This is a genomic window from Gracilimonas sp. (assembly GCF_014762685.1).
Classification (GTDB): Bacteria; Bacteroidota; Rhodothermia; order Balneolales; family Balneolaceae; genus Gracilimonas.
Genome location: NZ_JABURM010000006.1, coordinates 57672 through 288357, shown reverse-complemented (window position 1 = coordinate 288357; position 230686 = coordinate 57672). Strand labels below are relative to the sequence as shown.

At 41.3% G+C, this 230686-nt stretch carries 194 protein-coding genes, 2 tRNA genes, 1 pseudogene and 1 riboswitch (2 of these 198 only partly in view); of the genes and pseudogenes, 111 read left to right on the top strand and 86 right to left on the bottom strand.

The features are described from left to right. Nucleotides 1-83: the 3' end of a GAF domain-containing protein gene (locus HUJ22_RS10815; RefSeq protein ID WP_290877231.1), read on the top strand. It extends 391 nt beyond the left edge of the window; only the last 83 of its 474 coding nucleotides appear in the window; its start codon lies off the left edge, out of view; its stop codon occupies nucleotides 81-83. 175 nt (nucleotides 84-258) lie between these two features. After that, the gene (locus tag HUJ22_RS10810) at nucleotides 259-972 is read left to right on the top strand and encodes an AAA family ATPase (protein WP_290877228.1); all 714 of its coding nucleotides are present in this window, start codon (nucleotides 259-261) and stop codon (nucleotides 970-972) included. 40 nt (nucleotides 973-1012) lie between these two features. Here the strand turns inward: HUJ22_RS10810 and HUJ22_RS10805 are convergent, their stop codons facing one another. From HUJ22_RS10805 to HUJ22_RS10785, 5 genes are all read right to left on the bottom strand, one after another. Further along, nucleotides 1013-1705 (bottom strand): hypothetical protein, encoded by a 693-nt coding sequence (locus tag HUJ22_RS10805; RefSeq protein ID WP_290877225.1) that lies wholly within the window; start codon nucleotides 1703-1705, stop codon nucleotides 1013-1015. A 135-nt stretch (nucleotides 1706-1840) separates the two neighbouring features. Further along, nucleotides 1841-2599: an ABC transporter ATP-binding protein gene (locus tag HUJ22_RS10800; protein ID WP_290877222.1), complete on the bottom strand. Its 759-nt coding sequence runs from the start codon at nucleotides 2597-2599 to the stop codon at nucleotides 1841-1843. Beyond that, complete coding sequence (locus HUJ22_RS10795; protein WP_290877219.1) at nucleotides 2584-4134, bottom strand: hypothetical protein; 1551 nt, start codon at nucleotides 4132-4134, stop codon at nucleotides 2584-2586. Before HUJ22_RS10795 ends, HUJ22_RS10800 begins: the two co-directional genes overlap by 16 nt. Nucleotides 4135-4342: 208 nt before the next feature. After that, nucleotides 4343-4687 carry a hypothetical protein gene (locus HUJ22_RS10790; protein ID WP_290877216.1) on the bottom strand — a complete coding sequence of 115 codons (345 nt, stop codon included), beginning with the start codon at nucleotides 4685-4687 and terminating at the stop codon, nucleotides 4343-4345. A 94-nt stretch (nucleotides 4688-4781) separates the two neighbouring features. After that, nucleotides 4782-6680, bottom strand: a complete 1899-nt coding sequence (locus tag HUJ22_RS10785) for an ABC-F family ATP-binding cassette domain-containing protein (protein WP_290877213.1) — start codon at nucleotides 6678-6680, stop codon at nucleotides 4782-4784. 207 nt (nucleotides 6681-6887) lie between these two features. Between HUJ22_RS10785 and HUJ22_RS10780 the strand changes: the two genes are divergently transcribed. Both HUJ22_RS10780 and HUJ22_RS10775 read left to right on the top strand, forming a co-directional pair. Next, nucleotides 6888-7886 (top strand): amidoligase family protein, encoded by a 999-nt coding sequence (locus HUJ22_RS10780; protein ID WP_290877210.1) that lies wholly within the window; start codon nucleotides 6888-6890, stop codon nucleotides 7884-7886. Beyond that, nucleotides 7876-8652 (top strand): gamma-glutamyl-gamma-aminobutyrate hydrolase family protein, encoded by a 777-nt coding sequence (locus tag HUJ22_RS10775; protein ID WP_290877207.1) that lies wholly within the window; start codon nucleotides 7876-7878, stop codon nucleotides 8650-8652. Before HUJ22_RS10780 ends, HUJ22_RS10775 begins: the two co-directional genes overlap by 11 nt. Before the next feature lie 17 nt (nucleotides 8653-8669). Here the strand turns inward: HUJ22_RS10775 and serA are convergent, their stop codons facing one another. The 4 genes from serA to HUJ22_RS10755 all read right to left on the bottom strand — a co-directional run bounded on the left by serA (nucleotide 8670) and on the right by HUJ22_RS10755 (nucleotide 13492). Beyond that, nucleotides 8670-9911: a phosphoglycerate dehydrogenase gene (serA, locus tag HUJ22_RS10770; RefSeq protein ID WP_290877203.1), complete on the bottom strand. Its 1242-nt coding sequence runs from the start codon at nucleotides 9909-9911 to the stop codon at nucleotides 8670-8672. 255 nt (nucleotides 9912-10166) lie between these two features. Continuing rightward, nucleotides 10167-11330 carry a trypsin-like peptidase domain-containing protein gene (locus tag HUJ22_RS10765; protein WP_290877200.1) on the bottom strand — a complete coding sequence of 388 codons (1164 nt, stop codon included), beginning with the start codon at nucleotides 11328-11330 and terminating at the stop codon, nucleotides 10167-10169. A gap of 156 nt (nucleotides 11331-11486) precedes the next feature. Beyond that, nucleotides 11487-12422, bottom strand: coding sequence for a response regulator (locus HUJ22_RS10760; protein WP_290877197.1), 936 nt, complete (start codon nucleotides 12420-12422; stop codon nucleotides 11487-11489). 59 nt (nucleotides 12423-12481) lie between these two features. Further along, entirely contained in the window at nucleotides 12482-13492 is a 1011-nt protein-coding gene (locus HUJ22_RS10755; protein ID WP_290877195.1) for a bifunctional oligoribonuclease/PAP phosphatase NrnA, read from the bottom strand. Nucleotides 13493-13565: 73 nt separating this feature from the next. Here HUJ22_RS10755 and HUJ22_RS10750 point away from each other — a divergent pair, with 73 nt between their 5' ends. Beyond that, complete coding sequence (locus HUJ22_RS10750; RefSeq protein ID WP_290877193.1) at nucleotides 13566-14180, top strand: thiamine diphosphokinase; 615 nt, start codon at nucleotides 13566-13568, stop codon at nucleotides 14178-14180. A gap of 5 nt (nucleotides 14181-14185) precedes the next feature. On the opposite strand, the gene HUJ22_RS10745 is transcribed toward HUJ22_RS10750, so the two are convergent. Genes HUJ22_RS10745 through HUJ22_RS10735 form a run of 3 tightly spaced genes read right to left on the bottom strand, consistent with a single transcriptional unit; the run spans nucleotide 14186 to nucleotide 16117 of the window. Then, nucleotides 14186-15031: a DUF5777 family beta-barrel protein gene (locus tag HUJ22_RS10745; RefSeq protein ID WP_290877190.1), complete on the bottom strand. Its 846-nt coding sequence runs from the start codon at nucleotides 15029-15031 to the stop codon at nucleotides 14186-14188. Nucleotides 15032-15071: 40 nt separating this feature from the next. Then, on the bottom strand, nucleotides 15072-15629 hold the full coding sequence (locus HUJ22_RS10740; protein WP_290877187.1) for a YceI family protein: 558 nt from the start codon (nucleotides 15627-15629) through the stop codon (nucleotides 15072-15074). Nucleotides 15630-15634: 5 nt separating this feature from the next. Continuing rightward, nucleotides 15635-16117 carry a Rieske (2Fe-2S) protein gene (locus tag HUJ22_RS10735; RefSeq protein ID WP_290877184.1) on the bottom strand — a complete coding sequence of 161 codons (483 nt, stop codon included), beginning with the start codon at nucleotides 16115-16117 and terminating at the stop codon, nucleotides 15635-15637. Nucleotides 16118-16326: 209 nt separating this feature from the next. Here HUJ22_RS10735 and HUJ22_RS10730 point away from each other — a divergent pair, with 209 nt between their 5' ends. The 3 genes from HUJ22_RS10730 to HUJ22_RS10720 all read left to right on the top strand — a co-directional run bounded on the left by HUJ22_RS10730 (nucleotide 16327) and on the right by HUJ22_RS10720 (nucleotide 18907). After that, nucleotides 16327-16935, top strand: coding sequence for a sigma-70 family RNA polymerase sigma factor (locus tag HUJ22_RS10730; RefSeq protein WP_290877181.1), 609 nt, complete (start codon nucleotides 16327-16329; stop codon nucleotides 16933-16935). After that, nucleotides 16928-17713 carry an anti-sigma factor gene (locus HUJ22_RS10725; protein WP_290877179.1) on the top strand — a complete coding sequence of 262 codons (786 nt, stop codon included), beginning with the start codon at nucleotides 16928-16930 and terminating at the stop codon, nucleotides 17711-17713. The genes HUJ22_RS10730 and HUJ22_RS10725 overlap by 8 nt, the downstream gene beginning before the upstream one ends. A 183-nt stretch (nucleotides 17714-17896) precedes the next feature. After that, nucleotides 17897-18907 carry a hypothetical protein gene (locus HUJ22_RS10720; RefSeq protein WP_290877176.1) on the top strand — a complete coding sequence of 337 codons (1011 nt, stop codon included), beginning with the start codon at nucleotides 17897-17899 and terminating at the stop codon, nucleotides 18905-18907. A 124-nt stretch (nucleotides 18908-19031) separates the two neighbouring features. On the opposite strand, the gene pnuC is transcribed toward HUJ22_RS10720, so the two are convergent. Both pnuC and HUJ22_RS14970 read right to left on the bottom strand, forming a co-directional pair. Beyond that, nucleotides 19032-19679 carry a nicotinamide riboside transporter PnuC gene (pnuC, locus tag HUJ22_RS10715; RefSeq protein ID WP_290877173.1) on the bottom strand — a complete coding sequence of 216 codons (648 nt, stop codon included), beginning with the start codon at nucleotides 19677-19679 and terminating at the stop codon, nucleotides 19032-19034. A 99-nt stretch (nucleotides 19680-19778) separates the two neighbouring features. Then, nucleotides 19779-20015, bottom strand: a complete 237-nt coding sequence (locus tag HUJ22_RS14970; RefSeq protein ID WP_366871087.1) for an SEC-C metal-binding domain-containing protein — start codon at nucleotides 20013-20015, stop codon at nucleotides 19779-19781. 240 nt (nucleotides 20016-20255) lie between these two features. On the opposite strand from HUJ22_RS14970, the gene HUJ22_RS10710 reads away from it, so the two are divergent. The 6 genes from HUJ22_RS10710 to HUJ22_RS10685 all read left to right on the top strand — a co-directional run bounded on the left by HUJ22_RS10710 (nucleotide 20256) and on the right by HUJ22_RS10685 (nucleotide 25714). Beyond that, entirely contained in the window at nucleotides 20256-21182 is a 927-nt protein-coding gene (locus tag HUJ22_RS10710; protein WP_290877170.1) for a PstS family phosphate ABC transporter substrate-binding protein, read from the top strand. 76 nt (nucleotides 21183-21258) lie between these two features. Beyond that, nucleotides 21259-22137, top strand: a complete 879-nt coding sequence (gene pstC / locus HUJ22_RS10705) for a phosphate ABC transporter permease subunit PstC (protein WP_290877167.1) — start codon at nucleotides 21259-21261, stop codon at nucleotides 22135-22137. Further along, nucleotides 22130-22987, top strand: a complete 858-nt coding sequence (pstA, locus tag HUJ22_RS10700) for a phosphate ABC transporter permease PstA (protein WP_290877164.1) — start codon at nucleotides 22130-22132, stop codon at nucleotides 22985-22987. The genes pstC and pstA overlap by 8 nt, the downstream gene beginning before the upstream one ends. Before the next feature lie 68 nt (nucleotides 22988-23055). Then, nucleotides 23056-23853 (top strand): phosphate ABC transporter ATP-binding protein PstB, encoded by a 798-nt coding sequence (gene pstB, locus HUJ22_RS10695; RefSeq protein ID WP_366871100.1) that lies wholly within the window; start codon nucleotides 23056-23058, stop codon nucleotides 23851-23853. Then, nucleotides 23850-24572, top strand: a complete 723-nt coding sequence (gene phoU, locus HUJ22_RS10690; protein ID WP_290877160.1) for a phosphate signaling complex protein PhoU — start codon at nucleotides 23850-23852, stop codon at nucleotides 24570-24572. Before pstB ends, phoU begins: the two co-directional genes overlap by 4 nt. 89 nt (nucleotides 24573-24661) lie before the next feature. Further along, nucleotides 24662-25714: a hypothetical protein gene (locus HUJ22_RS10685; RefSeq protein WP_290877157.1), complete on the top strand. Its 1053-nt coding sequence runs from the start codon at nucleotides 24662-24664 to the stop codon at nucleotides 25712-25714. Nucleotides 25715-25915: 201 nt separating this feature from the next. On the opposite strand, the gene HUJ22_RS10680 is transcribed toward HUJ22_RS10685, so the two are convergent. The 4 genes from HUJ22_RS10680 to HUJ22_RS10665 all read right to left on the bottom strand — a co-directional run bounded on the left by HUJ22_RS10680 (nucleotide 25916) and on the right by HUJ22_RS10665 (nucleotide 28878). Continuing rightward, a complete protein-coding gene (locus HUJ22_RS10680; RefSeq protein WP_290877155.1) occupies nucleotides 25916-26203 on the bottom strand; it encodes a hypothetical protein in 288 nt (95 codons plus the stop codon). Further along, entirely contained in the window at nucleotides 26203-26631 is a 429-nt protein-coding gene (tsaE, locus tag HUJ22_RS10675) for a tRNA (adenosine(37)-N6)-threonylcarbamoyltransferase complex ATPase subunit type 1 TsaE (RefSeq protein ID WP_290877152.1), read from the bottom strand. The genes HUJ22_RS10680 and tsaE overlap by 1 nt, the downstream gene beginning before the upstream one ends. 1 nt (nucleotide 26632) lies before the next feature. After that, nucleotides 26633-28174, bottom strand: coding sequence for a response regulator (locus tag HUJ22_RS10670; RefSeq protein WP_290877149.1), 1542 nt, complete (start codon nucleotides 28172-28174; stop codon nucleotides 26633-26635). 158 nt (nucleotides 28175-28332) lie between these two features. Continuing rightward, nucleotides 28333-28878, bottom strand: a complete 546-nt coding sequence (locus HUJ22_RS10665) for a helix-hairpin-helix domain-containing protein (RefSeq protein ID WP_290877146.1) — start codon at nucleotides 28876-28878, stop codon at nucleotides 28333-28335. A gap of 95 nt (nucleotides 28879-28973) precedes the next feature. Between HUJ22_RS10665 and HUJ22_RS10660 the strand changes: the two genes are divergently transcribed. Then, nucleotides 28974-29765 carry an alpha/beta hydrolase gene (locus HUJ22_RS10660; RefSeq protein ID WP_290877143.1) on the top strand — a complete coding sequence of 264 codons (792 nt, stop codon included), beginning with the start codon at nucleotides 28974-28976 and terminating at the stop codon, nucleotides 29763-29765. Between the two features lie 16 nt (nucleotides 29766-29781). Here HUJ22_RS10660 and HUJ22_RS10655 read toward each other — a convergent pair whose 3' ends face one another. Together HUJ22_RS10655 and HUJ22_RS10650 are read right to left on the bottom strand one after the other, a co-directional pair. Further along, entirely contained in the window at nucleotides 29782-30702 is a 921-nt protein-coding gene (locus HUJ22_RS10655) for an RNA pseudouridine synthase (protein WP_290877140.1), read from the bottom strand. After that, nucleotides 30689-31642, bottom strand: coding sequence for a rhodanese-related sulfurtransferase (locus HUJ22_RS10650; RefSeq protein WP_290877137.1), 954 nt, complete (start codon nucleotides 31640-31642; stop codon nucleotides 30689-30691). Before HUJ22_RS10650 ends, HUJ22_RS10655 begins: the two co-directional genes overlap by 14 nt. Before the next feature lie 61 nt (nucleotides 31643-31703). Here HUJ22_RS10650 and HUJ22_RS10645 point away from each other — a divergent pair, with 61 nt between their 5' ends. Continuing rightward, nucleotides 31704-33542, top strand: coding sequence for a T9SS type A sorting domain-containing protein (locus HUJ22_RS10645; RefSeq protein WP_290877134.1), 1839 nt, complete (start codon nucleotides 31704-31706; stop codon nucleotides 33540-33542). An 84-nt stretch (nucleotides 33543-33626) separates the two neighbouring features. Here the strand turns inward: HUJ22_RS10645 and fahA are convergent, their stop codons facing one another. Continuing rightward, the gene (gene fahA / locus HUJ22_RS10640; RefSeq protein WP_290877131.1) at nucleotides 33627-34883 is read right to left on the bottom strand and encodes a fumarylacetoacetase; all 1257 of its coding nucleotides are present in this window, start codon (nucleotides 34881-34883) and stop codon (nucleotides 33627-33629) included. Nucleotides 34884-35050: 167 nt separating this feature from the next. On the opposite strand from fahA, the gene HUJ22_RS10635 reads away from it, so the two are divergent. Further along, nucleotides 35051-35338, top strand: coding sequence for an HU family DNA-binding protein (locus tag HUJ22_RS10635; protein ID WP_290877128.1), 288 nt, complete (start codon nucleotides 35051-35053; stop codon nucleotides 35336-35338). Next, a complete protein-coding gene (locus tag HUJ22_RS10630) occupies nucleotides 35331-36473 on the top strand; it encodes an HU family DNA-binding protein (RefSeq protein WP_290877125.1) in 1143 nt (380 codons plus the stop codon). The genes HUJ22_RS10635 and HUJ22_RS10630 overlap by 8 nt, the downstream gene beginning before the upstream one ends. Nucleotides 36474-36512: 39 nt before the next feature. On the opposite strand, the gene hemW is transcribed toward HUJ22_RS10630, so the two are convergent. The 4 genes from hemW to HUJ22_RS10610 all read right to left on the bottom strand — a co-directional run bounded on the left by hemW (nucleotide 36513) and on the right by HUJ22_RS10610 (nucleotide 40556). Beyond that, nucleotides 36513-37649 carry a radical SAM family heme chaperone HemW gene (hemW, locus tag HUJ22_RS10625; protein WP_290877122.1) on the bottom strand — a complete coding sequence of 379 codons (1137 nt, stop codon included), beginning with the start codon at nucleotides 37647-37649 and terminating at the stop codon, nucleotides 36513-36515. A 73-nt stretch (nucleotides 37650-37722) separates the two neighbouring features. After that, complete coding sequence (locus HUJ22_RS10620) at nucleotides 37723-38265, bottom strand: gamma carbonic anhydrase family protein (protein WP_290877119.1); 543 nt, start codon at nucleotides 38263-38265, stop codon at nucleotides 37723-37725. A gap of 137 nt (nucleotides 38266-38402) precedes the next feature. Then, on the bottom strand, nucleotides 38403-39119 hold the full coding sequence (gene radC / locus HUJ22_RS10615; protein WP_290877116.1) for a DNA repair protein RadC: 717 nt from the start codon (nucleotides 39117-39119) through the stop codon (nucleotides 38403-38405). A gap of 255 nt (nucleotides 39120-39374) precedes the next feature. Further along, complete coding sequence (locus HUJ22_RS10610) at nucleotides 39375-40556, bottom strand: AMP nucleosidase (RefSeq protein ID WP_290877113.1); 1182 nt, start codon at nucleotides 40554-40556, stop codon at nucleotides 39375-39377. Between the two features lie 100 nt (nucleotides 40557-40656). Between HUJ22_RS10610 and HUJ22_RS10605 the strand changes: the two genes are divergently transcribed. The 8 genes from HUJ22_RS10605 to HUJ22_RS10570 all read left to right on the top strand — a co-directional run bounded on the left by HUJ22_RS10605 (nucleotide 40657) and on the right by HUJ22_RS10570 (nucleotide 51365). After that, complete coding sequence (locus tag HUJ22_RS10605; protein ID WP_290877110.1) at nucleotides 40657-41121, top strand: NUDIX hydrolase; 465 nt, start codon at nucleotides 40657-40659, stop codon at nucleotides 41119-41121. 193 nt (nucleotides 41122-41314) lie between these two features. Next, on the top strand, nucleotides 41315-41791 hold the full coding sequence (locus HUJ22_RS10600) for a redoxin domain-containing protein (RefSeq protein ID WP_290877108.1): 477 nt from the start codon (nucleotides 41315-41317) through the stop codon (nucleotides 41789-41791). 13 nt (nucleotides 41792-41804) lie between these two features. Further along, complete coding sequence (gene topA / locus HUJ22_RS10595) at nucleotides 41805-44351, top strand: type I DNA topoisomerase (protein WP_290877106.1); 2547 nt, start codon at nucleotides 41805-41807, stop codon at nucleotides 44349-44351. A gap of 189 nt (nucleotides 44352-44540) precedes the next feature. After that, nucleotides 44541-45107, top strand: a complete 567-nt coding sequence (locus HUJ22_RS10590; protein WP_290877104.1) for a hypothetical protein — start codon at nucleotides 44541-44543, stop codon at nucleotides 45105-45107. 11 nt (nucleotides 45108-45118) lie between these two features. Next, a complete protein-coding gene (locus HUJ22_RS10585) occupies nucleotides 45119-46231 on the top strand; it encodes a methyltransferase (RefSeq protein WP_290877103.1) in 1113 nt (370 codons plus the stop codon). A gap of 114 nt (nucleotides 46232-46345) precedes the next feature. Continuing rightward, nucleotides 46346-49588: a S41 family peptidase gene (locus HUJ22_RS10580; protein ID WP_290877101.1), complete on the top strand. Its 3243-nt coding sequence runs from the start codon at nucleotides 46346-46348 to the stop codon at nucleotides 49586-49588. A gap of 90 nt (nucleotides 49589-49678) precedes the next feature. Next, entirely contained in the window at nucleotides 49679-50782 is a 1104-nt protein-coding gene (locus HUJ22_RS10575; protein ID WP_290877100.1) for a 6-bladed beta-propeller, read from the top strand. An 88-nt stretch (nucleotides 50783-50870) separates the two neighbouring features. Further along, a complete protein-coding gene (locus HUJ22_RS10570; RefSeq protein WP_290877099.1) occupies nucleotides 50871-51365 on the top strand; it encodes a hypothetical protein in 495 nt (164 codons plus the stop codon). 88 nt (nucleotides 51366-51453) lie between these two features. On the opposite strand, the gene HUJ22_RS10565 is transcribed toward HUJ22_RS10570, so the two are convergent. From HUJ22_RS10565 to dnaX, 6 genes are all read right to left on the bottom strand, one after another. Further along, nucleotides 51454-53679 (bottom strand): DUF5916 domain-containing protein, encoded by a 2226-nt coding sequence (locus HUJ22_RS10565; RefSeq protein ID WP_290877097.1) that lies wholly within the window; start codon nucleotides 53677-53679, stop codon nucleotides 51454-51456. A gap of 87 nt (nucleotides 53680-53766) precedes the next feature. Next, the gene (locus tag HUJ22_RS10560) at nucleotides 53767-54918 is read right to left on the bottom strand and encodes an NADP-dependent malic enzyme (RefSeq protein WP_290877094.1); all 1152 of its coding nucleotides are present in this window, start codon (nucleotides 54916-54918) and stop codon (nucleotides 53767-53769) included. Nucleotides 54919-55095: 177 nt separating this feature from the next. Further along, nucleotides 55096-56979: a M1 family metallopeptidase gene (locus HUJ22_RS10555; protein ID WP_290877091.1), complete on the bottom strand. Its 1884-nt coding sequence runs from the start codon at nucleotides 56977-56979 to the stop codon at nucleotides 55096-55098. An 80-nt stretch (nucleotides 56980-57059) separates the two neighbouring features. Then, nucleotides 57060-57662, bottom strand: a complete 603-nt coding sequence (gene recR / locus HUJ22_RS10550; protein ID WP_290877088.1) for a recombination mediator RecR — start codon at nucleotides 57660-57662, stop codon at nucleotides 57060-57062. A 78-nt stretch (nucleotides 57663-57740) separates the two neighbouring features. Next, complete coding sequence (locus HUJ22_RS10545) at nucleotides 57741-58088, bottom strand: YbaB/EbfC family nucleoid-associated protein (RefSeq protein ID WP_290877085.1); 348 nt, start codon at nucleotides 58086-58088, stop codon at nucleotides 57741-57743. A gap of 14 nt (nucleotides 58089-58102) precedes the next feature. Continuing rightward, a complete protein-coding gene (gene dnaX, locus HUJ22_RS10540; protein WP_290877082.1) occupies nucleotides 58103-59926 on the bottom strand; it encodes a DNA polymerase III subunit gamma/tau in 1824 nt (607 codons plus the stop codon). A gap of 362 nt (nucleotides 59927-60288) precedes the next feature. Here dnaX and HUJ22_RS10535 point away from each other — a divergent pair, with 362 nt between their 5' ends. Further along, complete coding sequence (locus HUJ22_RS10535; RefSeq protein ID WP_290877079.1) at nucleotides 60289-61329, top strand: IPT/TIG domain-containing protein; 1041 nt, start codon at nucleotides 60289-60291, stop codon at nucleotides 61327-61329. A 393-nt stretch (nucleotides 61330-61722) separates the two neighbouring features. Further along, nucleotides 61723-61938, top strand: a complete 216-nt coding sequence (locus HUJ22_RS10530; RefSeq protein ID WP_290877076.1) for a hypothetical protein — start codon at nucleotides 61723-61725, stop codon at nucleotides 61936-61938. A gap of 3 nt (nucleotides 61939-61941) precedes the next feature. Here the strand turns inward: HUJ22_RS10530 and HUJ22_RS10525 are convergent, their stop codons facing one another. Both HUJ22_RS10525 and HUJ22_RS10520 read right to left on the bottom strand, forming a co-directional pair. Beyond that, nucleotides 61942-63003: an MBL fold metallo-hydrolase gene (locus tag HUJ22_RS10525; protein WP_290877073.1), complete on the bottom strand. Its 1062-nt coding sequence runs from the start codon at nucleotides 63001-63003 to the stop codon at nucleotides 61942-61944. Nucleotides 63004-63112: 109 nt separating this feature from the next. Continuing rightward, nucleotides 63113-65185, bottom strand: a complete 2073-nt coding sequence (locus tag HUJ22_RS10520; protein WP_290877070.1) for an alpha/beta fold hydrolase — start codon at nucleotides 65183-65185, stop codon at nucleotides 63113-63115. 195 nt (nucleotides 65186-65380) lie between these two features. Between HUJ22_RS10520 and HUJ22_RS10515 the strand changes: the two genes are divergently transcribed. From HUJ22_RS10515 to HUJ22_RS10480, 8 genes are all read left to right on the top strand, one after another. Next, nucleotides 65381-65599, top strand: coding sequence for a heavy-metal-associated domain-containing protein (locus tag HUJ22_RS10515; protein WP_290877067.1), 219 nt, complete (start codon nucleotides 65381-65383; stop codon nucleotides 65597-65599). 4 nt (nucleotides 65600-65603) lie between these two features. Beyond that, nucleotides 65604-67868, top strand: coding sequence for a heavy metal translocating P-type ATPase (locus HUJ22_RS10510; protein WP_290877064.1), 2265 nt, complete (start codon nucleotides 65604-65606; stop codon nucleotides 67866-67868). Nucleotides 67869-67988: 120 nt separating this feature from the next. Next, on the top strand, nucleotides 67989-68465 hold the full coding sequence (locus HUJ22_RS10505) for a DUF411 domain-containing protein (RefSeq protein ID WP_290877061.1): 477 nt from the start codon (nucleotides 67989-67991) through the stop codon (nucleotides 68463-68465). A gap of 173 nt (nucleotides 68466-68638) precedes the next feature. After that, a complete protein-coding gene (locus tag HUJ22_RS10500; RefSeq protein WP_290877058.1) occupies nucleotides 68639-68842 on the top strand; it encodes a hypothetical protein in 204 nt (67 codons plus the stop codon). Between the two features lie 226 nt (nucleotides 68843-69068). Then, nucleotides 69069-69440, top strand: coding sequence for a co-chaperone GroES family protein (locus HUJ22_RS10495; protein ID WP_290877055.1), 372 nt, complete (start codon nucleotides 69069-69071; stop codon nucleotides 69438-69440). After that, nucleotides 69441-70100: a YitT family protein gene (locus HUJ22_RS10490; protein ID WP_290877053.1), complete on the top strand. Its 660-nt coding sequence runs from the start codon at nucleotides 69441-69443 to the stop codon at nucleotides 70098-70100. A gap of 182 nt (nucleotides 70101-70282) precedes the next feature. Further along, the gene (locus HUJ22_RS10485) at nucleotides 70283-71194 is read left to right on the top strand and encodes an MBL fold metallo-hydrolase (protein ID WP_290877051.1); all 912 of its coding nucleotides are present in this window, start codon (nucleotides 70283-70285) and stop codon (nucleotides 71192-71194) included. Beyond that, the gene (locus HUJ22_RS10480) at nucleotides 71169-71360 is read left to right on the top strand and encodes a hypothetical protein (protein ID WP_290877049.1); all 192 of its coding nucleotides are present in this window, start codon (nucleotides 71169-71171) and stop codon (nucleotides 71358-71360) included. Before HUJ22_RS10485 ends, HUJ22_RS10480 begins: the two co-directional genes overlap by 26 nt. A 6-nt stretch (nucleotides 71361-71366) precedes the next feature. On the opposite strand, the gene HUJ22_RS10475 is transcribed toward HUJ22_RS10480, so the two are convergent. After that, on the bottom strand, nucleotides 71367-75920 hold the full coding sequence (locus HUJ22_RS10475) for a translocation/assembly module TamB domain-containing protein (protein ID WP_290877047.1): 4554 nt from the start codon (nucleotides 75918-75920) through the stop codon (nucleotides 71367-71369). Further along, nucleotides 75920-77803 (bottom strand): BamA/TamA family outer membrane protein, encoded by a 1884-nt coding sequence (locus HUJ22_RS10470; RefSeq protein ID WP_290877044.1) that lies wholly within the window; start codon nucleotides 77801-77803, stop codon nucleotides 75920-75922. Before HUJ22_RS10470 ends, HUJ22_RS10475 begins: the two co-directional genes overlap by 1 nt. Nucleotides 77804-77987: 184 nt before the next feature. Between HUJ22_RS10470 and HUJ22_RS10465 the strand changes: the two genes are divergently transcribed. The 3 genes from HUJ22_RS10465 (at nucleotide 77988) to HUJ22_RS10455 (ending at nucleotide 80770) form a co-directional block, all read left to right on the top strand. Then, a complete protein-coding gene (locus HUJ22_RS10465; RefSeq protein WP_290877041.1) occupies nucleotides 77988-79265 on the top strand; it encodes a M14 family metallopeptidase in 1278 nt (425 codons plus the stop codon). A gap of 45 nt (nucleotides 79266-79310) precedes the next feature. Further along, the gene (locus HUJ22_RS10460; protein WP_290877040.1) at nucleotides 79311-79769 is read left to right on the top strand and encodes a hypothetical protein; all 459 of its coding nucleotides are present in this window, start codon (nucleotides 79311-79313) and stop codon (nucleotides 79767-79769) included. Between the two features lie 80 nt (nucleotides 79770-79849). Further along, the gene (locus tag HUJ22_RS10455) at nucleotides 79850-80770 is read left to right on the top strand and encodes a cation diffusion facilitator family transporter (RefSeq protein ID WP_290877037.1); all 921 of its coding nucleotides are present in this window, start codon (nucleotides 79850-79852) and stop codon (nucleotides 80768-80770) included. Nucleotides 80771-80775: 5 nt separating this feature from the next. On the opposite strand, the gene HUJ22_RS10450 is transcribed toward HUJ22_RS10455, so the two are convergent. Beyond that, on the bottom strand, nucleotides 80776-81183 hold the full coding sequence (locus HUJ22_RS10450; protein WP_290877035.1) for a hypothetical protein: 408 nt from the start codon (nucleotides 81181-81183) through the stop codon (nucleotides 80776-80778). Nucleotides 81184-81354: 171 nt separating this feature from the next. Here HUJ22_RS10450 and HUJ22_RS10445 point away from each other — a divergent pair, with 171 nt between their 5' ends. Genes HUJ22_RS10445 through HUJ22_RS10435 form a run of 3 tightly spaced genes read left to right on the top strand, consistent with a single transcriptional unit; the run spans nucleotide 81355 to nucleotide 83005 of the window. After that, nucleotides 81355-81930 carry an SCO family protein gene (locus HUJ22_RS10445; RefSeq protein ID WP_290877033.1) on the top strand — a complete coding sequence of 192 codons (576 nt, stop codon included), beginning with the start codon at nucleotides 81355-81357 and terminating at the stop codon, nucleotides 81928-81930. Next, nucleotides 81927-82382 (top strand): copper chaperone PCu(A)C, encoded by a 456-nt coding sequence (locus HUJ22_RS10440; protein WP_290877030.1) that lies wholly within the window; start codon nucleotides 81927-81929, stop codon nucleotides 82380-82382. Before HUJ22_RS10445 ends, HUJ22_RS10440 begins: the two co-directional genes overlap by 4 nt. A 5-nt stretch (nucleotides 82383-82387) precedes the next feature. After that, on the top strand, nucleotides 82388-83005 hold the full coding sequence (locus tag HUJ22_RS10435) for a methyltransferase domain-containing protein (protein ID WP_290877028.1): 618 nt from the start codon (nucleotides 82388-82390) through the stop codon (nucleotides 83003-83005). A 79-nt stretch (nucleotides 83006-83084) separates the two neighbouring features. Here the strand turns inward: HUJ22_RS10435 and HUJ22_RS10430 are convergent, their stop codons facing one another. The 6 genes from HUJ22_RS10430 to mce all read right to left on the bottom strand — a co-directional run bounded on the left by HUJ22_RS10430 (nucleotide 83085) and on the right by mce (nucleotide 88647). Continuing rightward, nucleotides 83085-85019, bottom strand: a complete 1935-nt coding sequence (locus HUJ22_RS10430; RefSeq protein WP_290877026.1) for a M14 family metallopeptidase — start codon at nucleotides 85017-85019, stop codon at nucleotides 83085-83087. 119 nt (nucleotides 85020-85138) lie between these two features. Further along, a complete protein-coding gene (locus HUJ22_RS10425; RefSeq protein ID WP_290877023.1) occupies nucleotides 85139-85555 on the bottom strand; it encodes a hypothetical protein in 417 nt (138 codons plus the stop codon). A 227-nt stretch (nucleotides 85556-85782) separates the two neighbouring features. After that, on the bottom strand, nucleotides 85783-86280 hold the full coding sequence (locus HUJ22_RS10420; RefSeq protein ID WP_290877021.1) for a hypothetical protein: 498 nt from the start codon (nucleotides 86278-86280) through the stop codon (nucleotides 85783-85785). Between the two features lie 363 nt (nucleotides 86281-86643). Further along, nucleotides 86644-86717 (bottom strand) — tRNA-Pro (locus HUJ22_RS10415). An 80-nt stretch (nucleotides 86718-86797) separates the two neighbouring features. Continuing rightward, nucleotides 86798-88222: a hypothetical protein gene (locus HUJ22_RS10410; RefSeq protein WP_290877018.1), complete on the bottom strand. Its 1425-nt coding sequence runs from the start codon at nucleotides 88220-88222 to the stop codon at nucleotides 86798-86800. Between the two features lie 26 nt (nucleotides 88223-88248). Beyond that, on the bottom strand, nucleotides 88249-88647 hold the full coding sequence (gene mce / locus HUJ22_RS10405) for a methylmalonyl-CoA epimerase (protein WP_290877015.1): 399 nt from the start codon (nucleotides 88645-88647) through the stop codon (nucleotides 88249-88251). A gap of 142 nt (nucleotides 88648-88789) precedes the next feature. Between mce and HUJ22_RS10400 the strand changes: the two genes are divergently transcribed. The 3 genes from HUJ22_RS10400 (at nucleotide 88790) to HUJ22_RS10390 (ending at nucleotide 92589) form a co-directional block, all read left to right on the top strand. Then, nucleotides 88790-89878 carry an AI-2E family transporter gene (locus HUJ22_RS10400; RefSeq protein WP_290877012.1) on the top strand — a complete coding sequence of 363 codons (1089 nt, stop codon included), beginning with the start codon at nucleotides 88790-88792 and terminating at the stop codon, nucleotides 89876-89878. A gap of 154 nt (nucleotides 89879-90032) precedes the next feature. Further along, nucleotides 90033-90641, top strand: coding sequence for a hypothetical protein (locus tag HUJ22_RS10395; protein WP_290877009.1), 609 nt, complete (start codon nucleotides 90033-90035; stop codon nucleotides 90639-90641). Between the two features lie 97 nt (nucleotides 90642-90738). Then, entirely contained in the window at nucleotides 90739-92589 is a 1851-nt protein-coding gene (locus HUJ22_RS10390; RefSeq protein WP_290877006.1) for a DUF4153 domain-containing protein, read from the top strand. Nucleotides 92590-92626: 37 nt separating this feature from the next. Here the strand turns inward: HUJ22_RS10390 and HUJ22_RS10385 are convergent, their stop codons facing one another. The 10 genes from HUJ22_RS10385 to HUJ22_RS10340 form a co-directional block, all read right to left on the bottom strand. Continuing rightward, nucleotides 92627-93226 (bottom strand): flavin reductase family protein, encoded by a 600-nt coding sequence (locus HUJ22_RS10385; protein ID WP_290877003.1) that lies wholly within the window; start codon nucleotides 93224-93226, stop codon nucleotides 92627-92629. A 67-nt stretch (nucleotides 93227-93293) separates the two neighbouring features. Continuing rightward, on the bottom strand, nucleotides 93294-95054 hold the full coding sequence (gene polX / locus HUJ22_RS10380) for a DNA polymerase/3'-5' exonuclease PolX (protein WP_290877000.1): 1761 nt from the start codon (nucleotides 95052-95054) through the stop codon (nucleotides 93294-93296). A gap of 108 nt (nucleotides 95055-95162) precedes the next feature. After that, a complete protein-coding gene (locus HUJ22_RS10375) occupies nucleotides 95163-95528 on the bottom strand; it encodes a YraN family protein (protein ID WP_290876998.1) in 366 nt (121 codons plus the stop codon). Further along, nucleotides 95521-96093: a hypothetical protein gene (locus HUJ22_RS10370; RefSeq protein ID WP_290876995.1), complete on the bottom strand. Its 573-nt coding sequence runs from the start codon at nucleotides 96091-96093 to the stop codon at nucleotides 95521-95523. The genes HUJ22_RS10375 and HUJ22_RS10370 overlap by 8 nt, the downstream gene beginning before the upstream one ends. 101 nt (nucleotides 96094-96194) lie before the next feature. Further along, nucleotides 96195-96488, bottom strand: a complete 294-nt coding sequence (locus HUJ22_RS10365) for an FmdB family zinc ribbon protein (RefSeq protein ID WP_290876992.1) — start codon at nucleotides 96486-96488, stop codon at nucleotides 96195-96197. Between the two features lie 69 nt (nucleotides 96489-96557). Beyond that, nucleotides 96558-97751, bottom strand: coding sequence for a pyridoxal phosphate-dependent aminotransferase (locus HUJ22_RS10360; RefSeq protein WP_290876990.1), 1194 nt, complete (start codon nucleotides 97749-97751; stop codon nucleotides 96558-96560). A gap of 109 nt (nucleotides 97752-97860) precedes the next feature. Then, nucleotides 97861-98352, bottom strand: a complete 492-nt coding sequence (gene coaD / locus HUJ22_RS10355) for a pantetheine-phosphate adenylyltransferase (RefSeq protein WP_290876987.1) — start codon at nucleotides 98350-98352, stop codon at nucleotides 97861-97863. 57 nt (nucleotides 98353-98409) lie between these two features. Next, nucleotides 98410-98964, bottom strand: coding sequence for a 16S rRNA (guanine(966)-N(2))-methyltransferase RsmD (gene rsmD / locus HUJ22_RS10350; protein WP_290876984.1), 555 nt, complete (start codon nucleotides 98962-98964; stop codon nucleotides 98410-98412). 86 nt (nucleotides 98965-99050) lie between these two features. Next, on the bottom strand, nucleotides 99051-99911 hold the full coding sequence (locus HUJ22_RS10345; RefSeq protein WP_290876981.1) for a hypothetical protein: 861 nt from the start codon (nucleotides 99909-99911) through the stop codon (nucleotides 99051-99053). Beyond that, nucleotides 99911-100384, bottom strand: a complete 474-nt coding sequence (locus HUJ22_RS10340) for a hypothetical protein (protein ID WP_290876978.1) — start codon at nucleotides 100382-100384, stop codon at nucleotides 99911-99913. Before HUJ22_RS10340 ends, HUJ22_RS10345 begins: the two co-directional genes overlap by 1 nt. A gap of 176 nt (nucleotides 100385-100560) precedes the next feature. Between HUJ22_RS10340 and HUJ22_RS10335 the strand changes: the two genes are divergently transcribed. From HUJ22_RS10335 to HUJ22_RS10320, 4 genes are all read left to right on the top strand, one after another. Further along, nucleotides 100561-101862: an MATE family efflux transporter gene (locus tag HUJ22_RS10335; RefSeq protein WP_290876975.1), complete on the top strand. Its 1302-nt coding sequence runs from the start codon at nucleotides 100561-100563 to the stop codon at nucleotides 101860-101862. A gap of 105 nt (nucleotides 101863-101967) precedes the next feature. Beyond that, entirely contained in the window at nucleotides 101968-102891 is a 924-nt protein-coding gene (locus HUJ22_RS10330) for a YihY/virulence factor BrkB family protein (RefSeq protein WP_290876973.1), read from the top strand. Further along, nucleotides 102888-103394 carry a histidine phosphatase family protein gene (locus HUJ22_RS10325; RefSeq protein ID WP_290876970.1) on the top strand — a complete coding sequence of 169 codons (507 nt, stop codon included), beginning with the start codon at nucleotides 102888-102890 and terminating at the stop codon, nucleotides 103392-103394. The genes HUJ22_RS10330 and HUJ22_RS10325 overlap by 4 nt, the downstream gene beginning before the upstream one ends. A 146-nt stretch (nucleotides 103395-103540) precedes the next feature. Continuing rightward, nucleotides 103541-103891 carry a hypothetical protein gene (locus tag HUJ22_RS10320; protein WP_290876967.1) on the top strand — a complete coding sequence of 117 codons (351 nt, stop codon included), beginning with the start codon at nucleotides 103541-103543 and terminating at the stop codon, nucleotides 103889-103891. 113 nt (nucleotides 103892-104004) lie between these two features. On the opposite strand, the gene HUJ22_RS10315 is transcribed toward HUJ22_RS10320, so the two are convergent. Then, nucleotides 104005-105426: a S8 family serine peptidase gene (locus tag HUJ22_RS10315; protein WP_290878266.1), complete on the bottom strand. Its 1422-nt coding sequence runs from the start codon at nucleotides 105424-105426 to the stop codon at nucleotides 104005-104007. Between the two features lie 272 nt (nucleotides 105427-105698). Between HUJ22_RS10315 and HUJ22_RS10310 the strand changes: the two genes are divergently transcribed. Then, a complete protein-coding gene (locus HUJ22_RS10310; protein WP_290876964.1) occupies nucleotides 105699-106790 on the top strand; it encodes a hypothetical protein in 1092 nt (363 codons plus the stop codon). A gap of 70 nt (nucleotides 106791-106860) precedes the next feature. Here HUJ22_RS10310 and HUJ22_RS10305 read toward each other — a convergent pair whose 3' ends face one another. Continuing rightward, entirely contained in the window at nucleotides 106861-107397 is a 537-nt protein-coding gene (locus tag HUJ22_RS10305; RefSeq protein ID WP_290876961.1) for a transposase, read from the bottom strand. Nucleotides 107398-107677: 280 nt separating this feature from the next. On the opposite strand from HUJ22_RS10305, the gene HUJ22_RS10300 reads away from it, so the two are divergent. The 5 genes from HUJ22_RS10300 to HUJ22_RS10280 all read left to right on the top strand — a co-directional run bounded on the left by HUJ22_RS10300 (nucleotide 107678) and on the right by HUJ22_RS10280 (nucleotide 112912). Then, the gene (locus HUJ22_RS10300) at nucleotides 107678-108148 is read left to right on the top strand and encodes a Dps family protein (protein ID WP_290876958.1); all 471 of its coding nucleotides are present in this window, start codon (nucleotides 107678-107680) and stop codon (nucleotides 108146-108148) included. A 226-nt stretch (nucleotides 108149-108374) separates the two neighbouring features. Then, nucleotides 108375-108560, top strand: coding sequence for a CsbD family protein (locus HUJ22_RS10295; protein WP_290876955.1), 186 nt, complete (start codon nucleotides 108375-108377; stop codon nucleotides 108558-108560). Nucleotides 108561-108686: 126 nt separating this feature from the next. Continuing rightward, nucleotides 108687-109511, top strand: coding sequence for a mechanosensitive ion channel domain-containing protein (locus HUJ22_RS10290; protein WP_290876952.1), 825 nt, complete (start codon nucleotides 108687-108689; stop codon nucleotides 109509-109511). 256 nt (nucleotides 109512-109767) lie between these two features. Continuing rightward, nucleotides 109768-111834, top strand: coding sequence for a DUF349 domain-containing protein (locus HUJ22_RS10285; protein WP_290876949.1), 2067 nt, complete (start codon nucleotides 109768-109770; stop codon nucleotides 111832-111834). Nucleotides 111835-112111: 277 nt separating this feature from the next. Further along, nucleotides 112112-112912: an MBL fold metallo-hydrolase gene (locus HUJ22_RS10280; RefSeq protein ID WP_290876946.1), complete on the top strand. Its 801-nt coding sequence runs from the start codon at nucleotides 112112-112114 to the stop codon at nucleotides 112910-112912. An 8-nt stretch (nucleotides 112913-112920) separates the two neighbouring features. On the opposite strand, the gene HUJ22_RS10275 is transcribed toward HUJ22_RS10280, so the two are convergent. Further along, nucleotides 112921-113400 carry a hypothetical protein gene (locus HUJ22_RS10275; protein WP_290876943.1) on the bottom strand — a complete coding sequence of 160 codons (480 nt, stop codon included), beginning with the start codon at nucleotides 113398-113400 and terminating at the stop codon, nucleotides 112921-112923. Nucleotides 113401-113574: 174 nt separating this feature from the next. On the opposite strand from HUJ22_RS10275, the gene HUJ22_RS10270 reads away from it, so the two are divergent. The 9 genes from HUJ22_RS10270 to cdaA all read left to right on the top strand — a co-directional run bounded on the left by HUJ22_RS10270 (nucleotide 113575) and on the right by cdaA (nucleotide 125822). Next, a complete protein-coding gene (locus tag HUJ22_RS10270; RefSeq protein WP_290876940.1) occupies nucleotides 113575-113910 on the top strand; it encodes an arsenosugar biosynthesis-associated peroxidase-like protein in 336 nt (111 codons plus the stop codon). 89 nt (nucleotides 113911-113999) lie between these two features. Further along, a complete protein-coding gene (arsS, locus tag HUJ22_RS10265; RefSeq protein ID WP_290876937.1) occupies nucleotides 114000-115046 on the top strand; it encodes an arsenosugar biosynthesis radical SAM (seleno)protein ArsS in 1047 nt (348 codons plus the stop codon). 121 nt (nucleotides 115047-115167) lie between these two features. Further along, nucleotides 115168-115851 (top strand): TIGR04283 family arsenosugar biosynthesis glycosyltransferase, encoded by a 684-nt coding sequence (locus HUJ22_RS10260; protein ID WP_290876934.1) that lies wholly within the window; start codon nucleotides 115168-115170, stop codon nucleotides 115849-115851. 127 nt (nucleotides 115852-115978) lie between these two features. Next, entirely contained in the window at nucleotides 115979-119326 is a 3348-nt protein-coding gene (locus tag HUJ22_RS10255) for a carboxypeptidase regulatory-like domain-containing protein (RefSeq protein WP_290876931.1), read from the top strand. A 330-nt stretch (nucleotides 119327-119656) separates the two neighbouring features. After that, entirely contained in the window at nucleotides 119657-122341 is a 2685-nt protein-coding gene (locus HUJ22_RS10250; protein WP_290876928.1) for a TonB-dependent receptor, read from the top strand. An 80-nt stretch (nucleotides 122342-122421) separates the two neighbouring features. After that, nucleotides 122422-123636 carry an ectonucleotide pyrophosphatase/phosphodiesterase gene (locus HUJ22_RS10245; RefSeq protein WP_290876926.1) on the top strand — a complete coding sequence of 405 codons (1215 nt, stop codon included), beginning with the start codon at nucleotides 122422-122424 and terminating at the stop codon, nucleotides 123634-123636. A 129-nt stretch (nucleotides 123637-123765) separates the two neighbouring features. Then, nucleotides 123766-124101 (top strand): DUF3470 domain-containing protein, encoded by a 336-nt coding sequence (locus tag HUJ22_RS10240; RefSeq protein WP_290876923.1) that lies wholly within the window; start codon nucleotides 123766-123768, stop codon nucleotides 124099-124101. A 107-nt stretch (nucleotides 124102-124208) separates the two neighbouring features. After that, complete coding sequence (gene folP / locus HUJ22_RS10235) at nucleotides 124209-124991, top strand: dihydropteroate synthase (RefSeq protein WP_290876921.1); 783 nt, start codon at nucleotides 124209-124211, stop codon at nucleotides 124989-124991. A 15-nt stretch (nucleotides 124992-125006) separates the two neighbouring features. Further along, nucleotides 125007-125822: a diadenylate cyclase CdaA gene (gene cdaA / locus HUJ22_RS10230; RefSeq protein ID WP_290876918.1), complete on the top strand. Its 816-nt coding sequence runs from the start codon at nucleotides 125007-125009 to the stop codon at nucleotides 125820-125822. 284 nt (nucleotides 125823-126106) lie between these two features. Here cdaA and HUJ22_RS10225 read toward each other — a convergent pair whose 3' ends face one another. The 5 genes from HUJ22_RS10225 to HUJ22_RS10205 form a co-directional block, all read right to left on the bottom strand. Continuing rightward, nucleotides 126107-127090 carry an endonuclease/exonuclease/phosphatase family protein gene (locus HUJ22_RS10225; protein WP_290876915.1) on the bottom strand — a complete coding sequence of 328 codons (984 nt, stop codon included), beginning with the start codon at nucleotides 127088-127090 and terminating at the stop codon, nucleotides 126107-126109. A gap of 190 nt (nucleotides 127091-127280) precedes the next feature. Continuing rightward, nucleotides 127281-128795 carry a PKD domain-containing protein gene (locus HUJ22_RS10220; protein ID WP_290876912.1) on the bottom strand — a complete coding sequence of 505 codons (1515 nt, stop codon included), beginning with the start codon at nucleotides 128793-128795 and terminating at the stop codon, nucleotides 127281-127283. 185 nt (nucleotides 128796-128980) lie between these two features. Beyond that, entirely contained in the window at nucleotides 128981-129919 is a 939-nt protein-coding gene (gene meaB / locus HUJ22_RS10215; protein ID WP_366871099.1) for a methylmalonyl Co-A mutase-associated GTPase MeaB, read from the bottom strand. Nucleotides 129920-130128: 209 nt separating this feature from the next. Further along, complete coding sequence (gene scpA, locus HUJ22_RS10210) at nucleotides 130129-132273, bottom strand: methylmalonyl-CoA mutase (RefSeq protein ID WP_290876906.1); 2145 nt, start codon at nucleotides 132271-132273, stop codon at nucleotides 130129-130131. Beyond that, nucleotides 132273-133682, bottom strand: a complete 1410-nt coding sequence (locus tag HUJ22_RS10205) for a methylmalonyl-CoA mutase subunit beta (protein ID WP_290876904.1) — start codon at nucleotides 133680-133682, stop codon at nucleotides 132273-132275. The genes scpA and HUJ22_RS10205 overlap by 1 nt, the downstream gene beginning before the upstream one ends. A 165-nt stretch (nucleotides 133683-133847) precedes the next feature. Here HUJ22_RS10205 and HUJ22_RS10200 point away from each other — a divergent pair, with 165 nt between their 5' ends. Next, entirely contained in the window at nucleotides 133848-135011 is a 1164-nt protein-coding gene (locus HUJ22_RS10200) for an acyl-CoA dehydrogenase (RefSeq protein WP_290876901.1), read from the top strand. A 60-nt stretch (nucleotides 135012-135071) separates the two neighbouring features. Here HUJ22_RS10200 and HUJ22_RS10195 read toward each other — a convergent pair whose 3' ends face one another. Continuing rightward, the gene (locus tag HUJ22_RS10195; protein ID WP_290876898.1) at nucleotides 135072-135758 is read right to left on the bottom strand and encodes an SUMF1/EgtB/PvdO family nonheme iron enzyme; all 687 of its coding nucleotides are present in this window, start codon (nucleotides 135756-135758) and stop codon (nucleotides 135072-135074) included. A gap of 224 nt (nucleotides 135759-135982) precedes the next feature. On the opposite strand from HUJ22_RS10195, the gene HUJ22_RS10190 reads away from it, so the two are divergent. The 3 genes from HUJ22_RS10190 (at nucleotide 135983) to HUJ22_RS10180 (ending at nucleotide 139661) form a co-directional block, all read left to right on the top strand. Further along, nucleotides 135983-137248 carry a PAS domain S-box protein gene (locus HUJ22_RS10190; RefSeq protein ID WP_290876895.1) on the top strand — a complete coding sequence of 422 codons (1266 nt, stop codon included), beginning with the start codon at nucleotides 135983-135985 and terminating at the stop codon, nucleotides 137246-137248. A 90-nt stretch (nucleotides 137249-137338) separates the two neighbouring features. Further along, complete coding sequence (locus HUJ22_RS10185) at nucleotides 137339-137767, top strand: SufE family protein (protein ID WP_290876892.1); 429 nt, start codon at nucleotides 137339-137341, stop codon at nucleotides 137765-137767. Nucleotides 137768-137828: 61 nt separating this feature from the next. Beyond that, complete coding sequence (locus HUJ22_RS10180; protein WP_290876890.1) at nucleotides 137829-139661, top strand: response regulator; 1833 nt, start codon at nucleotides 137829-137831, stop codon at nucleotides 139659-139661. A gap of 94 nt (nucleotides 139662-139755) precedes the next feature. Here HUJ22_RS10180 and HUJ22_RS10175 read toward each other — a convergent pair whose 3' ends face one another. From HUJ22_RS10175 to HUJ22_RS10155, 5 genes are all read right to left on the bottom strand, one after another. Next, the gene (locus tag HUJ22_RS10175) at nucleotides 139756-140994 is read right to left on the bottom strand and encodes a GAF domain-containing sensor histidine kinase (protein ID WP_290876889.1); all 1239 of its coding nucleotides are present in this window, start codon (nucleotides 140992-140994) and stop codon (nucleotides 139756-139758) included. Nucleotides 140995-141020: 26 nt separating this feature from the next. Further along, nucleotides 141021-143990, bottom strand: a complete 2970-nt coding sequence (locus HUJ22_RS10170) for a PAS domain S-box protein (protein WP_290876887.1) — start codon at nucleotides 143988-143990, stop codon at nucleotides 141021-141023. Between the two features lie 154 nt (nucleotides 143991-144144). Beyond that, a complete protein-coding gene (locus HUJ22_RS10165; RefSeq protein ID WP_290876885.1) occupies nucleotides 144145-144543 on the bottom strand; it encodes a hypothetical protein in 399 nt (132 codons plus the stop codon). Nucleotides 144544-144766: 223 nt separating this feature from the next. Beyond that, nucleotides 144767-145426, bottom strand: a complete 660-nt coding sequence (locus HUJ22_RS10160) for a response regulator transcription factor (protein WP_290876883.1) — start codon at nucleotides 145424-145426, stop codon at nucleotides 144767-144769. Further along, nucleotides 145427-148186 carry a PAS domain S-box protein gene (locus tag HUJ22_RS10155; protein WP_290876881.1) on the bottom strand — a complete coding sequence of 920 codons (2760 nt, stop codon included), beginning with the start codon at nucleotides 148184-148186 and terminating at the stop codon, nucleotides 145427-145429. It abuts the gene before it with no gap. 544 nt (nucleotides 148187-148730) lie between these two features. On the opposite strand from HUJ22_RS10155, the gene HUJ22_RS10150 reads away from it, so the two are divergent. From HUJ22_RS10150 to HUJ22_RS10125, 6 genes are all read left to right on the top strand, one after another. Beyond that, complete coding sequence (locus tag HUJ22_RS10150; protein WP_290876879.1) at nucleotides 148731-154256, top strand: MG2 domain-containing protein; 5526 nt, start codon at nucleotides 148731-148733, stop codon at nucleotides 154254-154256. Between the two features lie 12 nt (nucleotides 154257-154268). Continuing rightward, a complete protein-coding gene (pbpC, locus tag HUJ22_RS10145) occupies nucleotides 154269-156650 on the top strand; it encodes a penicillin-binding protein 1C (protein ID WP_290876877.1) in 2382 nt (793 codons plus the stop codon). Between the two features lie 355 nt (nucleotides 156651-157005). Continuing rightward, the gene (locus tag HUJ22_RS10140; protein ID WP_290876875.1) at nucleotides 157006-157380 is read left to right on the top strand and encodes a hypothetical protein; all 375 of its coding nucleotides are present in this window, start codon (nucleotides 157006-157008) and stop codon (nucleotides 157378-157380) included. Between the two features lie 108 nt (nucleotides 157381-157488). Beyond that, nucleotides 157489-158457 (top strand): hypothetical protein, encoded by a 969-nt coding sequence (locus tag HUJ22_RS10135; RefSeq protein WP_290876873.1) that lies wholly within the window; start codon nucleotides 157489-157491, stop codon nucleotides 158455-158457. A gap of 253 nt (nucleotides 158458-158710) precedes the next feature. Further along, nucleotides 158711-159586: a DUF4189 domain-containing protein gene (locus HUJ22_RS10130; RefSeq protein ID WP_290876872.1), complete on the top strand. Its 876-nt coding sequence runs from the start codon at nucleotides 158711-158713 to the stop codon at nucleotides 159584-159586. Between the two features lie 34 nt (nucleotides 159587-159620). Next, on the top strand, nucleotides 159621-160196 hold the full coding sequence (locus HUJ22_RS10125; protein ID WP_290876870.1) for a hypothetical protein: 576 nt from the start codon (nucleotides 159621-159623) through the stop codon (nucleotides 160194-160196). 5 nt (nucleotides 160197-160201) lie between these two features. On the opposite strand, the gene HUJ22_RS10120 is transcribed toward HUJ22_RS10125, so the two are convergent. Continuing rightward, the gene (locus HUJ22_RS10120; protein WP_290876869.1) at nucleotides 160202-160348 is read right to left on the bottom strand and encodes a hypothetical protein; all 147 of its coding nucleotides are present in this window, start codon (nucleotides 160346-160348) and stop codon (nucleotides 160202-160204) included. Here HUJ22_RS10120 and HUJ22_RS10115 point away from each other — a divergent pair. From HUJ22_RS10115 to HUJ22_RS10040, 16 genes are all read left to right on the top strand, one after another. Then, complete coding sequence (locus tag HUJ22_RS10115) at nucleotides 160347-160961, top strand: hypothetical protein (protein WP_290876867.1); 615 nt, start codon at nucleotides 160347-160349, stop codon at nucleotides 160959-160961. The genes HUJ22_RS10120 and HUJ22_RS10115 overlap by 2 nt on opposite strands. Before the next feature lie 72 nt (nucleotides 160962-161033). Further along, nucleotides 161034-161702, top strand: coding sequence for a tyrosine-protein phosphatase (locus HUJ22_RS10110; protein ID WP_290876865.1), 669 nt, complete (start codon nucleotides 161034-161036; stop codon nucleotides 161700-161702). 191 nt (nucleotides 161703-161893) lie between these two features. Continuing rightward, a complete protein-coding gene (locus tag HUJ22_RS10105; RefSeq protein ID WP_290876863.1) occupies nucleotides 161894-163843 on the top strand; it encodes an Ig-like domain-containing protein in 1950 nt (649 codons plus the stop codon). 140 nt (nucleotides 163844-163983) lie between these two features. Then, entirely contained in the window at nucleotides 163984-164532 is a 549-nt protein-coding gene (locus HUJ22_RS10100) for a hypothetical protein (protein WP_290876860.1), read from the top strand. A gap of 244 nt (nucleotides 164533-164776) precedes the next feature. Beyond that, nucleotides 164777-165274, top strand: a complete 498-nt coding sequence (locus HUJ22_RS10095) for a hypothetical protein (protein WP_290876858.1) — start codon at nucleotides 164777-164779, stop codon at nucleotides 165272-165274. A 239-nt stretch (nucleotides 165275-165513) separates the two neighbouring features. Beyond that, a complete protein-coding gene (locus HUJ22_RS10090; RefSeq protein ID WP_290876856.1) occupies nucleotides 165514-166197 on the top strand; it encodes a hypothetical protein in 684 nt (227 codons plus the stop codon). Nucleotides 166198-166406: 209 nt separating this feature from the next. Further along, complete coding sequence (locus HUJ22_RS10085) at nucleotides 166407-166697, top strand: helix-turn-helix transcriptional regulator (protein ID WP_290876854.1); 291 nt, start codon at nucleotides 166407-166409, stop codon at nucleotides 166695-166697. Between the two features lie 7 nt (nucleotides 166698-166704). Then, nucleotides 166705-167412 carry a helix-turn-helix transcriptional regulator gene (locus HUJ22_RS10080; RefSeq protein WP_290876852.1) on the top strand — a complete coding sequence of 236 codons (708 nt, stop codon included), beginning with the start codon at nucleotides 166705-166707 and terminating at the stop codon, nucleotides 167410-167412. Between the two features lie 18 nt (nucleotides 167413-167430). Next, nucleotides 167431-168138, top strand: a complete 708-nt coding sequence (locus HUJ22_RS10075) for a helix-turn-helix transcriptional regulator (protein WP_290876851.1) — start codon at nucleotides 167431-167433, stop codon at nucleotides 168136-168138. A gap of 231 nt (nucleotides 168139-168369) precedes the next feature. Further along, the gene (locus tag HUJ22_RS10070) at nucleotides 168370-168663 is read left to right on the top strand and encodes a helix-turn-helix transcriptional regulator (protein ID WP_290876850.1); all 294 of its coding nucleotides are present in this window, start codon (nucleotides 168370-168372) and stop codon (nucleotides 168661-168663) included. Nucleotides 168664-168727: 64 nt separating this feature from the next. Beyond that, nucleotides 168728-169063 carry a LuxR C-terminal-related transcriptional regulator gene (locus tag HUJ22_RS10065; RefSeq protein WP_290876849.1) on the top strand — a complete coding sequence of 112 codons (336 nt, stop codon included), beginning with the start codon at nucleotides 168728-168730 and terminating at the stop codon, nucleotides 169061-169063. Nucleotides 169064-169319: 256 nt separating this feature from the next. Then, the gene (locus tag HUJ22_RS10060; RefSeq protein WP_290876848.1) at nucleotides 169320-171263 is read left to right on the top strand and encodes an FG-GAP-like repeat-containing protein; all 1944 of its coding nucleotides are present in this window, start codon (nucleotides 169320-169322) and stop codon (nucleotides 171261-171263) included. A 347-nt stretch (nucleotides 171264-171610) separates the two neighbouring features. Then, complete coding sequence (locus tag HUJ22_RS10055) at nucleotides 171611-173971, top strand: hypothetical protein (protein WP_290876846.1); 2361 nt, start codon at nucleotides 171611-171613, stop codon at nucleotides 173969-173971. Next, nucleotides 173968-175221, top strand: coding sequence for a hypothetical protein (locus tag HUJ22_RS10050; RefSeq protein ID WP_290876845.1), 1254 nt, complete (start codon nucleotides 173968-173970; stop codon nucleotides 175219-175221). The genes HUJ22_RS10055 and HUJ22_RS10050 overlap by 4 nt, the downstream gene beginning before the upstream one ends. Before the next feature lie 343 nt (nucleotides 175222-175564). Further along, nucleotides 175565-176332 carry an HNH endonuclease signature motif containing protein gene (locus HUJ22_RS10045; RefSeq protein ID WP_290876843.1) on the top strand — a complete coding sequence of 256 codons (768 nt, stop codon included), beginning with the start codon at nucleotides 175565-175567 and terminating at the stop codon, nucleotides 176330-176332. A gap of 114 nt (nucleotides 176333-176446) precedes the next feature. After that, the gene (locus HUJ22_RS10040) at nucleotides 176447-177235 is read left to right on the top strand and encodes a DUF2971 domain-containing protein (RefSeq protein WP_290876841.1); all 789 of its coding nucleotides are present in this window, start codon (nucleotides 176447-176449) and stop codon (nucleotides 177233-177235) included. Nucleotides 177236-177310: 75 nt separating this feature from the next. Here HUJ22_RS10040 and HUJ22_RS10035 read toward each other — a convergent pair. Next, a tRNA-Arg gene (locus tag HUJ22_RS10035) sits at nucleotides 177311-177384 on the bottom strand. Nucleotides 177385-177645: 261 nt separating this feature from the next. Here HUJ22_RS10035 and HUJ22_RS10030 point away from each other — a divergent pair. Beyond that, nucleotides 177646-180246 carry a zinc-dependent metalloprotease gene (locus tag HUJ22_RS10030; RefSeq protein WP_290876839.1) on the top strand — a complete coding sequence of 867 codons (2601 nt, stop codon included), beginning with the start codon at nucleotides 177646-177648 and terminating at the stop codon, nucleotides 180244-180246. Nucleotides 180247-180322: 76 nt separating this feature from the next. Here the strand turns inward: HUJ22_RS10030 and HUJ22_RS10025 are convergent, their stop codons facing one another. Beyond that, on the bottom strand, nucleotides 180323-182575 hold the full coding sequence (locus tag HUJ22_RS10025; RefSeq protein WP_290876837.1) for a DUF5916 domain-containing protein: 2253 nt from the start codon (nucleotides 182573-182575) through the stop codon (nucleotides 180323-180325). Nucleotides 182576-183045: 470 nt separating this feature from the next. Between HUJ22_RS10025 and HUJ22_RS10020 the strand changes: the two genes are divergently transcribed. Further along, nucleotides 183046-183393 carry an STAS domain-containing protein gene (locus HUJ22_RS10020; protein WP_290876835.1) on the top strand — a complete coding sequence of 116 codons (348 nt, stop codon included), beginning with the start codon at nucleotides 183046-183048 and terminating at the stop codon, nucleotides 183391-183393. Nucleotides 183394-183450: 57 nt separating this feature from the next. On the opposite strand, the gene ahcY is transcribed toward HUJ22_RS10020, so the two are convergent. Then, entirely contained in the window at nucleotides 183451-184761 is a 1311-nt protein-coding gene (ahcY, locus tag HUJ22_RS10015) for an adenosylhomocysteinase (RefSeq protein WP_290876834.1), read from the bottom strand. Nucleotides 184762-184767: 6 nt separating this feature from the next. Next, complete coding sequence (locus HUJ22_RS10010) at nucleotides 184768-185304, bottom strand: TlpA disulfide reductase family protein (RefSeq protein ID WP_290876832.1); 537 nt, start codon at nucleotides 185302-185304, stop codon at nucleotides 184768-184770. A 194-nt stretch (nucleotides 185305-185498) separates the two neighbouring features. Here HUJ22_RS10010 and HUJ22_RS10005 point away from each other — a divergent pair, with 194 nt between their 5' ends. The 4 genes from HUJ22_RS10005 to HUJ22_RS09990 all read left to right on the top strand — a co-directional run bounded on the left by HUJ22_RS10005 (nucleotide 185499) and on the right by HUJ22_RS09990 (nucleotide 194214). Beyond that, a complete protein-coding gene (locus HUJ22_RS10005) occupies nucleotides 185499-188558 on the top strand; it encodes a SusC/RagA family TonB-linked outer membrane protein (RefSeq protein WP_290876830.1) in 3060 nt (1019 codons plus the stop codon). An 18-nt stretch (nucleotides 188559-188576) separates the two neighbouring features. After that, on the top strand, nucleotides 188577-189953 hold the full coding sequence (locus HUJ22_RS10000) for a RagB/SusD family nutrient uptake outer membrane protein (protein ID WP_290876828.1): 1377 nt from the start codon (nucleotides 188577-188579) through the stop codon (nucleotides 189951-189953). A 97-nt stretch (nucleotides 189954-190050) separates the two neighbouring features. Continuing rightward, complete coding sequence (gene lhgO / locus HUJ22_RS09995) at nucleotides 190051-191265, top strand: L-2-hydroxyglutarate oxidase (protein ID WP_366871098.1); 1215 nt, start codon at nucleotides 190051-190053, stop codon at nucleotides 191263-191265. A gap of 102 nt (nucleotides 191266-191367) precedes the next feature. Further along, the gene (locus HUJ22_RS09990; RefSeq protein WP_290876824.1) at nucleotides 191368-194214 is read left to right on the top strand and encodes an FAD-binding and (Fe-S)-binding domain-containing protein; all 2847 of its coding nucleotides are present in this window, start codon (nucleotides 191368-191370) and stop codon (nucleotides 194212-194214) included. Between the two features lie 51 nt (nucleotides 194215-194265). Here the strand turns inward: HUJ22_RS09990 and recN are convergent, their stop codons facing one another. Both recN and HUJ22_RS09980 read right to left on the bottom strand, forming a co-directional pair. Beyond that, nucleotides 194266-195972 (bottom strand): DNA repair protein RecN, encoded by a 1707-nt coding sequence (gene recN / locus HUJ22_RS09985; RefSeq protein WP_290876822.1) that lies wholly within the window; start codon nucleotides 195970-195972, stop codon nucleotides 194266-194268. Nucleotides 195973-196006: 34 nt separating this feature from the next. Beyond that, complete coding sequence (locus HUJ22_RS09980) at nucleotides 196007-196357, bottom strand: four helix bundle protein (RefSeq protein WP_290876820.1); 351 nt, start codon at nucleotides 196355-196357, stop codon at nucleotides 196007-196009. Between the two features lie 104 nt (nucleotides 196358-196461). Between HUJ22_RS09980 and HUJ22_RS09975 the strand changes: the two genes are divergently transcribed. The 3 genes and pseudogenes from HUJ22_RS09975 to HUJ22_RS09965 all read left to right on the top strand — a co-directional run bounded on the left by HUJ22_RS09975 (nucleotide 196462) and on the right by HUJ22_RS09965 (nucleotide 199105). Beyond that, complete coding sequence (locus tag HUJ22_RS09975) at nucleotides 196462-197478, top strand: RluA family pseudouridine synthase (RefSeq protein WP_290876818.1); 1017 nt, start codon at nucleotides 196462-196464, stop codon at nucleotides 197476-197478. A gap of 104 nt (nucleotides 197479-197582) precedes the next feature. Then, nucleotides 197583-197949, top strand: a pseudogene (locus tag HUJ22_RS09970) (four helix bundle protein). Between the two features lie 70 nt (nucleotides 197950-198019). Then, nucleotides 198020-199105 (top strand): hemolysin family protein, encoded by a 1086-nt coding sequence (locus tag HUJ22_RS09965; protein WP_290876814.1) that lies wholly within the window; start codon nucleotides 198020-198022, stop codon nucleotides 199103-199105. Here the strand turns inward: HUJ22_RS09965 and HUJ22_RS09960 are convergent, their stop codons facing one another. Next, nucleotides 199106-200467, bottom strand: a complete 1362-nt coding sequence (locus tag HUJ22_RS09960) for an aspartate kinase (protein ID WP_290876813.1) — start codon at nucleotides 200465-200467, stop codon at nucleotides 199106-199108. A 137-nt stretch (nucleotides 200468-200604) separates the two neighbouring features. Here HUJ22_RS09960 and HUJ22_RS09955 point away from each other — a divergent pair, with 137 nt between their 5' ends. Further along, nucleotides 200605-201828 (top strand): NAD(P)/FAD-dependent oxidoreductase, encoded by a 1224-nt coding sequence (locus HUJ22_RS09955; protein ID WP_290876811.1) that lies wholly within the window; start codon nucleotides 200605-200607, stop codon nucleotides 201826-201828. 21 nt (nucleotides 201829-201849) lie between these two features. On the opposite strand, the gene lysA is transcribed toward HUJ22_RS09955, so the two are convergent. Continuing rightward, nucleotides 201850-203007 carry a diaminopimelate decarboxylase gene (lysA, locus tag HUJ22_RS09950; RefSeq protein WP_290876808.1) on the bottom strand — a complete coding sequence of 386 codons (1158 nt, stop codon included), beginning with the start codon at nucleotides 203005-203007 and terminating at the stop codon, nucleotides 201850-201852. A gap of 163 nt (nucleotides 203008-203170) precedes the next feature. Between lysA and HUJ22_RS09945 the strand changes: the two genes are divergently transcribed. Together HUJ22_RS09945 and HUJ22_RS09940 are read left to right on the top strand one after the other, a co-directional pair. After that, nucleotides 203171-203359: a hypothetical protein gene (locus tag HUJ22_RS09945; protein WP_290876806.1), complete on the top strand. Its 189-nt coding sequence runs from the start codon at nucleotides 203171-203173 to the stop codon at nucleotides 203357-203359. 107 nt (nucleotides 203360-203466) lie between these two features. Next, nucleotides 203467-203601, top strand: a riboswitch (cyclic di-AMP (ydaO/yuaA leader). A 134-nt stretch (nucleotides 203602-203735) separates the two neighbouring features. Further along, nucleotides 203736-206213 (top strand): cation:proton antiporter, encoded by a 2478-nt coding sequence (locus tag HUJ22_RS09940; RefSeq protein WP_290876804.1) that lies wholly within the window; start codon nucleotides 203736-203738, stop codon nucleotides 206211-206213. 55 nt (nucleotides 206214-206268) lie between these two features. Here HUJ22_RS09940 and HUJ22_RS09935 read toward each other — a convergent pair whose 3' ends face one another. Beyond that, nucleotides 206269-208116 carry a sodium:proton antiporter gene (locus tag HUJ22_RS09935; protein WP_290876802.1) on the bottom strand — a complete coding sequence of 616 codons (1848 nt, stop codon included), beginning with the start codon at nucleotides 208114-208116 and terminating at the stop codon, nucleotides 206269-206271. 187 nt (nucleotides 208117-208303) lie between these two features. On the opposite strand from HUJ22_RS09935, the gene HUJ22_RS09930 reads away from it, so the two are divergent. Both HUJ22_RS09930 and HUJ22_RS09925 read left to right on the top strand, forming a co-directional pair. After that, nucleotides 208304-208552 (top strand): hypothetical protein, encoded by a 249-nt coding sequence (locus HUJ22_RS09930; protein ID WP_290876800.1) that lies wholly within the window; start codon nucleotides 208304-208306, stop codon nucleotides 208550-208552. Nucleotides 208553-208624: 72 nt separating this feature from the next. Next, complete coding sequence (locus HUJ22_RS09925) at nucleotides 208625-210733, top strand: amino acid permease (protein WP_290876798.1); 2109 nt, start codon at nucleotides 208625-208627, stop codon at nucleotides 210731-210733. Nucleotides 210734-210803: 70 nt separating this feature from the next. Here HUJ22_RS09925 and hisS read toward each other — a convergent pair whose 3' ends face one another. Then, complete coding sequence (gene hisS / locus HUJ22_RS09920) at nucleotides 210804-212063, bottom strand: histidine--tRNA ligase (protein WP_290876796.1); 1260 nt, start codon at nucleotides 212061-212063, stop codon at nucleotides 210804-210806. 188 nt (nucleotides 212064-212251) lie between these two features. Here hisS and HUJ22_RS09915 point away from each other — a divergent pair, with 188 nt between their 5' ends. From HUJ22_RS09915 to HUJ22_RS09895, 5 genes are read left to right on the top strand one after another with little or no spacing between them, the layout of a single operon-like run. Further along, nucleotides 212252-213688 (top strand): lipopolysaccharide biosynthesis protein, encoded by a 1437-nt coding sequence (locus HUJ22_RS09915; protein ID WP_290876794.1) that lies wholly within the window; start codon nucleotides 212252-212254, stop codon nucleotides 213686-213688. After that, nucleotides 213685-214764, top strand: coding sequence for a DegT/DnrJ/EryC1/StrS family aminotransferase (locus tag HUJ22_RS09910; RefSeq protein ID WP_290876792.1), 1080 nt, complete (start codon nucleotides 213685-213687; stop codon nucleotides 214762-214764). The genes HUJ22_RS09915 and HUJ22_RS09910 overlap by 4 nt, the downstream gene beginning before the upstream one ends. A 1-nt stretch (nucleotide 214765) precedes the next feature. Continuing rightward, entirely contained in the window at nucleotides 214766-216064 is a 1299-nt protein-coding gene (locus tag HUJ22_RS09905; protein ID WP_290876790.1) for an ATP-grasp domain-containing protein, read from the top strand. Next, nucleotides 216064-217032, top strand: coding sequence for a hypothetical protein (locus tag HUJ22_RS09900; RefSeq protein ID WP_290876788.1), 969 nt, complete (start codon nucleotides 216064-216066; stop codon nucleotides 217030-217032). Before HUJ22_RS09905 ends, HUJ22_RS09900 begins: the two co-directional genes overlap by 1 nt. Beyond that, on the top strand, nucleotides 217029-217991 hold the full coding sequence (locus HUJ22_RS09895) for a glycosyltransferase (RefSeq protein WP_290876786.1): 963 nt from the start codon (nucleotides 217029-217031) through the stop codon (nucleotides 217989-217991). The genes HUJ22_RS09900 and HUJ22_RS09895 overlap by 4 nt, the downstream gene beginning before the upstream one ends. Before the next feature lie 8 nt (nucleotides 217992-217999). On the opposite strand, the gene HUJ22_RS09890 is transcribed toward HUJ22_RS09895, so the two are convergent. The 6 genes from HUJ22_RS09890 to gatC are packed head-to-tail and all read right to left on the bottom strand — an operon-like array spanning nucleotide 218000 to nucleotide 225740. Beyond that, nucleotides 218000-219094 (bottom strand): glycosyltransferase family 4 protein, encoded by a 1095-nt coding sequence (locus HUJ22_RS09890; RefSeq protein WP_290876784.1) that lies wholly within the window; start codon nucleotides 219092-219094, stop codon nucleotides 218000-218002. Next, nucleotides 219091-220719: a N,N-dimethylformamidase beta subunit family domain-containing protein gene (locus HUJ22_RS09885; protein WP_290876782.1), complete on the bottom strand. Its 1629-nt coding sequence runs from the start codon at nucleotides 220717-220719 to the stop codon at nucleotides 219091-219093. Before HUJ22_RS09885 ends, HUJ22_RS09890 begins: the two co-directional genes overlap by 4 nt. Next, complete coding sequence (locus HUJ22_RS09880; RefSeq protein WP_290876780.1) at nucleotides 220697-221695, bottom strand: sulfotransferase; 999 nt, start codon at nucleotides 221693-221695, stop codon at nucleotides 220697-220699. The genes HUJ22_RS09885 and HUJ22_RS09880 overlap by 23 nt, the downstream gene beginning before the upstream one ends. Further along, the gene (locus tag HUJ22_RS09875) at nucleotides 221692-222981 is read right to left on the bottom strand and encodes a glycosyltransferase family 4 protein (RefSeq protein ID WP_290876779.1); all 1290 of its coding nucleotides are present in this window, start codon (nucleotides 222979-222981) and stop codon (nucleotides 221692-221694) included. The genes HUJ22_RS09880 and HUJ22_RS09875 overlap by 4 nt, the downstream gene beginning before the upstream one ends. After that, entirely contained in the window at nucleotides 222971-225442 is a 2472-nt protein-coding gene (locus HUJ22_RS09870; protein WP_290876777.1) for a YfhO family protein, read from the bottom strand. Before HUJ22_RS09870 ends, HUJ22_RS09875 begins: the two co-directional genes overlap by 11 nt. A gap of 10 nt (nucleotides 225443-225452) precedes the next feature. Further along, nucleotides 225453-225740: an Asp-tRNA(Asn)/Glu-tRNA(Gln) amidotransferase subunit GatC gene (gene gatC / locus HUJ22_RS09865; protein WP_290876776.1), complete on the bottom strand. Its 288-nt coding sequence runs from the start codon at nucleotides 225738-225740 to the stop codon at nucleotides 225453-225455. A gap of 178 nt (nucleotides 225741-225918) precedes the next feature. On the opposite strand from gatC, the gene HUJ22_RS09860 reads away from it, so the two are divergent. Together HUJ22_RS09860 and ptsP are read left to right on the top strand one after the other, a co-directional pair. Further along, complete coding sequence (locus HUJ22_RS09860) at nucleotides 225919-226191, top strand: HPr family phosphocarrier protein (RefSeq protein ID WP_290876775.1); 273 nt, start codon at nucleotides 225919-225921, stop codon at nucleotides 226189-226191. 13 nt (nucleotides 226192-226204) lie between these two features. Continuing rightward, entirely contained in the window at nucleotides 226205-227920 is a 1716-nt protein-coding gene (ptsP, locus tag HUJ22_RS09855) for a phosphoenolpyruvate--protein phosphotransferase (protein WP_290876774.1), read from the top strand. A 26-nt stretch (nucleotides 227921-227946) separates the two neighbouring features. On the opposite strand, the gene HUJ22_RS09850 is transcribed toward ptsP, so the two are convergent. The 3 genes in view from HUJ22_RS09850 to HUJ22_RS09840 are tightly spaced (at most 55 nt apart) and all read right to left on the bottom strand, a layout consistent with a single transcriptional unit that may run on beyond the window. Further along, on the bottom strand, nucleotides 227947-228480 hold the full coding sequence (locus HUJ22_RS09850) for a superoxide dismutase family protein (RefSeq protein WP_290876772.1): 534 nt from the start codon (nucleotides 228478-228480) through the stop codon (nucleotides 227947-227949). A 55-nt stretch (nucleotides 228481-228535) separates the two neighbouring features. Then, a complete protein-coding gene (locus HUJ22_RS09845) occupies nucleotides 228536-229804 on the bottom strand; it encodes a 1-acyl-sn-glycerol-3-phosphate acyltransferase (RefSeq protein ID WP_290876770.1) in 1269 nt (422 codons plus the stop codon). Further along, nucleotides 229797-230686, bottom strand: the 3' portion of a protein-coding gene (locus HUJ22_RS09840) for a bile acid:sodium symporter family protein (protein ID WP_290876769.1). It continues 37 nt past the right edge of the window; 890 of the gene's 927 nt are visible here — the last part of the coding sequence; its start codon lies beyond the right edge, outside the window; it ends in the stop codon at nucleotides 229797-229799. Before HUJ22_RS09840 ends, HUJ22_RS09845 begins: the two co-directional genes overlap by 8 nt.

Genomic DNA, 230686 nt, shown 5'->3' with positions numbered 1-230686 from the left:
ATTCCAACACAAAAAACTCTATCACCAAAGAGCAGAGAGAACTTTTAGAAGAAATTTGTGAATTGCTGTCCGAAGAATTTTAAGCAATCAGTTTAACTTTTAGACATAGCTTTTCTCTAAGGGAATTGATCTGATCAGTTGCCGGTTTTCGCCATTCTATATTTGTTAAGGAACCGTGATTTTCATCATGTCTTTATAATTTTTTGTTAATAAAGGGGTGTATGTATCAGCCTTAATAAAGTAGAATAGGGGATTATTATGAGTAAGAAAGTTTCACAAATGATTGAAGAACAAGTCCTTTTTTGGATGAGGAATAGCAATGTGGGCAAAGTTAGTAAGCGATTACCCAAAAAATCTCCGGTTATTACGGTTTCCCGTGAATTTGGCGCAAAAGGTGCGGCTCTGGCTGCGAAATTAGGCGAACGCCTTGGGTACAAAGTATGGGATCGTGACCTACTGATTATTATAAGTGAAAAGCTTGGCAGCAACGAAGAGTTTATAAAGTCTTTAGATGAAGTAAGGCGCGGGTTTCTGGAAGACACAATTTTTGGATTTTTGCGTCAGCGAGAGACCAACTTGCATTATCTTATTTACTTGGTGCGTGCTGTTCGAACACTTGAAAAATATGGCAATAGTATAATTGTAGGGCGTGGCGCAAATTACATTTGTCAAGACCCCAAATCTTTCCACATTCGAGTGGTAAGCCCGCTAAAAACCAGAATTGAGCGGTATGCAAAGGATCAAAATATGCCCAAAGAAAAAGTACTCGAGGTTATCAATAAAAAAGATGATGAACGAGCTAATTTTGTGGAGTATAATTTTAACAGGGATATTTCAAATTCAAGTGATTATGACCTGGTATTAAACTCTGAGACCTATAATTTAGAAGAGATGACAGATATCATACTTCATGCCTACGAGCTTAAAACCGGCAAAAAGCTTTCAGAAAAACTGAAAACAGTTCATGCCTGATTATTTTGGGAAGTCCTGTAAAAATTAAAAAACTGTTGGATTAATTCTTTGGTTCAAGACGTAAGTCAGAAATGTGAAGGTTGATGCTGTGGTTGACCCGTAACCCAAAAATTCCATCCGTTTCTATTTCTGAAGCATCCACAGAGGTGACTTCTTCACCGTTAAGATAAAAGTGCACAGCATCGTCAGTAACATCAATGGAAAACATATTTTTTACGGAGGCGGATTCCGTGGCCCCGGCTTCATATTTTGCAATGACACTGCTTGGGGTCCAATCCTGAATTAGTTCAGTTTCATCTCCAATTCTTTTCTTAAGCAGGAATTCTCCGGTATTTCGAATCAGGAAATACACATAGGTTTGATTATCTGCATCAAGGTTTTTGCCTCCAAGAAAAATCCCATAAGCTTCTCGATTTCGATCTCCGGGATCAAAAAAATGAACCTCAGAATTTATCCGAAAATTACCGGAAGCAGTATTTGCGGGGTGATAAAATATTGCAGCCGGGCCTGTTGTGATATGCCATCCGGGCGTCATATTTACAAAATAAATGTCAGCGGAATTCTGATCAGAGCCTATTACAACATCTTCCATGTCTCGATCTAAGCGAACTTCCCATCCTTCTGGTACTTCAAGGTTTTCTCCCTGGGGGACATTTGGATCCGGACGGTTTTGAGCAAAGACAAATGAACAACAGAAAAGCACAAATAAAAACGCACTTATTATTGCTTTCATAGTACACACCCTTCTTTTAATTATTTGTTGTCGACCTTCAGGATTATACAATATTTGATCGAAATGGAAAAACCGACAGTTTTTCTCTCTCTTCAAACTCCGTCTTCACCTTATTATTGTAAAGAGAAATTTAGATTACAGCCAGTCAACAATTTTATCTTTCTTTTCTACTTCCACATATTGTTCGAAAATTTCGTGGAGGCTTGAATCTTTTTGCAGCTCTTTACGGCTCACGGAATCCAGGTAGGCTTTGATTTTCCCGTTATGGAGGATAGCTATATCGTCGCACAGGTTTTCTACGACTTCCAGAATATGACTGGTTACGATAATAGTGACCCCTTTGACCTTCAATTTTCGGATTACATTTTTCATTCGTTCAATGGAAATCACATCCACGGCTTCAAATGGCTCATCCAGTAACAGTAATTGAGGTTCCACCAATACTGCGGTTACAAAAGCCAGTTTTTTTCGGCTCCCAGAAGAAAGCTTATTCACCTTAATTTTTGCGAAATCTTTAATGTCGAAATAGTCCATCAAGGAATATGCTTTCTCAATTAGCCCCTCTTTTTCTACTTCGTAGATTTCACATACATATTCAATAAACTCGAGGCTGCTAAACTGTTCAAACAATAAAGGCGGCTGAAGCACTGAAGCCGTAACCCGTTTGATTTCCAGTTCATTTTTGGGATTTAATTTCATCCCGTGGATTAAAATTTCACCGGCTTCAAAACTTAATAAACCGGTGAGTACTCCAATCAAGGTGCTTTTACCGGCTCCATTAGGGCCAATAAGTCCAAAAATAGTTCCTTTTGGGATCTTCAGCTCCAGATTTTTCAGGACGGCTTCATCCTCGTAGCACTTTACTAAATCACTTATTTCTACAGCTCGCTCCATAATCTCATCAATACGCGGTTTTTAAAAAGGTTGACCAAAACATCCATGTGCTTCCAAAGGTAAATTCCCATAATCACAATTACCGTACTCATGATAGTGAGCCGGTACCATTCCAATCCATTTAGAGGAACAAACACCAAATATCCCATCGAAAAGATGAGAAAGGAAATCGCAAAAGTTACTTTTTGTGGAATAATAGGATGTTTATAACTAAAGGACGAATAGGTTGCTTTTTGATATTGGAAATAAGAACTCCATACAAACAATAGCATGAACATAAGGAAGAAAAAAGTGTTGGCAATAAAAATTTCGAGAGGGGTGCCAATTTCGGGAATCACCAGTAATTCAAAGACGGTGATCAGATAGAAAACCAAAAGAGGAAGGACAATGACTCCAAGAAATCGCTCCTTAAGCTGTTTTTCTAAATTGATCGGAAATTGAAGGTGCAGAAGAAATTCCCGGTTTTCGTATCCGTACATATTGGCCATGCCCATCGCCAACAGTGCTACCGGTATTCCTGCCAGAATGGTTGGAATCAGAATGGTTTGGGCGATCGCAAAATCAACGTTAAGCAGAAGGGGTACATAAACAATCGGAATTATAGTAAGAGTTAAAACCTGAAGCCGATTGTAAGGGTGTTTCATTACATAAAAATAATATTTTCCGGCATTTCGGCCCATCACTTTGCGTAACACTTTCCAAAGTGTACTGCTTTCTTCCTCAGCTTTTTTAAGCCCTGGATTTAAGAGTCCTTCTTTGGTTTTGTTGAAGTGGTCTATCACCGTAAGGCCAACTAATACCACTGCAAACGAGAAGATAATGGTTGCATTGATCCAGCCGTAATCCTCCGTCACCGTTTGAATGAGCATACCCCCCGGAAGCCAGGAAAGAAAAGCATTCACAGTTTCAACCTGGGGCATAAATTCTGCAAAAATGCGACTTGAGTTAGAGGCAAAAAGAGAGATTAACTGAAACAAACCGAATACTAAAACAAAAAACCCGACTACAACAGCAATGAATCGCTTTTCAACCACGCGTATAAATCGGTGTTTAACGGAATAAATAAGCACATAATTTAATGCAACTGCTGCGATGGCTACAGGAACCTGGAAGGCGTAGTTAACCTGAATCAGTAAAAAGATCAACCAGGTAAAATTGTAGATAATATTTACCGGGTGACAAAATCCGATCAGTGTAAGATATTTAGCAAGGCGTTTAAGTGGAAACCCAAAGCCTAACAGTTTTCTGTTTTCTTCTATATTCATCAAACGCATGTTGGTAAAAGAAAAATGCATGACCCAATATGCATTCCCAAAAACCAGAAGAATAAAAGAGTAGATATCAGGCGTAAGCCAGGGGAGCTGAACTTGCATCCACGGATCACTGTCCATTAATACAACCACAATTGCCGTACCGATTAAATTAACCAGCATAATTCCCAGGAATAAAATATATCCTACCGTAAGCAACAGCTGAAAGCGATTCAGGTTGGATATAAAAATTCGCCAGTTTAAAGAAAGCAGCCGGTAGAACAACGCCTTTTATATTTGATTAAGTTAAAGAATCAGGATCAATGATAACAGAAATGAGATGATTTATCTATCGAAATATTTAAATAAACAGAGAAAACACCATTACTTTTGGGGCGTAAACTTTAATATTTAAAAAGATTCCTGACCCATAATCCTCTTATGTAAAAGCATGGAAGGTGTTTGCTTTACCCGTCAAAAGATGAGCCAAAAGCTAATTCTCAACCAGCTCCAACAGTTCCTGTGGTACGTCAATATCCATTCTTAAAACCTGGGAGGCGTGTGTTTTGCCTTGGGCATCTAATTTTAGCGAAACGGTGCCACCCCCGCCAAGGCTTTCATTCAAAATAAAATTTAATGCCCCGATTTTGGGAAGCTCATACCGCTCAACATCTCCTTTGCACACATATTTCATATGCTCTTTTACACGCTCAGCTGTAAGGTTCTCTTTTAAAAAAGTATAGATGTCAGGATGCCGGGCAATGATTCCCACATTACTTCCATTCCCTTTATCGCCGCTGCGGCCGTGTGCAATTTTCAGAAGTTTTACAGTTGGCATAATATTCGTTTTTTGACTGAATTTTCTTCAAAGATAACCTGATTTGGTTTGACATCACAATAGAATAGCTTTACGTCGAACTCAGAAATCAGAATCACGCTCGTTCAGCCATTTCAAACCAAATCAGGGTTTTATCATCGATTTCATTCTTAATTTCTTCAAACTCTTTGGAAAGTTCATCCAGTTCTTGGTAATCCAGATTTCCGTTCCCAAGTTTTGTTTCGATGGCTGATTTTCGCTCTTCCAGTTCAGCTATTTCTTTTTCAAGCTTGTTGTATTGACGGCGCTCGTTATAGCTTAGTTTTTTGGTTTGATCTGATTTAGAGACGTTCTCTTGAGGGTTACTTCCAGGTTTTTTAACGGGTTTATTTTCATTTTTGTTTGAAGAGCTTTCTTCTGCCAAAACCTTTTCCCGGTACTCATCATACGTACCATGGAAATCTGTGATGACCCCGTTTCCTTTGAAAACAAAATAATGATCTACCAGTTTGTCCATGAAGAAACGATCATGAGAAACGATAATGAGGCAGCCGCTGAAGTTTTGCAAAAATTCTTCCAGCTTATTGAGTGTGAGCAAATCCAAATCGTTCGTCGGCTCATCCAAAATCAGGAAATTTGGATTTTTAATTAGAACCATCATCAAGCCCAGCCGGCGCTTTTCTCCTCCACTTAACTTTTCTATAGGTGTATACTGCATTTTTGAGGGGAACATAAAATGTTCTAAAAATTGAGAAGCGGTAATCTTGTCGCCATTTGCTAATTCTATGACTTCTGCTACCTCCTTGATAACTTCAATCACCCGCTTACTTTCGTCCAGCTGTATACCCTGTTGCTGATAGTGACCGTATACAATGGTTTCTCCCGTTTCAATTTCTCCGGAATCGGCAGGCTCCTCCTTCATGAGGACTTTCAAAAAAGTACTTTTCCCGACTCCATTCTTTCCAAGAATCCCAATTCGTTCACCTTTTACAAAAGAATAACTGAAATCATCCAGAATTACGGTGTCATTATAAGCTTTTGAAATATTTTTGAGTTCAAGGATTTTGCCCCCCATGCGGCTCATGTTTACATCCAGCTGCAGCTCTGATTCTTCTCTCTGACTGGTAGCTTTTTCTTTAGTTTTATAGAAATCCTTGATGCGAGACTTTGATTTTGTGGTTCGAGCTTTGGGACCGCGTCTCATCCACTCCAGCTCTTTTTTCATCAACTTTCCGGCTTTGGCTATTTCAGTGGCCTCTATTTCTTCACGCTCGGCTTTCTTTTCCAGGTAATACTCATAATTTCCTTTGTGATGATAGAGTTTGCCATAATCCAGCTCTAAAATATGATTACAAACTCTGTCCAGGAAGTACCGGTCGTGAGTCACCATCAGCAGTGTCATATTACTTTTGGCCAGGTATGCTTCCAGCCACTCAATCATCTCCACATCGAGGTGGTTTGTCGGCTCATCCAGTATTAAAAGATCGGGTTCATCCAAAAGTACAAAAGCCAGGGCCACCCTTTTTCTTTCTCCACCCGAAAGCGATGATATGGACTGATCCAGATCATGAATATTCAGAACGCTCAGAATTTGTTCCATCTGTTGTTCCACATCCCAGGCTTCGGCGGCATCCATGGCGGCAGCGGCTTTTTCATAGGCTTTCTGGGTTTGTGGATTGAAATCCTCAGCTTGATCATGCACTGCTTTTTCATACCGCTGCACAATGCGGATTTTTTCAGAATTTCCGTGTGCGATAAATTCGCTGATGGTCATATTTTCATCCATCTTCGGTTCCTGAGCTAAAAAGCTAACCTGAACCCCATTTTGAATCATCACTTTACCGCTGTCCGGCTCCATTTCTCCGGCCAATATCTTAAGCAGGGTTGACTTGCCTGTTCCGTTAGGAGCAATCAGGGCTGTTTTGTGTCCTTTAGAAATTCCAAACGTGAGGTCTTCAAAAAGTGGTTTAATTCCAAAACTTTTGGAAAGATTTTCAGTGGAAAGGTAAGTCATGAAAGTCCGGGTAGAACGTATTATTAAAATCTCTTTTGATGAACATTTAAAATACGGATTTTGTAAGAGGAAATGAGAATGATTAAGAAATGAAGTAATAAAATTAATTTTTTGATACGGGGTACTATATATAGTTTTAAAATTTTGGATTGAAACCTTGCGGCAATCTGTTTAACGTATACATCTAAGACTATTTATTAAATCACATTGAAGTTTAAAACACCACCACATTTAAAAAATCAGGACGGCGAAGAACGCTCTGTGGGATTCGAGTTTGAATTTACGGGAGTAGAGATGAAGGACGCGGCTGATATGGTGGTGGAACTTTATGGTGGAGAGATTGAGCAAGTCAGCGGTTACGAATATAAAGTGCATAATTCCAGATTTGGAGTTTTCTCATTGGAATTGGATGCGAGTTTGTTCCTTAATAAAAAGTATGAGAGGGTACTCAAGTCGGTTGGAATTAATGTCGAGAAGCTAAGAAACAAAGCGAAACTGGAGGAAACATTACGCGGAATGGCGTCTACTGTTGTGCCATTTGAAATTATAACCCCACCGATTAAATTTTCGAAACTGGATCATCTAAATTCCATTGTTTCTAAATTAAGAAGCTGGAAAGCCAAAGGAACCGGAAGTTCCTTTTTTTATGCATTTGGTTTACACTTGAATCCGGAAGTTCCACGGCTATCAGTAGATAGCTTAACCCGGCATCTGAAAGCGTATGTAATGCTGGATGCATGGATTCGCAAGGATGCCAATATTGATCTCAGCCGGAAGCTGACACCGTATATTAATGAATACGAGATGGATTATATCCGGTATATTTTGAGAGAAGATTATCAGCCGGATTTAGAATCATTGATCAGGGATTATTTCAAATTCAAAAACTCCAGAAATCGTCCTTTGGACTTGCTCCCTGTATTTATGTATATCAATAAAGAATTGACTACGGAGTTATTGAAAGAAGAGCTGACTTCGGCCCGGCCAACCTTTCATTATCGTTTGCCAAATTGTTCGATTGAAGATGAAAACTGGTCGCTGGCTGAAGAATGGAATCGATGGGTATTGGTGGAACAGTTGGCGGATGATGAAAAAGTGCTAAATCAATATTCGAGGGCTTTTTTGAGTATGGACGACAAGTCGGTATTTAGTATGAAAAAAAAATGGATAAAACTTATGGATCGTTGGGTGCAAAATGTTGGATAGGGAGCCGGTAATTGGGGTGACGGGTCCAACTGAAGGTGGTACGGGCGCGTGGATATTCACTGCATTTTCGGTGATTTTAGCCGGGGGTAAGCCGCTTCGTATTAATACAAATATGCCAAGAAGTATAGATCAAATTGACGGGTTGATAATTGGCGGGGGAGCCGATGTGGAACCTTTAAAATATGGACAACAACGTATAGAAAGAGCGGTATTGGCAAGGGACAAACGAACCATATTTGAATGGCTGTTATCAATATTGTTTTTTCCTGTGTATTGGCTGGCACGTTATTTTCAGCATACCAAAAAATCACCTGTTGATTTAGAAAGGGATAAGCTGGAGCTAAATCTTTTAGAGCAAGCCATTGAACAAAACTTACCGGTATTGGGGATTTGCCGAGGAATGCAGCTTATGAATGTTCATTTTAAGGGCACACTTCATCAGGATATCCGGGGTTTTTACGGGGAAAAAGCCCAGGTTTCTTCTATTTTTCCGAAGAAGAGAATCATGGTAAAAGATGGAACCAAGCTTTGCGAGCTGCTTCAAACAGATATTTGTAATGTAAATGCTTTGCACAATCAGGCCATCGATAAGCCGGGAAAAGGAATCCAAATTGCAGCCAAAGAATTAAACACGAATGTGTGCCAAGCGCTTGAACACCAAGAGTATCCTTTTATGATTGGTGTGCAGTGGCATCCGGAATATCTCATTCAAATCGCCCGGCAGCGTAATATTTTTAAGGGATTGGTGAGAGCAGCAGTTAGCTGACAACTGAAAGCTATAAATCAGTATAAGATCCGTGTTCTGATAGTGTATTTCACCTTGTTCATTTCTTTGAGGATTCGCTCGTCATATTCCTTATCCATATCAAGAACTACATAGCCGATATGTTCATTGGTTTTCAGATACTGTCCCAGGATATTAATGTCCATTTCTGAAAGCAGGTTATTGATTTCCGAAAGTACACCGGGTTTATTCTCATGGATATGCAAAATGCGGTGGGCATCTTTTTGTTTGGGAAGATTTAGCGGCGGCACAGTATGTGAGCCAACGGTACTTCCGTCATCGATCAGGTTAATGAGTTTCGTAGAAACATCAACTCCAATATTGTATTGAGCTTCCAGAGTGGACCCACCGATATGAGGAGTCAGGATCACATTTGGAATATTTTGAAGTTCAGTCTTGAAAGGCTCTCCTTTAGACTCCGGTTCCTCAGGATACACGTCTATCCCGGCTCCCGAGATATGTCCGGATATAAGCGCATCTCGTAATGCAGAAATATCAACTACCGAACCTCGGGAGAGATTGAGGAGGATACTGCCTTTTTTCATTTTTCTGATGTTTTCGGCATCCATCAAATTCTGAGTGTCGGGGGTGGCGGGTACGTGAAGTGTTACAATATCAGAACGCTCCAGGAGTTCGTTAAGTGATTCCATTCGGGTGGCATTGCCCATTGGCAGCTTTGGTTCTATATCATAATAAAGAACGTCAAACCCCATATTCTCAGCCAAAACGGAAACCTGAGATCCAATATGACCATATCCAATAATACCGATCTTTTTACCGCGAACTTCATAACTGTCCCTGGCATCCTTCAACCAGATACCTTCATGAGCTTTTTTATCACGAAGAGGAATACGGCGCATAAGCATGATGGATTCCGCGATCACTAATTCAGCTACGGAACGTGTGTTTGAATAGGGGGAGTTAAATACCGTAATCCCTGCCATCATTGCGGCGTCAAGGTCAACCTGATTGGTCCCGATACAAAAACAACCGATCGCTTTTAGCTTGTTGGCTTTTTCGATCACTTTTTTAGTAATATGAGTTTTTGAGCGGATCCCAATGAGCTGAACATCTTCAATTTTTTCAAGGAGCTCTTCTTCACTCCAGGCAACATCGTGAGTTTCGGTATTTACAAAATCATGTCTCTCAAAGTTCTCTATAGCTTTTGGATGAATACCTTCCAGCAATAAAACTTTGATCTGCTCTTTGGGATAGGAAAGGTCGTTTTTGGCTTCTGTCATAAAATGATTAATGATAAATGAGTGAGTGCTCAAAGGTAAAAAAAGATTTAGCTTTCTATAAGAGATACTTTAACAATAGTCGTTAAATAAATTGAAGGTATGTCCTGAATTCGTTGAGCGGGCACAACAAGTTGGTTGATTTACCGAATTCGGTTTAACAAAACCGTTCAATTGCAGAAGCAAAATATTCTGCAAAATTATTAACGGGAGGAGGACCTCAGATTGAGTGCCGGTAAAATAGGATTTACTAATTGATTAGCGCCCCTGAACTCGTTTTCTCAGGTTCATGCTGGTTTTGTATTGTTTATTATCGCGAATAAGATGGAGTTCCATTTCTTCTCCTTCTTCATATTCCCGCATCAGAGCCCAGGCATGCATTTCACTGGTGACACGCTCTTCCCCAATTTGTACTATTACATCACCGGGCATAATACCGCACTCGTATGCAGGGCCGCTTTTGTTGACTTCCGTTACGAATAAGCCCAGTACGCGGGGAATGTTAGGGTATTGCATAATGAGCTGCCGGGTAACAGGAACAAATTTCATTCCGGGATCATAATCCAGAGAAACAGAACCGGATTCCTTGAGTTGAGAAATAATTTTTTGAACTCTATTACTTGGGATTGCAAAACCCAATCCTACAAACCCGTTGCTGGTTCCACCGGTAAAAATGAAGGTATTCACACCCATTACCTCTCCATTACTGTTTACCAGGGGGCCGCCGGAATTACCCCGGTTAATGGCAGCATCGGTTTGAATCATCTCAACATAAACTCTTGGGTCCTGAGGATCAGGCCTGAAATCCCGTTCTTTGGCGCTTACCACCCCAACCGTTACGGAAGGTTGGCCATCGGCGAACAATCCGAAAGGGTTGCCCATGGCAATAGTCCATTCACCGACCATTATTTCATCTGAATCAGTAAATTTAACATAGGGAAAAGGCTTAGAACGATCTTCACTTTTAATTTTAAGGAGCGATAAATCAGCCAGTTCATCCGACCCGATCAGTTCGGCCTCATAGTTATTTCCATCAGAAAGAGCCACCATAATGGTTTTGGAGTTTTTACTGGCTACATGTTCATTTGTAACTATTAAGCCATCTTCACTGATAATAAATCCTGAGCCCACACTTTGTACTTCGCGTTGAATGGGGACATCAAAATATCGAAAAAAGAAAGAGTCAAATTCCCGGGTATAGCCCCGTTGGAGTTCAGTAACAGTGATGCTTACAACAGCGGGTCCGGCTGTTTCAACCGCATTTGTGATCGCGTTACGACGGGTGTCATCAATGGTTATGAGGGGTTGGCTCTGAGCCTGAGCGGTTGCTAAGTCAGGCTCAACATCAGCTTTTGGCTTGGTTAAAGGACCAATGGAAGCAATGGGGGTGTTCCCACTTTCATTTGGTTCTTGATTGGGCAAGCATCCCGTAATGGAAAACACCAGGAGAATTATAGTAGCGTATTTAACCATGTAGTATAATGAATCTGATTTTTTATAAAAGAAAGCGAGTAAAATCATTTGCAAGGAATATTTCAACGCAGTTTTAAACTATCCATTGCCCAATGGGTTAAAAAACTAAAGGTCGTGATACAAACGCCAGAGAATGGTCCCCATTTGCATCAATAACATCGAGGTAAGTTTATATTCTTTACTGGTAAAAACTTTTTTACGTTTTAAAACTACATATCCAAAAAGCGGGGTTTTGGGCGGAATTTTCATTTTATTTTCGATAAGCTCTTTTTCTGTCAAAGCAAATAACGGTATTCCAATCTCGGCCGGCAGCCCCTCATCCCGGGACATTTCCGGCAAGATCCCTTTTTGGGAGGTAAATACATTATTGACCAGATAAGGACGTTTTTGTTCTAAAAGCAGCTTAAAAGTGGCTTCTTCTTTAAGCTCTTTGGGACCATAGCGCCTTGGCAACTGTATTCCATTGGCCAAAAGCATTTGAACGTTTTCATTGTTAATAGTCCAAAATGAAAGGTGATCTGTATTCAGTTTTTGCCCCAAAATTTTGGTGAGTTTTTGCGTAGTGGTTACAAAATCGCCTGATGAGATTTCAAAAAGTATGCTCTTTGTAATTTCTTTCTTATCGTAAACGAGCTCTTCAGGAAGGTCAGGGATGTCCACATTTGCAACCATCTTCATTCGAATGCGATTGAGCAATTCATCTTTATCAGTATTGAAAAGAGCTTTATCAATGAAATCTGCAGCACCTAACCCCAAGGCTTTTTGTTCTTTATCAACCGTGGGCAGGCTGGTCATTATAAGTATGGGGATGTTTCTGTGTTCGGCGTCTGCTGTAAGAGATTCCAGAAACTCCAGGCCGGACATCCCCGGCATGTGAATATCCGAGAGTATGAAATGAATAGGTTTCTCAGAAAGGATATCAATGCCTTGCTGAGCTGTTTTTGCATTGACTACATTATACTCATCCCTTAACAGATTATTAAGCATGAGGTGCATCGGGGCCTCATCATCAATAACCAATAATGTGTAGTCTTTCTCCATGCCACTTGATTTAACTAACCTTTCTGTTCATATATAATAGTAAAAACTCAGAAGGGGAGCTATAATTGTTCAATACCTGCATCAATTACTTCTTCAACAGCTTTTTCCAATGGTCCTTCGTGCCATGCTCCGGCAGCTTTTTTATGACCTCCCCCATTAAATTTTCGAGCCCATTTATTTACATCAATATTGCTTTGAGAACGCAGGCTGAGTTTTATCCGGTTTCCATCTTCACGAAACAATACGCAAGCTTTTACTCCTTCAATGCTTAAGGGATATTGCACAAAACCTTCTGTATCCTCATTGTTACACCCGGTTTTTTCAAACATTTCGCGGGTGATGGAGATAGTAGAAATCTGGCCTTTGCCGTGTACCTGAATGGTTTCTAACGCAAGGCTTAAAAGTTTTAGCTGACGTAAGGGGCGGGAAGCATAAATACGTTCTGCAATAATGTTTGGGGTGAAATTTCCACGCTCAAGGAGGTTTGCTGCCGCATGCAAAGTTGCGGGTTTAACGCTGTCGAACTGAAACGAACCAGTATCAGTCACCAAACCCAGGTACATTGCTTTGGCGGCTTGATCATCAATTTGGTCAGGGTTATGCTCTTTATAAAGCTGATAGATCAATTCACAAGTTGAGGAAGCAGAAACAACCGATATAAACTCTTCGAACCCATCATCCGGATCGGGATGGTGGTCAATCATAAAAATGGGTTTATTTGATCCGGACAGTAGCTCCACACTTTCTCCAAAGCGATGAAGTGCATTTCCATCTACCACCACAAAAGCGTCAAAATCATCAAATTGGTCTTTTGAGGGTTTTGAGACCGGAAAAAAGTCTTGCAGCCAGGTCATATTATTTGGAATGGAATCCTCATTAAAGGCAGAGACGTTTACCCCATTTTTTTGAAGCCATAAAGAAAGGGCAACTTGAGCTCCAAGGCAGTCGCCGTCGGGACGTAAATGCGAAATAACAGCTACTTTTTGATATGAAAGTATCTTCGAAATAAAGCTTTTGAACATAGTATTTTCCATGGCGTCAAAAATAGGCGAAGATTGGCACAAATACATTTATTTTACAGGGAAGTTGATAGCCGAAAAAAATATGTCGATCTAAGAAATAAAATATCACCAAGTAAACATTATGCATGCAGTTATAGTCAGTAATGGGTTTCCCCCTACCAAAGAATTGTTGAAAGCGGAGGTTGCGTCTGCTGATTTATTAATTGGAGCCGATGGTGGTTGTATAACTATTTTAAAACATGGTTTTGCGCCTGATGCAGTGGTTGGTGATCTGGATAGTTTTGAGGCTCCTGAAAGTCCAAAGTTTAAAGTGGTTTACAAACCGGATCAGGAAACCAATGACCTTGAAAAGGCTCTTAACTATGCCATCGAACAGGGTGTCAAAACCTGCACAGTGTTGGGAGCTTTTGGTCGCCGGATGGATCACTCCCTGAAAAACATGTCGGTATTGAATAAGTTTCACCATTCATTCAATGAACTCATCTTTCGGGATGATTTATTTGATACCGTACTTATTGAAGACACTTTTTCAGCCAAAATATCCGTTGGAAACATCGTTTCACTTTTTCCGATATCGGGTGAGGTGACAGGCATTCACACTGAAGGATTGATGTATGCCCTGAAGAATGAAAACCTCAAAAATGGAGAGCGTGACGGCACGTCTAACGAGACCATTACAGATGAATTTTCAGTCCAAATAGAAGACGGTAGTCTGGTAATCTTCTTTGAGCGATAATAGGATTATTTTACACGAAATAAACGGTTTATGTTAAACCCAAAGCGGAATTCCCGCTTGAAGAAGTTGCCGTTTTGAGCAGCAATTATATAGGGTTCGTGTAATGCTCTTGATGTTGTAAAGAACATTTGAAATACATGCCCCCCCGTTTCAATATCGATTCCTATTGCCAGGTTTGATTCCACACCTTCAACAATCCCCAGGTCAGGTACATACTGAAATGAAAGTGCTGTTCTTGGTTTGATCTTATAACGCCCGGAAAAAGCAGTTGAAAAATACGTGTTCTCTGTAGGGTTTGAGAGGCTTAATTCCGGACCCACTCTATTGAAATGGGCCAATATAGGGCTGACCTGAAGGCTCAAATTCGGGGTAAATTTCCTGGCTATTGGAAGTGAAAGAGAATAATTCAGTCGATCTGTAAACAGGTATTCTTCGTCAAGAAAACTCAGATCAGAGGAGTTTATACCAACCACAGGAATCAGGGATACGGAGACCGGAGCCCCTCCATTCTTTTTTTGTTTCAAAGTAGAGATGCGTGTACCCAGGTCTATAACCTTATCCATGCTTGACCGGCCAAGAACCAATGATATATTCTTTCCGATACCATACTCGAAGCTGAACCTAACATTTGCTCCCTGATCAATGCCCCAGAGATTTCTAGGGCCGGTGTTAACTTCGCCGAATGTATGCATGATGGAGTAATGAAGCTCACCTTTTGAAACCTGATGAACAGTATACAAATTGATATTTCGCGGAGCCATAAAAGTGAGTTCGACCTCAGGTTCTTTTACAGCACGTTCACGTTCCAATTGTGCATACAGTGTATGAAAGGGGATAATACACAATAACATGAGGGTCAGTAAACCAGTGCAGGTTTGGCATAGTTTAGTTCTAATCATTTTCAGGTTTCAATAAAATTGAGATGTTGATTCGTTGTTCTTCAGCCAGTTCGTAAAAGGCAACACCGGGGCGGTCTATGTTGAAATCTTTCAGCAGAATTTCCCATTCAGCATTTACCATCAATCCTTCCGCTGTTGGATAAACAGTTCCGGTGGCTGTCAGTTCTTTTGTGACACAATGAACCGTAAAATCGCCGGATACGGTAATATCCTGTTCCTCTTTCAGGTCAGGATCGAAAGGAGAATCAAGCTGTCCGGTGAATTCTGCAAATGGACAATCTTCTGTTTCAAGATAACTTTCACGCATATGGCTGTTTCGCAGCTTGATACCCGTGTCTAAGGTATTGAGATCCAGATAGAAATCAACCAGATTCTTTTCCATATCAATAAGTCCGGTTAAGTGTCCGCTAACACCTTTGAATTCCAGCAATGGAGCATTGGATATGAATTCTGCCTGCCCCTCTTTACCAATATAACTTTGTGCATTTGTGGCATTAGAAAGTCCGCTTATAAATAATGCGATTAAAAATAGAGTAAGAAGTTTTTGCATAATGGTTATTTGACTATAGTTACAATATTGACATCTCGTGTCACACTGTACTCTTCAAGATCTTGTGTTGCAGGCCCTTTTGTGACCCTGCCAGAGGTATCAAATTTTGACAAATGGCAATTACATATGAACTCATTGTTGTTGAAGTCCCAACTGTCGCTACATTGGGCATGTGTACAAACACTGGTAAAGGCACGGATGACATCCCCGTCCACATTAACGACAAGCGTGTTAGCCTGATTTATAAGCAGCCAACCCCCGGCACTTCTCAAACCTGCAACTTCAGGTTGTTCGAGGTTTATAGTAATAGAATTTCCTTCAACCTGTATGGCTTCTCCGGGTTCTTTTGCTTCATCCGGTTCATTTCCTGTTACTTTACTGCTGCATCCAAAGAACCCGATACCAAGGGTTGCAAAGAGGGCTGTAGAGCCTGCGGTTCTTAAAAAGTCTTTTCTCGAAACCGATTTATTATGACTGTTATCATTCATGTGAAAGAGTATTGATTTATATTTTTACTGATTAAAAAATTTTACGTTGTGTGGGTTAGTACGAAACAAGTCAGTAACTGGATGGGAAAAAACGGTGAACTATTAATTTCAATTATTATTGATTATTCTCTCTGCTCATAGAACAATATGGAAGTTTATAGTGTTGTTGACCATCCATCTTGAATATTTATTCGTATAGAAAGGCAGAAGTGATCTTATACTTTTTTTTAATAATCGGATTTGCTACTCAATCACCTGAAAAGGAGAGAGAGTGGATGCGTCGGTTGCAGAAGGGCGACAAATCTGCCCTTGGCAGCATTTACGATCAGTATAAAAATCTAGTCTATGGTTTAATTTATACCATATTAAAAGGAAAAGAAGAAACGGAAGATTGTCTGCAAGAAGTATTTGTTCAGCTTTGGGAAAAAGCGGATCAATTTGATCCCTCCAAAGGTAACTTATACAGTTTTTTATTGACCATGGCACGAAATAAAGCCATAGACCGAACCCGTTCAAGAGATTATAAAGACAGTAAAAAAGAAGACCATATAATTAACGACTTTACGTTGACTCCAGTGAGTAAATACAATAATCCATATGAAGAACTTGAGTTAACTGAACGAGCCGGAATGGTTAGGAAAGCTTTGAAAAATTTGAGTGCTAAAGAGCGTGAAGTATTGTATGTGGCATATTTTAACGGTATGACACAGTCTGAAATATCAAGTAAATTTGATATACCTCTGGGTACGGTTAAATATCGAATGCGACAGGGAATGATGAAGTTGAAAGACCTATTGGCGTCTGGAATTAATGAGTGAAGAAGAACTACATAACGATTTTGAGTCTCTGTGCGCGGGATATATTCTCGGTGCTTTGAGTGAAGAAGACCGTCTTCATTTTGAGGAATTGCTTGAAAAAGCATCTCCGGAGCAAAAGGCATTATATAGGGAAATGAAACAAGCCGGTGATGAGTTGACTTTATCGGTCGAGCCCAAGACTCCGGCCCCTGATATTAAACGCAGGATCATGGATGCCATTGATGAAGCAGAAGAAACTGCCGGCCCTGCAAAATCAGCCCGCATCATACCTCTTAATTTTTATCGTGTAGCGGCGGCAGTTTTATTGATGGTATTCCTTGGGCTTGGCTTTTATAGCTTTAACCTCAGCCAAAAGGTAGACGAACAACAGGCTACTATCACCCAACTAAAAGATGACCTCGAACGTCAAGAGCAATTTTTAGATGTACTAGCTGCTAGAGAGGTTAATTTAATCATTATGGGAGGGTTGGAACCTAGCCCGGATGGGTATGGTAAGATTTTGTGGGATTCCAATGAGAATCGCGCTGTTTTACAGCTTGCCAATTTACCCCCTCCTCCCGGAGATAAAGATTATCAATTATGGCTTATTAAAGATGGAGGCAATCCGATCAGTGCAGGAGTTTTTAATTTTGATGAGCCTGGATCAGATCTGTTCTTTAAGGTTGAACACCTTGATGAAGCACCCTCTCCCCTGGAAAATACATTTGCGGTGACTTTAGAGCCAAAAGGTGGGGTTCCCCAACCTACCGGCGACATGTATCTGGTTGGTCAGCAATAATAAATGACCCGATGAATCACTTTTTTAGTGGTTTTAATCACTCTTATCCAATGGGTTAAAATAAATTTCAAAAAAATCCAATCCGCTTCGAAAGCTGCTTCGTATTACATGGTGAAAAGCCTGAATAACGGTTGAGACTGTTACTGGGCGTAAAAAAATAATAATCATTCAAAATTTAATACCATGAATTACGAAAAGATACCAACCTTTAAATGGACCGCGCTGTTTGCTATTCTTTCCGTTACGCTGTTCACAGCGTGTAACAGCGGATCTTCAGTCACCGGTTCTCAGGAATTACAAAGTGAGTCCTTTACCTATGAGTTTAACGAAGGTCAGCTGCTCGGAGAAGTTTCTGCAGCTTACAGAGGGGAACACGAACGGAACCTGCGTGCAGAGATCATGATTGAAGAGATGGAAAGTGGAAATGCATCTGTCACTGTCAACCTATTTAATACCATTGATGGTGAAAGCTATCCGGTTCATGCGCACGACGCTGCAGATCCAAATTCGACACCAAATGGTACTCCATACAATGAAACGCCAAATGGCAATATTTTTGCTCAGGCACTAATGGGTAATGGTGGTCAAGTGAGTGCATCCAACGAAAGTACGCTTACTTATGACGAACTGGTTAATCAATACCAGGGATTCTTTGTAGTTCACGATCCTACTCAAGACATCACTACCACAGATCTCACAACTTATTTGGTTTTGGGAAGCTTTGGACAATCATTGGGTGCAGGAACACCGGAAACACGCACGGAGTCATTTGAATACTCTTTCAACGAAGGACAACTCCTTGACGACCCAAATACAGCATATGAAGGTGATCATAGAAGAGACCTTTCTGCAACCATGATGGTAGAAGAAATGTTGAATGGCAAAGCCAGAATTACGGTAACTCTTGAAAATACCCTTGATGGTTTTGACTACCCTGTTCATTCTCATGATGCTGCCGATCCGGATACCACAACGAATGGAACTCCATATAATGAGACACCAAACAGCGATATATTAGCCAATGCTGTATCAGGAACAGGTGGTTCAGCAAGTATAACAGTGGAAACAAATGAAACTGAATACTTACAACTCATTAACGAGTACGATGGCTTTTTCGTAGTCCATGATCCCACACAAGCGATCAGTACTACGGACCTGACTACATACCTGGTACTTGGACAAACTGCTCGCTGATCCTTAATAAAAAATGTGATTTCAGAAGTCGGGGATTTACTCTCCGGCTTTTTTTATTTAATCAATATTATATCTATTTAAAAACTTCCCGCAAGGTTCAAACGGAGAGCATACCTGTGTCAGCCTATGCAGAAATTGCAGCTGATGTTTGGGTGTCTCTTTTCTTTTTTTCCTCCTCCATCGATTTTTTCCAGGCAAGATACCCTGCGATAGCAATGGCTGTAAATACCAGAAACTGAAAACTGGTGAGAACCAATTCTTTATAAAAATAGAGAGGAATGGAAATTAAATCCGTGATGATCCAGGCAATCCAGCTCTCCAGTTTTTTGCGGGCCATCAGAAACATTCCCAAAATAGCAAAACAAGTGGTCAGAGAGTCCCAAAAAGCAACATCACTGTCCGTGAAATTAGATAATACGTAGTAAAGGATTCCGAAAGAACCGAGAGTAAGTACCGCTGAGATCAGGTTTTCATTTCGATTGTTCATGGTAACCGGAACCTGTTCGCGGGAATCATTTTTTGGATGCAGCCAGTAATACCAGCCATATACACTCATTATAAAGTAATAGAAATTAACCCCCATGTCAGCATAGAGCTTATAGACAAAGGCGATGTACACATAAATCAATACGCTGACGATGCCGGTGGGATAAACCCAAATATTTTCCTTCATGGAAAACCAGACGCTCAGCAATCCTGTGCCCACGGCAACCCACTCAAGCAGAGTGGTGTTAAGGACCCCATTAATAATACCGTCGATGACGTATTCCATAAAAAATATATTGGGTAAAGCTGAAATTCAGGCGTGAAGATAAGAAGGGAAAGGGTGAACTGGTAAGTTAATTTAAGGTCATTCCGGGGATTTAAAGCCTTAATGGCAATGTTGGTGGGATGCCGACCAAGTGGTACCTGTCGGACAACTTTGGGTGCTATCTTCACCAGATATAGCAGTTACCAAAAACCAGGCTCCAACAAGAAATAAGAGTATAAGACCTGTAATTCCCGCTTTTGAAATAATAGTTGAACGATCTTTATCTATGCAACAATTTTTATATTTTTTGTTGCTACCACAGTGGCAGGGGGCATTTCTTTTAGGATGTTCGGCCATGAATCTAAAATTAAGGTGTAAGTGCTATCAATAAAAATCAAGACAGATTAATAAACAACTAAAAATGTTAAATAATCAACCCTCCTACCGAAATTATGTATGCAGAATTCCTGTCTCAGAAAACTTACTTAACATCTCTCTAACATAGAGGTAAAACAAATTTAACATTAAAATAACAGAAGGGTAAAGAGAGGATGATAAATTCTGATTCTAAATAGTATTTAAATTAAATAAATTTCAATGATCAAGCACACAGTATTAGCTATCGTTTTAGCCTCCTTAATGGCCTCCTGCGGACAGGGTCCTAAGAAAGATATAAAAATTAACGGATCCAGTACCGTTTACCCCATCACAGAAGCAGTTGCTGAAGAATACAGGACCGAAGCCCCAGACACGAGAGTTACGGTTGGAGTATCCGGTACCGGTGGTGGATTCAAGCAGTTCTTAAGAAGTGAAACAGATATCAATAATGCGTCACGCAGTATTAAACCCAGCGAAATTGAATTAGCCGAACAGAACGAGATCGACTATCTGGAGTTGTCAGTGGCTTTTGATGGCATTGCCGTAGTGGTGAATCCGGAAAATGACTGGGCCAATGAGCTTACGGTAGAAGAATTAAAAATGATCTGGGAGCCGGCTGCCCAGGGAGAAATTATGAGATGGAGCCAGGTACGTCCCGAGTGGCCTGATGAAGAAATTCACTTGTTTGGTCCTGGTATTGCATCCGGGACTTATGATTACTTTACCGAAGCCATAGTAGGTGAAAGTGGGGCAAGCCGCGGAGACTTCACTGCCAGCGAAGATGACAATGTGTTGGTACAGGGAGTTTCGACAGATACCTATGCGATCGGTTTTTTTGGCTTGGCCTATTTTGAAGAAAATGCGGGTAAGCTAAAACTTATAGCTGTTGATAATGGGGATGGTCATCCTGTTAAACCCTCTTTAGAAACTGTGAAAGATGGAAGTTATGCTCCATTATCCCGCCCATTGTTCATCTATGTTTCTGAAACAGCTGCTGAAAAAGACCATGTTCAAGACTTCATTATCTATTATCTGAAAAATGCTGGAGAGTTTGCCCCATCGGTAGGCTATATACCAATGCAGGATGAAGAATACCAGATTCAGCTGGAGAAGTTTGAGTCTTTTATATCAGAACAATCGCAATAAAACTTTTTTCTTTTATCGCATTTAGATTTTCACTATTGCATGCATACCTGGCAGTACGTATTGAGGACATAAGTTTATGAAGCAGTGGCATGAGAAGTTCATAGAAAAGATGTTGGCAGCCTGTGCACTACTAACCATACTGACTACCATCGGTATTATCCTGACTTTGTTGGTGGAGGCGGTGGGCTTTTTCAAAGAAGTTTCCATGTGGGATTTCTTAACCGGAACCCAGTGGACGCCGCTGTTTACTCAAAAAGAATATGGAATACTGCCCTTATTGTCTGGAACTTTCCTCACAACTATAATTGCTGTATCAGTTGCGCTGCCTATCGGACTAACCATCGCCATTTACCTGAGCGAATATGCTACCCGTAAGTTTCGACGTATTATGAAACCCATGCTTGAGGTGCTGGCGGTGGTGCCAACTGTGGTGTATGGTTTTTTTGCACTTATGATTGTTACCCCGTTCCTGCAATCCATATATCCTGATTTGTCAGGTTTTAACGCACTTTCGCCGGGTATTGTAATGGGAATTATGATTATACCTTTTGTCTCCTCACTGAGTGAAGATGCGTTAAGTGCAGTTCCGAATTCTTTACGTCAGGCTTCATTTGGAATGGGATCTACCAGGCTGCAAACCGCTTTTCGGGTCATGGTTCCGGCAGCTTCTTCGGGTATCATTGTTTCGGTGATATTGGCCATAGCACGTGCTATCGGAGAAACAATGATCGTGGCAATTGCCGCGGGACATCAACCGCGAATGACTTTAGATCCTACCGTTCCTATCGAGACCATCACGGCCTATATTATACAAGTAAGTAAGGGGGATGTACCTCACGGGACTCTTGAGTATAAAACGATTTTTGCCGCGGGTATCACCTTGTTTGTATTCACTTTTATATTGAACACCGTAAGTTATTGGATAAGAAGCAGGTACCGTCAGAAATATGAATAACGCTAAGAAAAACAGAATAAAGGATAAATTATTCCGAGTGGTCGGCATATCAGCTACTTGGATAGGGATTATCATTCTGTCCATTTTCATGGGCTTTATCCTATACATGGGGCTGAGCAGATTGAGCTGGGATTTTCTTACTTCTCTTCCATCTCGCTTTGCCGAACAGTCAGGGATATATACCGCATGGATTGGGAGTTTGTGGATTTTGGTGCTTACTACCTTAATCTCATTTCCGGTTGGCGTTGGTGCTGGTATTTATCTGGAAGAATACGCGAAAAACAGCAGGTTAAATACGCTGTTGGAAGTAAATATCGCCAACTTAGCGGGAGTTCCGTCTGTGATTTATGGTTTGCTTGGTTTGGGGTTATTTGTGCGGCTGGCTCATTTAGGAAATAGTATTTTAGCCGGAGCATTAACGTTGTCCCTGCTCATTCTCCCGATAATTATCGTTTCAACCAGGGAGGCGATTCGTGCTGTCCCGGGCACTATTCGGGAAGCTTCGCAAGGGCTTGGGGCCACTAAATGGCAAACCATCTGGTATCAAATTTTACCGGCCTCTTTCGGTGGTATTTTAACCGGTGTGATCCTGGCCATTTCACGTGCAGTCGGAGAGACGGCCCCTCTTATTGTGGTGGGCGCTCTCGCGTATGTTCCATTTGCCCCGCGTGGTCTACTGGATGAATTTACCGTACTGCCCATCCAGATCTTCAATTGGGTTTCCCGACCACAACACGAGTTTGTAATAAATGCTGCTGCTGCTATCATTGTGCTTCTTGGTATTACTTTAATGATGAACGGCATAGCCGTCTACTTGCGGCACCGCTGGCAGGAAAAAATGAAATGGTAATGGAAAAGGTTCAAGTGGAAAAATAAAGAGCGCTAAAAAATAGAATAATGAATATAGACGTGAAAGAAATGCGAACCGCCCGACCCAAAAGTAATCACACAGAAAAGGGTTCCAGAATAAAGCTGGCAACCAAGAATCTGGATGCTTACTATGACGATTTTAAAGCCCTGAAAAACATCAATTTGAAAATTTTGGCTAATACCGTAACGGCTTTTATTGGTCCTTCAGGCTGCGGAAAATCCACTTTGTTGCGCGCTTTTAACCGCATGAATGATGGCATTGATACTTTTAAATTGGAAGGTGAAATCAAGTTTGATGGGAAAAGCATCTATGATCCGTCTGTGAAAGTGGAGGAACTCAGAAAAGCAGTGGGCATGGTTTTCCAAAAACCTAATCCGTTTCCCAAGTCTATTTTTGAGAATGTAGCCTACGGGTTGAAAATTCAGGGCATTAAGGATAAAGATTTCATAGAAGAACGTGTCATAGAATCGCTGAAGCAGGCTACTATTTACGAGGAAGTTAAAGATGATTTGAATAAACAGGCTTTGGCACTTTCAGGGGGGCAGCAGCAGCGAGTTTGCATTGCAAGGGCGCTGGCTGTAAAACCATCTGTGTTGTTGATGGATGAGCCAACCTCCGCATTAGATCCTATTTCGACGGGAAAAATTGAGGATCTGATCTATAGTCTTCGAGAAAAATATACGGTAGTTATTGTAACCCATAACATGCAGCAAGCCGGGCGGGTGAGTGATAAAACGGCTTTTATGTATATGGGTGAACTCATTGAATACGGGGACACCAAGAAAATTTTCACAAATCCTGATAAAGACCGAACTCAAAACTATATTACCGGAAGGTTTGGATGATGAAGGAAACCGAAACGATCAATATTACCCAGGAAGAAAAGGAAAGTATGTCGCATTTAGATACAGAACTTAAAATATTGAAAGAAGATGTTTTAGAGCTCATGCATCTGGTGAAAACCCAATTGGATAAATGCAAAACCGCACTGCTTGAGTTTGATCTGGAATTAGCGGAGGAAATCAACCTAAATGAGAAAAGGGTAGATGCAATGGAGCTAAAGATAGACCGCGACTGCGAGAATATCCTTGCTTTGTTTAACCCGGTTGCTATTGATTTGCGGTTCGTACTCGCTGCTATAAAAATCAATTCCGATTTAGAAAGGCTGGGTGATCATGCCAACAGCATGGCGAAGTATATACTGGAATTAGATGAAAGTATTGACCAAAGCCTGATCGAGGAAATGCAGGTCGATATCATGTTTGATACGGCCACGGAAATGTTGCACAATGTGTCAAATGCATTTATCAAAGAAGACACAGGTATAGCAAGAAAGATATTTTCAATGGATAAAACTTTAAATAAAATCCACCAGGAGTCTTCAGCTCGCATTCAGGCCCTCAACGAAGAAAAAAAACCTAATTTGCAGATGTTACTTTACCTTTTTTCGATGATCGGTAAATTGGAAAGAGTTGGGGATCTCTCAAAAAATACCGCCGAAGAAATCGTTTTCTATATTGAAGCAAAAGTTTTAAAGCACAAAAAAACTCAGCCTGATAAGTAGCACACTGAGCCTGGATCAGGATTGATCCATCCCGGATATTGCGGGACACGATAAAATAAATCAGCACAAAAGTATCAGCACATAATCCTATGAATTCACTACGTTTTGTAGTCATGGCAGGCATTTGTCTAGTCATGACCTTATCTATCTCATCCGTCCGGGCGCAGGAACAAACTTCCACCCCGGGTTCTTTTAGTGGCACAGTTTACTCCGATTACTACTGGGTAGCCCAAAATCATGATGAAAGTATAGTAAATGAAAACGGGGTTTGGTTTCGCCGCATATATTTCACCTATAACCGCGACATTGCTTCTGGTTTTTCAACACGATTGCGGTTGGAGATGGATAGTGACGGTAGTTTTTCCGATCAAGCCATGAAGATGACACCGGTCGTAAAAGACGCTTATCTAAAGTGGAAAAAGGAGGAACATGAAATTGTAGCGGGGATTTCCGGAACACCCACTTGGGGCGTGATAGAAGATGTCTGGAGCTACCGGTCAGTAGAAAAGAGTCCCCTTGACTTATTCGGGATGGGCAGTTCCAGGGATTTGGGATTGTCTTTTAAGGGAAGCTTGTTGCCCAAAGGCTCACTGAATTATCATTTTATGGTAGGTAATGGAAACAGTAACCGCGCTAATGAAATCAACCAAGGAAAAAAGTGGATGCTTTCCTTAGGCTATGAACTCTCAGAAGATTTATTAGTAGAAATTTATGGAGACTATGACGACCGCATTGGGAGCAGTGACCGGTATACGCTGCAACTATTTGGGGCTTATGAAACAGACACATTTAGCCTGGGCGCTTTATATTCCCGACAAACCCGGCAAAATGCAATACCTGCCGGAGACCTGGACGTTCAGCTGGCCTCGGTTTTCAGCCACTTTGATATTGCCGGTAAAACCCGGGGCTTTTTGCGCTTAGATCACGCTTTTGATGGCATACCCGGCACGGATGACAATGACTACTTACCCATTTCATCGACTACATCTTCTACCTTTCTTACGTCAGGAGTAGACTATACTCTGGCAGAAGGAATCCATCTTCAACCCAATGTAGAAATGGTGATTTACGGAGAAGATGCCAATGGAATCTCCCCTGATACGGATATCATTCCTAGAATAACCCTTGCTTATCGTTTCTAACAACTCGGTGTAAACGGACACAGAGATTATGGTTAATAAACGGCTAAAATTTTAAAACAAGCAACTCCTGAAATCAGCTCCTGAACGAAGGGGAGAGTAAATAACAGGTCATCCTGAGGGGCCCCGAAGGATCTACAAAAGTGTGAACAGGAAAACCCCGGAAGATACTTCACCACCGGCTGTCGGTTCAGCATGATTTACTCACCGGCTCTTTAATACACCGGATAGGTTCAGTTTGTGGATGGGGATGAGATAGGAGGAAAGCATCTCATCTTTGTGGATACCCAATTCCCCGGTCCCGCGAAAATCGACCATGCATACTTTTTCGGCGGTTTGGACCACTTCACCAATCCCGTAATACTCCGGGCTGGGGCCGTAATAAACCAAGTCGCCGGTGCGCAGGGTGTTTTTTGCCCGCCGATGATAGGGTAGGATCACCGGGAGGAGGTCAAGCCGATATGAAAGTCTGCGTTTTTTTGAGAGTGCCATCACTCTTGCTGCTTTTGATGAATGCTGATTGTTCGTTCAGAATCCGAAAGATGTGAAATTTTTATCCAAATCGCTTCCTCCGGAATTAAAGAATTTATTTTCTCGGGCCATTCAACCAGGCAAATGCCCTCTGCATAAAAGTATTCTTCAGCGCCAATTTCAAGGGCTTCCTGTTCATTTTTTAACCGGTAGCAGTCAAAATGATAGATAGGAACAGATCCCGGATATTCATGAATCAAGGTGTAGGTTGGTGAACTTACAGCTTCAGGTTCTATTCCAAAATAAGAAGCCACGCCTTTTACAAAATGGGTTTTTCCGGAACCCAAATCTCCGTTCAGACATACCACATCTCCGGGTTTTAATTCCCTGCCGAACTCAAAACCAATTTGGATAGTTTCTTCTACCGATGAGCTTTTAAACTGTTCCACGTTATTTCGGTTTTAAAGTGGCTACCGGTAAAATCACTTCTTCCATCGAGGCGCCTCCATGCTGGAAAGTATCGCGATAACGATTTTGGTACCGGTGGTAGTTTGTGGGGTATACGAAGTAATAATCTTCCCGGGCAATCATATAATTATTAATCGCTCCGATTTTAGGCAGCCTATATTGCTCAGGGTCATCCATGAAAATTACGGCTTCAGATTCATCAGCCTTCAGATTGCGGCCGTACTTATAGCGGAGGTTAGTTGCGGTGTCTTTATCTCCATAAACTTTGGTATCTCGCAGGGCACGTACGGAACCGTGATCGGTCGTAATTACCAGGGTGACATTTTCTTTGGCAAGTCCTTTAAACATTTGAAGTAAAGAAGAGTGTTGAAACCACGCTTCGGTTACGGATCTAAATGCGGATACATCCGGTGCCAGTTCCTTGATGACGTCTGAGTCGGAGCGGGAGTGAACAAGCGTATCCACAAAATTAAACACAAAGGTAGCCAGCCTGGATTGTGCATAACTCTGGATTTTATCGGCTACTTTACGTCCGGCCTCGGCGTTCAGTATTTTTTCATATTTGAAGTTGATATCGATGCCATGTCGCTCCAATTGTTTTTTCAGTAATTCTTCTTCATGCCGATTCAAAGACGATTCATCCTGCCCTTGATTCCATAGTTCAGGATACATGCGCTCGATCTCAGATGGGTACAATCCGGCAAAAATAGCGTTCCGCGAATAAGGAGTAGCTGTTGGCAGAATGGAATAATAGAAGTCGGTATCGATGGAAAAATAATTAGAGAGAAAGGGCTCAAAAATCAGCCATTGGTCATAACGCATACAATCAATAATGAAAAACATGACATGTTCATCTTTCCCCAGACGGGGATTAACATATTTCTGAAAAATATCGGGAGATAAGGTTGGGCGATTCTCTTCCTTACTAACCCATTCCCTGTAATCATGGTCAAGAAATTTTCCAAATTCCTTATTTGCCTGATTAAACTGATCGTCAAAAACCTGAACCAGCCCCTCATCTCCGGAGCCCAAATCTATTTGCCAATTGGTGAGTTCTTTATAAATATCTATCCACTCTTTCCAGTGGGTGCCGGGGTGGATACGAGAAGAAAGTTCATTGAATTGACGCAAGTATGTTTGAGCTGATTTTTCAGACTGAATACGACCGCGCTCTAATAATCGTTTGGTAGTCAATAAAATTTGGTTGGGGTTGACAGGCTTGATAAGATAATCTGAAATTTTACCTCCGATAGCATCTTCCATGATTGACTCTTCTTCACTTTTGGTGATCATTACCACAGGAAGGGAAGGCTGTAAGGCTTTTATTTTTTCGAGAGTTTCAATGCCCCCCATACCCGGCATTTGCTCATCCAGATATACGATATCAAATGGTTCGGATGCAATCAGGCTCACGGCATCATCACCATTTGTAACCGGGGTGATTTCAAATCCTTTTTTCTCTAAAAAAATAATATGTGATTGCAGATGATCGATTTCATCATCTGCCCAAAGTATTTTTGGCATGTAATTTTCTTTCTTGGTTAAATTTGCCTTAAAATGAACTTTTCTGAGACTCTCCACGCGTCTGTAAGACTTTGAAGCGTTCGGAGCCGATGCAAAATAATAGCAGTGCTCCCAAGACCACGGGATGCTGAGAGCTTGCCCTTAAATTAAGTAAATAATCAGTGTGGTGTTTTAGTGGAATCCTCAAGGGTAATGTATGGTCGGATATTTTCCAGCCGCTTTTCACCAATTCCTTTTACGTTAACCAGCTCATCGATAGAATCAAAACCTCCGTTTTGCACGCGATATTCAATAATTCGCCGGGCATATACTTCGCCAATTCCCTTTAAGGATTGAAGATCAGCACTTGTAGCGGTATTGATATTAATTTTTCCGGTTGATGCTTTTACTTCTTCTTGTTCCAATTGTACAACCGGTTCTTCATTATCGGTAGTTTGGGAGTCAGTAACTGTTAAAGTTGGATTATATTTTTGTTCCTGTTCTTTTTCTTGTTGTTTGATGAGGGCACTGCGCTTTTCAAACTCTGCTGTTATTTCATTATAACGCTCTTGACTGAAATTGTAGGTTTTTTGAACAAACAAACTCAAAGAGAATATAACAGCTAAAACTACCAGCAATACGGTAAATGCGATCCGTTCATTTTTGGAGATCTGGAGTTTTTCAATCCAGAAAAAAGTCCTGCGTTTTAGATTATTGAAATTCATAATCCCAAATATGGCTCAGAAGGTTTAAAAACTCAAAATTAATTAACCTCTTGTTTCCCATTGATGGAAGTGGGAAGTTTGACAAAATTTCATTTATGACTGCAAGCCACATATTTACATATCAAAATCAGGAAATTACCTACCGGAAGATAGGCGAGGGAAAGCCGTTGGTTATTCTCCATGGCTGGGGCAGCAATAAGCGGGTGATGATGCCGGTTGCCCAAAACTTGGCTCATCTCCGAACTTCATATGTGCTCGATCTACCAGGATTTGGTGATTCCCCGGAACCTAAACATGCCTGGTGTATTGACGACTATACCGATGCCATACAGGCTTTTATACAGTCGCTGGAAGAAGAAAGGGTGGATGTATTGGTGCATTCTTTTGGAGGGCGAATCATGTTGAAATTATGTGCCCGTGACTTTGGAAAAGCTCATATTGATAAAGTGCTGATCACCGGGGGGGCCGGAATGAAGCCGAAACGCTCCATAAAATTCTATCTTAAAAAATACACGGCCAAAGTTTTGAAAGCCCCGTTTTTAATCTTACCCGGGTCACTTCGCGAAAAAGCATTGGCGTGGCTGAGAAGTACCAAGCTCTGGAAGAGCCTTGGTTCAAGCGATTACAGTAAACTCAGCGGAGTGATGAGGGAAACCTTTGTGAAATCAGTGACGGAATACCTGGAATCAACCCTCCCGAATATTCCCCACGAAGTGCTTTTGCTGTGGGGGCAAAATGATGAAGCCACCCCGATCTATCAAGCCGAACGTATGGAAAAAGGAATTGAAAATGCGGCATTGGTGATTATAAAAGATGCCGGCCATTATGCGTTTCTGGATAAACCCAAGCAGTTTGCGAGGATTGCAGAAGCTTTTTTTAAAGGGTGAATACAGAACTCAGGACTCAGAACCCAGAATATGGGATTCTGAATCCTGAGACGTGAGTCGGTGAAAACTCTAACTCCCACTTCACCCCAAGCTCCTCAATTTCCAATCCTGCATTCAGCAAGCTTATACCAACTTTCTGAGCCTTTTTGCTGCTTTTGTCTCCCCGGTGACCATAAATAGGGTCGTCAATAATCGGGTATCCCCATTGCTCTAAATGAAGCCGGATTTGGTGGGTGCGTCCGGTTTTAGGAAGGCATTTTATGAGGGCTGAGTTTTCTCTCCGGGATACAACTTCAAAATGCGTAATGGCTTCTTTGGCGTGGTTCAACCCTAATTTACTTTCAAATACAAAACCATTTTTACGGCGAATGGGGGAATCGATTGTAACAGAATCTTCAGAAGGAATTCCTGAAACTAAGGCATAATAGGTTTTTTCAACTTTGCCTTCGCTAAAACAGATCATCGCTTTTTGAGCGAAGGATTTGTTTCGGGCAAAGAGTACCAGTCCGGAAGTCACAGAGTCGAGCCGGTGAACAATGCGCAAATCAACAAATCCCTTTTCCTCGAGTATTTTAGTGAGAGAGTTTTTATTAAACCTTCCACCCGGGTGCATAGGCAGCGGAGCGGGTTTATAGACGATCAGGTAATCATTGGTTTGTTTAAGAACTTGAACTTCATCGGGAACAGCCGGTTCAATTACTTTGGGGTTATGATGGTATATTTCATCCTGAAGTTTAAGCTCATAACCCGGGGGTACTTCCTTCCCGTTTACGCCCACATGACCGGCTTGAATCTTGGACTCCCAGACTTTTGGGCCGTGAAAAGGGAATCGGGTATGCATCAGGTTGAGCAGCGTATTCCCTTCAAATGCTGACTTCACCTTAAACCGGTAGGTAAGGGAGTAGGGTTCTACAATACGAACTTTACGAGCTTCCAACAGTACGTTCCTTGAAATCCTCTCCGAAGTAATTATACCATTTTCGGAATGGTTTAAACGCATTTTCGGGGTCAAAAGGCCGTTTGTATTCACTTTTTCTGCACTCTTCGCTGCAACATCCTTCCATTTTATGGGCCCCTTCTTCCGAGCAGACAAACAGTTTATTGCATTCCATATTCGCACAGTTGATGTAGGTATCTGCCGGCTTGCCGGTAATTTCGCACCGGGCTATAGGCTCTAAATCATCAGGGTTAACCGGAACCACAAGCCGGTCATCAAAAACAAAACATTTTCCTTGAAAGTGCTCTCCACCTTCTTCATGCGCATATTTAAGGATACCGCCGTGTAGTTGATTTACATCATCCCAGCCTTTCTCTTTCATCAGTACAGAGAATTTTTCGCAACGAATACCGCCGGTGCAATACATCAGTACTTTTTTGTCTTTGGGGATGTCAGCTTCATCCAGCCATTGCGGAAAATCGTAGAAATTTTCAACATCAGGTTGTAAGGCCCCCTTAAAGTGTCCGATTTTAGATTCGTAATTATTACGAACATCGATCATCACATAGTCTTCACCCGATTCCATTACATTTCGCCATTCATCCGGCGCCAGGTAATTTCCGCCGTTTTTGGGATCCACATCTTCTACATGAAGTGCTACAATTTCCTCTCGTACTTTACAGGTTAATTTTGGAAAAGGAATATAGTCACATTCTTCTTGCTTAAATTCAGTATCGTCAAACCCCGGTAACGACCATAAATAATTTTTGTATTCTTCAATCTGCTGTTCGGTTCCGGCTGCAGTGCCATTTATGCCCTCTTCAGATATATATATTCGCCCCTTTAGCCCAATTTCCTGACAGAATTTTTTGTGGGTTTTACAGAACCGATCCGGATCTTCTATCGGCTGAAAGTTATAGTAAAGAATTACTTGAAACATTTTTCACTTAAATTGTAGCGTTCGTTATTTTCGAGCCTTAAAGTTAAGCAAAATCCAAACAATGCATAAGTGCTGTCGTCAAATAAAAAGGTTTAGTTCCATCCTGTTTATGGCTTTGATGTTTCTCCCGGCATTGGCAGTTGGGCAGGTTATTCCCGACCAATCAAGACTGCTTGAGATCCAACACGCCTATCAACGGGGGGAGATTGATTTAGAAGCGGCAGCGCGGGAACAAATCCGGCTTTTATATGAGCCGTCAAATATAGTTGGGGAAGAAAAAGTGATTGAGAAATGTGCAGCTCCGGCATTTATGTTTTTGCATCAGCATAAGGATGAGCTCACCCAACAAACATTAAATAAAATTGAGGAGTATCAAACAGCAAGGCTCAAGTCAAGAAGCAAAATGGTTGATGAGAGCTACATTTCACCGTCCGGGAAATTTGAGATTTTTTATTATACCTCCGGAGACAGCGCTGTATCACAAACCGATGATGATGGAAATGGCGTACCCGACTATATTGACCGGGTGGCTGAATCGGCAGATTCATCCTATCGGCATATGGTGCAGACAATTGGCTTTTCTGATCCAATCCCAAGCGGGACTAGTTACAAAGTTTATGTAGAAAATGATTTGCCTCAAGGCGCTTATGGGTACACTTCAACTTCATCAAGTTCCCCGGGGGGCACATATATTGTTATCGAAGCTGATTTTGATGGGTTTCCGGAGAATACTCATCCTGATGGAGATCAAACAGGTGCTATTTATGCCACCATGGCCCACGAGTTTAAGCATGCGATTCAATACGAACAGAATCGTTGGCAGTCACCTTCCGGAGGTTTTGATTGGTCTGAAATGGATGCTACCCTTATGGAAGAGGTAGTTTATGATGACGTGAACGACTACTATAATTATATTAAAAATGGGGTGTATTCCGATAACCCAAATTCAAATTCTATTTTCTTTGCACCTAATCTAAGCACTCCGGGAGCTTATTATCATGTAAGCTGGATGATTTTTTATTGGGAAGCTTTTGGTAACGATTTATGGAGAAATGTTTGGCAATTGATTGAAGAAGGATATGATGTAAACAATCATCTGAGTATAGACGAGGCCTTACTTAACTCCCTTCCGGATTATGCAACTAATTTTAAAACCACCTTTGTTCAAAATCATTTATGGCACTTTGCATCAGGTCCAAGAGCCGGAAATGATGATTACGGGTTTGAGGAAAAAGAATTTTATCCCTACTCAAATGTAGATGCTTCATTTACTTTGGTTCCTGAGCAAGGTGTCCAATTAAGTAGTATCAGCAAATTGGCAGCCCGCTATATTGAAGTTATACCATCTTCTAACGATTTAGGACTGATTGAAGTGGCAGTGGATTTTGACAGTTCGCAGGTTGGTTTGGGGCTGCTTTTCTATATGAAAAACGGGGAGATGCTTGAATTGTTAGATACCGGTGAAAATAAAGCTCAAGTATATGTTCCATCAGAAATTAACTGGAGTGAGATTAATAAATTAGGGGTAGTGGTTACGAATTATGACAACAGTACCACAACGCGAAATTTAACGCTGCAATTTGGGAAGTCCGGAAACCCGGTAAATATCAAAGATCCTAAGTACAAAGATATTCCAGATGCCATTAAGGTTTACCAAAATTATCCGAACCCTTTTAATCCGAGTACAAATATAACTTTTGAGCTTCCAAGATCGGCGAGGGTTAAGCTGGAGGTCTATGATATCACCGGAAGGAAAGTTCAAACCCTTGTAAATGGGAATCTTGATTTAGGTTCGCATTCTATTCCCTTTAATGCAGATGATTTGAGTTCCGGCGTTTACATTTATCGTTTGAGCATTGATGATATGGTGTTTACAAAAAAGATGACATTGGTTAAATAGTGTTATAGTGCTGAAGTGTCTAGGTGTTACAATGTTACGGAATATCAGATGCCGTAACATTGTAACACTATCGCACTATAATTATCATCTAGCCGGTAAAATTTTCCCCCTGACCTCTCCAAAACCAACCTTATAACCTTTGCCTTGGGCAAATCCGGTCATGATCACTTCATCGCCATCTTCAAGGAAGGTGCGTTCTTCGCCGGAAGTAAGTTTTATGGGTTTGGTTCCTTTCCAGGCAAGTTCAAGCAAACTCCCAAATGAATGTGCTTCGGGGCCGCTGATAGTCCCGGAACCATAAAGATCACCGGGCTGAATATTGCAACCGGTGATGGTATGGTGTGCCAACTGTTGAGTCATGCTCCAATACAAATTCCGGAAATTGGAGGAACAGATCATTTGAGGAATATCCGTTTGTTCGGTTTTCAGGAATACCTCCAGGTTAATATTAAAAGTCGTTGGTTTTTCCTGAAAGAGATAGTCCAACGGCTTGGGATCCTGGGCAGGGAGTTCTGCGCGGAACGGCTCGAGTGCTTCCATAGTGACGATCCACGGTGAAATTGAAGTCGCCCAGTTTTTTGCAAGAAATGGCCCCAATGGCTGATATTCCCATTTTTGAATGTCACGGGCACTCCAGTCATTAACCAAAACCAACCCAAAGATATGATCCTTTGCTTTATCCACGGGAACAGGCTCTCCCAGATTATTGCCGGGACCGGTGAAGAACCCCACTTCTAATTCAAAATCTAATAAGCTGGAAGGCCCAAATACAGGCTCTTCAGCATCCTGTGGAATAATTTGGCCTTTTGGACGATGTAAGCTGGTTCCACTGATCACAACTGAACTGGCTCGTCCGTGGTACCCAACCGGCAAATGTTTCCAGTTTGGCAGCAGGGCATTTTCAGGATCGCGAAACATGCTACCTACATTTCGGGCATGCTGTTCCGAAGAGTAAAAATCAGTGTAATCCCCTATTTGGACAGGAAGCACCATTTCTGCTTCCTCCCGCTTTTTAAAGACACGCTCCCGAAGTGATGCATCATCTCTCAGGCGGGGATTATTCTCCGAAAGCAATTTCTGAAGTGTTGTTCTGGCTTCGATCCATGCCGGTTTACCAAGACTCATAAAATAATTCAAGGTAGAGTCTTGAAATACAAATTGATTATTCAATTCAGGCCCATCAAAAAGACCTTCTTCATCCAGCACAAACAAATCAACAATAAACTCGCCAATGGCTGAACATAAATGGATTTCTCCATCCGTGGTTTGATACGCTCCATAAGGTAAATTCTGGAGGGGAAAATGAGAGTCTGTCGGTACGTCGATAAAAGCTTTGAGCATCTTGGCAAGTGATTGGCACTTTTTAGGGTTGGTGGATTATAACAAACCTGACTGTTTGGTGAAATCTTAAAATATGGCGGGGTTATCGAATTAGCAGGAAAATTGCTTATTTGCTTGTTTTAGCATTTATTTCATCTAATATTACGAAAAAACAGTTACGGCAGGTTATGACGAAATCGGAGGTACTAAAAAAATTGGCTACTGAGCTTGATTTGACGCAAGCAGATACGGAAAAACTATATGATTCTTTTGTGGAAGGGTTAACCAAGCTTCTTTCTAATGATAAAGGATTTACTTTACCCGGGTTAGGCAGTTTTCATGCGGAGGTGCGCCCCGAACATAAGTCATATAACCCTCATTATGAGCAAATGATGCTTATCCCACCCAAAAAAGTGGTCCATTTTAACCAAAGCAGTACGCTTAAGGATAAAATAAATGAGGCTGCTGATGAGTAATAAAGTCACATATGCTGAAATTATTGAAGCTCTTTCCGGTGCTACCGGCTTCAGCAAACAGAAAAGTGAGGCTTTTTCAAAGGCATTGATTGCCCGGATTAAAGGGGAGCTTCAGGAAAATGGAAAAGCTTCGATTACGAATTTTGGAAGCTTTAAAGTAAAAGAGGTAGCTGAGCGACAGGGACAAAATCCCCAAACCGGTGAACCCATTATTATTCCGGCGCATAAACGTGTTTCTTTCACACCCTATAAAGCACTCCGTGAAGAGGTAAATGCTGCGTATGCATACCTTGAATCGGAATTAATTGAAGAAAAGGAAAAACCGGTTCAGGCATCACCTGAACTTCCGAAAACGGAATCGGAGCCGGAACCAAAGCCGGAATCAGGTGAGAAGTCAGAAAAGAAGCCTGAGCAGGAATTTGAATCGGTATTTGAAACCGAGTCAAAAGAGGGACCAGAGCTGAATGTGGAGAGGGAGGCAAAACCGAAACCGGAAGTATTTGCACCTAAAGCCAAGCCCAGGGAACGAACCAAAGGGAAAAATACCGGTCTGATTATGGTAGCGATATTGACTTTGTCAATAGTGGCTATTGGGTCTATTTGGTTTTTGCTGAGTTCGGACGAGGAGGAATTGGCTTCAGAACAATCTGCGGTAGAACAATCTCAGGATCCGGACGCTGCTGCTGAAGTTGAAGAAGTGGTAGACGAAGGTGGTGAGGCAGAAGAAATCGTGCCTGAGGAAGAAGAATCGGAACCTGAAGAAGTAACAGAGGCGTCTCTGCCCTCATCGGAATCAGTTGCCCCGAAACAGTCTGAGAATGTAAATGCGTATACGGTAAAAGAAGATGAATGGTATTGGGTCATTGCCAGAAACGCATATGGGAAGCCGTATTTTTGGCCTCTTATTTTTGAACATAATTTCACTACAGATACTCATCCGGATTCACTTGAAAAGAATGTAGAATTAGGAGTTCCTGTATTAGAAGGCACGGCAGAAGCACCAACAAAAGGCGACTACCGTAAGCTTGCATCAGCCGCCAAAATGGTTTCGGAGGCATATCAGAAGCATGGCAGAACCGATAAGGCAGAAGAATATGCTCGTTTTGCACGAAGATGGGAACGAGCAGGAATGTAGGCTGGTCGATCTGTTTTGGAAAGGTGGGCAAAGTTGGCGTTACATAGTCACTAAATCCAGCAGAATGGTATCAGCAATTTTCAGCCCTTCTTTTGTTAATTGAATTTGTTCCCCGGTTTTAGCTTTTCCTTCTTCCTCTAATTTTTGGAGACAGAGGTGCTGCCCGGAATTAAACTCAAAGTCATAACGGGATTTTAGTTCTTTTTTAGAGACTCCTTTCTTAGTCCTTAAACCCAGCATTAGGCGCTCTTCGGCCAAAGCAGATAAATTCAGATGCTCAGGTTCAAAAGGCCTCTCCCAGCCTTGGCTCAAATAGGATTTGAGGTTTGCTTCATTACTCCAGCGCTTGGCCGACAGTTTATTTTCATCCCACCAAAATGAATGAGCGCCGGGCCCCAAACCCAAATAATTCACATGATTCCAGTAATTCGAATTATGAACCGCTTCGCTGCCGGGTTTTGCATAATTGCTTACTTCATATTGCTGAATACCGGCTGTTTCAAGCTTATCCACTACTAAATCGAAATGATCGGAGACGGTGTCATCTTCCGGTGGTAGAATTCGCCCCAATTTTACTTGCTTGCCCAGGCGTGTTTGTGGCTCAACAGTTAATGAATATGCTGAGATATGAGGCGGATTGAATTGCAGCAGGGTGTCAATGTCTTTTTCGAGTGAAGAGAGGGTTTGTCCGGGATTCCCGTAAATCAAATCAGTTGTAAAAACCTTAAACGCGGAGGCTTCCAGGATTTCGAGGCAGGCCAATGCTTCTTCAGAAGTGTGTGCCCGGTGCATGAAATCCAGCAAATCCGGATCAAAGGTTTGAACCCCCATGCTGGCGCGGTTAATTCCGGAGGATTTCAATCCTGATAAATAGTCTTTAGTTACATCATCCGGATTCATTTCCAGCGTAATCTCTTCAAGCTCCAAATCAAAGACAGTTCTAATGGCGTCAAGGATGGATTCCACTTGTTTGGGGGAGAGGAGAGATGGAGTGCCGCCGCCAAAATATATGGTGCGAACCGGGTCTTTGGTGAAACGGGTGTCTTTTTTGTGATGAATTTCTCTAAGGAGCTCATCCACAAAATCCTGTTTATGTTGCTGACGGGTTACGAAATAAAAATCGCAGTACGAGCAGGCTTGTTTGCAAAAAGGAATATGGATGTAAAGACCGCTCATAGGGGAATTTTGAATTAAAAATTATGGATTTTGAATTGTTCTAATTCAAAAATCCATAATTCAACATTTCCAATTACTTATTATAAAAAGGATTTTCGTCGTATTGATCTTTTTGCTGGTAAGCGCGGGAATATTTTATGTAATTAGTGGCATATTTCGGAATGGAAGCCAGCTCTTCTTCCGTCAGCTTGCGGGTTTGTTTGGCGGGTGAGCCCATATACATGTACCCGCTTTCCAGTGTTTTTCCGGGAGGAACAAGTGAGCCTGCGGCTATTATCACATCGGATTCTACCACCGCTTCATCCAAAATGGTCACATTCATTCCAACCAGTACGCGGTCGTGAACCGTACACCCGTGCACAATGGCTCCGTGCCCTATCGTAACTTCATTCCCGATAATAGTCGGACCGGTTTGGTTCATCACGTGGATGCACACGTTATCCTGCACATTACTTTTATCTCCAATTTGGATGTAATTGACGTCGCCACGGATTGTAACATTAAACCAGATGCTGCTTTCTTTTCCAATAGTAACATCACCGATGATATCAGCACTCGGAGCAACAAAAACAGTTTCATCAAATTGAGGACTGCTCTTTAAAAATTCGTAGATCATGGATACAGGATTGGTGAGAGTGTATTTTTACAAAGGTAGGGAGAAAAGGGATTCAATATCCAATAGGCAATGTTGAATGCTAAATTTTGAATGTTAAATAAACTGCTCATTTAACATTCAAAATTTAAAATTATTAATTAAAACAGTCCTTCACTTCTTAAACTCACAAAATCATACCCGGCGATAATCACATGGTCATCAACAGGAATCCCAAATATTTTTCCACATTCGGCGATGCGCTTGGTGAGCTGGATGTCGGCAGTGGAAGCTTTGTTATGCCCGGAGGGATGGTTGTGGACTAATACGATGGAGTTGGCTTCGTTAAGAACGGCCTGCCGCATAACCTCGGCTGTATCCACGATGGTGGCTGTTTTTCCGCCGTTGCTGATCTTTGAAAAACCCATCAGCTTTTTGCTGTTATTCAGAAAGCCGACGATGAAAGTTTCTTTGGTGAGATGACGAAGTTTTGGCGCAAAGTAGGCATTCACATCTTCGGGAGAAGTGATCTGGATTTCTTCTCCCAGTGACGCTACCTGCAGGCGTCGGGCAAGTTCAAAGGCCGCCTCCAGCGTGATGGCTTTTACTTTGGCGATGCCGGGAATCACCTTTAAGGCTTGCCAGTCTTTGCGCACTAGGTTATGCAACCCTCCAAATTGATCAAGCAGGGCTTTGGCGGTGTCAATCACATTCAGTTTTTTGGTGCCCGTGCGGATTAGGATAGCAAGGAGTTCGGAGTCAGAAAGGGAGTCGGCTCCATAATTCATAAGTTTTTCCCGGGGCTGCTCATCGGGGAGCATATCTTTGACAGTGCGCTTATGGAAGTTTTCTACGGAGAAGGATTCTTCAAAGTTCATGGCTCTAAGTTTGTTTTATTCTTTCTTAGTTAGAGCGATGAAAAACGGATTCCTTACACATTATTTTTCAGATGAGTGATTATTTATTCTTTAGGATTATGGGTCTCTGCTAACCTCTGCGTCAAACTCCGCGAGAAAAAAAGAGTAAGATTCGACCAAATGTTTCACGCAGAGGCTCGCAGATGAAACGCGGAGTTGCGCGGATGACCACAAAACAGTTCAACGTTGGAAGTTCTTTGCTGGAAGTGCGATGTTCTACTCCGTCCCACCCATCAGCGGTTCGTTAAAGGCGCGGATGCTGGAATTAGGCAGTCCTTCCGGATAATTATCCTTGACCATTTGGAAGGCTTCGATAACCATTTCCAGATGCATTTCTTTGGAGTTTTGGTAAAAAGATTGGGCATGTTCGGAAAGTTTGGGTTTTCCGTGGAGCGGCTTGTCACTCACACAAAGGAGAGTAGCGTGCGGGATGCGATAACGAAATCCATTAGTGGCCACAGTAGATGACTCCATATCAATAGCTACGCTTCGGCTCTGGTGAATTTCTTCCACCGACTTTGCCTTTGAGAACTCCCAGTTTCTGTTAGCCGTGGTGTAAACCGTTCCGATACGGTGTTCCATCTCATGCTGGTCGAGCACTTCTTTTAGGTAGCGGTTCAGGATATAATTTGGAGAGATGGGGATTCCGATCGGAAATAAATCATCCAGTACTTTATCGGCTCGATAGTACCCGTTAGCCAAAACAAAATCTCCAATATCCTGGTGATTTCTCAATCCCCCGCAATGCCCAACCATTACCATGGCATCGGAACGGAGTACGCCCACATGATCGGTAATAGTTTTAGCGTTTGAAGGGCCCACTCCAATATTGACTAAGGTAAGGCCGGAGTTATTCTCTAATACATGGTGGTAAGCCGGCATTTGAACATCTGCTCTTGAAGGTTTTTTGCAGTCCGGAAATTTCTCGAGGAATACATCCACGTGCATATCATAGTTTGTGAAAAGAATATATCGCTGGAAATCCTCAGGCTTGGTTCCGGTGTAATGTTGGAGTCGGTCAAGTGATATATCAATTCGTTCAGCCCGGAAAAGAAATAATTTCTTTTGGGTGATATCCCATTCGTTTTCATCCAGATTGTCAAAAAGTTCAGGGTTATTTAATGGCAACACTTCACGAGAAGGTTTGATAAAAACGGTAGCACCGTTAGCTACAAGTCGTTCTATCTCACGTTTCAGGTACCACCGGTAGGCTCTGGGTTGGGCCAGTTCTCCATCAATCACAGGATTATGTTTACTCCACGTACGTTCCACAATCATTTTGGGATATTTCCCGGAGGCATAAATTTCTTCCATCAAATCGCACGCTTTATCAATAGCTTTTTTAAGTTCTTCTTCCGAAGAAAATTGATCTTTAACTAACTTGAGCGTATCTGACATAATGAGTAGCCGTGATTTTACTTTTACAATTGAACCGTGGGTCACCACGAATGAAGAGCTCAAATATACGACGAAAATTTTCAAACTTTTAAGCCGGGGCATGAAATTAGAGTCGGAAGATCTTTCGGCTGTGTTTTCTATTATTGATGCACCGGATTGGATGAATGTGATTCCGCTCACACCCAATAACGAGATCGTTTTGGTGGAGCAATATCGTTATGGCATTGAGCAGCCAACCCTGGAACTTCCGGGCGGGATGGTAGATCCGGGAGAAATGCCGGAAGAAACTGCAAAACGCGAATTATTAGAAGAAACAGGGTACGAAGGAAGTGATTGGGAATATTTGGGGAAAGTGAGTTCAAACCCGGCTTTCCTTGCAAATTATACGCATTTATACGTAGTTAAAAACTGCCATAAGGTTCAGGAGCAGAATTTGGATGGTAACGAGCGTATTAATGTACACACAATGCCGCTGGATGATTTTTTAGAAATGGTGAAAGAGGGTACGGTTCATCATTCATTGGTAGTGGCCGCCGTGGCTAAGTTTTTGCTGTGGAGAAGGTAAATCGACTTGTGGAGCCGATAAGGTTTCATCTTTTTTATGATTTAAGGGTATCGAAAAATTCGAGACTTTCATCAATCAAATAAATCCCACTGATCAATAAATCAGATATGGAATAAGCTGAAACCGAACGATTCCCTCCTTACTTTTAGTTATCACAATCCTTAACCCAAACGAAATTTAAATAACTTATCATATGATTGAGACCGGAGCCAAAGCCGATTTTGACTTTACAATAAAAGCTGTTCAAAACGGAGAGGAAAAAAAGATTAATTTTAAAGATTTGCTAGATAAACCGACTATTGTATCCGTATATATGAAGAACAATACCAGCGGTTGTGATCGACAAACGAAAGATCTGGCTGATGAGGCAGAATGGTTTGCCGACAAAGGGTATAATTTAGTGGCCATAAGTAAAGACACCTGCGGGTCTCATAAGAGATATGCAAAGAAGCAGGGAATCGACTTCACGCTTGTTTCAGATCCGGAATATAAATTTGGTGAAGCCACGGATTCCATTGTTCAGAAAAAAATGTTTGGCAATGAATATGAAGCACCTTCACGTTCGGCCTTTGTTATTGATACAGATGGTACTATTTTGGGAATTGTCGAAAAAGTAAATACCAAAGACCACGCCGGAGAGTTAAAAGAGCTGGTCGAACATTTGAAATAATTACCCCTATTGCATGAAAAGTCTCGTAATTGTAGAGTCACCTACAAAAACTAAAACCATTAAGAAATACTTACCTGATGGGTATGTAGTGGACTCTTCCATGGGTCATATTCGGGATCTCCCGTCTTCTGCTAAAGAAATACCTGCCAAGTATAAAAAAGAGAGTTGGTCTAATTTGGGCATTAATGTAGACGATCGTTTTGATCCGCTCTATGTGGTTCCTTCTTCGAAAAAGAAAGTGGTAACCCGGCTCAAAAAATTACTTAAAGATGCCGATGAATTGATTTTGGCTACGGATGAAGACCGGGAAGGAGAAGCAATTTCATGGCATTTGATGGAAATCCTAAAACCTAAGGTTCCGGTAAAACGGATGGTGTTTCGTGAGATTACCAAAGAAGCGGTTTTGAATGCTCTGGAAAATACACGAGATATCGACATGAATTTAGTTCACGCACAGGAAACGCGACGTATTTTGGATCGCCTGGCCGGATATACCGTATCACCGCTGCTGTGGAAAAAGATATCCCCGGGATTATCTGCCGGAAGAGTACAATCGGTAGCGGTTGAGTTTTTGGTGGAACGAGAACGCGAACGCATGAAATTCAAAAGTGCGACCTATTATGATTTGAAGGCGCAGCTTCACAAAGAAGGTGACAAGGATAAGTTTGATGCTGACCTTACTCATCTCAACGAGAAGCGTTTGGCCAGTGGTAAAGATTTTGATGAAAACACCGGAAAGCTTAAAAAGCCGGATTCCGTTGTTCTGCTGGATGAAGATAAAGCCAAAGGACTGGTTGATGACCTGAAAGAAGCCAAATGGTCAGTCATTAATGTGGATGTGAAGACACAAAAGCGAAATCCGGCCCCTCCATTTATTACTTCTACCCTGCAGCAGGAGGCCAACCGTAAGTTTGGATTTTCAGCCAGGGATACCATGAGTGTGGCTCAAAAATTATATGAAAAAGGCTTTATCACCTACATGCGTACCGATTCCACACAGCTATCCGGTCAGGCCATTGGTGCTGCCCGCGATGCAGTGACGGAAGAATACGGCGAAGAATATCTGTTTGAACGCGTTAGAAATTACAGCAAAAAAGGGAAGTCGGCACAGGAAGCTCACGAAGCAATTCGCCCGTCGGGGTCAAGATTTGTGAAGCCTGATAAAGCCGGATTGCGTGATCGCGAATTCAAATTATACGATCTGATCTGGAAGCGAACCATTGCTACTCAGATGGCTGAAGCAGAACTGGAGTTCACCAATGTGACCATCCGCGCTACAAATAATGGAACAGATGCAGACTTTAGGGCTGGTGGTAAAAAGATCTTATTCCCGGGCTTTTTTCGTGCTTATGTTGAAGGAAGTGATGATCCGGAAGCTGCGCTGGAAAATCAGGAAAATTTTCTTCCCTCAATGAGCGAAGGTGATTCAACTGCTTTGGACGACCTTAATTTTGTAAGCCACGAAACCAAACCACCGGCACGTTTTACGGAAGCGACTTTAGTAAAGGAATTAGAAAAAAGAGGAGTAGGACGCCCGAGTACCTATGCCTCTATCATCAGTACAATTCAAGATCGCGGATACGCAAAAGGCGATGGAAAAACATTGATTCCTACCTTTACCGCTTTTGCAGTTTCCTCACTTCTTGAAAAACATTTTCCCGACCTGGTGGACAGTGACTTCACTTCTTTATTGGAAGATAAACTGGATGCCGTAGCTGCCGGAACACAAGATCCGGTACAGTATCTTGAGGATTATTATAAAGGGGAGAATGGTTTGAAAGCTAAAGTGGATACTCAAGAGGATAAAATTGATCCTCAGGAAGCAAAGCTTTTGGACTTACCGTTGGATGGTTTAGAGGGGATTAAAGTAGCAGTAGGACGATTTGGCCCCTATGCCCGCATGGAAAAAAACGGAGAGGATGTAACCACTTCCTTGCCGAATGATATGGATCCAAGTGATATTACCCTGGAGAAATTGGAAAGCCTTATTAAAATGTCAGAGGAAGAAGATAAGCCTATTGGCAAAGATCCTGAAACCGGTGAACCCATCTTTTTACTTTCCGGCCGATATGGCCCTTATGTACAGCGTGGGGAAGTGACGGAAGAAAATAAGAAGCCGAAGCGGGTTTCTTTACTCAAGGATATGAAGCCGGAAGATGTTGATCTGGAATTGGCATTAAAACTGCTGGAACTTCCAAGGCCGTTGGGTGATCATCCTGAAACAGGTAAAGTGGTGAAGGCCGGTGTAGGCAGATATGGTCCGTTTGTAGTTCATGACGGGAAGTTTAAATCTATTCCCAAAGCTGAAAGCGTTCTTGATATTGAATTAGATCGGGCGGTGGAGTTACTTGCTCAAAAATCAAAATCCAACAGGGGTAGTAACGAGATTAAAGACTTGGGGAAACATCCGGAAACTGATAAACCAATTAAAGTTATGACCGGTCGATACGGCCCTTATATCAAGCATGGGAAAAAGAATATCAGCTTGCCGAAGGGCGAAACTCCGGAAGACTTTACCATGGATAAAGCCGTTGATTTGATTAAGGAAAAAGGGAAGTAGATCACGTAATAACGAAGTGGTCGTCTGGAGTGTGCTACCGAAAGATCTTCACATGCTTTTAAAGCAACATGCAGAAGTGATCTCGTGAAGATTCTTCGAAAGTGTCCTCAGAATGACAGTGGGTTTTAATTTTTTTTTGTAGATTTATATTCATTACTGTCAATAACATAAAGACAGCTTTAAAATCCCATGGAAAAACGAAGCGACTTTTACTTCAAGTATCCGCCTAATATTCACGAACTGGATTTGGCTACGATGGTGAATATGTATCGCAGTCGGGGTGAACCGCGCAAAGCCGGGCCGGGGCAACAGCTTGCATGTGCCCATAGCGGACATTTGCTGCGTGAGGCCAAGTGGTGGTTTGGCTTATACTATTCTCAAAAAACCTGGGATGATTTACTTACCAAAGGAAGTGAAGGTTTCCCCCTTACCGATATTGAATTGAACGTGCTTGGCTTGGTTTATGTAAGTGACGAAGAACCGCCTCACCGTGAATATGTAGAAAAGAATTCAGGCGTTACGGAGAAACTTGCTTACTTGATTGTAAATGATCTTCGGTCTTTCGGTTTTTTGGATGAAGATGACAGCGGTTTTTTGCGTATCCCGCCCCGAGGGGAGAAAGCCCTGCATGGAATTGCCCGGCGCATTTACGAAAAACGCTTTATGCCCGAAATGCTTAAAACCTTTACACCAACCGACGAGCCAAAAATTGAGCAGGCTCAAAAAGAAGATAAAGAGCAGACCAGCTTATTTTAGATGAGTAGATCTTGAAGTCATTTGAGTACAAGGATATTGAATATAAGTTCAGCAGATATCCCAAAACCACCAACAAATCCTTAAGGGCCTGGAGTGCAGCAGAAGAACACGTTCTGCTGAAGCTGGAAGAAGAGCGTCTCAACTCTAAAACTATTGCTGTTTATAACGACAGGTTTGGCTTCCTGAGCTGTGTATTGAATAAGTATGAGCCGTTGACTGCAATCGAGAGGAAAAGTCAACAGAAGTCTATTGAACAAAATATGGTTCTTAATAATCTGCATTGGAATTCTGACCGGCAATTTTCCCCTCTCTCCTCACTACCTGAGAAGGTAGATATTGGAATTATAAATATTCCCAAAACGCTCGATCTATTTAGGTTTTACCTAAATCAGCTTTCGGAATCACTGACTGAAGATGGAATTGTAATTTGTTCATTCATGACGAAATACTTTTCTCCCCAAATATTATCCATTGCCGGAGATTTTTTTGAAGATGTTGAGCAAAGTCGGGCCCGAAAAAAATCTCGTGTATTGGTGCTTAAAAGGAAGAAAAAAAAACCGCCCGAAGTCCTGCTTAATTCTATTTTGTATTCCTTTGATGAAGAGAATAGGGAAGAGCTGAAGCAATATTATGGAGTGTTTTCCGGGGGAAATATTGATTATGCTACTCAGTTTTTAATTGAACACCTTGACCCGAAATTCGAGGATAAAAAGGTGTTGGACATGGCTTCAGGTAATGGAGTGATAGCACGTGCTCTTCAGCTTAAAATCCCTGATGCGGAAATTCATTTGATGGATGATTCTGTACTGGCAATTGAATCTTCAAAGCTGAACCTTGATTCTGAAAACACTTACCATCACTGGGATGATACGCTTGAGAATTTAGCCAAAGATTCCTTTGACTTGGTTGCATCAAACCCCCCGTTTCATTTTGGGCATGAGACAAATATTGAGGTTTCCATTAAATTGTTTCAGGAAGTTGCGGAAGTATTAAAACCGGGCGGACGGTTTATTTGTGTTGCCAATCAGCATTTGAATTATAAAACGCATCTGGACAAGATCTTTAAGACGGTTGAGGTGATTGCTCAAAATGAGAAATTTATTCTTTATAAAAGCCTTAAATAGCGTTAAAGATATATTTTCAGCTACTTTCAATACTTGTAAAGATTCCTCAATATCACTTGTTCATATTTCCTGATTCATTATATTCCCGAAGCACATCAATTAAATCGGGACATTATGAATCACGTATTTGGATACTTTTTTACTGCGCTTATCCTTTTCTCTCTTAACGCTGAAATTTATGCACAGGGCACACAACTTCTTCGGGAACCCACCATCTCGGAAACCAGCATTGTTTTTGTACATGCCAATGATCTCTGGAAGGTAGATAAAACCGGCGGAGATGCAGTTCGGCTAACCAGCAACATTGGAGGAGAATCCAGTCCCCACTTTTCACCTGATGGCAGCATGATCGCTTTTACCGGACAGTATGATGGAAATTCAGATGTGTTTGTGATTCCTGCGGAAGGTGGCTCTCCTGAACGGCTTACCTGGCACCCCGGTGCGGATGTAGTAACGGGATGGACACCCGAAGGAGAGATCTTATTTCGATCTTCCCGCGATGGACACCCCACCCAATTAAACCGGATTTGGAAAGTAAGTACGGTTGGAGGAATGCCGGAAGTGTTGCCCATTCCAAGAGCGGCTTCAGGAGAAATGTCGGCTGATGGCAAATACCTGGCATATAATCCCATTACTTTTTGGGATCCGGAGTGGAGAAATTACCGGGGCGGGCAAGCGCAGCCCATCTGGATTGTGGATCTGGAAAATTATGAACTGGTTCAAACACCGCGAACCGATAATGAGCGTCATACCGACCCGGTCTGGCACGACGGTTCTGTCTTTTATTTATCAGAACGTGATTTTGCGAATAACATCTGGTCCTTCAATCCTGAAACAGGTGAAGAAAAGCAGTGGACCTTTCATTCCGATTTTGATGCAAAAACAGTAGATGCCGGGTTTGGCATGATCGTATATGAACAGGGCGGATACCTCCATTTACTGGATCCTGAGAACGGGCAAACCGAACAGCTTGAGATCAATGTTGCCGGCGATATGAACTGGGCACGCCCGAGATGGGAAGAACCAAATGCGTTCAGCCTCGATAATGCCGCTATTTCACCAACCGGGAAAAGAGCAGTTTTCCAGTTCCGAGGTGAGATCATCACGGTTCCAAAAGAGAATGGAACCTGGCGAAACCTGAGTAATTCTTCTGCCAGTGCTGAGCGGTATCCGGTATGGTCGCCCGATGGAGATCAGGTAGCTTGGTTTTCTGATCGCAGCGGAGAGTACACGCTTATGATCGGTGATCAATTTGGGCTGGAAGACCCGAGAATGATCGAGTTGCCCAATCCCACTTTTTATTTTCGCCCCGATTGGTCGCCCGATGGAAAATTCATCGCCTATACAGATACCGACTATAACTTGTGGTATGTGAATGTGAGCAATGGTGAAGCCAAAAAAGTAGACACCGACGGATATGCACATCCCAACAGGACAATGAATCCCGTTTGGTCGCCCGACAGTAAGTGGATCGCTTACGTTAAATTACTGGAAAATAAGTTTAAAGCGGTGAAAGTACACAATGTGGAGTCCGGAGAAACCCATCAGCTAACGGATGGGATGTCGGATGCCATTACACCCGTTTGGAGTGAAGATGGTAAATACCTGTACTTTTTAGCGAGTACCAATTACGGCCTTAACACCGGTTGGCTGGATATGAGTTCATACAATATGCCCGTAACCCGTGCCTTGTATATGATCGTTCTTTCTGATGATGAGCCTTCACCGCTTTTACCAAAAAGTGACGATGAAGAAAGCTCAGAAGAGGAAGAATCATCTGATGAAAAAGAAGAGGTTTCGGTTACGATCGATCTGGATGGAATTTCAGAAAGGACTCTTGCTGTTGATATCCCGGAAAGGAATTATACAGGATTGATGCCCGGTCCCGGAGGAGATGTTTTTTATATGGAATCCGTTCCTAACGAAGGAACCCGTCTTCATAAATATGATCTTAAAGAACGCAAAGGCAGTTTGTTTATGGAGAGCATCAATGATGGAGTGGTTTCACAGGATCGGAAAAATATGTTGTACCGAAGCGGAGGGACCTGGGGCATTGTAGGGACGGATACCGGCGAGAAAAAACCGGCAGACGGAAGCCTGAACATTTCCGATATTCAGGTCAAAGTGGATCCCCGGGAAGAATTCCATCAGATATTCAGAGACGGCTGGAGATTTATGCGAGATTTCTTGTACGTAGACAACATGCATGGAGCTCCCTGGAATGAAGTTTATGACTGGTATGCGCCTTGGGTAGATCATGCCAAACATCGGTCCGACCTGAATTACGTGCTTGATATTATGAGCGGAGAAGTTGCCGTGGGACACTCGTATGTGGCCGGAGGAGATTTCCCGGATCTTGAGGATGTACAAGCCGGCTTGCTGGGTGCGGATATTTCTTTGGAGAATGGCGCCTACAGGATCGATAAGATCTATACGGGTGAAAGCTGGAATCCTGACCTTAGAGCTCCTCTTTCCGGACCCGGAATTGATGTGAGTGAGGGCGACTATATCCTTGCGGTGAATGGAAAAGAGATCAATGCTGATGAGAATTTCTTTAAGCCTTTTGAAGGAACTGTAAACCGGCAGGTTCAATTGTTGGTAAACGACCGCCCTGATTCTGACGGAGCTCGGTTAGTGACTGTTGTTCCAATATCAAGCGAATATGGACTTAGAACGCGCGATTGGGTGGAAGGAAATCGCCGGATGGTGGATGAAATGTCTGATGGACAACTGGCTTACGTTTGGGTGCCGAATACCGGCAGCGGTGGATATGAATATTTCAACCGGTACTATTTTGCACAACAAGATAAGCTGGGTGCTGTGATTGATGAACGAAACAATGGGGGCGGTTCTGCAGCAGATTACATGGTTGATATCATGGCACGAGAACTTCACGGATTTTTCAACAGTAAAGCCGGAGATCGCAAACCATTTACAACTCCAGGGGCAGGTATTTGGGGGCCTAAAGTAATGGTGATCAACGAGCGTGCCGGTTCGGGCGGAGATCTGCTTCCGTTCTTATTCCGAAAAATGGAGATAGGTCCACTGGTAGGTGCTAAAACCTGGGGTGGATTAGTCGGGACCTGGGATACTCCGCCTTTCGTAGATGGCGGCCGATTCGTAGCTCCACGCGGCGGGTTCTATAACCTTGATGGTGAGTGGGATGTGGAAGGTGAAGGTGTTACTCCGGACATTGAGGTGATGCAAACACCGAAAGAAGTAATTGAGGGCCACGATCCTCAATTGGAGGCTGCGATAAAAGAAGCCTTGCGGTTACTTCAGAATTACGAAGATCCGATCATTCCAACTCCGGAAGATCCTGTTCGGTGGAAACGGCCGGATCGTGGAGAGAATTAGTTATAAAACATAGTAGGGGGCGGGTGTTTGCTGAACCAAAAGTCTGATTGGGAGAATTAAATGAGGTCTCATAAAAACATAAAGGATAAATTGTATTCTATATTTTATGCATGTCTTGTTGTGTTTTTATGTGTAGGATGTGAAGGTCAAGAAGATCAAAAAGCTAATTTAAGCCCAAATTCATTTACTTCACTGTCTATGGAAACGGTTTTTGAGTTTACTGAATCTGAAGAAGTTGCTTTCAGAACGATAAGCTCGATCAAAACTGACAACCATGGCAATATTCTTGTCCTGGATTTTTGGCAGCCCTATCTGTATATGTTTGACAAAGAAGGGAATTTTCTGGAAAAAATTGGTAGAGAGGGCAGGGGTCCCGGCGAGTTCGAACAGATCTCAAGTTTTTTGGTGGATCGGGAAAATTTGTGGGTTATAGACAGTAGCTCTTTAAAAATAGAAAAATTTGAATACTCGGATGACACATATATTCATATTAAAACTATTCCTTTGGGAAGTGATGAATTGGCAGGGAAAATACTGGGTAAGATAGATAGAGGGTTTCTTATTCTTAAGAGTTTTACACTTACTGCTGGAAGTAAGGAAAATCCCACTGTACATCTAGTTACTTCTATTGACGAAAATGGAGAAATCCTTCGGGACTCTATTGTCTCGGTGCCAATTGCTGAACAAATGACTCTTCAGGCTGGAGAGAATAAATTGATTGGCAATAAACTTTTTGGCAATGAGTCTTTATTGGCTTTCAATGGCATAAACTACATATATACTTTATGGACCAACTCCTTAAGTATTGAATCCTATTCCATTGATGGACTTCACAAGCATGCCTTTTCTCATGTCATCCAGCCTGTATACATAACAGGTGTAGAAAAAGACAGTATTTCATCTAAATACGGCCTTTATCGATCTGACCTTCGGCGAAAGATGCCAAATGTAAAGCCAGTAGTTAATGATTTACTTATAGATGATAATCAAAGGATTTGGGTCGAACTATTTACATCAGGCTTAGGACATGCCTGGTTTGGGTTTACAAAAAACGGGGAAGCGTTGTACAAAATAGAGATTCCAAAGAAAGGTGCTGAACTTCAGGAAATTGTTGGAAACCGAGTTATTTGGAATTACCAGAATGAAGAAGGAGCACCTACATTTATTGTTTCAAAAATTGATATGCAATATTGAATATGACATGTATAACATGAACTGGCTAAATCAGCATATCCATAAAACCATATTAAAAATATATGGTCTCATAATTTTAATATTAGTTATGAATGGTCAAAACTGTTTTGCCCAGAAAACAACTAAGAATAGTTCTTCTGAGTTAATCGGGGTCTGGGAAGTAAAGGGAGATACCATGATTGTTTGGCGGGCTCATGAAGAAAGCATATTAACTATTAATTTTGTATATCTCCCACCTGTCCGTAAACAGCGATTTCCTGAACCAAGAGTCCAATTTACTTTGACCGATAGTTCAATAACATTGGAAGAATACAAGGATCTTGACATATTCAATACAGAACATAGGTTTTATATACCATTATCCTTTGATTTGATTTCATCAAAATATAGATCGACGTCATTTAAATATTCCAAAGAGAAACTTACTTTTAAAAGCACTCATGAACTTAATTGTAAGAGTAAAAGTACGATCGATCAGCTTACTTATGAATTGTTTACAGGGAATTATACCCAGCAAAAATTCATATATACATTTAATACAGAAGGATTGGGAGATGCAATAAGGCAGATAGCTTGTATTTAGCTAAGTGAAATTAACATTGGGATACCATCTGCCAAACTTTTAATAAATCACTTTAATTCAGCCTGATCGCAAAATAACTTAAGTTAGATTACAGCATGATTAGGTAGGTGATCTTGGCCACTGCAGCCCGGTTGTTCATGATGAGATCTTTGCGGGGGTCAAACAGCATTTCATTATCACCGGTCAGGTGGTAGGAGGTGTTGAATACAAAGAACAGGTCACTGCCGGGAGTATGGATCCAATTAACCCTGATATTAGCCTGAAGATCTCTTGAAAAGTTATCGTATTGGATCAAGGCTTTTGCAAACAGTTTACGGCTTACTGCTCCCAGGATGGAGGTTGATATGGTCGTTGCGTCAAACTCACCGTTTGCGATCGGAAGGTCGACAATAGAGTGGTCAATATCAGCTTCCAGATGGAGGTGTTTGGACTGACGGAACCCAATGCTTACACTGAAATCATTTCGGATCCCATGAAAAAATTGACCATAAGTAGCTGATACAGAACCAAATACAGGCCGGCTTTCATCGGTGGATACATTTAATCTGATCTGATCAAAGGTATAGTCACCGGCTGGAATAATAGCATTAGGACGAATAGAAAACGGGCTGAATAATCGCTCAAATTCACGGTTTGCTGTCAGTGTTACTCTTTGGCTCCTGCTGAATTCCGCACTGATCCTGCCGGACCAGTACGCAGACTGCTTGATTCCATCCTGCCCTTCGATATAATCATAGGATGTTCCGAAGTTAAACCGGCGAATGCCCGGAATAGCTGCTATTGCAACAGAGGGGTTGTAACCAAGATTTCCGGAATATTGACGCATATCCTTTCTTCTCACAAAACCAAGAGCGGGTGAATAATTGGTCCCCACGCTGGTGTAAGAAGCCCCCGCTTGGTAGAGATCGTTTTGAAGCTGAAGACTTGCGTGGCCTGCCTGATCATTCAAAAGATCGGTGTTATCCCAGACCCTGGTATACCAGGAATTGAATTCACTGGAGGACCAGAAGCGGTATTTGGTGTCAAAACCAAGTGCCCGGTTATATCCATCTACCTGTTCTACATTCGTTATGATGCTTCCCACTGTAGCTCTCGGGAATATATTAGTCCGGATCCGGGCTACAGAGTTATTCACCGACTGACTTCCAAACGCCTGCTTAAGCTTATCTCCAGTTTCAATATTCATGGCACCGATCGAGAATTTTCCGGCTTGTCCGGTCATGCGGGCCCCGGTTAGAATCTGATTCGACAGGCCTATCTTTCTTGAGAAAAAGGTCTGTGTAGAGCGGCTGTTTCCGTGTTCAAACAACCCGGCCCGTTCAAGAAAGAACTCTCGTTTTTCGGGAAAAAAGAGGCTGAATCTGGAAAGGTTCAGCTGGACATTATCCGACTCTACTTGTGCGAAATCTGTGTTAACAGTCATATCAAGCGTCAGGTTTGAGGTGATACCCCATTTCATATCGCCGCCAATATCGTAGGTATAATCGGTTTCAGTTTGTTCATTTTGAAGATCAGATCGAATTTCCTGTACACCGGATATCATATAAGGCTTAAGCTCGATGTTATTTCCTCTGCGGATATTCTTGATCCCTTTTAGGGTTCCATATTGAGAGACAGCTGCCAACGCCCTAAAGCTGCCACCATATTCCATTCCAATTGCGGGCCATAACACACGTTCATTCTTACGGTTTATCATCCGGGAAACCATCAGCCCGAATTCAAGTTCATCTCCCTCCGGAAAGCGAAGCTGCCGAAATGGAATGGAAACCTCGAGTGTCCATCCCTTATCATCGATCTTTGTTTCACTGATAAAGACTGCATCCCATGAAAAACTTTCATAGCCGATCGTCTCATCAGTTATGAGGGCATCATCCTGAGTTCCAAGTGCATTCATCTCAAACAAATAGGCGTTCCGCCCATCCTGGTAAGTATCTATACCGATATAGGCATGATCATCCCGGTTGTTGCGTCCGCCGCGCTCCAGGTTTTTAGCGCGGATCAGGTCAGGTTCACTGTCATAAAACCGAAAGGCGAAGTAGAGATGGTCGCGGTCGTAGGCAATTCGAACTTCAGTGTCTTCCGTAGCCGGCGCGCCATCATTGGGCCAAACCTGTGTGAATTCGGTGATGGGTGTAATATCTTGCCAAACTTCATCATCAAGGTTACCATCAATGAAAGGGGCAGTTTCAGCAAATACAGCGGTTGCTTCAAAAGCCGTGGGAGGGTCTGCTAATTCCTGCTGTTGTGCAAGGACTATATTACTTATGGTGGTCAAAAATAAAACACAGGAGATCGTTTTTATAGCAGAACTCATTTTATGCTTATGAAGGTTTCTAATTTAATTGAGACTGCAAAATTACATATTTAACCTAAAGCAGGATTGTTAAAATGTATAAAGGCATCATGCACTTTCCTTGATGGCCTCAGCAACCCGTCCCGGCACCCGTTCATCAAAAGGACTGGGAATTATTTTATCGGCTGAAACCACTTCCACACAATCGGCAATAGCTTTGGCAGCGGTTATGAACATTTTGGTAGTTAGTTTGGTGAGCCGGGCATCCAGTGCACCGCGAAACAGTCCCGGGAAAGCAAGAACATTATTTATTTGGTTGGGAAAGTCTGAACGTCCGGTAGCCACTACAGAGGCACCGGCTTCGATTGCATCTTCCGGCATAATTTCAGGAATGGGATTGGACATAGCAAAGATCATGGGATTGTTATTCATGGATTTGACCATGTCTTTGGAAAGTACATTGGGAACCGAAACCCCGATAAAAACATCCATGTCTTTAACGGCATCTTCAAGGCTGCCCTTTCGCATCTGCTTGTTTGTGATTTCAGCCATTTCGTGTTTGGTATCATTCATGCCGTCTCGCCCTTTGTGGATGATGCCGCGACTGTCACACATAATTACATCTTTGACACCGGCAGCAAACAATAGTTTAACAATGGCAACTCCCGCTGCTCCTGCTCCATTAATGACAACCTGTAAATCCTTCATTTCTTTACCGGTAATCTTCAATGCATTATACATTCCGGCTAATGTTACTATGGCTGTCCCATGTTGATCATCATGGAAAACGGGAATAGACAGCTCTTCTTTCAAACGTCGTTCGATCTCAAAACATCGGGGTGCCGAAATATCTTCCAGGTTAATACCGCCAAATCCGGGGGCAATATTTTTGACGGTTTCGATAATCTCATCAGTATCTTGCGTATCCAGTACAATAGGCATGGCATCTACACCCGCAAATTTTTTAAAAAGAACAGATTTCCCCTCCATCACAGGCAGAGAGGCTTCCGGGCCGATATTTCCTAAACCGAGTACAGCTGAGCCATCACTAACGACGGCCACTAAATTACCTTTTATGGTATAGTCGTAAGCTTTTTCTTTATCGATGGCAATTTCTTCACAAGGGCGTGCAACTCCCGGGGTATAAGCTATACTTAAGTCATCTTTAGTTTCCAGGGGCATTTTTGGCTCAATGGAAATTTTACCTTTATAATTTTTGTGGGCTTCGATAGCTAGTTTAGCGTAATCTTTTTGTGACATATCGTGAGTAATTGGCTTGAGATGTTATTTTCCTGACCTATCTGGTAAAATTGTTCAGCTTTAGCATCAGGCACTGAGTAATCATCTGATTGATTCTTGTATAAATAAGCTATTTTCAATAAAAAAGGCGTTACAATATGTAACGCCTTGAAATGAATTAATCCGAAAAATAAGAAATTAATCGTTTAACATTGATGCCATATCAAAAGAATTATTTTGTCGATTTATATCGGCGAGACGCTGACTTGGATCAATGGTAACGGTTTTAATTTGTGAAGCCGGTTTATTGATGGTTAGGTTGTATTCCGGTTCAACCCATGACCAGTCTTTCAGAGTGGTACGAGTTATATTACTTTCAGCAGGTTTTTCTCCGCGCATCATTCTTAAGGGGATGTAGAAAAGTTCACTGCTTCCGTCCGTATATTCCACAACTACATCAAGCGGCATGGGCATTAATTCAACGCGCTCCAGCTTGATCGAAGTCTTATCACCTACGCCAATTACAGATTTAATTCCATAGTCAATGGATTTGGTAGTTTGAACGAAATACTCGTAATACCAATCCAGGATCATTCCGGATTCTTTTTCCATCACCCTTATAAAATCCAGATCGGTAGGATGTTTTAATTTCCATTCATCATGATAACGCAGCATTCCTTTTCGGAAGGTTTCATCTCCCATTATGTAACTGAGCTGACCTAAAAATACGGCCCCTTTGGAGTAGGCTGCACGGCCGTAGGCAAAATTCGTGTTATAATGATCGGCGTGAGTGGTCATGGGTTCTTCTATCCCGGAATTCACGAGGGCATAATAACCCCGATAAGAGCCGGCATATGGAAATTCGGAATCTCTATTGAATAGATGGTCCATGGTCTCTGCAGAAGCAAAACTGGTGAACCCTTCATCCATCCATTCATATAGACTTTCGTTCGTGGCCAGTACGTTTTGATACCAGCTGTGGTACATCTCGTGAACCATCACTCCAACTAAACTACCAAGGCTTCTTCCACCTGTTATAAGTGTTCCCATTGGATACTCCATTCCGCCGTCACCGCCTTGCAGATTAGTGTATTGCGGATACGGATATTCACCAAAATGTTTGTTGGCATATTCAAATGCACCAATGGTGTAATCGACCAGTTCTTCCCAATTTTTGGTGTATTGCGCATTTTCACTGTTAGATGCCCTTTCAACAACGGCCGGTTGTTGGTATAAAAAGTGTAGTTTTGGGCCGTCGGGAACTTGTGCAGTTACATGCTTGAAGTCGGGGTCGGCTCCCCAGAAAAAGTCAATAACATTTTCAGCTTTAAAGTGCCAGGTAAGTTTATCTCCTTTTGTGCGATTTACCTTTACCCCTTCTTCTTCATATCCGTATCCAATTTCATTAGTATTTTGCAGCACTCCGGTGCCCCCTAATACGTAGTCTCGATCAATAGAAATTTTTACATCAAAATTACCGAATACTCCATGGAATTCGCGGCCTATGTATTCATTTGGGTGCCATCCCTGGTGGTCATATTCTGCCAGCTTTGGATACCACTGACTCATCGAAAATTCTACACCTTCTGAGTTATTCCAGCCTGATCGGCGAATTTGTAAAGGAACCTGTGCATCCCATTCCATTTTAAAAGTAGTGGAAGCTCCCGGCTGAATGGGTTCATTAAGTTCTACAACTAAAACGGTTCCGTCTACTTTATATTCGACAGCTTCTCCATCTTGGGTAAGAGATCGTACTTTTTGGTAGCCGATTTGATCTTCCTCCAGTTGGTAGATTCGATCCCGAACGCGACTGTCGGGGTCATCGATGGTGCGAGAACGTACATCCATCATACTCCCCGGTTGAAAGGCATTGAAGTAAAGGTGGTAATACACGCGATTCAATTGCTTGGGAGAATTGTTGGTGTATACCAGTGTTTGCTTTCCGGAATATTGATGGCTTTCTGCATCCACGTCAATTTCCATTGTATAATCAACATGTTGCTGCCAGTAATCCCGGTTTTGGGCCTGAAGTACAGGCAGGGTAAAAAGCGTTGCAAGTAGTAGCGTAAGTAAGTTTTTCATGCTTTGTTCTTATGGTTAATTCAAAATGAATTCTGAGTCAGGTTAATTTTAAATTTTTGAATTTTTCATTATTAATTCTGTTAAAAACTATTTCTGCTGGCGAAGGCACGGCTCAAAGTTGCCTCATCAATGAATTCAAGTTCGGTGCCCATAGGGATTCCATAGGCAATTCTGGTTACGGTTACATCATAGGGTTTCAGCAGTTTATTGATGTAATAGGCTGTCGCTTCACCTTCCGCATCGGGATTAAGAGCTAAAATCACTTCCTTGATTTGATCATCACCACCCACTCGCTTTAATAATTCCTGTATGCGAAGTTTATCAGGGCCGATGTTATCCATAGGAGAGATGACCCCACCCAACACATGATATCGCCCCCGGAACTCATTCGATTTTTCAATGATATATACATCGTTAAATTCTTCTACCACGCAAATTTCAGTAGCATCTCTTTTGGGGTTATCACAAATTTTACAAGGGTCGGAGTCGCTTACATTACCACAGACTGAACAGCGTGTAACTTTTTCTTTGAGGTCCACAATAGCCTGTGCAAGCTTAAAAGCATAATCATCATTTTGCTTAAGAAGATGAATGGCAATGCGCTGTGCCGATTTACGTCCGGTTCCGGGAAGCTTGGCCAGTTGTTCAATAGCCCGCTCCAAATATTCTGAGGTTATCTGCATTAATAATTTTAAGTGTTAAATGCGTTAATATTAAATGAATGCTCATTTAACATTCAAAATTGTCGCATTTAAAATTAATTATAGTCCAAGTTTAGAGAGGTCCATGCCGGGAATTCCACCGCCGGGAATCATGCCCTTATACATTTCCTGCATTTTTTCTTTGGAAGCTTCTTCTGCCTTCTCAAGGGCTTTATTTACACCCGCTACAATCAGGTCTTCCAGCATTTCCTTGTCAGCAGGATCCACTACATCGTCATCCATAGTAATTGAGACAATTTGTTTATTTCCGTTGGCTTTTACCTTTACCATTCCGCCACCGGCTTCGGCTTCAACAATTACGTCGTTTAGACCTTGTTGGGCTTCCTGCATTTTCGATTGCATTTCCTGGATCTTGCCGAACATATCGGCCATATTAAAATCACTCATAATTCTATTTAGTTTTAGTATTCAAGTTCTGCCCCAAAAATCTCAACTATATCACGTATAATGGGGTCTTTTTGTTGTATTTGTTTAAAACGTTCATAAACACTCATGGGTTTGTTTTCTTCAGGTTGCTCTGCCACAGATACATTAAAACGCAACATAGTGCCCACACATTCCTTTAGTTTTTTCTGAAGATCGGTTCTTTGCTCATCCAGCATTTTATGTGCAAACTGGTTTTCGCACTCCAAATGTAATTCACCACCTTTTACTTTTACTACCTTGACTCTTTCCATTTGCGAATGCAACAACATCGGGAAATCTCCCTTCAGCGATTCTATATATGTACTCCAGCTTTCCTGAATATATTCTGTGGTAATTTTTTTTACCTCAGCATTTTCATTATTCATGGAAGAAGCTGACGAAGGCTGGGTTTTTCCGTTTTGAGCAGAGGACATTTTGTTACCCTTTGCTTTTTTAGAGAGGTTGGTCACTAATGCAGGAGTTCCAAAATCAAAATCATCCTCCTCCACATCTTCAAGGGTCTCATCTTTTAATTCATTTTCTTCCCTCTCCTGACCCGACTCAGGACTTTCTTCTTCAGAATGAGGCTCCGTAACCCGATCAGCTTTTATTGACTGTCCGTTTTGAGTGGATTCTGATTCTTCCTCCGGGATAGTTTGTTTTTCTGGAGCCGAACTGTTTTTCTCAGCGTTTACGAAGTTACCGGAGTTTTTTTTTAATTCCTGAAGTCCGGCTAAAAGTTCAGATAATTGTTCCGACCTCTCCATGTGAATCAGTTTCAGTAAGGTAATTTCAAACTGAATACGGGGTTGACTGGCATCTTTCAGTTTAATCTGAGCTTCACTGATTATATTCAGCATCCGCATTAAATCATCTCGCGAAAAATCCTTTGCCGTTTTCAGGAACCGTTTCTTAGTTTCTTCTGAAGCCTCAACCAAATACAATTTATCACTGTGGTGGGCAATGTATAAATTTCGCAGGTGCTCAGTCAGCCCAATCAAATACTCCTGGATGTCATAACCTTCTTGCAGCAGTGTATTGATGAGTTCGAGTCCTTTATCTGCATCATGTTCTTTTACACATTCCATAAATTGGAACAGCCGGTCGGTTCCAACCACGTTCAGAGCTTGCAGAAGTTCTTCATGGGTTATGGTATCTCCGCAAAAAGCAATGGCCTGATCCATTAATCCAAGAGCATCACGAAGTGCCCCATCCGCTTTTTTGGCGATTACGTGAAGGGATTCTTCATCAATACTGATGTTCTCATCCAACGAAATTTTTCGTAATCGTTGTACGATTTCTTCCACCGATATTCGTTTAAAATCGAAACGTTGTACGCGAGACAAAATGGTGGGGAGAACTTTGTGAGGTTCTGTAGTAGCAAAAATGAAAATAGCATGCTCAGGAGGTTCTTCCAGTGTTTTCAGCAGGGCATTGAAGGCCGCTTTACTGAGCATATGGACCTCATCCACAATAAAAATTTTATACCGGCCATTTTGTGGGGGAATACGAACGCTTTCCCGAAGGTGATGCACATCATCTACTTTGTTATTGGAAGCGGCATCCATCTCAACAATATTCAGTGTTTGGTTGAGTGACTCGCCATCCACACTTGCATCAATCTCGTTGATCGTTCGTGCAAGCACCCGGGCCATGGTTGTTTTACCTACGCCGCGCGGGCCGCAAAACATGTAGGCATGAGACAGCCTGTTTTGTTTAATGGCATTTTTGATGGTGCTGCTCACATGTTCCTGTGAGACGATATCATCAAATGTATGCGGTCGGTATTTTCGGGTAAGTGCGCGGTATGTTTCTGACATTGATAAACGAGTTTTTCAATCAAAGCAATGTACAAAATGAATCGGAAAAAATTGGGGTGAATTGGTTGATTAAATGAGGTGATTTTGTTGGGATACAGTTCATTTTAAATTGCCTCCATCTCGAAAGCTGTTTTTGAGAAGATCAAAAAACCATTCCGCCCCAAGCCCGGACAAATCTGCAATTTGTACTTCAGTTTTAGGGAGAGGGAGTATTTTTCAGCTTCATTAGTAATAATGGCTTGGGGGTGACAACACTAATTTTGCATACTAATTATAGAAACAATTTCTGAAATCAATTTGAGCGGTTTGGCAAAAAGGTATCGTATAAGTGGAAAAGTGAATTGTATAAAAAATATTCAAATATGAAGTATTCGGCGCCAATTGTAACGGTATTGACTTTACTGTTAATTTCTTGTGGTGGAGGCAACAGCACCCCCGATCCTGAAATCTTAAGTGTACAACCAAATAGTGGTCCATCCGGCACTTTGGTTACCATTGAAGGGACTGGGTTCTCACCTGAAGCCTCAAATAATGAAGTTTATTTTAATGGTTTAGAAGCGAACATAACAAGTGCCAGCGACTCTGAACTCAAGGCAACTGTGCCTAACGGAGCAACAACCGGTGCAATTAGTGTAAAAGTTGGAAATGTAACAGTAAATGGCCCAAGCTTTACGGTAGAATCGCTGACTCCCGGCATCAGTTCAATTGACCCAGAAAGTGGAATGGTTGGGGATGAAGTCACTATATCCGGAATGAATTTTAGCGAGACTATCTCAGAAAATATGATCAGCTTTAATGGTACCCAGGCTCAAATATTGAATGCCTCTGAGAATGAGTTGATGACAAAGGTTCCACAAGGTGCAACAGATGGTCCTATTGAGGTGACAGTGGATGGAAAATCAGCCACGGGCCCTGACTTTGATGTGATACAAGAAGGAGCGGTTGAATTTTTATTCAGCAGAAGCGGACCTGATCAGGATCAGAGTATGACATTGAATTTTAATGGCATAGATACACCAATATCCGCAACGACTTCTAAAGCCACCAGAGGGGAGGTTACTGAAGGTAGTTACACAGCAGAATTGACAGGGATAAATGATAATTGTTCTTTAAGCGGTCAAAACCCACGATCAATAGAAATTATAGCCGGGGATACTACCCGAACAAATTATGAGATTACCTGCACCGAAGTTTCCCTTGTAAAAAATAGAGTTGTGTATGTGAACGATTCAAAATACCCTAAGCAGGTCTTTTCGATGAACCCAGATGGAAGTGACGTCAGGTTATTTTTTGAAAGGAATGGTTTTGGCCCTTTTGACATATCACCGGATGGTTCAAAGATTGTTTTTTCTCAGGGACCTGTTACGAATTCAGATATAATTGTATATGATATCGAAACCTAGGGTTATACAAACTTAACTTCAAACAGCAGTGGAAATAATGACCCCGCTTGGTCACCTGATGGAACTCAGGTTGTATTTTCACGCTACGACGCCAATCGTGATCCACAAATTTTTGTAATCAATTCAGATGGAACAAATTTAACTCCACTGACAGATAATAATTACAGCGGAAGAGAACCCGATTGGTCACCGGATGGCACAAAGATTGTATTTGATGCATTCCCGGTAGATAACTACGAAATAGCCGTCATAGATGCTAACGGATCAAATCTGACACTTCTAACTAATGATCCGTCAGGTTCAAGTGTACGTGATCAGGACCCTGTTTGGTCACCTGATGGTTCGAGAATTGCATTTGCAAGTACGCGCAACGGAAGCTTCGACATTTACACGATGAATCCAGATGGGTCAGATGTACTTCAGATAACAAACTCTCAAAATGGAAGAAGAGATCCAGCCTGGTCACCTGATGGGTCACAGATCGTGGTTGGGGCTTACGATGGTAATGATATTGAGATCATGAAGGTTGTTGCAGATGGCTCTGGAAATATCACGGTTCTGACTGATATTGATGATGATCTCAGGTATCCAAAATGGGGTGCTAACTAAATTCTATCGAATCCTAAATGAATCCCCTTCCGTGAGCAACTTAAAGTTGACGCCTCGGTTTTCAGGCTTCTGGATGGCTTTCATAAAATCATTTTCCGGATCTTTCATTCCGTCGTCAGCAAGTGGGAAAGTGCCAAAGTGCATTCCAAAACTGATTTGGGCTCTCAAATCTTTATGGACCTGGAGCGCTTCTTCGGGATTGAGGTGCATAGGCCCCATGAACCACTGTGGTTTGTAGGCGCCAATAGGAATGAGGCCAACTTTGATGACGGGAAATTTTTGCTGGATAACTTTAAAAAAATCACCATAGCCTGTATCACCGGCAAAGTACACATTACCGGCGGGTGATTTGATCACATAACCTGACCACAAAGTCTTATTCCGGTCAAACAATCCGCGTGCCGAAAAATGCTGTGCCGGAACGGAATGAATGCTTATGTTCGTGTGGATGGCTTTTTCTTCCCACCAGTCTAATTCCAAGGTGTATCTAAAAAGTGTTCCTTTTAAAAGTTGTGAAACCCCAAGGGGAGTGATAAACTGAGGCTGAAATTTTTCTTCCAGCTTTTTCAGTGTTTCTAAATCCAAATGATCATAATGATTGTGACTGATCAAAACCACGTCGATCTCCGGAAGATCTTCAAATTTTACGCCTGCCGGTCGATATCGTTTTGGGCCTGCAAAGCTGACCGGGCTTACACGATCACTCCAAACCGGATCGGTCAAAATATTGACTCCGCCGGTTTGAATTAAAAAGGTGGAGTGGTTGATAAAAGTAATGACCATGCCTTTGGTAACTTTACGAGCCGGTTTTTCAGCAAAAGTAACCTCTTCTTCCGGAATCCTTGTCCATTCGCCCTGATCGCGTTGAAGGTACCATTTCATTACATCAACGAAATCCTTGGAAGGAACATTACCCGGATTCTCAAATGTAGTTCCATTAAAGTGATCGGATACCGGGCCCTCATAGCCGGGCTTGGACGCCATCCAGCCAATAGATACGATTGTGACTGAAGCCATGACTAACAGAGCAATGACCCAAAGTATAATTTTTACAAATATATTCATGGTGCGTATAAATTGATTAGGGGAGAGAACCTATTTTTATGCGACAACAATATCGATGTATATAAAATAAATGTACCGCCATTCTGTGAAATGACGCTACATTTTTGGATTATTTCAAATGCTTTTCGAAGAATTCAAAAATTCGCCGATATTCATCATACCAGGCATCCTCATCCCGGAAACTGTGCCGTTCGGTAGGATACATCATCATTTCAAAATTTTCATTTCCGCTTTGAATAAGCCGTTCGATGTAATGAACAGCATCCTGAAAACCCACATTATTATCAGTTAAGCCGTGTAAAAGAATAACCGGTTTTTGAAGTGAATCGGCATAGGTAACCGGTGAACTTCGGGCGTAATTTACTGAATCTTCTTCCGGAGTTCCTAATCGGGGCAGAGTGTATCCGGGATTGGCGTAATAGTAATTCTCCCAGTTGGTAACAGAGCGCAATCCTGCAGCGGCGTCAAATTTATCAGGAGAAACTCCTACAGCGTATAGTGCCATGAATCCCCCATAGCTTCCCCCGTAAATTCCAACACGGGAAGTATCTGCTTTGTCAAAGTTATCAGCAAGAAAGGCCAGGCCGTCTTCGATATCTTCCGTTTCATATTTGCCCATCCAGTTGGTCACATCTTCTCTGAATTTACGTCCGTAGCCGGTACTGTGTCTGTAATCTACTTCAATTACATAATATCCCTGATGGGTTAAATACTGGTGAAACATATATTCACGCCAGTAATTATTAGACCAACCTTTATACACATTTTGAAGCGAGCCCGCACCATGAACAAATACAACCACCGGATTACCGTTCGGATTTCTTCGTTCCGGTTTTAATACAGACATTGACAACCGGGTTTTCCCGTCTCTTCCTGTAAATCTCACATAATCTTCTTTTTTCCAGTCATATTCGTAAAACGAATCCGGAACCGAGTTAGTGAGCTGAACTTCCCGTTGAGGGATCACAGTATCTACGACGTATAAATCAAAAGGCTCGTTGAAAAAGGTTTTATTATATACAATGTATCTCCGGTCATGGCTCATTCTGAAATCACGACGATATCCTTCTGCCGATGTTAATTTTGTAGGGATATTGGTCATGATATTCAATTTGTAAAGCTGAACCTCTCCGGGGTCCATCTCATTGGTAGCCATTGCGATTGTTTTTTCATCAATCCACGAAGCCCATGGAATGTCATATTCACCAAAAGTATGCTGCTCAAAACCGGAACCGTCAGGGTTAACGGTATAAATGTGATTCCATCCATCTCGTTCGCTTTGAAACATTAGCCTGTCGGTAGCCGGGGCAAATTCCATTTCGGTATTATAAAGCCAGCCGTCTGTAGAGTCTTCAAATAAGACCTTGGATGAAAGATTTTTCAAGTTATAAACTTCAATTTTTCTGTTTTTCATCGGCGGGTCGGTAGCATCAATGGCCAGAAAATTTCCAGAGGCACTTACGTCAGTACTTAAATACCCTTCATGTTCCAGGATGGTTTCAACATCTCCTGTGTTAACATGAGCAACAGAAATAATGCGCGTTGGAATGCCCCTGCGGGTAGCCCCGGTTTCTACGTATTTACCGGCATATTCCGGAAAGTAATATTCGCGATAATTGGAGTTATCCCACTGACTGAGCACTAACTGATTATCGCCCCAACCTACAATGCTGTAGTTTGGCTCGTCACTTTTCTTATTGGTGATTTGCTTGATGTAAGCTTCATTTACACCCGAGATCCAAACATCTCCGTTTTGAATAAAAGCAAACTTTGCTCCATTATTATTCCAAACAGGGTTGTAGTCATAGCCTTTGGAGGCTACAATGGTTCGTTTATTCTCAAAATTGGCATCAGCTAAAATAAGATCGCCTTTATCAGTATAAAGAATGTGTTGCCCATTGGGAGAAAGCTCATAATTACGGACAACTTCATCAGAGGCTTTTTTCTGATTCTTTCCACTTAAACCGACCTGAAAAAGATCCGTGTCAGAGGTTGCGGAATCACTCCAGCTAAAGAAGATAGTTTTACCATCAGGTGAAAAATGAGAGAAGGCCGGCCGGGTTCCCGGTATAAAAGGTTCATGAAAAATATCCTTCATCGTTAATTTATCGGGAAATTGCTGGGCATTTACCTCTACCCCGATAAACAGAAACATTAATAGAATAGAAAAAAGCTTTTTCATAGGTGTATGAGTATAAATAGATCTTCAATTAAAATATGTGAGTGAGGATAAAAACTTTGGATGAGAAATATTGCAAAAATTAGTTTTCAGGAATAAACAAAATTGTATAAACATTCTTTGTTATTCGGCATTTACGAGGGATGCGATATCCATAACTTAGTTTTGAAATTTAAACGCCAAATCAATCAATTAACTATGAATACATCAGTTTTAAATATTGAAGGAATGGGTTGCTCCGGATGTGTAGATACGGTTGAGAATACATTATCAGCTTTACCCGGGGTAAAATCAGTAACAGTAAATCTGCAAAAAGGAACAGCGATGGTTGATTTCGATGAGCAGGAAGTATCGGAAACAGAATTCAAACAAGCGATTAAAGAGGCCGGTTATACCATGACGGGTATTCAAGGGTAAGAACATGAAGAAGGTAACGCTCCAAATTGATGGTATGCATTGTGCCGGTTGTGTTAATGCGGTCGACAAACAACTGGAGTCACTGGAAGGAGTGACGTCAGCACAGGTTAATCTAGCCACGGAATCTGCCATAGTGGAATATGAAGGGGAGATCGGCATGGATGATTTTGCTGAGGTAATAGCAAAGGGCGGATATACGCTGGTTCGGGATGATGCAGCGACCTCCTCCAAAGCTGAACAAGCGGAGGAACGGGAGCATCGTAAATATGAGACCGCTCGCCGAAATATGCTTTATTCATGGATTCCTACGGTGCTCATGTTGCTATGGATGTTACCACTGTGGATCGCAGACTATATGCTTCTGGGCCATATTGGAATGGAGCTGGGGATGATCTTATTTTCCGGTTTTGCCATTTTTATCCCAGGTTGGGAGACCATTAAAAGCGCGTGGAAATCTACCCGAAATATGAGTCCTAATATGGATGTGCTGATTGCCATGGGTGCGCTTGCTTCGCTGTCAACAGGATTTGTAGTTTTGTTGCACCATCTTGGCTACGGTCCGGAGTTTCATAGTTTCGCGATGATCGGAGGCATGATCATGGCTTTTCACCTCACCGGCCGTTTTATTGAGACTAAGGCCAAAGGCAGCGCCTCCCAGGCCATTCGAAAATTATTGACTCTTGGGGCCAAAGAAGCTTCAGTACTTCGGGATGGAGAAGAGTTCAAAATTCCGGTTCAGGAATTGAAGGTAGGAGATGTGATGCTGGTTCGGCCCGGAGAAAAAGTTCCTACCGATGGAGAAGTGATAGAAGGAGAGAGCAGTGTAGATGAATCGATCGCAACGGGAGAATCGATGCCGGTAGAAAAATCAGTCGGGGATGAAGTGATCGGAGCGACCTTGAATACCAACGGCGTACTGAAGGTAAAAGCCACGAAGATTGGAAATGATACCTTCCTGAATCAGGTTATAAAATTGGTGGAAGAAGCGCAGGGAAGTAAGATCCCTATTCAGGATTTTGCTGACCGTGTGACCAGTATCTTTGTACCGGTGGTTTTGGTACTGGCTTTATCGACACTTACGGCTTGGCTGGTATTTCCGGACTTTTTTGGAGGGTTAGTGGAATGGGCTTCGGCATTTGTGCCGTGGGTAAATCCGGAGTTGAGCTCAACGGCGCTGGCTTTCTACGCTATGATTGCGGTGCTGGTAATAGCCTGCCCCTGTGCACTTGGATTGGCCACGCCAACGGCACTTATGGTTGGCTCAGGATTGGGAGCTGAAAATGGTATCCTCATCCGAAAAGGAGAAGCCATTCAGCGCATGAAAGATGTGGATACCATTGTGCTGGATAAAACGGGCACCATTACCAAAGGAAAACCCGAAGTAACCGATGTGATTACATTTGGAAATGTAACAGAGAGCGAATTACTGATCTTGGCAGCATCTGTAGAGAATAATTCGGAACATCCGCTTGCGCGATCAGTGGTCAATGCTGCCTCTGAAAGAGACCTTGAATTTAAGCGCTCAACTGGATTTGAGAGCATCACCGGTAAAGGGGTAAAGGCCATTGTTGGTGACAGCGCAGTTGGAGTTGGAACAGCTTCTCTGATGGAGGAACTTGGTGCTGAGATTACTGAAGAGCGATCTCAGCAGAAACAAAAACTGGAAGAAGTAGCAAAAACAGCGGTCTATGTCAGTCAGGCTGGGTACCTGCTTGGTATTCTGGGCATTGCCGATGAGGTGAAGCCGGACAGCCAGAATGCAATAACTGAATTCCGAAAACTTGGGCTCAAAACCATCATGTTGACAGGCGATAATGAGAAGACCGGCCGTGCGATAGCCGATAAGGTTGGTATTGATGAGGTAATAGCAGAAGTAATGCCTGATCAGAAATCGGATGAGATTAAAAAACTTCAGCAATCTGGAAAGGTTGTGGCAATGGTTGGTGACGGTATTAACGATGCACCTGCCTTAACACTCGCAGATGTAGGTATTGCCATCGGTACGGGAACTGATGTGGCTATTGAATCCGGTGATATTGTACTGGTGAAGGGAGACCTGACTGGGGTGCTTCGTGTCATCAATCTAAGTAAGGCTACTTTCACTAAAATTAAGCAGAATCTGTTTTGGGCTTTTTTCTATAATCTAATTATGATTCCTTTGGCAGTGGTGGGATTGCTTCATCCACTGTTGGCGGAAGCTGCCATGGCATTTAGTTCCATTAATGTAGTTTTCAACTCGAAAAGACTGGGAAAGACGACCCTGGATTAGGGGCAATTAAATTTTCCAGAGATAGATTAACGACTTGTAATAAGGAATAAACTCACAAAACAAATTTGCATCAAGAAGGTTATCTTAATCCAGATTATTTTTTAAAAACAACCAAATGATATGAATAACAAAAAAATTCTGATATACGGACTTTTATTTACAGCAGGTGTTGCAGTGTTTTTATTTTGGCCGGGCAATTCAGCAAATAACTTATTGTCAAACAAAACTGAAGTTGTGATGTATAAAAATGCCGGTTGCCAGTGCTGCACTAAATGGGGCGATCACATGCATGAGGGAGATTTTATAGTGGAAGAAGTGCCCACACCGGTTCTTATGCAGGTAAAACAAGATAATGGGATTACAAGGGAATTAGCGTCCTGCCATACTGCTATAATAGACGGTTATGTGGTAGAAGGACATGTGCCCAGAGCAGATGTAGAAAGACTGCTTAGAGAAAAACCGGATGCCATTGGTCTTGCCGTCCCCGGAATGCCGACAGGCTCACCCGGAATGGAGACTCCGGGGCGTACACCGGATAGCTACGATGTGCTTTTAGTAAATAAAGATGGATCAACCAGCGTTTATTCTTCCTATTAATTTGATATAACAGCATTTTAAAGTAAAAAGGCTCATTCCTTTGTGGTATGGGTCTTTTTTGTGTCTACTGTTGATTATTTGATAATTCTAATCTTCTGTTTGTTGCAGATAATCAGGAAACAAATTATTGTAAATGGAGTTTCATGGGTTAAATGCAAACAAACTAAAGAATTATGAAAGATATGATTGGTAAGGTTTTAACAGTTGGGGGATTATTAGGGGTGATGTACTACGGCTATCATTATTATGAAGAGTCTGAGTCTTTTGAAGCTTTTGGTGCCGATGTTGCAATTAGTACCGGAGATTATACCCCTATCATTATTTCGGCCGTAGTTATGATAACCGGAATTGTAATTACCAGGTTTAATCTTAAATAGACATTTAATGATATAGCGTGGATAAATTATTTTGTCTGCGCTTTTTTTCTTGGAAACTGAGCTGCCGAACATTTCTGCTTGTCTATCGGGAGCTTTCTCTTTTTGTTGGGGGCATTATTGGGGAGGGGGCTCGCTGATGTTGTTTTTTTAAAGGGTGCAAATTTGTACAAAAAGTTTGCCGGATCATCAAATTCCGTATCTTTACGGAAAAGCGAGAAAGTAAGTAATGATCCAAGAATATCTGAACTCCATTGAGAAATTTGTTGTAGTAGGTGATCGTGTGCTAATAAAGCCGCGAGAGATGGAAACCCACACGCGAAGCGGCTTGGTTCTTCCGGCTTCAGTCAAAGAAAAAGAAGAAATCCAAAGCGGCTATATTGTCAAGACCGGGCCCGGCTACCCCATTCCCAATACCGATATCGAAGAAACGTGGAAGGGAAGTACGGATACTAAATATATTGGCATGCAAGCGGTTGAGGGCGACCTGGCTATTTTCCTGAAAAAGCAGGCTTATGAAATAGAATTTGAAAACGAGAAATATCTGATCGTCCCACATGCAGCTATTTTATTGCTCATCAGGGATGAACAAACTACTTAAATGAAAAAAGAAAAAGAGTACGAGAAAGAAGACAAGAATATTCAAGAGAAAAAAGATGATAAGACGCAGAAACACTCTGTTGTAGATGACATTCAGGGAATTATCATTGGATCATTAATGGCAGCTTTCGGTATTGCAATTTTCTCCCACATGAATTTTCTGATTGGCGGGACGGCGGGTGTGGCTTTTTTAACACAGTACACCACTGTTCTTACCTTTGGCCAGGTTTTCTTTGTAATAAATCTGCCTTTTTACATTTTGGCTATTAAAAAATTGGGTTGGGATTTTACCATTAAGACCTTTATTGCCGTCTCCGGTGTTTCCTTTCTGACAGAATATATTCCAAAGATCTTTGAGTTCGGGGAAATCAATCCCTGGTTTGCAGCTATTTTCGGCGGTTTTCTGATTGGCAGCGGTCTTCTCATGCTATTCAGGCATAAAGCGAGTTTGGGGGGATTAAACATTCTCTCCATCTATGTGCAGGAATACTTTCAGATCAGTGCTGGAAAATTCCAGATGGTAGCTGATACTCTGATCATCTTAGCTGCTTTTTTCGTTGTTGATTGGAGAGCCCTGGCTTTTTCAGTACTTGCAGCAGTTGCTTTAAATGTGATCCTTGCTATCAATCATAAACCGGGACGATACAGAGGAATGAGCTAAGGAGAAGGATAAATTCCAAGTACCAAGTCTCAAATTCCAATTCTATACTTACCTTTATTAAGCATCTGTTTGCCCCTTTTGTGCTTTAGAGTTTTTATGACAGAGTAGAGTTAAATGGGAATGAATGCTGCGAAATTTTTCGTTAATTCAGGCATGAAAATCCGTAATTCAATCCAAAGACAATGAAACGCCGTGAATTTTTACTGAAATCGATGCTTATGGGAGCTGCTGCCGCTTTTCCTGCTCAAAAACTTTTTGCTATCGCGCAGGAAAGTCCGTTTAAAACACTTCGCCGAAATGTGGGTACGTTTACCGGAAGAGGCGGAACCATAGGATGGCTGGTAAATTCTGACGGCATCGTAGTGGTTGATGCCCAATTCCCCGATTCAGCACAAAATTGTATTGCCGGTTTGGAAGAGATGGAAAACGTGGCTTTTGATATGTTGATTAATACTCATCATCATGGAGACCACACCGCAGGAAATCCGGTATTTAAAGAGAAGGTAAAGCAAATTATAGCTCATAAAAATGTACCTGATTTACAAAAAGCTGCTGCCGAAAGAAGCGGACAGGAAGCCGTTGATTCCCAAGTATATCCTGATACTACCTATGAGGAATCGTGGAGTAAAGAGGTTGGTGATGAAACGGTTCACCTAAAACATTATGGCCCTGCACATACCGGCGGTGACACTGTGATCTATTTTGAAAAAGCCAATGTAGCTCATATGGGAGACCTTATGTTTAACAGGGCGCATCCTTTTATTGATCGTGGCTCCGGGGCTTCCATTTCAAACTGGATTACGACGTTAAATACCACAATGGACGAATTGCCGTCTGATGCTATCTACATTTTCGGACATGGGAATTCGGATTATGGAATTAAAGGAGATAAGGATGATCTGTCAGTTAAAGTTGATTTTTTAACAGCCTTACTCGATTATACTCAAAAGGGAATTGATGAAGAAAAGACCGTTGAAGAACTCTCTGAAATCGAAACTTTGCCCGGGTTTGAGGAATTTAAAGCTCCGGGATGGAGACTCCCATTAAGTGCTAATATTGAAGTAGCTTATGCAGAACTTACCGAAGACAGCTGAAAAAGGATCAATGGCGGAAACTGTATCCGTTTCATCCCATAAACAACAGCGCCGATGCCAGTTTTGTGGTCAAATTGCGGAGCTGGTTTGGGTGCATGGCCACGGACAATGTGCCGCTTGTGGAATTAATGCTGAAGAATGCTGTCGGGGTGAGACCTGCGGATGAGCAGTATTAATAATCGTAGTGCCAGCGAATGTCTATCCCTTGCCGGTTATCATCTCCCTGGGTAATAATTAAGTCCAGATTATCTTTGAGCAGGTATTCAAGGATAAACATGGTTTTAGGGGTGGTTCCGCTTATTTCATTTATAATTGCAAAAAAAGTTCTACGGTTTAAATACCACCCGGTTTTAACAGAAGTTCCACTGTCAGACCCGGAACGGGTATTATCAATTTGGACAACATCTATTCCTAATTCCTGGGTTGCCAGGGTCTCAACTTCATCCATTAATACTCCCACCAGTAAATCAGTTGGCGTTGAACCGCCACTGCCGCTAACCACCTGTTGCCACGATTCTAAAGCATAGCAGGGTTTATTAAACAAAGTGTAACAAACAATATCTTGTTGTTCCATTTGCGGCTCACTTTCAAACCTGAATTCCGGGTCTGCGGCATTTCCTTCTATAATGTAATAAAGTATAATTGGGTCGCCTTGTTTTTGTGAAGACTGGGGGATATAGCTTGTATTTATATAAAGATCTGGTTCATCGACAGGGCCACTAAAGGTAAATCGCCCTTCTTCCAGGCTAAATTGTTTCCCCAGTGGTCGCACATAGCCCCTTTGTGCATTCAAAGTACCGAATAACTGTAACTCACTGTTTGTTTGTTTTTGAGCATCAAGTTCACCCCGGAGCTCAATTTCAAGATCCAGGTAGCGGCGATTTCTAACCATGAAATTACGTTCGATCACAAATTGCATATCTATTGCCAAAGAATCGTAAGGGCTAAATGAAGTACTTTCCTCTCCTTCTAATTCCACCGTTTCCACCGATTTCTCTCCGAAATCCTGCAAGTATATAAAACCATTTTTGATCGTAAGTACCCCGGAAGCTTCAGGTTGTGTGGGAGAGCCGGTTATTTTGCTGTTAAGGTCAATCGTGAGGTTATAGTCATCGGTATTGGCCAGTCTGAATCTATTTGCTTTAGCAGTTATGTCAAGATTAGTTGGAGTAATTCCTTGTAAGTCAATGTGCCCGGTGGCGGTGAAATTTCCACTTCCGCTTTTCATGTTTAAGCTTTTTAGTTCTAAGCCACCGGCATCAGAAAAGCGAAGCTCTGAATTGATTTTGGAAAGATTGATTCCGGCAATTGGCACCGCCAAACGCCCGTCGTTGAGTCTTAAGTATCCTTTTGAAACAAGGTTATCTTTGGGGCCTGTAATACTGATATCTGCATTTAAAGTACCCCTGAGTCTATTGGTGTACTGCTTATTAAGGAAGTCATTAAATACAGAAATATTAAAATTATCTGAAAGCAAGTTAAAACTCAGGATATCAGTTCCTTCCGGCATATTTATTTCAAAGGTTCGGAAATCCATTGAAATGGGTATTTCAGCATCTATAGAAGCCGCCTTTTGTCCGCGGGCATTTATTTCGGCTAATGCTGTCAGCTTTTCTTCTAAATGATGATAATTGAAACGGGCAAAAGCTGAATCAATTCTGATACCTGAGAGTGTTGGTTCAGTCAAATTAAAGACACCTTCAAAGTCGGGCTCACCCGCGGTTCCGGAAAGCTGTCCGTTGAAACTCAAAACTCCGGTAGTTTGTGTTATTTCAAATGTATTTAAAATACTTTCAAAATCACTCAGCTGAATTGGCTTAATAACCAGGTTCCCGCTTACAGGTTCTTCGAAAAAAGAATCGTCCAAATCAGCCGGTGCTTTAAGTGAAAAGGGAACATCAATGATTCCGGATAATTTTTCTTCACCTTGAGCAGTAATGGCCAAGTCGGCGTTCAGTCTCTGCGAGAGCACATTGAAATCAAGAGATATTTTGTCAATCTCTGTATTTCGATAAGATAGCTTAGTGATTTCCAAAGCTCCGTTGCCTGAGAGTTCGGTCGGAGATTTATCAATTTTGATATTTCCGGAAAGTATGCCATCCACAAAACGCTCATCAAAAATAATATCCTGAATAACTCCAAAGTCAAAGTTTTGACCATCAGCCCATAAGTGTTGATTTAAAGAATCAGCAAATGGAATAGAGAGATTTAGATATGTACCTTCATCGGAGCGAAGTTTAAGCGTGTCGGTTTGGATAGTGGAATTTTGATAGGTTACATGAAAAGGCGATTGCAATGAAAGCAGCCGGGAAGGGGTTTGAAAGTTGAAAGAATTCCAATCTAAATCGGTTCGAAGGGTTTCAAGGTTAACGGTATAATTTCCCGATTGATTAAGCTGACCTGCATCTTCACTGATAATATCCAGATTAAAATTACCGGAAAGAGAATCAGAGTTTGATATTCCAATAGTTTCAAATTGCAGGTCTCGAAGAGAGATATTTGAATAGGTCGGTTCGTTAATATTCAGGGAAAGGGAGTAACCGTAGTCATCTCTTATCGCTATTTTTGTGGAACCTTCAATAGATTTCGCTGAATAGAGAGTATCGTAATAAATGTCGTTTAAGTGAATATGCCCGTCAAACAACAGTTCGTTTTCAATTGCTTCGGTAATATTTCCGGAAACCTGACCAGTAGCATTAAATACATCGGCCCCTATAAGCGGGGCAAAAGGCTGCAGGTTCTTGACCTGCATATCAAGAGACAAGTTATTATCAGGATCATTTTGGTTGGCAAGATTACGACGCCCGGAAAAACTCCCTTCAATTACTTCGCTGTTCAATTCACCATCGCGGATGGTTAGTATATTTCCGTCAAGTCTGGCACTGATGTCCAACAATGTAAAAGCAGCACCATTCACAAAGCTTGAATCAATGAACAGGCTTGTATTCAGTTGAATTTTTTCGGGATCGAAGTGTCTGCCGTTTCCCTGAATTTTTATGTTTATGGAGCTTGGAAGCTCATCAATGGCTGTGATTTCCTTCAGGTTGAATTCCCGGGCATCCATTTGATAGGTAAATGTGGGCACTTCAGTAAGAAAGTCAGCAGCAGATGCGGAAAAATCCATCTTGCTGTCAATGAGTTGGAGGAACCCCTCTGTTTTTACTGAACCCTCAGAGATTGTACCCTCAAGATTGAAATCTGAAAAGGGCTGACCAACGATGGTAATGGTGTCTTTTGCAATTACAGGGTGGAATTGTGTTAATTTTGTGCCGCTGCTGTCTCGAGATGCAATAGCACCTGTCACGTCAGTACTCGGAAAGATAGAAAAAGTCCAGGGTTCATCTGAAAGTTCAAATCCTTTCCCCTCGGCCTTTGCCCTGAAGTAGATCTCACCGCTTAGTTCAGGATTTCGGGTCCACCACCCAAGGTCTATTTCTGAAACTTCAGCATCTACACTCCAAGCCGGGTTTTCAGTAAAAACTCCCCGTACATCAGGATTTAAAATGATCCGGTCAGAACCATCACTGAGTTGAATGTTGGCCATCAGGTTTTCGTCTTTTAAAGTCCCGCTGCCAAAGAGTGTCTCAAACAGGTACTCCTCAAATCTGATGTTGTTGAGTGTAAATCCCCAAGTAATATCGGCAGCCGCAGGCACACGGTTAAACTGTCCTTCAAATGAAAATTGAAAATCACCTATTTCAGCATCTTGGGAGTCGTTGGTGAAATAACTGATATCCAGATTCTTGCCGCTTATTCCAAATTTTGTCAACGTCGGTGTCTCTGAAAAAGAGAAGTTTGAAATAATAAGAAGGTCATCAAATCCACTTCCTTCTGCGTTGAGTTTTAATTGTAAATCATTAAAGTTTCCCGAGATATCAAGGGAAAGATTGAGGTCATCAGAGGGAAGATCATAGTTTATGTAGGGTTGAACATCCCTAATGGAAAAAGGCTTAGTTGTAGTTTCAACGGCTAAAGTAGAGTCGCTGAGATTTGAAAATCCGTTTGCCCGGATAAAAGATCGCCCGGATTCTATCAAAAGATCATTAAGGGAAATAATTTCATTTTTATAGGAGCCGGAACTTGAGAATGAAACAGCTTCGGTAAGTCGCCCTTCATTAAGTTTAAAAGACAGAGATGAAAGTGAAACGGATAATTGTCGGTCATAACTAAATCCGGCTTTGGCTGAAAGTTGCTGGATAGAGAGGGTTGAGTCGGGCAGATATGAAGGTGAATTCACCCGTATTGAGCTGTTATCTACCAGCAGATCCTGAATGTCGATTCCAAAGGCTGGAGTTGATTCTTCAGGCTCCACATCAGTCTTAGTTTTGAGGAGGTCCTGCACATTGAATTGTCCGTTTTCAGTTTCAGAAAGGGTAACTCTAAGTCCTGACAGGGAAATCTCTGAGGCAGAAAACCGGCTGTTCAAGAGTTCCCAGATATTGTATTTGATTCGAGTTGAATCTAATGAAACAGTAGTGTCAGTTTGGGTGATGTGTAAGCCATAAATGCTAAAATCATTCCATAGGTCACCTTTAATTTGGTCGATCGAAAGAGATCCAGTCAGGTTTTTGTTGGCTAATGAAACAACCTGGTTTTTTGCGAATGAATGCCCCCATGATGTTTTGAGTGAATATCGGAGCGTTGTGAATAGTAAAATCAATGAAAATAGACTCCATCCGATGTACTTTAGTATCCTAATAGCGATATGTGTTTTTTTATCACCCATTAAAAAGCCTGGCCTATACTGAAATGAATGCCCCATTTGTCCCAGGCACTTCCATAATTTTGTCCCTGGTAAATCTGAAGGTCCTGATCCGTCGGGTTGATTTTATAAGCTATATCTACACGAATAGGCCCGATCGGGGATTGATACCGAAGTCCACCACCAACACCCCACTGAATGGGTGTCGTGCCAATATCATTAAAATTCGACCACACTTGTCCGCCGTCCAGAAAAGTGGCTACCCCAAATCCTTTTATAAGTTGATTGAGTTGAAAGCGAAATTCGGTGTTAAAACTAATTGTAGCACGCCCTCCAATTGGGACAAAGTGTGAAAAGTCTCCTTCCTCATCTAATATGGGTCGTTTGGGGCCCAATTCTTGCCGGTTCCATCCCCTGACTGAATTCGTGCCCCCATTATAAATTCGGATATCAGAAGGCAGGGAATCTTGTTTTGCATAATAGATTCCGGCGAAGTTAATACGCTTTGCAAATACAATCTTATCAGTCAGTGGAGTAAATTTTCGGGCATCTAAGCCTACTTCCTGGAAGCTGTATGTGGATTCACCAAACAGGCCTGAAAGCTCCCAGAAAGGTTGAAAAGACCAGCCCTCTTGCCCGCGACTTAATCCTTTGGAATAAAAAGCATTTAAGTTGAAAGAGGAAACATTATAGGATTGGATACTGTCGGGCAAGCTTTCTTGTGAGCTAGTGGTAGTTTCATTGTTGAGGGTATACTCATAGGAAACGGTACCGGTAAAGTTTGAACTGTATTGATATACAAAGCTATTAGTAAATCCCCCTCGAAGAATTTCATATGACGGTTCCAGCTGATGGCTTATAAAAGGGGATGAAACCAAAGATGTTTTAGTATTAAGTAAGTATGGAAACAAATAGTCAATTCCCAAGCGTTGTTCTATGGCTGAAGCATTTCCCGAAATGGTAAAACGCTCACCTCGGTTACGGACATTTCTGTGCGTCCAGGAGGCCTGCCCTCTGAAAAGTTTATAAAAGTCAGCCCATCCATTTTCTATACGGGTTAGATTGCCTATTCCAAAAAGAAGCTGTAACGACCTTAATGGGGATTCTTTAACTCTTACCTTTATATTTATAAGAGAATCCTTAGGCTGATCAGGAATGGAAACAAGGGCAAACCTAAGCATGTGATGATTGAAAACTTCTCTCTGGGCTTCTCTTAACTGTTTTTCACTGAAAAAATTATTTTGTTTAATTCCTGTTTCTCTTGCTATATACTTAGCGGGGAGGTTTTCATGCCCTTCAACAAGTACAGAATCAAATCGTGCCCTGGGGCCCGGAGTGCTTCTAAGAATAACTTCTGCTGTTTTTGAAGTGCTGTCGATATTAGCATATACTTCACTATTCGCATAGGGGTAACCGAGATTTCGTAGCGCTCCAACTAAACTTCCTTCTACCTCAGATTGATTTACTGTTTCATACCGCCTCCCTTCTCGGTACGGGAGCCGCTGCTTGATGGAGTTAACATTTTCGCTGTTGGTAATTAGTGTACTGTCTTTCTGAGATGAGACGATCTCAAACCGAACATTTTTTATTTGTATAGGCGAATTTTCAATGATTTCAAAAATTACTGTTTTTCTCCATTCCTTTGATAAGTCTTCGATACGATACGATACCTGCACATCATTAAACCCGCGACGCTGATAAAAGCGCTCAATTCTGATTACATCCCTTCTAACGTCATTTTCATTTAGGCGCATACCCGGTTTTCGCCAAAACATTAACTTTTTGAAAAGAGAGGGAGCCTCGTTTGTAATAACGTTGCGAAGAACAATCCCCTCAAAAGTTTCGTTACCCTCAATTTTTACTTTCCATACCCTTGTTGATTCGAGATCTTCTTGAGCTAAAGCCAAATTTAAAGGGCAGAAACACCAACCTGCAAGCAGAATTAAAGGGAGTAACCGTTTAAAATTAGTAAGAATCAAAAGCGTGATATATTTTTATGGGTAATAAGTATAACTGAATGTTTGCTATCTTGGAAGCTTTTACCTTATGGTGCAAGCTAAAGTTTATTGTTTAAAAACAAATTTTCTGAGTATGTATAAGTTTATTTTGTTGGTTATAATTTCTTTAGGGTTGGTTTCCTGTAAAAGCAGTGAAGAGTTTACCGGATTTTCGTACGATCCCCCTGATGTAACCAACACTTCTGACAAAGAGATAGACCCTCAATTCCGCCGGATTATAGGCGTTGATAAACCTAAAGTATGGGTTAGCAATGAGTTTGAGGGTGCCCGTATCAATAATTTTTATGCCCTTAATGATTCAATTTTCGAAGCGTTTATAGCTCCGGAGAATGGACCAATTAATAATAGTCCATGGTTTGCATTTAAAATATGGAGCGATACCGTAAGAATGGCTATAATACAGCTTAATTATGAGGATGCCACACACAGATATATTCCGAAATTGCTAAGTTGGGCTCCAATGGATAGTACCTGGAAGCTACAAACAGAGTTAAATGCAGAATATGATTCTGTAAATGGGACGGCTGTTTTTAAAGTGTTGCTTGCAGAAGACCCGATTATAATCAGCGGGCAGCCATTACACACTTTTTCTAATCTGAAAGACACCCTCCGGAGCCGTAATATCCTTGGAAAGGATTTCGTGGAGGTCAGAGAAGCCGGGGTGTCAAAAAAAGGAAAACCCATCTGGGAACTTATAATTACAGAGGCTGGGGAAGATCAGAGAGCACCTGTTCTGGCATTAATTGGTAGACAACATCCGCCCGAAGTTACCGGGTATCTTGCTTCGCTTATTTTTCTGGAAGAACTTACTTCCGAAAGTAAACTGGCAAATAAATTTAGGGAGACATTTGTCATTAAGGCATTTCCGATGCTAAATCCGGACGGAGTAGATCTTGGGCATTGGCGGCATAATGCCGGAGGCGTTGATTTGAACCGGGATTGGAAAAATTTTAATCAGCCTGAAACCAAAGCCGTACGTGATGCGCTTTCAAGTATGAAAAACAATGAAAAGCGGAAAATGTTTTATGCGATAGATTTTCATTCTACTAATGAAAATATTTTTTATCCTATCAATGAAGACATAAAAACTAATCCTGATAATTTTACTCAACAATGGGTCGCAGAAATTATTAAGGAAAATCCGGAGGTTGAATTCAATATTGAGGAATTCGATACTTCTTCTCCGATAGCCAAGAACTGGTTTTATCACACATTTGGGATTGATGCACTTACTTATGAAGTAAATGACCAAATTGAAAAAGAAGACCTGGAGAAAGTTTCACGCTCGGCGGCTCGTCTACTTATGGAGCTGTTATTGAAGGAATGGGCCAAAAAGCCTCTTGAAAACTAATTTAGGGATGTACATATTTGTCAAAAATAAGTTAATGATAATGCAATGAAAGGATCTGACATTTTATTGGAAGGCATTCAAAACTGGAAACTGCGCTTGGTGCTAAGTGCTCTTTTATGCATAATGGGGCTTGCGGCACTTATCAGTATGACTTTGGGAGAGTTTGTTCAGCTTACGGTAATGGATAAATCCATCGTCAGTATAGCTATATTTATGGTTGGAACACCGGCATACCTTATTGCCAGTAATCTGGGCAAAGTAGACCAATATACGATTGCCGGTTTTTTGAATGAAAGTTTATCAGAAATTCAGGGAGATGCCGAAGTTTTGGTAAAAAAAGAAGAAGAGCTCGACGAGGAAGAAAAAACCCGTCGGGAACAACTGGAAGATTTTTTTAAAGAGAATCCGCTATACAATTATCTCCCGGATAAGCCTGTGAAGCAAGCTTATGTTCTTTTTGTATTATCCTTGGCAGGCAGTTTTAGTATATGGTACATGGGTTAGATAGCGGATGAATGGCTGTTCTGTAATAAAATGAATGTATATTTCTGATAGAATTTTCTTTGTGTTAATACGGCATATGTATGGGTCATAACCACAGTCATCACCATCACCCTAAGATTGATGATTCATCTATTTGGAAACTTTGGGTTTCCATATTTTTGAACCTGGCGATCACGTTAGCTGAGTTTGTTGGCGGTATTTTGTCCAACAGTTTGGCTTTGCTTTCAGATGCTGTACATAACCTGAACGACACTATGTCGCTCGGTATCACCCTTGTTGCTAAAAAGATTTCTAAAAAAGGAACCAATTCCTCCAAAACCTTTGGCTATAAAAGGGCGGAAATCATTGGAGCTTTTATTAACCTTATTACTTTGGTTATTATAGCACTTTTCCTGATAAAGGAAGGGGTAGAGCGGTTTTTTGATCCGCAAGCTATTGATGGGATTACCATGTTTTGGGTTGCCATAGTTGGACTGATAGGTAACTTTGCAACGGCAGCCCTGTTATGGAAAGATGCTAAGAACAACCTGAACATGCGAAGCGCCTTTATCCACATTCTCTCGGATGGCCTTTCCTCGGTTGGGGTTATTATTGGCGGATGGCTGATTCTAAAATACCAGTGGTATATAGTGGATGCCATTCTCACAGTAATTATCGGCGGGTATATTCTCTGGCACTCTTACCATATGCTGAGGGAGACAATTAATATTTTAATGGAATCGAAACCTGAGAATATTAATATCTCGGAGCTAACAAGCCTCATGAAAGGTGTAGAAAAAGTGTGTGATGTCCATCATGTACATGTATGGAGGTTGGATGAACACAGTACTATGCTTGAGAGTCATGTAGTAATCGAAAAAGAAGATTTGGGTGAAATGGAATCCATTAAATCATCAATCAAAAAGCTGCTGCATGACAAATTTGATATCCATCACAGTACCCTGGAATTTGAATTTGAGCCTTGTGGAGCACCAAAACATAAACTCGCTCATAGGCATTAGCCAATTCAGTTATTCTCGGGTACGGAGAAGTCCTGATTGTATGGATTGACTTCGGGAACGGTAATTTTCACTAACCCATAATTCGCGGCCTGATGGCATTGGTTACAGGTATGAATCATAGTTTGATAATTCTCTTCAAACATGTCTTTGTCCCGGGCATCAATGGCAGATTCAATCTTTTCTATTTCAGGTGGAAGCATAGTCTCTAATAAACCGCTTACATCTACTTCGTCATCCATATGGTTTTCGAAAATAATAGTTTCCATCAATTCCTCAATCTCATGTGCATAAATATCAGCAAGCCCCCAGTTTTCTTCCATCCCGGAAAAATATAATTTAGTACTATAGCCCTGCATGAATGACATATGATAGATTAGCGGCACAGTCTCTCCATAATGCTCATTGCTATCCATATGATCACCCGGTCTGTTTTCGGATTGACAGGCGATGCTGATAAAGATTAATGAGGTTATAATTAGGAGAGCAAAAATTTTAAGGTGATTTTTCATTGGAAAAGAATTAAGGAATTGAAAACTTGTTCTGACAAGGCCTAAGTTATTCCTGAATACCTTTATATTCAAATCATGAAAAAATTAATTTTATTATTACTGCCTTTTATAATTTTAGCCTGTGGTATCCGTACAGATGTTATTGACGATTTTGGGGACGCTTCTTTTGATTTGCTAAACCAGGACAGCGTCAAAGTTACTTTCCCGGATGATTTTCAGGGTGATTTTATAGTTATGGGATTTATTTATACTAACTGCCCGGATATTTGCTCACTGATTACTCAAAACTTGATGCGGATTCAAAAAGACATGAATTATCCGGAAGATGTTCAATTTATAGCAGCTACATTTGATCCAGTCCGGGACACTCCTTCAGCCTTGAAAAAGTACGGAAATTCGTTTGGGGTGGATGAAAATTTTACATTTTTAACCGGAGACTCAACGCAAGTTTTTGCATTAATGGACAGTGCAGGAGTAAGAAGTCAGATATCGATGTCCCAAACAACAGAAGCCGGACGCAAACTTTATTTTATCAATCATTCTGATAAAATTATGGTGCTTGACAGACAGTCACGTGTGATATTTGAGTACGGAGGAAGCCAAAAAATGATTCCGTCTCTTGTAAGAGAAGACCTTAATAAAGTAAGATGAAGTATTTGATTTCTATTTTCGTTTTAACTGCTTTGATGGTTACTTCATCCTGCAATTCAGAAAACAGGAAAGGTGAGGTGAATTCCGAGGGTGTCACAAAAAAAACAGAAGAGCGCGTTCGCCCTGCGGCGAGCGGAGGCACCAGTGCGGCTTATTTTACCTATATAAATACATTGTCGGTTGCGGACACCATTGTTTCTGTGAGTAGCCCTCAGGCGGGAATGGCTCAGCTTCATGAATCTTATGAAACTGAAGACGGTTTGATGGGTATGAGGGAGCAAAAGAATGTTGTCATACAGCCGGAAGAAAGCATCACATTTCAACAAGGCGGTTTGCATATTATGTTAATGCAATTAAATGAAGACCTGACTAAGGGGGATTCTGTATTGGTTGAGATTGAACTTGAACAGGCCGGTGTTATTTCAAGAGTGATTCCTGTAAAAGAAAATTGACAGGTTTGAATCAGGCAGAAACTCCAGAAATTTATAACAGAAAAGCTCACATTTACGAGCAGAAGTGGGAGAAGTATCTTACTCATACTCATCAAAAAATGTTGGAGGCTTTTGAGAGTAAACAGAATCACCGAATTCTTGATGTGAGTGCCGGAACCGGTTTGTTTGCTCATCATCTCATTGAAAAGGGGATGCCGTTTTCACAGCTGGTCCTTAATGATGTGTCAGGCGGAATGCTGAATATTGCCAGGGAACGTTTTACAGAAAACTCCAGGGTTTCATTCACCGCCCATTTTGCTGAAAGCCTTGGGTTTGAAAGCTTATCTTTTGACACGGTAATTTCACTAAATGCATTTCATAATTATGTGGACCAGGGGCAAGCCTTATCAGAGATATACCGGGTACTAAAGCCGGGTGGGCGACTATTGGTTTTGGACTGGAACAGGAAAGGATTGTTTCAGCTTGTTAACTTTTGCATCCGGACTTTTACAGGGGAATTTATTCAAACTGTTTCTGCGGAAGAAGTGAAACAACTGCTTGAATCTGAAGACTTCAGTGTTCAGGCGCTGAAGGAGTGGAAATTCAGGTATTGGAACTTCTTTTTATGTGAGGCAGAAAAATGATTAGTATGCCAAGTGTAAAAAACCCGGCACAAGTTTAAATCTCATGCCGGGCTATTTTAAAAAACTAGTTAAAGATAGATTAGTCTTTACTTGGAGGAGTGCCTATTTCAATGTTCTTTTCGATATAACCGCCCCTGGTAGAAAGAATTTTAACGGTTCCTCTTGCTCCGTCAATATCATTCAGTTTAACCTCAAATACTGCTTCTTTCGATTCTCCGGCATCTGTATATCCTGCCCGGATTGTTTTGTCATATAGTTTGGGAGTAATGATTTTGAGGGAAGCATTTTCATATCCTTTGGTCAGTTCAGAGTCAAAGTCAAGCATTACCCGGTCTTCCTGAACAATTTTGACCAGTTGTGCTTGCTTTAAGGCCACGGGAAGGTTACCTGTATTGGTCCACGATACAGTAATTTTGTAGGTATTGTCAGATCTTTCTTCTACAGTAATATCATCTAGCGTAATTTGAGGAAGCTCTTTGGCCATCATTAAGTTGAACAGAGCTTGTTTTTTAGCCCATCGTTCAAGTTGCCATGGTGGCCCGTTTTGACTGAAAAACTTGGGATGAAAACCGCCGATTTCAACTTCCCCTAAATCAGGATGATTGAATTTAGTCCATGCTTTGAAGCCTTGCCCATTGTTTTCCTCGTCGTCCCAACGGATGGCATCATAGTTGTCATACACTCCGTCTTCGTTATAATCTTTCATGGCTCCGTTATTCCATAGTTCATCACCATACCAGATAGAACCAAAGTAGAAATAGCCAAAGTCGGGACCGTGTCCAAATAAAGGAGCAGGGCGAGAAGGGTCTCCGGTGGTTCGGTTTGTTGGATAACGGGTCATATAGGTTTCATACACATCACCGGCCCAGGGGTATTCAGTGATTTCCAGCCCCAGTTTATCATACTTTTCATAAAGCGCGAGATCTTTTGGATACATCCTTTCCTCACTTTTCGAAGTCGAAGGAGGACGTAAGTGCATCGGAACTCTTGTATCCATAGAATTGACCACTGAAATATTGGGGTGCGTCAGCATCCACATGACTACGGACTTTGATTCCGGTTCACTCAGCGGGTATTCGCCGGCGCCATATTGCGTATATCCTCTTCCGGTCAAATCTTCACCTCTGTCGGGCCTCCAGTTTTCAACATAATTACGGTGAAGGTCCAAACCTCCAATACCGTCTTCATTAATATCGCCGTCTCCGTCATTATCGACACCTTCAGAGTAAACGAGCCAGTTACCTTTGCCGCTAAGCACTCGTTTCATTAAACGTCCTTCCGGGTCACGAGGATCAATAATGTAATTAGCATCTTCCATTTCGTCAGGACTTGCTTTCTTTCGCATGGAGTAAATAATGCCATCACCATCCAGGTCCTCCGGTGAATCTTCATCCAGTAGCCCATCGCGGTCGTTGTCATGAGGGCGTACCGAGCTGCGATTTGATTGAGCCGTATGAAGGTATAAGTTAGAACCGTCCGGGTTGTTCTGAGGGCGTAGATAGATCGCTTTCGTATCAATTAATTCGGTGATTTCAGGATCTTTTCCATAGTTTTCCAGCAAATGCTTGGTAAGCCATAAAATAGATTCACTGCTGGTGATTTCACCACTGTGGCGGCCTCCCTCAAAATAAGCAGCCGGCTTATCGGTGTCCTTCCCGGTTTCCTTGTTGGTGATCGTCATCTGCAAAATAGGTCGGCCTTCAAAGCTTTTGGCTACTTCATAGAGATCTACGATATCCGGATATTGTTCTGCCCATCTTTCATACCAAGCGTACATAACATTGGTAGTGTGATAGGTATCAAAAGTAAGTTCTTCTCCGGCTTCATATTCCACTTCAGGGAAACGGTGTTGTTTAAAGAAGCTAATCCCGTGGCGTTCTCCGCCAACAGTGAACATCGTAGAGTCTCCATTTGACTCCGGCCAGCTTAGGGTATGCAGTGGAGTATAATTTTGAGCAAAAGATTGAGCTAAGATGCCAAGACTAAAGAAAAATAGAATCCCGAGTTTCTTCATAAGGAAAAGAGTTAGTTGGTGTTTAAAACTTAAGGTATTACACCACAAAGTTAACTCATGTTAAATTATGTTATCGAGAAAAGAAAAGAAGGGAAGGTCGTCTGAAAAGAATTGGTTACCTATAGATATTCAACTACAGCAGTGATATCGCCTTCATAATGGCCATTCAGTTTCTGATGATCTTTTATTTTTCCATTGACGGAAATATGATGCTCACCAGACTCAGAAGTAATATGATTTATTTTCAATGGTTCAAACTCAATAATTCCGCCTTCCTTATTTTTTATTGAAGACTGATTTGAGATGTGAACATTTACGTCAGCTCCGGGGGCGGCTACAAGAGAGAAAGATCCGGTTTCAATATCCTCTGAATAATTTACAGTGCTAAGGTCAATATTGGCTGCTTCCATTGCGAGGAAACCTGCGCCACTGATAATCTCAACTTTCGCCTGCATTACAGCGGTTACCTGGGCATTTACTAAAAAGGTAAAGCTTGAAACGGCAGAAATTAATATGGAAAAAATAAGTGCTCTCATTGGGGTGGTTTTTTATCTCAGCACTAATTTATTAAAATTTCTTAATATTAAAAAATCTTAATATTTCTAATTACACAAAATTATCCCATGAAAGTCTGAAAACATTGTCTATAGGTTATTACCGTGGTTTTTTACATTTATTAGAATTTAGAGCTTTCTAATAAAAATGAGGGAGCTATAAAAAAAGCCTCGAAACTGAGGCTTTGGAAGTGGGGATAAATCCGGTCTTAAATTCTAAAAAAGCGTTTAATTTTGATACGCCTGGCTCTTTTTTTAAGAAGAATGAGTTTGTCTTTATCAAGGCCGGCATCTTCATAGTTTATTTCAACCTCTTTTAATGACTCTTCAGGGCGTAAAACTCCAAGATGCTTTATAAAAGTATTTAGGTGGGATCGTAAGTATTTTTTTCGATTCTTATCCAGAATATCAATAATAGATTCCCAGATTTCCGGTTTGACCGAACATTCAATACCAAGTCCGATGGCATCAGTATCATCCGGGCTGTTCAGGCAAATTTCGAGCTGCAGCTCCAGGCTTTCTGGCAGGGGTTCGGGGCGCAGTAATTTTGGCCCGCGATGATCTTTATGTCCCTTTGGGAAAAAGCTCTTCCACAACTCACCGGTGGTAGGATCATGATAAAACACCTCAAAGGTGTCCATATTTTTTCGTACCGGCACCATGTCTTTGATGCGTTCGATCTGTCTTTTGTTGTTTAGGATATACATGATTCTGGGGATGTACTGATATGTACTTTCAGTAGATTTAAAAGTTCCGCGTAGATGATTTGTTTCAGTAAAGATAAGAAATAATAAAAAAGGAACGCTATGTCGAATGTCCCTTTATCAAAGTAGTCTTGACCACGTGATTTCCCAAAGAGATTTTTGCCTCCGCCTGTACACCTCCCATCATTATTGTAGAGAAGTTATGACGAACTGAGTCTGGCTTGATCCCTTATATGACATGAAATTGTATAACAATGGGATAACAAATTCCCACTTTATCCCAAAGCCGAGCTGATCATTCAAAAGGGTTTAAAATAAAAAAAGCCCTCAGACAACCTTTAAAGGTCATTTGAGAGCTTGTCAATGTCGGGGCGACAAGATTTGAACTTGCGACCTCTCGACCCCCAGCCGAGCGCTCTACCGTGCTGAGCCACGCCCCGATCAATGAGCGCTTAAGATACGCATCATTACAGGCAAAACTCAATCACTTATTGGGAGTTTGATATTCCTGAATGTTTTGTTAGAGTTTGAATAAGATTTTTGTGAAGCCTTTATCAAAACGTCTTACTGTCGGGTTGTTATCGTAATCGTCTCCGTCAATATCGTATGCTGCTCCAATTTCAAAATATACTTTTTCATGAGGATTGAATAAAAGAGAGAGGGTGATCCTGTGATTAAATTTTACCCCGGTAAAATTTTGTTCAGTCCAGTCAGATTTCATAATCTGATATTCCTGATGGTCAAAAGAATGATCTGAAAAATGGTATCGGGGCAGAAAGCGAAAATTAGATTTAAACGGACGAATGCCAATTCCAATGTCACCCAACCATCTTTTTATGCGTAAATCAAGGGGTTCTTTAATAAGTGAAAGCTCGAAATTTGTCCCTTCTTGCTGGTCGTAGTAGTATTCGTGTGAAACCCTCAGGTAAGGTTGAAACCAATCGTAATGACCAAAGTAGAAGATACCGAATTTGTTTAGGCGCTGTATTGATCTATAATGACCATCGAATGGATTGCCTCCACTGCTTCTATTTGTAGGATTCTTGTCTAAGTAACCATAAATGCCAATGGTTGAATTCTCAAAATTAAAGCTTAGAGAACCATTGACAAAATAGACATAGGTTTTTTCTTCAAACCGAAAATCGCGATCAACGCGGTAGTTGTAAACCCTTCTTACTTTCGGCTGCCATCCGGCCGAGATATCCCAAAACACAGTATTATTTGAAGGTGCATTTATTCGGGTATAAAAGAAAATGGGGCTGTTTTTATAACGAAACCGGTAGTTTTCCTCTTCAATTTTCAAAGGATTGGTGTCGTTCCCCGCGGTATGAACAAAATTATTCAGATAGTCCAGATATGTGAGGTCGAATCGAAAATGCCCCAAGTTTTTGTTATTGTATCTATAGCTGAGCGTCACATCAAGATCTTGTTTATATTCGGTGAGGGTATGAAGAGCTGCAATACTGTGACCGTCACTAAGGTTATGCAGATACTCAATTTCAAATAGTGCTCGAGTGGCTCGCGCATTTTGCTGAAGATACATATGCGTATTTACATGTGATACCTCAGAAAATTTGGAATTTGTATGGACTTCAGAATATACCGCAAGCCTGGTTTTCCTGTAACTTCCGGCTCTGGTTCTTACCCCATTGGGATTTTGATGCCAGGCAAATTGATCTCCGGGTAAAAATTCCTGGGTCATCATATCTAATTCATATTCTCCATTAAGCAAAGGAGTAATTACTCTTCCATAACCACGGTCATAAAAATAGGTGCCATACGCATGAGAACGATCCAGAATTTGTAATCTGTTTTCAAATGACCAATCATAAGTTGTTCCATGAGCCGGGTTTGAAAATCCGTACTGAGCAATTAGTTGTGTTGGCGAGCATAGTGAAATTAAAACTAAAAACGCCAGACCAATAAATTTATTCAAAGAGTCCATAAATTACTTTACTGGGAAGAAAGGAGCTACTTTTTGCTTTGGCACAACTCCACTAAAACACCATGATTATCCTTGGGGTGTACAAATGCTACCAACTTGTTATCGGCTCCGTCTTTTGGTTGTTCATTGAGCACGGTGAAGCCTTCTTTTCGGAGTCTATCCAGTTCTGCATGAATATCCTTTACTTCAAAAGCTACATGATGCAGCCCCTCGCCCTTCCTTTCAACATATTTAGCTATGACCGAATCAGGTGCGGTTGGGCCGAGTAATTCTACTTTGGATTCTCCGGTTTGAAAAAATACTGTTTCTACTTTTTCGCTTTCAACTACTTCAGTTTTGGTTGGCGAAGCATTTAAAATTTTTGAATAAGTTGAAGTGGCTTTTTCTACGTTTCTGACGGCAATGCCAATATGGTCAATGTGCATGAGGTTGATTTTCTGATGGTTAATTAAATGGATTTTTTAGTAAAATAATTGGACCGAATTTAAAAAGTACATCTATTGATTGTATTATTTATTATTCAACTGAATATCCGGGTATATATAACAGTATAAATATAAATTGTTTATGGCGCACCACCGTATAAAAACTTCAAATAAATATCCTTTTTGGTTAAAATCTACACTCATCCTAATTGGCTTAAGCCTGCTTTTCGTAGTAATGAGTTACGGCAAGTTCATTTTAATGCCATTAGCCTTCTCCGCATTCTTTGCGATGCTGTTAAGTCCTTTGGTTAAGATTTTTGAGAACTGGAAATTAGGAAGGGCTTTCAGCATTATTTTGACGCTGCTTATTATTTTAATTGTTTTTGCGGGAATATTATCGCTGATTTCGGCACAATTCATACAGTTTTCAGAACGGATACCGGAAGTCACAGAAAAACTAAAAGCGGTATCAACAAATGCCATCATTTTTCTGGAAGAATCCGTTGGCATTTCACAAGAAGAACAAAGTGAGTATTTGAGGCAAGGTGTCAACAACCTTATTGACCAAAGCGGGAATTATGTGAGTTCTATCGTCAGTGCAACTACCAATGCATTTACGGTGATGACACTAATGCCCATCTTTATTTTCTTCATGCTGTACTATCAGGAGCTGTTCAGAACCTTTTTTCGAAAGTTATTTGAAGTAAAAGGCAAAAGTTCCCGTGTGGATCAGCTGCTTGACCGTGTCCAGGGAGTAACCCAGAATTACCTGGTGGGGATGTTAACGGTTATTGGAATTTTAGCTGTCTTGAATACTACCGGCCTATTCATTATTGGATTGGAGCATGCTTTGTTTTTCGGTGTTTTCGCCTCGCTTTTAGCCATTATCCCGTATATAGGAATTATTATCGGGGCACTGCCTCCGCTTCTTTTTGCTTTCTTACTCACAGATTCTTTGCTCACCCCAATTCTTGTGGTGGTTGTTTTTGGGATCGTTCAATTTCTGGAGGGTAATTTTATTACTCCACGGGTAGTGGGTTCTAAAGTATCCATAAACCCTTTTGTAGCTATAGTTGCTTTAATCATAGGCGGAGAACTTTGGGGTATTTCAGGGATGATTCTATTTGTTCCGCTGATTGGTATTTTAAAAGTGGTATTTGATCAAATTCCTGAAATGAAGCCATATGGGTACCTACTTGGAAACAGTCTTAAATACGATGACAAGTTATAAGCAGAAATACTTTTTTAGTGCATTCTTTTTTTTCTTATGTGGCCTGATGAGTTTTTGGGCTTGCTCATCCGATAAGTCAGCCCCTAAGGAGCATTATTATTTGAAAGGTTATGATCATCTTGAATTTAGGGATACGTTAGGAAACCCAGTTCCGGTGTCGCAATATATTTACAGTACCACCAGCACGAATGGTTTTCGGAGCTATGGGATTCGAGATACAAGTCTTCTGTTGGTTCATAAAAGATCGGGTGATCCTTATACCGGTTTTATACGGACCTTTCACAGGCACACATATAATTTACAGGGAGAGTATAAGGACGGAAAAATGTTTCGGCTGCGGTACTGGCACCCTAACCGCACACTTGGCATGGATGCCGACTATACCAAGAATAACACCTCGCTGTGGGATCCTTCGGGTAATTTGGTGGTCGCAATTACCCCGGGCGAGACTTATTATTATTATCCGGGTACAAGAAAAATAAAAGAGATCAGAAGAGACACCATTCATAGCTTTTTCAATATTCAGGGAGAATTGACCCGCTACAATATTTTTACCGATTCTACTATGACTTTTTATTATGCAGACGGAAGTCCTCGGTTGCAGTTACCGTACCGCGAAGGAAAGACCAGAGATGGGTTGGCAAAGCGATGGCACCCGAACGGTCAATTACAGGCTATTGGTGAATACAAGGATGGAACACAGTATGGCACGTGGATTGAGTACGATAGCCTGGGAAATGAAATCAAACGGGAAGTTTTTTGACCCAATGGAAGAGCAAAATTAAAAGGTTAATTAGGGTATTTGATTTTTAAAGCAAAAGGCCAATCTTAGAGAAGAATCAAATTTCAGGTACAAAATAATGAATCTTCGATTTCCTTCCCTCACCGAAATAACCGAACAAGGTTTTAGTACCTTTAAGCGGTTTCCATTTGCTTTGACAGTTGCATTTATTGGAACCCTCTGTGCTATGTGGCTGGCCGGACTTTCATGGGGCCAACAGTCAGATTATTTTTTTATAGTAAAAATTTGTTGGGTTTCGGCATTGAGTATTTCGGTTTTTCTCTCACTTTCTACCTTGGCAGAAAGCCGGAAATGGACTTTTAGGCAGGGTTTTCTTACCAAAATGGGTGCCTTGGTTATTTTACTCATTTACTATTATTTGTTGCCGGATAATTTTTCATCGGATGAAAGCGAGCCATTTTTTCGCTACCTGCTTTTCTTTATCGCGGCCCATTTGTTTGTTTCTTTTGCTCCGTTTTTACAGGATGGAGAGGTCAAAGATTTCTGGGCTTATAATAAGACGCTTTTTTTGAGAATATTGACTGCTGCTCTGTACACAATGGTCCTTTTTGCCGGACTTTCTATTGCAATGCTTTCGCTGGAGAACTTGCTTGAGATTGATATTTCAGGTAAGCGGTACAGTCAGTTGTGGATATTTTTAGCGGGATTATTCAATACCTGGTTTTTTCTGGCGGGGGTCCCGCATCCAAATCAAATGTCCGAAAGTGAACGAAAGTATCCCGGTGGCTTAAAGATATTTGTGCAATACATTCTAATCCCCCTGATTACCGTTTACATTTTGATTTTATATGCATACACCGGTAAAATCATATTAGAATGGGAATGGCCGATTGGTTGGGTTGCCAATTTAGTGCTTAGTTTTTCTATAGCCGGAATATTGGCGCTGCTTCTTTTACATCCTATTCGAAATCAGGAAAATAACCGCTGGATCAACTTATTTTCAAAAGGATACTATATCGCCCTCATACCCCTCGTTTTATTATTGATGCTTTCAATCTGGGTGCGCATTTCGGAATACGGAGTAACCGTGAACCGCTACTTTGTGGCTACTCTCGCTGTTTGGCTGGCAGGCATCGTGATTTACTTCCTGGTGGGAAAATCCAAAAATATTAAAGTAATACCGATTTCATTGTGTGTGATAGCATTATTAATCTCCTTCGGTCCCCTGGGGGCATTTGAAGTTTCAAAACGAAGTCAGTTGGATCGTTTTGAGCAATTGCTTGAACAGAATGAATTGCTGTCAGATGATAACAAAATAATTAAGGGTGATAAACTCATCTCGTTCGAGGACCGTAAACAAATAAGCTCAAAGGTGGACTATCTTTTAGAATTAAAAGGTTCTGAGCCTTTGCAACCATATTTTGAAGAAGATCTGGAAGAATATCTATTGGCTGAGGATAGTTCAAATAGATATAATGATGCAGGTAAAATCATGCGCTTAATGGGAATGGAGTATGTTGCTGTATGGCAAAGAGAAGACCAAGCGGAGGTGCGGCCAAATGACCTGTACTATTTACTTGAACCGAGAAGCGCGATTCCGGTTTCCGGTTATCAATTTTATCTTGGGGAATTTATTTTCAATGTTAACAACATTGAGCAGGTTAAAGAAACCAGGGATTCTGAGTGGACCCTCAGTTACAATAGAACGGAAATGATTGTAAGGGTTGAGTCCATAACCGACGGAAGCAGCATTAAGATAGAGGTACTGCCTTTAATAAATAAAATCAAAGAATCGGGTTTAGTAAACAAAAATACTGCACACCAGTCTATTGAAATGCTGACAGTGGAAACAGAAAATGAATCGCTGGCAGTGAAAGCGGTGTTTAAAAATATTAATGGGTTTACAGAAGGAGACGAGGTGACCATTCAAGATGTCACAGTAGTACTATTTGTTACACCAAAAAAATAAAACCGAGAAACAAAAAAAAGCTGGTACTTGGCAAAAGCTAAGTTTCGTCAGGGAAAAACAAATCCCGAACGTACGTATAATTTGCTGCCAACCTGCCAATGGGATCGTAAGTTTCGTAATTTATTTTATCGCCTTCCATGTATACCTCATCCTTAATGTGGTAACAGGCCAATTCTCCGATCACCTGATTAAAATCACCTAACTCCATGACTCTGTTTAAGGTGCACTCCATACTAATAACCGCTTCTTCAACTCTAGGCGCAGTAACGACCTGACTTTTAACCGGTGTCAGCCCTGTCTTTTCAAACTCACTAACGTTTTTGGGGAAAATTTCACTGCTTTTTTGCATATGGGAAGCTAATGAAGCTGACACCATATTAATCACAAAATCACCGGTTTCTTTGATGTTAGCCAGCGTGTCTTTATCTCCGTCTTTACCCACTTTATAACCCTGACCGATAGAAATAATAAACATGACGGGATCATGTGAAATCACTTGAAAATAACTGAAAGGTGCCAGGTTGGGAATTCCGGTTTTCCCAACTGATGAAATCCAGGCAATAGGACGGGGAACAACGGTTCCCTTTACCAGCTTAGCTATTTGTCGTTTAGAAAATTCAGATTTTTCTATAATCACGGAAGTACATTTAGGATTGAAAAGTCAGAGGACAAAGGTAGTCAATTACTGAAATAACAAAAATTGACTATCTGGCCTCAAAAAAAGCTCTGACCTCCTCCGGTCCCTTAGCATTCAGCACGCGATCTTTCTCATATTTTCCTTTTCGGGCAATGCGGACGCCATAAGGGATATCGTCTATCCCATCAATGGTATGAGCATCAGGGTTGATGGAGGTCATTAAACCCACTTCCCGGGCCTTGTTGCCAAATCGCCAGTCGAGATCCAGCCGGAGTGGGTTGGCGTTTATTTCGATGGCTGTGTTGTATTCTGCGGCAAGGGCAATCAGCTCATTCAGGTCTAGGTCGCTGCCGTTTCGTTTAAGCAGTAAACGTCCGGTTGGATGGCCCAAAATTCGGGTAAATGGATTTTTGATGGCATTTCGCATTCGCTCCATCATTTCTTCACGAGGCATATTCAGCGATTGGTGTACGCTGGCAATCACAAAATCAAAGCCTTCGAGTATATCATCCTCATAATCCAAAGAACCATCGGTAAGGATATCAGATTCAATACCTTTAAAAATTACGAAATTCTTTCCGGTACTTTTGAATTCTTCGTTAAGGACATCAATTTCGTCCCACTGCTGTTTGATTTCGTCCACCGAAAGTCCGCCGGCATACGCAGCAGTTTTGGAATGATCAGTAATCCCCAAATATTCATATCCCCGTTCCATACAAGCTTCGGCCATTTCCTTGATAGAATATTTTCCATCACTCCAGGTACTGTGGGCATGGATGACTCCGCGAATATCATTATCTGTAACCAAATCGAATGCTTCCTGTTGTTCATAAATCTCAAACTCGCCTCGATTTTCCCGCAACTCCGGCGGAACAAAATGAAGTCCCAATTTCTCGTATATATCGGCTTCACTTGAAAACTCCACAGGTTGGTCAAAATCCGTTTCACCCTCTGAATTCAGTTTAAAAAGCCCATATTCATTCAGGCCCATTCCACGCTCACGGGCACGCTGGCGCATAACCACATTATGCTCCTTGCTGCCGGTGAAGTACATTAATGCGGCCGGGAATTCTTTGGGAGATACAATCCTCAGGTCAACCTGACGGCCCTCTTTAGTGCGAACGGAGCTTTTGGTATCACCTTTACCTAATATATCAGTCACTCTTTCATGATTGATGAACACGTCAAAAAGTGATTCAATGTGATCTTTTTCAGCAGCAATAAGAATATCTATATCCCCAATGGTTTCGAGTCCGCGCCGGTAGGAACCGGCCACTTCAATTTGCTGAACGCCCTCCAGATCTTTTAGGCTTTTCATGATGGCCTCTGCTATTTCCTCAGCTTGGTCGAGACGGCAGCGTTCGTCAAACTTCTCCATCCATTCAATGGATTTCTGGATTTTCTCGGCTGATTTTTGTCCCAGTCCCGACAGTGAAGCCACTGAGCCATCTGCAAGTTTTTCCTTAAGCTCATCCAGCGTGCTGATACCCAATTCTTTGTGAATTTTATAAGCATTTTTAGGTCCCAGTCCGGAAATATTCAGCCAGGGAATCAAACCTTCAGGTACTTTTTCTTTGAAGGCTTCCAGTACGGGCATTTTCCCGGTTTCAACCAACGCATAAATGTCTTCCGCAATAGATTTCCCAACTCCTTTAATATCCGTTAAGTTTTTCTCTTCGATGTAGTCATTGATGTCTTCTCCAAGCCCCTCAATGGTCTGGGCTGCTTTATCGAAGGCAATTACTTTGAAGCGGTTTTCCCCGGCAAGCTGCATCAGCTGGGAAACTTCCCGGAGCAGGTCGGCTATTTGGTCGTTGGTATAGGGCATGGAAATTTTGAATTGGGTATTTAAAATATTGAAATAAGATGCGAGGTTTTAGGTGTTAGTGCTTTTTCTAAAACCTAACACCTCGCACCTAAAACCTAATCTTTTTACCTATCTAAATGCATCTTCTATATGATTAAATTCCGGGGCTTCATTCTTTTTTTGCACAATGCCGATGATATCAAACCGCATGGGAGATCCTTCCATCTTTCGTTCATACATCCAGGCTTCAGAGGCTTTGAATACATTTTTAACTTTTTCTTCGGTAACATATTCCATCGGTTGGCCAAATTTAGTGGAAGACCTCATTTTTACTTCTACAAAAACAATGGCTGTATCATCATAAGCTACTATATCTACTTCAGCATGTTCGAAAAAGTAATTTCGTTCAAGGATTCTCCAGCCTTTAGACTCCAGGTAAACACAGGCTAATTCTTCGGCTTCATTGCCAATTTCTCGGTGTGACTTTTTAGTCATTCTCTTTCTTCTTTCCGGTCAATGATTCTTTTACTTCCACGAGTTTCACAAGTTGTTTCAGGAAACCCAAATTCTTTTTGTTGATATATGGCAACAGTGCATCAGTAAAGCGCTCAAACATTTCGAGAAACTCCATATAGTTCTCAATACGTACTTTGAATTCCTTACTTTCTTCATCATTAAGCCCGCCCGCCTCAAGAGTTTCCAAACACTTCTGAAGGTTTTCACGAATTGGCGCAATTTCTCGCTGTTGTCGTTCCCGAATAATGGTTGATACAATCTTCCAAACATCGGTTTCGGCAGAGAAGTAATCTTTTCGATCTCCCTTATAATGTTCTTTATGAATGAGTTCCCAGTCCAGCAAGCGCCGGAGGTTCATGTTGGCATTTCCCCGGCTGATTCCCAGGGTTTCCATAATGGTATCAGTGTCCAGCGGGTGAGATTCAGCGTAGAGCAAAGCATGGATCTGAGACATGGTTTTGTTGATGCCCCATGCGGATGCCATTTCACCCCAAAGTAGAACAAATTGGTCGAGTGCTTCCTGATATGCTGGCGAGTGTTTCATGGTTATAGAATATCCAATATCCAATAATCAATATCCAATAATCAATACAGAAGACACTTGGATATTGATTATTCCGGGTTGGTTATTGAATATTCAAAAGGTTACTGGGTTGACTTAGTTTCTTTTGCCGAATCATTTTTTGGCGTCACGGCTTTAGACTCTGAAGCACCATTTTCAGTAGAATCAGCGGGTGGAGTTGAAGCTGATTTCCGTCCGCCATCTTTGTAATCAGTCACGTACCAGCCTTCGCCTTTATAAACCACTCCGCCACCGCCGGAAATGATCCGCTTTACTTTTTGCCCGGTAGTTGGACAAGTTGTCAGGGCATCTTCACTCATTTTCTGGACAATCTCAAAAGTGGTTCCGTCTTCTCTTTTATATTCGTAAGTGGGCATTTTGATTGATGATTTTAAATTGATGATTTACGAATAGGGTCTATCAAATTTTATGCCATTTTGCATTCTTTAAGTCAAATCTGCCAGTCCTTTCCCCAATCTATCCATTGCTTCTTTAAGATCGTCCATAGATGCAGCATAACTCAGGCGGATGCCGTTGGGTTCACCGAAGGCATCACCCGGAACAAGGGCCAGCCCGAATTCATCGAGCAAGTATAGGCAGAGATCGGTAGAGGATTCAATGGCAGAGCCATCGGGTTTTTTGGTGCCGATATAGTGAGAGATGTCAGGAAATACATAGAAGGCACCTCCCGGGGTAAAGCAGTTTATGCCGTCTATTGCATTCAAGGCTTTAACCAGATAATCGCGGCGTTTTTTGAACTGATCCCGCATGGCTTTGACTTCGTCCAAATTCCCGGTGTAAGCAGCTTCACCGGCTTTTTGAGAAATGGAGGAGGGAGCCGAAGTCTCCTGACTTTGAATTTTGGAAACTGCGTTTACAATATCATGATGAGCTGCAAGGTATCCCAGCCTCCATCCGGTCATGGCAAATCCTTTGGAGAATCCGTTGATTAAAATTACACGGTCTTTTAAATCAGGTGCTACATTTAAAATGCTTACGTGCTCGCCTTCAAATACGATATACTCATAGATTTCATCGGAAATCACATACACCTGAGGATACTTTCTTAACACGCCGGCTAATCCTTCAAGTTCTTCTTTGGTGTATTGAGCCCCGGTAGGGTTGGATGGAGAGCACAAAATCAGTGCTTTGGTTTTGTCGGTAATGGCATCTTCAAGTTGCTCCGGGGTTAGTTTAAAATTGTTCTCAAAAGAAGTGCGGACAACTACAGAGGTACCCTCGGCCAAGCGAGTCATTTCGGGATAGGAAACCCAGTAAGGGGAAGGAATGATCACTTCATCACCGGGATTAACCAATGCAAGAATGCTGAAGCCAACGGACTGTTTGGCACCATTGGAACAGATAATTTGTGAAGGATCGTAGTCCAGGTTGTTATCCCTTTTTAACTTTGCACAAATAGCTTCTCGTAATTCAGGAGTACCCGGATTCATGGTGTAACCGTGAAAGCCATCTTCAATAGCTTTGATAGCGGCATCACAAATATGTTTTGGAGTTTTAAAGTCGGGTTCCCCCGCACTTAGGGAAACAATGGATTTGCCCTGTCGCTTCAGTTCTTTGGCACGGCCGGTGACTTTAAGGGTGGCTGATGGCTGTAAATTTTGTGCACGTGTTGAGATCATGTATTTAAAAAATGATATAAGTGTGTGAGATTATCCTGAGGGTGTAATGAATATAAGACGTTGACAGGAAATAAGTTGATAGGCAGATAAGAGAATAATCTTTAATTCCTTATTTCCTAAATTTCTTCTTCAGGGCTTCAGCTACCGCTTTAGGTACAAAGGAACTCAAGTCCCCATCCCAGTAGGCTACTTCTTTAACAATAGATGCAGAGATGAAAGTAAATTCTTCGTCCGGCATCAGAAAAACAGTGTCTATATTTGGAGCCAGCCTTTTGTTGGTGAGAGCCATACGGAATTCGTATTCAAAATCTGAAATTTGCCGAACGCCACGAACCAAGGTATTTGCATTCATCTTTTTTGCGTGATCAACAAGCAATCCTGTAAATTGTTTTACTTCAACGTTCTTACTCCACTCTTTACCGGCTATACAAGTTTCTATAAGTTCAATACGCTCATCCCCTGAAAAGACAGCTTCCTTACGATTATTTACTGCTACAGTCACAATTACACGGTCAAATAATTTGGTGGCACGCTCAAGGATATCGAGGTGCCCATTGGTCATAGGGTCGAAAGAACCGGGGTATAAGGCAATTGTTTTCATACGTGTGATTTAGCTGTTCAAATCAAAAATCTATTAATCGAAACAATGTACATAATCCTATTTTGAATCTACCGGATGCTTTTCAAAGATGCTAACAATGGTTCTGCCATAAGCTTTAGAAAAAGAACAATGCGGGTGATCGGTGAAATCTTTGTATTTGTCGTGTTCCAGCATAAGCCAGCCTTCATCGGTTAGCCAATTTTCGGATAGCACCTGTTCAATCATTTCATCCAAAAAAGGATAGTCGTAAGGGGGGTCACAAAAGATAAAATGATGAGGGGTTGCCATGCCATTCAGGAAACGCTGCACATCAGAGCAAACGATGCGCATTTGTTTGTCGATATCAAACTGCTTGGCCGTTTTTTCAATCTGTTTTACATTTTGAGGATCTTGCTCTACGGCCGTCACGTGTTTGGCCCCACGCGAAATAGCCTCAAAGCCAAGGTTTCCCGAACCTGCAAAAAGGTCTAAAATAATGGTCCCCTCCATGAAAACGCGAGCTTCAATCAGGTTGAAAATGCTTTCCTTCGTACGATCGGTAGTGGGACGTACATCCAGTCCTTTTGGGATGTTAAAGTGACGTCCTTTTAATTTTCCGGTAATTATCCGCATGGCGGAACGAGTGATTTTAAGTTTTAAATGTTAAATGAAAGTCTCCTTTAATTTAACATTTAAAACTGAGCATTTAACATTCCAATTCAAAAATCGAGGCTGAGGAGGATAGCGGGAAAAGCGGCGGCGAGGTCAAACCCGTAGGTTTTTTCTTCGGCCTGAACACCAATGGCTTCGAGGGAATTGAGTTTGGTTATTTCAGCAGAATCATCCCAAAAACCCTGAAGAGCTTGTTCTACTTCGTGGCACTGATGCCCAAAAAGGTAAATGGTTTCGTGAATTCCGCGCATCCAGCTTGAATTGGCTGAATGCTGCAACCAATGATAAGGGAGGTCTTCGGGCTGATCAAAAGAGATGTAAGTAGCGGCTCTGAATTTCCCTAGTAAAAAAGAGGTAATGGAAATAACATTTTCGTGACAGCCAATCATAAGGAAAGATCCTCCGGGCTTTGAGAATGCAGACCATTTGTGTGCCATTTCAAAATCACTGTTAAAATCGGTAGTGGCAACCTGGGTAGTCAGTTCATCGAATCCTGCCATAAGATTTCGGCGTCGAACGGATAAAAACTTGTATTCACCGTTATGAAGCCCGTGCCAGGTAGGTTCAATGTGTTCACGTTCTACCCCTTTCATCAAGATGGCGAGATGATCTTCACGCTCATCGGCATTGTCGTACACTACTTTTGGGAAAACCGTCCAGCATTCGTGAGCGGGATGGGTAAGAGCCCGGACTGATTTTATATTATGATCGGTACGGAAGCGGTCGAAGGTAGAGAGGATGTGCGGAAAGTGATCTTTGTGCTGACGGGTAATAGCGTCAATTACATTGAAATTAAAGTCGAAGGAGCCTATACGAAAAAGGTGCTTGTCTTTTTCCGGATCATTGATCGAATAAAAGAGGCGATCCGAGAAAAAACAAACACCTAAATTTGCAGAAGCGTCATCCATTAATTCCAGTTTGGAGCATTACGCATCGTAGTACGTTCGAGACTTCCTATCGTATCGTCAGAACCCGGATCTTCGAGCAGATATATCTGAGGGCGAAGAGTGTCGTTCAATGTGTATTCAAATTTTGGAAAAGGAGGCCGGGGAGAATATACCAGTGAATCCGGATTGAAAACATCAAAGGTTTTCCCAAAAAGAGTATCAGCCATAGCAATCATCATGGAGTCGGTTTTCAGAAATTTAACCAGACTGTCAAGACCGCCTTCTGTTGGCGGAAAAGTATCATGACGGTTTTCATACTGAATGAGAGCATCTTTGGTATCTAACATCCGCTGCCGGACTTTCTCAGTCATGGCTTCCCTCTCTTTAACTTCCTGGTAGGGAGTTACCAATGAATCATAAAGCCAGTAAGTAAGCCCAAGAATGATGATTCCAAGTACTATTGTAAGAATTTTATTACGTGTATCAATGTCCATGTGAAAAGCAATGAGTTAAATAATTATGTTTCTGTCCCAATAAAATTTCGGAGAAAGAAAATACACGCACACCCATAGATATGCAACTTTCTAAAGCATTCAAAAATATGAATTCATATTTCTTTTTCAGCTGTTATTTTAAGCTGCCAATTTTAACCCCCTAAATCACTGTTTATTTGAACCGGCAAATACTCCGACTCGCAATCCCTAATATCATTAGCAATCTGTCTGTTCCGCTCCTTGGAGCTATTGATACCGCGGTTGTAGGGCATTTAGAGCACGTTTATTACCTGGGAGCCATTGCTGTGGGAAGCATTATTTTTGATTTCATTTTTTGGGGTTTTGGCTTTCTTCGCATGGGTACAACCGGTATGGTTGCACAGGCTTACGGAGCACAGCAAGAGCGTAAAACCCGCATTATTTTATTTCGGGTATTGCTGGTAGCCGCTGCAAGCAGTGCATTCATCCTGCTTATTCAGTACCCGCTCATCGAGATTTCCTTATATCTTGTGAATGCTTCCCCTGAAGTGGAGGAATATACCCGCCTGTACTACCATATACGTATTTTTGCGGCGCCGGCTACCCTCGCATTGTTTGGGCTGAACGGTTGGTTTCTGGGCATGCAAAACTCTACCTACCCCATGATGGTCACAATTTTCTTAAACATTGTAAATATTGTGCTAAATCTGATTTTTGTGTTCCGGTTTAATATGACAGTAGATGGGGTGGCTGCCGGGAGTTTAGTTGCCAGCTTCCTGGCTTTGGGGCTTGCAATCATCCTTTATAAGAAAAAATACGGCGGGGTAAAATTAAATATACAATGGAATGAACTCATAGAAACCGAAGAGCTAAAGAAGTTCTTTTCAGTTAATCGGGATATCGTTATTCGCACCTTATGCCTGATTTTCTCCTATGCTTTTTTTACGGCAAAATCGGCAGAAATGGGGGACGTGGTATTGGCTGCAAACACTATTTTGTTACAAATGTGGTATATCAGCTCATATGGAACAGATGGCTTTGCTTATGCTGCTGAAAGCCTGGTCGGCAGATTTAAGGGGGCAGAGGATAACAACAGGCTTAAATCAGCGGTAAAGGCAAATATGTTATGGGGAATTGGGTTGGGGTTACTTGGAACCATCACTTATGCACTATTTGATACAGAAATTATTGCCCTTTTTACTGACAAGGAAAATGTAATCGCTGTAGCCGCCACGGTGGTTATTTGGTTGATTGTAGCTCCCGTAGTGAATAGCATCTGCTTTATTTGGGACGGTGTTTACATTGGAGCTACGGCAACCGGAGCCATGCGTAATTCCATGCTGATTGCGACCGCCCTCGTTTTCGTCCCGGTATATTTTATCAGTGAACCGTTTGCAGGTATACATGCCCTTTGGATGGCAATGACGGCTTTTATGGTTGCCAGGGGAGTGATTCTGTCAGCTTATGCACCAACAAGGATTTTTGGTTCGGCTTCCTGATGTTATTACCACTACCGGGCTTTGAACCATTCTCTAAGCTGAATGGTATGCGGTGATATTACATTTAATCCATATACTTGCATTGATGTAATTAAATAAACAGGCATGAATTTTTTAAAAGAGGCGACAGATACATTATTAAAAAGCTTCAGGGCTTTTATGGAAGACAATGGCTTTCAGTATAGTGCTGCCGTTTCCTTTTATACCTTGTTCTCGATCGCTCCCATTGTGATGATTGCCGTGTATACCGCAGGGATTTTTGTCGGGAATGAAAGCGTGATGAGGGAGCTGACCGGTTTCTTAAATGAAACCATCGGGCAGCAGAGTTCTGAGGCTGTAATGTTATTGGTTGAAACTATTCAGACTGAAAATCAAAGTGTTTTGTACCTGATTATAAGTGTGGGTTTCTTAATTGTGTCAGCTACTACCGTTTTTGTTCAATTTCAGGATTCCTTCAACCGGATTTTTAAAGTGATGATAAAATCTGAAGTAGGGGTTTGGAAACTCCTTATTGACCGTTTCATGGCATTTGGAATGATTGTACTTCTCGGGATTGCCATGATAACTTCACTTGTTTTGGACACCTTATTGGTTTCTTCATTTGACTTGCTTTCCACTCATTTTGAATCCGTCAATTTGGTGCTGACGGTAATAGGGAGTAACCTACTTACCATAGCCATGATTTTTGTGGCGATACTTTCAATGTTTTATATTCTTCCGGATGTAAAGGTGCAGTGGCGGGCACTTATTTATGGCAGCCTGGTAACCACTTTGCTTCTCGTGATTGGGAAATTTGGGGTTGGAATGATTATCGGGAACAGTCCGCTGAACCAACTTTCCGGGGCGTCTTCTTCCGTAATAATTTTGATGTTGTGGGTGTACTATTCCAGTATTATTATATTTTTCGGCATTGAGCTGGTAAAGGCATTGGCGGAACGGAATGATCGTGAAATACAAGCCGGAAGATTTGCCCGAAAGTTTAAAGTAGTTGATTATGCCCCAAATAATAAGAAAACGAGCACAGAATGAAACAGATACTATTAATGCGCCATGCCAAATCGGGCTGGGATAATCCTGAACTTAAAGATTTTGACCGCCCGCTGGAAGAAAGGGGACTGAATGACGCTCCCATGATGGGCCGGTTCATCATGGAAAGTAACTATAAACCCGGAATGGTTATTTCGTCTCCGGCACAAAGAGCGAAAGAAACAACACAGCTTATCAGGGAGGCCGCCAAAATAGAAGAGGGCCAGATTAGCTGGAACGAAGATTTATACTATGGCTCCGTACAAGACTATATTGCAGCTATCCAAACGGCTTCGGATGAGTATGAAAGAATTATGCTGGTGGGGCATAACCCGCTTATGGAAAATACGGCCGGAATTTTAGCGGGAGCCGGACAAAAAACAGCACTGCGCATGCCCACAGCTGCCCTCGTTTGCCTGGAAAGCTTTGCAGAAATCTGGGAAGCAGTAGCCCCCGCCACCTGCCAGATTAAGTGGATGATGATCCCCAAAGTCCTAAAAAAATAGAGACGAGGTGTCAGGTGTTAGGTTTTAGGCCTTGCCACTAACACCTAACACCTCTCGTCTAAAACCTATCCCTAAAATCTCACAATAATTCCCTCGATTTGTTATATTCCCAGAGTTAAAAAATTCAACCCAATCATATACAGCAGATGCAATACCAACAAAATTTTTTCTATCTCTGCAAAACTCCATTAAGCGCTGAAGGGCCGGAGCATGTTGAAATCATCACGCGTGCCGAAGACAGTGAAGACTTTCCGCGTGTGTTCTCGGAATTTGAAGAATTACGCTCGCACGCTTTTAATGATGACAAAATCTACAGTGTTGTCCGTGCCGACGATATTTACGAACTGATACGCACCAATACCGAGGAGAGTGCCAAAGAAATGGCGTATGAGAAGGCCGAGCCGGAAATCATTACCAACCTGCAGCACCGGGTAATGCAAGGCAAAGACGCCAACGCCAAAGCTATTTTAAAAGAAGTGTATGATATAACGGAGTAAAAGAATCTTCTTTCCTCCTATTTTTGCTTTTACAAATAAGTATATAAAAATCCCGCAGGGTTAGCCTGTGGGATTTTTTGTTTGATAGCTTAAAGGTTAACCTTTACTCTGCATTATTTCGAAGATGTTGAATGAGGAACGATAGTTCCATCGCTTAATTCATAATAAACAATATTGCTGAAAAAGCTGAAGAACCCATCTTGATGAACGGCCCGGACTTTATATGCCACCCAGCCGTCAGGGCTGCTTGGAGGTGAAGACATTACACGTAAATCAGGATCAGAAGTCATCATGTCTACATAGGAAGTTGAGCTTATTGTAGCCCATAGTCCCCATGTGGTTGAAGAGCCTACTTTACGGTGTATTTCATATTCATATGCGCCTTCGGTGGCAGACCAGTCCAATTTCGGGTGATCATTTTGCACGCTGCCGATTACATAGGGACTGCCTACATACGGTTCACTGGAAGCTATAGGGTCTGGGTTGCTGTCAGGATCGTTATTTACCTGTTTGTTTGTGTATGGCTCCTGCCCGGTCGCCAATAAAATGCCGGCTACGTGAGGAGCAGCCATAGAGGTGCCATCTATAGTTTTTGTATTACCGTTTTTCCATAATGAAGGAATGTCAACGCCTGGGTTTGAGTATTCTATTGGTGGATTTCCATAGTTGGAAAATGAAGCAAAATTATCATTATTGTCATGAGCGGAAACAGTCCAAATGTTTGAGTGATTAGCTCTTCCAGGAGAATAATCATTTGCGTTTGAGCCTGCATTCCCCGAAATCAAAGTGAGTCTTACCCCATTGTTTGCTGCGTTTATAACTGCATTGTCCAAATCTGTATCTATTGGCCCCCAAATACTGATATTAACAACATCACCAGGAGCTGCATTATTTGTAATATAATCAATGCCATTTAGTAAGCTGCTTTCGGGACATTGATCTTCACCCGGTCCCGGTGATTCATCATAACAAACTTTTATTGCCACAACAGTTGCACCAGCTGCCACCCCTACGACATCTTGAGAGTTATTCTTAGCAGCGATAATGCCAGCTACGTGTGTTCCGTGACCATTCCCATCATCAGCGGGTTCCGTCGCAATAAAAGAAACGCTATTCGCCACATCCACATTTAAATCCGGATGATCTAAATCAATTCCGGTATCCAAAATCCATGCTTTTTTTCCAGTTCCGTCTAGAGGCCCACCTACTCTTGTTACGCCCCATGGAATTGTTTGATTAATGTTTAGATTATTTTTTAAAACATGATTATCTGATTTTAAACGAGTCTTATTTTTTATGTATCCTAGGCTATACAACTTATTTGGCTTAACTTTTAATATTCGAGCATCCTTCTCTAAAGCTTCAACTTGGTTTTTTGTTAGTTTAGCGGAAAAACCTTTTAGAGCATATTTATATCTATGCATGATAGAATCTTTGCGAATATTGAAATCTTGTCGTACTTGCTCTATTAACACATTTGACTGTTGTGCAATAGCTTCGCTGATACGGTTTTCAAATTGATTTTTGAATAAGATTATATATTCACCTTTTATAACATTTGTATCACTAATTTTTTGGGTTGTTTGAACAGATATACCTTGATTATCAGTAGAGGGGGGGGGTATTTTGAACCAAATTTTGGTCGTTGCAACTTGTTATCACCAACGAGATGATAACACCAATAAATAGATGTTTGAATCTTGACATAAACATATTTTCTCCTTTTTTGATTATAATTTAACTGCCAGAAAAACCGATAGTTATATTCGCAAGAGGAAATTCATTCAAAAATGTTACAGTTATGAGTATGAGAAATAGATTATTAAAAACGTGCGTACTGTTAATTTTTATGCATGCTACGTTTGTAGTAATCAGCTGTACTACTGGGCCAAATACCGATGACTTTCTTTTAAAAGGAAGCTGGAATCAGGAGGGGCTTCAGCATGCGGAAATTAATGTAATAAAAGAAGATGAAGAAGGAATACTCTTTGGCACTGATTCAGGGTTGTTACAGTGGGATGAATATGCGAAAGAATTTTACAGTTTAGGGTTAAGTGATGAGCAAGTTATTGGCGTGGTAAAATTTAATGATGGAGTATTCCTTGTTGGAACAAAGGCATCCGGTTTTTCATCAGGTGATACAACTTTATTTCGACTTGGACATGGGGCAACAAATTGGGATCCGTTTATGAATAATTTTGGCGGGGAAACGGGAGAATATACTTTTATAAGCAAGGGGCCTCTAAAAAGACAAAATACATCAGGCACGGTTTGGGTGAGAGCTGGTAATGCGGTTGCCCGTTCTGATGATAAAGGGAACAAATGGGAATTGATCTCAGGAAATTGGGGAAGCTGGGGAGGAGCAGCAGTGCTTTTCTACTTAGATCCATTTCATCAGGACAACGTTTGGGTTGGTGGAGTAAGTGCTCTTTCTCAGGCAAACTTGTATAATACCACAGATAGGGGAAGCACATGGACAGATGTAAGTGCTGGGCTAAGTGATGATATAGAAGCAGTTGCCTATGATGTAATCAGCTATCCAAATAATAGTAATATTATATTAACAGGACTTAGTGGAAGTGTTCCTGAGGCTTTCAAGATTAAAAAATCAACAGATATGGGGAAGAATTGGAAAACTGTTAATCATGAGGTCGGTATCCATTGTTTTACCCACAGTGCAGCCAATTCAGAAATTGTCTATGCAAGTGGCAGAAATTCGGAGGGCCGCCTATTCTTTTTAGCCAGTGGCGATTTTGGGGATACCTGGCAAACAATTGATCACCCCGAAAGCCCGACTGGGATTCGTGTAAATGATATGGTTTCGGTGATGGAGGCAGGTGAGGAGGTCTTGTACTTGGGTACCAATAAAGGTGTATATTCGTTTATTTTCGATAAATAGATTTTATTCCTCGTTCCCAACCTCCCGGTTGGGAATGCTCATCGGGACCTCCCGGTCCCAAAGAACCAAATCATCCACCAAACACTGTAACGGGAATCAAGCCCTGTACCCCCAAATAATCACAAGCAGATGAATATCTCCAATGAGCCGGTTCCTTCACAAAGCCGGCCCTAACAGGATTAACATGGATATATTCAATTTTCTGATTGACCATTTTCATATTGGTAAGTTGTTTTGGATGCAGGCCTTCTTGCCAAACCTGAAATGTTCTTCCGATTTTATGAGAGCGTTTATTCCATTTGAGTTTCTCAAGCCAGTGGGTATGCCCGTTTTGCTTCAGTACATCCAGAATTTGCCGGGCAGTGTATGATTTCCCCAATCGTAATTTCTTTGCCAGTTCTTCTCCCTGAACAATAGCGTGGAAGTGGTTTCCCATAAGTATATATGCATAGAGCGTTACTTCTCTTCTTTGCTGTAGATAAACTAATTGGTCGAGTACGATTTGAGCAATTTGAGGCTTAGACAGTATTGGAAGTTCCTCCAATATTGTACTTGTGATAAAGTACGGATAGTGTTTTTCGTAAAACTTGTAGCGAGTTCGTCCCATGGTCTTTTTCTTTGTTAGAGCGATGGGAATGAGATTCCTTACAAATTTTTTTAGCTACGGACCGGGAGGTCCGTTATGGCATTCCCAACCGGGAGGTTGGGAACGAGTTTATACTTCCTTTCTAATTGATAAATACTCTCGATCACGCTCATTATAAATCCTTTTAAATAATTACTTAGAGGATGGAACCGTAGCCGCTTACTTTTGTTTAATTAATAGAATATTCACAAAGAAAGGTTTAATTGAGATGAATATCGCAACATTAAACGGAGTATCAACAATGGAAGTTAACATTGGAATTTCTGAAGAACACCGAGAGAAGATCGCAGAAGGGTTGTCAAAAGTATTGGCAGACTCTTACTTGCTGTATCTGAAAACGCACAACTATCACTGGAATGTGACCGGTGAGTTGTTTCACCAGCTGCATGAACAATTTGAGGAACAATACACTGAATTAGCTGAAGCAGTGGATGAAATCGCAGAACGCATCCGTGCCATAGGGTTCAGGGCACCGGGTACCTTCAAAGAGTTTAACGAAATCACATCAATCGAAGAAGATACCGATCAGCCCAAAGCCATGGATATGGTAAAACGCCTGGCAACGGCCAATGAGCAAGTCATTCGCACTGCCCGGGAGGCTTTGGAGCCTGCCAAAGCAGCTGATGATGAAGCAACCATTGATTTACTGACCGAGCGGCTTACCCTTCACAGTAAAACCGCATGGATGCTCAGAAGCCACCTGGAAGACTAAAAAGAAATATTGAACAAAAATATAAGAAAGGGATCGTCATTGCGAGGAATTCACAAAGCCTAATGTAAGATTGGGAAGCTTAAAGACGAAGCAATCTCCCGAAATCAAGATTTCAAGTAGTCCATGGAGATCGCGCCGTCGAAAGACAAGAAAGACCGAATGCAGGCATTGATGCTCCTCGCGAAGACATTGATTTTTTATTAATCACAAAAAAAAGAGAGACATTATGAATGATTTAACCCTTAAAGGAACATGGAACGAGACGAAAGGGAAACTCAAACAAAAATATTCAGAGTTGACAGATGATGATCTTGCCTTCACCGAAGGTAAAGAAGATGAGTTGCTTGGCCGGCTTCAGAAAAAAATCGGCAAGACCAAAGACGAGATCAAAAAAGAAATAGCCGAACTTTGATTTATTAAGCATAAAATGCAAAAGGAAGGGTATTGCCCTTCCTTTTTTTTATGGGTGGTAAATCAATTGAATATAAGTGATATTAATTAAACAGAAACTGAACTAACCAGTTGGAGATACAGGTACATGGAAGATTTTAGCATAAGTCCGGATGAATTAATGGGGATTGTGACCACCTTCGGCCCAAAGTTGCTAGCCGCTATAGCAACGTTGGTCATTGGCCTTTGGATCGTGAAGTTTATTGTAAAAGGAGTAGGCAAGGGGCTGGATAAAAGTAATGTGGACACGGCCCTGAAGAGCTTTTTGAAAAGCCTGGTTTCCATTTTACTGAAAGTGATGGTTTACATTTCTGCCCTCGGAATGCTGGGTATTGAAATGACCTCCTTCATTGCCGTATTGGGTGCTGCCGGTTTGGCTGTGGGTTTAGCGCTTCAGGGAAGCCTTGCAAATTTTGCAGGCGGTGTGCTCATTCTATTTTTCAAGCCGTTTAAAGTAGGTGATTTTATTGAGCGGGGAAGTGAGTCAGGAACGGTAGAACGAATCGATATCCTGCATACGGTTTTAAACACTCCTGACAATCAGGTGATTGTAATTCCCAATGGGCAATTGGCGAATTCACCGGTTATCAATTACTCGGCTAAAGAAACCCGACGGGCGGTATTTCCGGTAGGAATCGGATATACCTCTGATATGAAAAAGGCTCGTGAGATTATACTTCGGGTACTTAACGGTGACGAACGCACTCAAGCAGATCCGGAACCCATTGTAGTGCTCACAAATCTGGGAGACAGTTCTCTGGACTTATCCGCTCGGGCCTGGACAAAAACAGAAGATTACTGGGGCTACTTCTGGGATAATCTTGAAAAGATAAAAGAGGAATTGGACAAAGAAGGAATAGAAATCCCATTTCCGCAACGAGATGTTCACTACATCCAGGATGAATCGGATTGATGTTTAGCTTTCAGCCGTCAGTTTTATCAAAAAAATTGACAGCTTTTAAATTTTTCACCCTGCTAAACGGCCAAATTTATACTATGGACTCAGCTTTATCAGCCGGAAGCGCACACTTATCTAATTGATCTAAAACGTTTTGCTATTCTTTTGCTTTCGATTGCCAAAGATTGGGGAGATATATTATCTTAACTAATCTATAAAAGAAGGCTTCGAGCCGTTAATCATAAAGAACTACGAGGAAAGGAAGGTTACTGTGGAGAACCTGGAGCAAAAAAATATCGATACTGAAGAACAAGAAACTACGGAAGAAGAACTTAAAACCACATCTGAAGAGGTTGATACTGAGGCAGCTGAGTCTGCTTCAACTGAAGAAGAGGCTTCTGATAAAGAGCCTGAGTCTGTCGAAGAGTCGGCTGATGAAGATGAAGTAGTTGACCAAGAGCCGGAAAAAGAAGCAGAAACCACGACAGAAGATTCAGAAACGGTTGCAGAAGAAACTCCGTCTGAGAATGAAAAAGAGGAGACGGAGCAAACCGAAGTCTCAGCAGAGAATGAAGTTGCTGAAGAAAATGAGGAAGTAAAAGCAAGCTCTGAGGAAGAAAATGCCGGGGAAGAAGCAGAAGAAGAGGATCCGGAAACATTCTACTCTGATATTGTGGACCGGGCCAAGGAGTTGGTAGTTCAAACTGATTGGGCTTTTGTGACTACAGAATTAGCAAATCTGGCTCAGAATGTAGCTGAGGGACCGGAATCAGCCAGTGATAAGGCAAAGCAACTGATTGAAGAATTTCAGGAACTGCGGGAAAATTTTGAGGAGAAGAAAAAGAAACATTACGAAGAGCAGAACCGAAAGAAAGAAGAAAATCTTGCCAGGAAAAAAGAGCTGCTGAAATCACTTTCTGCTATTGTAAGTGAGGAGAACTGGACGGCTACCAAAGAAGTAGGTAAAATTAAAAACCAGTGGGAGTCCATTAAGCTGTTGCCACAAGGGGAAGCTGAATCCCTGGATAAGCAATTCAAAGAATTGATGGATGAGTTTGAAGATCACAAGGTAGACCGGCTCGTTAAAAAACTTCAGCAAGAAGAAGAAAACTTAGAGCTCAAATTGCTTCTGCTTGATAAAATGGATGGGCTTGTTAAGAAGCTGGAAGAAAAAGATCCGAACTTCGAGGAGCTGGAAAACGATTTCAATAAGTTGATCTCACAGTGGAGAAAGGTAGGTCGGGTACCATCGGATAAAAATCAGCCACTTTGGGACCGTTTTAATAAGGTACAGGATACTTTCAACGAAATACGCTTTAAGTTTGATAAAGAATACCGGAAGGTTATTGAGAAAGCGCTCGAGAAAAAGAAAAAACTGATTAAAGAAGCGGAAGCGCTGGTAGATCAGGAAAATATTGCAAAAGCTGCGCGTAAGGTGAATAAACTTCACAGGGCATGGAAAAAAGCCGGAAATCTCCCTCAGAAAGATGAAAATGAGATGTGGGATCTTTTCAAAGCGGCTACAGATAAATTCAATGAAATAAAATCTGAAAATATTGACCTGCTTCGGGAGCAAGAAGAAAAAAATCTTGAAAAGAAATATGAGCTGATCGAGAAGGCCAAAGAAGAAAAAGACACCGATGATTTTGAAAAAGGTCATCAAACGATGCAAAACCTGATGAACCAATGGAAGAAAATAGGCCCGGTTCCGCGTAAAAAATCTTCCAAAATCTGGAAGCAATTTAAAGGCGCGATGGATGAATTCTATGACCGCCGCAGAGAGGCATTTAAAGGTGAACGAAAGGATCAAAAAGAAAATCTTGCCAGGAAAGAAGCAATTCTGGAAAAACTGGAAGAGTTAGGAAAGCACGACGATCCGGCATTAGCGGTTCAGGAGGCCAAAAAACTGCAGCAGGAGTTTAAGGATGTCGGTTATGTGCCTATAAAAATGAAGAATAAAATCTGGAAGCAGTATCGTGAAGCTTGCGATGTGATTTATGATCGCTACCGTTCTTTGGGCTCTGACTTAGGCATGGAGAAAAAACTGGCTAATCAGGGTATTGACCCGGACACCCGAAAAGATATTATTAAGTATCAGAAAGAACGTAATAAGCTAAAGAAAGAGGTTTCCAGTCTCGAAAGTGATGTGATTCAGTGGGAAGAAGCGAAAACGTACTTCAAGCCAACCAATCGCGGAAACAAACTCTTGGATGAGCTTCAGGAAAAAATTGATAAAGCAGATAAAGCCATTGAAGAAAAACAGGACAGAATTCAGGAGCTTAAAAAAGAAATTGACCAGCTGAAAAGAAGCGGAGACAGTAATGATGAGGAGGAGTAAATTCGCTCTTTTTTTTAATTAATATTTTTTTACACTTCATGTGCTCCTCATATTTGGATAAGGGTTCAGTTAAAAGGAGGGCAAATCTTAGTTAAAACTAATAATAGGCCGGGATAATTATAGCTATATTTGGGTATTATTTTTCCTGAAAAGGTTAGTTAATAAATTTATGCAGATATAAAAAAATTTGGGAAACTCGATAGACATAAAGTTTTGGGGGGTTAGAGGCTCCACTCCTTGCGCCAATAGTGAAAATATGTACTATGGGGGTAATACGATGTGTGTCCAAATTGAAATTTCAGGAAATGATGAACTCCTTATTTTTGACTGTGGAACGGGATTCAGAAATCTGGGAAATGACCTGCTGAATTCCGGGACTGTTCATAAAGGACGTATTTTTATTACCCATCCGCATTGGGACCATTTGCAAGGATTCCCGTTTTTTAAGCCTTTCTATAATAAAGATTGCTGGTTTAGAATTTATTTGCCGCCCCAAGGCGAAATTGGTTGCAAGGAAATTCTGTCAGGCCACATGTCGAATACTTTTTTCCCGGTATCTATGGACATGCTGGAAGCGGATTTAAATTGTGAAACTTTTCAACCGGGGAAAAAGCTTTTTGAGGACTACTCTATTGAATATATGTGGGCTACTCATACTGTCCCTACTGCTATTTACAAAATTAAGATAGATGATAAGACCATTATATTTTCTCCTGATAATGAACTGATGCGTGACAAAGGTAAAGAAACAACTCAATTTCAGGAAGATTTCAGGGCTTTTATACATGGGGCAGATCTTTTAATTCATGATGCTCAGTTCACAAGCGAACAATACGCTACAAGGGTAGGCTGGGGGCATTCTGCCTGGGAAGATGTTGTGGAAATAGCGAAAGAAGAAAAGGTAAAAAGGCTATGCCTTATACATCACGACCCTGATAATGACGATGATAAGCTTGCTATGATCGAAAATGAAATAATGGATCAGGCTGATTCAAGTTTTGAAAGCCTGAATTTGGCTAAAGAAGGGCAGGTGATAAGCCTGCCCCGCATAAAAGTCAATAAGGTTATTGCTGAATAATCTATTCTTTAGAAATAATACCTGATACCCAAAGCTCCGTTACCGTCAAAGTCGGTGCTTGGTGTAAAATTTAGAATAGGTACGGCTTCCACGAATAAATCGACTTGTGAATTAGGTATGATGTAGTTTAGGCCTATAGGAACCCTGATTCCCGCTCTTGCATCAGGATCACTAAGTACCAAACGGGCACCAACTCCATAGTAAAAGGCAAGGTCTCCTTCTTCAATACCGGTTAACCAGGAATGTAACAAGTAGTCTCCATGGATATGAAGCGCATCATTCCGACCAAATGACCAGGCTGCGCCTAAGTCGAAAGCAGACCGGGAGGTGTTCCATGATTTAATTGAAATACCTGTAGGTTCACCCAGCATAATCCCCAACCCAAAATTTCCGCCCTGCCCATTAGCCTGGGCTTTTGCTGTGTCGGGGGTCATAAACAAAAGCCCGACCAAAATAATTAACATTGGTAGTATCTTGGTAAATTTCATAATTAATAACTCTTTAGTTGTGGTTATTTACTCATTTAATGCAAAAAGGGTAAAATTTGTTCCAATCATTTAAAAATAGTGGGTTCTTAAAATAAAGTTAGAATGAAATATGTAAGATTATTGTAGAGTATACCATCTAATAAAATCGTTTACTATTAATAAAAATCGGATGAAATGGATAAATCATATTATAAAACAGAAGACTTAAAAAAGTTTGGCGACATTACTGAATTCGGTGAAAAACTTGGAACTAAATTTTTTGAATATTATGGGGAGGTTTTTGAAGAAGGAGCACTAACCAAAAGGGAAAAGGCATTGATTGCACTGGCAGTTTCCCATACTGTTCAATGTCCATATTGTATTGATGCCTATACCACCGAAAGCCTTGAAACCGGAGCAAGTGAAGAGCAAATGATGGAGGCGGTTCATGTTTCGGCAGCTATTCGCAGCGGCTCATCCCTTGTGCACAGTGTGCAGATGATGAATAAAGTAAAAGACCTTTCCATGTAATCATATAATTAGGCAGATATACTGTTGTTCCAGGAAAATAGTTTATTAATTAAAGTGTATAAGTATAAAGCAGTATTTAGCAGGTTATTATGAAAAGTTTACAAGCGAAAGCGCACTCATTATCCGATCCTGAAGTCCAAATTGAAATTATTAATTCCCACAACGACAAGATTAAATCTCTGACTAAGTTCGAGGAGAAATTAGAGGAGATTGACCTGTTCCCCCTGAAGCCAACAGGAATTGAAATTTTTCAAATGAATGTGGGCTACATGTGTAATATGACCTGTAAACACTGTCATGTTGATGCAGGGCCGGACCGGAAAGAGATCATGACAAAGGAAACTTTTCAATACTGCCTTGATGCTCTTAAAGGTACTGACATCGACATTGTTGACTTAACCGGGGGTGCCCCTGAGATGAATCCGCATTTCAGATGGTTTGTGGAGGAAGCCTCAGCACTTGGGAAGCATGTGATAGTACGTTCTAACCTCACCATTCTTACTACCAATAAATTTGGTGATCTGCCGGAATTCTTTAAAAAGCACGGAGTAGAAGTTACTTGTTCACTGCCATTTTACAGTAAGTCAAGAACCGACCGGCAGCGTGGTAAGGGTACTTATGATAAATCCATTATCGCATTGAAAAAACTGAATGAATTGGGATATGGGAAAGAAGATTCAGGTTTGTTGCTTAATCTTGTTTACAATCCCGTGGGAGCATTTCTTCCGGGAGATCAGGAGGAGATCAAACAAGAGTTTAAGAAAGAGCTTCGCCGTAAACATAATATTGAATTCAATGATCTTTACACCATCACAAATCTGCCGATCAGCCGTTTTCTGAATTTCTTGCTGATGTCCGGAAATCTTGAAGAATACATGGAAAAACTCATTAAGTCATTCAATCCTACAGCAGCAACCGGGGTGATGTGCCGAAACACCATTTCGGTTGGTTGGGACGGGCGTTTATTTGATTGTGATTTCAACCAAATGCTGGATATAGAGACACATAAAGACAGTGTGCAGCATATCAAAGAGTTTGATTCGGATTCTCTGAACAATAGAGAAATCCTTGTAAATCAGCATTGTTATGGTTGCACAGCCGGCGCAGGAAGCAGCTGTGGAGGAGCTACTACTTGAATATCAAACAAGAAATTTTGAATTTTGAAGTGAAGATAGCCAAGAATCAGTAAGGGCGTATTGCATGCGACCGAAGTATTAAATATCAGCTGACCACAAGCCATCAAAAAAAAAACAAAAAATGATCAGCATTATTATTCCTGCTTACAACGAAGAGAAAAAAATTGGGGATTTAATTGCCTATCTGTATAAGCACTGCCGCAAAGAAGAGGCAGAGATTATTGTAGTTGACGGAGGAAGCACAGATAACACGGTTGAATTGGCTCAAAAAAAGGGGGCTGTTACAGTTACTTCACCTCAAAAAGGCCGGGCAAGACAAATGAACTATGGAGCTAAAAATGCCAAGGGAGAATGGCTGTATTTTTTGCACGCTGACACTACTCCACCACCAACTTTTATTACAGATATCAGGAACGCAGTTGACTCGGGATATGATTGCGGGTGCTTTCGTTTACGGTTTGACAGCAATCAACCGGTATTGAAATTTTATTCGTGGTTTACTCGCTTCGATATCGATTTTTTCCGCTTTGGAGATCAAAGCCTGTTTGTAAAAAAGACTCTTTTCGAGCAAATTAATGGGTTTGATGAAGCTTTGATGGTGATGGAAGACCAGGAGATCGTAAGCCGGCTCAAAGCTCACGCACAATTTTCTATCATCTCCAAGCCGGTATTTACATCAGCAAGAAAATATGAGAATATAGGGGTTTTCAGATTACAGCTGATATTTGTGTTGGTAGTTTTTCTTTATTATTTAAGGGTAAACCAATATGTAATTATGCACTTTTATAAAGAAAATTTGAAATGATATGAAGAGTGTTATTTCAAATCAGTTACTTTCAAGTTTAAATAGAAAAAGCATAGTTATTTAACTGTTACGTAACATAAAATTTTTTATTCTTAGCGCCTTATTTCTAACAAAAACAGATAAATCTATGAGATCTTTATATACGGTTACATTATTTATGTCTTTAGTGTTATTGCCGCTTTTGTCTTATGGGCAGGGTGTTACCACCTCAACCATAACAGGTACGGTAGTTGATACTAACGGAGAAGTTTTACCCGGAGCAACTATACTAGCTACTCACGAGCCTTCGGGTTCAGAGTACGGGACCGCAACAAACGAAAGGGGTAATTTTACAATCCGAAATATGCGTGTTGGCGGGCCTTATACCGTTCGAATTACATTTGTTGGTTTCGAGCCAAGAATAGAGGAAGGTATATATCTGGAACTTGGAGAAAGGTATGAAATTGAAGCCGTTTTGGCTGAGGATGCTGCCGAATTAGGTGAGCTCGAAATTGTTGCAGGAGGTGTTTTTGACCAAACTCGAACCGGGGTTAGCAGTAATGTTAGAGAACAAGATATTGATAATGCGCCAACAGTGGGTAGAGATCTTGCTGATTTTACCAGGTTGATACCTCAGGCTTATGTTGCTAACGATGATGATGACGGTCCTGCTATTTCTATTGCCGGTCAAAATAATCGATATAACTCAATTTTCATTGATGGGGCAGTTAATAATGATGTATTCGGGCTGTCTGCTCAGGGAACTAATGGTGGGCAGACAGGAACTACCCCCATAAGTTTAGATGCAATTGAGCAATTTCAAATTAACCTATCACCTTACAGTGTAACTCAAGGTGGATTTACCGGAGGTGCAATTAATGCTATTACTCGAAGTGGTACTAATAATTTTGAAGGTTCTGTTTATTATTTCAGAAGAAGTGAAGGGTTAGCAGGTAAAACCCCTTCTGCTATTATTGATGCTGAGGGAGGAGAAAGAGAAAGATTACCTGCTTTCACTAATAATAGAATTGGTCTTAGATTAGGTGGTCCGATTGTAGAGGACAAATTATTCTTTTTTGCAAACCTTGAATTTTTAAGATCAGAAACTCCTCAGCCTTTTGCAGGGAACTATTCAGGAACGGCAGGAATTTCTGGATTACAAGATCTGCGACAATTTCTTGTGGATGAGGTGGGATATGATCCGGGGTCTTTCGGTGATGCTGAATCTACATTAGACAGTGATCAGGCACTATTCAAATTAAATTGGAACATTAGCCAGAACCATAAGCTTATGGCTCGTCACAGCTATGTGAAAGCCACTAATGTTGACGGATTTGGAAGCTCAAGTTTTAATATTAACTATTCAGGTCGTAACGAAGTTTTCCCCAGCACCACTAATTCAACTGCTTTAGAACTGAGTAGTACTTTTGGCGACAACAAAGCTAACAAGTTTATCTTGGGTTATACTAGAGTGCGAGATGATCGTGGCGTGAATGGTCAGGCTTTTCCAACAGTAAATATTGAAGATGGAGATGGTGATATATTTTTGGGTAATGAACCTTTTTCAACTGCAAACATACTTGAGCAGGATATCTTTACGATAACGAATGACTTTAGCTTATTTCTTGGAGACCATACTTTAACCATTGGTACTCATAATGAGTTTTATGATATATCGAACCTGTTTATTCCGTTCAACTATGGATGGTATTTCTTTTCCGACCAAGATGGCAACGGAACGGGTGTAGACGAATTCAGGCAATCAGTTCAAGCGGTTAATGATCCAAACATTGATCCTGCCTTGTCATTTGTTTTAAGAGGTTTCTCACTTGTCGGAGACAACAGCAATGTTGGGGATAATTCGGAAAATATCGGAGCATTTAATGCTTACCAAATAGGTTTTTATGTTGAAGATGAATGGCAAGTAAATAATAATTTCAGACTCACCGGAGGCCTTCGGTTTGATGTGCCAGGAATCACGACGGAACCTCGATTTGCTCCGGATGTTTTTGAAACAACTATACCTGACCTTAAACAATTCCATGATTTGAATGGAGCAACGCCGGGCGAGCCTCCGTCAGCACAACTATATGTTTCACCACGTTTAGGTTTCAATATGGATCTATCTGGTGATAAGACCACCCAAATTAGGGGGGGAGCTGGAGTATTTCTTGGAAGAGTACCATTCGTCTGGCCGGGTGGAATGTACTTGAATAACGGAGCTAATACCGGGATTTTAGCTGAGTTCGGCCCGAATGAATTTCGTCCGAATGTGGAAAATGGTTTGACACTTGTTGACTATGGGCGAAGTGAGGATGAGCTTATTCCAAGTGGGCGTTTGGAGATTTTTGAAGAGAATTTTAAATATCCAAGGGTATTCAGAACTGGTATCGGTATAGATCGTGAACTATCTTATGGCTTTACGGGTACTCTGGAAGCGCAATTCACTAAAAATATCAACAATATTTTGGTGACGAATATTAACTTAAAACCTGCAAATGAAACTTTAGATGGACCGGATAACCGGCCAATTTATGCGCATGGTTTTGAAACCTTCGACCCTAATGTGATTGATCAATCAGCCACATTAATTGATGATCGTTATCAAAACATTCACCGAGTTGGTAATACTAGTGAAGGGTACAGTTATGATATTTCTGCTACTCTTAGCAAAGAATTTAACAGCGGATTATTTACCAGTCTATCGTATACATATGGCGACTCCTACACCATAAATGATGGTACTTCATCTCAAATAAATTCTATTTGGGATGGCATGGAGCATGTCAATGGGGCAAATAACTTGGGACTGTCACGTTCTGATTTTTCTTTAGGTCATAGAATTATCGCCAATATAAATTATCGCAAAGAGTTCTTTAATAATCTTGCGACATCTGTTTCTATTTTCATGGATGCTTCTTCTGGGCGTCCATTTTCTTACACCATTGCGGGTAGTGAAGACATGCTAGGTGAGAATGGTGGTAACACTGCCTTAATGTATATTCCTGAAAATGCTTCTGATCTAGCTTATGTAGGAACTCCGGCTGAACAGGCAGCCCAAGCTGAAGAGCTTGAAGCTTTCATAAGCAGTAGTGACTATTTAGATAGCAGAAGAGGGAAGTATGCTGAGAGAAATGGAGTAAGAGGTCCTTTTGAGTTTGTTCTGGACCTAAAAGTGAAACAAGAGATCTTTGCAGATGTAATGAATAGACAACAAAAAGTTGAACTTACTTTTGATGTGTTCAACTTTACAAACCTTTTAGGTGAAATTGTTGGTGCCAACTGGGGTAAACGATATACTATCGGTGGCTCAAGATCCATAGTTCGATTTGAAGAATTCCAAGATGCTTCAAATGGCGACTTCACTCCGGTATATTCGGTAATAATTCCTAATGGCGTTAATAGCCAGGAAGAACTCTATAACCGCAATATACAAGACTCTGGTACTTACAGTTCTCGTTGGTTAGCTCAAATAGGATTGAGATATAGTTTCTAAAAATGAGCTGTTTTCTTTTAAGGGATCTCTTGCAAGAGATCCCTTTTTTTATTGAGGGGGAGATAAAATGCTCATCAGGCTTAAAGAGGGAGCTAAACGGAAGCGCAAAAATATATGTGATGTTAAGATACTATTAAGTCAGAAATGGGGGCGGAGTTTTAGCTCATTATTACTATCTTTGGCGGAAATGAAATAAAATAGTTAATTAAGCAGCGGCTATTTTTTAGCCATAAATACTTTCTCTTTGTAAAGTAATGAATGGCATCAAAATTCATTTAATGGTTTTTCACAATAATCATATATCTAACCTCACAACCAAAAATAAACACCATGCTTAAATATCTATCCACTGTAATTTTAATCTTTGGTATTTCTGGAGCAGTACTTGCACAGTCTGCTATCAGAGGTACGGTTACTGAAGAAGGTTCAGGGGAGCCAATCATAGGCGCTAACCTGATCTTGATGGGAACCAACCAAGGTAATGCAACTAACCTTAACGGTGAATACGTAATCCGGGATGTTCAGCCGGGAACTTACACTATCCGTGTATCCAGTGTTGGATTTGTAACTATCACCGAAGAAATCACTGTTGGTTCTAGTGATATGGAACTGAATTTTGAAATGGAACTAACCAGTGCTTCACTAACGGCACTTGAGGTTTTTGCTTCCCGTTCAGATCAAACCACACCGGTTGCTTTCTCTGATGTAGATCAGGAAGCTATTCAGGCTCAATTAGGTTCGCGTAACCTTCCTGAAGTGTTAAATATTACTCCTTCTGTTTATTCAACCGGAGAAGGTGGAGGTTCCGGTGATGCCCGAATTAACGTTCGTGGATTCAGCCAACGTAATGTTGCTGTTATGATCAACGGTGTACCTGTAAATGATATGGAAAATGGCTGGGTATACTGGTCTAACTGGGATGGTATTGGTGATGCTGCCCGTTCTATCCAGGTTCAAAGAGGTATTTCTAATGTAAACCTTGCAGTACCTTCAGTGGGTGGTACGCTTAACATTATTACGGATCCTAGTGCGAATCAAGCAGGCGGTTCTGTGAAGTTTGAAAATGGAAGCGGTGCTTTTACCAAAAAGACCCTTCAATTAAATTCCGGTTTAATCAATGACAAGTGGGCTTTCAGCGCTGTAGGTGTGCGTAAAGAAGGCGACGGTATCGTTGAAGGAACCTGGACCGATGCATGGGCTTATCACTTGGCTGCTTCGTATCAAGCCAATGAAGACAATCGCTTTGATCTTTTTGTATTGGGTGCCCCTCAACGTCACGGACAAAACCTGTACAAATTGAATACCGCTGCTTACGACCGTTCTTACGCATTGAGCCTTGACGGTTACGACCCGGCGGCTGCAGATGTACACGGTGAATTAGGTCGTTTCGCCAACCCCAATGTATCCGGAGTTTCTTCTTCATACAATGGAAAACAATATATTGGTGACGGTGCATGGGTGAATTCTTCTATCCAGAGCCGGTACAGCAAAGATTTTATTAACGAGCGTGAAAACTTTTTTCACAAGCCGCAAATTAACCTGAACTGGTATAGTGAGTTAAGCGATAAGCTTACCATGACTAACGTACTTTACTATTCCGGAGGACAAGGTGGTGGAACCGGTACTCTTGGGGATATCGAGTGGGATTATAGCCACAACCAGCGTGTAGCTGACTGGGATGCTACTATTGCTGATAACGCTTATGACCCAGTCAATAATCCAAATTCAGAATCCAATGGAATTATTCGTAACAGCCGTAACAACCAATGGACCATCGGTGATATTCTGAAACTGTCTTACCAGGCAACTGAAAATTTTGAAATTCAGGCCGGGCTTGACTGGAGAACAGCTGAGATTGAGCATTACCGTGAGGTACGTGACCTGCTTGGCGGAGAATACTACGTTGAAACCAACAATGAGCTGAATCCAAACTACCGGGCAAGATTAGGTGATAAAGTTGCTTATGACTTTACAAACACCGTAGACTGGTATGGCGGGTATGTTCAGGGTGAGTATGTAACTGACCAATACAGTGTATATGCTACTGGTGGTATTTCAACAATTAAGTATACTCATGAAAACTTTTTCCTAGAGGAAAATGGCAGCCCATTGACTCGTGAGTCTGATAACATTGTTGGATATCAGGTAAAAGGTGGCGGTCTTTATAATATCAATGATAATCTGGGTGCATATGTAAATGTAGGTTTCATTTCTAAAGTGCCGATCTTTGATAACGTAATTAGCGATTTCAATGGTGCTATTAATGAAGATCCTCAAAATGAAAAATTCTTTTTCTATGAAGCGGGTCTTCGCTATCGTGATGCCAGCGGTAAGTTTGGCGTAAATGCCAACTACTACTTGACTGACCGTCAGGACCGATCATTTACAAGAGGTGTGCAGCAAGAAGATGGAAGTGATGGTATTATTAACATTTCCGGTCTTGATCAAATGCACTCCGGTGTTGAATTGGAAACTTCTTATAAGCCTAATGACTGGGTTCGTTTGGATGTTGCCGGTTCTTATAACCTTTGGGAATACCAAAACGATGTTTCTGCTGTTTATCTGACAGATCAAGGAGATCCTGGAAGTGCGCAAAACATAAATCTATATCTTGAAGGCCTGAAAGTAGGTAATGCGCCTCAGGCTCAATTGGCTTATGTCCTTGGATTGCAGCCTTCCAATAATGTTGACGTTCAATTAGTGGGAACCTCTTTCTACCGTCACTGGTCAGACTTTAACCCAATCGGTCGGGATGATGAAACGGACAGAGCACAACCATGGCAAGCACCTAACTATACGGTGTTTAATCTGCACGTGAACTATACATTTGATGATATCCTTGAAGGAACAACCTTCTTCCTGAACATGTTCAACCTGCTTGATGAAACATATATTCAGGATGCAGTTGACAATAGTCGTTTTAACGACTTTGATGGAGACCACGATGCGGATGACGCTGAGGTATTCTTAGGTCTTCCAAGACGTTATAATTTTGGAATCCGTGTTAATTTCTAATTAACCGCCCAAAGTAAAAATTAAGTAAATTTTAAAAGCAGCCTGTTTTACAACAGGCTGCTTTTTTATTTTAGAGTATTATGAAAAACTACTTTTTGAGTTTGTTTATTTTGCTAATGGCTTTTGGGTGTACTGCTCAGCAGCCGGAATCTGAAAAATTATTATTGGTATCCTTTGACGGTTTCCGACATGATTATTTAACCAAAGCTGAAACCCCAAATTTTGATAAACTTGTAGAGACCGGAGTAATAAGTGAAGGACTTATCCCCATTTTCCCTTCTAAAACATTTCCCAATCATTACGCTATAGCCACCGGTTTATATCCTGAGAATAACGGCTTTGTCGGGAACAACATGTACGATCCGGAAATGGATGCACGCTTTACGATCAGAGACCGGGAGGCAGTTGAAAATCCCGCTTGGTATGAAGGGGAGCCCATCTGGAATACGGTGGAGAAAGCGGGTAAAAAAGCAGGCACTATGTTTTGGGTTGGTTCCGAAACTCCTATTCAAGATATGCGGCCCACACACTGGAAAGTGTATGATGAGTCGATGAAAGATTCAGCCAGAATAGATACCGTTGTAAAATGGCTGAGTTACGATGATCCCGGACAGGTAGATTTCGCCACCCTGTACTTTCACTTTGTAGATACCCAAGGACACTGGTACGGCCCTGATTCCCCGCAAGTAATTGAAGCCATAAAAAGAGCAGATGAGTTAGTGGGATATTTGATACAACGGATGAATGAAGAAGCTCTGACTGATATTACAAACCTGATGATTGTTTCTGATCATGGAATGGCAGAAGTTTCTCAAGACAAGATTGTGGTTTTGGATGACATGATTAACCCGGATGACCTGGAGGTGGTTGCCTACAGCCCGGCGTTGATGGCTAATGTAAAGGGTGATAAGCTGGATGAAGTGTATACGGCACTGAAACAAAACGAAGAACATTTTAAGGTATATAAGAAGGAAAACATTCCTGAAAGGTATCACTTGAAAAATCATCCGAGAGTTCCTGAACTTTTATTGGTAGCGGATTTGGGATATACCATCAATTCAAAAGAATACTTTGATGCACGAGAAGATTACCCTTCAGGTGGAGCACATGGCTTTGATAACCGTGAGAAAGAAATGCATGCTATTTTTGTAGCTAATGGGCCTGACTTCAAAAAAGGATATCAAATGAAGTCTTTTGAAAACATACACCTGTATGACCTGATGGCCACCCTTCTGAATATCAAACCGGCAAACACTGATGGGAGCATAGATAGTGTTTCTGTAATGCTGAATTAAAAGAAGAAATTATAATTCAAAAAAATCAGTTCTATACTGGTATAAAGATTGCATCTGTCCTAAAGTGAGGGGATATTCCAATCGGCTAAAATTCACCCCATTATTACAATATATAACTGATTTATACACATGGCTTACGTTGTAACTGAACCCTGCATTCAATGTAAATATACTAACTGCGCCGCCGTCTGTCCGGTTGATGCTTTTCGTGAAGGACCAAACTTTTTGACGATTGATCCTTTTGAATGTATCGATTGTGACGCTTGTGTTTCTGAATGTCCGGTAGAAGCAATTTACCCGGATGATGAGGTGCCGGAAAAATGGGAAGACTATATTGAGCTGAATGAACGTCTTGCTGAAGCTTGGGACGATCGTATTATCAACGAAACTCAGGATGCATTACCGGATGCCGATGATTGGGCTGCCAAAGAAGATAAACGAGATCAACTGATAGAAACCTGGTAAGTTTCCCATAAGATTCGGCGAGTTAGAAATACATTCAACTATGATCTAACCCCAATTTTTTGTCTGCAAAAAATTCAATTTTAAGCACTTTTTCTTCTCCAAAAATAATGGGGATTTTAAATGCTACGCCCGATTCTTTCAGCGATGGCGGTAAATACACGGATCTCAGCAGGGCGATGGATCGTATACATTTGATGCTGAAGAACGGGGCTGAAATTATTGACGTGGGTGGGGAATCAACACGCCCCGGGGCAGATCCTGTTTCTGTTCAACAGGAAATGGACCGTGTAATGCCCATCCTTGAAAAAGCAATTCCGGTTTTTAAAAAAGCCGTCTTTTCGATTGATACCACCAAGGTTGAAGTCGCAGAAAAAGCGTTAGAAGCCGGCGCAAAAATTGTGAATGACGTAAGCGGGATGCAAAAAGAACCCGGGCTTGCTGACTTATGTGCAAAATACGATGCTGCTTATGTTTTAATGCATACTCAGGGTGATCCTAAAACCATGCAGAAAAATCCCGAGTATGAGGATGTGGTAAAGGATGTAATGAATTTTTTTGAGCAGCAACTGGCGGAAGCAAAAAAAAGAGGGGCTCATAAAGTTATTCTCGACCCGGGAATAGGTTTTGGTAAAACAACAGAGCATAATCTTAAATTGATTGCTCATCTTGACAAATTCCATAAATTTGATTTACCTATATTGGTTGGAGCTTCCCGCAAGTCCATGATTGGTAAGATATTAAACAACCGGCCTACAGACGGTCGACTTACAGGTACTGTTGCACTTCACTATCATGCACTTACAAAAGGCGCAAATATATTGCGTGTGCACGATGTGAAGGAAGCTTTCGATTCAATTCGTATATTCAACGCAGTTCAATCTCAACAATAACAAAATCAGACGGCTTTGTTTCCTATTGGTTTTCTCGAATTCGGAATTAAAGATTTCGTCGAGACGCTCATTATTGCGCTCGTCTTGGTCTATCTATATCGATGGGTAAAGGGGACGTTTGCCATTCAGGCTGCATTGGGAATTTTGTTTGTAGTGATTATAAATGTGGTAATTGGTCTGCTTGGCTTTACTACCATCAATTCAATTTTAAGTCAAATACTGGATGTGGGAATTATCGCTCTGATTATTCTCTTCCAGCCTGAAATCAGAAAGCTGCTCTACCGGCTTGGAACCAATACAAGTCTTGACCGTTTTTTCTCAACCTCTAATTCTGATAAGACCATTGATGAAGTGGTTACGGCCGTAAAAGAAATGTCGAAGCATAAAATTGGTGCTTTGATTGTCTTTGCCCGAACATCTTCTTTGCAGGATTTAGTGGATGCAGGGGTTAACATTGACGCTGAAATCAGAAGCGAATTATTGGTAACAATCTTCAAAAAAGAAACCCCTTTGCACGATGGTGCTGTTGTGATTCGGGGAAATAGAATTGTTGCGGCAAGCTGTTACCTCCCTATATCACAGAATCCAAATATCTCTACTTCATTTGGGACGAGACACCGTGCAGCCGTAGGAATCAGTGAGTCCAATAATGTCTTTGTGATTGTGGTATCAGAAGAAACCGGCAGGATCTCTATTGCCCGCAACGGCGCACTCACAAGCGGCTTAACTATTCAAAAACTCCGGGCTGAAATGGAAGAATCGTTCGGAGATCAAAAATTTGATGAAGACGTCGCTTTCAGTTCCCCCCAAGCCGACATAAATTTGAACTGAACGCCGGTTTTTATGCATCCCCGGCCTGAAGGCTTTAGTTAATCTGGCCGATCGTTGAACCCAAGCCTTTTCATATCCTGATTCAACAGCCTGCGCTCACATCATCGATCAGATGGGTGATCCATCAGATCGAGTTCATGGTTGTTTATTCTGGCTCCCGGTCTGATGGCTCCAAGTCCATCTGACCGATTGTTGGAGTAGGGTACCTAAGTTTTCCGAACCCTAATCCGGCATTCTGCGCCTATAACATTGATCAGATGTGTAATACATCAGGTCGGTTTCAATCAATTTCCGGATTGCAGAGTATATTGCGATAACACAGGATAGTGATCACTGGTTGTATTGCCATAATTAGTTACATAATCATCTGCAGGAAATGAAATAACCGAATTTTCTATATAGAAGTTATACAACTCATTGGAGGTTAGGTGATGATCAATGACATCCGGATAGGAGACCGTAGAAGAGATACCGGCATCAGAAAGTTCTTTCGTGGGAAAGATGTAGTTCAATGAATCATCTACAAAATTTTGATATGCGGAGCTTTTAGAGGAGGTAATCGAAGTGTCCACGTCATCGTTAAAATCCCCGATAACCATTACGTAAGCATCCGGCCATGTTTGGTCAAGATAAGATTTAAGTGCTTCCGCTCCTGTTTGTTTCCGCTCATACGACTCATTATCTGTACAGCATTTGGCATGCAACAAAACTACGATGAAGTCTTGAGTTATGTTATTGATAGTGGCTGAAAGTTGAAATTCAACAGGTGGCCGCCCTGCAAATTCATGATCATAATCGGTCAGTATTACTTGAGCACTATTTACAGTGATTATATCTGTTTTGTATACCAGTCCTACTTTTTGTTCGTTTCCCCCAAAATCATCGTAGTAAGCAGAATCACTTTGAACTGTCGGATCATTTGCTAGAATTCCTTCATAACCGTCAAGTTTGTCCAACAAAGTATTAAAGTGAGAGGATGAAGTGATTTCCTGCACCGACCAAATGTCTGCTTCCAGGCCTGAAATTACGAATTCAATATTATCAAGCTGAAGTTGCTCATTGGATGGGCCTTCACTGATATCTCCAAACCATTCCAAATTCCATGTGGCAAAGTCCAGAGAAGAGGCAGTGCCTATTGCATCAAATTCGGTATTGGGAATGGGTTCATTATTATCGGGAAGCGGGTTATTCTTGCTGCTGCATCCTGTAAATAAAACGGCCGAAAGAAAAATAAGTACGCCTAAATAATGGAGAGGCTTGTTATTCATAACAAATAGCATGAGTACGGGAATTTTGTTGATATAGGCAGTGGTATATTTTTAGAGGTACTTTTAATCAAAAAAAGTGAGTCTCAAGGTAAAAAAATCTCTTGGAATAAAGGGGCGGAATATTGGGGAATAAAAAAACCAGCCACAGAATATGGCTGGTCTGAGATTTTAATCTACTTAACAATGAGGATTAGAAATTAACAGTTGCTTGGTTTGAACAAGTACTGGTTCCGGCCTCGCAAACCTGGTAGGTATAACTTCCTCCACCACGGTTATTAATATTATCAGTGTAACTTCCATCGTTGGCAGTAGTTACAATAAGTGAGGCATCGCGATAAACATCAACATCAGTTGAAGTGGCTCCTGACCAAGTCAAATCTGCTTTCTGAGCTCCCTGAACTTTGTATCCGCTAACAGAAAGAGTGATATCCCCTGATGTTGATTCTGAGACGATTACATCTTGGGCATCAGTACCTGTTGCTCCCCCATCGTCTGTAACCGTAAGGGTGACAGTATAAGTGTTTCCGGAGGCATAAGAATGGCTTATGGTAGATCCGGTGCCGGTATTCCCATCTCCAAAGTCCCAGCTATAATCAGTTATAGACCCGTCACTGTCGGAAGAGCCGGTTCCATCAAAATCACAACTCAATTCAGTACAGGTATAAGTAAAGGAAGCAATAGGAGGGTCATTCGTTTCACCGCCGCTGCCTGAAAGGGAATAGCTTGAAAGTACCGGGTAGTGGTCGCTGGTAGTTTGATCATAATCTTCCACATATTGATCGGCAGGAAAAACCTGAACAGTACCATCTACATAAGCAGCAATCAATTCATTGGTGCTCAGGTGATGGTCAATCATATCAGAGTAATATACTGTAGAAGTAATACCTGCATCCGACAGCTCTTTTGTAGGGAAAACATAACTGGCTGCATCATCGACAAAATTTTTGTAGGGAGATTCGTTTGGCTTTTGTATCGACTGATCTACATCGTCGTTGAAGTCTCCAATCACTTTTACATGGGCACTGGGCCAGGTCGAATCAAGGTAAGTTTTTAAAGCTACTGACCCGGCTTGTCTTCTTTCAAACGCATCTCCGCGTGATCCGGCTTTGGCATGAAGTAAAATCATTACAATATCCTGAGTAACTCCATCAACTGTAGCGGAAAGCTGAACTTCAACCGGGGGGCGACCGGCAAATTCATAATCATATTCTTTGAGAATCACTTTCGCACTTTCAACAGTGACAAGATTGGTTTTATATATGATACCTACTTTTAGCTCATTATCCTCAAAGTCGCTGTAGTATGCAGCACCGTCTGTTACAAAAGGATCATTGGCTAGAAACCCATCATATCCCGAAAGTTGTGAGACGAGATTATCGAAATGGGGTACACTGGTTACTTCCTGAATTGACCATAGATCCATGTCTAATCCGGAAATGATATGATGTACATTTTCGAGTTGAAGCTGCTCATTGCTGGGCCCATTTTCAGTGTCACCAAACCATTCCAGGTTCCAGGTGGCAAAGTCAAGTGTAGATGAGGTGCCTTCTGCAGGAAAAGCTGTTTTATATAAAGCCTGACTTCTTGTGCTTGTAGGTTCTTCTGATTCAGTTTGTGAAATCAGGTTAGATTCATCGCTGCAACCAGTAACCAACAAGGCCGAAAGCAATACAAATGTCCCTAAAAAATTGAAGTATTTCTTCATATTTGATCCTTTTTTTTATTTGAATTTAAACATACTTACCCCTTTGGGAGGCAACGGGGTAATCGAATTCAAAGTAGTTAAAAAAAAAGAAGGTCAATTTCATCCATTTAACAAAAGGATAATTTAAAGCACATAGTGATAAACATATAATTGTGCTTATTGAAGCGAAAAAAGCACGTATCTTTTTAAGGGGTATTTCGAAAAAATAACCGGATTAATTTTTTTGCGGCCGTAAAAGAGGATACCTCTTTATTTTGTACCTGCTTACGGGTTATTTCCAACCTCTTTTTTAACTCCGGATTATCATAAAAGGCGCGATGCAATTCCTGGTTAATACTTTCATCCAGCCAATAGCTGGCTTGTTCTCTTCTTTTTTGCTCGAAAAAGCCCTTGCTTTTAGTATGCCGCACAAACTCATCTATGATCTCCCAAACTTCAGGAATTCCTTTATTGTGAAAAGCCGAGCAAGTGGCAACTTTTGGAATCCATCCGGATTCTGTAGGTGGGAATAAGTGAAGCGCGTTTTTATATTCAGCCATTGCTCGTTTTGCAGCATCCTCATTTCCGGAATCAGCTTTGTTAATGACAATGGAATCTGCCATCTCCATGATTCCGCGCTTAATGCCTTGTAATTCATCACCGGCGCCGGCAAGCATCAACAGTAAAAAGAAATCGACCATGGAATGAACAGCTGTTTCGGATTGGCCCACGCCTACGGTTTCAATTAAAATAGTATCAAATCCCGCAGCTTCGCACAGAGTAATGGTTTCCCGGGTACTCCGTGCAACCCCGCCCAATGAGCCGGAAGTTGGAGTAGGCCGTATGTATGCTCTGGGGTGATTAGAAAGTGTTTCCATACGCGTTTTATCACCTAAAATGCTTCCGCGCGTTTTGGAACTGGAAGGGTCCACTGCCAATACTGCCAGTGTGCGGTTCTCTTCTTCAATAACATAATTTCCAAAAGCCTCGATAAAGGTACTTTTACCTACACCGGGTACCCCTGTAATTCCAATCCGGACTGAATTCCCTGAATGTGGCAGGCAGCCTTCTATAATATCCTGGGCAAGTTCCTGATGCTCCTTTTTTGTGCTTTCGATGAGGGTAATGGCACGGCTAAGCAACATCCGGTCTCCGGATAAAATGCCGTCAATAAATTCTTTTGAGGAAGGAAGTTTTTTACTCACATTTCCCTCCTGTAACTTTTCCAAAGTTACCGGGAAATGGAAGTTGGCAGAGGATTCTTACTAACTTTGGAAAAGTTAGTAAGGGCAATATTTCGTCCTCGCTCCTGCGCTCCGCATTGGAGCGAATGGAAGGAGCTGAAGAAGATCGATCAATCCAGTCCATTGGAATAATTCTCTATCAACACATCTAAAATTTGTTTGGCTGCTTTTGGAATGACGGTTCCGGGCCCAAATACAGCTGTTACTCCGGCGTCATACAAGAAGTCATAGTCTTGTTGGGGAATTACGCCGCCGGCAATAACAATAATATCATCGCGACCGTGCTTTTTTAGTTCATCAATAACCTGGGGAACCAGAGTTTTGTGTCCACCTGCCAGACTGGAGACCCCTAAAATATGCACATCATTTTCAATAGCTTGTTTTGCGGCTTCTTCAGGAGTTTGGAAGAGCGGCCCGATATCCACATCAAAGCCCAAATCGGCAAAGCTGGTTGAAATAACCTTAGCACCGCGGTCGTGACCATCCTGACCCATTTTAGCCACCATAATTCTCGGGCGCCTTCCATCCAGCTCGGCAAATTTATCGGCCAGGTTTAAGGCTGCTTTAAACTGATCATTATTTTTCAATTCAGAAGAATACACGCCGGAAATAGATTTTATGGTTGCTTTATATCGCCCGAATGATTTTTCCATGGCATCAGAGATTTCGCCAAGAGTTGCTCGCTCGCGGGCGGCATCAACTGCCAAAGCTAATAAATTTCCATCACCGGATTCAGCACATTTGGTAAGTTTATCAAGTGCTCGTTGTACGTTTTTATCGTTTCGGTCTGCTTTCATTTTATTGATGCGCTCAATCTGAGATTTTCGCACTTTCACGTTATCCACTTCCAGTACATCAATTTCTGACTTTTCATCGGTTTGGTATTTATTAATGCCGACAATGGTGTCTTTTCCGGAATCTATGCGTGCTTGTTTCCGGGCAGCCGCTTCTTCTATGCGCATTTTGGGGAGTCCGGTCTCAATGGCTTTAGCCATTCCTCCCAATTCTTCTACTTCGCCAATCAATTCCCAGGCACGCCGGGCAATTTTGTCCGTGAGATATTCTACATAATAAGAACCTGCCCACGGATCCACTGCTTTGGTGATGCCGGTTTCTTCCTGAAGGTATAACTGCGTATTTCGCGCTATACGGGCCGAGAAGTCGGTAGGTAATGCAATGGCTTCATCTAAGGCATTGGTGTGGAGAGATTGAGTGTGACCCAGTGCTGCGGCCATTGCCTCTACGGTTGTTCTTGCCACATTATTAAATGGGTCCTGCTCGGTAAGGCTCCAGCCTGAAGTTTGGCAATGCGTTCGCAGTGAAAGCGATTTTTTATTTTTCGGGTTGAAGGACTTCACAATTTTAGCCCATAACAATCGAGCGGCCCGCATTTTTGCAATTTCCATAAAATGATTCATCCCAATAGCCCAGAAAAATGAAATCCGGGGGGCAAATTCATCAATATCCATCCCTGCATCAATTCCGGTCCGCAGGTATTCCAGTCCGTCGGCCAGGGTATAAGCCAGCTCTATATCACAAGTAGCCCCGGCTTCCTGCATATGATACCCGCTGATGGAAATGGAATTAAACCGCGGCATATTTTGGGAAGTATATTCAAAAATATCCCCGATGATTTTCATGGAAGGTTCAGGCGGATATATATAGGTGTTCCGCACCATAAATTCTTTCAGAATATCGTTCTGAATCGTTCCGGCCAGCTGTTCCGGTTTTACTCCTTGTTCTTCAGCAGCTACGATATAAAAAGCCATAACCGGAATTACAGCACCGTTCATAGTCATGGACACCGACATTTTATTCAGCGGTATTTGATCAAAGAGGATTTTCATGTCTTCCACAGAATCAATGGCAACACCGGCTTTACCGACATCTCCGGATACCCTGGGGTGGTCAGAATCGTAACCTCGGTGGGTGGCTAAATCAAAAGCTACGGAAAGGCCTTTTTGGCCGGCTTCCAAGTTCCTTCGGTAAAAGGCATTGGATTCTTCAGCCGTCGAAAAGCCGGCATACTGCCGGATCGTCCACGGCCGAACGGCATACATAGTTGAATAAGGCCCGCGGAGGTAAGGCGGAATTCCTGCAGCATAATTCAGATGCCCCAGTTTTTTAATGTCACTTTGGAAAAATTTTGGCTTAACCGGAATTTGTTCGGGAGTTTCCCACTTGGAATCAGAGGCTCCGTTTGATTTCTCATCTGACGGAAGATTTAAACTGATTTTTGAAAAATCTTTCTTCATTATCCTTCTCCCATTTGAAGTACAGCCTCAATATTTAAAGGCTCAATTTTTTGAATGTCTAAGAAGGAACCGCCTGAAAATTCAAAATCTCCCAAATTTTGAATTTTGAATTTTGAATTTTGAATTTTCCCCGGCGTGTACTTATTCACTCCCACCAATACCTTTTGCTTTTCTTTGTAGGCTGAGATTTTTTCTTCCTTAGACTTGTTGATCTCACTTTGAATAAATCCGCTTTTAATGCATTCATAAAATCCGCCTTTGCTTTCAATTTTCTGGAACAATTCCCAACTTTCTCGGGCTATTTTATCTGTTAAAACTTCGATATAATAAGAACCGGCTCCCGGATCAGCTACCTTATTGAGATAGGCTTCTTCTTGTAAAATGAGCTGGATGTTTCGGGCGATACGTGAGGAGAAACCGGATGCTTTTTCAAAATGTTTATCATAACGGTGAACCGTGACGGCATCACACCCACCCAAAGCGGCAGACATGGCTTCGGTAGTGGTACGGATCATGTTATTGTGTGCATCGGTTCTAGATTTATTCCACAAAGCTGTTTCGGCGTGAATTGAAAAGCGAGAATCTTCAACCTTATATTCTTGCAGAACCTGCTTCCACATCAATTTGAATGCACGGTATTTGGCAATTTCGGGAAAGTAATGAGGACCGGCTGAAAAGTTAAAATAGGTATGCCCGGATGTGTCTGTATTTTCTCCTAACCCTAAAAATTCATTTCCTGCCGCCAACGCAAAAGCAATTTGTTGAATGACGGTAGCGCCTGAATTGCCATACGGGGCAGAGTCAACCAAACAGTATTTAAAAGAGCTTTCAAATTCCTTCAGTATATGTTGAAGGTCTTTTTTAGCTGCCAGTTTGCCGGTTTGGAGGGCATTAGAAAAGGGGTCAAAGGAAAAGTGGATATCGTATTTTTTCGATTCCAGGTTACGCTCTTTGCAAATTTCGTTTACCCATTTAGCTATTTGTGGAATTGAAAGCGAAGGTCCGAATTTGAGTGTAATAATATCAATTTGAACATTCTCTAAAAGTTGCTCGAGGTCGTTGCGTGTGGAGAAACGTTCGGCTTTCAAGTTAAAATTCAAGCCTGAAGCCCCATTTTCAAGTGCTTCTAACGCAAGCGAATTGGCTGTGCTAATGTCAGCATCATCAACAGGCTCAATAATATTCCAAGATCCGGAGCTGCGAACAGGATTCGCGTTTTGATGAATATTTTTTAAGTGATCCTTTCGGTAGAAAGGTAAAGCATCGAGCCCTTCTTCCGGGGACCAGCGCAACACTTCTTTATAATTTTTTCCTTTTAAATCTGCTTCAATTACAGCTTCCCACTCATCAATTGAAACTGAAGGAAACTCGTTAAAATCAAGATCGTCCTTAAAATCCAGTTTTTCCAAAACAGCTGTATGTGTTTGTAGTCTTTTTATTTTAGGTCAAAATAAAGAGGTCAGAAGTTCTTTACTAACTGCAGTTAAAAAATACCGTTTTAATTAGTAAAAAAGCGCTTACAATTTGTATATTCTGATCAATTTTTACCCCAAACCAACTCACTTACTTTATAGATGGAACAAACGGAGCAATTAATTCCGCCTTTAACACAGCTCACCGAAGATGAACAAATGCTAAAAGAAGCAGCTGCTGATTTTGCCGAAGCTTCAATAAAGCCTTTGGTAGAAGAGATGGATGAAAAGGCCAAACTTGATCCCGATTTAATCAAACAGTTTTTTGAAATGGGCTTGATGGGAATCGATATTCCTGAGCGTTATGCCGGTGGAGGCGGAACTTTTATGATGTCTGTTGTTGCCATCGAGCAAATTTCCCGCGTCGATGCTTCAGCCGGTGTTTTCATGGATGTACAGAACACATTGGTGAATAATGCCTTTATTAACTTTGCTTCAGATCACCTCAAAGAAAAATATTTACCACAATTAGCTACCGAAAAAGTGGGGGCATATTGTTTGTCAGAAGCCGGATCGGGAAGTGATGCATTCGCCCTTAAAACAGCGGCTAAGGAAGATGGAGATCATTTTGTACTTAATGGAACCAAATTATGGATTACTAATGCAAATGAAGCCGATATCTTTCTTGTGTTTGCAAATATAAATCCGGAGGCCGGATATAAAGGAATAACGGCTTTTGTGGTGGAACGGGGCATGGAAGGCTTTTCAGTCTCCAAAAAAGAAAATAAGTTGGGGATACGAGCCAGTTCCACATGTGAAATTTTATTGGAAGATTGCCGTGTTCCCAAAGAAAATGTGTTAGGTGAAGTAGGAAAAGGATATAAAGTAGCCATTGAAACATTAAATGAGGGCCGTATTGGAATTGGTGCTCAAATGATCGGAGTTGCCCAGGGTGCTTTTGATGCAGCTTTGGCTTATGTACAGGAACGAAAGCAGTTTGGGAAAGCTATTTCCGACTTTCAAGGTGTTCAGTTTCAGCTGGCACGCATGGCAACAGATATTGAAACTGCCCGTTTATTGGTATATAATGCAGCACGCATTAAGATGAGTGGTCAAAAATTTTTGAAAGAAGCCGCAATGGCTAAGTTCTATTCCTCTGAGGTGGCTGAAAGTGTAAGTTCGCAAGCTATCGATTTATTTGGAGGATACGGATATGTGAAAGAATATCCCGTAGAGAAATATTACCGTGATTCTAAGATCGGTAAGATCTACGAGGGTACAACGAACATGCAGCTCAGCACAATTGCTAAGTTGCTACTTCGATGAGTGAGTGAGAAAAAGGGGGCTTCGGCCCCCTTTTTATTTTAACGTCTATTCGGTTTTGTTTTAAAACATGCCTTTGAGAAACCCTGAATTATTTAGCTCTTCTTGAGTGATGGCACACCGGAATCCAACATCGTTATGTACCATTAAATCATAAGTTCCAACCCGCCAATAGGTCCGGTTAACTTCGATTTCCTCCTCAAAACTTCCGCCTCTGATGATTCGTACTCCCCTGTTTTCCAGATCATAAAGACTGTCCGGCGCAGAGTAGTGTTGATAAAAAGAGCCAACATACTCAAGTACATTCCCGCTCATATCATACAAACCCAGTTCGTTTGGCTTTTTACTGCCAACCGGGTAGGAAAAATTGATATCCGAGTTGGAGGTTACAGCATATAATTCCAAAGAGTCCGGGGTATTGGTTCCCGAATATGGAGTTAGTTTACCCCCTGAGCGGGCAGCATATTCCCATTCTGCTTCAGTTGGAAGCCGCCAGTCCCAATAGTTACAAAATGCCCGGGCGTCATACCAATTCACATACACAACCGCTCTTTTCTCGCGCCCGTAATTTCTGTCATTTGGAAGAGCTCGGTTTGTAGCTAAGGCAAAATCATCGTATTGTTTGTAAGTAACTTCATACTTTCCGATATAAAAGTTATCTAAAGTTACCTCATGCAAGGGAAGGGCATCGTCATTGGTACTGTCGATAACATCTCCCATGATGAAAGTGCCTCCTTTTACAAAAACCATTTCGGGCTTGGAAATAGTTGGTGTGTTTTTGAAAAAGGAGCAACTATTCACGGAAAGTACAAGCAGCAAAAAAAGCAGGATATTGTGAAGAAAATAAAACATACTAATAACATAGTATTTATTTAAAAAAAATTCCAGAAAATGGAATGATGTTGTAGTTGACAGAGTTTATGTTTGGCAGAACACCGACATCTCTCTTACTTAGACAAATCAATTAAATAAAAATGGATCAGAAGTTAGACCATCAGATTTTAGATCAGCTGAAGAAATGCAGTAAAGATGAAGCCTCATTTTCTAAACTTGAAGAAATATTTGGGGAACTTTACCAACACTATGAAGAAGTGAAAAAGCAGCTTTCGCTGGTAGAGCAAGCGATAAAGCATGACTATGATTCAATTCTCATTACAGAGCTGGATCTTGAAAAACCCGGGCCTAAAATTGTTTATGTAAATGATGGATTTACAAAAATGACGGGATATACAAAAGAAGAGGTATTGGGAAAAACCCCGAGGATTTTACAGGGAGAGAAGACAGATCGCCATGTATTGGACAGACTTAAGGAACGGCTTATTGAAGGTCAGGCTTTTTTTGGGCATACGGTCAACTATAAAAAAGACGGTAGTGAATTTGTAAATCAATGGGATATACATCCGCTTACCAATAAGAATGGAGAAATTACTCACTGGGTTTCTTATCAACGGGATATTACTGACCGTAAGGAGTCGAGTAAATTAATATTTGATGCCAACCTCGATTTTGACAATCTGATAGAGGAGTCTAAAAAGACTTATGTTGATTTAGACATTCAAGGCAATATCATTGCCTCAAATAATTCTTTTAAGAATTTATTGGGGTATGATGCGGATGAGCTGAAAACCGTTAAAATCTGGGATTTGGTTTCTGATGACGATCAGAAAGAGCTGAAAAACTTATTTGCTGATTTTGATTCAAAAAAGGTTGAAGATGAGTCATACCCATGGAAATTTATTCAAAAAGACGGGGATGAAGTAAAGCTGGAAGGCAACATCAACTATTTTGTTAGCAATGATGAGACAATTATACGGGTACATTTCGATAATATATCGTTACGAAATCGTATTGTTGAAACGCTTAAAAGGAAAAAAAGTGAATTTGAGGATATAGTTGGCAAAAAAGATGAATTTTCGTTGCGATTTGTTATCACTGAAGATGGTGAAACCGGCTGCAAATTTGTTTCCGATAGTTTTAAGAGTGTAACCGGCCTCGATCCGGATACGATTTTAGGTAATGGGGTAAAGGATGTAATACATGCTGATGACCTGAGTGATATCGAAAAGGCACTTGAAAAAGCATTTAACGGAACCCCTTCGAGTATAAGCTGTAAGTACAAAACTTCAGAAGGGGATTATATTTCCGTAATACAATCTTTTAAACCGGATTATGGCTCAAGCGGTGAAGTAGTAGAAAGTGTAAAAAGTGTGGCTGTAATTGAATTAGAAGTCGAAAACTGAGCAATATCTTATTGTTGTTAAAAAAAAGCCCGCCTAAGTGTGGGCTTTTTCTTTATGGGGAATAGGTGAAGCCTTATATTCAAAATAAAAATGGATATTCAAGAAACAGAAGAAAGGATTGTTAGAGAGTTTGAACTGCTTCAGGACTGGCCGGAGAGATATAAGTATATTATAAAGCTGGGTGATAAGCTGGATCCCATTCCGGAAGAGGCTAAAGTGGAGGAAAACCTTGTTAAAGGCTGTCAAAGTCAGGTTTGGCTAACTGCTCAAATGGAAGATGGTAAAGTCATATTTAAGGCCGACAGCGATGCAGCTATCACCAAAGGCTTGGTTTCACTGATGATCCGCTTTTACTCGAACAGGGAACCGGATGTGATACTTAACACTCCTCCGTCATTCATCGACAAAATTGGGATGGCCAAGCATTTGTCACCTACTCGCGCAAATGGTTTGGTTTCTATGGTAAAACAGATGAAAATCTATGCCATGGCCTTTAAATCCCAAAAAACGTTATCGTAATCTAATTGTAAGGTTCAAAATAATTCGGTTAATTCCCCTCTAATGGGGATTAAAAATGGATATGAGTAAGAAATTTTCTCTCACCGGTATTTCTGACATCGCCTTGGGTAAAGACCTAAGGACTGAGGAGGATGTTGTTGGTAAGAAAGCGGGAATGACGGTCTTAAATTCCGTTTCATTCTTCCTTGCAGGGGTTTCCGTGTTATTTTTAGTAGCATTCCAGATTAATGAATCTGTTTCATTAACATGGTTCTTTTTGTCAGAGGCGATCGCTTTTCTGTTAATTCCATTTCTTGCCCGCCAGGGTTTCGAAAAAGCGGCCAAAATACTGCTCATTGCCTACGCTGATATCGGTATTGTTATTCTAAGTTCGGTTTTCGGCAACGATGCAATGATTCAGGCCTTTTTTATTCCTGCGATGGGCTTGTCTATACTTTTGTTTGATAATGCGCAGGTTCATTTGCGAAATATTGGGATACTGCTTTCTGTTCTCTCCTACTTTATTTTAGATTATATCATTTTTGAACGCATTAGTATGTCCGACAGTGGGTTTTCTTTGGTGAGATGGGCGGTACTTACCGGTTCTTTTGTAACAACATGGCTCATTTTTAATACATTTTCTCAATTCAAAGAAAGCGCAGAACATCAAACTATGGAGCTGCTGCAAAAAGAGCAGGAGCTGAATCAAGAACTTAGCTTAAAACAGGAAAAGCTGGAAACGTATATCAATCAGCTTGAATTGGCTACAGAGCAGCTTGCGAAAAGTACCAAGGCCAAGTCCGAATTCCTGGCTACAATGAGTCATGAAATCAGAACGCCTATGAATGCTATTTTGGGCATGACACATTTACTTAAGCAAGATAGTCCAAGAAAGGACCAGATTGAGCCGATCAATATCCTGGATTTTTCCGGTAAAACTCTTTTGTCACTGATTGATGATATTCTGGACTTCTCGAAAATTGAAGCCGGAAAAATTGAATTTGAAAACATTGAATTTGAGCTGAATAAGTTAATCAATGTAATTATTGAGAGCTTTAAAGCCACGGCTCAAAATAAAGAAATAAATCTAAGCGCAAGTATCGGAGAAGAAGTCCCGAATATGTTAGTCGGTGATCCGGCCAGGCTTACACAGATATTGAATAATTTAGCCAGTAATGCCCTGAAATTTACGGAAGAAGGGGAAGTTCGGTTAGAAGTCGAGGTTGTGAGTGATTATGAAGATGCCGTTCGTCTTCAGTTTGCTATTTCAGACACCGGCATAGGAATTGAAAAAGACAGAATTGAAACAATTTTCGATAGTTTTACTCAAGCCAGCCATGATACTAAACGGTTATTTGGGGGTACGGGCTTAGGACTTACTATAAGTAAACAGCTCACTGAGTTGCAGGGTGGAAAAATTTCAGCGATAAGTGAAGAGGGTAAAGGCAGTACATTTATAGTAGAACTGACTTTTGATAAGAGTACTTCCGACAAAGAAGTTTCTGAAGTTTTTGATGAAAATAAGGGTTCTCAAAGTATTCGCGGACTAAAAGTATTACTTGCTGAAGATAATCTGGTTAATCAAAAAGTAATGATGCGATTCCTTGAGCGATGGAATGTTGAAATGAAAGTAGTAGACAATGGGCTGGAAGCAGTAGAAGCGGTAAAAGAAAATAATTATGATGTGATTTTAATGGATCTTCAAATGCCGAAGATGGACGGGTATGAAGCTTCAGAAAATATTCGCAAACTGGATGACCCATACAAGCGAAAAATACCCATAATAGCACTAACAGCAGCGGCTTTGAAAGAGGTGCGTGAAAAGGTTTATGCATCAGGGATGAATGATTTTGTAACCAAGCCTTTTAATCCTGATGAGCTTGAACACAAACTTTTTAATTACATTGAGAAATAAGAGTTTTGGCTCCAGTTTATTAGCGATAATAAAAAAAGCCGCCCCGTATCAGGGGGCGACTCTTGGTTTTTCGGGGTACAAATGAAATTCCGGCTTACTGCATTTCTTTATGTTCCGGTATACTTACATTGAAAGTCGTTCCTTGCCCTTTTTTGCTATTAACCCTGATACTGCCTTTGTGCAGCTCTACAAACTGTTTGACCAGGGGTAATCCTATGCCGGTACTTATCTCACCTTGTGTGCCTTGTCGCTGATGGTTCTTATTTTTTTCAAAAAGAGTAGGTAAAAATTCTTCAGGGATACCAATGCCTGTATCGGTTACGGAACATCGGAGTTCACGTGTACTTTTTGAACTGATGTCCGCATTTATGATAATGGTATCACCCTTTGTGCTAAACTTCAGGGCGTTTGAAACAAGGTTACTGAGAATGAGTTTAAATTTCTCATTGTCAAGTCTGAATGATACCGGGGTATTGCAATTAAGTTTGAGGTCAACATTTTTTGATTTGGCAAGCGGGGTATAGATATGAATGAGATCTTTTATTAATTCGTCAATAGCAACGTTATCTAAATGAAGCTTTGAGTCACTTTGGAACATGGCATTCGACATTAACTCACTGGTATAGTTAATTAATTTATGTCCGCTTATTTCAATCATAGAAAGAATTTCAAAAAGTTCTTCCTTCTCGCCGTCCCAAAGATTCTGTAAGTAATGGGCTGAACTTATAATACCGTTAATAGGACTTTTTATATCGTGATTAACCGCTCTCAAGAAAAGATCTTTTTCTTTATTCAACCGTTCAAGTTGGCGTTGCTTACTTCGAAGCTCAAGCCGGGCCATGATTTCGTTTGCCAAGGTCTTTAGCGATTTTTTCTGGGATTCATCAAGTTTCTTTGGTTTGGTATCCAGCACACAAAGCGCACCAACCCTGTATCCTTCAGGTGTTATTAAAGGATAACCACTGTATGATCGGTATTTAGGGTTTCCCTCAACATACGACATGTTCATGAAGCGCTCATCTTTTGAAAGATCTTCTATTTCAAAATTTTCATCCTTCATGATAGTGTACTGACATACACTTTCAGAACGCAGGATGGATTGCCCGGATTCGTCTCCAAAAACGGCCTTGCTCCATTGTCGGTCATGATCCAAAATATTCATTAAAGATATCGGGGAACCGGTTATGATGGCTGCCAGCTCTACCAGCGATTCAAACTCTTCTTCAGGAAGGGTGTCCAGAATTTGATAATGATCAACTTCGGCCTGACGTTCGGCTTCATCATCCGGAGTTACATAAGCGACTTCATTATTAGTATCTACAAGCGTAAGCATGAGTGAGGGGCCTTCAGTTTTATCAGTTAGTTGATTAATGCATTGTGAGGGCCTTTAGCTTCTCTTTTTGCAAAATTTATGGTGAGAGTACCCTGTCCGTCAGCAGAAATATTCATTTTACCGCGAATTTGACGAAGCAATACTTCTATTAACTCCATACGCAACTCTGAGGTTACCTTATCACAATTGTTAAAGTCTTTGAATAATGCCCTGTTTCCTTCTTTAAATTCAATGGATACAGATTCATTGGCTTCTTTCAGTACAAAAGTAAGATCGCCTGAGCCTTCGCCATAATTTTGGCAGTTTATGTCTTTCAGGCAGGAGATGATTTCATTGAGAAGCATACTGGTCGGAATGGCCTGATTTACATTCAAGTTTACATCCTGCAAGTCAAAGTTTTGTATAATCCTTTCGGGGTTTTTGCTTTCACTGCTCAGTATGCTTTCGATATAATTTTTAAAATTTACATGCGAAAGGCTTTCGTTTTGATAAAGAAGTTCATGGATTTTTGCTATCGAGGTAATACGGGCCTGAGTGCTCTGCAAGTGTTTGCCTACCTCTTGATCGGGAGTTCCCATTAGCTCAAGCTCCAAGAGCCCTGAAATGATCGCAAGGTTATTCTTAACCCTGTGATGAACTTCGCCTAACAGGGTATTCTTTTCGGCCAGTGATTTCTCAATTAAATTCCTGGTTTTCACTTGTTCGGTGACATCCACTGCTTCAATGAAAATCCCGTACACCTTGTTATCATCATTGCGAAGTGGTTTAAAAACAAAATTTAAATAATGAATGGTTGGTTGGCTAATATCACCATTGTTGAAATAGACTTTCTTTTCATTAAAATTAAAAACCTTTCCTTCTGAATAACAAATATCCAGTAATTCTATAAACCCCTGCTCTACTATCTCCGGTAGAACCTCACTTACCGGTTTGTCTACCAGGTCCTCTTTATTTATTAGTTTTTTGCTAGTGTCATTAGCAAATGTGAATCTATGATCTTCTCCTTCCAGCATGGCAATGGCTGAAGGTGCTTCTTCAAACATATCCTGCATGTGAAGCCTTGCTTTTTTCTCTGTTTCAAGAAGTTCTACAATTTGATTTTCAAGTTCTTTGCGTTCAGAAATATCTACGTACATTCCATAGATGGCAATCACTTCGCCATCCACTTCAACAGGCACGCCACCTATAAGCACTGGAATTTCTTGCCCGGCTTTGTTAACTCTCATTGTTTCTGTTTGAAAAGTGTCTCCGGTAAAGCTCAAGCGAGAAAGCGTTTTGGCTTGCTGATCCATATAATTTTGAACGATGGCATGATCCAGATTTTGGCCGGACAGTTCCTCAGGAGTATATCCAAAAATCTGTTCAAAGCTTTTATTGGAATTCTGTACAATGCCGTTAGTGTCAATAAGAACAATTCCTATCGGAGAGTTTTCAAAAAGCTGACTTAAAAGTTCTGCATTTCGATTTTTTTCTTTTTCAATTTCTTTGATGTTATTTCGGTTTAGGCCGCCGCCCACAATATATGTTTCTCCATTTTGTTCGAAGCTGGTTCCGCTGAGCAGGTAATGCAGTGTTTTACCGGCTTTGGTTATGCATCGTGCTTCAATGCTAACTCTGTTTCCGACTAACTCACCGGCTAAAATATCTTCCAGCACCGGGCGGTCGTCAGGATGGACAAGTTGCATAACATTCATTCTGGCTATTTCACGGGCTGTATAACCCAGATCTTCTTCAAGCACATCATTCCAGCGAATCATTTCACCTTCGGTACTAAATACAAAAAAGGCCGTGGGTAAGCTTGAAATCGCGGATTCAGTGAATTCTTTTTCAGCTATCAGTTGTTTTTCTACAGACTTTCGGGAGGAAATATCTTTTATATTAATGATGGTTTTTTCGGTGCCATCTTCAGCATTGAAAATTACAGAACTTACTTCAACCGGGATTTTATGTCCGTCTTTATGAGTAAATTCAACTTCAGCTTTGATCGATCCTTTTTCTCTACGGTTGGCCACAGCAGCAGCATTTGAGGGATTTTCGAGGTCAAATATAATGTCTCTGTGCTGTCCCTCCAGTTCCTCGGCGGTGTACCCCAAAATATCACAGGCAGCCGGATTTGCCTTTAATATAAGGCCATTCGGTCTGCCTATGAAGATTCCTTCCAGGGTATTGTTGAACTGCATTTTGTATTGCTGTTCAGTTTCTTTAAGGGCTTGCTCTGTGATCTTTTTGTCAGAAATATCTTTAAATGCCCAACTGGATATCGGTTTGCCATCTTCATTTCGGAATAAAGTTACACTCAGCTCAATAGGAATTTTTTTGCCGTCAACAGCAATAATTTCCGACTCCCCAATATAATTACCTTCCCTGTTTATCCTTTTTTGGATGTGTTCTATATCTAAATCCACATTCAAATAATTATTGACGGTAGAGTAGGTGATTGCCTCGCGGGTAGTCCCTAAAATATTACAGGCCACGCTATTTGCTTCTATGACTGAATGATTTTCATCAGAAATCAAGATGCCATACAGGCTGTTATGAAAATGATTTTCAAATTTTTGCCGGGTTTCTTTCAGGTATTTGCTGCTTTCTATTTGAGCACTTATATCTTCATAAACTAGAACAGCTCCCTGCTCAATACCCAATGAAGTGATGGTTATTTTAAACCAATGCTCTTGGTCTTCAGAAGTAAGGCGATACTTTGTTTCAAAGGTGTTAATCTCCCGACCAAGCACATCTTTTATACCAAGCAATAGGCGGAGGGCAAAGTCATTGCCTTCAGCCAAAGGAGTTTGTAAGCTTTTTAATATGTTTGCTTCTAATCCGGGGTGGCTCCAATTCTCTTGTAAGCTCTCTCTAAATAATTTCCACTTTTGATTAAATGCCACCACATTTCCATCCGGATTGATTATGGCTATTTGTGCATTAAGAGCATTTAAAATAGATGAACTGACGATGTCAAGCTCAATCATGGAATATATGTTATCTTCTTTTTTCATTGTACTACTTTAGGCTGTCGACTATTTATTCAAGTCTTTATCAAAATTACTTTGATTTACATTCGAATGAATGACGTGAAAAGCCTAATTTTAAAATTAGGTATTAAAACCTAGCACACTTCTTTTTTTGCCTAAGTGAAAACGCCTATAAAATTTATTCCGGGTGGCTGATATAGGATTCTCCATTTAATAAATTATTAATAGCCTGTGTGAGTTCATCTTCGGAAGGAGTGATAGAAATAACACCATTGGCACCTGCATCAATCAGCGGCGTTATGAATTTCTCTTTTTTATAGGGATGCATGACTAATAAGGGAGAAGTTGATAAATGCCGGTTTAATTTTTTGATATTATCCGGAGCATTACCCAGTCCGAAGGAGGTGTTAAGATCAAAAATTACAAGATCTAAACCCTCATCATCCAATATGCTTGGATCAGAAACCAGGTCAGCAGGGTCATGAAACCTTATATTACAGCTGAATGAGGCTTCAATAGTACTGCCAATGAGGCCGTTGGTTTGGTTTAATTTTCCTATGTAAGCGATTTTTAGCACGTGTATGGATTAGGAGAGAGGCTATGTTGTCAATGGTAAGTTAAACCAAAAGGGAAGCTATTCAATCAGTGATTAAACCTATTTTTTATAATAAATTTATAGGTGTTTTTACCTAAGTAACTTATGTGAATATTTTCCTGAATAAGCTATTATGAAGATAGAAAGACCGGATGAATCTGAGGAGTAGCCATATTTCTATGAGCAGTTTGAGCTCAACAAAGCCTTATCCATTATTGTTGAAGAGCTTGTTTTTCAGGGCGTATTTAACAAGTCCGGCCGTGTTTTTTGCACCTGTTTTTTGTAAGAGATTCCGGCGATGAGCATCTATGGTTCGTACACTTACAAATAGCTCATCCGCAATCTCCTGATTGGTATATTCATTGACAATCAGTTTCAGAACTTCAAGTTCCCGGTCGGTAATGTGTGCTTCATCTTCATCTTTAACTTTATTCACATCGGGAGTAACCAATTCCTGTAATATAGATTGGGTGGCATCATTGCTGAAATAGTGTTTTCCTGCCATGATGGTATTAATAGCTTTAATGAGTTCTTGCTTGCCCGAACTTTTTAAAATATAACCCGAGGCCCCGGCTTTTATCATTTTCCGAATATGCTGATCCTCACTTAACATGGTAAGAGCAAGAATCTTTATATCGGGATGGTTTTCCTTAATGATTTTGGTAGCTTCAATACCATCCATTTCGGGCATGGTAATATCCATGATCACCAGATCGGTTTCGTGAGAGTTACATAAACTTACAGCTTCTTTTCCGGTTTTGGCTTCCCCTGTAATGTTGATGCCCGGCTCATCCTCCAACAGGATTTTAATACCATCTCTCACAATCTCATGATCATCCACTATTGCAATCTGAATATTAGCCATTTAAGAAGGTTTAGAATTCGTGTGTATAGGGATTATTACACTGAGGAAAGTACCCTTATTTGGTTTGCTGTCAAATTCGAAATTTCCGCCAAGTGCCCCGGTTCTGGTTTCTATGGTTCGCAACCCAAGCCCCGGTATAAAATCATTAGATGAAGGGTCGAAACCATTTCCATTATCATCAATTGAAAGGATCAAATCAAGTTCATCTTTAATCAGCTGTACATTAATTTGAGATGCCTCCGAATATTTTACTGCATTTGAAAGTCCTTCCTGGGCGATTCTGTACAAGTTAAACTGAACCTCTCTGGGGAGCGACAAGTCTTTGAGGTTATGGTAGTATGTTATTTTGGCGTCAGCACTGCTGCTATAATTATCTACTAATGATTCGATGGCAAATGCCAGCCCGTAATCATCCACTACACGCGGCAGCAAGTTTCGGGAAATCTGTCCTGTTTCCGTAACGGCGTGCTTCAGTAAGTTCAGTCCTTTTGTAAACTGCTCCTGCTTTCGCTTAGTCAGGGCTTCAATATCATCTCTTACGGCATCAAGATTCATGTTGGCAGCAGCCAGGTATTGCCCCAAACCGTCATGCAATTCCCGGGCGATGCGGGCACGTTCTTTATTCTCGCCCTCAACCAACGAAGCCAATACCCTTTCTTCTGCTTTTTTCTGCTCGGTTACATCATTAACCAAGATCAAACGATACTTATTTCCGAAATAATTAATACTGGAGCCGGTGATCCGCACATAAATAATTTCTCCGGATTTTTTAAGGTGTCTCCATTCTTTGGCATCGGAAAGGTCGATCCTTTTCCCTTCTGATATTTCTTTTTTTAAACGGTCATGATCTTCTTCAGGGCGAATATCCAAAAGAGTCATTTCATGAAACTCTTTCCGGGTGTACCCATAATGTTTGGTTGCAGCATTATTTACTTCAATAAATTGCAAATTCTCCGGGTTATAAATCCACATGGGCTGCGGACTTTTCTGGAAAAGCAGCCTGTAGTTGTACTCTGAATCAGCAAGCCTTTTTTCGGCTTCGGCCTGTGCAGTAACATCCACCACGGTAGAGATCATCAGGTTTTGTTCAGGAAGGGGAATATTTTTGGCATTTATAATTTTCTCTTCGCCTGTTTGGGTAGTTATTTTTACTCCATTCCAATTCATCCTGTCCGGATTATTGGACCTGATATCAGCCTGAATCATTTCAATTATTCGGTTTCTGTACGCCTCGTCCGGATAAACCTTCTTAAAAAAAGTATCCACATCATTAATGACCTCTTCCGGCCATCCATAAATTTCCGTGAACTTCTTATTCATGAGGGTTGCGGTACCGGAATCCATGAGATTTACGGCAACACCGATGGGGAGGTTTTCCAGGGTGGTTTCAATGAAATCGTTGCGGTGTTTTAGTTTTATCTGGAATTCTTCTTGTTCCGTCATGTCCTGAACAGTACCACTTATAGAAATCGGGTTCCCGTGCTCATCATACTCAGTTTTAGCCAGTTCCTGGTAGTATCCCACTTCTCCGGTGTTAGGTTTTATCAGTCGGTAACGCACATTAAGGGTGCCGGTTTCCAATGCTTCATTAAAAGCTTCATCAAAATCTTCCCGATCATCAGGATGAATCATATCAAGTAAGTTTTGGTAACCAGGTTCTTTGGCACCTTTTTCCAATCCAATGACTTCATAAAATCCATCTGACCAGATTGCTTCATCGGTTTCAATAATTCTTTTCCAGTGGCCAAATCCGGCAATTTTTTCTGCTTGTTTATACCGGAAGGTTAATTCTTCCAGCTCCCGCTCTTTTTGTTTGAGTTCGGTTGTATCTATCCCAATCCCAACCGAAAGATTATCAGAAACCTTAATGTTTGTCCAGGTTGTGTGAATAATGTTTCCGGATTTCGTTTTAATATCTAAATCCTTCCAGGTACCATCTGCCTTTTTAATATGTGCAAAAACAGATTTAAGGATTTCATCATCGGGTATCATTTCTTTAATTAAGTCAATCGAGTCAAGTTCAGCATTGGTATACCCGGCTTTTTCTTCAAAGAATTTATTTACGCGATATACGTGGCCGTTTTCGTCGTGAATGTTTATGAGTACCGGGATATTGTCAAAAATACTTTTAAACAGCTCTTGTTCTTGGCTGTGTTCCTCTTCCAGCTTTTTCTGTTCAGTAATATCAGCAATAACCCCGGCCAGTTGCACGGGCTTGTTATTGGAGTTATAGATTAAATTACCGCGACTTTCCATCCACCGAATATTTTTATCGGGGGAAACAATTCGGTATCTAATTTGATAATAAGAAAGCTTTTCCTGAATGGTTTTTTCAAGTTTCTCACGAACAAATGCACGATCCTCAGGGTGAATCATGCTATAATAATTCTCTAAGTTCCACGGCCTGGGTTTTTTAGAGAACCCCAAAATTTTATGATGGAATTTTGATCGCCGGATTTTTTTTGTTTTTAAATCAACACTCCAAGTAGCCATGCCGGCAGCGTATAAAGCATTATCTATACGCTCTTTCCGATCGGAAATTTTTTCGTTGCTTTTGGTGATTAGGAAAAAGAGAAATAGAGCAGTTACAAGTACATACAGTATGCCCTTCAGGGTTTGGTATCGGGAAATAAGGAGTGGATCGTTGGTAAACCAGATCAAGAGCTGGTCGGAGAGCAAAATCCAAAGGAGGGCAAATACCAAATAAAAAACAATAATGGAAGATGCATTCAGTTCTAATAATTTTGGAGGCCTAATCATAGCGCAAATAACCTGTAAGCACATGTTGATGAACAAAATTAACTAAATGCTTTCTGCTGAAAACAACAAGGAAAAATTATTCGCAAATCAGAATTTGACAGGATGTATTTTATCGTAAAAGGTTCAAAAAAAAAGAAGCCCGATCATTTCTGCAAAATAAAAACCACCCTCACCTATGATTAGGTGAGGGTGGTATAGTTGTACCCGCGATTTAACCCAAAAACTTATTTCCCTTAACCGTATAGTTAGAGCGATCTCAGAGCAATTCCTTACAGTTCTTTCGGAAGTTTTTTGGGAGGCTAAAAATCAACTTTAAAGTAGTCCTGACCGCTTTTTTTTATAAAATTAAAAAAGCTTCAAAAAATAAATGTGATTTGAACAGAGCTTTTTGTTCTAGAATAACAGACTCGGAGGTAAACTTTTCATTTTTGTAATAGAAAGGACCACAATGATTAAAACAGGAAAATATTTTTTGTGTGGGAACTTTTTCTGTAAAATAATAAAGTACTATAAGTGCTTAAATATGATTTAATACCAGACAGTTATGCTCAAAACTATACGATTATTTCCCTGGACGCTTATTTTATTAACCTTTGTGGCTTGCTCTAATCAGCAGGCGAACCGCGTTACAGTCTCCTCTGAATTTTCAGAATATGTTTCAGGATATACCTCGGGCCAAATAAGCTCGGAAGGGGAAATAGCGATTACACTGGCGCAGCCTGTGGATGAAAGTAACCGACAGACGGATGGCTTGTTTCAGTTCAATCCTTCGGTTTCCGGGAATGTGGAATGGGTCAATAATTCCACCGTTGTTTTTAAACCGACTGAGAAATTAGAAAATGGACGGGATTATTCGGTAATGTTCAGGCTGAATCGCTTGTTTGAGGTGGAAGAAGAAAAATCAGAGTTCATGTTTAACGTTTCCATCATTCAGCAAGATCTTGAGGTTGAGTTTGATGCACTTCACACACAGACTCAAAACCGGAACCAACAACGGCTTACCGGAACAGTGCATACGGCTGATGCGGCCGATTTGGCATCTGTCAGACAAACCCTGGAGGCTCGCCATTCCAATAAAAATCTGGAAATAGACTGGAATCAGGATGGGTCAAAAAGAACGCACCAATTTCAGATCGATAATATTCAGCGGCAGCAGGAAGCATCGGAGCTGGTGATTTCCTGGGATAGTTCACCTATTGGAGCGGATGTCAAAGGTGAAAAAACATTTGATATCATTCCCGTTGGGGCTTTTGAGTTGATGGGCATTATGGTATTTCGGGATGTGAACCCCAGGGTAGAACTTACCTTTTCTGATCCGCTGGATCCCCGCCAAAATCTAAACGGCCTCATCAGCATAGAAAATGCCGGGAACCTGAATTTCATCATTACTGAAAATAAAATTATAGTGAACCCGCGGGAACGGAGAAACGGAGTACAAAGCCTCAGAATAGACCCGGCTATCAAAAACCGGGAAGGAAAAAGGCTTGGAACGGAAATAACACGCCAGGTTCAGTTTTACCAGCCCAAGCCACAGGTTGAATTATTAGGGAAAGGCACCATTATTCCCCGGTCGAAGGATTTATTGTTTCCTTTTAAAGCCGTAAGCCTTGGGGCCGTGGATGTACGGGTTATTCGCATTTTTGAAGATAATATGGGCCAGTTTTTCCAGGATTATGAAATGAACCGGTCATCCATCTGGAATATTGAAAAGGTCGGTCGGCCGGTATTTGCCGGCGCAGTTCCTTTATCTCGTTTAGGCAGTGTGGATGCCGGCGAGTGGAATAACTATGCACTGGACCTTGCCAACCTGATCACACCGGAGCCGGGAGCACTATATCAGGTGGAGATCGGGTTCAGGGATATACATTCAATTTATCCTTGCAGTGATGGGAGGGCGGTAAACCGGCAAACTGACAATTGGGAATATGAAGCTCAGGAAGAAAAAGAATATTGGGAAAACTATTCAAGCAGAGGCTACCCGGATGGATATAACTGGCGCGAACGGGATAACCCCTGCCATGTCAGTTATTATAATACAAGCATTAAATCCTCACGTAATATTTTGGCCTCCGATCTGGGTATCATTGCCAAAAAAGCAGACGAACAGCAGATTACTGCATTTGTAACCGACCTGTTAACCGCACAACCCAGAAGCGGAGTGCAGGTTTCAGCCTTTGATTACCAGCAACAGGAAATTGCCAAGGGTTCAACTGATGCAGAAGGGAAAGTAACTTTAGAGACCCCTCGAAATCCTTTCTATCTGACTGCAAACATTGACGGCCAAAAGGGATATTTAAAAGTAAATGACGGAAATGCCCTTTCGGTGAGTGATTTTGATGTATCCGGGGCACGTATCGAAAAAGGAATGAAAGGGTTTTTGTATGGTGAACGTGGTGTGTGGCGGCCGGGAGATTCGCTGTTTGTAACCTTGATTTTGGAAGATGAAAACGAGGTGTTGCCCGATGATCATCCCGTTACTTTTGAATTAAAAAACCCATCCGGTCAGCTGGAAAATCGACAAACCTTTACTTCGGGTGTGAATGGTTTTTATGTATATCAGTTCCAAACAGAGAAACAGGACCCGACCGGGAACTGGCAGCTTGAAGCTAAAGTGGGTGGGCTTACTTTCAGTAAACAAATCAAAATAGAGTCGGTAAAACCAAACCGGTTGAAAGTGGAAGTAGATTTTGCGGAAAACAAGGTGACCGCTTCGAACCGTCAGCTTCAAGCGACCCTTTCTTCAAGATGGTTGCACGGTGCCATCGCAGGGAATATGAAAGCAGATGTGGAAATGAGTATGCGTCCTTCGCCGGTGTCTTTCAGTGACTATCCTGCTTTTAGCTTTGATGACGCTTCCGTGACTTTCTCTTCCTCGCCCGAGTCTATTTTTGAAGGAACCCTTAACGGAGAAGGCACGGCTGATTTCAGCCACCGTTTCAACAACCTGACCGAAGGCCCGGCACGAGTGTTAGTGAACCTGAGAACCCGCGTTTTTGAACCTTCCGGGAATTTCAGTATCGGCCGTGCAAGCACTTATTACTATCCATTTGAGACGATAATGGGAATAAAACCTCCGGCTGTAGATCGCAGTGATTATTGGGACTGGCGGGACCGGAAAGAAAGCCATCGCTTTGAGGTGGTTTCAGTGGATGTAGATGGAAATCCCGTAGCCGGAAAAGATCTGGAAGTGAAGGTGTACAATATTCGCTGGCGTTGGTGGTGGGAGCGCGGCACGGAAGATCTGAGCAGTTATTTTGAGCGTGAAAATGTAAATGAAGTATTATCCGGGAAAGTCAGGACGGATAATGACGGCCATGGCTTTTTTGACCTCAAACTTCCTGACAGTGAAGGAGGAGGCCGGTATTTGGTGAGGGTTCAGGATCCACAAGGTGGACATTCGGCAAGTTCCGTAGTGTATTTTAGCTGGTATGGCGGACGAAATGAATCGGTCAGCCCGGCACGTCTCACCTTTACTTCCGACAAAGAGGCGTATGAAGTTGGAGAAGACATTTCCCTTACGATCCCCAGCAGCGCGGGAAGCCGGATTTTGGTCAGCCTGGAAAGCGGCTCCAAAGTGCTGAACACTTTTTGGGTAGAAGCGGAAGCTGAAGAAACGAACGTTACGGTTCCCGCTAATAAAAATATGATGCCCAATGTATATGCCCACGTGATGCACATTCAGCCTCACGGACAACAAGGCAACGATCTCCCGCTGCGCATGTACGGAGTGATCCCGATTTCGGTACAAGACCCCGCCACAAAACTGCAACCGTTGGTAAATCTTCCGGGGGAATTCAGGCCGGAAAGTACGGTACAGGTGGATGTTAGCGAGCAAAACAGTAAAGCCATGACCTACACTATCGCCATGGTAGATGACGGGTTGCTGGACCTGACTAATTTTGAAACGCCGATGCCCCACAACTATTTTTACGCCCGGGAAGCTTTGGGTGTGAAAACCTGGGATATGTACCAATTTGTGAGTGATGCCTATGCCGGAAACCTGACCCGGATTATGGCCATTGGCGGGGATGGAGAAGCAGAAGCGGCTGACCCGCTGGAAGAAGCTAATCGTTTTGAACCTATGGTGCGATTTGAAGGGCCTTTTGAACTAAAAGAAGGAGCTGTAAATCGCCATAATATTTCTGTTCCAAATTATGTGGGGTCTGTGCGTACGATGGTCATTGCCGGGCAGGATGGCGCGTATGGTCAAACTGAAGCCACTACTCCGGTTCGGAAACCGGTGATGGTGCTTGCCACCTTACCGAGAGTGTTGGGCCCTGGAGAAACCGTGAGCTTGCCGGTAAGTATTTTTGCCATGAACGAGAGCGTGCAAAATGTTCAGCTCCGCGTAGAGGCAAACGAGTTGTTTGAAATAGAGGGTGATGCCAGCACTACGCTTAATTTCAGCGAGCCGGGCGATCAGGTGGTTAACTTCAAACTGAAAACCAAGGCACAGATTGGAGTCGGGAAAGTCCGGGTTGAAGCCACGGGCGGCGGAGAATCGGCATACCACGAAATTGAAATCGCAGTACGAAATCCCAATTCTCCTTTTGTGGATGTGCACTCTAAAATTGTGGAAGAAGGACAAACATGGACCGAAAGTTTCGAACCTCAAGGCATGACGGGCACCAACACGGCCATGCTGGAAGTCTCCCGGATTCCGCCCATAGATTTCGGGAAACGACTTCGGTATTTGACGCGCTTCCCACATGGATGTATTGAACAAACCACTTCGGCTGTATTTCCGCAATTATATATTTCCAAAGTGATGGAATTGACTGATGAGAAAAAAGCTGATATCCAGAAAAATGTAGATGGCGGAATTGAGCGGATGCAAAAGTTCCTGACCTACAGTGGCGGCGTGGCTTACTGGCCCGGCAATGAAGACCCGGATTCATGGGGCACTAATTATGCATACCATTTTTTACTGGAAGCGAGGAACGAGGGTTATTATGTGCCGTCGGATTTGATGGATAAGGTCACCCGCTTCCAGAAAGAAAGAGCCCGCAACTGGAGGGAGAACGAAGGCTATCGCAGGTCTGATTTGATACAGGCATACCGACTTTACACGCTGGCCTTGGCCAACTCTCCGGAACTCGGTGCCATGAACCGGTTGCGTGAAAAAGAAAATCTTTCCACCCAATCGAAATGGAGGTTGGCTGCGGCTTATGCCTTGGCCGGACAAAAAGAAGCGGCCGAAGATATCCTTACCGGGGTCAGCACTTCGGTGGAAAATTACCGGGAGCTTTCGAGAAGCTATGGTTCCTCACTTCGGGACCGGGCTATGATTTTGGAAACCCTGAGCATCCTTGACCGACAGGATGATGCCGCGCTATTGGTGCGGGATATTTCCGGGGAGCTGAGTTCACAGCAATGGATGAGCACCCAAACCACCGCCTACAGCCTGATTGCCATTTCAAAGTTCCTGGATAAATTTACGGCAGCCGAAGAAATGCAGGCCGGCTTTTCCATCAATGGCGAAGAAGTTGGAAGTATAGATTCGAGAGCTATCATCATTCAAACACCGATTCGTATGGATGAGTTTAATACGAATAATTTTGAACTGGTTAACAACAGTGAAGGTACCTTATATGCCCGACTGATTTTAGAAGGAACCCCGCTGCTGGGTGATTCGATATCAGCTTCCAACAGCCTGGTGCAAAAAGTACGCTTTACCAACCTGGACGGGGAAACCATAGATCCTTCAGAGCTTAATCAGGGAACCGATTTTGTAGCTGAAGTCACAGTTACCAATCCCGGCTTAAGGGGAGATTACGAAGAGCTGGCTCTTTCGCAGGTGTTTCCGTCGGGCTGGGAAATCCGGAATACCCGTATGGATGACGAAGCCTTTAGCGAACCCGTTTCAAGTTTTGATTACCAGGATATCCGCGACGACCGGGTTTACACTTATTTCGATCTTGCGCCCAATACCAGCAAGGTCTTCCGGGTACAGTTGAATGCCAGCTATGCCGGCAAATTTTATTATCCGGCGGTAGCCACCACGGCTATGTATGATGAAACCATCAGTGCCAGAAGTGCCGGAAAATGGGTGGAGGTTCAAATTCCGTAATACCAGGTTTAGATGAAGAAGCTTCCTCACATATCATTTAGCCTAAACCGGATTAAGATTCGGAAAATCCTTAAAGCCGGAACGGTAGTGGTATGTATATTACTTTTGGCAGCTTTTTGGTTTTCCCTGCCAAATCCGCTGTTCGAAACCACCTACTCAACGGTGCTCAAAGATCAAAACGGGAAGCTGATGGGTGCCAAAATTGCCGGTGACGGACAGTGGAGGTTCCCGGTGGCGGAAGAAGTTCCCGAAAAGTTCGCACAGGCACTGCTTGAATTTGAAGACCGTCATTTCTACAAGCACCCCGGGGTAAATCCGTTGGCAGTGGGCCGGGCTATGATTCAAAATTACAAAGCCGGAGAAGTGGTAAGCGGTGCCAGTACCATCACCATGCAGGTCATCCGCCTGTCTGAAAGAAACAAAGACCGAACCATTCGCCAGAAAATCAGGGAAATGATATTGGCAACGCGATTGGAGCTGACCCATTCCAAGGAAGAAATTCTTTCTTTGTATGCGGCTCATGCTCCCTTTGGCGGAAATGTGGTTGGGTTAGAGGCGGCTTCGTGGAGGTATTTCGGACGGAGTCCCGGACAGCTTTCCTGGGCGGAATCGGCCACCCTTGCCGTGTTGCCGAACAGTCCCGGGCTCATCCATCCCGGCCGAAATCGTGATGCTCTCCGCCAAAAAAGAAACCGGCTTCTAAAAAGGCTTTATGAGGAGAATGCGATGGATTCATTGTCTTACAATCTTGCATTGTTGGAGCCTATCCCTGAACAACCGCTCAGCCTGCCCCGTGATGCTCCGCATGTACTTGCCAAACTCTACACCGGAAAAGAAAAGGGAACGGCTTTCACTTCGTCTATTGAGCAGCGTATTCAGCAAAAAATAAATCAGGTGGTGGAACGGCATCACCGGCAGCTGGAAGGGAATGGAATTCACAATGCAGCTGTGGTAGTATTGGATGTGAAGCAACAAAAAGTAGCGGCCTATGTCGGAAACACCCGGGATGTTAATGCCGGAGAGGGAAATTATGTGGATGTAGCCTCGGCTCCCAGGAGTACAGGCAGTATCCTGAAACCCTTTTTATACATGCTGAAATTAAATGATGGGGAGATATTGCCCCATACCCTGGTTCCCGATATCCCGTCCCAGTTTTCAGGCTATACGCCTAAAAACTTTACCCGCTCTTACGATGGCGCCGTACATGCTTCCGAAGCCCTGGCCCGTTCATTGAATGTGCCGGCGGTATATATGCTGCAGGAATTCGGTGTTCCAAAGTTTCATCATTACCTGAATAAAATGGGATTGAAAACCATTCATAAAGCACCCGAGCATTACGGTTTGTCGCTGATTTTAGGCGGAGCGGAAGGCACCTTAATGGATATCACTTCTGCCTACGGCTCTGTTGCGGCCATGATGAATAACTACAATGCCGCAGAACCGGAATCCCGGAAATTTGTAAAGCGGTATTTTGATTTTGGGAAAGAGGATGAACCCTCAAATTCAGACGAATCTTTTGCCCTGAATCCCGGCGCGGTATGGAGTATGTTTGAAGCCATGGTGGAAGTAAATCGTCCTGAGGACGAAGCCTTTTGGCGGCAATTCGAACACTCCCGGAAAGTAGCCTGGAAAACCGGGACTAGCTTTGGTTACCGTGATGGCTGGGCGGTGGGCCTTACTCCTGAGATTGTGGTTGGTGTTTGGGTGGGCAATGCCGATGGCGAGGGCCGGCCCGGGCTGACCGGAATCCGCACAGCAGCCCCCATTCTTTTTGACGTATTTGATCTGCTGGCCGAAACCGGCTGGTTCAACGAGCCGGTGTATGAAATGGAAGAGATAGAAATATGCCGAAAAAGCGGGTATAAGGCCGGACAGTATTGCGAGGAAACAGACCTTATTCCCGTTCCCGCTCCCGGATTAAAAACGGGAATATGTCCCTATCACCGGCGAATCCACGTAGATGAAACCGGGCAGTGGCAGGTAAATTCGAGCTGCAGTGATGTTTCCTCTATGAAGGCGGAGAACCGATTCGTGCTTCCCCCGGTGGAAGAGTGGTATTACCGTAAAAGCCATGCGGGATACCGTCCGCTTCCTGAAATGAAACCGGGATGCGGAAACCGGGATGTGGCCTCCATGAAACTGGTTTATCCCTACAAAACCTCCACTATTTTTGTGCCGGTTGAGTTGGATGGGAGTCAGGGAAAAACTGTATTTGAAGCAGCTCATCGCGGCGATAACGCAAAAATATTCTGGCACCTCGATGAGCACTTCCTGGGAGAAACGACCCGCATCCACCAGATGCCACTTTCCCCCGAACCCGGCCAGCATACCCTGACTTTGATAGATGATGAGGGCCAACGATTGGAGTATGAATTTCGGGTGGTGGGGAGATGAGTTTACTTCTTTCTTCATGATCCTCGTGTCCCTCGTTGCGGCGGCTCTGCTCCGCGATGCCCTATGGAGGCTCCGCCTCCAGCTATATTATTCAATAGTATAAATCAGAGCCTTAATTACAGGTTCCGGAGCGGAGCCCCGGAATTAGGTAAAAATTTCATCTCAAGTCTTAGGTCTATCATCTCACATCTATCTCAAAAAATACCCAATCTTAATCATTCATTAGTGAAATAGAGTGCTTTAATTGCCCCGTAATTACATACATGGCTATGTAGCATACGGTTAATGTCACTGATCAGTCATCACTGATTGGTCTTAAACCATTAAACAGAAAGTTTCAATTAAATAATCACTAATGAAAACTCTTTTACTATTATTGTTCATGCTCTCTGGAGTATTAGGTACTGTGCAAGCTCAAACCTGTTATTACTATGTTTCTCAACATGCTGACAGCGATTTTGAGGTTTATAAAGGCGAGGAATTGAAAATTATTTATTCAAATATTGTGTCAGCTGATTGTGATGAAAATGAAACAGCGATTGGCAATGAGTATCATGACGCATTAAAAGCTAAATACCCTAAAACTTATTTTCATACAACTTCACATATCGTTTGGGGGCCATTTGATACACGGGGAGAAGCAGGAAGAAAAAAAAGAAAACAGATGGGAGATGATAGAGCAGATGATTTTAAGACGATTGATTTCTATTTCACCTACTATGGAGATTAAAAATTCCAAACGATTAGCCGAAAGTCAAAGGATTTTCGGCTAATTCTAAAATAAGATTAGAGTCTCTAATAACCTGAACTGGATTATATAATAATTAGACAATATATCATGGCCCATAAGAATCAATCTATTTTATATTTATTAATCGGCTTTTTATTATTTCTTGGTATTCAAAATGTTAATGCACAGGAAAGAGAAGCCAATCGATATTTTGTGACATTTTTTGCTGTTCATAATTACAATGATTATGAGAGTGATTTGTTATTTAATGGACGCACCGGAGCTACTTTCTTTGGACAACCATTTTTGGTTGAGGCTGAAAATGTAGACAAAATTACACCCTCTTTGGTAAAGAGTTACCTGGAATGTAACTATGATAATTTTATCGGTTCCAGTGGATTAGAACTAAGGTTTATTGATATCGAAAGAAAGGTGGCGCCGGATGATTTTTCATATAACTATTGGGAAGTGTTGGATGAGGCTGTAGAAAGTTTGGGTGTACAAGATGGAATGTTCGACAGAAGGCAAAACATTTATGGAGATTGGATTATATATAACAGAGAAGTTGTTTCATTCGATCTCTTGAAAGGTTATGAAACGTTAAGTGCACCATGCTCTAGACCCAAAAGCTTTTTGGACAAACAGCCCGATGTACATTTCAGAACATTAAATGTCGGTATTGGCACTGATGATGTAGATAATAGCCAATATTCCCTGGGAATCGGCGTGCATTCAAAAACCGGTTTTTTTGGTTTCGAAACAGGTTTTTATCTCATGGGGAATAAAAATATCACTCTTTCATTACCAATGCGCATGGGGGCAGCCTTTGGTTCAAGTGAGTCTGGTTTATTTGTGACGGGAGGAGCTGACCTGAGCCTGACGGTACAAAAAGACAATGATAATCTGGAAGATTTTACACTTCCATATGGATTTGACATCAGCTATTACAAAACATGGGGGAATTTCAACTCCAAAGGGATTTATATACGGTACAATAGCTACTTGGGAGAAGCTTCAGATACTCCTGTTCATATCTATCCTCTGAATTTGTTAAGTGTTGGATATGTTTTTAATTAAAATATATCCAACATTGAAATGCACTTTCCTGTTCAAATATCAAAAAGATGTTCATGCAAATGGAAGCTCAAAATATACCCAACCTTAATCATTCATTAGTGCAAATAGGTGCTTTTCTTATTGATGAATTTTGAATTGAAGTAAAACGACAAGCTTATGGTGTGTGTTAATTCATCCAGAGGCATGTTAAGGCAAAATGGATTGCTTACTTCAGGTAAAACCAAAACCATCACAACACATAAATTACGGGATTATGAAGACATCGATACAATATAAAGGGTTTTTTGGGGTGCAACTTTTAATAAAGACCGTCTCCCTGTATGCCATCTTTAGTCTGCTCCTGATCTTTTTAGTTTCATTTCCTGCATCAGCTCAAAATTTAGAGAATGGCCGGACCGCAAGCCTGGCCATAGATCAGCGGGATGGAGATCAATACGGTTGGGCGATTCAATATGACTCCCAGTCGGAAGCAGACGAACGGGCATTACAGGAGTGTGAAAAGAACGGTGGGGATTCCTGTCAGGTCGTCCTCCGCTTTATCGGTGGTTGTGGGACATACGTGGTTGAACGCGGAAACAGCAGCCTTTATGGTTGGGGCACTGCGGAAACGCAAGGGGCTGCAGAGAACAGGGCCATGAGCGAGGCTCGGGCTGTAGGCGGGAAAGATCTGGTCACACGAGTCTGGGGGTGCAACGGCGGAGAGCTAACACACTCCGAAGAAGTGAGCGGGACGTTGAAAGGAGTATACTTTTATCATTTTACTTACTCCGAAGATGAAAACCGCTGTTTTGTGACGGACGTATTGTACCAACCGGCACTAGCAGTTAAACAGGGCAATAGCTGGGTTTGGTCAAGGAATGCCGAAAAAGTTATGACTCCGTTGAAGGAAAAATATTTGGATGTGGTCGAGGAAAATATCTACGGATACCTTGGTGATATGATGGAGCATGCCTTTACCCGTGCCTCGCCGGTGGATTGGGCCGGAAAAAACGAGGTGGATCATAATACTACTGCCCTGGACCTGAGCAACAGCGAACGGAAGGAAATGATGGAAGGGGCGATTGAACACGCAGATAATATGTGCAGGGATGCAGATGCTGAAATCGTCCGCGTCGATGTGGGTATATAAATCAAAACCAAAATTTCACAATAGAAAACGAACCATGAAAACTCTTATTTATACAAATCTGCTTTTAGTGGTATTCTTCTTAACCTTCAGCGTTCCGGCCTTGGCCCAGGAGAAGCAGTCTGATGCTACGTGGGAGGAAACAGTTGATTTTATTAAGTCCAAGAAGTCTTACATAGAAGTTAAGTTTAGATTCTATGCCGATACATGGCGAGGTACTAAGAGTGAATTAATAGCAACTTCAAAAATTGAAAGTCTTTATTCTACTTCTATGAATTTTAAATACTATAAGAAAGCGGATAAAGCAGTGGGAGAAAAGGCAAACGCCTCAGTGAGTGCTAGATTAAGTTTTTATGATTTAAAGAATGTATTCGACCCCAATTATGGATTTCCTTATTCAGATTTTGCCTTGAGGACGACAGGTGAGAATATATGTGTGTCTACTCAGGCAGATAATTATGATTATTCTTACAGGAATTGCGAAAGAGTGATAGGGATTGATGTAGAAGATACTGAAATGCGTCCCCGCATACTAAAAGCTTTTAAACATCTTGCTTACCTAGCCACTGAATATCGCGAGGAACAACGCAAAGCTTCCGGGGATGCGTTTTAGTGCCTTTATACATTACTCATAGTTGGAATATCATCATGAAAAAACACCTGGCCCATGCTATAGAAATGATCGGTGGTAGAAGATTCAAGGAAGATTCGTTTGATGGAAACTAAATTGTCACCTAAAAATGAAAACCGAATCGCTATGGGCATGAAGATTCTATTACTTGTATTAGTATCCGGCTTCTTTGTCTTTGGAGCAGGATTTGTACCTCTTGAAGAAGACGAGCCTGAGATGCGCTACCTCATGATCTACGCCAAGGAAAAGATGGAGAAGCCCGGCTACTGTGAGACTGCCGTGGACTATCAAACCTATATGTTTCCGGCCCATGTGGACTATGATACCTATAAAAAAGCCCGCAACGCCTTGAGAAAAAGCAAAAGCAACCAGAATGAAGAACGAACCTATACCAGCCGGATGGTAACTCTAAAGCCCAATGATTTTGCCGTGGTGTATTCGGTTACCTACGACCATTGTGATGGATTGCGAAAAGATTTCTTCCTCATGAAAACAGAGAGCACAGAAGGAGTCAATGAGATCATAAAAGAAAAAGTTAAAACCTCACTGGTCGGGGATTATTATGTCTCTCATTCTATTGAATACATGGGACAGCCGTTTCAGCCGGAGGAATCTGGTTTTTGGGATAGCTTTTTGAACAACTTTAAGGAGTTTGTGCAATACCTGAGTGAGGAAGAACAAAGTGAAATCGAGGAAGAGTTGAAGAACCAAAAAAACAGGGCACTGGGGCCGGGTATACGCGGCTGAATTGTTAGATGTCCGGAGATTCCATAATCTGATTACATTCAAAAATTATATTCAACCAATATCTTAACTATAGTGAAAGATGACATTCCCCAACTGGTAAAACAGGTAAGAGAGTGGCTGGAAAATCCACTTGAATCAGGTATTGATGATGCACTGCTCCGATCTAAGGCACTACTTGCTGAGTTGCAGGGAATGCTTCAAAGCAATCCCGACTCCGGTAAAATTCTGGGGCCGCTTTTAGGAAAAGTCAGGGGATGGCAAAATCGGCTTCAGGATATCGAACCCATTGATTGGGTAAAAGTTGGAAATGGCAGCATGGCCATTGGCCACAGGCCCTCTAAGAAGTTAATAACGGATATCCGTCTCCAGGGCGGAACTCATATTTTTACTTTGCTCTCTGAGAGTGAAGGAGCCAAATCCATCCAAAAAGAAACACTGAAAGAAGATATGCAGTGGCTGTGGTTTGGCATGAGCTCCGCTGCGCCTCCCCGTGAGGAACGAATGCCTGAACTTCTATCTGTTTTTTCGGCTATGGAGGAAGCCCTCAACAACGAGGCAAGAATTTATATACATTGCTCGGCAGGCATCCACCGTACCGGGATGATATCGTATGGATTTTTACGCTATCTGGGACTCCCGGCTGCTGAAGCAATAAATAAATTGAACGAGCTGAGGCCAACTACACGGGAAGGAGTCGGGGATGACCGGCTGGAATGGGGTGAGCGGTTTGGCAGTGATTAATCATAACACGTGCAATTTCAAAAAATACCCAACCTTAATCATTCATCTTGAGTCGAAAATGGTTTTTTTTGGAATGGAATAATTGTATCCCGGTGAAACAGCCGGCTTATGCAGTGAAGAACGATCTCCCAAAATATTATTTCTATTTGGGGTACATCAATGTGTAATACTCAACTATTAAGAAATTTTCTATGAATAATTTATCAAGATCTTGGATTCCAATCGCCTTCCTGATATTGTTAGTGTCCGGATTGAGCCTCAGCGGTTGTAAAAATGGTGGAGGTGGAATTACCAATCAGGAGGAGCCTCCGATCGAAGAGCCTGAAATAACGATCAGTTTTGAAAGTGAAGAGACTTCTTTTTTGCCGGGGGAATTTATCAGGCTAGTAGTTTCCAATGCTACTTTGCAGGAGGATTCCTACAAGGCTACTATCGATAATTCATTAGAAGTAGAGCTGCCTTTTTATGAAGATGAGGGAAATAATCAAGGGCTGATATTTATCATTCCTGAGATTGAGGTGGGCAATCATACTCTTCATTTTAATGATGTTGGTGTAGATACTGCGATAGCTTTCAGTATAAATAATTATGAGTCAATCGATAATCCTGATCAGTATGTAGAAGACTTTTTGGTAGAGTCAAAGAGCAGTCTTGAACAGCTAATTCAGGTAGTTACTTCTGAAGGGGTTAAGGATACGCTGCAAATTATGCTTACTGAAATTGAAGAGGCTACCTCTTCAATGGAACAATTAAGTGATGAAGAAAGAAAACTGATTGCACGGTTTTTGAAAACCAACCTGGAGGATACTCAGTCAGCAGGTAAACAAAAGTTGTCCACTCAAACGGAATCGTGTGAACAGAAAATGGAGCTTATTACTCCGGATATGGCGTTATTGGTAACTACCATAGCAAGCTGGGGGTACGCTACCTACTTAGCCTCTACAATTTCGTGGACCGGATGGGGAACAGTAGCAAGTGGTGTCTTTTTATCTGCTACTGGTGCAACTATTTTGATCAAACTGAATAATACACTTGATAGGCGAGAAGATTTAATTAATGCTTGTATTGAACCGTTTGAAACAAGTCTTGACAATACATTTAAAGCGAAAGCCTCCAGTATTTCATTTGAACACGGTAAATCTAAATCATTTAATATAAGTTCAGAATATGATTTACCTCAATCGGTGTATACGTTGTTGGGCGAGTTAAAGAATATATATAGCAAGGTTCAAAGCTTTGTGCCGGATTCTTGGATGGAAAAAGCCAGCCAGCTCGACTATAGAGAAGTAAGATCCGAAAGTCCTGCAGGCTTTAACATAAGCAGTATTTCCGATGACAGGGTTTCTGGCATGGCTGCTGAAAATGGAGATCAACTGGCAATTACCCTGGAATACAAAAAAGGAGTCATTCTTGACGGTGAAAATACCTCCTTCACATTAGAGCTGAATAAGGAAGCATATAATCAGTCGATTACTGCGGAAGCCACACTAAAGCCCTTAGCCCCCGTTACCTACGATAAGCAAATAGTTATTGCAGAGGGCAGTACGAGCGTAAGCGATACCTTGGAAGCAGATTATGCGGCTGATTTTATCATTGAAAGCCAGCCTGCCAATGGGACCGTAACTTTAGACAATGTTTTTACCGGAGAATTTACGTACCAAGCCGATGAAGGATACACAGGTGAGGATAGTTTTACTTTTTCTGCTTCTAATAGTACCAGTGGTTCTGAGATAGGGACAGTTTTAGTTTCAGATAATGACGCACCACTAAAATTGGGTTATTACGAGTTGAGATATAGTTGGGAAACAAAAGTTGTGCTTTTTCATGTATCAAACAACTCCGGTAGTTCCTCAAAAGGTGATATTTATTATTGGGATTCTGCTGACAATACTTGGTTTGATCCTTCATTTTCTGCAACCTTCTCTGCTTCTTATGACCAATGGATTAATGAAGAAAATATTGTTTTGGTATATGTTAATACAGGTGGATGTCTTTCTGAAGGATTTAAACTTGAAAACTTCGATCCTATAGCCAATACCCACGATGGAACGTATACATCTGCAAGATGCTACAATGACCAACATATAGGGTCTTCAGTAAACCTAAAATATGTTGGAGAAGTTGTTAATAATATAAAATAATCGAAATCTGTTGGTCACAGAAAAAAACTTCACAAAACTTACAAGGGAAATGATTATGACATCTATTACCATCCATTTTATTCATTCTATGGAGATCTATCTAATGAACAGCTTTCAGTATTTTTTCTATAAAATATGCCATGCGACAATCTAAATTATATTCAGATGAAACGGTTGGAAAAGAAAAATTACTCTATCCTGATTTGTATCCATCCAGAGGAAGGGATCAAAAAATCGCACTCGCCCTGTCGCTTTGGTGTCTACTGACACTTTCCCTGTTGTTTAGTGACTTACTGGATTCACCGACAGTAAACGATACCCTTATGTCACTTCTTCTTATAATGTGGCTAGTCTATGGGAGCATTTTTCTTGCTAATTTCATAAAGAAAAGAATATTCCAGGTATTGTGGATTCTATTCACGGGTTGTCTGCCGGTGTTGGTACTTTTGGGTACCAAATTGGGCAATGTTCAACTGGAATATTTCGAGCCAATAAAATTTTTGTCAATTCTGATTATTCTCGCTGTTCTGTATGAAATGTTGATAATGCTTGCCAGTGTAGTGTATCTGTTCAATTATTGGATAGGGTGGTTTAAAGGAAGCAGCAGGGGGCCCACCTTTAAGGTTGTATCTCTGCAGTTCACTATTCTGGTGATTCTGTTCATATTATTTACAGAAATTAGTAATTAGTTAACATTGACAGGATGATTAACGTGTTTATTTTCACATGGGCGAGTGCCTATAGGGTTGTTTATCTTTCCTTCTTATGGATAGGAATGAGTTTATGCTACACCTCCAGGTAATGATCGTCTAGCAAACGGAATGAGGCGATTGCTAATTTCACGGGGTCAGATATTATCGTGGGAAAACAGATTTTTAATTATTATAGCCTGTTTAGAGACTTAATTACTTATCATTTATTTTATTAAACCTTATGATTGATATCACACAGCTCACTGGCATGCAAGAACCGGAGCCTTATCGTTGGATTTACTTTGCCCCGCCCCAGTTCAGAGAGCTCTCGCCCGAACATCAGGACCAGTTTTATTTTCTCGATGCCGCTTCTACAGATGCCGTTTATGAAGTGGTCAACAGTGTGGATCTGCTCTGTGGTGATGACGGCTGGGGGAATAAGCCTTTTAGCGAGGGTTGCTACAGGACTGTAGAACACTTTAAGATGTCTGGAGATGAAGGCGGGCTGAAGAAGTGGCTTTATCGCCGCGGCCTGGCTTTTAAGACCGAGGTACTGCTGCTACCGGTCTTTAAAACAGAAAGTACTCCTATTATCATGACGACCTGGAAGATGGTTTCCAAGTATACCGCGACGTTTTTTAACGGGGACAACCTGATCATCGTTGATTCCAGCCTAAGCTGGTGTCTTTATTACCACCACGATGATATCCTATACTTTGCTCGGGACAGAAGCTTTTAATTCATATCATTTGAGCATTCATCATCTACATCTTAGAGTATTTCACTTTTTAAATCCTTGTTTCAAACCTTTAGCTGAGTACCGGCTTTGCTGATAAAGCTCAGTTTAATCGAGATCTTTAGGTTTTTTCAGGAATCGTGGGCCCTAGGGAACCGTCATTTAAGACGGTATCCCTGCAACTTTGTGTCTTGGTGATTGTGTTGATTATAACAGGAATAATTTATAGTTAGGTGTTAATCATGCAAAAATTTATCGGTATATCTTTTCTGTTAGTTCTGGCTGTCTTAGGTCTTGGCTGCACGGCCCTCAACTTTGGAGTAGGCGCTGCTATTACTCCGCCTCAAAAAGATGTGCAGGAAAAACAGTTTAAACCGGAATCATTCCATTCTATCTATCCCATTAAATTCACAACAAAAGTGTACAGCAACTCTTCTGTAAAACAAGTCGGTATGTCCAACGGGTTCTTTGTCAAAGAAAAAGGATCTACCAACCTGCTTCACATGGATCGGAATGATGTTGTGGCGCACCGCCAGAATAACGGAGAACTGAAAGGATATATCACGCATCTTGGGAAAAGTCCGGAAGGAATCTTTCTTCGGTTTCGTGATGAACAGAAGGTGAGCATATATGAAATAGATACTCTCAAATTTTATACTATGAAAAGGGATCCTGAATACTCCTATGTAACTGAGCACATTGGACTCGTAACGGATTCAACCCGGCAATCCCTTCTCGGTTCCGACATAGAAAACTTCTATCTGGGGTTTGATGTCTACCGGACTGATGCAGAACCCTATTTTGTTGAGGTTGAACAAGTAGACAAGATCGTTTATCGAACCGGAATGGGACCGTTGCCTTATTTTCTGGGGGGTATTGGATTGTTAACGGATATTATCGTGGGGACACTGATTTTTCTACTCTAAGAAAGACTAAAAAAGAGCGAATGTATAGCTAATCCACACATAGCTTTTTTAAGCAAATGTTAGAATCCTAATAAGGTTTGGCATTTTAGAATATAAGTTGCTAATGTAAAACTACTTTAAGACACTCTGTATCACCTCGTTATCGGGAAGGATAAATTTTGGGGTGCAGACGGGACAAAAAACTGACATTCAATTAAGACACATTGGCTATGGAAAGGCTTTACCCCACGGGACCGATTGATAATCTGATGAGGCAGATATCGAGGTTGCAGCGTTTCAGGGTTGAAAAAAAAGACCGATTCGAAGAACTAACAGGCCGGGAAGTTGAAATCCTGACTTTGGTTGCGAGGGGATTGAAAAATCCTGCCATCGCTAAAAAACTGGACATTTCTCGGGTAACGGTACAAAATCATAGGGCCCGGATACGCGATAAACTTAATATTCAAAGTCAGTCAGACTATATAAAATATGGGCTGGCATACGACTTAATTCAGCTCTGATTTTTTCATGTCGTATTTAACCGATAAGGAGCTCCTTGAGCGTTTTGAATTCTACACTATGCAGGTGGAAGGACAGTTGCTGAAAGGAGAGGATTTTAATACCATAGCGGATCAAATTCCGTATTCAGTTCATCTCAATAATTCTGAAACACTTGAAGTGATTCAGACAAACAGGGGACATGCCGAGGTTACCGGGTATCATCTGGATGAAATACGTGAGTTGGGAATGGAGTATCTGGAAAACAATGTCCATCCGCATACCATGGCTTCGGCTTCTGAATTGATCTCCTCATATGCCAGGCTAAACCATCATCAAACGTTTACATTTGTGCAGTATGTCAAGCTTCACCAGTCCAAAGATTTTTCGCCTCTTATAACAGTTACCAAATCTTCAAAACTTCTTGGCGACCTGGTTGTTTGCCTGTCTCCCCAGCCCAAAGATTTTGGTTCTATGTCTCCAAAAATGGAGCAGATTGTCAAGATGGATCAATTCAAGCTGAAACACTTCAAGCGGTTCCAGCAGCTCACCGAACGGGAAGTCGAAATTTTAAAACTGTTGGCCAACGGCTGCAATAATCCGGATATCGCAGAGCAGTTGTTTATTTCTCGGAGCACCGTGGAAACCCATCGCAAAAATTTAAAACGAAAGCTTAACCTAAAGTCCTTCCGTGATCTAATGAAGTACGCTTTTGCTTTTGATCTGGTTGGAATTTAATCATTGCAAAAAATATATATGGGATATTTAACTGATAAAGAGTTATTAGAACATTATGAATTCTATACACTGCAGATAGAAGAACAGTTAATTAACGGAGAAGATTTTGAGAATCTGGCTAATAAATTTCCTTTTTTTATCAGTCTAAATAACCCCCGAACTTTTGAATTACTTCATGTAAATAATAAACATACTAAACTTACCGGTTTCACATTTGAAGAGATAACAGAAAAGTGGGATGAGTACATTAAAGTTGTTCATCCTAATACTATTGAAAGTATTAAAGCCTTTTTGCCGAGATTTTATGCCACAAAAAATGAAAATGAGACTATAGCTTTTTTACAGTATGTTAAAGGTCAATACGATTCAGAATTCCTCCCATACATTACCTTTAGCAAACCTTCTGCCCTGCCCGAAGGTTTAAACTTGTGGGTAACTGTTTCTCCTGAAGACTTTGGTAAAAAGAAAAGAAAGATTGAGCAGGTTATCAGAATGGATGAATTCAAACTTAAGCATTTTAAGCGTTTCCAGCAGCTCACCGAACGGGAAGTCGAAATTTTAAAACTGCTGGCCAACGGTTGTAATAACCCTGAGATCTCAGGGCGGTTGTTTATCTCCCGAAGTACGGTAGAAACCCATCGCAAAAATTTAAAACGCAAGCTTAATCTAAAGTCCTTGCGTGATCTGATGAGGTACGCATTTGCTTTCGATTTGATAGAAGTTTGAATCGGCCATGAAAATTGATTGTGGGTGATTCCCTCCATTTCATTCAATTCCGTAAACCCATCTTTTAAGTTTTGAATCTCCATCTTTGAAATCCCTGCCTGCCAGCTTTTGCTTGCTGCTAAAAAATACCCAATGTTGATCATTCATTATTAAGAATTGATTTATTACTTGTCTGAGAGGGGAATAATACGCCGGAAAAATAGAAATCAGACAATTTATAAAGCGAAAACAATGGAGAAACAAGAAGAAACCAGAAAGCGGATAATGGAACTGTTCAGCAAGGTGCCGAACCTGCAACGATTTATACAAGTAAACAGAAATCGGTTTAATGAGCTGTCAGACCGGGAGATTGAAATTCTTACTCTGGTAGCTGAAGGGATGAACAATTCGGACATAGCGGCCCGTTTGGAAATTTCAAGAGCAACCGTGCAGAATCATCGGGCCGGCATTCGAAAAAAACTGCCAATCAATAATCAGGCCGACTACATTAAATACGCTCTTGCGTTTGGGTTGATCTCGTTCTGATACGCCTGTTCCGGTAAAATATCTTGAAATTCTCAAGAGTATTGAACATTCAAAATCCGATCTTTTGAGACATGAATATAATTTAACAGATTCGAAAGCAGACTTTCTGCGGCTGCGTCAGGATATCATGCAGTCCAATTACCGGCTAATCAGCCAGGTACTGAAAAGAGATCGGTTTCGGCATCAGCATACCGAGTGTTTCCGTCAGCTTACCGAGCGGGAAGTGGAGGTTTTGCAGTTGCTGGCCGCCGGGCTAAACAACCCGAAAATTGCACAGACTCTTTCCATATCACGCTACACGGTGGAAACCCACCGCAAACACCTGAACCGGAAGTTGGACATCAGATCCTATAACAAGCTGGTAAAATATGCCCTGGCGTTTGATTTGATAGAATTTTGATACCTTATAATTTTGCACCGGTCAATTCCTGTTCAGCTCAACCCATAACTCAGTAGTCAAGGCTAACTATTCCAAAATATACCCAATCTTAATCATTCATCTTCAAAAGGAAGTGCCTTTCTTTAATTTACAGTTACTGCACAGATATCTTGTGTCATGCTGGTGATAATTAGGGGTAAGTTAAAGAGGCCCAATTATAGAAATTCAAATTTAAACGAGAAGCTGTCTGGAGTCAGCCAGTCATATATTGAACCTTATGAAGAATAAAACATACCTTATCTCTCTTCTGCTATTTACAGTATTTGTTACTTTGTTGGCGGGCTGTAAAAATGCGGACTCACCTACAGAGCCGACCGAAGAAAAATCTTCAATTAAAGCCATATCCGGCGATGAACAATCCGGCGTAGTTGCCACCGAACTTGCTCAGGCACTGATAGTTAAAGTCAGTAAATCAAACGGAGAGCCGGTAAGCGGTACAAACGTTAATTGGCTAGTCAAAACCGGTGAAGGCTCCATCAGTTCTTCGAGCACAACTACTGATGATCAGGGAAAAACACAGGTTCAATGGACACTTGGAATTATAGCCGGAAAACAAAGTGTCGAAGCTAAAATATCCGAAGCTGGTTCCACGGCCACGTTTGGCGCCGTGGCAGAGGCGGATGAACCGACGCAGTTTATAGTCAAGCCCGAATCGTTTACCTTACAGACTTGGGGCGATTCTCTCCAGGTCTCTGCAAGTATTGCAGATCAGTACGGCAACCCCGTTGACTCAGAACCGGTAACGTGGAGTAGTTCCAATTCCGAAGTTGTATCTATGGATGAGAATGGATGGGCCAGGAGTTATTGGGCAGCACGTCCGGGGGAGGCAGTACTTACGGCTGATGCCGCCGGATATACCGCTCAGGTGAATGCTGAGGTGAAGGCACAGATGAACCCCAACTGCAAAGAACCGACCGATTTCCCGGTGCAGGGAGCCGTTGCCGGCATCCCTACTTTCGCTTCAGAATATATTGTGGAGGCTACGCCTCCACCTTATTATGATAATAAAGCTGCGGTAGGAGATTTCGATGGGGACGGTGATGAAGACATTATGGTTTTCAGCTACAATGTGCCTTGGGATAATACCGGAAATAAGGATGGGGAAGTTCTTTTTTGGGAAAATGACGGCACCGGCCAATTTTCCGATGCAACGGCAGTGGTTCTCGAGCCGGACTTTATCAAGGCCGAACATACTGCAGACGTGGAAACAGCTGAGTTCAACGGCGATGGTATTCTCGATATATTTATCCCCCAAAGTGGGTATGATCAGGATCCGTTTCCCGGTGCTCCTAACCGTCTCTTCCTTAGCAACGGTGATGGTACGATAACCGAAGAAGCCCCCACTAATCTTTCTCCCCATGAAACCACCGGCTATACCCATTCTTCGGCCTCGGGCGATGTGGATTGTGACGGCGATATCGATATTTACGAGGGGGATCTGTTCAACGGCGAGGGCCCGCACCTCCAGATTAACAATGGGAGTGGCTCATTTGTGGCCGAGGATGACCGCCTTCCCCCAAAAATCGCCTCCTCGGAACTAGCCTATACAGACTCAGAGTTTCTGGACGTTGATCGGGACGGCGATCTGGACCTTATGCTTGGGGAAATTGGCGGCAGTGGCGATGTGCTGCTAATCAATGACGGCTTCGGATATTTCAGCCGGTCGCCTGCCAAAACCCTTCCAGAACCTTACTTCACTGTTGATAACGTATCGGTAAGACTCCGGGCCGGCGATCTTAATCTTGACGGCTGGCCCGACCTGCTGGTATCCCAGACCCCGGAGTACAATGACAAGCGACTTGCGCTTTGGCTAAACAATGGCGACGGCACGTTTACTGACGATACCGCTGACCGTCTTCCGCAGCCCTGGGAAAGCTGGACAGCGCAATTAAACATTGTTGACTTAAACAAAGACGGCTGGCCGGATCTTCTCATTGACCGGTATATGCTTATAAACCAAGGGGGGACCTTTTTTGATGCCACGGGATCAGTGGAGGGGTTATACCTGAATGAACCCGAAAAGCGGGATTACAGCACCTATCTCACCTTTCCCATCGATGCCGACGGAGATAATTCGCAAGATATTCTCATCGTCCGCGGATGGTATCTGTTTGAGGAAGGGGAAGTTACGCCTGCAGTTATACTTCGGAACACAAATTGATGTTTTTAACAATGAAAGAACAACTTGTTTCGACTCCATTGCCCAAAGCCGCTTTAATGATCAAAAGAATCAGGTTATAAACACTTTGTGTTGCCAATAAAAAAAGCGACAAAAACTCGTTTATACCGGTGGTTACTTGCTGTAAGTCAAGATTCACTACTATTCCAAAATATACCCAAGCTTAATCATTCATTTCTCAAAATAGAGGCTTTTCTTATTATGGAATATAGAAATGAAGTAGAACGACATGCTTATGCGGTGCTTACTAATTCAGTCTGAGGTATGTTGATGTAAAACGGGCATAGCTTCTTCAGGTAAACCAGTCACAATACATTAATTACGGGATTATGAAAGCAACGATACAATATAAATGGTTTTTCGGGGTACAACCTTTCAAGACGTCTATCCTAGTCATTGTTTTGGCAATTGTTTTTGTAAACTCTAATGCTGTTGCACAGCAAACTCATACCGTTTCGTTTCAAACTTCGGATGGGATTTATGGACATGCCGTCATCAAGACTGCTCCGAGGTCTATGGGCACGGGTTATATTGTAATCGATTCACAGAGACTTGTTTATGAAGGAGTAAGAGGCAGCTTCAAACTATCCGGAATTACATTTCCTCTGACTGCTCAAAAATATACCATCGACTTGAAGGGTTCCGGCTGCATGAGATTAAACTCACAAACACCGGATTGCGGCAGTTTTTCCATGCAGTACCTGGGTGCCAGCACTTCCGATTATACTGAGGCTGCATTCAGTGAGAGTGCAAAACAGAAGCACAATGATATTAGAAGGGAAACCGGAGAAGAAATTTGGATAAACCGAGGGTTTGCTCAGAATATTGAGATTACTGAGGTCAGAGGAGATGACCTCAATTCTATAAGAAAGGCAATCAACGCTGCATCAGCAGAAACTACAGAATCGCAGGAAGTGATAGGAAACGAGCAGGGAAGTGAGGAAGAAGCGCAGCAGGGTACAGAAGAAGAGCAACCGATACAGCAGAAAACGACCTCCAACCAATACCAGCAGAATGATGGAAAAAATAGTGATAGTTATGAAAATGGTGAAGAGATTAGTATTCCTGCTCCTGTAATTAATCCGGCAAATAAGCGAATTGTCGATGACGAGATGCTGGACTTTTTGAATTCAACTGCTAATGATTCTGAAAATCCACGTTTTAAGAAGATGGTAGAGGAATTTAACAGTTATAGAAATACTGCTGCCCAACAAAAAATGATCATCGGTTCTGTTGCCCCTTTAAGCCAACAAGATTACGACGAATATAACATGGCAGAAAATATGGCCCAGGCGGTTAGTGTGGGAAAATTCATATTGGGTTCCATATTTAGCAAGGAAAAGAATAAAGAACCGACAATCAGCCCAAGCCAGAGAAAAGCGGAATCCTCAATATCGCAATTGAGTAAGCAGCTGCGGGAACTGTATGATGAAATTCAAACGATTCCAAACTATCGCAGCTATGATGAAAATACTCTGGCGTCTCTCGATAAGATTGAAGCTAAAATCTATAAATATGAAAGGATAACAGCTCCGTCACGGTTGCTGTATCTGAAATTTACTTTGTCGAATCAGATGTTGGACATGAATGATCTGAATGCCCTTTCCAATAGCATCAATAATGAGATGGGCCAAGAGGGGAATAAAAATTTGATCGATCAGATAGAAACAATACAACATCGCTATCCGGAAATCGAGAATGTACCCCACATGGGCAACGCTAATTTCGGGTTCCAGGAAAACCTGAATACCATCCGTGTTATCCGTGCAAGATGCCTGAGAAATATTGGTAGAATAGCGGAAGCTGAGAAGATAGAGAAAGACATAAGTTATGATGTAATTCCATACAACGCAGTACGACTACTCTACAGTGCTTATTCCGAAAACAACTACTATGAGAGCATCAAACTTTATCAGCCGGTGAAAAGATATTTTTCAGAGAAGATGGGTAGTGATTTCATGTATCTAGAACTGCCACATCTTACAGCAAATTATGAAGGTTTATATCGAACTGATGCTACCTACCTGCTTGGTATAGGTGTGTTGGCACATCTGTACTCCGGTAAGTTCAGCCAAGCATGGGAAGAGTTCCTTTTCCTGAGGGACTTTCAGGGCGTTTTGGAGAAAAAACTGGAGGATAACAAGAAGTTACCGGATCGGAAGAAAGCGTATGGACCATCGGACGCGGAATATGAAGCATATATCAGGGGATCTGAGAGCATCATTTCGACCATTGAGTCTGCATTACTCAGTAAGGCGGGCAATCATCAGCAAGCTCTTGAGAAAATTAACCATGCCTTAAAACTCAATAATGAAGGCTCTTCTGGGGTAGCTTCTGCTCAAAAGTATGAACCTTGGATGCTATATCAGAAAACACGGGTTCTGGTTGAACTAGGTAATTTTGAAGCGGCGAGAGAATCGGCACGTCTGGCAAAAACTGAAAACAGGAGCGCAATTGAAAACTTTAAAATAGATTTTGATTCAGATGAGCTTAGTTTTTTGATGGCTTTTGTACGATTCAAGGAAAAGGATTACAACGGTGCACTTCTCGCACTAAAAATTTTGGAGAGAAGAAATCCCAAAGTAGCTAAATATCATCTGCTTGAGGAGGATATACACATAGAACAGGGAGATCAGCAAAAGGCGGATGCGGCCAAGAAACAATACATAGAAAAAATCACTTCGTCATGAAATTAATGAATCAAGAAGTAAAACTTTCACTAGTTACAACCATTTTATTGCTATTTCTGAATAATCCTGCATTCTGTCAAAATGTAGGAATTATACCGATTATTTCCTCAAGTGGATCAATTATGAATTACAATGAACCGGCCACTATTTTTTTCGTAGATGGTGACCGAGGTGAAATTATGAGTTTTGCTGATATCAAGCAAGTTCCGCATCAACAACATATCTCGCTGAATATGCAAAAAAATACAGGCTACATTTTCACCAAACATTATGGATATAAGGTTGATCTGAACACCGGGGAACATATCGTCGAATATCAAGCATTTGACTTGCTTGGAACAGATGATCTTACTGGAATTGATCTTAATATCTATCTGAATCCTATCACAGTCGAAAATGAAGGTATTGCTTACTACAACGTAGTAGATGAATTGTCTAAATCGACAAAAGAAATAAATGTTTATAGGGTGGATCTGAATGAGCAAACTACCAAACATGTGGCTACCTTCGAAGATGAAACCCAATATACATTCGATAGCATAAATGCGGATACCATCAGTTTTTATGATCGCCAGAAATTTTTAATTACTAAATACAGCCTCTCCACAAAACAGTTGCTAAGCAGGATAGAACTCAATGTAAACTTGGATGAATTTGATGAACTAAGTGGGATGAGTCCTAATTTTATACAGAAACCTACAAGGGATTCACTGGGCATTTATAATTTCATAGTTCAGAAATATGAGTATGACAAAGAATACAAGGCAACGGGAAATTCGAAAGTATTTGCGCTGAAATACGATGAGGATTTAGGAAAGGTGGTTTCCATCGAAGAGATTCCTTCAGCAGGTATAGTGGCAGGTATTCAGACTTATGGAGGTGATTTGAGGTATTTTCAGAACTATGATTGCAATATACCGCCGATGCCAGTGCATACCATTCCAGAAGTCAAAATAAAGCTGTTGAGACAGAAGAAAAGTATGGCTGAATATAACAGGAAGCTTGAGGAAGGTGTGCAAGAATTCAATAAGAAATTAGAAGAATGGAGCAAACTATCTAATGATATAAGGAGATGTACCCTGAGGATATTCCGTGATGAAATGATGACTGACCTCCACATGGAGATTCCTGAAGCCAAATTTGGTACAATATATTCAGACAGTATTCTGATTGTAAATAATGAACAGACATTGAGATCATTCAACCTGAAAAGTAGGACACCTAATTGGACATTAGATATTGACTTTTGATTTTGCCTGAGTAGAATCAAAAAATAGCTATCAGGATGGTATATATAAAATAAATTTGTAAAAAGAGGGCTTCCCGAAAGGGAGGCCTTTTTTCTTGTCTATCCTTTTTCTAAAACTAAAAAGAGTTTCCCTGTGACGAGTGTACCGAGGAACAGCAATGGGCTACAATGCAATTTAGCCCAAAAATAGCGAAGCGGTAACCTGATGGCGAAGCCTCCGAAAGATTATGGGACTTACACACTGGGCTTGTAGTAAGTCCCATAACTCGCTGTTATAAATCAATCTTTAATGTGGTTACAAAAATCATTAAATAGAGTACAGTAATAATTTAGATCGATTAATAATGCCACAAACATATAAGATGTTTATACAGGCCAGTGAATTTGACAAAGTTGCTGGAGAAGTCATGGGGATGGTAATAATAGTAGGTACAATAATATTTTTGATTTGGGCTTCAGTTGGAAATGCACAAGAAACTAAAAAAGTCACAAAAGATGTTTTTAAACTAAAAAAAACTTTACCAGAAAAGAACGAGATATGGAAGGCATTTATATCAACGATATCTCAAATTACAGAAGCAAGTTGTAAATGCCATTTGCCGACTTATAGAATTTTTGAAGTGTATGAAGATGGAGCAATTCAATATAGGTGTTTGACCTGCTCTAAAAAGGGAAGGCATTCAGGTGTAAAAATCAATAGCGCATTAAAATCGAATGGTTCAAAAATTACAAATGTAGCACAGGTATTTGAAATAATAAGTTCAACCCAATGGAAGATGGACAACATCAATCAAGGGCCTTATGGTAGTATTAGCAATAATTTGACTGAGTGGGAGATACCAAATACTAGGGGCCCTTGGTATAGGGGAATAACCTTTAAGCCAATCAAAGAAACAGAAGAGGAATTAGGGAAAAGAAGAAGAAGAATATCTACTAAAACTAAACAAATTGTATGGGATAGGGATGGGGGCCAATGTGTTAATTGTGGAATAGAATATGATTTAGAATACGATCACATAATTCCATTTTCAAAAGGGGGAAGCAATGGCCCTAATAACATTCAGTTATTGTGTAGAAAATGTAACTCAAAGAAAAGGGCGAAAATTTTGTAAATATCATAACCTTTTTGCTAACTCATTTAAATTAGATCTAGGAAATTTAACTTGATTACATATTTAAAGTACATAACGGTTAATGACAAAGTGATAAAAAGTCTTTTTGGTAATTTGAAATTGAAATTCTCAAAACCAAAAACTCTTAACGATCCTCTTGAGTTTAATCCATTAATTAAGAATTTAAGCGATCCAGATTTTTACAAGTATTCAAGAAATAATGGGCGCATACAAAAAAGTGAAGCACAGAAATTATATGATGATGTATTAAAGCCAAGAATTAATAAGTATGGTGTTCTTTCGCTATCAACGAATGAAAAATCTTATTCTATGTGGAATTTTTACTCAAATGGACACAGGGGGATGTTGCTAGAGTTCAATAACGATTTTTTGGAAAAGGCATCATTTAAAATAGTTTCTGGCAAAACTCCGATGGAAGTTGACTATACGAATGATATTTCTATTGAGGCAAAAAAGTTAAAGGAAATGAAATACAATGATGAAGAATTGGTAAAAATATTATTTAGAAAGAAGTATAAAGTTTGGGAGGCTGAAAAAGAGTACAGAGTAATATCAGAAATAGATTCAGATAGTGAGAATGATTTTGCTTTACTGGATTACGACCCGAGTATGTTAAGATCGGTCATATTTGGGGCTAATATGGAGCCAAGTCTAAAAAAGAAAACTATGGATTACTTGAAGAGCTATAACGTTAAGCTTTGTCAGTCTTTTATTTTGAAAGATTTAATAAGTGATAATCCAAGTGATTTTATTGAGTATTTAGACTTAACTGAAGAAAAAAATAGACCAATATTGGATAGTATAGCTGACTTGCCGAGTGAAGTATTTATTTCTAATAACCAGTTTTTAAGTGAGCCTATATTTAAAAATAGTAAATCATAGAGTACTTTGTTATACCTATATTATACCCCTAAAACAATAAAGCCCTGCAAATCAATGACTTACAGGGCTTAAATGTACACCCGGGGGGATTCGAACCTCCAACCGCCTGATTCGTAGTCAGGTACTCTATCCAATTGAGCTACGGGTGCAAATATTTGAGAGCATCAAAGATAAGAAGATCATAACTGCAGGGCAATTATTTTTAAACCCAAAAACCGAGGACTGATTATTCATCATTATTTTCGGCATGGGGTATAATGTTTTGATATTATCCGTCTGAGAGGTTATTTGTAACACATAGCTGTAGAATTTCTCTTTCCTGAAACTTTATCATGGATATTGCTTATAGGACAACGGTTGGTTTTATCTCAAAAACTGAAATTTTAATACACAGAAATGCGACTATTATTATGAAAAAATTACTATTGCTGGTAAGCCTGTTGATGTTACTTCCGGGACTTACTATCGCCCAAAAAGGCGAAAAGGATAAAGAAGAAAAAGAAGATAAATTTGCAGAGCTGATAAAAGAAGCTGAGAAGCTCGAAGGGTTTTTTGATCTCTATAAAACAGATGAAAAACTCTACATGGCTTTAACCAAGGAAGATCTCAACAAAGAGTTTTTAATGAACTTTGAGATTGCCCAGGGTATTGGGTCTTCCGGCTTATATGGCGGAACCATGCTGAATATTTTTGAGGGGCTTTTAGTCCGATTGGAGAAAAAGGAAGGTAAAATATTTTTGGTGCAGATTCCTCATCGATATAAAGCAGAAGATGGAACTCCGGAGGCGAAAGCAGTTGAGCTAACCTATGGAAATTCGGTATTGGAAACCGGAAGTATTGAAGCCACTAACGAAGACAGCGTGATGCTTGTGGATGTTTACAGCTGGTTTGTCGGAGACCTATCAAACATAAGTCAGCGGGTTCAATTTGCGGTTTCATCCCAGCCGGGACAACCCGGTCGCGCTTCATTGGATAAAGGGAAGAGCTATCTGGAGTCCGTGAAATCATTCCCGGAAAATACCAATGTAACCGCCAAGTTGACTTTCAATAATGCCGAGAGGGGAGCTCCCAGAACGGTAGCCGACGGACGGTTCATTCCAGTCTCCATTCATTATACCATGGCTGCTCTGCCTGAAAATCCGATGGAGCCTCGTATGGCGGATGACCGAACCGGGTATTTTATGACCGTTCACAAAGACTTCACCAATGATGACGACACCTTTTTCAAACGCTATGTAAACAAATGGCGCCTGGAGTGTGATGGCGAGCCGGGGATGGATGGTTTGTGTGACCCGGTAAAACCGATTACTTATTACATTGATCACACCGTTCCTGAACGATATCGCGAAGTGATGATGGAGGGAGTCACGGAGTGGTCCAAAGCTTATGAAGCCGCCGGATTCCGAAATGCAGTACGTGCCGAAATGCTTCCCGAAGATGCCGAGCCGGAAGATATTAGGTATGCTACTCTGCGCTGGAATGTTTCCGATCAGCCCGGGTATGGAGCTATTGGTCCTTCGGTGGTTGATCCGAGAACCGGAGAGATTCTCGATGCTGATATCTTATTTGAGGCAAACATGCTGTTGGGTGATAAAAATGAATATCGTGAAATGGTAGAACCCCGTTCGGCTATTGATGAGGTTTTTAATGTAACTGCAGAAGAAATCGGGCAGATGAAGTACGGTGAGACGGCTTCCTTCTTTGCTGAAATGTCGATGCAATTGGATGTAGTAAAAAGTGTTTTGCTTACAAAAGGTTTGATGAAGCCCGGAGACCCGGTTCCCAAAGAATTTGTAGATCAGGCCTTGCGCTGGGTTACCATGCATGAGGTTGGCCATACCCTCGGGCTTCGCCACAATTTCCGTTCTTCCATAGACACCCCGCTGGATAAATTGCATGATGAAAAATGGGCAGAAGAAAACGGTGTTTTCAGTTCGGCAATGGAATATCCCACCGTGAATCTTTCTATGGAAGGGGAATCAGCTGATGGATATTATTATAATCCGAGTGTCGGAAGTTATGACCGATGGGTAATCAGCTATGGCTATACTCCGGATGCCGACAAGGCTAAAGAAATTGCAAGACAGGCAGCACAGCCCGGCCATGCGTATGGTACGGATGAAGATGCTCGCGGTGCAGGTGCGGTTGATCCACTCATCAATGTGTATGATCTTGGTGACGATCCGCTGGCTTGGGGTAAAGATCGTGCCCAGTTGCTGCAGGGACTCATCCCGGAAATTCCGGAGATTGTACTGGCAGATAATATGCCCTATTACGAAGCCACGGATCTGTTCAATACCTATTTCTTTCAGTATTCGCGAACACTGGCTCCGGCCATTAAATATATAGGCGGGCAGTATCAGTATCGTGATCATGTAGGTGACCCGGATGGAAGAATGCCATTTGTGGCCATTCCAAAAGCCAAACAGCAGGAAGCGCTGGATATGATCATCGAGTATGCGCTGGATGCTGATGCATTTGAACTTTCTCAAGATGTATTCCAACAAATGGGAGCGAACCGTTGGAGTCACTGGGGCAACTCAGCTACCTATGGTGGTCGTATAGATTATCCGCTGCATTCACAGTTAGTTGGTATTCAGTCTTCATTACTTTCACAGTTATTGAATGGAACCCGTTTAGAGCGAATCCGTGACACGGAAGTGAAATTTGGAGCAGAGAATACAATCACAATTCCCGAATTGATGGAAACTATTACCAATGCGGTTTGGAGTGAAGTATGGTCGGCTCCGGGAAGTAATATCAACAGTAACCGACGAGATTTACAACGAGCATATCTGGATGAAACGATCGATATTGTAACGGATGCTCCCTCTAATATGCCGGCTGATGCCCGTTCGGTTTCCCGCCATCAGTTAACTGATCTGAATCAGCGAATTACGCGTCGTTTAACACCTCCGTACAATTTTGATGCATATACCGAAGCGCACTTGCGCGAAGTGAGTGCGAGAATTGAGAAAGCGCTGGAGGCAGGGTTAAGTTTAGAAAACTAATTCAGCCAAAACTTTAAAATTAAACAGCCCGTTCTGATAAAACAGATCGGGCTTTGTTTTATGTATCAGCTATAGTTTAATAGTTAAAGGTATAGGTGTATTTCAGCAATATCGTCCTGTTATCTGTAATCGGTAAAACAGGATTCATTCTCGAGCGGTTTGTATTGAAAGTCTCATTAAAAACGATGTAAAGATCATTACCTTCGCTCGGGTTATATCTTATTCTCAAATTAGAGATGATTCCGTTAGAAAGGCTGTTATACTGGGTAAATGCGGAAACTGAAAATGCGATGTTAAACATATACAACATTCTGAGACGTGCTACACTTGCAGTCAGTAGTTGATTGCGATCAGGAAAAGTTACGTAGTTGATTTGATATAACCCTGAAAGATTTAGGCTGGGGGAGACGCTCCAATTGGGAGATATTCCAAGTGTATGTCTCCATCCGTCAAAAAAGGTGCCGGTATATCCACTGAATGTTGCCGTAAGTAATCTGGAATTGGATGTTTCGAATGAGAAATTGCTCCCAAAAAAATCATAGGCTCCGGCAGGGACTTCTACTTCATTACTCAGGTCAAATGTCTGCGGTACGTCTTCATATTGATATTTAAAATCAATGGTTACATTTGCTGATTTTAAGGTATTTAAATTGTATTCAGGACCGATTTCCAAAGACTCGGTAGTACCGGTTTCATTGCTTAGTATAAGAAATCCATTTGCACTTATTTTGTGCCTGTTTATAAAAGAATGGTGGTCGGGAATCCAGCCAATTCCGAGGCTATTCCCAAACCGGGTAAAGTTGGACCTGTTTTGAAAGCCCAGGCCGGGATTATAACTTTCACCCGAATAAGAATAACTTAGGTCATAGGTAAACCCGGCGAAATCCCTGTTTTCAAAGTTTATTCGCAAGCGGGACGGATCAGTTGAAAGTAACTCGGAGTTTTTCTCATCATCAAATGTTTGTGCCCAAGCCGTTGTAAGATAGCTTTGATCGAATAACTTAAATACCCCATCTATTCCATACGCAATGTTTTGTGATCCATCTGTTCCTATAAGGGAGGTCATCATACCTCCTACATAAGTGTTTTCGTTAATGATTTGCCGCCGTAATCTTAACACACTGTTATTTTTGCTGCTGACACCTTGCGCTGCTTCCGTTTGCATAGATAGGAAGCCAAGATCCCAGGGTCCGGTTCTTCCTACCACCCGTGCTCCACCGTAAATCCGGCTCGGCTCCCCGTTATGAATGCCAATTCTTCTGCTGTAAAAAAGCCGGTCAGGCCCGCCAAATCCAAAATCGAAGGTGCTGGAGCGCTCCAGGAAAAAGAGCCGCTTTTCAGGGAAGAACAGAGAGAAGCGGGTGAGGTTTACCTGCTGGTTATCAGCCTCAACTTGTGCAAAGTCGGTATTAATGGTTACATCGGCTGTCAGGTTGCTTGTCAATCCAAACTTTACATCCAGACCAGGCTCCAGAGTAGTGGTATTCTCGAGCTCATATTCGGTTTCTTGATTATTTAAAATATTTCTTTGTGTGACACCCCCCAATAGGTAAGGTGCGATATATAAGGGTTTCCTGTTGGAGAGATTCTCAAAAGTTATTTCCAGAAATTGAGAGGGTTTAAAAGGACTCCAGAATCCCCATTGATCTGAAATATTAGGATACGAATCCCATTCACTTTTACGGGCTATATAGCGAATTATAGACAAGCCCATGGTGGTTTTTCCTTTACTGTCCTGAAACCGGAGACTTGAGACGGGAATTCTCATTTCAACCGTCCAGCCCCGGTCGTTTTGATTCACCTCCACATCCCAAAAAGTATTCCAGTCTCGATTGACCGGAAAATCGCCTTGTCCATCATTATAAATATGGAAGTCGGTACGAAGTCCGGATGGAGTTGTTAAAAACGTCAGGCCATTTTCTTTGTCGTTGAATGTATCCAGGAAGATGCCAAACCAGTCGCTATTTAGGCCCATTTCATCTCTTTTTTTAGTTGGAGCCTGAATTTTTTCCGGTTCACTGTCGCTCATATTTCCTGCCACATAGAGATACCGGTCATCGTACATGAGGTAAACGGTTGTGGGTTCTGAAGCTTCCTCGCCATTGCCGGGTGAGTGCATGACCAAGCGGAAGGTAACAGCATCTTGCCAGGCATCTTCACCAAGGATTCCATCGAGATGGATTTCCTTCATTGTTTCCGGAATTATAGTTGGTGATTGTGCATATACATCGGAAATACCACTAAAATTGAATACGAACAGAAGCAAAGCGGTGCCTGCCGATATTTGAAATGGGATGAAAATATCTTTTTTGAAGTGATCAAATTTCATATGAGTGGTTGTTCTGTATTAATTAAAAGGATGCAAACCAAATAACAGCCGTAAAAGCATGAAAGTGGACATAAAATTGACTCTTAAAAAATAGGGCATAGTAACTTTGCCAAAAAGCAACGATGGAAAGCAGCAGTAGCCCGATTATCAAAATGCCTGAATTAGTATAATCCAATTTGGCTGTTTTCATAAGTCCGGAAGTTAGTTTATTTGTTCTCCACTTTATAAGCTACAAGTGGTAAGCATTGGAGAAAAGGATGCTCTTGGAAACTGTCTCGACAAGAACCACTTTTTTCAAATAGAAAGACTGATCAATACCAATACCCATTATTTATTTATACCCGTTTCTTTTTCAAGGAGTAAGCTAATAGATTTTTTGTATTATCAAAACTGAAAGCAGGGTTTGAATGTAGATTTTAATTCAACTTTTTATTTTGTTTAACCTCAAATTATAATCAATAGCTAAATCAATGAAGTACGATGTTTCGGAACGATATAATTGTGTAATTATCTCACTAAAAGGCAATGTTATGGGTGGGCCGGATGCTGAGAAATTCAGAGAAACCCTACATAAGTTTATTGAGGAGGGTAAGAAAGAGGTGATTGTGGACCTTGGAAAGGTAAAATTTATGAATTCTTCCGGGCTGGGGATTTTGATAGGCGGATACACCACCATGAAGAATGCCGGCGGTGAATTGGTTATCTGTCAGGCTGATCAAAAGATCGAAAGCTTACTTATGGTTACGCAGCTTATAAAAGTATTCAACCATTTTCGCACATTGGAGGATGCTGTAGCGCACTTTGAAAATGACAAGTAAATAAAAAATCCCGCACTAATTGAATAATGCGGGATTTTGGCGTTTAAAGTTTTTGCTTTAGTACCTGTATTGGTCTGACTTATAAGGTCCGGTAATTGGCACGCCGATGTATTCAGCTTGCTCTTCCGTCAGTGTTTCAAGCTCCACACCAATTTTAGACAAGTGTAGTCTCGCTACTTTTTCATCTAATGATTTGGGCAGTACGTGCACTTCCGGCTCAAATTCTTCCGGTCGATTCCAAAGGGCTATTTGTGCCAGCGTCTGATTCGTAAAGCTGTTACTCATCACGAAAGAAGGGTGTCCTGTTGCATTACCAAGGTTCATTAACCTTCCCTGAGAAAGCAGTACTACTTGCTTGCCGCTGTCATTGAGGGTGAAAATATCTACCTGTGGTTTGATGTTTTCTTCCTTGGAGTTTTTCTTCAGCCAGGCTACATCGATTTCATTATCAAAATGACCAATATTTCCGACGATCGCCTTGTCTTTCATTTTTTTGAAGTGGCGGTCTTTGATGATGTCTTTATTTCCGGTGGCTGTTACAAAGATATCTCCTTCTTCGGCGGCATCATCCATTTTCTTTACTTCGAAACCATCCATAGCAGCCTGAAGTGCACAAATGGGGTCAATTTCAGTAACAATAACCCGTGCACCGGCGCCATTTAATGAAGCGGCTGTTCCTTTACCAACATCTCCATATCCTGCAACAACAGCTACTTTGCCGGCCATCATTACATCGGTTGCGCGACGAATGGCATCAGCGGCAGATTCTTTACAACCGTATTTGTTATCAAATTTAGATTTGGTAACAGAGTCGTTTACGTTAATCGCTGGAAGTTTAAGGGTTCCCTTGCGTTCCCGTTCAATCAGGCGAAGTACTCCGGTAGTGGTTTCTTCTGAAATCCCATTGATTCCTTCAACCAGTTCAGGGTAACGATCTAAAACCATATTTGTAAGGTCGCCGCCATCATCCAAAATCATGTTTAAAGGCTGTCCGTCGGGGAAAAAGAGGGTTTGTTCTATCGCCCAGTCAAATTCTTCTTCGGTCATTCCTTTCCAGGCATATACCGGAACTCCGGCTTTAGCCATGGCTGCGGCGGCGTGGTCTTGTGTGGAATAAATATTGCAGGAAGACCAGGTTACTTTTGCTCCCAGCTCAATAAGGGTTTCGATAAGTACAGCGGTTTGGATGGTCATGTGCAGGCATCCGGCAATCCTGGCACCTTTTAGCGGTTGTTCGTCTTTGTATTCTTCTCGGAGCGCCATCAAACCGGGCATTTCGGCTTCAGCGAGCTCAATTTCCTGTCGCCCATAATGAGCCAGTGAAATATCTTTTACTTTGTATGCTAATTTCTCTTCTACTTGTGGCATATTCAATTAAGGTGTTTTGTTTTGTTCTATAATTTCTTTGGCTTTGCGATAATCTCCTTCAGGTCCCACGGAACCAAGTTCCGAAGTAATAAAATATCCCTGAGGATCTACAAATACTTTGAAAGGGATGCCAAGAGTAATGATTTCATCCCCGATTTTTTCAGTATCGATAGTATAAATAAAATCGTAATCGTTGTTGTCACGGAATGTTTCTACGTCTTCTACAGTGTCCGAATTATTTAAATTAACGGCCACTACAACAAAATCGTCCGGGTATTCATTCTGAAGAGAATCCATAGTAGGGAAAACCTGCAGGCATGGTCCGCACCAGGTTTCCCAAAAATCAAAGAGTACTACTTTTCCCTGGAGCTCGGCAGCAGTGACTTCATTGCCTTCCAAATCCTGGAAAGTAGCATTCCAGATAGTTTTGTCAATTTTTTGTTCTTCAGTAGTTAAATCACGCGGATTGTTTCGGTTTGCATCTGAGCAAGACGCAAAAGTCAAAATTGCAGCCATTGTGATGGCTAAAACAGAAGTTTTCATAAATAGTTTGTAACAGGATTTGGATTTTTAACTCTTAAAGATACGATTTAGTTCTCTAAATGCGGAAAACAGTTAGGGTATTAAAAAAAATTGTTTGTTTGGTACTTTTTTAGTTTAATATCAATGTTAAAAATTTGTAAAATACATTGAAAACTATACTTTAAGGTAAATAATAAAATCAAAAATAAAGTCCTATGAGAAAAAGCTATTATTTAAAACTACTTGCTACTTTCTCTGTGATTTTCTTTTGTACACAGATAGTGATGGCACAGTATACAGTATCCGGTACGGTAACAGATGCCTCTACCGGAGAGACTTTAGTTGGTGTAACAATTTTTGATGCTGCTACCAACACAGGCACATCTACTAATGTAGATGGCGAATATTCTCTTGAATTACCGGCGGGAACAACCAGTTTGCGTTTTTCTTCTGTTGGTTTTTCTACCCAAAACGTTGAAGTTTCCGGTGCAGAGGGAGATGAAGTAACTTTGGATGTTGAACTGCGTCCGGATGTGGCAAATCTCGAGGAATTGGTAGTCACAGGTTTGGCAAGTTCGGTTAAAAGGGAAAACCTGGCAAATGCAGTTTCCTCCATATCAGCGGATGAGTTAATGGGGACCACACAATCACAGACACTTAGTTCTAGTTTGTATGGAAAATTAACAGGTGCCAATATCAGTGCAAACTCGGGTGCACCGGGTGGGGGTATTTCCATTAAACTTCGTGGGGTTACCACTATTAACGGTTCTTCAGAGCCACTTTATATTGTGGATGGCATTTATGTGAATAACGATGCCATACCAAACGGTTCAAATGCAGTTACGGCTGCTGCTGCCGGGGGAAGTGCATCTAATCAAGATAACCCCGCAAATAGAATTGCTGATCTAAATCCGGATGAAATTGAGAGTATTGAAGTACTGAAAGGAGCCTCAGCGGCTGCTATCTATGGACAAAGAGCTTCAAGCGGTGTGGTCATAATAAAAACCAAGCGTGGTAAGGCCGGAAGGGCTCAATTTAGTGTTTCCCAATCCTTAGGTTATACTACAATTTTGAAAAAACTTGGATCTCGTACTTTTACTGAACAAACCGCAGAAGACGCTTTTGGTGCAACCGGACTTGCTCTTTATAATGAAGCGATTAGTTCTGGCCGGGGCTTTCTGGACTATGAAGAATTGATGTATGGTCATAAAGGATTGCTTTCAAAGACCAATCTTAGTGGCAGTTTTGGAAATGAAAATACTTCGTTTTACGTAAGCGGTAGTTTGCAGGAAGATGAGGGGATCATTAAAACTACCGGTTATAATAAACAATCCATTCGGTCCAATATTGATCATCGCTTTAGTGATAATTTAAATCTTTCTATCTCATCTAATTTTATTCATTCCGAATCTAATCGTGGACTCACAAATAATGACAATACAGGCACTACTTTTGGCGTGTCTATGGTGGCAACCCCTAATTTTATAGATTTAAGACCTGATGAAAGTGGTAATTATCCGGATCATCCGTTTAATTCTGCTAATCAATTACAGACGCGTGATTTATTTTCGAATAATGAAATTGTAAACCGGGCTCTATTTTCAGCTAATTTGGATTACAATATCATTAACAATTCAAGTAGTCAGCTTGATTTCAGGTTTACAGGTGGGCTTGATTTTTTCAGCCAGACCAATAAACTGATATTCCCAAGTGAATTGCAGTTTGAACAAGCTAGCGGGGCACCGGGAACATTGATTGAAACTAAAACGGATAACCTGAACATCAATACCTCTGCAATATTGGTATATACGTATACCCCGAGCAGTAACCTTTCAATGGTTACACAAAGCGGAATCACCTCGTTCGATAATGATCAGAATAGAATCTTGAATATTTCAAATGGAGTGTTAGGCTCACAAACCAATGTGGATCAGGCTGTTTCTGTAAATGTAGATCAAACAAAAATTTTTCAGAGAGATCGTGGGTTCTTTATTCAAGAAGAAGTGAATTGGAGGGACACATATATTGCCACTTTAGGTTTAAGAGGTGATAAATCGGATAGAAATGGAGATGTAAATAAAGTATATCTCTATCCCAAAGCATCTTTTGCATGGAATGTGACCAACGAAGGATTCTGGAATAACGAAGCGATAGATAACTTGAAGTTTCGTGTAGCCTATGGGCAAACCGGTAACCTCGCTACATTTGGAGCAAAATTCACTTCCTTAGCTCCTTCAAATATTGGAGGCCTTGGTGGTACATTGCTTACAAACACCCGAGGTGTTGAGAACATTAAGCCTGAACGCCAGCAAGAAATAGAAGGAGGATTTGATATTAGACTGGCAGATGGCCTGGCTTCATTGGAGTTTACTGTATATCAAAAGGAAATAAAAGATATGCTGTTGCAGCGTGAACTTGAACCTTCGACCGGGTTTAGTTTTGAAAGTTTCAACTCAGGTGAAATGAGAAACAGGGGGGTTGAAATTGGGTTGAATTTACAACCTGTTTCTAATCCAGATTTTGTATGGAACTCCAACATTAACTTCTGGAAGAATACCTCCAAAGTAACAGATTTACCTGTGCCCGCTTTTGATGTTGGGGGCTTTGGTACTTCTTTAGGCGTGTACCGCATTGAGGAAGGCAAATCCGCTACCCAAATTGTTGGTATAGATCCGCAAGTAGATGATAATGGCAATCTGGTAACCGATGGTAGTGGCAATCCGGTTATTGTTACAAAAAAATTGGGAGATGGTGAACCGGATTTTCAAATGTCGTTCGGAAACGAGTTTCAGATATCTAAAAACTTTGATTTCTCTTTCCTCTTCCACTGGAAGAAAGGCGGGGATGTGATAAATCTGACTGAGCTTCTATTTGACCTAAACGGAACTACCCCGGATTACGATGATACAGACGTCACTTTTGCTGACTTCAGAAATGAAGCAGCCGGAATTACTGACGACACACCTAATGGTATCAAAAGAACCAGTTTATTAGGCATAAGTACCGACCAGTTTATTCAGGATGGTACTTACTTACGATTAAGAGAAATAGGATTGTATTATACACTCCCTGTTGCTCTTACCTCCAAGCTAAATGAAGGAATTCGAAATATACGTTTTGGAGTATCAGCAACTAACTTGCTAACATTCTCACCTTATCGCAGTTATGATCCTGAAGTATCGAACTTCGGTAATCAGCCCATTGCACAAGGTATTGAAGTTGCTCCTTACCCATCTTCAAAACAATACTATTTCCATCTAAAATTTGATTTTTAATTGAGAGGCATCACTATTATGAAATATTTAAAACATAATTTTTTGAAATCTATGGCATTAATATGTGCCATTTTTGTACTGAGTGCAGGATGCAATATCTTAAATATCGAAGATAAACCTGATCCTAATAACTCAGAGTTAAATGAGATTATAAATAATCCGACTCGATCTGATATTAGCACATTGGTTACAGGAACAGAAGCCGGATTACGTGAAGAGTTGCGTATTTATCATATCAATATGGGTATGATAGGTCGGGAAATGTATCGGTTTCTTGCCGCAGAACCCCGAAATACAGCAGATTTATTAGGTAAAGGTAACTCCCAGCTTGATGCAGGTTCGTTCTACATAACACGACCCTGGGCTTCATTTTATTCGGTTATCCGTAATTCGAATATTTTGATTCAGGCTGCCACTACTCTTAATAACAACGGTTTATTCACCGATGAAGAGTATAATGGTGCTATAGGCTTCGCCAAAACAATGAAAGCATATCAGTACCTTATGGCATTAACATTGACTCATGAAAATGGTATAAGAGTCCAACCTGAAAGTGATTTTTCAACTACCGGGGATCTCTTATCAAAAGCGGATTCAGAAGATCTCATAGCCTCATTACTTGATGAAGCAGCTACAGATCTGAATAATGCCGGAGCCGAATTCTCATTTTCTTTGTCTAGCGGTTTTGAGAATTTTAATACGCCTGCTACTTTTCGGCAGTTTAACAGGGCTTTAAGAGCTCGGGTTGCGGTTTATCAGGAAGATTGGACCGGTGCGTTAAACAACTTCCTGCCGGAGTCTTTTCTTGATACTAATGCTCCGCTGGACATGGGAGCTTATCATGTATTTTCTACTTCTAATAATGATATGCTGAATCCTGTGTTCTCAGATCCACAAGCCGGTTCCGGTGACAGCTGGGTAGCACATAATTCATGGGCTCAAGAGGCTGAAGCTAATGATGAGCGTGTGGACGAGAAAGTAGTTGTTCGGGATGAAACGGCTTCTCTTGATGGCCTTAGCAGTGATTATGGACTGTTTGTATATCAAAACCAAACCGCACCCATGCCGATCATTCGGAATGCAGAACTGATTTTAATCAGGGCGGAAGCATTGGCACAACGAAATAATGTCGGCGACCTTGATGCCGCTGAAGATGACCTGAACGTAATTCGAACCAATGCCGGGTTGCCCAATTTTAGTCGAGGCTTAACTGGAGGTCAGGCTGAGGTGATCGATGAAATGCTCAATCAACGCAGGTACGAGCTTTTCTTTGAAGGGCACCGATGGATTGATATGCGACGATATAACCGTCTCGATGAACTTCCATTGGATCGAGCCGGAGATAATGTTTGGGAAGGATTTCCAATACCTGAGAATGAGAATATCGATTCTTAAGTAAATCATTAAAATTTAAAAAAGGCCGGATTTTTACCGGCCTTTTTTATTTAATCAGGAATTTTTTTAGCATAGAAATCATATCTTTGCTCCCATGATGTACGACTTCACAATTGTCGGGGCCGGTATAGTTGGTCTCTCCACGGCTTATAAATTATCACTTAAATATCCTGAAGCACAGATCCTCGTACTCGAAAAAGAGGACCGGGTTGCGGCTCATCAAACCGGGAAAAATTCCGGGGTTATTCATTCGGGAATCTATTATAAACCGGGGAGCTATAAAGCACGAAACTGTGTAGATGGCAGGCTTCAGCTGGTCGATTTTTGCAGAAAGCATGGTGTAGCCATAGATGTGTGCGGTAAAGTAATTGTTGCCACAAACGAAGAAGAGGTTCCCCGGCTCAAAAAAATATTTGCCCGTGGCAAAGAAAATGAAATAGAAGGCATTGAGATGATTGATGCCAAACGCCTTAAAGAACTGGAACCTCATGTGAGAGGAGTAGCCGCAATTCATGTGCCCTGTGCGGGCATTGTGGATTATGCAGGAGTAAGCCGAAAGCTCATGGAATTGCTGGAAGGCGGAAATGGGAAGGTCAAATTTAATAGCGCTGTTTCCAATATTTCGAATAATGGTAAACAGATCACTATTGAAGCAGGCGGAGAAAAAATTAGTTCGAAATATTTAGTGAACTGTGCTGGATTGTATTCAGATCATGTGGCCAACTTTGCAGGAATACACTCACCGGTTAAAATTGTACCTTTTAAGGGAGAATATTATGAGTTGAAACCTGAAGCGGAATACTTGGTGAATGATCTGATCTACCCACTGCCTAATCCTGAATTCCCTTTTTTAGGAGTTCATTTTACACGAATGGCTTTGGGTGGAATTGAATGCGGTCCGAATGCGGTTTTTGCCTTTAAAAGAGAGGGTTATAAAAAACTGTCTTTCAATATTAAGGAAACAACCGAGACTTTCAACTTTCCGGGATTTTGGAAAATGGCCCGACAACATTGGCGTATGGGACTGGATGAATACAAAAGGTCCTTTTCAAAAAAAGCATTCGTTAAGGGATTGCAAAAATTGATCCCTGAAGTTCGGGTAGAGCATCTGAGAGTATCACCATCAGGAATTCGCGCTATGGCACTTCAGCCAAATGGAGAGATCCTGGATGACTTTTATTTTGAAGTTGTTGACCGGCAGATCCATGTGTTGAATGCTCCTAGTCCGGCCGCTACGGCAGGATTGGCAATCGGAGATGAGATCGTGAAAAAAGTAGAAGAACATTTCCCTTATCAAAAAGCAGTTCAGTGATCGAATAATTTCTTTTTAAACTGGGGCTAAGATTCTCCAAATTTTCGTTGAATTTATCCCGAATTAACCTCAAACTACTGCCCTAATTCAGCAGGAGCTTTTTTGATTCAACGAGATCTACTTACCCGCCATTTATATGCTCAGGATGCTTCCATGTATCAGGAAGTGCCTGAAGGAGTTTCCTTCCCAAAAACCATCAGTGATATCCGGGCATTGGTGGAACAAGCCAATACGCACAGGTTTTCAATAACAGCACGAAGTGCGGGAACGAGCCTTGCCGGGCAGACAACAGGCGGGGGAGTGATTATGGATGTTTCCCGCTACATGGACCAGATCCTGAATATTGATGAGACTTTAAAAGTTGCCCGTGTTCAGCCGGGGGTGATTCGGGATACCCTGAATCGCGAAGCCGGAAAGTTCGATCTGCTTTTTGGTCCGGATACGGCTACCACCAACCGTTGTATGCTGGGCGGGATGATTGGGAATAATTCATCGGGCTCCTTTTCCATTAAGTATCAAACCACTCGTGAACACACAGTAGAAATTGAGGCTGTTCTGAGTGATGGGTCGGTTGCTTATTTCAAACCGTTGACCCTCGATGAGCTGGAAGGCAAGAAAAAGCTGGATAACCTGGAAGGACATATCTATCGGTCCATGCTGAAATTGATAGAGAAGAACCGGGGATTAATCGAGCGGAGTTATCCCCACAAAGACATTATTCGCCGAAATACTGGCTATGCTTTAGATAAACTTGTGGAGATGCAGCCCTTCAACCCAAACGGGAGGAAATTCAATCTCTGCGAATTGCTTTGTGGAAGTGAAGGAACCCTGGCAATGACGGTTTCTGCGAAGTTGAACTTGACCCCAAAGGATGAACACAAGCTGGTGGTGGTTCCACAGTTTGAATCGTTGGATGAAGCCATGAAAGCAGCTGTTCATATTGTGGGGTATGAGCCTGCCGCAGTAGAGCTGGTGGACCATATCATCATGGATGCCACTAAAGGAAACATCGAACAGCGGAAAAACCGGTTCTTTTTGGAAGGTGAGCCAAGATTTATTTTGATCACACAGCTGGAGGGAAATGACCTAAACAAACTTCAGGAAAAAGCGGAAGGATTGAGCAAAACCCTGAAGGAAAAGTCACTGGGTTATGCCTACCCAATCATCACCGATGCTGATAAAATGAAACGGGTTTGGGATCTGCGGAAAGCCGGACTTGGTTTACTGATGGGCTTAGGTAAAGATGGGCGTTCTCCCTCATTTTGTGAAGATACCGCAGTCCGTGTTCAAGACCTCCCGGAGTATGTTAAAGAATTTGAGCAGATCCTGAAAAAGCATGATACCCATTGTGTGTTTTACGCTCATGCCTCGGTTGGAGAATTACACCTTCGCCCGCAGATCGATATCACCAGCGAAGCCGGTTTAGAGAAAATGAAAGTGATGGCGGAAGAGATCGCCGACCTGGTGAAAAAATATAATGGATCGCTTTCCGGGGAACATGGGGATGGCCGGGTCAGGGCTCCCTACATTCGTAAGATCCTGGGGGAAGAAATGCTTCCGGTTCTTAAGCAGGTTAAAGAGATCTGGGACCCGGATTATATTTTCAATCCTGGTAAAATTGTAGACCCCAAACCAGTAGATGCTGACCTAAGATTTTCCCCCGATTACATAAAGCCGGAGGCCGAAACAGTATTTTCCTGGAATAATGCCGGAGGCTTTGGCGAAGCCATGGAGCTTTGCAACGGTGCGGGTGTATGTCGCAAGTTGGCTGAAAGTGGCGGTACCATGTGTCCGTCTTATATGGCCACCAAAGAAGAAAAAGATTCTACCCGCGGGCGAGCCAATGTATTCCGACAGGTATTTTCCGGTAAAGACCCGGCAGGATATGAATCGGAAGAATTGAAAGAGGCCCTCGATTTATGTTTGAGTTGCAAAGCCTGCAAAAGTGAATGTCCCGCCAACGTGGATATGGCCAAAATGAAAGCGGAGTTTATGAATGGGTGGCATCAAAAAAACGGCTCAAAATTGAAGGAACGCTTCTTTTCGGATGCAGGGAAGTTATTTCCTCTGGCTTCCATTACCCCAGGAATTGCCAATAAAGTTGCAGCTTCAAAACCCGGGAAATGGATATTTGAAAATTTATTTAGCATCGATGCACGCCGGGACCTGCCTGCTTTTGCATCCAAGACCTTTCGAAATTTGTATCGCAAGCACAAGAGAAATGGAGCCGCAAAGTCAGATAATAAAGTAGTTCTGTTTATCGATCTGTTTACAAATTACAATGAGCCGAAGGTTGGGATGGATGCGGTGTATGTGCTGGAAAAAATGGGCTATGAAGTAATCATCCCAAAAAGAATGGAAACCGGAAGGCCGCAAATTTCCAAAGGGTTTCTGAAGGAAGCTAAATCCATCGCTAAAAGAGTACTGGCAGAGTTTGAAGAATATATGGAAGACGGAATTCCTGTGGTTGGATTGGAGCCTTCTGAAATATTAACTCTTCGGGATGAATTTCTGGAGTTGTGCGATGAAGGTGAATTGCCGCGGGCTCAAAAATTGGCAACCTCCTCTTTCACGTTTGAGGAGTTTATAACCCAAAACAAAGACCGGATCCCTGCATCAAACTCAACCCATAAAGTATTGTTACACGGACATTGTCACACCAAAGCCTTGGTGGGCAATGAGCCAACGGTGGAAGCATTGCAAGCTGCTGGATATGATGTTGATGTGTTGGAAACAGGATGTTGCGGAATGGCGGGAAGTTTTGGGTATGAAAAAGATCACTACGAAGTTTCGCAAGATATCGGCGAATTGGTGCTGTTTCCAAGGTTGAGAGCAAATCAGAAAAATGAAGTATGTGCTCCGGGGTTTTCGTGCCGGCATCAGATTAAAGATGGGGTAAATAGAGAGGCAAAGCATCCGGCATCCCTGATAGCCCGTGCGATTTTATAACCTTGGTTTGTTCATGTAGGGACGCAAAATCTTGCGTCCCTGCATGGCCTATTAATTTTTGAAGGTATTTTTCTCGATCAACTCGCGGGCACTGGTCAGAGCAGAATCGGTGATCTGGGAACCGCTCATTAAGCTGGCAATCTCGTGGATATGCTCTTCATCGGATAGTGGGATGATTCGGGTTACGGTTCGTTCACCTTCTTCAGTTTTGGCTACTTTGTAATGCTTGTGAGCCTGACTTGCGATCTGCGGCTGGTGGGTAATGGCCACGATCTGACAGTGTTCGGATAATTTCCGCATAGAGGCTCCGACTTTTTCCGAGATCTCACCGCTGATTCCCGTGTCAATTTCATCAAAGATCATCACCGGCAGGCTTTGTTCTTTGGCGAGGATGGATTTCAGTGCGAGCATCACGCGGCTGATCTCTCCACCGGAAGCAATTTTAGCCAGTGGTTTCGGCTCTTCCCCTTTGTTAGTGGAGATGTACATGCGAACATCATCACAACCGGATTCCGTACAGTCGATGGTCTTGCCTTCAATTTCGATCCAGCCGTTATCGGAGAGCAGCCAGTCTATGCGGACATCTAATTTGGAATGTGGGATGCCCACTTTGGCCAACTCTTGTTGGATTTGTACGGCCAGTTTCTCTCCGATTTGCCTCCGGGTATTGTGAAGGGAGATGGCATGTTCTTTCAAAACTTCAGCCTGAGAAGAGATCGCTTTTTCCAGCTTTTCAATTTCCAAATCAAAATTATCAGCGATGGAAAGTTCACGCTTGATTTCATTTAAATAGCTGATCAGTTCCGGAAGGTCTCGCTGATATTTCTTTTGAAGCCGGTTGAGTTCTGATTGCCGCTGACGAAGTTCTTCCAACCGGTTTGGGTTGAATTCGATGCTGTTTCGATAGCGTTCGGCAAAGGCAATGGCTTCATTAATACTTACTCGTGCGGCATTTATTTCCTTAAGATAATTCTCAAATTCAGGTTCAATACGTGCCAGATCTTCAAGGTTTAATTTCAGAAAGTTTAACAACTGAATAATATTCCCATCATCAGATTCTTCCATCTCTGAAATGGCACCCGCTTTTTGGTCGAGCACTTCAGCATTATCCAGTAGGTTCATTTCTGATTCCAGCTGTTCGAGGTCAATTTCATCAAGCCGGGCTTCTTCTAGTTCCTGCACCTGAAAACGGTAAAGCTCCGTTTTCTCCTGAAGCTCGTGCTCTCTTTTCTTTAAGGCACGAAGTTCTTTTTGGAGCTCGGTCATGTTTTTGTATTCAGTCTTGTAGCCTTTCAGGATTGGCTCCACTTCCCCAAACCCGTCTATCACTCCCAGATGATTTTCTTCTTTCAGAAGTAGTTGATGGTCGTGTTGGCCGTGCAGGTCCACCAACAGATCTCCTGCTGCTTTCAGTAGACTTATATTTACCGGCGTGTCATTGATAAATGCACGGCTTCCTGTGTTTCTGATCTCTCGGCGAAGAATTAAATACTCATTGAATTCCACTTCATTCTCTTCGAGCAGTGATCTCAGCTCGTTATCATTTCCAACCCGAATGGTAGCTTCGGAAATGGCCTTATCAGCTCCCTGACGAATGACTTCGGTATCAGCCCGTTCACCTAGGATCATATTCAATGCCCCAATAATAATGGACTTCCCGGCGCCCGTCTGCCCGGTCAGGATATTCAACCCCTCCTCAAACTCAACCTCCAGCTCATCAATGAGGGCAAAGTCTTTTATGTATAGTGATTTTATCATAGGGAATTCAAAATTTAAAATTCAAAATGAAAAATTAATTTAGCTTTTGTCTGGTGGTTTTAACTATAGCGGATAGAATACTGATCAGCTCAAAAGATGAATGAAGATACGCATCGATATCAATATTCGTTAATTCACTTTCTTTTAATAGCCGAAGCCAATATCGTGTTTCACGAGCTTCTTTTAAAGAAATAGATATTTTAGAAAGAAAGTCTTTTCTGGATTGTCCCGCTATAGCTTCTTCAACATTAGAACCAATACTTGTTCCCGACCTTAAAAGCTGTTTTGAGATCACATACTCTCTCTCATTCTGAAGCATTTTACAGAGTTCAATAATTGCCAATGCAAACTTGAAACTTTTGATTTGGATAACATTCTCTTTCATGATAACCGCATTTTTAATTTTAAATTGTTCATTTTGAATTATATAGTAAGAGCGATGAAAAACTAATTCCTTACAAAAAAGTTGAAAGTGCGTACCTTGTGGGTATGAAGAAACAAGCCGGAAAAGACCGACAGACTACGATCTACGAACACACAGTGCCTGATGGGCAGAACAGTGACATCCGTTTGGATAAATACATTACCTCATTTGTAGAAAATGCGTCCCGTACAAAAGTTCAGGAAGCCATCAAAGATGGATATGTGGAAGTTAATGGGAAGAAAGAAAAATCTTCTTATATCATGCAGCCCGGTGATGAAATATTTATTGAGCTTCCAAAGGCTCCGCCACCCGAGGCCAAGCCGGAGGAGATGGAACTCAATATCGTGTATGAAGATGATGATATCATTATCGTGAACAAGGAAGCCGATATAGTGGTACATCCGGCGTATGGAAACTGGACGGGTACGCTGGTGAACGGACTGATGTACCACGTGGATGAGCTGGCGGGTGAGGATGAAGATGAAAATCTACGTCCCGGTATTGTGCATCGGTTGGATAAGGACACCAGCGGATTATTGGTAGTGGCCAAGAATGAAGAAACCCTTGCCAAGCTAAGCGGACTTTTTCAGGAAAAAGATGTTGAAAGAACTTATTGGGCTATCGTTTGGGGGACTCCTGATGCAGAAGGAACCATCGAAGGAGATATTGGCCGATCCAAAAGAGATCGAAAATTAATGACGGTAAAACCTGAGGGACAGGGAAAACACGCCGTCACGCATTACAAAGTGCTTGAATATTTTGATTATCTGAGTCTGGTTGAAGTGAAGCTGGAAACAGGTCGAACGCACCAGATTAGGGTGCATTTTGCGCATATGGGAAATCATGTTTTTGGAGATCCAACCTATGGCGGAACTTCGGTACGATACGGTCCGAATACCGGTTCCCGGAAATCGATGTTCCATAATCTCATCACCGGGTTAGGCCGACAGGCCCTTCACGCCAAAACCCTTGGATTTGAACATCCAAAAACCGGAGAGATGGTTCGATTCGATTCAGAATTGCCGGATGACTTTCAACACGTACTTACGATGTTGAGGGAGAATTGTAAATCGGAGTATTGAGAAAGCTTGAAAGTTTTTTGTAAGGTTTGCAGGTTTCGTTGCTCTAACTGGTAAAGAATTCAGAAGTCAGGATTCAGAAATCAGAATCTAAAACGGTTGGAACCATGAGAAAACCGGCAAAAACTTTTCAAGATTTAATTGTATGGCAGAAGGCTCATCAATTAGTATTAAAAACCTATCAATACACTCAGAATTTTCCTAAGCATGAACTTTATGGATTAAGCTCACAATTTCGTCGAGCCGCTGTTTCTATTCCTGCAAATATTGCTGAAGGATTCAAGAAAAGAGGAACAAAAGATACGATGCGATTTTTGAATATTTCACACGGCTCATTGGAGGAATGCAGATATTATATCATACTTGCAAAAGATTTTAAACTATGGAAATTCAAATCACTTAAATAATTTACTCGAAGAGGTGAGTCGCCTACTCGATGGTTATTATAAAGCCATTCTGAATTCAGAATCCTGACTTCTGATTTCTCTATTCTTTCATTCATATTTTCACAAAAACACTCTCTTATTTACATTACATTTAGCGAATGGGATTACTAATATTTTATTTGGTGCTTGCAATCGGAGTTTCCTTTCTGTGCTCCATTTTAGAGGCTGTTCTGCTTTCAATTTCGCCTTCTTTTGTGGCTGTAACAGAGAAGAAAAACCCGAAGACCGGTCAGCTTCTTAAAGAATTGAAGAAAGACATAGATCGCCCGCTTTCTGCGATCCTGACGTTAAATACAATTGCCCATACTGTTGGTGCTGCCGGTGTAGGTGCTCAGGCACAGGTCGTATTTGGGAATGCTTATGTAAGTTTAACATCGGCTATTTTGACGTTGGCTATTCTGGTTTTTTCCGAGATCATTCCTAAAACATTGGGAGCAAATTATTGGAAGGGTCTGTCGGGTTTTGCGGCTCGAACTACAAAATTGCTTATTTATATTACCTACCCTTTAGTTGTTCTTTCCCAATGGATCACCCGATGGCTTTCAAGTGAGGAAAATCAGCCTTCGGTAAGCCGCGAGGAATTCAGTGCTATGGCAGAACTCGGATTTGAGGAAGGTATTTTTGAGGAAGGGGAATCCAACATCTTTAAGAATTTGATCCGGTTTCGCTCGCTAAAAGTTCAGGATATCATGACTCCGCGCATTGTGGTTGTGAAGTTTCAGGAAGATCAAACCATTAATGAGATCCTGAAAGAGAAAGACGAACTTCGCGTTTCAAGGATGCCGATATATGGAGAGAATGAAGAAGATATCACCGGATATGTATTGAAGAATGATCTCTATTATAACCTCTCAGAAGGTAATGGGGGAAAAACGCTGAAAGAGATCAAACGGGAAGTTTTGATCTTACCGGAAACTATTTCATTAAAAACCCTATTTGAACGCCTGCTTGAAAAGCAAGAACACATTGCTGTGGTGGTAGACGAGTACGGAGGATTTTCAGGGGTGGTTACCATGGAAGACGTAGTAGAAACATTGTTCGGGATGGAGATTGTGGATGAAATTGATGCCATCGAAGATATGCAAAAGCTGGCCCGACAAAAATGGAGAGAGCGCGCCAAGCGGTTAGGTATTGTGATACCTGATAAGCTTAAAGAACCCGCAGCTTCTCGGGAACCAAAATGATCAGAATAACTGATTGTGAACTTTTTGAGCAGTTTCAATCAGTTTTTTATCATCCATTACCACATTCAAAATTCGTTTTTCTTTAGTGAAGGAGATCATATTCAACTCAATTTCTCCAAGCGAAGAAAAAATGGTGTTGGTGAGTTTCTCAGCTTTATTGATGGAACAGCCGATGAGCGTGAGCAACCCCTTTTCCCGTTCGACTGTAACTGTGCCGATCTCAATGAATTCCTTGGATAATTCATCCAAAATTTCAGTGTCAGTAAGAACAATGGTGACCGATGCCTCCGTAGTATTTACGGCATCAACAGCTAAACGGTGTTTTTCCAAAACGGCAAATACTTTCGTTAAAAAGGAATATCCCATTACCGTTTCGTAAGCACTGACGGTAACTGTTGCCATATTTTGTTTGAAGGAAAGAGCCAATACATCGAGGTCGTGCTTTGAGTCGCGAACGATCCTGGTTCCTTCATCCTCCGGCTTGAACATGTTCTTTACAAAAACAGGGATGTTACGTTCCTGAGCCGGTTTTAATGTGGAAGGGTGAAGGACTTTCGCTCCAAAATAGGCCATCTCCGTAGCATCAAAATAGCTCATCTCCGTGAGTGGTTTTGCTTCCGGGATGAAACGGGGATCGCCGGTATAAACTCCGCTTACATCCGTCCATATCTCAATGGTTTGAGCCCCAATGGCAGCTCCGATCAGGCTGGCTGAATAATCCGAGCCCTCAAACCCCAATGTGGTAACGGTCTTGTCTTTTGATTCCCCATAATAACCGCCGATAATAGGTGTGAATCCACTTTCAAGTACGGTTTCCAGTGAGCCGCAATGCTGATTGATGAGCAATCGGTTTGGGTTCGCCTTCCCATATTCTGAATCTGTTTTGATGAGTTTTCGGGCTTCAATATGCTGGGTCATCATATCAAGTGCCAATCCGCACTGTGCCAGCAAGTAGGATGAAATTTGTTCGCCCATGGCCGAAATGGCATCTTTCATTTGAGGAGAAAGGACACCTTGCCGCTCGGTGTATGTAAGAAGCTTATTCAGTTTACCAATTTTGGTTTCAGTATTTTTGGTGCAGCTGTCTTTAATGAGACTGTTTTTAGCATGGGGATTCTCTTCCAAAAAATCGGCAACGATCCCATTATGCCGCTCCTTGATAGACTTGGAGATTTCCAGAGCTTTGTCCAGTTTACCTTCTGCTGCCAAATTACCGGCTTCCACTAATTGTCGCGTGGTCCGTGCCGTAGCCGAAACTACCACCACCGGGTATTCATAATTACTGATGATCTCCAACACCTGTTTCCATGTTTTATGATCGGCCATGGAGGTGCCGCCGAATTTAAGTACGTTGATCTGCATAAATAGTCGTCTTGAAAATGAAGAGGGAAAATAAGGGGAATCTGAACCTATTCCATGTCAAATCCTCAATTAAGTTCCGAAAGATTTAGTAGCAATACCATCAAGAGACTCATCCAAAGAAACGGTATCTTTCTCTTATGAAGAAAGAAGATCAACAGATAGCTGTTATTGGCGGTGGCGCGGCCGGTTTTTTTGCAGCTATTTCTGCTAAAACGCATCATCCAGAAGCTAAAGTTACCATTTATGAGAAGTCGGATAAACTGCTGTCAAAAGTGCGTATTTCCGGAGGCGGGCGGTGTAATGTAACTCATCATTGTTTTGATATCCGGGAATTGGTAAAAAACTATCCGCGAGGGGAGCGGCCATTAAAAAAAGCCTTTGGGATGTTTTCCCCCACCGATACCATCGAGTGGTTTCAGAAGCGTGGGGTTGAACTGAAGACCGAATCTGACGGTCGCATGTTTCCGACTACGGATGACTCTGAAACCATCATTAATTGCCTGATGCAGGAAACGAGAAAGCTTGGGATCGGCATCAAAACCAAATCCAATATCAAAAGCCTGAAGCCATTGGAGGAAGGGTATGTACTCGGATTTCATCGGGGTGGAAGGATAGTCGCAGATAAGGTGATTGTGGCTACGGGCGGGAGTCCGCGGACGAGCGGCTTTGACTGGTTGCGAAAGCTGGATCATGAGATCGAAGAACCGGTGCCTTCCCTATTTACCTTCAACATGCCCGATGAACCGATCAAAGAATTAATGGGAGTGGTAGCTGAGCCGGTTTCGGTGAAGATCATGGGATCGAAATTGCAAAGTAGCGGACCGCTGTTGATCACCCACTGGGGAATGAGTGGCCCGGCGATTCTAAAATTATCTGCATTTGGTGCCAGAGAATTAAACGAGATGGATTATAATTTCAAAGTGTTGGTGAACTGGACAGGAGAACGAACTGAGCAAGAAGTAAGGGATATCCTGAAAGCCGTTGAAGACGAGCATGGCAAAAAAAAGATCGCGAGTGTTAATCCGTTTGGCTTAGCGGGGCGATTATGGGAATTCCTGATCAACAAGCTAGAGTTGGGTGAGGATATGATATGGCAAAACATGGGGAAGAAAAATATCAATAGGCTGGTACATTTACTGACCAATGATGAATATCAGGTGGAAGGAAAGACTACCTTTAAGGAAGAGTTCGTGACCTGTGGGGGAATCAGTCTGCAGGATGTGGATATGAAAAGCATGCATAGCAGGAAATCACCGAACCTGTATTTTGCCGGAGAGGTATTGGATATCGACGGCGTGACCGGGGGATTCAACTTCCAGGCTGCATGGACAACAGGGTATATTTCCGGGATGTTGAAGTAATTTAAAATTCAAAATTTTGAATTACTTTACTTCATCCGAATAAACAGTAGGGTTCGCCTCTCTTAAATTGTAGGCACTTCGCATCACTTCTCCATAAGCCCCTGCGCTGCGGATGGCAATCAGATCGCCGCGCTCCACTTCCGGAATTGAAATATCTTTTCGGAAAGTATCCGAGCTTTCGCAAATAGGGCCGACCACATCGTATTCTTTTCTAGCTTTTGAGCTGGTCAATACATCTATCCGGTGTGCTGCCTGGTACAAAGCCGGGCGGATCAACTCGGTCATGCCGGCATCTACAATAGCAAAGTTCTTGGTCTGCCCATATTTTGTGAACAGCACCTTTGTGATCAGGCTTCCGCACTGACCCACTACCGATCGCCCCAATTCAAAATGCAGTTGCTGATGATCTTTCAATTTGATGCCCTTCTCAAACAACCCAAAAAACCGTTCAAAATCCGGTACTGAATTATCATTCGGATGCGCATAATTAATGCCAAACCCGCCGCCTACATTTATAACAGACAGCTTGAAGCCTTTATCTTCAATGTGATCATTCAGCGCATTAGCTTTTCGGCACAATTCTTCGAAAGGAGTGAATTTTTCGATCTGGGAACCGATATGAAAATGGATACCGATCAGTTCTAGATTTTCTAATTCCGGGAGTTTTTCAAGAACCTTATCCAGATCAGAAGCATTGATACCGAATTTGTTTTCACTCAATCCTGTGGTGATGTATTTATGGGTATTGGCCTCCACATTTGGGTTAAGCCTGAGGGCAATTCGAGCTTTCTTTTCACTTTTTCCTGCAAGTTCATTCAGCACTTCCAGCTCTTGCGGTGACTCACAATTGAAGCAAAAAATATCGTGCTGCAGGCCCAGTTCCATTTCCTCATCGCTTTTTCCAACGCCCGCAAAGGCTATTTCATCCGGGGTAAACCCGGTGTCTATGGCCCGTTGAATTTCACCTCCGCTCACGCAGTCGGCACCCATTCCTGCCTTTTTTATCATCTTCAAGATTTTAGGCTGATTGTTTGCCTTCAAAGCAAAGTGCACGCGAAATCCTTTAGATATCCCATGTTTTTTAATCTCGCTTAGGGTAGCATTCAGAACATCCAGGTCGTAGTAGTAGAAGGGTGTTTTCTGAGTTTTGAAAAAGTCGGTTACTTCCGATGGGAACATTAAGAAAGTTTTTAAAAATGAATGAGTGATTTTAAGGGCGTAAAGATAATGAAATTTGAACCACTGATTAATTGGATTTTTTGAGTTCACGGATTTTCAAAAATCTTAGTTATCAATCATAAATTCCCTGAAGAAAGCAAAGCCCAATTTTCGATAGAACATAATGCCAAACAGGACAGCGGGGCGAAAATTGCTGGTATGGGTGCCTGATATTTTTTACCAATATGCTGCTCCTGACGGAGCATTACTTCGATCAAGAAGATTGGCTCTAAACCTGCGAGTGGCGCCTTATGTGCCAAATATTGGTAAAAGAACATCACCACTAAACAAACCTCCGCCCGGATGCTGTTAGAGGATGGTAGTTAATCGGAGGTTGGGCTCGATATCCCCATCTCCCTTCAAATCAATTCAGGTTTGACCAGATACTAAAAAGCCTGTATCATTGTTGAAAATCCAAACAAAAATAATTGGCCGAATTTTGCAAAAAGGCAAAAGTGGAGGACCCGGAACTGGGGCGAATTCCGACAAACCGGAGAGAAGCATCTATGAGAACCAGCCCGTCAGCTAACTTCGCAGCAACTGTTGAAATGGGAGCAGAGGCTATGGTGTTCAATCCATCAACTGCAACAGAGATGTTGTGCTGAGTTTTTGACAATCACAGAAACAATAACGGGTAAATATCGGTTTATCAGGTTATTTTTGAAAAGCTTGTAACATGAAAAAGGTATATGAACGAATCACTTAACTTCTCTCTGCCATTCTCAAATCCGGTAATGATCTTTGCTTTGGTGATGATCGTTATTCTTGTGGCGCCTATCGTCTTCAAGAAAATCAAAATTCCCGGTTTGGTAGGCATTATTCTTTCCGGTATGGTGATCGGCCCAAGTGTTCTGAACCTGCTTGAACGAGACAGTACCATCGAACTCCTTGGAACCGTGGGTTTGCTGTATCTGATGTTCATGGCCGGGTTATCCATAGATCTGAATCGGTTTGAAAAACTTAGAAATCAGAGTATTGGTTTTGGAATATTATCCTATTCATTTCCGGCACTTGGAGCATATTTTGCGGGGGTGAACCTTTTCGGTTATTCAATAGAAAGTTCACTGCTTTTGGGTGCCATTGTCGGCTCACATACTTTACTTGCGTATCCTATTGTGGAGCGGTTGGGTATAACAAAAAATACAGCGGTCACCATGTCGATGGGGGGAACGTTGGTTACCGACACGCTTTCTCTTGGAATTTTAGCCATCATTGCCGGAACGGTAGGAGATGCCCAGGGTCCGGGCTATTGGACAGCCTTTGGAATATCTATCGCTATATTTTTAGCAGCGACTATACTAATTTTACCACGTCTGGGAAGGTGGTTCTTCAGAAATATGAAGCATGAAACCGATGTGGATTTTGTATTTCTGATGGCTGTACTTTTTGCCACCGCTTTCTTAGCTGAACTTGCGGGACTTGCTTCCATCATTGGAGCCTTTATAGCCGGACTACTTTTGAATCGTCTTGTTCCCGGAAAAGGAACGTTGATGAGCCGTATACAATTTGTAGGCAACGCGCTGTTCATTCCTTTTTTCCTGATCTCTGTAGGTATGTTGGTTGATGTAGAAGTACTCGCGAGCCTTGATGTATGGATCTATGCCATCGCCTTTACAACGTTGGTTTTTGTGGGGAAAGCAATTGGCTCCCTGATTGTAAGGTTGCTTAAAGGATTCTCAAATGCCGAAGGCTTAGTGATCTTTGGGTTAACTACTCCTCAGTCTGCGGCAACACTTGCGGTTACATTACTTGGATATGATCTGGGCTTTTTTGATCAAACAGCAGTAAACGCGGTAGTGATCATGATCTTGATCACTTGTTTGATAGGGCCGTGGCTTGTAGAAAAATTCGGAAGAGATGTGGCGCTTCAAGAAGAGAAAAAACCGTATGAGCCATCCCAAACTCCCCAGCGTATTATTGTTCCGCTGGCCAATCCGGAGACCTCGGATGCCCTGATGGATATCGCTTTTATGATCCGGGATGAAAATTCGGAAGAACCCATCTTTCCGTTAACCGTAGCTCATGAAGGAAAAGACGTGGATGCCGAGGTGGCTCGTGGCGAGAAAATGTTGAGTCATGCTGTGGTGCACGCTGCTGCTGCCGAGATTCCCGTAAATCCGGTTACGTCTATTGATCTGAATATTGCCAATGGTATAGCTAGGTCGGTCAATGAAAAACTTGCTTCTGTAGTGGTGATTGGTTGGAATGGTGCTATATCTGCCCGGCAACGTATTTTTGGAAGTGTATTGGATCAACTTCTTCAAAAGATCGATGAGATGGTAATGGTATCAAAGATCCATAAGCCCGTAAATACAGTAGAAAGAGTGGTGATTGCGGTTCCTCCTTATGCTTCGCTGGAATCGGGTTTTAGCGGTGCTATTCGGTCCTTAAAACTGATGGTAGATCAGATCGGAAGTTCGCTTACGGTTGTAGCTCCAAAAGAACGGATGAAGTATGTGGAACGAAGAGTCGGTCGTGTAAAACCCGAACTTGAAACAGAATTTATATCCATAGAAAGCTGGATGGAACTACCCGGTTGGATGGATAAGTCCATTGAAGAAGATGATCTGTTCGTTCTTTTAAGTGCCCGCGAAGGTTCATTGTCGTGGCGTCCCGGCCTCGATCGCCTTCCGAGAGTAGTCGCTCAGCGATTCCCCAAACTTTGTTTCATCACCGTTTATCCATCTGAAGTGGAACATCAGGTGAAAAAATTTGAGGAAGAATCCGCGCAAAGGTTGCTGAAACAAGAACGAATTGTGATCTCAGAAACAGGAGATAGTCTCGAAGAGAAGTTTGTTAAAATGCTGAACAGGGATGATAACATTCCAAGGGGTAATGTGGAGCGCCTTATCAGAAGATTACTCAAGAATTCTTCAGACTATTCTCCGGAAATGATGTCGGGCGTAGTTCTTTATGATGCACATACTTCGATCGTGGAAGAACAAATGTTATTTATCGGAATCGTAAAAGAAGGCCTACAAATCCCAAAAACGGCTAATAAAGCTCGTGTGGTACTAATGTTACTCAGTCCTAAAGAACTATCCGTAAGGCAACATCTGAAAGGAGTAAATACAGCTGCGAGGTTAGTGCGTCCCGGCGAAAGCATCGACCAACTTATAGCGGCTCAAAAACCGGAAGATGTATTCAGAATTTTGATGAAACAGTAAATTCAGGAAAATTTAAATTTGATACCTGATCGCAACATCCGATTGGGCTCCCTAACTAATTAGATTCAGCTTTTTCTTCAGTTGTTTGTTCCGGTTTTTTTGCTCTGTCCGCATCAGGGCTGGCTAAGGAAATTAAAGTATCTCCTGCTTGGGGTTCAGTCGGATTATCCACTACAAAAGGTTGAATAGAACCTTCTTTATTTATTACAAACAATGGTATCGCTTCTTTACCATATGTTTCTTTAAAGTTATTAAAAGTAAAGGTTTCGGTTAAAAGGGTGGACTTTATAATTTTCCCATCTTTATAAAGTTTAGAGATACGATCAAAGTTCATGTCCTCTTGGAAAAGGGTGCGCCCGGCATGAAGGGTTGTCTCATTATTTTGCTTGGTGCTATTTTTTGAATTTGCTGATAATTGATATACCCGGGAGCGTCCAAAAACTTCACCAAAACGGATAGCAGTAAGAGCATTTACCTCATCATTAGGCGTCATGGATAAAAGCTTTCCTAATCCATCAAGATTAATATAATCAAGTGCAAACTCCGAAAGAATATTACCATAATAAGTATCCAGGTTTTGTGATTTTGCATTACTAATATTCTTCCAGTTTGAATCGGCAATCATTACTTTTATATCAAACTTTTGAATTTCTTTGGCAATATCGATAGCCCAATCGTGTGCGCCTATTATAAGAAAACCTCTTGGTATGGGCTTAGCTACGCCCAGTTTACGAGCTACCCAAGGGGCTGTTAATCCATAAATGGCTACCGTACTTATAATAACAATGAAAACAATGGATACCAGTTGATTGGCTTCCGGATATCCATTTTGAACCAGAGAAATTGCAAAAATTGAAGAAATAGAAGCTGCTACCACACCCCGGGGTGCCATCCAGCAAAGAAATAACTTTTCCTTCCAGTTAAGAGAAGAAAATATGGTAGAGAGATAAACGGCAGAAGGACGAATTACAAATATCAAAGCTGCCAGAAACCCTAGCATATTTAAGTTTAGATTGTCGAGCAAGCTTGAAAGCTCAACCCTCGCTGCCAATAAAATAAATAAAGCGGAAAGCAATAATAACCTGATATTCTCCTTAAACTCAATAATGTGATGGATTCTTGCAGATTTCTGATTTGCTAGGGCAACCCCCATTAATGTAGTGGCCCATAGGCCAGACTCATGTTGCAGAAGATTAGATATTGTAAACACTAACACTACAATCATTAAGCTTACCGGATTTTGGAGATAGTCAGGAAGCAGGTGCTTTTTAAGAGGGAAGTAAAGTAAAGCAGCCCCCGCAAGGCCAAGCAAAGTTCCAAAAAAGATAGTTTTGAAAATACTCATTAAAGCCAGTGAAGTAGCTTCAGAAAAACCACTGGCTAATATAACTTCAAAAACCAATACAGCCAGCATGGCTCCAATGGGGTCGATAACAATTCCTTCCCATTTGAGAATGGAGCCTACTTGTCCGGCAGGTCGTACTTGTCTAAGTAATGGAATAATAACAGTTGGTCCTGTTACCACCAATATAGCTCCAAGTAAAACAGCCAGTTCCCACCCAAAGCCAAATAAGTGGTAGCCTACCACAGAGGTAAGTATCCATGTAAGAAGCGCACCGATACTAACAAGATTTCCAATTACTCCTCCAACGTTCTTAAGCTCAGAAAAGCGAAGGCTCAATCCTCCTTCGAAAAGAATAATAGCAACGGAAACAGAAATGAAAGGAGTCAGTAGATCCCCCATCAAAATATCAGGGTTGACAAGCCCCAATACCGGTCCGGCAAGGATGCCCGATATCAGCAATAAAAGAATGGCTGGCAATTTAAGCCGCCATCCTAACCACTGGGCCCCAACGCCGAAAACAAAAATACTTGCAATGCCTATGAGAATACTTTCAGTCATAATAAAAAAACCGTATTAAATTTTGAATACGGTTAATAAGGTTGGTTCAGATAAATGAAACTAAAGGTAAAGAAAGTATCATTAAGTTGGAGAAATGATAACTAATTGATATTCTTCAAAAAAGATGGAACTACGTGGAATTTTATGATGGTTGTAGTATTATGCAGATTAAATATCACTGACTCTTATGAAAAAAGATAAAATAAAGGTAATTTTAAAGGAAGTCTTTTGGTTGATCGCCATTGTTGGTGGATCTGCATTTATTGAGTTTGTTATTATTGAAATGTTAGATTTGCATCCGGTATTGAGTATCAAAATTCAAGGCCTCATCGGTTTAATGCTTATAGGATATGGCATTAGGATGGTTTTTCGACTTTGGAAATCTTTTCATACGCCATCTAATCCCGATACAAACGGTCAAGAAGATTTAGAATAATACGCTAATCTTAACTGGATTTTAAAAACTATTAATTGATCCACCTAAAATATATACCCACGGCAGAGTTATATGAAACATGATAAATTAGCTAAAGAATTAGGGCTTTCGGATGTATATGCTATTGCGACAGGAGCTATGTTTAGTTCAGGGTTCTTTTTATTACCGGGATTGGCCGCCGCTGAAACCGGACCGTCAGTTGTATTAGCATACCTCGTTTCCGGTATCATTGTTTTACCCACTATGTTTAGTGTGGCAGAGCTGGCAACTGCTCTTCCTCGTTCGGGAGGAACCTATTATATCATCGACCGAAGTCTTGGCCCTATGCTGGGAACTATAGGTGGCTTTGGATCGTGGTTGGCTTTAGTCCTTAAAAGTGCTTTCGCTCTAATTGGTATGGGTGCTTATATATCCATTTTCTATGAAGTAGATATCCTGTATGTAGCGATCTTTTTAACGATTGTTTTTGGGGTTTTGAATGTTGTAGGGGCTAAGGAGACTACGTGGCTCCAGAAAGTATTAGTGGCAGCCCTTGTTACTATTATGTTCTTTTATATCATTCAGGGGGTTTTTGAGATATTCTCGATGGATGTGTTTGCCGTGGCTGAAAAACAGTTCACGCCATTCTTCACAGAAGGGGTTTTAGGATTCTTTGCTACTGTAGGTATGGTGTTTGTATCCTATGCAGGGCTAACAAAAGTTGCAAGTATAGCAGAAGAGGTAAAAAACCCGGATCGAAATATTCCTTTGGGCATGTTTTTGGCTATTGGTACAGCTGTGATTGTTTATGTGGTAGGAGTTTATATTATGGTAGCTCTGCTCGACCCGGTTGCTTTCAGGGAAGACCTAACGCCGGTTGCAACGGCCGGTGAGGTATTTTTAGATTGGCTTCCTGAACCCGGTGGTTTAATCCTGGTAGTCATAGCAGCTGTTGCTGCATTTGCGTCTACGGGGAATGCAGGTATTATGTCAGCTTCCCGATACCCGATGGCGATGGCAAGGGATAAATTAATGAACCGACACTTTGCCACGGTTGGAAAGTTGGGTACCCCTCATTGGTCTATTCTTGGTACGGTTATGTTAATGTTATTTTTCTTGTTGGCGTTTAATGTTGCTGAAGTGGCCAAGCTGGCAAGTGCTTTTCAGTTATTATTGTTTGCATTATTAAATTTAGCTGTTATTGTGATGCGCGAAAGTCGAATTGAAGAATACGATCCGGGCTTTAAATCACCTTGGTATCCATGGGTGCAAATCGCAGGGATAATTTTGTCTATCATACTGATTTTTGAAATGGGGGTTCTATCCATCCTATTTACACTGGCTGTATCTGTGGCATCCATTGTTTGGTATAAATATTATGCAGAAGGTAAAGTAGAGCGGCAGGGAGCAATTTATCATGTCCATGCCCGGCTTGGTGAGTTTAAAGATCACGGTCTTGAAGGTGAGATGAGGACGATTCTACGGGAAAAAGGTCTTCGTCAGGAAGATCCCTATGAAGAGTTGGTATCCCGTGCAGATGTATTGGAATTTAGTCCGGATACTGAATACGATACCATAATAAGAGAAGCTTCCAATAAAATTGCATCTAAGTTAGGAACTCCGGTTGATGAGTTGGTGGAAATGTTTAGTCATACAGATGATAATATTGCTATTCCAATTGCAAAAGGGGTGACTTTAAATCACGCTCGTATCGAGAAAAAGGTATCTCCTGAGTTAGTTTTGGTGAGAATTAAAGAGGGTTACAGTGACAAAAAACTCAAAAAAGAGAAGTCAGATTCTTCAAGTGGAGAAAAATTACATTCTATCATCTTTTTTATAAGCCCTCAGGAAAATACCGGGCAACATCTTAGAATTTTAGCCCATATTGCCGAAATGGTTGGGTCGAAATCCTTTCTCGAACGCTGGTGCAGAGCCGAGAGTGAAGAAGAGTTGCGTGAAGTCTTGTTAAGAGACGAAAGATTTATTCGTATCACTCTTAATCCCGATGACAATACACAGCAGTATATTGGTAAGATGATCAAAGAAGTTTCCTTTCCCGGTCAAAGTCTGATTACTATCATCAGAAGAAATGGAGAGATTAAAATTCCGCATGGCATCACGGTGCTTCAGGAAGGCGATGAACTTTCAATTATTGGAGAAATAGAAGACATCAAAGAGCTGAAAACAATGCTGAAGCAGTGATCGGCTAATAATTAGCAATGATCAGTGATTTTCGTCGCTGATAAATTTTACGTGCTTTGCGGCTTTGAGATTATACCCCAAGCTTTGCCAAAATATCCTCAAAACCAAGCGAAATCTCCTCACTTTCCTTCATATTGCGCAGGGTGAATTTACCTTCGGCTAACTCATTATCTCCAATAATGATAGTGTAATGTGCATTTTCCCGATTGGCATCTTTCATCTGGGCTTTCATGGATCGGCTCATGTAATCCATCGTAGCAGACAGCCCGGCTTCTCTTGCTTTTGGGAGGTGGGTAAGCGCCCATTTTCGGGCAGCATCACCTAACGTCACAAAATAAACATCCACTGATTTTTCTTTAGCCAACTCAATTTCCAGTTCTTCACAAGCAATAAAAAGTCGCTCCATTCCGGCCGCAAATCCAATGGCAGGAGTTGAGGGACCTCCGATTTCTTCTACCAACAAATCATAACGGCCGCCGCCGGCCAGGGCATCTTGTGAGCCTAAATCAGGGCTTGTTAATTCAAAAGCGGTGCGGGTGTAGTAATCCAATCCTCTAACCAAATGTGGATCCAGGGTGTAGTTGATTCCCAAGTCATCCAGGTAATCTTTAACCTGCTGGAAATGTGCTTTGGATTCTTCATTCAGGTAATCATTGATAACCGGCGCATCTTTGATGAATGGCTGATCTTCATCTTCCTTTGAATCCAGGATGCGCATTGGGTTCTTCTCAAAGCGTTTTTGGGAAAGCTCACTGAGTTTACCAAGATTGGGTTTTAGATATTCCCTAAGCGCTTCTTTATAAGCTTCCCGGCTTTCCGGGTCACCCACGGAATTCAGTTTCAATTCAAAATTACTGATTCCCACTCGCTCATAAACTCGTATCATCAAGGCAATAATCTCCACATCTGCAACAGGATCATCACTTCCCAAAACTTCAGCCCCAAATTGATGGAATTGACGCTGACGGCCTTTTTGTGGGCGCTCTGCTCGAAACATAGGCCCGATGTAATATAATTTTTGTGAACCGCCCCTTTGTTCCATGTGGTGTTCAACAAAGGCCCGGACTACCGGTGCCGTCAATTCCGGCCGCAATACGTAATGGCTGTCACCTTTTTCAAACGCAAAAATCTCCTTGGAAACAATATCCGTCAATTGGCCGATACCCCGAACAATCAATTCAGTTTGCTCCATGATTGGGGTGCGGATTTCTTCAAAATTAAATTTGGCGGCTTCCTCATGAATGATAGTTTCCAGCGCCCTCCATTTAGGAGATTCATCCGGAAGAATGTCTACCATTCCAACGTGAGAAGTATACTTGGGTTTGGGCATGTGCTTATTTATGATGTAAATTAAGATTGATGAAGATAAGGTTCATGTGGATGAATTTCTGTAGAATAAGTACCTTGATTGTGAAATTTAAAAATGTATAAATGGTCATTTTAAATTCAGAAACACTAAAAACCGATTGTATGAATCCTTTAGTTGCTCAAAGATAAATGTCATTATCACAAAAAGCATTGGGTGGGGTACTTTGGGCAACCGTTGAAAAATTTGGTAGTAAAATTATACAATTTTTCACGACCATAATTCTTGCCCGCATCCTTTTACCCGAAGATTTTGGAACGGTGGCGATGGTGTCCATTTTCTTCGCGATTTCGATGATACTTATAGATAGCGGTTTCAGTCAGGCACTAATACGAGAAGATGAAATCTCAGAGAGGGATAAAGCCACTACCTTCTATATTAATTTTATCACCGCAATTTTTCTTTTCATAGTATTGTGGGTTTTCGCTCCTTTGATCAGTGAATTTTTTCAGGAGCCCGTACTTCTTTGGATGACGAGGTTTATGGCTTTTACTCCCATTTTCTTTTCGCTGACTATAGTACAAAGAGCTCTTTACTCTCACAGAATTAATTTTAGAACTCAGGCATTTATTTATCTAATATCGTCGGCATTAAGTGGAGTAAGTGCAGTTATATTAGCTTTATATGATTTAGGAGTATGGGCATTGGCCTCACAGTATGTATTGTTATCATTTGTTACCTCATTTTTATTTTGGGGCATCAATCCATGGTTACCTAAAGGCTTCATTGATAAGGAATCATTTAAAAAACTTTTCGGATTTGGTTCAAATTTAATGCTCACCGGACTTATAAGTGTAACTTTTAGAGAGGTTTATAAAGTTATAATTGGGAGGTTATACAGTACTTCCCTGCTTGGGTTTTATGCTCAGGCTGAGAATATCAAAAATGTAGTTTCAGATAATCTTGTAAGCGTTCTGGTGCGCGTAACTTATCCCGCATTGTCAAAAGTGAAGGACGATATTGAAAGGCTTAAAGATGGCTACCGTAAAATTCTGAAAGTAACTTCACTGTTTATTTTTCCTGCAATGATTGGTTTGATATTAGTAGCTGAACCCATGATAGTAACAGTGATTGGCGAAAAATGGTTAGAGTCAGTACCTATTGTTAAGCTTTTGGCAATTTTAGGTATGATTCATCATATGCATGTAATAAATTTGAATATTCTTAAGGTTTTGGGAAGGTCTGATCTAATACTGAAACTTGAAATTATTAAAAAAATTGGAGTTACAATTGCAATTATAATAGGACTATCCTTTGGTTTCTGGGGTTTAGTGGTTGCACAGGTGGTAAGTTCATATGTTTCACTTTTTATTAACATGATCTATACTGCCACATTAATGGATTATAGCAAAAAAGAGCAGATTATGGATGTGTTTCCAATCCTGTTTTTTAGTATACCTATGGGAATGATAGTGTTTGGATTAGATTTCATGAATTATGGAAATGAGCTGCTTAGATTACTGGTTTTAGTACTAAGTGGGATATTTGTATATCTTGGAACGTGTTTCATTTTAAAGCCCCAACCATTTAAGGATATTGTTTACATCCTTCGGCCAAAATTCCCAATCTTTAATAAGATTAAATTATGATTCAGATAACCAAACCTTTTATGCCTCCTTTAGAAGAGTATCAGGAGTTTTTGGAAGGAGTTTGGGAAAGAGAATATTTAACAAATGACGGGCCTCTAGTTCGTCAATTAGAAAAAGAATTAACAGACTATTTAAAAGTAAGTAATTTGCTTTTTCTCTCTAATGGCACGATTGCTTTGCAAATTGCAATGAAGGCTTTGGGCTTAAAAGATGAAATTATCACTACACCATTCTCGTATGTAGCCACTACATCATCAATTGTATGGGAGGGGTGTAAGCCGGTTTTTGTAGATATAGATCAGGAAACACTTAACATCAATCCAGATTTAATTGAGGGAGCCATTACTGAGAAAACTACGGGGATTTTAGCTACACATGTGTATGGGAACCCTTGTGATATTGAGTCCATAAAAAAAATAGCAGATAAACATGGTCTAAAGATTATTTACGATGCTGCCCATTGTTTTGGAACCACTTATAAGGGGAAGTCAGTTTTTGAATATGGTGATATCAGTGCTTCCAGTTTTCATGCCACTAAGCTTTTTCATACAGTCGAAGGTGGAGCTGTTTTTACTCAAGATGATGACCTAAATAAAAAAATGTGGCATATGCGAAATTTTGGTCATGCCGGTCCGGAAAATTTTGAGGGTATTGGTATTAATGGAAAGAATTCGGAATTACATGCCGCAATGGGTTTGGTGAATCTAAGGCATATCGATCGGGTGATGGAAAAAAGAAAAAAACAGAGCCTTTTTTACAGTGATCACTTAGGAAAGAGTAAAAAGCTAAAATTACAGCAGCCCAATAGATTTGCAAAGGTAAATTACGCTTATTTTCCTGTTGTGTTTGACTCAGAAGAGTTGACTTTACAGGTATTTAATTCATTGGTTGAAAACAAAATTTATCCAAGAAGATATTTTTACCCCTCACTAAACAAGTTGGACTATGTTACAGGTTCAATGCCGATTTCAGAGAATATTGCCAGCCGAGTATTATGTCTTCCGCTTTATCATGATTTAACTAAAGAAAATCAGGATAACATAGTGAATATTGTTATAGAAAAATTAGGTTCGTAAAATGTCCAAAAAAATAAATATTGGAGTTTTTCCTTGCGGTTCAGAAGTTGGCCTTGAAATAAACCGGTCATTAAAGTACTACAAAGAATTTAATTTAATAGGGCTTAATAGCACAAGAGATTACAGTTACTTGAGTTATAGTGATTATATAGAAGATCTCCCATTTATTCATGAGGATACTTTTTTTGAAAAATTAGTAGAGATAATTAACGATCGAGAGATTCGGTATTTAATACCAGCGATGGATGAAGTAGGTTATCTATTAAAAAAAAACGAAAAGAAGATTTGCTGTGAAATTGTTTATCCTGAATTCTCTATTGCAGAAATTCTGAGAAGAAAATCATCTACTTACAAAAAGCTGAAAAATATACTAAATACCCCTAATGTATATAGCGATTTAGATGAAATAGAAAAGAAATTGCCAGTTTTTATCAAACCAGATATTGGCTATGGATCTCGAGGTGCAAAAAAAATAAAGAATCTTGATGAGCTCCATGCCGAGCTTGATCGGTCACAAGAGTTATTAATTATGGAGTATTTGCCCGGGGACGAATTTACGGTAGACTGTTTTTCTGATAGTAATGGTAAATTATTATTTGCAGGAGCGAGAATAAGACAGAGAGTGAGAATGGGAATCAGTGTTTCTACAAAAAAAATTTCCAATGAGAAAAAATTTAATACTATAGCGAAAAGGATTAGTGAAGAGCTAAAGATGAGTGGCGTTTGGTTTTTTCAGTTAAAAGAAGACAAAAATAAAAAGCTAACACTTTTGGAGGTTGGTGGAAGGGTGTCAGGTTCAATGGCTTTATATAGGGGCATGGGATTGAATTTTATTGCATTAGATCTCTTTCAAAGAATAGGTGAAGAAATTAAAATTCCAAAATTAATAAGTCATTCCGCAAGTTTAGAACGTTCTTTAAATTGTAGTATTAATTTAGATTTTGATTTTAATACAGTTTACTGCGACCTCGATGATTGCTTGATTATTGATAATAAAGTCAATAAAAAACTGGTCACTTTTCTTTATCAATGTCTTAACAAAAATAAAAAATTAGTTTTGATAACAAGACATGAAATTAAGCCTGCTATTACCTTAAATAAATATAGGCTTTCAAATCTTTTCGATAGGGTAGTACATATAAAAGATCGGTCAGTTTCAAAGGCAGAATTTATAACTGATAAAAGTGCAATTTTTGTCGATGATTCCTTTCAAGAAAGAGAAAAAGTTTCAGACTTAAAGGGTATTCCAGTTTTTGCACCTGATGCAATAGAATTATTGATTACAGAACACTTTGATTAATGAAAGAAGTATACATTCATATAGGTTATCCGAAATGTCTTTCAACAACCATTCAGAGAAGTTTTTTTGAAAAACATCCGGGAATTAATTTTGCTGGTGTAGGAGTAGAAGATAACATCAGTTATAGAAATAAAGATATTGAATATGGGTTTGAGGTACTGCTTAAATATGCCTCTAATGTTTTTTGGGAAAACCATAAAAAGAAATTTAAAGATGTGGTAGTAAATTTTGTTGAAGAATCAGGTGCAAAAAAACCTGTCTTTTCAAGCGAACATCTAAGCATGAATTTCTCTTTTCAGGGTATTGAAAACTTGATTAAATATGAGCGATTGAATGAAGTTTTTTCCAATTATACGATCAAAATATTAGTGATACATCGGGATCCAATCAGCTTTATTAGAAGCTTATATAAAGAATATTTAAAGATGGGGTACAAAGAAAGTTATTCTGACTATTTAAGATGGATCTTAACATTTCAAGATCGAAATTTTCTTCCCGATCTAAATTATGAACTAAAAATCAATTCTCTATCTGGTTTTTTTGGTAGACAGAATATCACCTCTTTAAGTTTTGAATCAATTATTGAAAGGGGTGTGGAAACTGAATTGAAGCAAAGCTTAACAAATTGGTTGAAATTAAATTCAAAAGACTGTGATAATCTTAATATAGGCAATGAAAATCCTTCATTGAGCCAAGAAGAAGCAGCAAAGCTTTTGATTTATAACAAAAAAAACCCAAGGGGAATGGGGCTGGCACAAACAGAGCCTTTTGAAAGACATAGATCCAGATTGCAATATAGGTACTCAGGTTTGGACTATTCTGAAAAGGAGATTTTTTCGAATGTTGTGGACAAACGAAAAGCATTGGAGGGTATTAAATCAATGACTAAACCAAAAGATGTTAACTTTCAGGATTCAAATGCCTTGGAAGAAGAAATTTTAAATACTATAGCAAGCTTTGGTTCATGAAGTTAGAGGTTTTCTTAAAAAAGTATGAGAATGTATCTGTAGAAAAAATTCAGAAAGAAGAAAGGATAAACCCGGTAGTATCCGTATGTATCCAAACGTATCAACAGGCTAATTATATTGAAGAGTGTTTGGATTCTGTTTTAGAGCAGAATGTTGATTTTTCATATGAAATTTTGATTGGAGAAGATGACTCCAATGACGGAACAAGGGCTATTTGTAAGGAATATGCCAAACGTTATCCGGATAAGATTAGACTGTTTCTGCACAGCAGGGAAAACAATATTAAGGTAGCAGGGCACCCAACCGGTAAATTCAATTTTTTTTATAACCTGTTTCACGCCAAAGGAAAGTACATTGCTATTTGTGAAGGAGATGACTTTTGGGATGACGTAAATAAGTTACAGGATCAGTATGATTTTATGGAATCTCACCCGGAATGTTCAATGTGCTTTACGGCAGTGAAGACCATAAAGAATAAGCAACCATCTAAGAGTACAGTTAAGCGTCCTCCCGGAGCAAAGCCTAACCGCATATATTCTGTTAGGAATGCTATTATAAAAGCAGGAGAATTTGCACCAACTGCTTCAATGTTTTTTAGGCAAAAATTTCTTCAGGAAGTTCCGGATTGGATATTTTATGCCCCTGTAGGAGATATGCCCCTTACACTTTATTTAGGTACAAAAGGAAATTTCGGATACCTTGATAAAGCTTCTGTTGTCAGGCGTTCAATGGCTGAAAACTCCTGGAGTGCAACCATGAATTATCAACGAAGGCGGGGAATAGTAAAGGAACTTTTGAGTACAAAAGAGAGCTTTAATGAATACACAAATTATCAGTACAATACACTGGTAAAGCTTGAAAAAGCCCGAATTCATTTCAATGATAAAAAATCGATCGTAAAACGAGCCATTGCTCAAACCCTGCTGGGACGAAAACTCAAAGAATGGTTTGATTTATAACCGGGATATTATTTCGTGATTTCGGTAATAATCTCTATGAGCTCTTGTTCTCTTCTTTCAAGAGAAAACTGTTCAATAATTCGTTGCCGGGCTTTGGGGCGTAATTCTTTTGCTTGGTTATGGGCCTCTTTTATTAAGGATGAAATCTTTTTGGGATCAGGTTCATTTGCAATAAAGCCTGTATCTCCTATAGCATTAGGGATACCAAAAACGGGACTTCCAACAGGAACACAGCCGCATAACATCGCTTCACAAAGCACATTAGGCATGCCTTCAGAGCGGGAAGGTTGAAGGTAAACTGAACTTTCGGCATAAATTGCAGCAAGCTCCTTTCTCGGGACACTTGGGAGAATTTTTAGGTTCTCCGGAGGTGAATATTTATCGGTAAGTAATTTCTTAAGATCATCCGGAATCCCCACAATAGTAAATGAATAGCTCTCCAATAACTTTGCAGTTTCAATAACAAGATCTAATCCTTTAATAAGAGCCTTAGTTAGATTAGGACACGAGGCAACTGTAACTACCGATTTTTCTCTTTGGCTTAGCCCCGCCCTCCACTTTTCAGGATCATATCCTGTAGGCAAAACACGCCAATCCGTATTAAAGTTTGGGATGTTATTCTTTAATCCATTGGGGTGAGCACCCGGCCAGTTTTTGGCAATACTTTTTGTTTTAATTAAGGTTTCATCAACCGGAAGGAGGATGGTATTGTTGGAAATGACAAATTTACCAATGGGAGCTCTCCATCCACTCGAAAAGATTCCATAATTAAACTCTTCATTCTTATTGCAGTCGAATCCCCCTAATACGGTGATCAATGGAATGTTAAAAACCTGAGAAAATAGAGCAGGTAAAAAAGCGTGATAGTCTGAAAACCAACAATAGATAACTTGAGCGTTTCTAATGTTTTTAATTAGCCACCAAAACTGCAAAGTTAAACGCTTGATGAATAGAAGCAGGTTTAAGACTAAACTATTTGTTCGGACTGCTTCGAAATAGAATGGTTTTAGATTCCCGATTTTTTTTAGAATCCTGATATCTTCGCGGACAAACGAAGCGTCAACCTGGTGAATAAATAAAATATCAGGTCTTTTATTTTTCATTTAGAGTTAAATCTTTCAATTACATTTAAAGCAATTTTTGAACAAACTTCATCGATCAAAAGGGCTCCTCCAAAGGTAATAGATGATACAGAGAACAATCCTCCTCTTTTTTCTCTGGGTTCTCGTACAATCATATCAGCACCACCCCACAGGTTTTTGCCTTTGGCAACTTTTATAATGTCTGCAGGTGCGGTTTTCGACAGCTTGTCGGTTTCCCAACCAGAGGCTCCCTGACCGGTAAGTCCCTGCACTGAACCCGGTCTGCCCGGGTCATACCGTCCGGTTTTGGGAGGGGTGAAATGATTCAGTGACTGTTTTCCGAAAATTGTTCCTTTTTTGATGTCTGAAATTCCCTCAAATACCCAATGTTCCGGCTTTTTAACAGTATAAGGGGCACAAGTTCCATAATCGGAAGAATTAAAGCGTACTCCAATGATTTGGGTTTCATCTTCAACACTGTTTTCAAAATGAAGACTAAGGCAGCGGTGTGATCCGTCTGTATAGAAGTCCACTTCTCGGTAAATAGAATTTCCGGAGATATTCAGAATAGAAAGTTTATGCTGCTGGTTGGCTTCTTTCAAGCCGTAATACATCGACTTACTCCAGTATTCGCAATGGGTGGAAAGCAGAATAGCATCGTAGTTCTTGAGCAATTCGGGATGTTGATGAAGTTCGAAGCCGGAAATCATATCGTACTCAAAACCTTCGCGCTCCAACCAAGCCAAAATCCGCCACTCACCGCCTGCCAAGTGATTGGTAAAAGGAATTTCAGGCTTTTCATCTTCTAGTGCACAATTGGTGAAAGGCCGCTTAACAGACAATTTTTGAAACATCCACGGTTTTTCTTTAGCTGGAAGTCCTAAAAAACCTCGAATATTTTTTACCCAGGAAGATGGAAGTCTCTTCCCAATTTTCCCAGCCAAGTGATTCACCAAGGGAATATTAGTAGAAAAATCTTTGGAGTGAGTATTTTCAAAACTGCGATAGCGATTTCGGCCGCCCCAAATATTATAACTCTGCCAGTTGTTGGTACTTGCCAATACCAAGAGTCTGTTGTTAGGAGATGGAGACGATACTGTAAAAGGAATAGCAAACTGTTGTTTTTCAGTTTCCAGCAGCAGACTGTAAAGCCCGGGTTTGGCATCTTTAGGAACTTCATAAGTGAGTGAAGTTTCCCAGCTTAATCCGTTTTCCACAAACCAATGATCAGGCAGCTCCTGGATTTGAGCTCCACATTCACCCAATTCGAGTATCCGTTCTTTTTTTACCCCGTGTCTGTATAGAGTGCTCTTCCATGGAGAAAGTGAGTGAACGAAAACCTCTATTTCTTCACCGGGCTTGAACCAAAGTTTAGGCTGATAGCCAAGTAAATCATTTTCGAGTAAACGAATTAATTCAGGTAATTCTGCCGGGCAATATTCTTTGGAGGAGAAACCTTTTTTGCTAACTAAAATTCTAGAAGCCGATTCCGGAATCTCCATTTTCCATTTTCCGCTTTCCGAGGTCTGTGTGTGAGCTAATACTTCATCATGCTTGTCCAGTATTTGTAAAACAGCCCCTTCAATTGGTGCAGCTAGCTCTCCGTTTTTAATACTGCCTTGTTTAATCATTGGTTGAGTATCCATATTCATGTAAAATCGGCTGTACAATCTTCTTGATTTCCGGCAAAAGATTGTTGGGTAGGTCGGTTTTCCATCGTCCGGTATTTGATTTGGAAAGGTCAACCGAAAGAAGTGCTGAATTCCATTCCAATTCATAAAAATCTGCAACTTCTTTCAATACATCTTCCGGATTTGAACACAGATTTTCCAAAGATATTTCTCGGTAACTTTTACCAGGCAGGGTTTCTCTTATTTTGAACCATCGCTCTAAAAGCGAAACATAGAAATGGGCGGCTTGAATGGGGTTTTTGGGAGCCCATGCTTGTTTAGTAAATGAGGATATCACATCCAGGGGATGTCGATAAATATGTATGAGTTTCGCTTCGGGTAACCACTCCATAAGTGTATCAAAATGTAGAATATTCCAGGTATTGTCATCCACAAAGGCCGAGGCTTGCTGCTCATGTACAACTGAAGCAGTCATTTCCCGATAGAATTTTCCAAAGGTATCTCTCCAGATGTTTTTATCTGGAAAGGAAGCGAAATGAATTTTCCCGGATCCAAATTCATTACCCATAGAAAATCCTTTATAGGAAAACTCCCGAAGGTCATCGATCAATGCATTTACCAAAACATCATAATCCGGGCAAAATTCGGTAATACTTACGCCGGCATTTTTCCTTTCCAATTTAAAAGGAAGTTTCTGGAACCCGGTTTTTTTCAGCAAAAAACGGTATGCTTTTTCAGGTAAAAAAGTCAGGGAAGCTGATTTTAATAAATGCTCCAATCGTTTAAGCTTTATATCAAAAAGGTATGGATTCCAGTTATTGGCGAGCGATGTATAGAAATCTATCAGTCCATCGGGATCTGTAGTAATACGGAATTCATGCATCCCAGCTGCATCGGGGTGGCTGGAGAGTACTGTCCGCAAAATAGTGGTACCACTGCGTCCGCTTCCTCCAATAAAACAAAGTTTGGTATGTGTCTGAGAACTTTTCATTCAATCAATTTCACCAGTTTTTCAGTTAAGCGGTACCTGGAAAACGGATGATTTTTAAAATCTGTTTCCCATTTTTGATATGGGATATTATTTTTGCTAATGGCATCTCTTAAAAATTCCTGAATGGGATTGATTTCTTGATAATCAAAACAAATGCCAAGTTTGTATTTGTCAATGATAGCCGCAGCATCACCATCTTCCGGTCCAATGTACAAAATAGGACGCTGAGCTGCGATATAATCAAACAGCTTTCCGGTTAAAATCAGTTGGTTATGTTTTGATCGGGGGATTACCAACAGTAATAAATCAGCTGAACTCATTTCATTTTTTGCCTGGAGATGTGGCACATATCCTTTAAATGAAACGAGCTCACTCAAATTGTACTCATCAATTACATCATGCACTTTTTGATTATATGAACCAAAAAAGTGTACGGAAATTTTGGATCGTAAATTAGGATCAAGAGCACTTAGGGCAGAGAAGAAATTATAAGGAATAGCCGGCTCAGTCATGCTGCCTATATACTTAATAGTTAATTTCTGTTCCTTGTTTGTTTTTGGGTGATCCGGGAAATCATCATGGTCAAAGCCATTGGAAATCACATGGTATTCCCTCTCATAAATGCTTTGTTGAAGTTTAACCATACTTTGAGATACAACAATAACCTCATCAGCTGCTTTAAGTGCCTTTTTTTCCAAAGATTTGTCAATGTTTTGGGCTAACGAGGTTCGCGGAAGCGTCTCATTATAAAATATTTGAGACCAGGGGTCACGCATATCCATAACCCATTTCAAGCCGGGGTACCATTTTTTTAGTTTGGTGCCGATTATATGAGTAGAATTTGGAGGCCCCGTTGTAACTACAACATCTATATTCTGTTCCTTAATAATCTTTTTAGCTTTTAAAAAGGTAGAGGGAATCCAGCCAATGCGAGCGTCAGGGATAAAAAAGTTAGAACGCAGCCAAACACCTAATTTTTGCATCAATCCGCCATCCATAGAAAAAGCAGTTGTCGGGGTGGAAACCTGTTTATCGGTTTTGCCGGTTAACTTGGCAAAAATGGAATAAGGTTCGATGCTTTTAGAGTAAAAGATTTGAAGATTTTCTGAAATTTCATCAAGAAGAGATTCATCAATGATAGGATAGGTGCCATTTTTTACCGTAAGAACAATTGTCTCAATATTAAATTCAGGAAGATACTTACAGAATTTAACCCACCGTTGCACCCCTGCTCCTCCGCTGGGAGGCCAGTAATAAGTTATAATCAAAACTTTTTTACGAGTCACCGGAACCACGGTTTTTAAACCAGGTAAAGCACCACAATCCGGCAATTAATATTTGAGCGAAAAGTGAAATCCAAGATAGTAAGACCCCGATTTTCCAGGATTGAGGCTCAAACCGAAGTTCAAGGTCATGTTCACCGGCCGGTATTTCCATCCCGCGCAGCAAATAATTGGTTTTATAAATAGGAATCTCTTCTCCATTCAATTCGGCGATCCATCCCGCGGGATAATAGATTTCACTGAGTACCAAAAAGCCGGGTTTTTCTCTTGAAATATCAATGGATATTTCCGGGCCGGTATAGTTGGTTATTTCCACAGACGCCGTCGTATCAGGAGATGATGAAATGGGTTCTGAATTTTCAACCACAGCCGTTGTTGCAAAATCAAGTTGTCCGGGTTTGAGATAGTTAAAAGCTTCCGGGGGATCTTGAACAGTAATTACTGAATCCACAAAAAAGGCTTTGGACAACACATTTTGGTTTTCATAAACAACTCCGCTCTGGCTTTGGAAAACAGGTTCAAACCCCGGAAGTGGCAAGCCTTCCCGGTAAGTTAGGTACTTAACATTCAAAAGATTAAGAAGATCAGGATTGAAGTCGCGGCTGCTCACATCCAGTGGCCCGCCGTTATACAATACATCTTGAATAATACTTAACTTAGCCGCGGTATATCCGCCAATATTGGGATAAAAATAAGAAGGGGTAGCACTGCTATACGGATTATCTAAAAGCGGAAATACACGGAAGGGGTAAGCGGTATTTTCTGAAATATTATCCTGGATAAAAGTATCAATATCCCTTCTCTGAGATTCTAATAGATCTTTTGAGCTTACGTTACCTTCTACAAGAGCGTTCTCCGGGATATATCGTTTATCTACACTTAGTAAGTCAAATCCTGCAATCAGTATAAAGCCAAAAAGGCCAATAGAAAGTGGAATTTTTTGAACGAAAACTATATACATCAATCCGGTGCTAATGATCAAAATGATGGCAAATCTCAATAGATCACTTTTAGCTTTTTCCTCACGCTCGGGCACCAATTCAGCGTTTACATAACTTTCCGCCCTTCGCTGTACCTGGGGATTGGTGGGACTCACCTGGTTCTGTTGAGCAATTTGATTTGCAATGTTTTCAACTTCACCGGGTTTTGTAAAATTAGTGGAATTGATTTGGATAAAGAGAAAAATCAACACTGCACCGGATAAACCCAATGGGATGTAAAGTTTTTTAAGGTCAGCCTTTTTGTCTTTAACAAAGTCTACAAACCAGTCTAAGCCATAAACAGCAACTACAGTATAACAAAAAGCGGTTAACGTAAGCCAGGTTTCGGGGGCACGAAATTTATCAAAATAGGGGATGTAGTCGAAAGCAAATTGGTTCAGCATACGAAAGTTCTCACCCCAGGCGAACATCATTCCAAGCGTTCCTGCGACAAAAAATATGTACATGATTTTACTGCGTTGCCGAAAAAGGGCGAACAAAATAAATGGAAGGCTGAGGGCACCCAAATAATGCGGTCCTGAAGTAAAAGATTTAGGTCCCCAATATTCAGGTGAGGCTCCTCCAAAATAATTAGGAATTAAAAGTGTCCAGGTTTCTTTTATTCCCTGTGACCATGCAAATGCATATCCGGAATCAAGTCCGGTTGAATTATCCAGAGCGGAACCGCCCCGTAAACTATAGCTGGCATATTCCTGGAGAGGCAGTAATTTTTCAGCGTGTCCAAAGATACTTAGGATGGTTCCAAGAGCTAAAAAGCCGGTGACAACACTCCAACTTTTCAGGTTTTGTTTTTTGTAAGAATTCCACGTATCAAAAACCCAAAGGAAGCCAAGTAAATAGAAGAAGTAATATGTAATCTGGGGGTGGCCGGCTCGTAATTCCAAAGTCAAAGCCACAGTAAATAAAAGCAGTCCGGGCAGTTTCTTTTCTTTTCGTGTGAGCAGCCAGTAACCTGCTATCATCCATGGGATAAAGGTAAGAGCGGCAAATTTATTGGTATGGCCGGCTACAATTATTATCGGGAAGTAAGCAGTAAGGCCATACATAAGGCTTCCAAATACAGAACTCAGGCTCCTGAAACCCATTATTATCAATAAAAAGTAAGTACCGGAAAGCAGCACCCAATACTGAAAAGCGGGGTAAATATTCCTGAAAAGTGGGGCAATTCTGTCTAAATGCGGAACTTGAACTTTTGTTGATACTACAAAGGACGGCATTCCACCAAACATATTATTAACCCAAAGGGGTTCTTTGTCATATATTTCACGGTATTCAATTACCGATTCAGCACTTGCCCGCCACTGGGTAATATCGTGTCGCTGAAACTCTTTTCCACCGATGGTTGTAGCTGTAAAGAGGAAAAAGGGAATCAGAAAAAGTATCAGCAAGGCTATGATATGCTGCCGGGTTTCAGAAAGGCTGGAAAAGAAATCCTGGTTTGAAGCAGAGTTTGTATCGGGCATGAGCTTAGGTTTATTCAATCACTTTTGGTACACGGAAATAGTCACTGTCGGCATCTGGGGCATTTTTAAGGGCATCCTCATGAGAGAGAGGTTCTTTTGCCTCATCTTTGCGGAATCGGCTATCTAACTCAATAACGTGCTCAAGTGGCTCCACGTTTTCAGTATCTGCCTCATTCAGTAACTCCATGTAATCAAGAATTTTGTTCATATCTCCTGCAAAGGATTTTGCTTCTTCCTGATTAAGTTGAAGTCTTGCAAGGTTAGCAATGTATTGTACGTCTTTTTCAGTAACTGACATATTTTTGAATAAAATTTATTTAGTGGTGTTGAATTTAAGAAACATTGAGTGAAAGATTAATGTGTTTTTAAATACGGTAAAAGTTTTAGAAAACATGTAATAAGGTCTGCATCTTTTTAAATCAAAAACTTGGCATGTTGGTAATTTTATTTTCATTTTAACAAACTAATTTAATGTCATGATCAAAAAGAAAATAACAATAAAAAATACAGCAGGCTTGCATGCCCGACCATCTGCACAACTGGTCAAGTTAGCAAGTAAATATAAATCCGATTTCTATATCCACAGTTATGGGTATAGGGTGAATGGGAAAAGTATATTAGGGGTGATGACCCTGGCTGCTGAGCATGGCGCAGAATTGGAACTAGAGCTTGACGGGGCAGATGAAAAAGAAGCTTTGGAGGCGATAGTTGATGCCATTGAGAGCAAATTTGGAATGGAAGAGGACTAAGGTATAATGGGTTATGAAGACCTCTAAAACAAAAGAACTTATTATTAAAGGACGAACCGCTGCTTCAGGCATAGCAATTGGTAATGCTGTATTAATAAATTCTGAATCCAAAACGGTTACCCCAACTTCTATAAAAGAAAATGAGGTATTGGGCCATAAAGAGCGATTTTCAAAAGCGAGAGAAAATCTTGTGGCGGAGCTTGAGCAAATGTCCGGTGAGTTAAAAGATTCGGGTACGGCTGAAATTATTGATACTCATCAGCAAATTATACGGGATCCGGAAATTGAGAAGAACGTTTTTGATATTGTCGAAAACAAATTATTGAGCGTGGATTTTGCGGTATATCAAACCTACTGTTCGTTTATTGAACGCCTCAAGGAAAGCGGATCTGAGCTTTTTCGTCAACGCATTATTGACCTGGAAGATATCCGGGACCGGTTTATTGCTGAAGTCTGTGATCAAAAAAATAAAGAGCCTATCAAGAAAGGTTCGGTAATTGTGACAAAACAAATTAGTCCAACCGACCTGGTTTCATATTATGAAGATGGTGCGGTTGGCTTAGTTATGGAAAAAGGTGGAATTACCTCCCATGCTGCCATTATTGCCAAGTCATTGGGGATGCCTTGTATTGTAAATGCAGATGGTGTAACCAAAGAAGCAGATAAGGATAAGTCGGTTGTTTTAGATGCCGATGCAGGTGCTTTGATTTTAAATCCAAGCAAAAAAACGATTCAGTCATACAGGAAAAAAGCTAAAACGCAGAAAAAACTTGCTAAGGAAAAAGCAGCGGATGAATTTGAAACGGCGGATGGAGTTCCGTTTAAACTTTTGGCAAATATTGAGTTTGAAGCGGAAGTTGCCAAAGTCGAAGAAAACAGAGCTCAGGGCGTTGGATTATTAAGAACGGAAAGCCTGTTATTTGGAAAGCGAGTCCGAAAAAGTGTAGAAGACCAGGAAGCTTTTTATGAAGAAATTGTTTCGAAAACAACCGGCCCGGTAACTATTCGTTTATTTGATATTGGAGGAGATAAAAATGCACGTCGACCTCTCAAAGAAGCAAATCCATTTTTAGGTTGGCGGGGAATTCGATTGCTGCTGGATGAAAAAAAATTACTACGTAGCCAGCTTCAGGCTATTCTAACAGTGGCAGGGAGATATCCCGGACGAGTTAAAATACTGGTTCCTATGGTATCGGTGATTGATGAAGTACGGCAGATCAGAAATGAAATTGAGAAAATTCAGGGAGCATTGCTTTCATCGGGGGGGCAGATTGATGAAAATGTTCCCTTGGGGTTGATGGTAGAAGTACCTAGCGTAGCAATTTCAGCTTATCAGTTTGCCAAAGAGGCAGATTTTTTGAGTATTGGAACAAATGACCTAACCCAGTACACGCTTGCCGTAGACCGAGGAAATGAGCGAATTCATACTCTTTTTCAGCATTATCATCCTTCGGTACTTAAGTTGATTAAAATGACAGCAGAAGGAGCAGAAAAAGCAGATATTGAAGTGAGTGTTTGCGGTGAGCTTGCCGGAGATGAAATTGGAGCTGCTTGCCTGCTGGGTCTTGGAATTAAAGAATTAAGTATGGTTCCAAATTCAGTATTGAAAATAAATGAATTACTAAGTTCCCGGCCTCTTAAAGATTTTCAGGAATTAGCAACCTCAGCTATAGAACTCTCATCCTCCGAAGAACTGGAGCGGCTCTACGGAGAATGGAGTCAAAATTAACTAATCTGTGTTGGTTGGCGTGGAAATTAGTTTTGAGCAATCCCAATTACACCGCACGCAACTCTGCTTCCTGCCGCACCGGTAGGTTGAGACTCTAAATCATCTTCTCCCGCATGGATGATGATTCCACGCCCTAATATTTGTTCAAGAGTTACTGTGGCATCGGTATAATCAACCGCTGCAATTCCACTTTCATCAGCTTCAATATTTCCAAGATCGCCCATGTGGCGTTCCATGTCAGATGGAGCGCCATGGTTGTTTCCGGCAGGATTAAAGTGGCCACCGGCACTGGTCCCGTCTTCGGCCCTGCAATCACCGTACTCGTGAATGTGAAAGCCATGATTTCCGGGTTCAAGTCCTTCAAAATTTCCCCTGACCATAACACCCTCTTCGGATTCAGAAAAAGTAACAGAGCCGGAAACGTTGCTATCACCGACAGGCATTACTGTGGCAACTAATTCTGTATGATCAAAGTTTGATTTGATTACTTCCTTTTCTACGGTTCTTGTACAACCGGTTACAATCATGAAAAATGTGGTCAAAAAAGTAAGGAGTTTCATAGGGGGTAATTTATTTTGGTTTTGATTCGATAGTTCAACACTAAACAATTGGGCTTCATTCATTTAAAATTGAACTGCGAAGCTTTTTAAATGTTTCTAAACGCGATTTAATTTCCTGAAAAAGTTTAGGTTTTTTCTTTTTAAGTCGCTGAGCACTTGTTGGGGTAAAAAGTTTTTTGGCCCTTTTAAATAAAGGAGCGGTAATCACACTCAAGCCGAGGTATGCCCAAATATATATACTTGGAACGCCGGAAATGGCCAAAATTAAACTTACAATGGCATAGAATGACGGAAGCAGGAAAAGACTGGCCAGGAATTTAATGGAAGCATCAAAGGCACGGTCTTTAATTACATTTAGGATCAGGTGTCGTATCGGTTGGTAGGGGATGATGTTGTTTAGAAATGAAAAGGCATAAAATGGAAAAAGTATAAAATCTTTAGGCTTCAATTCTTTTCCATAGGCTACTTCTTTTAATTTCACCTTATTTTTTTCAGCAATTTTATCGAGTTCACTTGCTTCGTTTATTAACTCCTCCGTCAGGTGTGGCTCGGTTCTTTGAATCCGATCGTTGGCTATATCAGGATTTATAATCTTCAACTCGTCAGGTTCTAAATCATCCCAAAGAATTTTTTGCAGGGGATATTCCTCCAGATTGGCTACATGAAAAACCAGCTTTTTCATTGCTGTGGAAACCTCTTCTTTCATTTCCTCTACAGCTTCTTTTTCATCGGCAAGAAACGCCTCTTTATATTTGCTTACCGGGATAGGCATTCCGTAGTTAACCTGTACGGTGTTCCCTCCGGATTGATGCTCACTGTAATTCACGCCAACCGGTACAATCTGTAAATCTAATTCCCAGTTATATTTTTCCTCGGCACCAAAGGCAATTCTGGTAAATCCTTTACTTAGAGGTCGGATTCGCCGTTTCAAGTTATGATTGGCCTCAGCAAAAACCAGAACGGTATCTTTATTTTTGAGGTATTTAATGCACTTCTCAAAAATAGCATTGTTTTTTTGAATCGAACTGAATCCATCCCGAACCCGGTATACAGGCATCATGTTGATAGACCACAAAAACTTTCCGATAATATCGGGCTTAAATGCCTGAGCGCGTGTTAAAAAATAAATAACAGGCTTTGTAGTGGTAGCTACATGAAGGGCATCCATAAAGGAATTCTGATGATTAGGTACATATAGAATCGGTTTATCTTCAGGAAGATTTTCCTTCCCGGAAGTTTTAACCTTTGAGTAGAAAAATTTTAATCCGTTTCCTACTACGGTATGTCGCCAAAATTGATACCACAGATAATTTTTTTCACGCATTAGAAAAGACGCGTTGTAAAGTTGATTTTCCTATTGACCAGTACCATCCGATACTGAGACCGGCTACAATGTGCCAAATGCCCCACCAGGCTGCAACTAAAGCCATGCCTCCGAGGCCGTCAAAGAAATTAAAAATAAGCAGCAATCCCAAGCCTGAATTTTGAATTCCGGTTTCAATAGCAATTGATTTTCGGTCTTTTCGTGGGAGCTTGAAGAGGTATCCTATTCCATATCCGCACATAAGGGCAATAGAATTGTGAAGGAATACCAGTACAACCACTAAATGTACATAACTGATAAAATTCTCAAAGTTCATACTGAAAGCCACGATAACAAATCCTGCAAAAAAGATGATTCCAAAGTTTTTGATGTACGGGGAAATAATCTGGGAGAGTTTGTCTCTGAAATGCCGGAGTGTCATCCCTAATAACAGTGGAATACCGAGGATGAGCACAATGATTCGAAATACTTCAAAAAGATCGAGATGAATTTGAGTTAAAATGGCATTGGTTGGCCCGTACAAACTCGCCCAAAAAGCAAAGTTAAAAGGAGTCATGATTATAGAAAGGAAGGTAGCAAAAGCCGTCATGCTTACCGAAAGGGCAGCATTGCCACGAGCAAGAAGGGAGAAAAAATTTGAAATATTACCTCCGGGACATGCTGCTACCATCATCATGCCCAAGGCAAAACTGGGGTGTGGTTTGAGCAGTAAGACCAGTAAAAAAGTGAGGGCAGGAAGGAGAATAAATTGTGAAGACAAACCTACAATCGTGCCTTTTGGATTTTTGGCCACTTTCTTAAAGTCCTCAATAGTCAGTTCCAGGGCCACCCCAAACATGATAATGGCCAGGGACAAGTTCATAATATGCAACCCGCCGCTGT

What these genes read in the sequence shown, in the direction of transcription:
- HUJ22_RS10810 (WP_290877228.1), top strand. Translation starts at nt 259, where the DNA reads ATGAGTAAGAAAGTTTCACAAATGATTGAAGAACAAGTCCTTTTTTGG.
- HUJ22_RS10805 (WP_290877225.1), bottom strand. Translation starts at nt 1,705, where the DNA reads ATGAAAGCAATAATAAGTGCGTTTTTATTTGTGCTTTTCTGTTGTTCA.
- HUJ22_RS10800 (WP_290877222.1), bottom strand. Translation starts at nt 2,599, where the DNA reads ATGGAGCGAGCTGTAGAAATAAGTGATTTAGTAAAGTGCTACGAGGAT.
- HUJ22_RS10790 (WP_290877216.1), bottom strand. Translation starts at nt 4,687, where the DNA reads ATGCCAACTGTAAAACTTCTGAAAATTGCACACGGCCGCAGCGGCGAT.
- HUJ22_RS10785 (WP_290877213.1), bottom strand. Translation starts at nt 6,680, where the DNA reads ATGACTTACCTTTCCACTGAAAATCTTTCCAAAAGTTTTGGAATTAAA.
- HUJ22_RS10775 (WP_290877207.1), top strand. Translation starts at nt 7,876, where the DNA reads ATGTTGGATAGGGAGCCGGTAATTGGGGTGACGGGTCCAACTGAAGGT.
- serA (WP_290877203.1), bottom strand. Translation starts at nt 9,911, where the DNA reads ATGACAGAAGCCAAAAACGACCTTTCCTATCCCAAAGAGCAGATCAAA.
- HUJ22_RS10760 (WP_290877197.1), bottom strand. Translation starts at nt 12,422, where the DNA reads ATGGAGAAAGACTACACATTATTGGTTATTGATGATGAGGCCCCGATG.
- HUJ22_RS10755 (WP_290877195.1), bottom strand. Translation starts at nt 13,492, where the DNA reads ATGTATTTGTGCCAATCTTCGCCTATTTTTGACGCCATGGAAAATACT.
- HUJ22_RS10750 (WP_290877193.1), top strand. Translation starts at nt 13,566, where the DNA reads ATGCATGCAGTTATAGTCAGTAATGGGTTTCCCCCTACCAAAGAATTG.
- HUJ22_RS10745 (WP_290877190.1), bottom strand. Translation starts at nt 15,031, where the DNA reads ATGTTATTGTGTATTATCCCCTTTCATACACTGTATGCACAATTGGAA.
- HUJ22_RS10740 (WP_290877187.1), bottom strand. Translation starts at nt 15,629, where the DNA reads ATGCAAAAACTTCTTACTCTATTTTTAATCGCATTATTTATAAGCGGA.
- HUJ22_RS10735 (WP_290877184.1), bottom strand. Translation starts at nt 16,117, where the DNA reads ATGAATGATAACAGTCATAATAAATCGGTTTCGAGAAAAGACTTTTTA.
- HUJ22_RS10725 (WP_290877179.1), top strand. Translation starts at nt 16,928, where the DNA reads ATGAGTGAAGAAGAACTACATAACGATTTTGAGTCTCTGTGCGCGGGA.
- HUJ22_RS10720 (WP_290877176.1), top strand. Translation starts at nt 17,897, where the DNA reads ATGAATTACGAAAAGATACCAACCTTTAAATGGACCGCGCTGTTTGCT.
- pnuC (WP_290877173.1), bottom strand. Translation starts at nt 19,679, where the DNA reads ATGGAATACGTCATCGACGGTATTATTAATGGGGTCCTTAACACCACT.
- HUJ22_RS14970 (WP_366871087.1), bottom strand. Translation starts at nt 20,015, where the DNA reads ATGGCCGAACATCCTAAAAGAAATGCCCCCTGCCACTGTGGTAGCAAC.
- HUJ22_RS10710 (WP_290877170.1), top strand. Translation starts at nt 20,256, where the DNA reads ATGATCAAGCACACAGTATTAGCTATCGTTTTAGCCTCCTTAATGGCC.
- pstC (WP_290877167.1), top strand. Translation starts at nt 21,259, where the DNA reads ATGAAGCAGTGGCATGAGAAGTTCATAGAAAAGATGTTGGCAGCCTGT.
- pstA (WP_290877164.1), top strand. Translation starts at nt 22,130, where the DNA reads ATGAATAACGCTAAGAAAAACAGAATAAAGGATAAATTATTCCGAGTG.
- pstB (WP_366871100.1), top strand. Translation starts at nt 23,056, where the DNA reads ATGCGAACCGCCCGACCCAAAAGTAATCACACAGAAAAGGGTTCCAGA.
- phoU (WP_290877160.1), top strand. Translation starts at nt 23,850, where the DNA reads ATGATGAAGGAAACCGAAACGATCAATATTACCCAGGAAGAAAAGGAA.
- HUJ22_RS10685 (WP_290877157.1), top strand. Translation starts at nt 24,662, where the DNA reads ATGAATTCACTACGTTTTGTAGTCATGGCAGGCATTTGTCTAGTCATG.
- HUJ22_RS10680 (WP_290877155.1), bottom strand. Translation starts at nt 26,203, where the DNA reads ATGGCACTCTCAAAAAAACGCAGACTTTCATATCGGCTTGACCTCCTC.
- HUJ22_RS10670 (WP_290877149.1), bottom strand. Translation starts at nt 28,174, where the DNA reads ATGCCAAAAATACTTTGGGCAGATGATGAAATCGATCATCTGCAATCA.
- HUJ22_RS10665 (WP_290877146.1), bottom strand. Translation starts at nt 28,878, where the DNA reads ATGAATTTCAATAATCTAAAACGCAGGACTTTTTTCTGGATTGAAAAA.
- HUJ22_RS10660 (WP_290877143.1), top strand. Translation starts at nt 28,974, where the DNA reads ATGACTGCAAGCCACATATTTACATATCAAAATCAGGAAATTACCTAC.
- HUJ22_RS10650 (WP_290877137.1), bottom strand. Translation starts at nt 31,642, where the DNA reads ATGTTTCAAGTAATTCTTTACTATAACTTTCAGCCGATAGAAGATCCG.
- HUJ22_RS10645 (WP_290877134.1), top strand. Translation starts at nt 31,704, where the DNA reads ATGCATAAGTGCTGTCGTCAAATAAAAAGGTTTAGTTCCATCCTGTTT.
- fahA (WP_290877131.1), bottom strand. Translation starts at nt 34,883, where the DNA reads ATGCTCAAAGCTTTTATCGACGTACCGACAGACTCTCATTTTCCCCTC.
- HUJ22_RS10635 (WP_290877128.1), top strand. Translation starts at nt 35,051, where the DNA reads ATGACGAAATCGGAGGTACTAAAAAAATTGGCTACTGAGCTTGATTTG.
- HUJ22_RS10630 (WP_290877125.1), top strand. Translation starts at nt 35,331, where the DNA reads ATGAGTAATAAAGTCACATATGCTGAAATTATTGAAGCTCTTTCCGGT.
- hemW (WP_290877122.1), bottom strand. Translation starts at nt 37,649, where the DNA reads ATGAGCGGTCTTTACATCCATATTCCTTTTTGCAAACAAGCCTGCTCG.
- HUJ22_RS10620 (WP_290877119.1), bottom strand. Translation starts at nt 38,265, where the DNA reads ATGATCTACGAATTTTTAAAGAGCAGTCCTCAATTTGATGAAACTGTT.
- radC (WP_290877116.1), bottom strand. Translation starts at nt 39,119, where the DNA reads ATGAACTTTGAAGAATCCTTCTCCGTAGAAAACTTCCATAAGCGCACT.
- HUJ22_RS10610 (WP_290877113.1), bottom strand. Translation starts at nt 40,556, where the DNA reads ATGTCAGATACGCTCAAGTTAGTTAAAGATCAATTTTCTTCGGAAGAA.
- HUJ22_RS10605 (WP_290877110.1), top strand. Translation starts at nt 40,657, where the DNA reads ATGAAATTAGAGTCGGAAGATCTTTCGGCTGTGTTTTCTATTATTGAT.
- HUJ22_RS10600 (WP_290877108.1), top strand. Translation starts at nt 41,315, where the DNA reads ATGATTGAGACCGGAGCCAAAGCCGATTTTGACTTTACAATAAAAGCT.
- topA (WP_290877106.1), top strand. Translation starts at nt 41,805, where the DNA reads ATGAAAAGTCTCGTAATTGTAGAGTCACCTACAAAAACTAAAACCATT.
- HUJ22_RS10590 (WP_290877104.1), top strand. Translation starts at nt 44,541, where the DNA reads ATGGAAAAACGAAGCGACTTTTACTTCAAGTATCCGCCTAATATTCAC.
- HUJ22_RS10580 (WP_290877101.1), top strand. Translation starts at nt 46,346, where the DNA reads ATGAATCACGTATTTGGATACTTTTTTACTGCGCTTATCCTTTTCTCT.
- HUJ22_RS10570 (WP_290877099.1), top strand. Translation starts at nt 50,871, where the DNA reads ATGAATGGTCAAAACTGTTTTGCCCAGAAAACAACTAAGAATAGTTCT.
- HUJ22_RS10565 (WP_290877097.1), bottom strand. Translation starts at nt 53,679, where the DNA reads ATGAGTTCTGCTATAAAAACGATCTCCTGTGTTTTATTTTTGACCACC.
- HUJ22_RS10560 (WP_290877094.1), bottom strand. Translation starts at nt 54,918, where the DNA reads ATGTCACAAAAAGATTACGCTAAACTAGCTATCGAAGCCCACAAAAAT.
- HUJ22_RS10555 (WP_290877091.1), bottom strand. Translation starts at nt 56,979, where the DNA reads ATGAAAAACTTACTTACGCTACTACTTGCAACGCTTTTTACCCTGCCT.
- recR (WP_290877088.1), bottom strand. Translation starts at nt 57,662, where the DNA reads ATGCAGATAACCTCAGAATATTTGGAGCGGGCTATTGAACAACTGGCC.
- HUJ22_RS10545 (WP_290877085.1), bottom strand. Translation starts at nt 58,088, where the DNA reads ATGAGTGATTTTAATATGGCCGATATGTTCGGCAAGATCCAGGAAATG.
- dnaX (WP_290877082.1), bottom strand. Translation starts at nt 59,926, where the DNA reads ATGTCAGAAACATACCGCGCACTTACCCGAAAATACCGACCGCATACA.
- HUJ22_RS10535 (WP_290877079.1), top strand. Translation starts at nt 60,289, where the DNA reads ATGAAGTATTCGGCGCCAATTGTAACGGTATTGACTTTACTGTTAATT.
- HUJ22_RS10530 (WP_290877076.1), top strand. Translation starts at nt 61,723, where the DNA reads ATGAATCCAGATGGGTCAGATGTACTTCAGATAACAAACTCTCAAAAT.
- HUJ22_RS10525 (WP_290877073.1), bottom strand. Translation starts at nt 63,003, where the DNA reads ATGAATATATTTGTAAAAATTATACTTTGGGTCATTGCTCTGTTAGTC.
- HUJ22_RS10520 (WP_290877070.1), bottom strand. Translation starts at nt 65,185, where the DNA reads ATGAAAAAGCTTTTTTCTATTCTATTAATGTTTCTGTTTATCGGGGTA.
- HUJ22_RS10515 (WP_290877067.1), top strand. Translation starts at nt 65,381, where the DNA reads ATGAATACATCAGTTTTAAATATTGAAGGAATGGGTTGCTCCGGATGT.
- HUJ22_RS10510 (WP_290877064.1), top strand. Translation starts at nt 65,604, where the DNA reads ATGAAGAAGGTAACGCTCCAAATTGATGGTATGCATTGTGCCGGTTGT.
- HUJ22_RS10505 (WP_290877061.1), top strand. Translation starts at nt 67,989, where the DNA reads ATGAATAACAAAAAAATTCTGATATACGGACTTTTATTTACAGCAGGT.
- HUJ22_RS10500 (WP_290877058.1), top strand. Translation starts at nt 68,639, where the DNA reads ATGAAAGATATGATTGGTAAGGTTTTAACAGTTGGGGGATTATTAGGG.
- HUJ22_RS10495 (WP_290877055.1), top strand. Translation starts at nt 69,069, where the DNA reads ATGATCCAAGAATATCTGAACTCCATTGAGAAATTTGTTGTAGTAGGT.
- HUJ22_RS10490 (WP_290877053.1), top strand. Translation starts at nt 69,441, where the DNA reads ATGAAAAAAGAAAAAGAGTACGAGAAAGAAGACAAGAATATTCAAGAG.
- HUJ22_RS10485 (WP_290877051.1), top strand. Translation starts at nt 70,283, where the DNA reads ATGAAACGCCGTGAATTTTTACTGAAATCGATGCTTATGGGAGCTGCT.
- HUJ22_RS10480 (WP_290877049.1), top strand. Translation starts at nt 71,169, where the DNA reads ATGCAGAACTTACCGAAGACAGCTGAAAAAGGATCAATGGCGGAAACT.
- HUJ22_RS10475 (WP_290877047.1), bottom strand. Translation starts at nt 75,920, where the DNA reads ATGGGTGATAAAAAAACACATATCGCTATTAGGATACTAAAGTACATC.
- HUJ22_RS10465 (WP_290877041.1), top strand. Translation starts at nt 77,988, where the DNA reads ATGTATAAGTTTATTTTGTTGGTTATAATTTCTTTAGGGTTGGTTTCC.
- HUJ22_RS10460 (WP_290877040.1), top strand. Translation starts at nt 79,311, where the DNA reads ATGAAAGGATCTGACATTTTATTGGAAGGCATTCAAAACTGGAAACTG.
- HUJ22_RS10455 (WP_290877037.1), top strand. Translation starts at nt 79,850, where the DNA reads ATGGGTCATAACCACAGTCATCACCATCACCCTAAGATTGATGATTCA.
- HUJ22_RS10450 (WP_290877035.1), bottom strand. Translation starts at nt 81,183, where the DNA reads ATGGATAGCAATGAGCATTATGGAGAGACTGTGCCGCTAATCTATCAT.
- HUJ22_RS10445 (WP_290877033.1), top strand. Translation starts at nt 81,355, where the DNA reads ATGAAAAAATTAATTTTATTATTACTGCCTTTTATAATTTTAGCCTGT.
- HUJ22_RS10440 (WP_290877030.1), top strand. Translation starts at nt 81,927, where the DNA reads ATGAAGTATTTGATTTCTATTTTCGTTTTAACTGCTTTGATGGTTACT.
- HUJ22_RS10430 (WP_290877026.1), bottom strand. Translation starts at nt 85,019, where the DNA reads ATGAAGAAACTCGGGATTCTATTTTTCTTTAGTCTTGGCATCTTAGCT.
- HUJ22_RS10425 (WP_290877023.1), bottom strand. Translation starts at nt 85,555, where the DNA reads ATGAGAGCACTTATTTTTTCCATATTAATTTCTGCCGTTTCAAGCTTT.
- HUJ22_RS10420 (WP_290877021.1), bottom strand. Translation starts at nt 86,280, where the DNA reads ATGTATATCCTAAACAACAAAAGACAGATCGAACGCATCAAAGACATG.
- HUJ22_RS10410 (WP_290877018.1), bottom strand. Translation starts at nt 88,222, where the DNA reads ATGGACTCTTTGAATAAATTTATTGGTCTGGCGTTTTTAGTTTTAATT.
- mce (WP_290877015.1), bottom strand. Translation starts at nt 88,647, where the DNA reads ATGCACATTGACCATATTGGCATTGCCGTCAGAAACGTAGAAAAAGCC.
- HUJ22_RS10400 (WP_290877012.1), top strand. Translation starts at nt 88,790, where the DNA reads ATGGCGCACCACCGTATAAAAACTTCAAATAAATATCCTTTTTGGTTA.
- HUJ22_RS10390 (WP_290877006.1), top strand. Translation starts at nt 90,739, where the DNA reads ATGAATCTTCGATTTCCTTCCCTCACCGAAATAACCGAACAAGGTTTT.
- polX (WP_290877000.1), bottom strand. Translation starts at nt 95,054, where the DNA reads ATGCCCTATACCAACGACCAAATAGCCGACCTGCTCCGGGAAGTTTCC.
- HUJ22_RS10375 (WP_290876998.1), bottom strand. Translation starts at nt 95,528, where the DNA reads ATGACTAAAAAGTCACACCGAGAAATTGGCAATGAAGCCGAAGAATTA.
- HUJ22_RS10370 (WP_290876995.1), bottom strand. Translation starts at nt 96,093, where the DNA reads ATGAAACACTCGCCAGCATATCAGGAAGCACTCGACCAATTTGTTCTA.
- HUJ22_RS10365 (WP_290876992.1), bottom strand. Translation starts at nt 96,488, where the DNA reads ATGCCCACTTACGAATATAAAAGAGAAGACGGAACCACTTTTGAGATT.
- HUJ22_RS10360 (WP_290876990.1), bottom strand. Translation starts at nt 97,751, where the DNA reads ATGATCTCAACACGTGCACAAAATTTACAGCCATCAGCCACCCTTAAA.
- coaD (WP_290876987.1), bottom strand. Translation starts at nt 98,352, where the DNA reads ATGAAAACAATTGCCTTATACCCCGGTTCTTTCGACCCTATGACCAAT.
- rsmD (WP_290876984.1), bottom strand. Translation starts at nt 98,964, where the DNA reads ATGCGGATAATTACCGGAAAATTAAAAGGACGTCACTTTAACATCCCA.
- HUJ22_RS10345 (WP_290876981.1), bottom strand. Translation starts at nt 99,911, where the DNA reads ATGGATGACGCTTCTGCAAATTTAGGTGTTTGTTTTTTCTCGGATCGC.
- HUJ22_RS10340 (WP_290876978.1), bottom strand. Translation starts at nt 100,384, where the DNA reads ATGGACATTGATACACGTAATAAAATTCTTACAATAGTACTTGGAATC.
- HUJ22_RS10330 (WP_290876973.1), top strand. Translation starts at nt 101,968, where the DNA reads ATGAATTTTTTAAAAGAGGCGACAGATACATTATTAAAAAGCTTCAGG.
- HUJ22_RS10325 (WP_290876970.1), top strand. Translation starts at nt 102,888, where the DNA reads ATGAAACAGATACTATTAATGCGCCATGCCAAATCGGGCTGGGATAAT.
- HUJ22_RS10320 (WP_290876967.1), top strand. Translation starts at nt 103,541, where the DNA reads ATGCAATACCAACAAAATTTTTTCTATCTCTGCAAAACTCCATTAAGC.
- HUJ22_RS10310 (WP_290876964.1), top strand. Translation starts at nt 105,699, where the DNA reads ATGAGAAATAGATTATTAAAAACGTGCGTACTGTTAATTTTTATGCAT.
- HUJ22_RS10305 (WP_290876961.1), bottom strand. Translation starts at nt 107,397, where the DNA reads ATGGGACGAACTCGCTACAAGTTTTACGAAAAACACTATCCGTACTTT.
- HUJ22_RS10300 (WP_290876958.1), top strand. Translation starts at nt 107,678, where the DNA reads ATGGAAGTTAACATTGGAATTTCTGAAGAACACCGAGAGAAGATCGCA.
- HUJ22_RS10295 (WP_290876955.1), top strand. Translation starts at nt 108,375, where the DNA reads ATGAATGATTTAACCCTTAAAGGAACATGGAACGAGACGAAAGGGAAA.
- HUJ22_RS10290 (WP_290876952.1), top strand. Translation starts at nt 108,687, where the DNA reads ATGGAAGATTTTAGCATAAGTCCGGATGAATTAATGGGGATTGTGACC.
- HUJ22_RS10280 (WP_290876946.1), top strand. Translation starts at nt 112,112, where the DNA reads ATGTGTGTCCAAATTGAAATTTCAGGAAATGATGAACTCCTTATTTTT.
- HUJ22_RS10275 (WP_290876943.1), bottom strand. Translation starts at nt 113,400, where the DNA reads ATGAAATTTACCAAGATACTACCAATGTTAATTATTTTGGTCGGGCTT.
- HUJ22_RS10270 (WP_290876940.1), top strand. Translation starts at nt 113,575, where the DNA reads ATGGATAAATCATATTATAAAACAGAAGACTTAAAAAAGTTTGGCGAC.
- arsS (WP_290876937.1), top strand. Translation starts at nt 114,000, where the DNA reads ATGAAAAGTTTACAAGCGAAAGCGCACTCATTATCCGATCCTGAAGTC.
- HUJ22_RS10260 (WP_290876934.1), top strand. Translation starts at nt 115,168, where the DNA reads ATGATCAGCATTATTATTCCTGCTTACAACGAAGAGAAAAAAATTGGG.
- HUJ22_RS10255 (WP_290876931.1), top strand. Translation starts at nt 115,979, where the DNA reads ATGAGATCTTTATATACGGTTACATTATTTATGTCTTTAGTGTTATTG.
- HUJ22_RS10250 (WP_290876928.1), top strand. Translation starts at nt 119,657, where the DNA reads ATGCTTAAATATCTATCCACTGTAATTTTAATCTTTGGTATTTCTGGA.
- HUJ22_RS10245 (WP_290876926.1), top strand. Translation starts at nt 122,422, where the DNA reads ATGAAAAACTACTTTTTGAGTTTGTTTATTTTGCTAATGGCTTTTGGG.
- HUJ22_RS10240 (WP_290876923.1), top strand. Translation starts at nt 123,766, where the DNA reads ATGGCTTACGTTGTAACTGAACCCTGCATTCAATGTAAATATACTAAC.
- folP (WP_290876921.1), top strand. Translation starts at nt 124,209, where the DNA reads ATGGGGATTTTAAATGCTACGCCCGATTCTTTCAGCGATGGCGGTAAA.
- HUJ22_RS10225 (WP_290876915.1), bottom strand. Translation starts at nt 127,090, where the DNA reads ATGAATAACAAGCCTCTCCATTATTTAGGCGTACTTATTTTTCTTTCG.
- HUJ22_RS10220 (WP_290876912.1), bottom strand. Translation starts at nt 128,795, where the DNA reads ATGAAGAAATACTTCAATTTTTTAGGGACATTTGTATTGCTTTCGGCC.
- meaB (WP_366871099.1), bottom strand. Translation starts at nt 129,919, where the DNA reads ATGTTGCTTAGCCGTGCCATTACCCTCATCGAAAGCACAAAAAAGGAG.
- scpA (WP_290876906.1), bottom strand. Translation starts at nt 132,273, where the DNA reads ATGAAGAAAGATTTTTCAAAAATCAGTTTAAATCTTCCGTCAGATGAG.
- HUJ22_RS10200 (WP_290876901.1), top strand. Translation starts at nt 133,848, where the DNA reads ATGGAACAAACGGAGCAATTAATTCCGCCTTTAACACAGCTCACCGAA.
- HUJ22_RS10195 (WP_290876898.1), bottom strand. Translation starts at nt 135,758, where the DNA reads ATGGTTTTTGTAAAAGGAGGCACTTTCATCATGGGAGATGTTATCGAC.
- HUJ22_RS10190 (WP_290876895.1), top strand. Translation starts at nt 135,983, where the DNA reads ATGGATCAGAAGTTAGACCATCAGATTTTAGATCAGCTGAAGAAATGC.
- HUJ22_RS10185 (WP_290876892.1), top strand. Translation starts at nt 137,339, where the DNA reads ATGGATATTCAAGAAACAGAAGAAAGGATTGTTAGAGAGTTTGAACTG.
- HUJ22_RS10180 (WP_290876890.1), top strand. Translation starts at nt 137,829, where the DNA reads ATGAGTAAGAAATTTTCTCTCACCGGTATTTCTGACATCGCCTTGGGT.
- HUJ22_RS10175 (WP_290876889.1), bottom strand. Translation starts at nt 140,994, where the DNA reads ATGCTTACGCTTGTAGATACTAATAATGAAGTCGCTTATGTAACTCCG.
- HUJ22_RS10170 (WP_290876887.1), bottom strand. Translation starts at nt 143,990, where the DNA reads ATGAAAAAAGAAGATAACATATATTCCATGATTGAGCTTGACATCGTC.
- HUJ22_RS10160 (WP_290876883.1), bottom strand. Translation starts at nt 145,426, where the DNA reads ATGGCTAATATTCAGATTGCAATAGTGGATGATCATGAGATTGTGAGA.
- HUJ22_RS10155 (WP_290876881.1), bottom strand. Translation starts at nt 148,186, where the DNA reads ATGATTAGGCCTCCAAAATTATTAGAACTGAATGCATCTTCCATTATT.
- HUJ22_RS10150 (WP_290876879.1), top strand. Translation starts at nt 148,731, where the DNA reads ATGCTCAAAACTATACGATTATTTCCCTGGACGCTTATTTTATTAACC.
- pbpC (WP_290876877.1), top strand. Translation starts at nt 154,269, where the DNA reads ATGAAGAAGCTTCCTCACATATCATTTAGCCTAAACCGGATTAAGATT.
- HUJ22_RS10140 (WP_290876875.1), top strand. Translation starts at nt 157,006, where the DNA reads ATGAAAACTCTTTTACTATTATTGTTCATGCTCTCTGGAGTATTAGGT.
- HUJ22_RS10135 (WP_290876873.1), top strand. Translation starts at nt 157,489, where the DNA reads ATGGCCCATAAGAATCAATCTATTTTATATTTATTAATCGGCTTTTTA.
- HUJ22_RS10130 (WP_290876872.1), top strand. Translation starts at nt 158,711, where the DNA reads ATGAAGACATCGATACAATATAAAGGGTTTTTTGGGGTGCAACTTTTA.
- HUJ22_RS10125 (WP_290876870.1), top strand. Translation starts at nt 159,621, where the DNA reads ATGAAAACTCTTATTTATACAAATCTGCTTTTAGTGGTATTCTTCTTA.
- HUJ22_RS10115 (WP_290876867.1), top strand. Translation starts at nt 160,347, where the DNA reads ATGAAGATTCTATTACTTGTATTAGTATCCGGCTTCTTTGTCTTTGGA.
- HUJ22_RS10120 (WP_290876869.1), bottom strand. Translation starts at nt 160,348, where the DNA reads ATGCCCATAGCGATTCGGTTTTCATTTTTAGGTGACAATTTAGTTTCC.
- HUJ22_RS10105 (WP_290876863.1), top strand. Translation starts at nt 161,894, where the DNA reads ATGAATAATTTATCAAGATCTTGGATTCCAATCGCCTTCCTGATATTG.
- HUJ22_RS10100 (WP_290876860.1), top strand. Translation starts at nt 163,984, where the DNA reads ATGCGACAATCTAAATTATATTCAGATGAAACGGTTGGAAAAGAAAAA.
- HUJ22_RS10095 (WP_290876858.1), top strand. Translation starts at nt 164,777, where the DNA reads ATGATTGATATCACACAGCTCACTGGCATGCAAGAACCGGAGCCTTAT.
- HUJ22_RS10090 (WP_290876856.1), top strand. Translation starts at nt 165,514, where the DNA reads ATGCAAAAATTTATCGGTATATCTTTTCTGTTAGTTCTGGCTGTCTTA.
- HUJ22_RS10085 (WP_290876854.1), top strand. Translation starts at nt 166,407, where the DNA reads ATGGAAAGGCTTTACCCCACGGGACCGATTGATAATCTGATGAGGCAG.
- HUJ22_RS10080 (WP_290876852.1), top strand. Translation starts at nt 166,705, where the DNA reads ATGTCGTATTTAACCGATAAGGAGCTCCTTGAGCGTTTTGAATTCTAC.
- HUJ22_RS10075 (WP_290876851.1), top strand. Translation starts at nt 167,431, where the DNA reads ATGGGATATTTAACTGATAAAGAGTTATTAGAACATTATGAATTCTAT.
- HUJ22_RS10070 (WP_290876850.1), top strand. Translation starts at nt 168,370, where the DNA reads ATGGAGAAACAAGAAGAAACCAGAAAGCGGATAATGGAACTGTTCAGC.
- HUJ22_RS10060 (WP_290876848.1), top strand. Translation starts at nt 169,320, where the DNA reads ATGAAGAATAAAACATACCTTATCTCTCTTCTGCTATTTACAGTATTT.
- HUJ22_RS10055 (WP_290876846.1), top strand. Translation starts at nt 171,611, where the DNA reads ATGAAAGCAACGATACAATATAAATGGTTTTTCGGGGTACAACCTTTC.
- HUJ22_RS10050 (WP_290876845.1), top strand. Translation starts at nt 173,968, where the DNA reads ATGAAATTAATGAATCAAGAAGTAAAACTTTCACTAGTTACAACCATT.
- HUJ22_RS10045 (WP_290876843.1), top strand. Translation starts at nt 175,565, where the DNA reads ATGCCACAAACATATAAGATGTTTATACAGGCCAGTGAATTTGACAAA.
- HUJ22_RS10030 (WP_290876839.1), top strand. Translation starts at nt 177,646, where the DNA reads ATGAAAAAATTACTATTGCTGGTAAGCCTGTTGATGTTACTTCCGGGA.
- HUJ22_RS10025 (WP_290876837.1), bottom strand. Translation starts at nt 182,575, where the DNA reads ATGAAATTTGATCACTTCAAAAAAGATATTTTCATCCCATTTCAAATA.
- HUJ22_RS10020 (WP_290876835.1), top strand. Translation starts at nt 183,046, where the DNA reads ATGAAGTACGATGTTTCGGAACGATATAATTGTGTAATTATCTCACTA.
- ahcY (WP_290876834.1), bottom strand. Translation starts at nt 184,761, where the DNA reads ATGCCACAAGTAGAAGAGAAATTAGCATACAAAGTAAAAGATATTTCA.
- HUJ22_RS10010 (WP_290876832.1), bottom strand. Translation starts at nt 185,304, where the DNA reads ATGAAAACTTCTGTTTTAGCCATCACAATGGCTGCAATTTTGACTTTT.
- HUJ22_RS10005 (WP_290876830.1), top strand. Translation starts at nt 185,499, where the DNA reads ATGAGAAAAAGCTATTATTTAAAACTACTTGCTACTTTCTCTGTGATT.
- HUJ22_RS10000 (WP_290876828.1), top strand. Translation starts at nt 188,577, where the DNA reads ATGAAATATTTAAAACATAATTTTTTGAAATCTATGGCATTAATATGT.
- lhgO (WP_366871098.1), top strand. Translation starts at nt 190,051, where the DNA reads ATGTACGACTTCACAATTGTCGGGGCCGGTATAGTTGGTCTCTCCACG.
- recN (WP_290876822.1), bottom strand. Translation starts at nt 195,972, where the DNA reads ATGATAAAATCACTATACATAAAAGACTTTGCCCTCATTGATGAGCTG.
- HUJ22_RS09980 (WP_290876820.1), bottom strand. Translation starts at nt 196,357, where the DNA reads ATGAAAGAGAATGTTATCCAAATCAAAAGTTTCAAGTTTGCATTGGCA.
- HUJ22_RS09975 (WP_290876818.1), top strand. Translation starts at nt 196,462, where the DNA reads ATGAAGAAACAAGCCGGAAAAGACCGACAGACTACGATCTACGAACAC.
- HUJ22_RS09965 (WP_290876814.1), top strand. Translation starts at nt 198,020, where the DNA reads ATGGGATTACTAATATTTTATTTGGTGCTTGCAATCGGAGTTTCCTTT.
- HUJ22_RS09960 (WP_290876813.1), bottom strand. Translation starts at nt 200,467, where the DNA reads ATGCAGATCAACGTACTTAAATTCGGCGGCACCTCCATGGCCGATCAT.
- HUJ22_RS09955 (WP_290876811.1), top strand. Translation starts at nt 200,605, where the DNA reads ATGAAGAAAGAAGATCAACAGATAGCTGTTATTGGCGGTGGCGCGGCC.
- lysA (WP_290876808.1), bottom strand. Translation starts at nt 203,007, where the DNA reads ATGTTCCCATCGGAAGTAACCGACTTTTTCAAAACTCAGAAAACACCC.
- HUJ22_RS09945 (WP_290876806.1), top strand. Translation starts at nt 203,171, where the DNA reads ATGCCAAACAGGACAGCGGGGCGAAAATTGCTGGTATGGGTGCCTGAT.
- HUJ22_RS09940 (WP_290876804.1), top strand. Translation starts at nt 203,736, where the DNA reads ATGAACGAATCACTTAACTTCTCTCTGCCATTCTCAAATCCGGTAATG.
- HUJ22_RS09935 (WP_290876802.1), bottom strand. Translation starts at nt 208,116, where the DNA reads ATGACTGAAAGTATTCTCATAGGCATTGCAAGTATTTTTGTTTTCGGC.
- HUJ22_RS09930 (WP_290876800.1), top strand. Translation starts at nt 208,304, where the DNA reads ATGAAAAAAGATAAAATAAAGGTAATTTTAAAGGAAGTCTTTTGGTTG.
- HUJ22_RS09925 (WP_290876798.1), top strand. Translation starts at nt 208,625, where the DNA reads ATGAAACATGATAAATTAGCTAAAGAATTAGGGCTTTCGGATGTATAT.
- hisS (WP_290876796.1), bottom strand. Translation starts at nt 212,063, where the DNA reads ATGCCCAAACCCAAGTATACTTCTCACGTTGGAATGGTAGACATTCTT.
- HUJ22_RS09910 (WP_290876792.1), top strand. Translation starts at nt 213,685, where the DNA reads ATGATTCAGATAACCAAACCTTTTATGCCTCCTTTAGAAGAGTATCAG.
- HUJ22_RS09905 (WP_290876790.1), top strand. Translation starts at nt 214,766, where the DNA reads ATGTCCAAAAAAATAAATATTGGAGTTTTTCCTTGCGGTTCAGAAGTT.
- HUJ22_RS09900 (WP_290876788.1), top strand. Translation starts at nt 216,064, where the DNA reads ATGAAAGAAGTATACATTCATATAGGTTATCCGAAATGTCTTTCAACA.
- HUJ22_RS09895 (WP_290876786.1), top strand. Translation starts at nt 217,029, where the DNA reads ATGAAGTTAGAGGTTTTCTTAAAAAAGTATGAGAATGTATCTGTAGAA.
- HUJ22_RS09890 (WP_290876784.1), bottom strand. Translation starts at nt 219,094, where the DNA reads ATGAAAAATAAAAGACCTGATATTTTATTTATTCACCAGGTTGACGCT.
- HUJ22_RS09885 (WP_290876782.1), bottom strand. Translation starts at nt 220,719, where the DNA reads ATGGATACTCAACCAATGATTAAACAAGGCAGTATTAAAAACGGAGAG.
- HUJ22_RS09880 (WP_290876780.1), bottom strand. Translation starts at nt 221,695, where the DNA reads ATGAAAAGTTCTCAGACACATACCAAACTTTGTTTTATTGGAGGAAGC.
- HUJ22_RS09870 (WP_290876777.1), bottom strand. Translation starts at nt 225,442, where the DNA reads ATGCCCGATACAAACTCTGCTTCAAACCAGGATTTCTTTTCCAGCCTT.
- gatC (WP_290876776.1), bottom strand. Translation starts at nt 225,740, where the DNA reads ATGTCAGTTACTGAAAAAGACGTACAATACATTGCTAACCTTGCAAGA.
- HUJ22_RS09860 (WP_290876775.1), top strand. Translation starts at nt 225,919, where the DNA reads ATGATCAAAAAGAAAATAACAATAAAAAATACAGCAGGCTTGCATGCC.
- ptsP (WP_290876774.1), top strand. Translation starts at nt 226,205, where the DNA reads ATGAAGACCTCTAAAACAAAAGAACTTATTATTAAAGGACGAACCGCT.
- HUJ22_RS09850 (WP_290876772.1), bottom strand. Translation starts at nt 228,480, where the DNA reads ATGAAACTCCTTACTTTTTTGACCACATTTTTCATGATTGTAACCGGT.
- HUJ22_RS09845 (WP_290876770.1), bottom strand. Translation starts at nt 229,804, where the DNA reads ATGCGTGAAAAAAATTATCTGTGGTATCAATTTTGGCGACATACCGTA.